This window comes from Arcicella sp. BE140 (assembly GCF_031456255.1).
Classification (GTDB): domain Bacteria; phylum Bacteroidota; class Bacteroidia; order Cytophagales; family Spirosomataceae; genus Arcicella; species Arcicella aquatica.
The window spans coordinates 1-171,396 of record NZ_JAVDUE010000013.1; the positions used below are offsets into that span (position 1 = coordinate 1).

Annotated in this window: 156 protein-coding genes and 1 tRNA gene; 62 read left to right on the forward strand and 95 right to left on the reverse strand. The window is 35.3% G+C overall.

The genetic code is table 11. The features are described from left to right. Positions 1 to 210: 210 nt before the first annotated feature. Positions 211 to 2,634, reverse strand: coding sequence for an LruC domain-containing protein (locus J2Y60_RS17200; RefSeq protein WP_309921574.1), 2,424 nt, complete (start codon positions 2,632 to 2,634; stop codon positions 211 to 213). Positions 2,635 to 3,095: 461 nt separating this feature from the next. Between J2Y60_RS17200 and J2Y60_RS17205 the strand changes: the two genes are divergently transcribed. Continuing rightward, positions 3,096 to 3,497: an Imm44 family immunity protein gene (locus J2Y60_RS17205; RefSeq protein ID WP_309921571.1), complete on the forward strand. Its 402-nt coding sequence runs from the start codon at positions 3,096 to 3,098 to the stop codon at positions 3,495 to 3,497. A 431-nt stretch (positions 3,498 to 3,928) separates the two neighbouring features. Next, entirely contained in the window at positions 3,929 to 4,405 is a 477-nt protein-coding gene (locus J2Y60_RS17210; RefSeq protein WP_309921568.1) for a hypothetical protein, read from the forward strand. A 447-nt stretch (positions 4,406 to 4,852) separates the two neighbouring features. Here the strand turns inward: J2Y60_RS17210 and J2Y60_RS17215 are convergent, their stop codons facing one another. Together J2Y60_RS17215 and J2Y60_RS17220 are read right to left on the reverse strand one after the other, a co-directional pair. Then, the gene (locus tag J2Y60_RS17215) at positions 4,853 to 5,893 is read right to left on the reverse strand and encodes a UDP-glucose--hexose-1-phosphate uridylyltransferase (protein WP_309921565.1); all 1,041 of its coding nucleotides are present in this window, start codon (positions 5,891 to 5,893) and stop codon (positions 4,853 to 4,855) included. A 158-nt stretch (positions 5,894 to 6,051) separates the two neighbouring features. After that, a complete protein-coding gene (locus tag J2Y60_RS17220; RefSeq protein WP_309921562.1) occupies positions 6,052 to 7,203 on the reverse strand; it encodes a galactokinase in 1,152 nt (383 codons plus the stop codon). 199 nt (positions 7,204 to 7,402) lie between these two features. Here J2Y60_RS17220 and J2Y60_RS17225 point away from each other — a divergent pair, with 199 nt between their 5' ends. After that, the gene (locus J2Y60_RS17225; protein WP_309921559.1) at positions 7,403 to 8,413 is read left to right on the forward strand and encodes a LacI family DNA-binding transcriptional regulator; all 1,011 of its coding nucleotides are present in this window, start codon (positions 7,403 to 7,405) and stop codon (positions 8,411 to 8,413) included. A 202-nt stretch (positions 8,414 to 8,615) separates the two neighbouring features. Here the strand turns inward: J2Y60_RS17225 and J2Y60_RS17230 are convergent, their stop codons facing one another. The 3 genes from J2Y60_RS17230 to J2Y60_RS17240 all read right to left on the reverse strand — a co-directional run bounded on the left by J2Y60_RS17230 (position 8,616) and on the right by J2Y60_RS17240 (position 11,546). Beyond that, a complete protein-coding gene (locus J2Y60_RS17230; protein WP_309921556.1) occupies positions 8,616 to 9,392 on the reverse strand; it encodes a hypothetical protein in 777 nt (258 codons plus the stop codon). A gap of 2 nt (positions 9,393 to 9,394) precedes the next feature. Then, entirely contained in the window at positions 9,395 to 10,426 is a 1,032-nt protein-coding gene (locus J2Y60_RS17235; RefSeq protein WP_309921552.1) for a DGQHR domain-containing protein, read from the reverse strand. A 481-nt stretch (positions 10,427 to 10,907) separates the two neighbouring features. Further along, positions 10,908 to 11,546, reverse strand: a complete 639-nt coding sequence (locus tag J2Y60_RS17240; RefSeq protein ID WP_309921549.1) for an ATP-binding protein — start codon at positions 11,544 to 11,546, stop codon at positions 10,908 to 10,910. A gap of 74 nt (positions 11,547 to 11,620) precedes the next feature. On the opposite strand from J2Y60_RS17240, the gene J2Y60_RS17245 reads away from it, so the two are divergent. After that, the gene (locus J2Y60_RS17245; RefSeq protein WP_309921544.1) at positions 11,621 to 12,490 is read left to right on the forward strand and encodes a DMT family transporter; all 870 of its coding nucleotides are present in this window, start codon (positions 11,621 to 11,623) and stop codon (positions 12,488 to 12,490) included. Here J2Y60_RS17245 and J2Y60_RS17250 read toward each other — a convergent pair. The 4 genes from J2Y60_RS17250 to J2Y60_RS17265 all read right to left on the reverse strand — a co-directional run bounded on the left by J2Y60_RS17250 (position 12,466) and on the right by J2Y60_RS17265 (position 15,770). Continuing rightward, positions 12,466 to 12,852 carry a glyoxalase gene (locus J2Y60_RS17250; protein ID WP_309921542.1) on the reverse strand — a complete coding sequence of 129 codons (387 nt, stop codon included), beginning with the start codon at positions 12,850 to 12,852 and terminating at the stop codon, positions 12,466 to 12,468. The two genes, J2Y60_RS17245 and J2Y60_RS17250, sit on opposite strands and share 25 nt — an antisense overlap. A gap of 380 nt (positions 12,853 to 13,232) precedes the next feature. Next, positions 13,233 to 13,616, reverse strand: coding sequence for a hypothetical protein (locus J2Y60_RS17255; protein ID WP_309921539.1), 384 nt, complete (start codon positions 13,614 to 13,616; stop codon positions 13,233 to 13,235). A gap of 229 nt (positions 13,617 to 13,845) precedes the next feature. Next, entirely contained in the window at positions 13,846 to 14,802 is a 957-nt protein-coding gene (locus J2Y60_RS17260; RefSeq protein ID WP_309921536.1) for an aldo/keto reductase, read from the reverse strand. 65 nt (positions 14,803 to 14,867) lie between these two features. Next, positions 14,868 to 15,770 (reverse strand): NAD(P)-dependent oxidoreductase, encoded by a 903-nt coding sequence (locus tag J2Y60_RS17265; protein WP_309921532.1) that lies wholly within the window; start codon positions 15,768 to 15,770, stop codon positions 14,868 to 14,870. A 435-nt stretch (positions 15,771 to 16,205) separates the two neighbouring features. Between J2Y60_RS17265 and J2Y60_RS17270 the strand changes: the two genes are divergently transcribed. Beyond that, the gene (locus J2Y60_RS17270; RefSeq protein WP_309921528.1) at positions 16,206 to 17,462 is read left to right on the forward strand and encodes a hypothetical protein; all 1,257 of its coding nucleotides are present in this window, start codon (positions 16,206 to 16,208) and stop codon (positions 17,460 to 17,462) included. A gap of 495 nt (positions 17,463 to 17,957) precedes the next feature. On the opposite strand, the gene J2Y60_RS17275 is transcribed toward J2Y60_RS17270, so the two are convergent. After that, complete coding sequence (locus tag J2Y60_RS17275; RefSeq protein ID WP_309921527.1) at positions 17,958 to 19,859, reverse strand: WD40 repeat domain-containing protein; 1,902 nt, start codon at positions 19,857 to 19,859, stop codon at positions 17,958 to 17,960. 1,128 nt (positions 19,860 to 20,987) lie between these two features. Further along, the gene (locus J2Y60_RS17280; RefSeq protein ID WP_309921524.1) at positions 20,988 to 21,287 is read right to left on the reverse strand and encodes a winged helix-turn-helix transcriptional regulator; all 300 of its coding nucleotides are present in this window, start codon (positions 21,285 to 21,287) and stop codon (positions 20,988 to 20,990) included. Between the two features lie 143 nt (positions 21,288 to 21,430). Here J2Y60_RS17280 and J2Y60_RS17285 point away from each other — a divergent pair, with 143 nt between their 5' ends. Beyond that, entirely contained in the window at positions 21,431 to 22,030 is a 600-nt protein-coding gene (locus J2Y60_RS17285) for a nitroreductase family protein (RefSeq protein ID WP_309921521.1), read from the forward strand. 198 nt (positions 22,031 to 22,228) lie between these two features. Here the strand turns inward: J2Y60_RS17285 and pstB are convergent, their stop codons facing one another. From pstB to J2Y60_RS17320, 7 genes are all read right to left on the reverse strand, one after another. Beyond that, positions 22,229 to 22,975: a phosphate ABC transporter ATP-binding protein PstB gene (gene pstB / locus J2Y60_RS17290; protein WP_309921577.1), complete on the reverse strand. Its 747-nt coding sequence runs from the start codon at positions 22,973 to 22,975 to the stop codon at positions 22,229 to 22,231. A 10-nt stretch (positions 22,976 to 22,985) separates the two neighbouring features. Then, positions 22,986 to 23,831 (reverse strand): phosphate ABC transporter permease PstA, encoded by an 846-nt coding sequence (gene pstA, locus J2Y60_RS17295; RefSeq protein ID WP_309921518.1) that lies wholly within the window; start codon positions 23,829 to 23,831, stop codon positions 22,986 to 22,988. Next, entirely contained in the window at positions 23,828 to 24,715 is an 888-nt protein-coding gene (gene pstC / locus J2Y60_RS17300) for a phosphate ABC transporter permease subunit PstC (protein ID WP_309921515.1), read from the reverse strand. The genes pstA and pstC overlap by 4 nt, the downstream gene beginning before the upstream one ends. Further along, positions 24,712 to 25,545: a PstS family phosphate ABC transporter substrate-binding protein gene (locus J2Y60_RS17305; protein ID WP_309921512.1), complete on the reverse strand. Its 834-nt coding sequence runs from the start codon at positions 25,543 to 25,545 to the stop codon at positions 24,712 to 24,714. Before J2Y60_RS17305 ends, pstC begins: the two co-directional genes overlap by 4 nt. A 405-nt stretch (positions 25,546 to 25,950) precedes the next feature. Further along, the gene (locus J2Y60_RS17310) at positions 25,951 to 26,640 is read right to left on the reverse strand and encodes a peptidoglycan-binding domain-containing protein (protein WP_309921509.1); all 690 of its coding nucleotides are present in this window, start codon (positions 26,638 to 26,640) and stop codon (positions 25,951 to 25,953) included. Positions 26,641 to 26,711: 71 nt separating this feature from the next. After that, on the reverse strand, positions 26,712 to 27,377 hold the full coding sequence (locus tag J2Y60_RS17315; RefSeq protein WP_309921507.1) for a hypothetical protein: 666 nt from the start codon (positions 27,375 to 27,377) through the stop codon (positions 26,712 to 26,714). A gap of 101 nt (positions 27,378 to 27,478) precedes the next feature. Continuing rightward, positions 27,479 to 27,637 carry a hypothetical protein gene (locus J2Y60_RS17320; RefSeq protein WP_309994700.1) on the reverse strand — a complete coding sequence of 53 codons (159 nt, stop codon included), beginning with the start codon at positions 27,635 to 27,637 and terminating at the stop codon, positions 27,479 to 27,481. Between the two features lie 716 nt (positions 27,638 to 28,353). Between J2Y60_RS17320 and J2Y60_RS17325 the strand changes: the two genes are divergently transcribed. Next, positions 28,354 to 28,842 (forward strand): hypothetical protein, encoded by a 489-nt coding sequence (locus J2Y60_RS17325; protein WP_309921504.1) that lies wholly within the window; start codon positions 28,354 to 28,356, stop codon positions 28,840 to 28,842. 4 nt (positions 28,843 to 28,846) lie between these two features. On the opposite strand, the gene J2Y60_RS17330 is transcribed toward J2Y60_RS17325, so the two are convergent. Continuing rightward, positions 28,847 to 28,990 (reverse strand): hypothetical protein, encoded by a 144-nt coding sequence (locus J2Y60_RS17330; protein WP_309921502.1) that lies wholly within the window; start codon positions 28,988 to 28,990, stop codon positions 28,847 to 28,849. Between the two features lie 71 nt (positions 28,991 to 29,061). Between J2Y60_RS17330 and J2Y60_RS17335 the strand changes: the two genes are divergently transcribed. Then, on the forward strand, positions 29,062 to 29,406 hold the full coding sequence (locus J2Y60_RS17335; protein WP_309921499.1) for a hypothetical protein: 345 nt from the start codon (positions 29,062 to 29,064) through the stop codon (positions 29,404 to 29,406). Between the two features lie 141 nt (positions 29,407 to 29,547). Here the strand turns inward: J2Y60_RS17335 and J2Y60_RS17340 are convergent, their stop codons facing one another. The 3 genes from J2Y60_RS17340 to J2Y60_RS17350 form a co-directional block, all read right to left on the reverse strand. Continuing rightward, on the reverse strand, positions 29,548 to 31,407 hold the full coding sequence (locus tag J2Y60_RS17340) for a TlpA disulfide reductase family protein (protein ID WP_309921496.1): 1,860 nt from the start codon (positions 31,405 to 31,407) through the stop codon (positions 29,548 to 29,550). A gap of 343 nt (positions 31,408 to 31,750) precedes the next feature. Next, on the reverse strand, positions 31,751 to 32,290 hold the full coding sequence (locus J2Y60_RS17345) for a hypothetical protein (RefSeq protein WP_309921495.1): 540 nt from the start codon (positions 32,288 to 32,290) through the stop codon (positions 31,751 to 31,753). A 186-nt stretch (positions 32,291 to 32,476) separates the two neighbouring features. Continuing rightward, the gene (locus tag J2Y60_RS17350; RefSeq protein WP_309921492.1) at positions 32,477 to 34,735 is read right to left on the reverse strand and encodes a DUF5916 domain-containing protein; all 2,259 of its coding nucleotides are present in this window, start codon (positions 34,733 to 34,735) and stop codon (positions 32,477 to 32,479) included. Between the two features lie 453 nt (positions 34,736 to 35,188). On the opposite strand from J2Y60_RS17350, the gene J2Y60_RS17355 reads away from it, so the two are divergent. From J2Y60_RS17355 to J2Y60_RS17370, 4 genes are all read left to right on the forward strand, one after another. Further along, complete coding sequence (locus tag J2Y60_RS17355; RefSeq protein WP_309921489.1) at positions 35,189 to 36,277, forward strand: histidine kinase; 1,089 nt, start codon at positions 35,189 to 35,191, stop codon at positions 36,275 to 36,277. Between the two features lie 95 nt (positions 36,278 to 36,372). Then, positions 36,373 to 37,113, forward strand: coding sequence for a LytTR family DNA-binding domain-containing protein (locus tag J2Y60_RS17360; protein ID WP_309921486.1), 741 nt, complete (start codon positions 36,373 to 36,375; stop codon positions 37,111 to 37,113). 202 nt (positions 37,114 to 37,315) lie between these two features. After that, entirely contained in the window at positions 37,316 to 37,528 is a 213-nt protein-coding gene (locus J2Y60_RS17365) for a hypothetical protein (RefSeq protein ID WP_309921482.1), read from the forward strand. Beyond that, complete coding sequence (locus J2Y60_RS17370; RefSeq protein WP_309921479.1) at positions 37,525 to 37,902, forward strand: type II toxin-antitoxin system VapC family toxin; 378 nt, start codon at positions 37,525 to 37,527, stop codon at positions 37,900 to 37,902. The genes J2Y60_RS17365 and J2Y60_RS17370 overlap by 4 nt, the downstream gene beginning before the upstream one ends. A gap of 164 nt (positions 37,903 to 38,066) precedes the next feature. On the opposite strand, the gene J2Y60_RS17375 is transcribed toward J2Y60_RS17370, so the two are convergent. From J2Y60_RS17375 to J2Y60_RS17390, 4 genes are all read right to left on the reverse strand, one after another. Further along, complete coding sequence (locus J2Y60_RS17375) at positions 38,067 to 39,662, reverse strand: Na+/H+ antiporter (RefSeq protein ID WP_309921475.1); 1,596 nt, start codon at positions 39,660 to 39,662, stop codon at positions 38,067 to 38,069. Between the two features lie 217 nt (positions 39,663 to 39,879). Then, on the reverse strand, positions 39,880 to 41,148 hold the full coding sequence (locus tag J2Y60_RS17380) for a DUF4105 domain-containing protein (RefSeq protein ID WP_309921472.1): 1,269 nt from the start codon (positions 41,146 to 41,148) through the stop codon (positions 39,880 to 39,882). A gap of 49 nt (positions 41,149 to 41,197) precedes the next feature. Continuing rightward, positions 41,198 to 41,872 carry a 16S rRNA (cytidine(1402)-2'-O)-methyltransferase gene (gene rsmI / locus J2Y60_RS17385; RefSeq protein ID WP_309921470.1) on the reverse strand — a complete coding sequence of 225 codons (675 nt, stop codon included), beginning with the start codon at positions 41,870 to 41,872 and terminating at the stop codon, positions 41,198 to 41,200. 213 nt (positions 41,873 to 42,085) lie between these two features. Then, positions 42,086 to 42,316 (reverse strand): 4a-hydroxytetrahydrobiopterin dehydratase, encoded by a 231-nt coding sequence (locus tag J2Y60_RS17390; RefSeq protein WP_309921468.1) that lies wholly within the window; start codon positions 42,314 to 42,316, stop codon positions 42,086 to 42,088. A 377-nt stretch (positions 42,317 to 42,693) separates the two neighbouring features. Between J2Y60_RS17390 and J2Y60_RS17395 the strand changes: the two genes are divergently transcribed. After that, entirely contained in the window at positions 42,694 to 43,266 is a 573-nt protein-coding gene (locus tag J2Y60_RS17395; protein ID WP_309921466.1) for a hypothetical protein, read from the forward strand. Positions 43,267 to 43,354: 88 nt separating this feature from the next. On the opposite strand, the gene J2Y60_RS17400 is transcribed toward J2Y60_RS17395, so the two are convergent. From J2Y60_RS17400 to J2Y60_RS17415, 4 genes are all read right to left on the reverse strand, one after another. Further along, positions 43,355 to 44,239, reverse strand: coding sequence for an alpha/beta hydrolase family protein (locus J2Y60_RS17400; RefSeq protein ID WP_309921463.1), 885 nt, complete (start codon positions 44,237 to 44,239; stop codon positions 43,355 to 43,357). 28 nt (positions 44,240 to 44,267) lie between these two features. Beyond that, positions 44,268 to 44,942 carry a family 16 glycoside hydrolase gene (locus tag J2Y60_RS17405; protein ID WP_309921460.1) on the reverse strand — a complete coding sequence of 225 codons (675 nt, stop codon included), beginning with the start codon at positions 44,940 to 44,942 and terminating at the stop codon, positions 44,268 to 44,270. Between the two features lie 135 nt (positions 44,943 to 45,077). Continuing rightward, complete coding sequence (locus J2Y60_RS17410; protein ID WP_309921457.1) at positions 45,078 to 45,731, reverse strand: NAD(P)-binding domain-containing protein; 654 nt, start codon at positions 45,729 to 45,731, stop codon at positions 45,078 to 45,080. A 108-nt stretch (positions 45,732 to 45,839) separates the two neighbouring features. Further along, positions 45,840 to 46,421: a Crp/Fnr family transcriptional regulator gene (locus J2Y60_RS17415; protein ID WP_309921454.1), complete on the reverse strand. Its 582-nt coding sequence runs from the start codon at positions 46,419 to 46,421 to the stop codon at positions 45,840 to 45,842. 269 nt (positions 46,422 to 46,690) lie between these two features. On the opposite strand from J2Y60_RS17415, the gene J2Y60_RS17420 reads away from it, so the two are divergent. Both J2Y60_RS17420 and J2Y60_RS17425 read left to right on the forward strand, forming a co-directional pair. Continuing rightward, the gene (locus J2Y60_RS17420; RefSeq protein ID WP_309921451.1) at positions 46,691 to 47,137 is read left to right on the forward strand and encodes an N-acetyltransferase; all 447 of its coding nucleotides are present in this window, start codon (positions 46,691 to 46,693) and stop codon (positions 47,135 to 47,137) included. Then, positions 47,127 to 47,639 (forward strand): helix-turn-helix transcriptional regulator, encoded by a 513-nt coding sequence (locus tag J2Y60_RS17425; RefSeq protein ID WP_309921448.1) that lies wholly within the window; start codon positions 47,127 to 47,129, stop codon positions 47,637 to 47,639. Before J2Y60_RS17420 ends, J2Y60_RS17425 begins: the two co-directional genes overlap by 11 nt. A gap of 286 nt (positions 47,640 to 47,925) precedes the next feature. On the opposite strand, the gene J2Y60_RS17430 is transcribed toward J2Y60_RS17425, so the two are convergent. Then, a complete protein-coding gene (locus tag J2Y60_RS17430; RefSeq protein ID WP_309921445.1) occupies positions 47,926 to 48,276 on the reverse strand; it encodes a DoxX family protein in 351 nt (116 codons plus the stop codon). Positions 48,277 to 48,559: 283 nt separating this feature from the next. Here J2Y60_RS17430 and J2Y60_RS17435 point away from each other — a divergent pair, with 283 nt between their 5' ends. From J2Y60_RS17435 to J2Y60_RS17450, 4 genes are all read left to right on the forward strand, one after another. Continuing rightward, complete coding sequence (locus tag J2Y60_RS17435) at positions 48,560 to 49,792, forward strand: PQQ-dependent sugar dehydrogenase (protein WP_309921442.1); 1,233 nt, start codon at positions 48,560 to 48,562, stop codon at positions 49,790 to 49,792. 463 nt (positions 49,793 to 50,255) lie between these two features. Next, on the forward strand, positions 50,256 to 51,290 hold the full coding sequence (locus tag J2Y60_RS17440) for a histidine kinase (RefSeq protein ID WP_309921439.1): 1,035 nt from the start codon (positions 50,256 to 50,258) through the stop codon (positions 51,288 to 51,290). After that, positions 51,287 to 51,994, forward strand: a complete 708-nt coding sequence (locus J2Y60_RS17445) for a LytTR family DNA-binding domain-containing protein (protein ID WP_309921435.1) — start codon at positions 51,287 to 51,289, stop codon at positions 51,992 to 51,994. The genes J2Y60_RS17440 and J2Y60_RS17445 overlap by 4 nt, the downstream gene beginning before the upstream one ends. Before the next feature lie 208 nt (positions 51,995 to 52,202). Next, the gene (locus tag J2Y60_RS17450; protein ID WP_309921432.1) at positions 52,203 to 53,261 is read left to right on the forward strand and encodes an XdhC family protein; all 1,059 of its coding nucleotides are present in this window, start codon (positions 52,203 to 52,205) and stop codon (positions 53,259 to 53,261) included. Between the two features lie 185 nt (positions 53,262 to 53,446). On the opposite strand, the gene J2Y60_RS17455 is transcribed toward J2Y60_RS17450, so the two are convergent. From J2Y60_RS17455 to J2Y60_RS17470, 4 genes are all read right to left on the reverse strand, one after another. Next, the gene (locus J2Y60_RS17455) at positions 53,447 to 55,744 is read right to left on the reverse strand and encodes a glycoside hydrolase family 3 N-terminal domain-containing protein (RefSeq protein ID WP_309921430.1); all 2,298 of its coding nucleotides are present in this window, start codon (positions 55,742 to 55,744) and stop codon (positions 53,447 to 53,449) included. Positions 55,745 to 56,041: 297 nt separating this feature from the next. Beyond that, positions 56,042 to 56,632, reverse strand: a complete 591-nt coding sequence (locus J2Y60_RS17460; RefSeq protein ID WP_309921426.1) for a hypothetical protein — start codon at positions 56,630 to 56,632, stop codon at positions 56,042 to 56,044. Between the two features lie 346 nt (positions 56,633 to 56,978). After that, the gene (locus tag J2Y60_RS17465) at positions 56,979 to 59,225 is read right to left on the reverse strand and encodes a molybdopterin cofactor-binding domain-containing protein (RefSeq protein ID WP_309921423.1); all 2,247 of its coding nucleotides are present in this window, start codon (positions 59,223 to 59,225) and stop codon (positions 56,979 to 56,981) included. Between the two features lie 15 nt (positions 59,226 to 59,240). Continuing rightward, complete coding sequence (locus tag J2Y60_RS17470; protein ID WP_309921420.1) at positions 59,241 to 59,693, reverse strand: 2Fe-2S iron-sulfur cluster-binding protein; 453 nt, start codon at positions 59,691 to 59,693, stop codon at positions 59,241 to 59,243. 457 nt (positions 59,694 to 60,150) lie between these two features. On the opposite strand from J2Y60_RS17470, the gene J2Y60_RS17475 reads away from it, so the two are divergent. Both J2Y60_RS17475 and J2Y60_RS17480 read left to right on the forward strand, forming a co-directional pair. After that, the gene (locus tag J2Y60_RS17475) at positions 60,151 to 60,768 is read left to right on the forward strand and encodes a hypothetical protein (protein ID WP_309921417.1); all 618 of its coding nucleotides are present in this window, start codon (positions 60,151 to 60,153) and stop codon (positions 60,766 to 60,768) included. A 110-nt stretch (positions 60,769 to 60,878) separates the two neighbouring features. Next, on the forward strand, positions 60,879 to 61,388 hold the full coding sequence (locus tag J2Y60_RS17480; RefSeq protein WP_309921414.1) for a hypothetical protein: 510 nt from the start codon (positions 60,879 to 60,881) through the stop codon (positions 61,386 to 61,388). Between the two features lie 147 nt (positions 61,389 to 61,535). Here the strand turns inward: J2Y60_RS17480 and J2Y60_RS17485 are convergent, their stop codons facing one another. From J2Y60_RS17485 to J2Y60_RS17495, 3 genes are all read right to left on the reverse strand, one after another. After that, the gene (locus J2Y60_RS17485; protein WP_309921412.1) at positions 61,536 to 61,988 is read right to left on the reverse strand and encodes a hypothetical protein; all 453 of its coding nucleotides are present in this window, start codon (positions 61,986 to 61,988) and stop codon (positions 61,536 to 61,538) included. Between the two features lie 61 nt (positions 61,989 to 62,049). Continuing rightward, positions 62,050 to 62,319 carry a hypothetical protein gene (locus J2Y60_RS17490; RefSeq protein WP_309921409.1) on the reverse strand — a complete coding sequence of 90 codons (270 nt, stop codon included), beginning with the start codon at positions 62,317 to 62,319 and terminating at the stop codon, positions 62,050 to 62,052. Positions 62,320 to 62,407: 88 nt separating this feature from the next. After that, positions 62,408 to 62,492: transfer RNA gene (locus J2Y60_RS17495), tRNA-Ser, on the reverse strand. A 235-nt stretch (positions 62,493 to 62,727) separates the two neighbouring features. Between J2Y60_RS17495 and msrB the strand changes: the two genes are divergently transcribed. The 3 genes from msrB (at position 62,728) to hemF (ending at position 66,893) form a co-directional block, all read left to right on the forward strand. Further along, the gene (msrB, locus tag J2Y60_RS17500) at positions 62,728 to 63,201 is read left to right on the forward strand and encodes a peptide-methionine (R)-S-oxide reductase MsrB (RefSeq protein WP_309921406.1); all 474 of its coding nucleotides are present in this window, start codon (positions 62,728 to 62,730) and stop codon (positions 63,199 to 63,201) included. A gap of 152 nt (positions 63,202 to 63,353) precedes the next feature. Continuing rightward, the gene (locus J2Y60_RS17505) at positions 63,354 to 65,927 is read left to right on the forward strand and encodes a transglycosylase domain-containing protein (RefSeq protein WP_309921403.1); all 2,574 of its coding nucleotides are present in this window, start codon (positions 63,354 to 63,356) and stop codon (positions 65,925 to 65,927) included. A 72-nt stretch (positions 65,928 to 65,999) separates the two neighbouring features. Then, positions 66,000 to 66,893, forward strand: a complete 894-nt coding sequence (hemF, locus tag J2Y60_RS17510; RefSeq protein WP_309921400.1) for an oxygen-dependent coproporphyrinogen oxidase — start codon at positions 66,000 to 66,002, stop codon at positions 66,891 to 66,893. A 25-nt stretch (positions 66,894 to 66,918) separates the two neighbouring features. Here the strand turns inward: hemF and J2Y60_RS17515 are convergent, their stop codons facing one another. The 3 genes from J2Y60_RS17515 to J2Y60_RS17525 all read right to left on the reverse strand — a co-directional run bounded on the left by J2Y60_RS17515 (position 66,919) and on the right by J2Y60_RS17525 (position 69,253). Next, positions 66,919 to 67,371 carry a helix-turn-helix transcriptional regulator gene (locus J2Y60_RS17515; protein WP_309921397.1) on the reverse strand — a complete coding sequence of 151 codons (453 nt, stop codon included), beginning with the start codon at positions 67,369 to 67,371 and terminating at the stop codon, positions 66,919 to 66,921. 281 nt (positions 67,372 to 67,652) lie between these two features. Beyond that, positions 67,653 to 68,063: a hypothetical protein gene (locus tag J2Y60_RS17520; RefSeq protein WP_309921394.1), complete on the reverse strand. Its 411-nt coding sequence runs from the start codon at positions 68,061 to 68,063 to the stop codon at positions 67,653 to 67,655. 95 nt (positions 68,064 to 68,158) lie between these two features. Then, complete coding sequence (locus J2Y60_RS17525; protein WP_309921391.1) at positions 68,159 to 69,253, reverse strand: o-succinylbenzoate synthase; 1,095 nt, start codon at positions 69,251 to 69,253, stop codon at positions 68,159 to 68,161. Between the two features lie 403 nt (positions 69,254 to 69,656). On the opposite strand from J2Y60_RS17525, the gene lpxK reads away from it, so the two are divergent. From lpxK to J2Y60_RS17555, 6 genes are all read left to right on the forward strand, one after another. Continuing rightward, positions 69,657 to 70,685: a tetraacyldisaccharide 4'-kinase gene (lpxK, locus tag J2Y60_RS17530; RefSeq protein ID WP_309921388.1), complete on the forward strand. Its 1,029-nt coding sequence runs from the start codon at positions 69,657 to 69,659 to the stop codon at positions 70,683 to 70,685. A gap of 110 nt (positions 70,686 to 70,795) precedes the next feature. Next, complete coding sequence (locus J2Y60_RS17535) at positions 70,796 to 72,808, forward strand: putative porin (protein WP_309921386.1); 2,013 nt, start codon at positions 70,796 to 70,798, stop codon at positions 72,806 to 72,808. Positions 72,809 to 72,948: 140 nt separating this feature from the next. Continuing rightward, positions 72,949 to 73,566 (forward strand): tRNA-(ms[2]io[6]A)-hydroxylase, encoded by a 618-nt coding sequence (locus tag J2Y60_RS17540; RefSeq protein WP_309921382.1) that lies wholly within the window; start codon positions 72,949 to 72,951, stop codon positions 73,564 to 73,566. A gap of 310 nt (positions 73,567 to 73,876) precedes the next feature. Then, positions 73,877 to 76,855, forward strand: coding sequence for a PD-(D/E)XK nuclease family protein (locus J2Y60_RS17545; protein WP_309921380.1), 2,979 nt, complete (start codon positions 73,877 to 73,879; stop codon positions 76,853 to 76,855). A 196-nt stretch (positions 76,856 to 77,051) separates the two neighbouring features. Further along, on the forward strand, positions 77,052 to 77,543 hold the full coding sequence (locus tag J2Y60_RS17550; protein WP_309921377.1) for an RNA polymerase sigma factor: 492 nt from the start codon (positions 77,052 to 77,054) through the stop codon (positions 77,541 to 77,543). A gap of 2 nt (positions 77,544 to 77,545) precedes the next feature. After that, complete coding sequence (locus J2Y60_RS17555) at positions 77,546 to 78,133, forward strand: hypothetical protein (RefSeq protein ID WP_309921374.1); 588 nt, start codon at positions 77,546 to 77,548, stop codon at positions 78,131 to 78,133. A gap of 141 nt (positions 78,134 to 78,274) precedes the next feature. On the opposite strand, the gene J2Y60_RS17560 is transcribed toward J2Y60_RS17555, so the two are convergent. Both J2Y60_RS17560 and J2Y60_RS17565 read right to left on the reverse strand, forming a co-directional pair. Then, entirely contained in the window at positions 78,275 to 79,816 is a 1,542-nt protein-coding gene (locus tag J2Y60_RS17560; RefSeq protein WP_309921371.1) for a hypothetical protein, read from the reverse strand. A gap of 9 nt (positions 79,817 to 79,825) precedes the next feature. After that, positions 79,826 to 80,365 carry an RNA polymerase sigma factor gene (locus tag J2Y60_RS17565; protein WP_309921368.1) on the reverse strand — a complete coding sequence of 180 codons (540 nt, stop codon included), beginning with the start codon at positions 80,363 to 80,365 and terminating at the stop codon, positions 79,826 to 79,828. A 328-nt stretch (positions 80,366 to 80,693) separates the two neighbouring features. Here J2Y60_RS17565 and J2Y60_RS17570 point away from each other — a divergent pair, with 328 nt between their 5' ends. Then, entirely contained in the window at positions 80,694 to 81,674 is a 981-nt protein-coding gene (locus J2Y60_RS17570) for an oxygenase MpaB family protein (RefSeq protein WP_309921365.1), read from the forward strand. 52 nt (positions 81,675 to 81,726) lie between these two features. On the opposite strand, the gene J2Y60_RS17575 is transcribed toward J2Y60_RS17570, so the two are convergent. The 4 genes from J2Y60_RS17575 to J2Y60_RS17590 form a co-directional block, all read right to left on the reverse strand. Continuing rightward, positions 81,727 to 82,350: a hypothetical protein gene (locus tag J2Y60_RS17575; protein ID WP_309921362.1), complete on the reverse strand. Its 624-nt coding sequence runs from the start codon at positions 82,348 to 82,350 to the stop codon at positions 81,727 to 81,729. Between the two features lie 157 nt (positions 82,351 to 82,507). Beyond that, positions 82,508 to 82,966, reverse strand: a complete 459-nt coding sequence (locus J2Y60_RS17580) for a hypothetical protein (protein WP_309921359.1) — start codon at positions 82,964 to 82,966, stop codon at positions 82,508 to 82,510. 71 nt (positions 82,967 to 83,037) lie between these two features. Continuing rightward, positions 83,038 to 83,481, reverse strand: a complete 444-nt coding sequence (locus J2Y60_RS17585) for a hypothetical protein (RefSeq protein WP_309921358.1) — start codon at positions 83,479 to 83,481, stop codon at positions 83,038 to 83,040. 253 nt (positions 83,482 to 83,734) lie between these two features. Then, the gene (locus tag J2Y60_RS17590) at positions 83,735 to 84,145 is read right to left on the reverse strand and encodes an SRPBCC domain-containing protein (RefSeq protein ID WP_309921355.1); all 411 of its coding nucleotides are present in this window, start codon (positions 84,143 to 84,145) and stop codon (positions 83,735 to 83,737) included. Positions 84,146 to 84,612: 467 nt separating this feature from the next. Between J2Y60_RS17590 and J2Y60_RS17595 the strand changes: the two genes are divergently transcribed. Both J2Y60_RS17595 and J2Y60_RS17600 read left to right on the forward strand, forming a co-directional pair. Continuing rightward, positions 84,613 to 86,319, forward strand: a complete 1,707-nt coding sequence (locus J2Y60_RS17595; protein ID WP_309921352.1) for a GMC family oxidoreductase — start codon at positions 84,613 to 84,615, stop codon at positions 86,317 to 86,319. Between the two features lie 18 nt (positions 86,320 to 86,337). Beyond that, on the forward strand, positions 86,338 to 86,802 hold the full coding sequence (locus J2Y60_RS17600) for a VOC family protein (RefSeq protein ID WP_309921349.1): 465 nt from the start codon (positions 86,338 to 86,340) through the stop codon (positions 86,800 to 86,802). 134 nt (positions 86,803 to 86,936) lie between these two features. On the opposite strand, the gene J2Y60_RS17605 is transcribed toward J2Y60_RS17600, so the two are convergent. Together J2Y60_RS17605 and J2Y60_RS17610 are read right to left on the reverse strand one after the other, a co-directional pair. Then, positions 86,937 to 87,473 carry an REP-associated tyrosine transposase gene (locus J2Y60_RS17605; RefSeq protein ID WP_309921347.1) on the reverse strand — a complete coding sequence of 179 codons (537 nt, stop codon included), beginning with the start codon at positions 87,471 to 87,473 and terminating at the stop codon, positions 86,937 to 86,939. Between the two features lie 89 nt (positions 87,474 to 87,562). Further along, on the reverse strand, positions 87,563 to 88,294 hold the full coding sequence (locus J2Y60_RS17610; RefSeq protein WP_309921344.1) for a TIGR00730 family Rossman fold protein: 732 nt from the start codon (positions 88,292 to 88,294) through the stop codon (positions 87,563 to 87,565). A 110-nt stretch (positions 88,295 to 88,404) separates the two neighbouring features. Between J2Y60_RS17610 and rpiB the strand changes: the two genes are divergently transcribed. Then, positions 88,405 to 88,845, forward strand: a complete 441-nt coding sequence (gene rpiB, locus J2Y60_RS17615) for a ribose 5-phosphate isomerase B (protein WP_309921341.1) — start codon at positions 88,405 to 88,407, stop codon at positions 88,843 to 88,845. Positions 88,846 to 88,915: 70 nt separating this feature from the next. On the opposite strand, the gene J2Y60_RS17620 is transcribed toward rpiB, so the two are convergent. After that, positions 88,916 to 90,313 carry a hypothetical protein gene (locus J2Y60_RS17620; protein ID WP_309921336.1) on the reverse strand — a complete coding sequence of 466 codons (1,398 nt, stop codon included), beginning with the start codon at positions 90,311 to 90,313 and terminating at the stop codon, positions 88,916 to 88,918. Positions 90,314 to 90,460: 147 nt separating this feature from the next. On the opposite strand from J2Y60_RS17620, the gene rbfA reads away from it, so the two are divergent. Beyond that, entirely contained in the window at positions 90,461 to 90,841 is a 381-nt protein-coding gene (gene rbfA, locus J2Y60_RS17625; protein WP_309921334.1) for a 30S ribosome-binding factor RbfA, read from the forward strand. Positions 90,842 to 91,026: 185 nt separating this feature from the next. After that, complete coding sequence (locus J2Y60_RS17630) at positions 91,027 to 92,247, forward strand: ABC transporter permease (protein ID WP_309921332.1); 1,221 nt, start codon at positions 91,027 to 91,029, stop codon at positions 92,245 to 92,247. A 246-nt stretch (positions 92,248 to 92,493) separates the two neighbouring features. Here the strand turns inward: J2Y60_RS17630 and J2Y60_RS17635 are convergent, their stop codons facing one another. The 5 genes from J2Y60_RS17635 to J2Y60_RS17655 form a co-directional block, all read right to left on the reverse strand. After that, positions 92,494 to 93,726, reverse strand: a complete 1,233-nt coding sequence (locus J2Y60_RS17635; RefSeq protein WP_309921327.1) for a dicarboxylate/amino acid:cation symporter — start codon at positions 93,724 to 93,726, stop codon at positions 92,494 to 92,496. 123 nt (positions 93,727 to 93,849) lie between these two features. Then, complete coding sequence (locus J2Y60_RS17640) at positions 93,850 to 94,284, reverse strand: hypothetical protein (protein WP_309921324.1); 435 nt, start codon at positions 94,282 to 94,284, stop codon at positions 93,850 to 93,852. Between the two features lie 6 nt (positions 94,285 to 94,290). Further along, positions 94,291 to 94,764: a DNA starvation/stationary phase protection protein gene (locus J2Y60_RS17645; protein ID WP_309921321.1), complete on the reverse strand. Its 474-nt coding sequence runs from the start codon at positions 94,762 to 94,764 to the stop codon at positions 94,291 to 94,293. A 30-nt stretch (positions 94,765 to 94,794) separates the two neighbouring features. After that, positions 94,795 to 95,145, reverse strand: coding sequence for a hypothetical protein (locus tag J2Y60_RS17650; RefSeq protein WP_309921319.1), 351 nt, complete (start codon positions 95,143 to 95,145; stop codon positions 94,795 to 94,797). A 189-nt stretch (positions 95,146 to 95,334) separates the two neighbouring features. After that, the gene (locus tag J2Y60_RS17655; protein WP_309921316.1) at positions 95,335 to 95,682 is read right to left on the reverse strand and encodes a tRNA-binding protein; all 348 of its coding nucleotides are present in this window, start codon (positions 95,680 to 95,682) and stop codon (positions 95,335 to 95,337) included. 177 nt (positions 95,683 to 95,859) lie between these two features. On the opposite strand from J2Y60_RS17655, the gene J2Y60_RS17660 reads away from it, so the two are divergent. Continuing rightward, positions 95,860 to 96,090 (forward strand): hypothetical protein, encoded by a 231-nt coding sequence (locus tag J2Y60_RS17660; RefSeq protein WP_309959222.1) that lies wholly within the window; start codon positions 95,860 to 95,862, stop codon positions 96,088 to 96,090. A 127-nt stretch (positions 96,091 to 96,217) separates the two neighbouring features. On the opposite strand, the gene J2Y60_RS17665 is transcribed toward J2Y60_RS17660, so the two are convergent. From J2Y60_RS17665 to J2Y60_RS17675, 3 genes are all read right to left on the reverse strand, one after another. Next, positions 96,218 to 96,607: a VOC family protein gene (locus J2Y60_RS17665; RefSeq protein ID WP_309921312.1), complete on the reverse strand. Its 390-nt coding sequence runs from the start codon at positions 96,605 to 96,607 to the stop codon at positions 96,218 to 96,220. A 132-nt stretch (positions 96,608 to 96,739) separates the two neighbouring features. Then, positions 96,740 to 97,240 carry a DinB family protein gene (locus J2Y60_RS17670; RefSeq protein WP_309921310.1) on the reverse strand — a complete coding sequence of 167 codons (501 nt, stop codon included), beginning with the start codon at positions 97,238 to 97,240 and terminating at the stop codon, positions 96,740 to 96,742. 87 nt (positions 97,241 to 97,327) lie between these two features. After that, entirely contained in the window at positions 97,328 to 98,020 is a 693-nt protein-coding gene (locus tag J2Y60_RS17675; protein ID WP_309921307.1) for a YafY family protein, read from the reverse strand. A gap of 341 nt (positions 98,021 to 98,361) precedes the next feature. On the opposite strand from J2Y60_RS17675, the gene J2Y60_RS17680 reads away from it, so the two are divergent. From J2Y60_RS17680 to J2Y60_RS17695, 4 genes are all read left to right on the forward strand, one after another. Beyond that, positions 98,362 to 100,035: a helix-turn-helix domain-containing protein gene (locus J2Y60_RS17680; RefSeq protein ID WP_309921303.1), complete on the forward strand. Its 1,674-nt coding sequence runs from the start codon at positions 98,362 to 98,364 to the stop codon at positions 100,033 to 100,035. A 138-nt stretch (positions 100,036 to 100,173) separates the two neighbouring features. Next, positions 100,174 to 100,536, forward strand: coding sequence for a LytTR family transcriptional regulator DNA-binding domain-containing protein (locus J2Y60_RS17685; RefSeq protein ID WP_309921300.1), 363 nt, complete (start codon positions 100,174 to 100,176; stop codon positions 100,534 to 100,536). Positions 100,537 to 100,711: 175 nt separating this feature from the next. After that, a complete protein-coding gene (locus tag J2Y60_RS17690) occupies positions 100,712 to 101,335 on the forward strand; it encodes a hypothetical protein (protein WP_309921296.1) in 624 nt (207 codons plus the stop codon). Beyond that, positions 101,332 to 102,612 carry a hypothetical protein gene (locus tag J2Y60_RS17695; protein WP_309921293.1) on the forward strand — a complete coding sequence of 427 codons (1,281 nt, stop codon included), beginning with the start codon at positions 101,332 to 101,334 and terminating at the stop codon, positions 102,610 to 102,612. The genes J2Y60_RS17690 and J2Y60_RS17695 overlap by 4 nt, the downstream gene beginning before the upstream one ends. A gap of 390 nt (positions 102,613 to 103,002) precedes the next feature. Here J2Y60_RS17695 and J2Y60_RS17700 read toward each other — a convergent pair whose 3' ends face one another. From J2Y60_RS17700 to J2Y60_RS17720, 5 genes are all read right to left on the reverse strand, one after another. After that, the gene (locus tag J2Y60_RS17700; protein WP_309921290.1) at positions 103,003 to 103,689 is read right to left on the reverse strand and encodes a hypothetical protein; all 687 of its coding nucleotides are present in this window, start codon (positions 103,687 to 103,689) and stop codon (positions 103,003 to 103,005) included. A 78-nt stretch (positions 103,690 to 103,767) separates the two neighbouring features. Then, positions 103,768 to 105,453: a SusD/RagB family nutrient-binding outer membrane lipoprotein gene (locus J2Y60_RS17705; protein ID WP_309921288.1), complete on the reverse strand. Its 1,686-nt coding sequence runs from the start codon at positions 105,451 to 105,453 to the stop codon at positions 103,768 to 103,770. A gap of 62 nt (positions 105,454 to 105,515) precedes the next feature. Then, positions 105,516 to 108,797 carry a SusC/RagA family TonB-linked outer membrane protein gene (locus J2Y60_RS17710; RefSeq protein ID WP_309921285.1) on the reverse strand — a complete coding sequence of 1,094 codons (3,282 nt, stop codon included), beginning with the start codon at positions 108,795 to 108,797 and terminating at the stop codon, positions 105,516 to 105,518. A 540-nt stretch (positions 108,798 to 109,337) separates the two neighbouring features. Then, positions 109,338 to 110,729: a RagB/SusD family nutrient uptake outer membrane protein gene (locus J2Y60_RS17715; protein ID WP_309921281.1), complete on the reverse strand. Its 1,392-nt coding sequence runs from the start codon at positions 110,727 to 110,729 to the stop codon at positions 109,338 to 109,340. A 74-nt stretch (positions 110,730 to 110,803) separates the two neighbouring features. Then, a complete protein-coding gene (locus J2Y60_RS17720; protein WP_309921278.1) occupies positions 110,804 to 113,866 on the reverse strand; it encodes a TonB-dependent receptor in 3,063 nt (1,020 codons plus the stop codon). 134 nt (positions 113,867 to 114,000) lie between these two features. On the opposite strand from J2Y60_RS17720, the gene J2Y60_RS17725 reads away from it, so the two are divergent. Next, positions 114,001 to 114,162: a hypothetical protein gene (locus J2Y60_RS17725; protein WP_309994703.1), complete on the forward strand. Its 162-nt coding sequence runs from the start codon at positions 114,001 to 114,003 to the stop codon at positions 114,160 to 114,162. Positions 114,163 to 114,222: 60 nt separating this feature from the next. Here J2Y60_RS17725 and J2Y60_RS17730 read toward each other — a convergent pair whose 3' ends face one another. After that, on the reverse strand, positions 114,223 to 114,975 hold the full coding sequence (locus tag J2Y60_RS17730) for a patatin-like phospholipase family protein (RefSeq protein WP_309921276.1): 753 nt from the start codon (positions 114,973 to 114,975) through the stop codon (positions 114,223 to 114,225). A 116-nt stretch (positions 114,976 to 115,091) separates the two neighbouring features. On the opposite strand from J2Y60_RS17730, the gene J2Y60_RS17735 reads away from it, so the two are divergent. From J2Y60_RS17735 to J2Y60_RS17745, 3 genes are all read left to right on the forward strand, one after another. Further along, complete coding sequence (locus J2Y60_RS17735) at positions 115,092 to 115,937, forward strand: MBL fold metallo-hydrolase (RefSeq protein ID WP_309921273.1); 846 nt, start codon at positions 115,092 to 115,094, stop codon at positions 115,935 to 115,937. 179 nt (positions 115,938 to 116,116) lie between these two features. Continuing rightward, entirely contained in the window at positions 116,117 to 116,863 is a 747-nt protein-coding gene (locus J2Y60_RS17740) for an FKBP-type peptidyl-prolyl cis-trans isomerase (protein ID WP_309921270.1), read from the forward strand. Between the two features lie 16 nt (positions 116,864 to 116,879). Next, a complete protein-coding gene (locus J2Y60_RS17745) occupies positions 116,880 to 119,036 on the forward strand; it encodes a carboxy terminal-processing peptidase (protein WP_309959228.1) in 2,157 nt (718 codons plus the stop codon). Between the two features lie 229 nt (positions 119,037 to 119,265). On the opposite strand, the gene J2Y60_RS17750 is transcribed toward J2Y60_RS17745, so the two are convergent. Next, entirely contained in the window at positions 119,266 to 119,997 is a 732-nt protein-coding gene (locus J2Y60_RS17750) for a carboxypeptidase-like regulatory domain-containing protein (protein ID WP_309921264.1), read from the reverse strand. 396 nt (positions 119,998 to 120,393) lie between these two features. Here J2Y60_RS17750 and J2Y60_RS17755 point away from each other — a divergent pair, with 396 nt between their 5' ends. The 5 genes from J2Y60_RS17755 (at position 120,394) to J2Y60_RS17775 (ending at position 130,761) form a co-directional block, all read left to right on the forward strand. Continuing rightward, positions 120,394 to 122,229 (forward strand): PAS domain-containing sensor histidine kinase, encoded by a 1,836-nt coding sequence (locus tag J2Y60_RS17755; protein ID WP_309921261.1) that lies wholly within the window; start codon positions 120,394 to 120,396, stop codon positions 122,227 to 122,229. Between the two features lie 463 nt (positions 122,230 to 122,692). Continuing rightward, positions 122,693 to 123,328: a response regulator transcription factor gene (locus J2Y60_RS17760; protein ID WP_309994705.1), complete on the forward strand. Its 636-nt coding sequence runs from the start codon at positions 122,693 to 122,695 to the stop codon at positions 123,326 to 123,328. A 115-nt stretch (positions 123,329 to 123,443) separates the two neighbouring features. Further along, entirely contained in the window at positions 123,444 to 125,345 is a 1,902-nt protein-coding gene (locus tag J2Y60_RS17765; protein ID WP_309921254.1) for a PAS domain-containing sensor histidine kinase, read from the forward strand. Next, positions 125,338 to 126,432 carry a response regulator gene (locus tag J2Y60_RS17770; protein ID WP_309921251.1) on the forward strand — a complete coding sequence of 365 codons (1,095 nt, stop codon included), beginning with the start codon at positions 125,338 to 125,340 and terminating at the stop codon, positions 126,430 to 126,432. Before J2Y60_RS17765 ends, J2Y60_RS17770 begins: the two co-directional genes overlap by 8 nt. A 1,329-nt stretch (positions 126,433 to 127,761) precedes the next feature. Further along, positions 127,762 to 130,761 carry a T9SS type A sorting domain-containing protein gene (locus J2Y60_RS17775; RefSeq protein ID WP_309921248.1) on the forward strand — a complete coding sequence of 1,000 codons (3,000 nt, stop codon included), beginning with the start codon at positions 127,762 to 127,764 and terminating at the stop codon, positions 130,759 to 130,761. A 138-nt stretch (positions 130,762 to 130,899) separates the two neighbouring features. Here J2Y60_RS17775 and J2Y60_RS17780 read toward each other — a convergent pair whose 3' ends face one another. The 4 genes from J2Y60_RS17780 to J2Y60_RS17795 form a co-directional block, all read right to left on the reverse strand. After that, positions 130,900 to 131,433: a hypothetical protein gene (locus J2Y60_RS17780; protein WP_309921245.1), complete on the reverse strand. Its 534-nt coding sequence runs from the start codon at positions 131,431 to 131,433 to the stop codon at positions 130,900 to 130,902. A 231-nt stretch (positions 131,434 to 131,664) separates the two neighbouring features. After that, a complete protein-coding gene (locus tag J2Y60_RS17785; protein ID WP_309921242.1) occupies positions 131,665 to 131,835 on the reverse strand; it encodes a FeoB-associated Cys-rich membrane protein in 171 nt (56 codons plus the stop codon). Between the two features lie 18 nt (positions 131,836 to 131,853). Continuing rightward, positions 131,854 to 132,657 (reverse strand): inositol monophosphatase family protein, encoded by an 804-nt coding sequence (locus J2Y60_RS17790; protein ID WP_309921240.1) that lies wholly within the window; start codon positions 132,655 to 132,657, stop codon positions 131,854 to 131,856. Between the two features lie 160 nt (positions 132,658 to 132,817). Next, positions 132,818 to 135,262, reverse strand: coding sequence for a hypothetical protein (locus tag J2Y60_RS17795; protein WP_309921236.1), 2,445 nt, complete (start codon positions 135,260 to 135,262; stop codon positions 132,818 to 132,820). Between the two features lie 253 nt (positions 135,263 to 135,515). On the opposite strand from J2Y60_RS17795, the gene J2Y60_RS17800 reads away from it, so the two are divergent. Then, complete coding sequence (locus J2Y60_RS17800) at positions 135,516 to 136,151, forward strand: outer membrane lipoprotein carrier protein LolA (protein ID WP_309921233.1); 636 nt, start codon at positions 135,516 to 135,518, stop codon at positions 136,149 to 136,151. A 147-nt stretch (positions 136,152 to 136,298) separates the two neighbouring features. Here the strand turns inward: J2Y60_RS17800 and J2Y60_RS17805 are convergent, their stop codons facing one another. The 15 genes from J2Y60_RS17805 to asnS form a co-directional block, all read right to left on the reverse strand. Further along, entirely contained in the window at positions 136,299 to 137,093 is a 795-nt protein-coding gene (locus J2Y60_RS17805; protein WP_309921230.1) for a sterol desaturase family protein, read from the reverse strand. Positions 137,094 to 137,355: 262 nt separating this feature from the next. Beyond that, the gene (gene murA, locus J2Y60_RS17810; protein WP_309921225.1) at positions 137,356 to 138,663 is read right to left on the reverse strand and encodes a UDP-N-acetylglucosamine 1-carboxyvinyltransferase; all 1,308 of its coding nucleotides are present in this window, start codon (positions 138,661 to 138,663) and stop codon (positions 137,356 to 137,358) included. A gap of 78 nt (positions 138,664 to 138,741) precedes the next feature. Beyond that, positions 138,742 to 139,578 (reverse strand): DUF4290 domain-containing protein, encoded by an 837-nt coding sequence (locus tag J2Y60_RS17815; protein ID WP_309921222.1) that lies wholly within the window; start codon positions 139,576 to 139,578, stop codon positions 138,742 to 138,744. A 41-nt stretch (positions 139,579 to 139,619) separates the two neighbouring features. Beyond that, positions 139,620 to 139,949, reverse strand: coding sequence for a diacylglycerol kinase family protein (locus tag J2Y60_RS17820; RefSeq protein WP_309921220.1), 330 nt, complete (start codon positions 139,947 to 139,949; stop codon positions 139,620 to 139,622). Positions 139,950 to 139,999: 50 nt separating this feature from the next. Then, on the reverse strand, positions 140,000 to 140,665 hold the full coding sequence (locus J2Y60_RS17825; protein WP_309921218.1) for a DUF1361 domain-containing protein: 666 nt from the start codon (positions 140,663 to 140,665) through the stop codon (positions 140,000 to 140,002). 481 nt (positions 140,666 to 141,146) lie between these two features. After that, positions 141,147 to 141,560 (reverse strand): hypothetical protein, encoded by a 414-nt coding sequence (locus J2Y60_RS17830; RefSeq protein ID WP_309921216.1) that lies wholly within the window; start codon positions 141,558 to 141,560, stop codon positions 141,147 to 141,149. Then, entirely contained in the window at positions 141,557 to 143,047 is a 1,491-nt protein-coding gene (locus J2Y60_RS17835) for a DUF4173 domain-containing protein (RefSeq protein WP_309921213.1), read from the reverse strand. Before J2Y60_RS17835 ends, J2Y60_RS17830 begins: the two co-directional genes overlap by 4 nt. A gap of 79 nt (positions 143,048 to 143,126) precedes the next feature. Further along, a complete protein-coding gene (locus J2Y60_RS17840) occupies positions 143,127 to 143,426 on the reverse strand; it encodes a transcriptional regulator (RefSeq protein ID WP_309921210.1) in 300 nt (99 codons plus the stop codon). A gap of 183 nt (positions 143,427 to 143,609) precedes the next feature. Continuing rightward, on the reverse strand, positions 143,610 to 145,028 hold the full coding sequence (gene creD / locus J2Y60_RS17845; protein ID WP_309921208.1) for a cell envelope integrity protein CreD: 1,419 nt from the start codon (positions 145,026 to 145,028) through the stop codon (positions 143,610 to 143,612). Between the two features lie 95 nt (positions 145,029 to 145,123). Next, on the reverse strand, positions 145,124 to 145,423 hold the full coding sequence (locus tag J2Y60_RS17850; RefSeq protein WP_309921205.1) for a transcriptional regulator: 300 nt from the start codon (positions 145,421 to 145,423) through the stop codon (positions 145,124 to 145,126). Between the two features lie 48 nt (positions 145,424 to 145,471). Then, complete coding sequence (locus J2Y60_RS17855; protein ID WP_309921202.1) at positions 145,472 to 146,083, reverse strand: hypothetical protein; 612 nt, start codon at positions 146,081 to 146,083, stop codon at positions 145,472 to 145,474. A 78-nt stretch (positions 146,084 to 146,161) separates the two neighbouring features. Then, complete coding sequence (locus J2Y60_RS17860) at positions 146,162 to 146,815, reverse strand: hypothetical protein (RefSeq protein WP_309921199.1); 654 nt, start codon at positions 146,813 to 146,815, stop codon at positions 146,162 to 146,164. Beyond that, positions 146,802 to 148,190 (reverse strand): ATP-binding protein, encoded by a 1,389-nt coding sequence (locus J2Y60_RS17865; protein WP_309921195.1) that lies wholly within the window; start codon positions 148,188 to 148,190, stop codon positions 146,802 to 146,804. Before J2Y60_RS17865 ends, J2Y60_RS17860 begins: the two co-directional genes overlap by 14 nt. Before the next feature lie 83 nt (positions 148,191 to 148,273). Further along, positions 148,274 to 148,738, reverse strand: a complete 465-nt coding sequence (locus J2Y60_RS17870) for a nuclear transport factor 2 family protein (protein WP_309921192.1) — start codon at positions 148,736 to 148,738, stop codon at positions 148,274 to 148,276. A 93-nt stretch (positions 148,739 to 148,831) separates the two neighbouring features. Next, positions 148,832 to 150,262: an asparagine--tRNA ligase gene (asnS, locus tag J2Y60_RS17875; RefSeq protein ID WP_309921189.1), complete on the reverse strand. Its 1,431-nt coding sequence runs from the start codon at positions 150,260 to 150,262 to the stop codon at positions 148,832 to 148,834. Positions 150,263 to 150,694: 432 nt separating this feature from the next. Here asnS and rpoN point away from each other — a divergent pair, with 432 nt between their 5' ends. The 3 genes from rpoN (at position 150,695) to J2Y60_RS17890 (ending at position 153,800) form a co-directional block, all read left to right on the forward strand. After that, on the forward strand, positions 150,695 to 152,152 hold the full coding sequence (rpoN, locus tag J2Y60_RS17880; RefSeq protein ID WP_309921187.1) for an RNA polymerase factor sigma-54: 1,458 nt from the start codon (positions 150,695 to 150,697) through the stop codon (positions 152,150 to 152,152). Positions 152,153 to 152,302: 150 nt separating this feature from the next. Then, the gene (locus tag J2Y60_RS17885) at positions 152,303 to 152,953 is read left to right on the forward strand and encodes a hypothetical protein (protein WP_309921184.1); all 651 of its coding nucleotides are present in this window, start codon (positions 152,303 to 152,305) and stop codon (positions 152,951 to 152,953) included. Positions 152,954 to 153,020: 67 nt separating this feature from the next. Next, a complete protein-coding gene (locus J2Y60_RS17890; RefSeq protein WP_309921181.1) occupies positions 153,021 to 153,800 on the forward strand; it encodes an enoyl-CoA hydratase-related protein in 780 nt (259 codons plus the stop codon). Between the two features lie 541 nt (positions 153,801 to 154,341). Here J2Y60_RS17890 and J2Y60_RS17895 read toward each other — a convergent pair. Further along, a complete protein-coding gene (locus J2Y60_RS17895; RefSeq protein ID WP_309921178.1) occupies positions 154,342 to 155,721 on the reverse strand; it encodes a Gfo/Idh/MocA family oxidoreductase in 1,380 nt (459 codons plus the stop codon). A 163-nt stretch (positions 155,722 to 155,884) separates the two neighbouring features. On the opposite strand from J2Y60_RS17895, the gene J2Y60_RS17900 reads away from it, so the two are divergent. After that, positions 155,885 to 156,907 carry an SPASM domain-containing protein gene (locus J2Y60_RS17900; protein WP_309921175.1) on the forward strand — a complete coding sequence of 341 codons (1,023 nt, stop codon included), beginning with the start codon at positions 155,885 to 155,887 and terminating at the stop codon, positions 156,905 to 156,907. A 197-nt stretch (positions 156,908 to 157,104) separates the two neighbouring features. Here the strand turns inward: J2Y60_RS17900 and J2Y60_RS17905 are convergent, their stop codons facing one another. Then, positions 157,105 to 158,040, reverse strand: coding sequence for a carboxypeptidase-like regulatory domain-containing protein (locus tag J2Y60_RS17905; RefSeq protein WP_309994707.1), 936 nt, complete (start codon positions 158,038 to 158,040; stop codon positions 157,105 to 157,107). Between the two features lie 214 nt (positions 158,041 to 158,254). Between J2Y60_RS17905 and J2Y60_RS17910 the strand changes: the two genes are divergently transcribed. Next, a complete protein-coding gene (locus J2Y60_RS17910; protein WP_309921169.1) occupies positions 158,255 to 158,545 on the forward strand; it encodes a MafI family immunity protein in 291 nt (96 codons plus the stop codon). A gap of 384 nt (positions 158,546 to 158,929) precedes the next feature. Here J2Y60_RS17910 and J2Y60_RS17915 read toward each other — a convergent pair whose 3' ends face one another. After that, positions 158,930 to 159,682 carry a hypothetical protein gene (locus J2Y60_RS17915; protein WP_309921166.1) on the reverse strand — a complete coding sequence of 251 codons (753 nt, stop codon included), beginning with the start codon at positions 159,680 to 159,682 and terminating at the stop codon, positions 158,930 to 158,932. Positions 159,683 to 159,884: 202 nt separating this feature from the next. On the opposite strand from J2Y60_RS17915, the gene J2Y60_RS17920 reads away from it, so the two are divergent. The 3 genes from J2Y60_RS17920 to J2Y60_RS17930 all read left to right on the forward strand — a co-directional run bounded on the left by J2Y60_RS17920 (position 159,885) and on the right by J2Y60_RS17930 (position 162,924). Beyond that, entirely contained in the window at positions 159,885 to 160,898 is a 1,014-nt protein-coding gene (locus tag J2Y60_RS17920) for a histidine kinase (protein ID WP_309921163.1), read from the forward strand. Next, positions 160,895 to 161,614 (forward strand): LytTR family DNA-binding domain-containing protein, encoded by a 720-nt coding sequence (locus tag J2Y60_RS17925; protein ID WP_309921160.1) that lies wholly within the window; start codon positions 160,895 to 160,897, stop codon positions 161,612 to 161,614. The genes J2Y60_RS17920 and J2Y60_RS17925 overlap by 4 nt, the downstream gene beginning before the upstream one ends. Positions 161,615 to 161,997: 383 nt before the next feature. Then, entirely contained in the window at positions 161,998 to 162,924 is a 927-nt protein-coding gene (locus J2Y60_RS17930; RefSeq protein ID WP_309921158.1) for a S41 family peptidase, read from the forward strand. A 177-nt stretch (positions 162,925 to 163,101) separates the two neighbouring features. Here the strand turns inward: J2Y60_RS17930 and J2Y60_RS17935 are convergent, their stop codons facing one another. Then, a complete protein-coding gene (locus J2Y60_RS17935) occupies positions 163,102 to 163,668 on the reverse strand; it encodes a hypothetical protein (RefSeq protein ID WP_309921155.1) in 567 nt (188 codons plus the stop codon). Positions 163,669 to 164,030: 362 nt separating this feature from the next. Between J2Y60_RS17935 and J2Y60_RS17940 the strand changes: the two genes are divergently transcribed. Next, positions 164,031 to 164,426 carry a hypothetical protein gene (locus J2Y60_RS17940; RefSeq protein WP_309921152.1) on the forward strand — a complete coding sequence of 132 codons (396 nt, stop codon included), beginning with the start codon at positions 164,031 to 164,033 and terminating at the stop codon, positions 164,424 to 164,426. Positions 164,427 to 164,657: 231 nt separating this feature from the next. Continuing rightward, positions 164,658 to 165,272, forward strand: a complete 615-nt coding sequence (locus J2Y60_RS17945; RefSeq protein WP_309921149.1) for a hypothetical protein — start codon at positions 164,658 to 164,660, stop codon at positions 165,270 to 165,272. A gap of 319 nt (positions 165,273 to 165,591) precedes the next feature. On the opposite strand, the gene J2Y60_RS17950 is transcribed toward J2Y60_RS17945, so the two are convergent. The 6 genes from J2Y60_RS17950 to J2Y60_RS17975 all read right to left on the reverse strand — a co-directional run bounded on the left by J2Y60_RS17950 (position 165,592) and on the right by J2Y60_RS17975 (position 170,991). Then, positions 165,592 to 166,518 carry a 2-dehydropantoate 2-reductase gene (locus tag J2Y60_RS17950; protein ID WP_309921146.1) on the reverse strand — a complete coding sequence of 309 codons (927 nt, stop codon included), beginning with the start codon at positions 166,516 to 166,518 and terminating at the stop codon, positions 165,592 to 165,594. After that, positions 166,508 to 168,409 carry a CocE/NonD family hydrolase gene (locus J2Y60_RS17955; RefSeq protein WP_309921143.1) on the reverse strand — a complete coding sequence of 634 codons (1,902 nt, stop codon included), beginning with the start codon at positions 168,407 to 168,409 and terminating at the stop codon, positions 166,508 to 166,510. The genes J2Y60_RS17950 and J2Y60_RS17955 overlap by 11 nt, the downstream gene beginning before the upstream one ends. A 10-nt stretch (positions 168,410 to 168,419) precedes the next feature. Further along, positions 168,420 to 168,977, reverse strand: coding sequence for a DUF1572 domain-containing protein (locus J2Y60_RS17960; protein ID WP_309921141.1), 558 nt, complete (start codon positions 168,975 to 168,977; stop codon positions 168,420 to 168,422). Positions 168,978 to 168,990: 13 nt separating this feature from the next. After that, positions 168,991 to 169,272, reverse strand: coding sequence for a hypothetical protein (locus J2Y60_RS17965; protein WP_309921138.1), 282 nt, complete (start codon positions 169,270 to 169,272; stop codon positions 168,991 to 168,993). Between the two features lie 183 nt (positions 169,273 to 169,455). Further along, the gene (locus tag J2Y60_RS17970; RefSeq protein WP_309921135.1) at positions 169,456 to 170,292 is read right to left on the reverse strand and encodes an alpha/beta hydrolase; all 837 of its coding nucleotides are present in this window, start codon (positions 170,290 to 170,292) and stop codon (positions 169,456 to 169,458) included. Between the two features lie 102 nt (positions 170,293 to 170,394). Beyond that, a complete protein-coding gene (locus J2Y60_RS17975; RefSeq protein ID WP_309921132.1) occupies positions 170,395 to 170,991 on the reverse strand; it encodes a TetR/AcrR family transcriptional regulator in 597 nt (198 codons plus the stop codon). Positions 170,992 to 171,193: 202 nt separating this feature from the next. Between J2Y60_RS17975 and J2Y60_RS17980 the strand changes: the two genes are divergently transcribed. Further along, positions 171,194 to 171,396, forward strand: a 203-nt coding sequence (locus J2Y60_RS17980) for a hypothetical protein (RefSeq protein ID WP_309921129.1), incomplete at its 3' end; no start/stop codon positions are given.

The following is a 171,396-nucleotide window of genomic DNA, read 5'->3' on the forward strand; positions in this document are numbered from 1 at the left end:
GAAAAACCCCGAAAATTGCCAGTATTGACACTTTTTCGGGGTTGTTTTTTTGTAATATATTGATAATTAAATATTTACAACATTAAAGGAAAGCCCATTTATTTGTACAACGAAGGCAGAGACTTTGGGGAACGAGGATCAAACCAAAAGGCTGCCAAATACTATTTGGACAGCCTCTTTAAGTGTAAGGTCTCTAAAATAACTAGCTTATTAAGGAATAAACATATTCGGAATATATCTATATCCACCAGCTGTATTAGAATACCAATCTGTACTTGATGTGCCACCAGAAGAAGCCCAATCGGCAAATTTTAAGTAAGTATTAGTAATCTTTGCACCTTCTTTAGGGTATTTGAAATCAGGAGTTGATACTACAATACCCCAAGGTAACTTTTGGATAGTTGAATAATATGGGCCTTTCGTTGAAAAATCATCTTTGGTACCAAATATGTCATTTTTTGCCAATTTAGTCGGTTTTTTGCCAAATAAGTGCGTTTCGTAACCTCTACCTAATCCTGATGAATTATTATAAATAAATGGATTGTAAGCACCAAGACCAAATGTTTCAAGAGGAGGGCCATTTGTTAAGTCAAAACTGAAATGATATAATTTAGTATCTGCCAATGCTTGATTCTGAATAGTATTCCATGCAGATTGTTCGTTTCGGGCATTTGTAAATAAAACTACGACAACGCTATCCTGACCAGCTTCTAGACCAGCACCCACACCTAATTCACCGATGAAGTTTTTTGCATTTCCACTTGGAATATTAAACTGAATACCTGCTCCATTATTAAACGAACCACCAGAGGCTTTAAGGGTATAATCGGCACCTACTTGAACAACTTGATTAGCAGCATTTGTAACAACTTTGTAAGAAAAAGAAAGCACAACGTCATTTAAATCATAGTCACCTACAGACGGCCATTGGTCTTCAAAGGCTACTGTTGAAGGTACCGTATAGTTGTTGAATGCCTTGGAAGGGTCGTTCGGGTAATCCTCGGCAATATCAGGTACACCATCATTATCCGAATCTCCTTTCACTACTGGTGTACTACCATTTCCATCATTGCAAGATGTTTTAGGGATATAGATACCCTCGCCTGTTGTTTTACTAGCCCCCCAAGCCATTAAACTAGGGTCAAGCAAACCGCTTGGTTCAGAGAACTGAAGACCTTCAGAAATTTTATATGGTTTATATGAAGGTTTCGCATTGAGTATTGCTTCTGGAGTGGTAGTCTTTACTTTGAATAAACTTGGTCCTCCAACAATAGCACCGTAAAATTCAGTCAAAGCATTTGTTACAAATAGAGCACCACTACGCATATATATAGTCGCGCCAAAGTTAAGTGCGACAGACTTACCAACTGATATATAACTATCGTTAAATATGGTACCATCAAAAGTAAATGATTCATTGATAACTAAATGACATTTGTTGGTAAATGTATTAGTTGAATAATGCATATATATGCTATTAACAGTCATATAGTTGTTGTTAAAAAACTCTATTTTATGTCCTAAAAAGGAAAGTTGTTTCGAAACTGTTATAACTCCATTATTGTAGAATTGTACATCTCCAATGAAGTAATAATCTCCTAAAATGGTCATTGTACCATTATTAGTTATAGATATTTTCCGATAAGGAGATGTATCTACATTTCCTTTAATAGTAATGTCTCCATCATTTACAATCTTATCGCCACCTAAACTAGCTCTACCATTAATAGTTAGAGTTCCTTCATTTATAACGCTTGAATATGCCCCTGAATCATAATCAGATTCAAAACCCCAAGTATTTATCGTTCCATAATTCTTTAAATGCCCATCTACTGTAATCGAACCAGCGGTTAATGTTCCAAAGTTTTTTAACGTTTCAGTCCAATTCAAGTGAAGATTGTTTTCAAAAGTTACAGAACTACCCTTGGTAATTATTATAGTGTAATTTTGAGAATTATATAAGTTCAAATTCCTAATAGTAATACCAGTACCACAAATTCGTAATGTACCACCTTTTAGCTCATCATATTGTTCTGAATTAATAAAATTCAAAGTATAGTTACTCCCTGTTACACATATTGTTTTTGTCCCTGTTTCTTTATTAAGAACAAAAGGTGATTGAGGAGCGCTACTGATTGTAATATCACATCCAGAATTACAATCTGGACTTGTTTCAGCGGTTGTTGCGTATTGTTCTGATGGAGTACTAATTCTTTCGGATGAAGCCATCCCCAGCTTTACAGCCAAGCTAGTGCTAGTGGTTAAGGCTACTTTCTGAGTAAACTTGGTGCCATCTGGAGCAGTTTTAACAAAGTAAACCTCTTTAACACCTGCAGGGACTGCAATCTTAGTTTTAAAAGAAGCAGCCATCGACGCTGTTCCTTTTGAAAGTGCTACAACCCCTTTGGATGGGTCAGCTAAATAAACTGCCACAACATGAAGAGCATTGTTGAAACGATTGTCGGTAATTGACACTGAAAAGGTTATGTCCTTTGTGGTTGACCAGTTAAAACCAGTAGGAACTACTAAATTATTAATGTTTTTGCCTGCTTGATCGTCAATAACAATATCGGATATGCATGATGATGTAAGAACGCCTAGGCTGAGGACTAATGATAGGATATTTTTTTTCATGTTGTTTTTTACTTAATATCAGGATATTAAGTTTCTAGATGGGTTATTAATGTCTTAGAGAAATAAGCTACAATAACATTTTTATAAAAAAAAGAGTAAAATTTGTAAATAATTTTATGTTGTAATGTGTAGATATTCAGTAATTTACAAATTATACTACTGCTTTTTTTCGACAAATATTATGCCAATTTTTATCCCTTTGGTAGTTCAAGTATCAAGCAAAGTGTCACTTGGAGAAGGGTGATATTATTTTAGTTTTAAACTGAAATTAGAAAAAGTTACGGATAATAAGATGAAGAGCATCCTTTGTTACTAGGCTCTTACTTGATATTTTTTACAAATCTGAGTGTTTGCATACGTTTAAAACTGGCTTGGACAATCACAGATTGTCCTTTATCTTTATCACGAAGTCAGAGACTTCGTGGAGCGAGGGAATACATATTTTAGATAAATAAAATACTATGACTTTTTTTATTACAAGTGAATCTTCATATGAGATTACTGATATTAGAACAGTTGAATTTGAAGATGAATTGAATAGTTTTTTTTACGAGAAAAACTATGGTAATTCAATCAGGCATATTTCAACTATAATAATATGCGTTTCTGAAAAGTTTGATTCTTTTCATCCCATTCGTAAGCCAAGGGTAGTAAAAGAGAGAGCTAAACTTAGTTTTGAATATAAACTAGATTTCAATACTTATAAAACAATGGATAGAGAGCAGAGGATAAGATATATTGAAACTGAATATTTGAAAAATATCAAAGAAGTACTTGAAAATAAAAGACTTGAAGACTTTGACTATAAAACTTTTTTATATGATTTAGCATGTTGTTTAAAAATTGAAAAAAAAGATTTGTAATAGCCCCCTTAGCGTAGTGTTTTTCAAACGTCAGATTGATAAGTAATGTTATATGGCAAAATGTGAAGCATTTATCGTTTTTTAAACTTCCATTACTAGCTGATGCCTTCTAAGAAGGAAATACACACTGACGTAGTGAAAAACACTACGCCAAGCTAGGGTTTGAATGCTTTTAAACCTGGCTTGTACAATCAGAGATTGTCATTTATCTATCCCACGAAGTCGGTGACTTCGAGGAGCGAGTATATATTCAATCAGATAAGTGTTTTTTATTTAAAAACGAGAAAGTAATGATATTAAAGACTAAAGAGAATTTTCTTAAAGAAATAACAAATTATCCTTAAAAAGAAGAAGTAAAAATGCTATACTTGGCATTTTTAAACAAATGCTATTAATAAAAATATTTAGGGATACTAAAAACAATAAGACAGATGAATGATAATTTGTATGCAAGATTATACGAAATTAGATATGTAAGCGACGATGAAGTAGAAGAATATAAAGCACTGGTTGAAACGATGTACAACAATAGAGATTCAACAACCTTTAGGAAATTTTGTTCAGTTGTGCTTGATGAAAGCCCTTCTGGAAATACTTCAGATATTCATGCAATGTGGAGAGAATATGTCGAGAACTATTTTGATGTTAGAACCGATATAAGAACTTATATAAACGAATTGCTATCAAATGCTGATGCTTTTATGCCTCAGGCTGAATCCATATTGCAAGCGTCGATAATTAGAATATTGAACAAGAAAGAGAATATACCAATATTTTTAGAAGCTATACCAACAATTTATTCGGAGCATCGTTCAAATTATATCATTATAAAAAAACAAATTGAAAACATAAAAAGCGAAGATTGGAAACCTTTTTGGTTAGACACAATACTTGAAAGTATTCCATAATGTTTTTCACTACGCCAAGCGAGGGTGAATGTAAACTAATTATCTTCTAGCCAAAGGTTCGCCCAGAAGGATTCTGTGTTACTCGTTACTCGGCAAAGCCAAGCGACTGCGGATTAAAGACGAAAGACTTTATGAATGGAAGACACTAGACTTTGGACTAAAAGGACTCTAGATACAAGACAAAAGAATATAATCCCTACTCACATTATCAGACAATTTACTAACTCTATAACTGAAAAATTCACTCAATCACCAATCACTAACTCACTAAACAAAAAAAAAGACTCCACAAAGTGAAGCCTTTTTAAATACGAATCAAAAACCCGTTAGGGATAAAAATGTATTTGTGGTTAAGTAATTTTTTAAATCTAAATGTTAGGCAATGACAATTCATAACTCAAGACTCACAACTAAAAATTCAAGACTCACATGCTCATCGCTCACAACTCAAAGCTTATAATGTACTTCTGATAAAGCACGCAATACTGCCGCACTTTTTTCAGCGGTGATGTCTCTTTGTGGGTTCGCTAGCATTTCGTAACCTACCATGAATTTCTTCACAGTTGCCGAACGTAAAAGCGGAGGATAAAATACAAAATGCCAATGCCATTCGTCATGCGCTTCGCCATCGGTTGGGGCTTGGTGTACACCAGCCGAGTAGGGGAAGGAGGTCTCAAAAAGATTGTCGTAACGTACTGTCAACCTTTTGTAGGCATTTGCAAAAGCGTCTTTTTCCGCATCGGTCATGTCCGAGATTCTTGCCATTTTCCGCTTCGGTACAATCATGGTCTCAAACGGCCAAACTGCCCAATAAGGTACGAGGGCCACAAAATGCTCGTTTTCAAATAATACTCTTTCTTGTTTTACTAACTCTTTTTCTAGATAGTCTGCCAGCAAAGAGCGTTGATTTTTTTGCCAATACTTCAATTGGGCGATTTGCTTTTTCATGGGTTCATCTGGAATCGATGACGATGCCCAAATTTGTCCATGTGGGTGTGGATTTGAACAGCCCATTACAAAACCTTTGTTCTCGAAAATCTGAACGTAGTTAATAAAGTCTTTTCCGCCAAGGGTTAGGTATTCATCTACCCATGCATCCACTACTTTTCTGATGGCCGTTTCTTCCATTTCTGGAACGGTGAGGTCGTGGCGAGGGGAGAAGCAAATTACTCTGCCCAATCCTCTTTCGGTCTCTGCTCTGAACAATTCGTCTTCTTCAAAACTATGCTGAGGGGTGTCTTCTAACAAAGCCGCAAAGTCGTTATTGAAAATATAAACGTCTTGATAATCAGGGTTTACTTCGCCATTCATCCGAGTGTTTGTCGGACACAGATAACAGGTTTCGTCGTAAGCAGGACGGTCGTCGCCAGCTACTTTTTCTACCTGCCCTTGCCACGGACGCTTGGCACGATGTGGCGATACCAATACCCAACTGTCTGTCAGTGGGTTATATCTTCTATGTGGATGTTCTTCAAAAATTGAGTTCATATTTTTATTTTATTGAGTGATTGAGTTGTGAATGAGTGAGTTAGTGAATGTTTTTTATTGATAAACTTTATATCTTTAGTATAGCATCTAGTATCCAACATCTTCTAATCTAAAGGCTCATAATTACTCACTCAATCACTAATTCGCTCATTCACTAACTAAAGAGCCTCCGTTCCATTTGTCAAAGCCACCTCGTAAGTCACTAAATCTTTTTGGTATTTAGCTTGATACGCTCTTTTGATTCTTTGTAAAAATGCTGCTGCATTGCTTTTTTCAACGATGTTTACAGTGCAACCACCAAAACCTCCGCCCATCATTCTTGAGCCTACTACGGCACTATCCTCGCGAGTTTCGTCCACTAAAAAGTCTAGCTCCTCGCACGATACAGCATAATTATGTTGCAGACCGTCGTGTGTTTCGTACATTTTTTTGCCGAAAGTCGCCAAATCATTTTGTTCCAAGGCTTCGCACGCCACTACTACGCGGTCAATTTCGCCGACAACATATACACAACGTTTATACACATTTTCAGAAAGACTCGCTTTGGCATTTTCTACCATTGTAAGCGACAGGTCTCTAAAGCTTTTTACGGCTGGATAAATACCTCCTAAAATCCTCAGACCTTCTTCGCATTCCAATCTACGGGTATTATATTCAGAATCACCCAAAGAGTGTTTAACCCCAGAATTGCAAAGAATAATAGTATGGTTGGGTAACGACAACGGAAAATGTTGGTAGTCAAGACTTCTACAATCCAAACGAATTACCGCATCTTTTTTACCAAACATCGAAGCAAACTGGTCCATGATACCACAGTTTACGCCTACAAAATTATTTTCGGCAGCCTTCCCGATTTTTACCATTTGCATCGTTGCTAAACCTAAACCATAGATTTCGTTCAAGGCAAAAGCCAAGCCCGTTTCTACCGCAGCCGACGACGATACGCCAGCCCCCAAAGGAATATCTCCCCCAAAAACTAAATCAAAACCCTTGATAGTCTGTCCCGCTTTTTGGATTTCATCCACCACGCCAATCAAGTAATTCGCCCAACTGTTAGTAGATTTTTGAATGTCGCTAATACTGAAAGTATCGCTACTTTCTAAATCGTAGGCATATACATTACAGGTGTCATCCTGACGAGGGGCAATAGCAAAATAAATGGCTTTATCGATAGCCGCAGGCAACACAAAACCATCATTATAATCGGTATGTTCGCCGATAAGGTTGATGCGTCCTGGCGCACGAACCACTAGGGAAGCTTGTTTTGAAAATTGTTCTTGAAATTTGGCAATAATATTTTCTGGGTACATCTCTGAGCGTAAAATTAAATTTTAAATCAAAGGACGATATTTTTTAGAAATACTCATTGCCATCATCTACGCTAGGCAATGAAATTAATTGAAAAAGTACCATAAAACCTATTAGAAAGGCATTACAAACATTTGCGCAAATTTTGCACAAACTTCAAAAATCTCCCTAATTTTACAAATCCAATCTCAAAGATGTATCATGCAGAAAAGTCAGGTTACCATTAAACATATTGCTCAAGAATTAGGCATTGCTATTTCTACGGTGTCGAGGGCATTGCAGAATCATCCAAGGATTGGGCTTAAAACCAAAGAGCAGGTTTTTGAAGTAGCCAAACGGCTAAACTATGTGCCAAATCCTGCGGCAATATTATTGAGGAAAAACAAAACCTATACTGTCGGCGTAGTGTTTCCGCATTTGCAGGAGGAGTTTTTTTCGCAGGCCATTACGGGTATCGAAGATGTTATTAGTGAAAAAGGGTATAACGTAGTAATCAGCCAGTCGAGGGATAAATTAGCACGCGAAAACAGGGCGATAAAATCGTTTATCAGTAGTAGGGTAGATGGCGTAATAGCCTCTATTTCAGCCGAGACTACCCAGTATTATTCTTTCAAGGAACTAGAAAATTATGGTATTCCTCTAGTGTTTTTTGATAGAGTGCCCAAAGATGTGGCCGTTAATAAAGTAAGGGGCAACATCCTAGAAGCCGCTTTTGAAGCCACGTCTTTTCTAGCCAACAAAGGCATCACTAAAATTGCTATTCTGAATGGGCCATCAAATCTGGAGATTTCAAATGAACGCTTAGAGGGTTATTGGAAAGCTCTAAAATCTTTGCAATTGCCCATCGTTCAGCACTACATTAAATCTACAGATTTGAGCAAAGAAGATACTTTCAAAAAAATGGAAGAGTTGATGGCTTTACAAGAAAAGCCCGAGGCAGTTTTATGTTTCAACGACTACGTAGCCCTGTATGCCATGCAAAGCTGTCGGCAAAATGGTATTGTACCCAATAGCGATATTCATTTTGTAAGTTTTGCTAATTTGCCTATTACGGCATATTTAGATAACCCACCGTTGGCATCGGTAGAACAATTTGCCTACAAAATGGGCGAGCAAGCGGCGTTGTTGCTATTAAAGATAATAGATGCCAAACCAGCAGAAAAACTAATGCCTGAAGAGATTATTATTGATACGGAGTTGGTAGTGCATTAGGGGCTTTCTGCTGTCAGTTACGCATTTGCTTCGCGAAAGACAAGTGCTTAAGCAATTCTCTAAGAGTAAAAGGGATATTTAGTTAATGAGCCGAAAATTCTTAAAGAACAAAAAACAATTAGCTAAAATACATTTTTCAATGTAATGTAGCAACATACTGAGGAAGTAAAATATTACGCTAAGTAGTTTTTTTGAACAATTTCTATTTTTTTATTTGATTTAGACGATGAATTAATACTGATATAGGACCACTTTTATCAGTAAAATTGGTCTTTATATATTTGAAATTACATTCGTTTAAGTATAAATTTTTTCTATTAATATTTGAATATTCGGTGAATAGGTCTTCAATTATTTGAGTTGTAAATGCAAGATAAGCATGTTCATTATCAAATGTGTAAATATTTGTATTAGTATCTTGAATATAGTTTGAAATCCATACCCTCAAATTAGAAATAGGTTTAAGATAGAGAGATGATACTTGTGGGTCACTCATTGGATTGATACGATAATTGACATGTTCTCTATTTTCCTTAAACCATTCAAATGATTTTGAATTATCAATATCATTTATTACAAATTTATTTTGAGGGAATTTTGTTGAAAATAGTTTGAAAATAGCTTCATGAGAAGTTCCTTTCAATGGTTTAAACTGTTCCCCTACTTGGTTTAGACCTGAAAATAGCTTACCATTGTGATAAAAAATAATAAATCCATTTCTTGATAGTTCTGCTTTTAGAGAATAAAATAAAGTATAATATAACTTTATAGTAGCCCAAGAAAAACTTTTTTTCATTAGTCCATCTATTGCCGAACTATATGATAAAATTGCATTTAAAAAAAAACCATCCATATCAGATTTTAGACAATCACATAGATTGGTATAATCAACAGTATTTATTGTATAGCTATCTATATTAGAATTAGTTATACGATTATTAGATGTTAAATAGTTATAGGATTGGATAGTATTTGACATAGTTAGAACTTTATTTCGTTTTCATTTGTTTCTTCGAAATCAAAAGATATTAGAAGTTTATCCTTAATTACGTTTCTTTGTTTATCTCCAGACATACCTTTAATTATTTCTGTAGTAGGTAAACTATGTCTATCAAATTTGACAATTGATTTAAAGAAATCGACAGTAAACTCTTTTTTTGAGTATCCAATTGCTAGGATTCTATGTTGTAATACATCTAAAGCAGCTCCAAAACCAGATGCATATAAAAAAGGGTTTTTTAGACTATCCCAATTTCCATAAGCTTTCTCGATAGCTGTAAAATAGTTTAATAAAGTAACTGTTTGATTTTCTAAACTTGTTAAAGAATATTTTTTAAATTCACCTTCCTCTTTTACAAACACCTTAAGATTGCTAACAACAGTTGCTAACTGTATTCCTCCTTTAAATTTTTTGCTACTAGGAAATTTTATGTAACCATAATATGGCGATTTATTATCTTCATTTAATTTGATTGCTATATCATTGCTTCTGTCAATACTAAAATCTCTACTGGTAATATTGGTTAAACTATATAAGTCATAAATTAAACTTTTAGGAACTACTTTCTGCTCGGTGTTTATACTTAAAAAAATTTCTGCGCATTGAGCAGTAGATAAACCAATTCCAAAAATAACTGGGAATTCGACTTCACCAATCAATGGGTCGTTCTTAATAGCTTCCTTTATCCCTTCGATTCTATGTTGTCCGTCTATTATTTGAGCAATTCTTACATCATCAGATATGCTTACAGTGTCGTTGTCTTTCTCTACTGTCACATTACTAGCATTACCAAAGTTTAATATAACATTATTTGGGAAATATCCACCTGAAATAATAAAGTCTTTTATCGCAGATATTCTAGATTTATTCAATATTCTTTGAACAGCACCCTCTTCGTCATCTTCCCTTCTTCTTGCTACATATGTCATAGTTGCAAGTTTTGCTCCTGTTATTTTACAAAGATAATAAGTTATATTTTTGTGAGATAATGTTAAAACTTTAGTATTAAACATCTTGTTTTTTAATTTTAAATTCTATACGATTTTTAAAGAACAAGGTACTGATTTTTTTGATTGGTTATGGAATATAAATGAAATTTTGATTGTTTTTTATAAAATATAATCCATTGATAAACTTTATTCTTGTTTTTTACAAATAGAAGCTGTTTAAACTTTCCGTTTCTGAAGTGAAAGTATTGTATATTCTTGAATTGATTTTTTCAAAATTTAGGAAGCATAGCATCGCTACGTTGAGTAAATTTTGGATCAAGCTATTCTAAAAGACTTAGTTTAACCCGAAAAGGAAAGTTTAAACAGCTTCATATAGAAAGAAAATGAGTTTTATAAATACTATTATAAGAATTTTACTATGACTAATAGACTCTATGCTAACTATTAACAAGGGTAATAAATTATTTTGTTATTTAATTTTCATTCGCTTTATACAGTGTCACAAAATCAAGCGAGTAAAAACCTTAGCCAACAACCACAAACCCTACCATTTCCGAAGCACAAACTGCGTAGGCTTTTGTCTTGATAACATCAGCAGAATACTCTCGTACGTAAGAGCCTCTAACAATTTGGTAGCCCTATAGGCAGAAATATTCACCAGTTTAGCATATTCCTTAGCCGTAATTTTAGTATTCTTTTTCAAGTAAGTAATCAAATACTTTACGTTGGGTTGTTCCAATATTTGCTTGTTGATGTCCTTATCCGCCTTAATCATCACTTGTGTCATCTCCTTTGTTACGGGCGTAGTTTCATCATTTGCCCGAACATATACTGTACGATGCTCGTGTTCGTCTATTGATTCATGCGGTTTATTGACTGCCTCAGTAATATTCACAATCATAATATTGTGTTTGCCTTCCACCTTTACCGACGAATACACAATATCAATAGGAGGGACTACTAGCTCGCTGGTAGCATAGATTACCTTCGTCATTTCTTCTATCTCCGAACAGCCTTTTATCGACTTATCGTCATTTACACCAATAATCAACTGTCCGCCAGAAGTATTCGCAAAGGCTGCCAAGGTGCGTGCTATTTTATAAGGACTATCTATTCTACTTTTAAATTCTAATGTGGTAGATTCTTTTTGTTTAAGGATTTCAAATAATTGTTTTTCTGTCATTCGTTTCGCTTATGAGTAAATAATGAACAATTTCGGTAATTTTGGATTATACTTCATACGTTATTAACAATATTTTGAAAACACAAGATTCCGACATTCCTTTAAAGGCATATCTATACCTCCTTTTGGGCGTTTTTTGTATCGCTTGGTCTGCTATTTTTGTCAAAATGGCCGATGCCCCAGCCCTTACTTCTGGGTTTTATCGTTACTTTTTTTGCTTTATTGGTCTGGTGCCAATTTGGCTATACAAAGGCATCAAAATCCCTGATGCAAACACTGCCATTTTAATAACCATCGCAGGCTTGTTGTTCGTAGCCGACATGAGCCTCTGGAATCTCTCTATCCTCCGCACTTCTGCGTCGGTTTCTACTTTATTGGCTAACAATGCTTCGGTATTTGTTGGTTTAGGAACATTGCTTTTTTTTAAACAAAAACTGCCTAAAATATACTGGCTTGGGCTAGCTGTGGCTATGGTAGGGGTTTTTCTGGTAGCGGGCAAAGATATTTTGCAAAATCCTAGTGTGGGGTTGGGGCATTTTATGGCTATAGGTGCCGCTGTATTTTATGCAGGGTATATGCTCATTACCCAACGCATCAGAGGGAAGGTCGATACCGTTAATTTTATGGCATGGTCGTTAATAGCCTGTTTGATTTTCTCGTTTCTTACCTGTTGGCAACAGGATTTAGAAATGACGCATTTCAATCAAACTACATGGATAGCCTTTGTGGGTTCGGGTTTAATCTGCCATTTGGCGGGGTGGCTTTCTATAAACTATGCGTTGGGCTTTATCCCAGCCGCCATCGTGTCGCCCACCTTACTAATTCAGCCAGTACTTACGTCGATTATTTCTTTTTTCCTGTTGGGCGAAATCCTAAGAACCGAACAAATTATTGGTGGATTGATTGTATTATGTGGTATTTATTTGGTTAATAAAAAGAGCTGACTTTGTAGCCTTTGTATCAATAAATGAATCATCCTTTTGGTAAGTTCCTCTTCGTTTCCCAAGAAAAGCAGGTACTCATCCAAGGTAAAATGCCCTGCAATTACACCTTCCAGATAATGCTTGAACTTCATGTCTTTTCTGATTGTCTGGTCGATATATAGCAGCTTGTCTTTATCAGCTAATTTAAAGAATCCACCTTTGCGTTGATGACAATATTGTATGAAAATCTGAACCAATAAGTCGTTCTGTAATTTCAGGATAGGTCTTAATACCTCATTCTGAAATTTTTCTACTTCACCATTCGCCTCAACTTCAAATGTAATAATAGGTCTTAATTTTGGTAACTCTTGCTCTCTGTACATATAATAATCTTATTACTTAACCTCTTCAAAGGAGGAGAAGGTTTGTTTTCTATGGCTTTTTACTCGCGTAGGTATTGCCTATCAAGTACTTTTAAGTAAACAGTATTGATTTGAAAATGTTTTTAATCCCATCGCTTAGTATATTGCGTTGCACATCAAGAAGAGTAAAATAAGCTAAAGGAAGGTAAAATAGAAGAAATGATTTAATTTTAACAAAACAAAAAAAATCGCCTTTGTTGGAGATAATTAACGCCTTTGTTGGAGTTATCTCCAACAACTAGTGCGACAGCAGCACTAGAATAAAGATAAAACACAAATTATTAAGCTGGTGCATTGCTGTCGCCCACCTTGTTGTAGATAACTCCAACAAGGGCGGAAATTTACAAATGTTCAAAGAAATTCTTTATCAAAATAGAGAGAATCCCTACTTTCCAAAGATTTTTGTCTAGTTCAGATAACCAATAAGTCAAATAACTACCACTTTCTAAATCGTCAAAAGCAAAACTATCAGTATCGCTATATTTGTTGGAGAAAATAGTAATTAATCGAAAATTAAAAATTAAATAAAATAGAGTTGGTAAATTTGTGAAAAAAGGATATTCAGCAGAATTTTGTTCAAATTTTAACAAGAAGGTGAGCATTACCGACAGTAAAAAGGTTAATATTAAAGCTATTCGATAATCAAAACCAATAAACTTTTTAGCCTGCCTGAGCAAAGACCTGCATAAAAAATGTATTCCACAAAACACTACCAATATTTCCATGTTTTTAATTGCAATTATTGTTTCTTGTTGATAATTGTTCCACAATATATCTAAATCGTCCCCCTTTTTTACATCTGCGGCTGTTAAATTGTCTTGGACCTTTGTTTTAATTCAGTTTGAAACTTAATTAAATAAAGTTTAGCACAAGTGACGCTTTGCTTAACACTTGCGCTAGTTGGGGTTTATTCTCCCCCGCAGGCATATTGGTCTTTATTAATTCAGCCCTACTTCAAACTTCATCCCAAAGGTTTTCTAAGGTGTAGCCACTGCCCTCTAAGCACCAAAAATCACCCTTAATATATCGATAATGTTGATCTAATTTATTAATTTTCTCCATTTTTAAAGGTGTAAGTTCAATATCAGCGGCTTCAATATTTTCTTTTAACCTTTGTGGATTTACGGATTTTGGAATGACCGATGTGCCTCTATTGATTGCCCAAGCGAGCATAATTTGTGCGGGTGTATTTCCTTTCTCTTGGGCAATATCTATAATTGTTTTATTTTCAAACAACTTGGGTTCACCTGCTGTAATCCTATTGATGGGTCTATCTGACGAACCAAGAGGGCAAAAACCAGTGAGGATGATGTTGTTGGCATTGGCAAAATCTACAATTTTATTTTGTTGAAGAAATGGATGTAGTTCTAATTGTAGGGCTTCTGGACAAACACCAGTTTCATTGATTAATTCATTGATTTTTTTAATGCTAAAATTTGAAACACCGATATGCTTGGTCAAATTATTTTCTTTTAAAGCAATCATCCCCTGCCAAGTTTCCACCAAAGGAATGTGCTTCAAGTCAACCATTTCACTCCCATCTTTTGGATAATTTACGTTGTTTAAGAGTGCCACTGGCCAATGAATTAAGTATAAATCTAAATATTCGAGTTTCAAACTGTCCAATGTTATTTCAATAGTTGGTTGAATATCAACTTTTTTATGGCGATTATTCCATAGTTTTGAGGTAATCCAAAGCTCATTTCTGGTTACCTCTTTATTATTGATTGCATCTGAAATTGCCTGCCCTATTTCGTGTTCATTACCATAGATTAAGGCACAATCAAAATGGCGATAACCAATTTCGATGGCTTTTCTAACGGTTTGATAAATCTCACCTTTGGCTGATTTCCAAGTGCCTAAACCCAACATTGGGATGCTGTCATTATTACTAAATTGAAGATATTTCATGAATTTTTGTTATCAATTTGATTGTTTTGTATATACAGTTTTCAGTAGGCTTACCAAACTATAAATCACTCACCCTTTACGTATTTCCTCCAATTATGTTGTTCTTTGAATCCAAGCACTTCTCGGATTTTTCGATTAGAAAATAAGGCTTCGTGTTCGCCTAATTCACGAGTAACTGGTACGTTGGGGAAAAACTTTTCGACTAATTCTTTACTTGGAATAATGGCACCATTGTGGTCATTTCCAGCATTGAAAATCTGAAACCCAAGTCCGTCTTTCTGTAAACATAAATTTACGATTTGTCCTAAGTCACGGGCATCTATATAACAAAAAGCATTTCTGCGACGAACTTCAGGATTTTTAAAATAATGCGGGAATAGTTCAGCATATTCATGAGGTTCAATCACATTTCCAATTCGGAGTGCATAAATATCAAGGCCTGAACGACGCTGGAAACTCTGTGCCGTTTTTTCATTCACAACCTTTGATAATCCGTAACTATCCATAGGGTCCACATCATAATCCTCTTCAAGCGGTAATGATTTCGGGTCAGTTTGTCCATCTGAAAAACAGATTCCATAAGTGGTTTCCGAAGAAGCAATAATAATCTTTTTAATACCCAGTTTAACGGCTGCTTCAATCACATTATACGTCCCAATTGTGTTCACTCGAAAGGTTTCATTATCTGGTTTAATCAAAATTCTGGGAACTGCGGCAAAATGTACTACTGCATCAAATTTTGGTACACCATTGCCACCTTCCAATTCACCTAAGCCTATGTAAGAACTCATGGCATTAAACATTTGTCCAGCATCCGTAATGTCAGCTATCAGGTTTTCAACCCCTACAAGATTCAAAGTTGTTATATCCACGTTCAGTACCTTGTGTCCTTGTTCGAGCAGATACGCAATTACATGCTTTCCTGCTTTTCCCGAACCACCCGTAAAAAGAATTCTCATTTTAGTCATTTGTTTATTGAATTAATAAGGGTTTTTTCGCCTTTGTTGGAAATAACTCCAACAAGGGCGGAAAGTTTTGATGAACCTTCGTTTGGTGTAATATATTTTTCCTTTTTGCCATGTAACATTGCAGTACACACTGACGTAGTGAAAAACACTACGCCAAGCGAGGGACATAAAAGTAATAAGGAAAAAAGATTAACCCTAGCTTGGCATAGTGTTTTTCAAACGTCACGGTGTCAGGCGTTCTTAGAACGCAGCGGCTATTGGTAAACTGAGTACTCAACTTGAAATACACCTCTGCTGTTCTACCCGTCATACCTAGAACAGCAGATAACCCCTGAAGATAATATCTAATGTTTTCAGCATCTAATCAGTGAAAAACTCCATTTTATTGTTGTACTTTTGTGGCTAATTGTCATTTACAATAATAAACCTTCTATCATGTTCTCGAAACTACTAAACGCCTCAGTATTTATACTATCATTAATATGCCTTTCTTGCGATGAAAAAATCGATGACCCTACTCCAACTCCCCCTACTACTGTTAGCCCATCAATTGTAGGTACTTGGAAATTCCAGAGTGCTGTAGGTTCGGCAACCGTTGCCAGCAAAAAAGTAGATTTAGCTAGTGATTTAGAGCTAACCGATAAAGCTGGAACCACCCAAACCTTCAAAAAAACCGTAGCTTGGGTTTTTGATGAAAATGGTAAAGGTACACAAGACGGCGTAGCTTTTACTTATAAAATCCAAGACAAAACCATCACCATCGCCAAAGCTAACAAGACATTTACCTTAAATTTTTCAATCAGTAATAACCAGCTAGACATCACCGAAACTGAAACGGGTATAAAATCTATTCTGGATGATTACAATGCCCTTTTACCACCTACCAATGCCGTAACAACTTATAATAGAACACAAAGCTACAAATCGTTAAAGGATATTTTGGCTACAAATGGCACACCAGGCTGTCTGGTAAAAACGGTTACTACATTATCAGGAGATACAAAAGATGTACGTGAATATACTTATAATGACGAAAACAAAGTAATTGCTATAACGATAAAGTCAACTTATTTACCAACCAATAATGAGAGGATTATCTTGTACAGATATGAAGAGGAACGTTCGAACCTTGGTTCTGATACAAAACCTTACGCAAAAGAAATTTATAATAATTTTTCTAGCACAAAATTTTATTGTGATAAAAATGGCAGGGTAAATCGTTCAGAAAATTTCACCTTAACTACTGATAAATTCCCTTCAATGATTGCTTTATCAGAATATGGTACTAATACATGTAAGATCAATTCTTCATATTATAAGAGCGATACTGGTATAAGTATGAATCTATTTTACCAAAACGAATTTGAATATTTGAATGGAAATTTGTCAAAGTATTACACTTCTTATACTGATAGACCAAGGTATCTTTCAGAGGAAATAACCGCTTGGACACCCGAAGTAAGAAAAACAAAAATAATTTTTTTATACAATTACGGAACTCCTAGCTTTACAGATTTCCAAAAAAATTACCCTACTAAAAAAATAAACAATAATTTTTTTGGAAATAAAATATCTGAATACAACTATACCTATACTTTTGATAGTAAGGGTTACCTGCTTACCGAAAAAATTGTATCGTCTCTGAATCAAACTATCAGTACTAGTACTTACGAATATTTTGCGTGCAAATAAAACCCTAGCTTGGCGTAGTGTTTTTCGCTACGTCAGAGTGTACTGCAATGTTACATTGCAAAGCTATTGCTTGGCGTATTACTGTAATATAAATTTATACTAAAGAAAATCTCTGCTGAAAACATCCACCCAATCAATTACTTGAAAAGTTAGGAAGTAGAGACCCGATTGGTCATAGATTTGATAACCTTGTGGCATATACTCTTAAATGGTTTTGGTTAGACAAACTTATAAAATGCGTCGCATTTTTGCAATGTAACATTGCAGTACACCCTAACGTAGTGAAAAACACTACGCCAAGCGAGGCTAGTTGGGGTAGCCTCTCGCCTCATCTCTAACGAGGGAATTAATTCCCTCGTTAGGAATGAATGGTCTTAGGTTTTGGGCAAGCATAATTCATATTTAAAATACGACAAACCATTTAAGTATTTATATATGTCTCAGAACATAGTGTAAGGCTAAGCCAATTGAGGGCGATAATAATAGAAACTTGCACTATTTATCAGTAATATTCTTTTTAGAGATTGTATTAGCATCCGAAACAGGTAGGTCTATCCAATAGGCTTTGGTACCAACCCTAGCAAAACGGCCATCTGGAGAGAAGCAAACGAGTCGAATCTTCATATTTAATTGCCAACTTTTTAATTCCTTACCTGTTTGTGCATCCCAGAGTCTAAGGGCATTGTCATCACCCCCTGTTAGCAACTGCTTACCATCGGGGCTAAAACTCATGGAATATAGATGATAATTAGGCGTTCGGGAAGTCCATAGTTCTTTACCTGTTTGTACATCCCAGAGTTTATGAGATTCATCAATACTTCCACTCATTGCGTACTGCCCGTCAGGGCTAAAAGCAACCAAGATTACATCATTAGTATGCCCCCTGAAAGTTCTTAGCTCTTTACCTGTTTGTACATCCCAGAGTTTTAGGGTATTATCAATACTACCACTCAGTACCTGCTTGCCATCTGGGCTAAAGGCTAAAGAAATCACCTCTGAACTATGCCTACTGAAGGTTCTTATTACTATGCCTGTTTCTGCATCCAATAGTTTAAGGGCGGAATCTAAACTATTAGTCAGCACTTGCCTACCATCAGGACTAAAAGCAAAGCTAAAGTAATTATTACTATGTTCCATTTTGAATCTCCTTAGCTCTTTACCTGTTTGTACATCCCAGAATTTTAGGGTACGATTATAGTTAATCCCACTCAATATCTGCTTGCTATCTGGGCTAAAAATGAGGCAAACAGATAAATCACTATTTTCTGTTAGGGTACTTTGCTCTTTACCTGTTTGTACATCCCAAAGTTTAAGGCTATTATCTAAACTCCCACTTACCACATACTTACCATCAGGGCTAAAGTTTACAATGTTAATACGACTACTATGTCCCGTCGAAACCCTCGCCTCGCTACCTGTTTGTACATCCCACAGTTTAAGGGTACAATCCAAAGCTCCGCTCATCACACTATTACCATCAGGACTAAAAGCAACTGATAATACAGAATTAATATGTCCTCTGAAAGTTTTTAATTCCTCCCCTGTTTGTACATCCCAGAGTTTTAGTGTATAGTCATCACCCCCACTTAGTACCTGCTTACCATTAGGGCTAAAATCAACGGAGCACACACCATTAGTATGTCCACTGAAGGTTCTTAACTCCTTACCTGTTTGTATATCCCAAAGTTTAATGGTTTTATCATAACTTCCACTTAGTACCTGTTTACCATCAGGGCTAAAACTAACGGAGTTAACCAAATCCCTATGCCCCTTTAAGGTCCTTAACGCTGTACCTGTTTGCACATCCCATAGTTTTAGTGTATTATCTTCACCCCCACTTAGTACCTGCTTACCATTAGGGCTAAAACTAACGCATTTAACCACGTTACTATGACCCTTAAAGGTTCTTAATGCTCTACCTGTTTGTACATCCCAGATTTTAAGGGTTTTATCATAACTTCCACTCAGTATCTGCTTGCCATCAGGGCTAAAAGCAACAGAGGTCACATCATTAATATGCCCCCTGAAAGTTCTTAGCTCTTTACCTGTTTGTACATCCCAGAGTTTAAGGGTTCTATCAAAACTGCCACTCACTACCTGCTTGCCATCAGGACTAAAGGCAACTGAACTGACATGTGAACTATGCCCCCTGAAGAGCCTTAGCTCTGTGCCTGTTTGCACATCCCAGAGTTTAAGGGTTCTATCATAACTGCCACTTACTACCTGCTTGCCATCAGGACTAAAGGCAACTGAGATGACAGCATAATCATGTAACATTTGACTCGTAAATCTTTTTGCTCCTACAGGGTCTTGGGCATGGCTTACCGAATGACAATAGATGCAAAAGAATAGAATACATAAGTACCCAAACTTTTTGTTTAAAATAGATGAATTCATTTGATGATAATAAAGGGAATAATATGTTTGATTTGATAAAATTAAATTATTCGTTTAGGATACTGCATTATCAGCATTATTTTACCTTATAGAAGGTGTTTCATCTATGTTCTAGAGTTAATTAAAAACAAATTTATAATCAAACCCTGTTATTCACCCCCGCTGTTCCATGTCTTTAGACTTGAAACGATGAATAATGGGCTGGTTATAGGTTTTTGGCAAGCACAAAGTTTATGCCCCTGACTATGAGGTAGAACAGCCCCTAGTAGGGCGTCGCCTTCTAAGAATACCTGATACCCTTGCCTTGTCTACGACTACGTCAAGTAGGTAAATTTCCAGTCTAAAACTTCTTTTTATTACACCATAGAGCTGGAAACCACCTTAATCTCTAATGTTTACGCTCAACCCAGTCAAGTTGAGTTATTTCACCATTAATAAACACAAACTGATACTCAATGTAAGTGTTTTCTATTGTACTAGAAAAGATGTTATGTCCAATAAGGGCATCTAATCTAAGGAATTTACCATCAAACTTCACAAAACTTATCTTAATCCCATCTTTAAGTCTTTTTAGATTTCTCCATGAAAAATATTTACTTTCTTTTGGGTCGAATTTCCTTAATGGTTTTACTAGTCTATCATAATAATTTTTTAACCGTGATTCATTTTAAATTATGTCATTTAAAGTATCACATGCTATTTTACCTCTTAGGTATGAGAAAATATCTATATCTCCATCAGAAATATTGCTATCAATGATAATTTTATTATATTTTTTTTCTGTAAAACGAAAAGAATGTAAATTTTGGATAATTCTACATGCAACATCAAATTCTTTTTTTGCGAAAAAGATGTCATACTAACCATACTTAAAAAAATCATTAATAATATCTTCATTTTAATTCATCTTATTTAGTTTAGATTTAAAATCATTTTTTTGCCTTTGTTAGAGATAACTCCAACAAAGGCGGAAAGCCCCCCAGTTGAATACTTATAAAATATTTTTCCTTTTTGCAATGTAACATTGCAGTACACACTGACGTAGTGAAAAACACTACGCCAAGCGAGGGCTGATTTTTAGAAAAAATATTCGACAGACAAACATCTAACTTGACAATAATAGTTAGATTATTCCAAAACATTAATTCGTTTATTACTCTTAGCCGTTTCCATTCCCCAATCGGCTATGGCTTTTAGCACAGGAATAAGTGTCTTTCCAAAAGCAGTCAGTTCATATTCCACTTTCAAAGGCGGTTTGCTTGTGTAAACAGTTCGTTTAACTAAACCGTCTTCTTCCAATTCTTTCAGTTGCAGACTAATAGTCCGTTCCGTAACCATTGAAAGTTCCTTTCTCAATTCATTATAACGTTTTTTTTCGATTAAATGAATGAGAATTACTGCTTTCCATTTTCCGCCTATGTAATTCATTGTCAGGCTTGTGCTGCAAGGAAATTGTTTATCGTCTATACAATACATCAGATACTATCTATTTTGACCGTTATTGTAAAGATAGAATACTATACTTAGTTTTGCAACAATAAAAAGTATAGTATAATTAAAATTTTAGAAAAATGAGTTTTTTAGACCTTGCAAAAAGCAGATATACTACAAAAAGGTATAGTGCAAACGAAAAAATTGCTGATGAAAAAATTCAGCAATTAAAAGAAATTTTACGGTTAAGTCCGTCATCTATCAACAGCCAGCCTTGGAAATTTATTTTCGTATCGGATGAGATAGCGAAACAGGAATTGGCAAGCGTTTCTTTCTTCAACGAACAAAAAATCAATGAAGCAAGCCATTTGGTTGTATTTAGTGTTATTGAGAGCGTTGAAAATTTTGAAGAACAAATTCGTCAAAATTTACCAGAAGGGGCTGTAAATTATTATAATAATTTTCTAAAACCGTTGCCCGAAGCGGAAATTAAATCTTGGTTTGAACATCAGGTTTATCTATCACTTGGATTTTTTCTTTCAGCATGTGCAAGTTTGGAAATAGACAGTTCGCCAATGGAAGGAATTAAAAATGAAGAATACGATAAAATACTTCAACTAAGTGGCTACAAAACGTTGTTTGCTGTTGCTATTGGCTACAGAAATCCTGACGATAGCAATCAGCCGTCTCTTAAACCTAAATCTCGTTTGGCATCAGAAGCCATTATTCAATCAATATAGGAAATAGGAAAAAATACATCTTGATTTTTCGCCCTTCTACCCGCTATCGCTTGGCGTAGTGAAAAACACTACGTCTGAGCGAGGGTCTGTAACTGGTCAAACTATTGTATAAGTTCCTAATAGATTGCTTATCTATCCCTAACGAGGGACTCAAGTCCCTCGCTAGGGATAGTCTTGGACTACGCCAGTACAGCCCCATCACCCAAAATGCCCACCCACATAATTTTTAGTGAGTTCTTGTTGTGGATGTTTGAAGATGTTTTCGGCTGTATCGTATTCAATTAATTCACCTAAGTACATAAAAGCAACATAGTCGGATATACGTTGTGCTTGTTGCATATTGTGGGTAACGATTACAATGGTGTAGTTGTTCTTCAAAGTCATTATCAGCTCTTCTATTTTGTTGGTACTGATGGGGTCTAGGGCTGAACACGGTTCATCCATCAAAATAACCTCGGGTCTTAGCACCACTGTTCGGGCAATACATAACCTTTGCTGTTGTCCACCTGATAATTTTACGGCTGGTTTTTTAAATTCATCCTTAACTTCTTCCCATAAATAGCTTTCTTTAAGGGCTTTTTCAATCATACTGGGGATTTCGTCCTTCGGGAAATTATGAATATTCAATGCATACGCAAGGTTATCGTATATACTCTTGGGTAAGGGGTTGGCTTTCTGAAATACCATTCCTATCCGCTTACGGATTTCGGTCACAGAATTTTTGTTATCGTATATATTCAAATCGTCCAGCTTTACTACTCCCTCTATTCGTGCATCAGGCGATAAATCGTGCATGCGGTTGAAAGTACGTAACAAGGTGGATTTCCCACAACCAGAAGGACCGATTAAGGCAGTGACTTTATTTTTGGGAAAATCTATATTTACGTTTTTCAATACCTTCTTTTCACCAAAATATAGGTTTAAATGATGTGCCGATAGTTTTATGTCTTCCATGTTAGGCTTGTGATTTGTGTTTGAAACGGATATAAAAGGCTATAATATTCAGCATAAAAACCAGTAGAATCAGTACTGCCGCTGTGCCATAAGCCAATGGTCTGACAGATTCGATAGATTGATGCTGTGTTGATAACATATATAAATGATATGGCAGCGCCATAAATTCTTTGTTGACCGATGTAGTAATGCCATTGATATAAAATGCTACTCCCGTAAATAAAATAGGGGCGGTTTCACCTGCTGCCCTCGACATCGTCAGGATAACACCCGTAAGAATGCCCGGTAGTGCCTGTGGCAAAACTACATCTTTGATGGTTTCGAACTGGGTTACGCCCAATGCCAAGGTGGCTTCTCGCATACTGTTGGGTATTCGTTTGAGGGCTTCTTCGGTAGTAGTAATGATATAGGGCAACGAAAGCAAGCCCAACGTTAGTCCTGCCGATAACACCGAAGTTCCCAACCGTAGGGTCTGTACAAACAAAGCCAGACCAAACAACCCGTAAATAATAGAGGGAATACCTGCCAGATTTCTGATAGACGCCCTGATAATATTGGTAAGCATAGACGGCTGTGCGTATTCGTTGAGGTATAAAGCACAGGCTACCCCAAACGGCACCGAAAATAGCGTTGTAATAAAAGTAAGTAAAACAGTGCCAACAATGGCAGGCAGTATGCCCCCCTTTGTCATACCTTCGGTAGGTAATTGGCTGATAAATTGCCATGAGATTGATGAAAAACCCTTCGAGAAAATATCCCAAAGAATTATGCCCAGAATCAGGCAGACTACCAATGTACTGCCCAACAGTAGCAACCAGTTCAAAACGTTTTTTATGTTGTTAATCATGCGTCGAATTTTCTTAGTCTGTTAGCAAAATATTCTCCTATTAAATTGATGGTAAGGGTTATTAAAAACAATACTACTGCAATGGCAAACAGGGCGAAGTAATGCGTAGTTTGATAGGGAACTTCGCCCATTTCAATGGCTATGGTAGCTGTGATTGTTCTAACAGAATCCAAGAAACCTTTTGGCAAAACAGAGGCGTTGCCCGTAGCCATCAGTACGGTCATGGTTTCGCCTAGTGCCCTGCCCAAGCCCAACATCACGGCGGCTATTAACCCTGGTATGGCCGCAGGCAGGGTAACCTGAAATAGGGTTTCCCATTTGTTTGCACCCAATGCCAAAGAGGCCTCGCGGTGGCTTTTGGGTACGGCACTGATGGCGTCCTCGCTGATGGTGATGATGGTCGGCAAAGCCATTACCGATAATAATATTGACCCATTTAGGGCATTCAGCCCATTTTGGATACCAAATATTTTGGCAATGCTTGGCCCTATCAATACTATCCCCAGAAAACCAATAGCCACTGATGGAATAGCCGCCAACATTTCGATGATGGGTTTCAGCACTAATTTTAAGGTAGGGTGTGCCATTTCGGATAAAAAGGCGGCCGTAAATATGCCCAAGGGCACGGCTATTATCATCGACCCTAAGGCTACCAAACCAGTACTTACCAATAATGGAGCAATGCCATAGTGCCCATTGGTATTTTCGGGATTCCATTGCGAGCCTGTGAAAAAATCTAGGGGTTTTATTTCCAAGAAGAAGGCTATGCTATTATACACCAGCAACATAAAGATGCCCCCTAGCAAAGCAATCGTGATAAAACCTGTCGCTTTAAATAGCTGTCGGGCTAGGCTATCGATAAATTCTCTTTTTTGTAAGGTCATGGCTTTATGTTTACAGGATAGTATCCCGACGTTTGAATGATTTTTTTGCCAATCTTGCTTTTTTCAAAATCCAGAAAAGGCTTTATTTTAAGGTATGAATCTGATTTGTAATATTGGTACAATGGGCGTTGGAAGTAATACTTACCAGCCCTAATCATGGCGGCATCTAGTGGCGAGACCGCCTTTTGGTTTTCCTTGTCATAAATCGTTAGCACTTTTATGCCTTTGTTGCCGTGTATAACATAGCCAGCACCTACATAGCCAATACCCGAATGGTCTGCTTTGATGGCCTCCAGAATTTGGGCATTTCCGTTCATTTGTTTGGCGTACGGCGAAAACTCAATCTTTAATCTTTTCTTGACAAAATCGTGTGTGCCAGAGTTACTTTGTCGGCCATAGATATTAATGGGCAATCTTTTACCGATTATTGGCGACCAGTCTTTAAACTTACCCCCAAAAACGTTTGCAAGGTTTTGAGTATTGATGGAATCGATGGGGAAGTCGGATGCTACTACAAAAGCGATGGCATCTTGTGCAAAAATAAAGGAGTCGATAGGTATTCCCCTTTGTTTAAAAAGGTCAATTTCCACTTTGTTGATACTCCTAGACGAATTAGCAATATCTGCTGTATTGTTCAATAGCGAGGCAATCCCCAAACCAGAGCCACCCCCCGATATTGAAACAAAGACCTCTGAATTGGTTTGATGAAATGATTCAGCCAATTGCACAGCAAGGTTAACCTCAGTATCAGAACCTTTTATTTTAATGGTATCGTCGTTGTGGGAACAAGAAAATAGAAGAAATAGCAGGAGAAAAATGGAGTACCTCATACTTTTTAGCTTGGTTTGTACTAAAAAGAAGTAAGTAACAAAATTAAAACGTTGAATATAAATAAGTTATGATTATTATATTATTAAAAAATAGTAGGATGGGGGAGTAGGTTTTATAGTATCTCGCTTGGCGTTTGTTTCAAACATTAGCGTATGAAGGTATTTTTAGTAAGCGACGTCTTGTGGTAAACTGAGTACACAACTTGGAAAAATATACAATGCTTTGCACTTTTGTAAAGTAACATCGCGGTTCGTTCTGATGTAGTGAAAAACATTACGTCAAGCGAGGGAAATCCGTTTACTAACAAATACGAGCGTGACGTTCTTCTTAATTTTGGGTCGTAGGAAAGCCTACGACCAGAGGGAGTTTTAAACCATAATAAGAATTTTTCAAGATTGGTATTGTTATGCTTTTATCTTTAATGAAGATAGTGTTTCTTTTCCTAATATACCATCTACAACTAACCCTTTTATCTTTTGGTAGTTTGAGACTGCTTTTGCTATTTCTTCGTTATAAAATTCATCAATGTCTCCGTGATATAAATTAATTTTGGATAATTTCTCTTTAGTTTCTTGTACTATTTTGTGTTCCATTAAAGGTGACCGTACATGAAAATTTAACGGGGGAGTCTGATAATCAAGCTTCAATATGCTATTACGCTCATATTCAACAGCATTAATCAATATTCCAAACTCCCATTGCCGTCCATCTATTGTACTTTTACAAACACCATCTTTTGTGCTCTTTGCTTCTACGGTTCCACCATTTCCATCGCTAAATGCTATATGTCCGATTTTTATTCCTTTAAAACCTGGTGACCTAAAAACAATTGCACCGTAAGTTTGACCAGCTTCACTAATATTAATTTTTTTACATAGTTTAGGAACATCATCTGCCCAATACCCCGTGTAGGCTTCATTTCCTCTAACACCAATTTTTATTTGGGTTGATTGAAATACAATCCAACTCACAAACTCTGCACAATCCCAAGGACCTTTATAGTTGGAATTTTCAAATGGTACATGAGCACCAAAAACATATTTTTCCCCTACATGCTTTTGAGCTAATTCTAAGATTTTCTTTCCTGTTGACATAATGTTAACTTTAATTATTAAATAAGCTTCAATGTTTATGCTTTACTACATGAAGGAGGGGTTTACTTTTGCTATTTTACAAATCCATTTTTCAATTGGTCATCAGTTAATATGGTTTTTTTGACCTTGAAAAACCCTCCTCTAATTAATTTAGAAACTGGAATGCCGTATGCAAGTGTTACAAAGCCTCTTTTTTCATTTGTTCCAACTGTCCCGAACTCATAGCCATACCCTATTTGGAAGTTTAGTAAGCTTATTCCTATTGTCCAAGCAAAAATATTTGCATTATTGCCATTGCTTGAATTTGCTGCAAAGAGAAAACCTGTTTGTATTCCAAATGTATTGTCCATTTCGGTGCTGATAACTTTTGCATTTGCATCAGTTACTTCTGTTAATCTCCCCCAATAGTAACCAACTCCTGCACCAATAGAATTAAAGAAAGACACATTACCTTTTCTATCAGTGGGTGCTCCTGTTGACGCTTCATCTATAGGATTAAATCTTATTATTGGTATTGTAAAATTTGTACTTATAACTTGGGCATTATATTCCTTAATTTCATTAGTACCAACTACTGCTCTTAATGCTGGGACTGGGGCTCCAGTGACTATAGATGTAACGGCAGGTATAACTGTAGTAGTAATTAGACTTTGAAGAGTTGTATCATTTGTTTCTGTTTGGGCTATTAAGTCACAAATAAAAAATGTAAAGTATAATACAAAGAATAATTGTTTCATGATTTTTTTGGTGAAGAATGCTTAGATATTTCAAATGAATAGAATTTGTCATTTCCCCACGCTTTACCATCTAATTTATTAGACACACAGATATAATGTACCTATTTATACGTATTTGCTAAATCAGGATGCGTTGTTTCAACTGATAATATGCGTTGGTCTAAGGTCTTTGTAATCTTGGACGCTTCACAACAAAGATTTGGTTTGATAAGGTTTTGTCTGCCGATATTCTTTTGGGGTGTTTTAATTTTTAAATTCAATCGCTAAAGTGTTATGCGATAATCGCTAATGTGTCATACAAGTAGCAGATTATCAATAAGATATGTGATATTATAAATGTTTAATTAAACCTAACAAATCGCTCATTAAAAATCAATAAAAAGGCGTTAAAAAAACGTGAAAACTTATTATACGGTAGTACGCTTCGATTAATAATGTGTTTTGTGTATTCTAAGGACTAAAATTATGCAGAATCTACCACCATATTAAATACACAGCCCCGCCCAGATAAATGTGGGATAATCCATTTCTCTATTGTATTTTTACCCTTGCTTGGTGTAGTGTTTTTACCAAATTCAACACACAGTGTAATCATTTAATAATTCTCAATACTTATTATGGAAAATGACTTAAAACACCGTTACGATTTTTTTGTAATTCTTAATCAAACACATTACACAGGTTTTATCATTAGATTCGCCCTCTTGCTGTTTCTATCGTGGTTTTTATATTATCAGTACACCGCTCATGAAGATTCCGTATATGCACTGCTGCCCTTATCTAAAAAGACAGTAAACGATATCATCCTTTTTGTATGCTTATGTATTCCTTCTGTAGCATCAAAAAAAATCACTCTTTATTGGCTAGCACTAGTTTTGTTTGCGTCTATTATCTCATGGTAGAAGGAGGCCTCGGGTAACTTCAAATTTATTATCTATTCAATTCAATTATGGGTTTACACCAAACAAAAACAAACATGAAAACAACACATTTATATACTCAGAAAATTAGTTTATTCCCCATGCTGTTTCACGGCTTTAGACGCTACTTCTTTTTAGTAATATCTGTTTTTTTTTACAATTGCAGTAACCATACTTCAAAAAGCAATGAATGGGCAAAGAACAAACCGCCTCAATTTTTAGACAATAGTAAAACTTCAGACAGTTTGAAAGTAGCGTATAGTTGTGAAGGGATAGAATATGAAAATTGGGCAGAAGAAGATGCTAAGGACTCTTGTTTGACGGTCAGTTTAATAAATAGTAACAAAATACCATCGGGTAATATAGATACTATTGGCGAACAATTCCGAAGAATAGCTTTATCAATACAAAAATCACTAGTGAAACCCCAAGCCTATCGTTCTTATAATATCATTTTTGTCAAGAAAATCACCGAGCCAGACGGTTCAATAATCAAAGTCCATTCATCAGGTATGGAAATATCGAATAGAAATTTAAGTAAATGAACAGTTAAATATCATTCTTTTTCGTTTCTGCTAAGGGTTGTACTACTCCAAGTGTTTTCTCAGTGATTTTCAAATCTTTGAAATAGAAGTTGTTTAAACTTTCCGTTTCTGAGGTGAAAGTATTGTATTTTTGAATGGATTTTTTCAAAATTTACGAATAATAGCATCGCTAGGTTGAGTAAAGGAATAAAAACTAAATAAACTTAAAAGGCAATTAAAATGGAAAAAGAATTTTATTATATGGATGAATTCAATGTAAAGACTGTCTTCCACCATCAATTATATCTTGACTATTTATGTAAATGTGTAAAAGATATTTTAAAAAAAGATGTGGATACTAAGGTTTACGAGCATTGGGCGTCGTGGTTCAGCACATTGAAAGACTATGATGACGTTTACATCATAATGCACGAAGGATCTGAATATCTGGCAGTAATTCTATCTGGTGGTGGAGAGAGTGATGAATATGGTAAACTTACAAAAAAACAAAAGGAAGAATTCACCTCTTTAATGCGTAACTACTTGAAAGAAAAAGGTATTTCATCTTTTATTGAAAAAATTTGATAGTGTTTGGTGTAAACTATTCTCTCGCTTGGGGCAATGTGTTTTCTCTGACGTAGTGAAAAACACTACGCCAAGCGAGGGTTGTTGGTTGGATTATCTTACATGTAACGTAACATAGGCAACTTGAAAATGACGAAATGATTATTCACTAATTATTTCAACAACAGACTTTAATTCCTTAATTAATTTCTCCTCAGAACCGAACCCCTCACTTTTATATCGAATTTTCCCGTTAGTATCAATTACGAATTTCGCTGGAATACCTTGTACATGATAAGCCGTAGTTACTTTATAGTTTAAATCCTTCATTTCGTCTATCAGTACATGGAAATCCTCTACTTTTTTTGTACTAAGTATTCTATTTATTTTTTCATCCTTATTCTTTATATCTTCGTTCTCCATAGTATCTATAAAAAGAAACTTCACAGGCTTGTCTTTGAGTTCAATCATTGCTTTTTTCATAGCAGGGAATGACGCTATGCAAGGTGCACACCATGTAGCCCAAAAATCCAATACTATAATACTTCCTTTGAAATCAGATAATCTTACTAAGTTTCCATTCAAATCTCTAAGTTTAAAATCTGGTGCGTCAATATTTATCATTTTTTGTTTTAAAACCAGCATATTTGCATTCTCAGACTTTTCTTTTACACTAATATTTGCCTTTTCAAATCCAATTTCACTACCAGTTGAAGCTACGTATGCTACTTTGTAAAGAGAATCAATAATAGGGTTTGAAACATTATCTTTAATATATTCTTCGGAAAGGGTTCGTGCTTCTTGAAATTGACCATCTGCTATCAAATATTGAATTAGGCGTTTATTTAGGTCTGTGAAAATATAATTTTTGAGATATATGGCTTTTTTTTGATTTATAATAGCACTTTTCTTATCCCCTAATTTAAAAAGAATTTCAGCATACGTATTAAGTGCATCTCCATAAAAAGTGGATAATGTATCATAACTTTGATGTGATAAAATTGATTTCTCAATTATTATTTTTGCTTGTCTGAGGTCTTTGTTCTCTTCTGAAATTCCAGAAGCTACTTCATTCAATTTACTTCCAATCATAATGAAAACCTGTTCAGATTTATCTTTTTCTACCAACGAATTAAATGCTAAATCAAGGTTTTCAAAATCATATTTTTGGGCATAAGCTGCAAGTAGCTCCACTGTTAAACCTCTGTGCTGTACTTCGTTTAAATGTGGAAATTTCTTTAGGATATTCTCATACAAAGCAATGGCTGTATCAGGCTTTACTTGTGAATAATAACTTAATATTTCAAAATTCTTATGAATTGCAGTAAATCCATTTGGATATTTCTGAACGACTAATTTTTTTAATGAGTCGGCGACTTTATAATTTCCATTTGCAATGATATTTGCATAGCGATAAGAAAACTTTTCATTACTCCCTGTTTTCAATATTTCTTTAAAGTTTTCTTTTGCCAAACCTATTGCTTCCATTTTACGATTCGGTATTTTCGATAGATGTTCAATGTAATAAGGCAGCGTTGATTTCCTCATGTCAGGATGTAATGTGTATTCTTTTTCTATTAGCTCTAACGCTTTTTCAGGCTCAACATCACCTTTAAAAAAAAATTCATTCCAAGAATTTGAGTACCCTTGTTGGAAAAAGGTTCCTTTTTTAAGTTTATCTCCTTCATAAACATTAAAACCATAACCCTTTCCTTCATTATTATCTATTTCTTTTTTGTTTACAATCTTAATAGTAAAAAAAGAGACCGAATCTGGAAGGATAAAACTACCGGTTAATTCATTATTAATTAATTGAGTCTTGATTCCTTTCTGCGGCATTCTATTATCATCAAAACAAAAAATATGATACATTTTTGTACCTGCTTTTGCTAACTTTCCCGTGTAAGTAATTGTGATTTTTTGACCTGATTCAGGCTTTGAAGGATTCAAGGTGATGTGGCTTATTTGGGAATAAGCACTTAAAGTGATAACGTTGATTAACAATAACAAGGCATATTTCATAGACAAAAGTTTAAAAAATTTAGGCAAAGCAAGTTACACTTTTTAGATTAAAAATAAGAATAACACGCTCCTAAAATCTATATTAGATGCGTTTTAAGATTAAGGTGAAATTAAGTTTTAACCCTCGCTTGGCGTAGTGTTTTTCACTACGTCAGAGCATCAGGCCTTCTTAGAAGGCTACACCTAGGCTGCAACGGCTATTGGTAAACTGAGTACACAACTTGAAAAATCATAAATGCGTTGCATTTTTGCCATGTAACATTGCAGTACGCCCTTGCGTAGTGAAAAACACTATGCCAAGCGTGGGTGAACACTAATAATGGTGAAACGAATATAGGACAATCTAATAACTAGGTAATACTTGCTCCATATTTTTTAAGTTCTCCAACTCCTTTTTACCATAATGTGAAGTAAGTCGCGAATAATTTCCAAAATGTGCATATATCTGCCTTGGGGTTCCGTAGTAATACCAAAGCCAATGACCATCTTTTGATAGCACACCAAAAAACTCGTGTGGCGTATCATTATTATCAGCACCATACACCAAATATACAAAATCAGTTGAAGTATGCTTTATACATTTTATGCCAACAATGTTCGTGCTCAGTACTTTTACTGCCTTACTCCCCAAATTAACAATATGATGTTTTAACGGAGGGGGAGAAACATTAACTTTCTTTTCCCCAAACTTTACTACTATATCTTGACTTTTTAAAAAGAGTCTATCTCTACTCACACTATCTGGAACTTTGAAATACACTGATTTTATTTTCAATGAACTGGCTTCAGAACACCCGAATTCTTTTGTATAATTTAATAGAATTGTAGAAGAATCCTCTTGTGTGATATTTATTTGAACCTTGCATATATATATGCTGAGCATGTAAAAAGCAAGGTTAAAAACATACTTGTAATGTATCATAAATTATTTTTAGAAACATTATTTAATAGTAAAGTGCCATAACTGCTAACAACTCATGGCATGACTTTAATAGTATTATGATAATTCCCAATTAATTGGAAGTCATGCCATGAGTGAGATTATCATTTATTCCCTAACTACTTACCCTCAAAACTGCTTCAAATAAGAAAGCTTCGCTATCAAATGTAGCTCATGCTGACGTGCTAGTTCGTTTGTAGTGATTCTGGTTAGCCCATCGTTTGATAATTGGGTGCGGTAGTCGTTGAAACCACGTTGATTGAATACCAAGTATAGGAACGACAACGGTTGGTATTCCCATGAAAAACGGATATTCCATACATCAAAATTGTTGGTAGAATTATGCTGATAAAATCCAATTAATTGTACCCTCGGGTTTAAGGCAAAACGCCCCGAAAGAGTATATAATTGAGTATTGCCCGAAGCCTTTTCTACACCCAAATTACTATAACTATTGTTAGTAAAGCGTGCTTCCATAGAAATATGCGGAATTGGGGCAAATCTAAATGTTGAGGAAAAAGTAGTTAATGAGCCATCGTAATATTTACCAATTTCCACATTTCCCGATATTGATATTTTTTTAGACCCATCCGTTTCCCCAAATATCATGTAGCGATTGTACTTGAATTTACCGCTTGGAATAGCTACTTTAAAAAACGACAGGGTGTCGCTCCCGTCGCTATAGTCAATCAACTGAAAAAAGTGGTTCGTGAAAAGACCAAGCCCTCCGCCGTTTTGGAAGGTAAACCATACAGGGTTTGTACTCCATTGTTCTTCAACAAGCTTGCCAGTAGTAGCCGAATAATAATTCAGGTAATATCCGCCCGGTTCAAATGCCCTGATAAAACTAGGTAGCCATTTTCCCCGATTCAGCCAGTAAAAACCTGCCGAATTTTCAACTACATCAGGACGAGCCACAAAGCCCATCTCAGGGTTAAAGGCCTTGTTGTTGATATTTTGCGTAAGCCAGTAAATCCACGATATGCCCTTGTGTACCAATTGATAATGCCCTGCCAGACCCGTTTGACTTTCGTGACTAGATTTAGACAGCATCGCCATCGTATTTACGTTGGTACTTTCGTTGATACGGAAGAAACCATCGGCCGAAGCCGTGATATTGGCATGGTCGCTATCATTTTTCAAGGTAGCAATACCGCCAATTCTGTTTTGCTTGCCGATATTTTGCGAGTATCTCCCTACGACAAAATCCGTAGCAGAATATACATCATTTCCCTTCTGGCGAACATACATAAAACCCGTATTGCTTTTGGTAGAACGGTTTACCAGTCTAGCACCGACCTCAATCGGCACAGGATTTCCATCATTATCCAACCCTATTCTTCTACTGAAAAATGGCTGGATTCGTTGCTGACCGCCATAGAAGTCTTCAATAGGGCTAAGTCCCGCAGCAAAAAGAGAGGCATTTTCTAAGAAAAACTGTCGACGTTCTGGAAAGAAAACTGATAGTCGCGATAAATTATTTACCTGTCGGTCGGCGTCGGCTTGGGCAAAATCCGTATTATAGGTCAAATCCAGTACGGTGTTGGGTGTAATCGCCCACTTTATTTCACCACCCATTTTTACTTTAGAACCATTACTTTGGTCATAAAACTCCGAGCCGTTGTATCTATCTTCCGAAATCAATAAATAAGGTTGGAATCTGATATTAGGCTTAGGAGGTGGAGGCAATATTCCAGACAGTTTTCCTGCATACTGCATCCTAGCAGGCGAAAAAGCACGTGGCAGAGCCGACCAAATGGTTTGCTCGTTGCTCATACGGCGCATTCTGAAAAAGTTAATGCCCCATGTATTCGCTTCAGTGGTACGTTGATAACGTAGGGTTTGCCAAGGTATCGAAAACTCAGCAATCCATGCGGTGTCGTTTCTGGAAGTCCGCACACGCCAAAGCCCATCCCAGTCGTCATCAAACACTTGGTCGTCGAATGCCAGCAAGTCTTTTTGTGAACCATAGGGATTAGTCATAAAAATCATCGCATTGCGTTCGTCGTTAAACCCATCTATAGAAATACCGACTTGGTCACTTCGACCAAACGTAAAGTCACGCTGCAGGTTAGTCACACGTAATGCTTGTTTGCCCAGAGGTTCGTGCAAGATAGCCGCTACGTACAAATAATCGGCATTATACAAAAGCTTGAAAACAGACTTTTGCGAAGCGGGTTGTTTCTGAAAAGGTTCTACCTGAACAAAGTCTGTGATAGATTGAGCATTTTTCCAGACAGATTCGTCTAGTTTGCCATCAACTTTGATAGGGTAATTGATAAAGGTAGCCTGAGTTTGTTTTTTGATAGAATCAGGTAGGAAAATCTCTTGGGCTTGGAGGAAGCAACTACCACCTAAAAATAGTAATAAAGCGTAAAAATAGCGCATAAAAATGATTGAAAATAAAGAGGTTTGTAATTTTCTAGCAATGGTGTAAGGTACACAAAAATTAGGGACACGGCAAAGCCACGTCCCTATACCCCTTAACCAAATTAATTATTATCTTACTTATAAAAAGTATCTTTTTGAGAAGAATATTGCAATAAAACTCCGCAAGAAAAACGTTTTTATAGTGTTTCTATACGGAGTTTTTGAAACTTTTTTACTATTTATTAATGGGTTGATGAATTGTAATTCAAAAATTACATCCTGCAATTAAGTTAAAAATATGGTATAAATTTAGATAAATTAGCCAAAAAACACTAAATATTCGACCAATAACGTGAAAAAGGTAAGATTCAGCACAGCAATATTGTGATACAGTTTATCGAAAATAATATCTTTTTACTGATTTTTTATATAAATTTGATAAACCATCTTCTCAATCAATATCTAAAAACCGTGCAGACAACAGCTTCATTACCCCATAGAACCGCTTTTTTTACGGATCTTTCCGGAAAAGGAGTCCTTAGCCATCGTTGGGCTTATCATTCTCTTTTCTGGATAGTGCTGAGTTTATACAATATTTTGTATTTCGGCTTTTTGATGAACAACTATACTCAGGCTATTTTTGAGTATTCCATGAAATTCCCGTTTTATTTTATCTTGGTCTATGGTAATATTTATTATCTGATTCCCCGTTTTTTATTAACAGGAAAATACGTCCAATATTTTGTGTTTTTGGTGCTAGCAACCCTTGTCTCGGTGGCTATTATCCAGACGCTCATCAACCATTTGATACTGATTAATTACTGTCCAGTAGGCTATCGCCCCAACGCTTTATTCGACCCTAAGCCTACCGCCAAAAGAATGTTTGATACTTTTTCGGTCTTGGGCGTTACTAGCGGTATAAAACTGACAAAAGACTGGATTGATAATCAGGAAAAAATAAAAGAATTGGAAGGGCAAAGTGTAAAAAATGAATTAGAGTTTTTAAAGTCGCAGATTCAACCGCATTTCTTTTTTAATACCTTAAACAATTTGTATTCGCTTACGATTAAAAAATCGGATTTAGCCCCAGAGGTAGTAGTAAAGCTGTCGGGATTGATGAGCTATATGTTGTATGAGTCTGACAGCCACGAAACAACGCTAAAAAAGGAGATAGAGCATATTCAGAATTATCTTGATTTAGAAAGCCTACGCTTTGGCAAGCGCCTGAACCTTGAGTTTGAAATAGAGGGCAGTACCGAACAGCGAAAACTACCACCATTGTTGTTGCTACCGTTTATCGAGAATGCCTTTAAACACGGAACGTCACACGAAACTGGGATTTTAGATTTAAAAATAACGCTAAAAATCATCAACGGAAAATTGCTTTTTGTAGTAGTAAATCCGCGATTTGATAATAACACTAATCGAAAAAAACACAAAGGATTAGGACTCAAGAATGTTCAGCGACGATTGGCCCTGCTTTATGGGAATAATTATGAACTGAATATACAGCCTACTGAAAATCAATATGTTATTTCTTTGTTCATTCCTTTGAAATAAGACGTATCGGTATAGCTCAGTTCCATTCTTCTTTTATCTTTAGCGAGGGACTTAAGTCCCTCGCTAAAGATAAAAGAAGTTTTCATTCACAAAACATGAAACTAAAAACGCTAATAGTAGATGACGAGCCACTGGCTTTGGATGTCTTAGAAACATTTATCGAACGCATAGATAGCCTTGAATTAGTGGGGCGTTGTGAAAACGGTATTCAAGCTTTTAATTATCTCAAGAAAGGTGATATAGATTTACTTTTTCTGGATATTGAAATGCCTACTTTAGATGGAATGGAGCTATTAAAAAGCCTTCAGAATCCTCCTAAAGTAATTATCACTACGGCCTATCGTGACTATGCCGTTGAAAGTTTTGAACTTAGCGTGGTGGATTATTTACTAAAACCTATTCCTTTTCAGCGATTTGTAAAGGCTGTCAACAAAGTAGTTCCTCAGGAAAACGAAGGTAGTCAGCCAGTCACGACGGGTAATATTCAGACTAGTGTCAGCGAACGCCCTGAGGCTATGTTTATTAAGGTTGACAAACGAATTGTAAAGATTAATTTTGCCGATATTCTATTCATAGAGTCGCTGAAAGACTATATTAGGATTCATACATTGTCAGGAACATTTGTAACCTACCAAACCATGAATGGGATAGGGGATATTTTACCTGTCGAGCAATTTGCTCGCATCCATAAATCATTTATTGTGTCTATTTCAAAAGTAACATCTATTGAAGCAGGCGATTTAATCGTTTGTGGCAAAAGCCTACCTGTAGGCAGAAGCTTTAGAGATGGTATCTTAGAGAAAATTTATAAAACTGGGGTTTTGGCAGTGAAGTAGAAGGTTTTTGAGTTGTGAGTGATGAGTTTTGAGTTAAAAATGTGAAGCCCACATCTGGTCGTAGGCTCTCCTACGACCTCGAAGATAAAAGAGCATCACGCTCTAATACCTATAAATAAATGGTCATCGTAACGTCGTTTTAAAATGTACTAGTTACATTCGCAATAATAGTAATAAATTAAATTTTTAATTTAAAAAAATCATGCAACAACTCATTTTTAAAAAAGATATTGAGCAAAGTAAAATGGATGCTTTGCTTCAGTTCTTAAAATCATGGAATATTGAAGCAGAGCTAAAAACAAGCACTACTGTAGCAAAAAAGAAGGACGATTTTTCGCTTTCTGCTGGTATGTGGAAAGATTATAATGTAGATGCCAATGAACTTCGTAGACAAGCTTGGGATAGAAAGAAATGATACTCTGCGATACTAATATTTTTATAGAAATTTACAGAGATAATGTTGATATTATCCAAAATGTAAAAGCAATAGGACAGCATAATATAGCTGTTTCTGACGTTACTTGTGCCGAACTGCTTTATGGAGCAAGAAATAAAAAAGAATTACAAATCATTCGAAAGGATTTGAACAAACTAATTATTCTGCCTATTGACATTGATATTTCCGCGATGTCGGTGCAATTGATAGAAAAATATGCTTTGTCACACAAACTTTCTTTGCCCGATGCTTTGATTGCATCTACGGCTATCATTCATGATATTGAACTTTATACGCTCAATCTAAAAGATTTTAAGTTTCTAGATAAGGTGAAGTTGCTTGTTACAGAATAAAAAACGTCATTCAAAGTCTTTTAATTCTTCGAGATATCTCTAAGGGCATCTCGGAGACGCCAAGTCCAATATTAGTAATGGAATACAAGTAGTGGTAACCGCAAGGTATAACTACATTTACAGTCCTTTAGTCCTAGAGTCCAAACATCCTAAAATCCTCTCCACTACACCATTTTAGCCCTAACCTTAAATTCCTCTATATCAATTAAAGACTGGTACTTTCGGATTAATTCTTCGTCAAATTCATCTTTTAGATTTAAGGTATTTAGTAGTGTACGTTGGTCTTCGAGCATCTCAAGGTAAATCGTCTGACTATTTGTTCCCGCAAAAACTTCATCACTTTCGTTTCCTTCTATCCTCTGTGTCAAAAAGCTTAGTTCAATCTTGAATTTTTCATACAAATTATTCAAATGCACGTTTTGTAAACAGCCCTCACCATACTTTTCTTCTAAAAATAATAGAGAGTTTTTAGCAATTTTCTTTTGAATAATTACTTCTTGATCATCTTCATTGTTGTAGTGATCGCTGATATAAACTTTTTTTATTATCCACGGTAGGGTAAGTCCTTGAAATACCAAGGTTACTAAAATAACGATAAAGGTGATGAATAGAATTAAGTTACGGTGTGGAAAAGGTTGCTCTTCGTTAATCAGCAAAGGTATCGAAAGGGCAGAAGCCAATGATACTACGCCTCGCATACCAGCCCAACCAAAAATAAAGGGTAACCTCCATCCCGGATTCGAATCTGCTACGGTAATAAATCTGCTCATAAAACGAGTAGTTAGCGAAGCCCCCATTGTGCATAATAGTCGAGTAAGAATTATTACCACCGAGATAATTATACCGTAGCCAATCGCTTTCCCTAGACTTACTTCGCCAAGTTGGTTCACGACAGTAGGTAACTGAAGACCGATGAGTAAAAAAACAAAACAATTTAGTACAAATACCAAGTTTGTCCACACGTTCTCGCCCTGAATCCTACTCATGTAAGTAAGCGTTTTTTGGCGTTTGCTTGATAAGAAAAGTCCACCGCTTACAACTGCCAGCACCCCTGAATAATGAAAACTTTCGGCAAAGTAATACATACAATAGGGTGTAACGAAAGTCATTACTATTTCGATATTGGAGGTAGTGGGTAACCATTTATAGATACCATAAAAGATAAGCCCTATCAATACGCCAATTAATAAACCCATTACCACTACCATAAAAAAGCTTTGGGTAGCCTCTTTAATGTGAAATTGCCCTGTGATAATAGTGGCTAAAGCAAAACGAAATACAATCAACGACGAGGCATCATTCATCAAACTTTCGCCTTCGCAAATGCTTATTAGCATTTTAGGAGCCTTTACTTGCCTTAGAATGGTTGATGCTGAAATAGCATCTGGCGGAGAAATAATTCCCCCTAATAAGAAACCAAAGGCTAGGCTAAATTCAGGAATGATGGCATTTGATACAACAGCAATTACACAAGAGGTGATGATGACTATCGGAAAAGCAAAACTTGTGATAACCCGTCGCCATTTCCAAAACTCTTTCCATGATATTTGCCAAGCAGCATCATAGAGGAGGGGAGGCAAGAAGATAAAAAAGACGAGGTCGGGCTCAATCGTTACATTAGAAAATTCTGGAATAAAACTAAGTACCAATCCACCCAATACTAGCACGATGGGATAGGCCAAACGAAGTTTATTCGCAACCATCACCAATGCTAAAATTATCAAGATAAGATAAATATAATCAAAGAATAAATGTTGCATACCAATGTTGGGTGAAAGTGAATCTATCGTAAAATATTCCTAGCGAGGGACTTAAGTCCCTCGCTAGGAATAAAGGATTGAATTTAACAGCTTTGCTTTAGAGAAAAGATAACTTATGACCAAAATGTCATTAAATTCTAACCCTTTTTATTAACGTGTGACTTAAATCACACGCTAATAAAAAGGGTTATGAGGATTGGGTGGAAGAAGCAAGAGTTTACTCCAATGTATGCTCTTTATGAATCACTTCCAAACGGCGTCCTTTAATGATTTTACGGAATTTAGTTTGGGTCATTCTATGTTCTCTTTCAAAGCCTGCATGATAGAATGCTCTTATGATAAGGATTAATACGAGTAATGTAATATCCCACGAATATTGTACGGCAAAAAATAAGCCCATCGCTAATAGCAAGCCAATAAACATGTAATAATATCCATACCAGTAGCTACCGTTACGCTCGTGAGTAAGCAAAATAATAGGAATATGGAATGGAAAAGCCCACAAAAGGTTTTTGTTATAATTAGTTACGCCGTGGTCGGTACCAAACCACAAGAAAAGTAATAACCAGCCAATGAGTCCTGCTATCGAAAAAAGCACTTTATCGAAATTATAACCTTTTTGTCGGCGTTTCCAATGCTGATATGTTTTATAGCCTGTAAATATTAATACTAACAATAGCCAGAATCGAGGCGTTAGGATGAAAAGAGGCTCTTCGTTGATGGGCGTAGTGCTATACATGGGGTTCTCGGAACGAACCAAAAAACGCAAAACGTGGTGTGTCATTCTTTTGGCAGCACGCATACTTTTTTGCAAGTTTTCAGGCAAGTAGCAAGATTTAAACTGTAATATTCTTTCATCGGCAGGAGCCCCCAATGCAATGTTCATCCCTAAGGCAGACCAGTAATGATGCTTTCTGATTAAACATTTGTTCATCCATTGGCGATAGGTACTATCGTTCATTTCGGGGATATTTTGCAAATGTACACTATCAGTACAAGCCACCATCATGGCATCGCGCACGCGAGTAGCACAGTTATCATAAAAGAACTTGTACATATAAGTCCGTGTTGCAGGATTATTGTAGGTTGCTTCGAGATTATTATACACAATTTGCTTTTGTGCAAGCGACAAATCCAGTACCTGTTCCGTCATATTTCGGTGCTGTTCCAGATAATACTGTTGGTAGGCAGGCATTGGCGCATACGACATCTTGTAAGGGAGCTGTCCTTTTACAAATTTCCAGTAGAAGTTCTCCGTTTCAAAATCATATATGCCAAAATTATAAGCCTTATCGATTTGATTAACGGGGTCGTAAATCCACAAAAGCGTATGCCCAAAAGCATCATTTAGCTCATTTCCAGGCTCTACGGTAATCAAACTTACTTTACTATTTGCAGATAATGTTTGAGCTTTTACCAACACATTTGTAGAAATGAGCATGGCAAAAACAAGTATTAAATGTTTAAAATAAGAGAGGTATTTCATTGATTAGTTTGGATTTGGGATGAATTTTCCCCCTAAAATAGTAATTTTTTTATGCTTTACCAGCAACTACAATCACAATTTCACCTTTAATAGTATTTGGGTTGGTTTGATAATGCAACAAAATTTCAGCCAAAGTTCCCCTGATGTTTTCCTCAAACACCTTTGTCAACTCACGCGAAACACAAGCCTGACGCTCAGGAGTGAGGTATTCGGCTAATTGTTCAAGGGTTTTTAACAAACGGTGTGGCGACTCATAAAAGATGATTGTTCGTTCTTCTTCTGCCAAATTTTTAAGTCTTGTTTGTCTTCCTTTTTTATGGGGCAGAAACCCTTCAAACGTAAAACGGTCGGCAGGTAAGCCCGAATTTACCAAAGCAGGCACAAAAGCCGTAGCTCCCGGTAAACATTCAACTTCGATGCCTTGTTTTAGGCATTCTCTCACTAACAAAAAGCCAGGGTCAGAGATAGCAGGCGTTCCCGCATCTGATACCAAAGCCAGCACTTTGCCTTCCTTTAATAGTTTGATAATGCCATTGGTGCCATGATGCTCATTATGGGCATGGTGTGCATACAGTGGCTTTGAGATATTCAAATGCTTTAGCAATATGCCAGAATTTCGGGTGTCCTCAGCCAATATAGCATCAACAGATTGTAAAACTTTTACTGCTCTATAAGTAATATCATCCAGATTGCCAATGGGCGTTGGAACAAGGTACAATTTCATAATGTTTTTTTTTATTCAATCAGTCTTTAACATTTAAATTTCTAGCGAGGGACTTAAGTCCCTCGCTAGAAATTTAAATGTTATTTGTTTTTTATTTTGTTAACCATTCTCATCCGTTTTTTGTGTGCTACAGACCACGAGTGAAAAATCTTTTCTATTAGCAGGTGACTTAAGTCACCTGCTAATAGAAAAGATTAGGACTTAACTTTTATTTTAGACTAGCGAATCAATCGCTTTCGCTAACTTATAGTCTTTTTCAGTCACAACATCACCTTTATCGTGCGTATTCAATTCAATACTTACTTTATTATAAACATTCGTCCAAAAAGGGTGATGATTTTGTTTTTCAGCCAATAACGCCACCCTAGTCATAAAGGCAAAAGCTGCTGAAAAGTCATCGAAAAGAAAACTTCTTTTCAATTTATTATCTTCTTCTATCCACATAACAAAATTGTTTAAAAATGTGTGAAGCATTCAAAATACCTGAATACATTGTAAAAGTACAATAGTTTGGGCATTTTACCAGAATTGAGGAAGGATTAGGGAGATTTAGAGAGTAGGAGGGTATATTGTTTGTATGAAATTGCTTTTCGAAATGTTCTTAGAAACGTCTCGAAGAGCATGGGTAATAAATTAATGACCTACTCGCATTGTGCCTAAACTACAGCTTGTATATTGCAAAATTACGTTGTAAAAATACAAAGCATTTTATAAGTTTGTTTAACTAAGCATTTAGTTATTTGCGACATATCAGCAAGGGTATCACAGTAAAAGATTATTGTTTTAAATTTATCTGTTTATGCTAATAAATACTTTAGAGCATGAAAAAATATTGGATTATTTTCTTATTTTATCTTTTAAAGAATTGTTCATTTGGGCAAAAAAAAGATTCTTGTAATTATATTCCTTGGAAAGAAACAATTAAATTAAATTGGGGGAATTTTAAAGGAAAATACGATCATTCCTCTAATATTAATATTCCCACAGCTGCCATAACAAATTGTATTTTATCTATGACTAAAGACAAAAAGGTCTTAGTTTTATTTGATCAGTTAAAATCATCTTTTGATGATCAAAAATTCATTAATGATTCTTTACTTTTAAGTCATGAGCAATTACATTTTGATATATTGGAATATTTTGCACGAAAAATAAGAAAAGAACATGCAAAATATGATGATGCTGATGAGATTATTCCTGATGAAAAATATCACAATATTTTTCATCATTATTTCAATGAATCAGAACTCTTTCAGACTTTGTATGACAATGAGACTGAACATGGTAGTATTAAAGAGAAACAAGAAGAATGGATTTATAAGGTTAAAATATTACTAGATGAACTAAAAGATTATACGTTAAATGATATTTCTATAGAAGATTATTGCCCTTAATAATAAAGTTTAAATTCTTTAGCTTAGCGTCCCAGACTAGTTCATAAAGGCAAGTCTAGGACGTCCAGTTGATGTTTGATAAATATACTTACTCCACCATCACACCATTCTTTTTCAACACTTTTTGAAAGAAAAGTAGATGGTACGGCAAAGCATTTTGCCAATAATCCCATGTATGTCCGCCTGGTCTTTCTACATAATCATGTGGCATGCCATTATATACCAATCGGCGGTGTAATTCTCTGTTAGCTTCAATCAGGAAATCATCCACACCACAATCAATCAACACCGCTAAATTGTTCTTTTTGATGGCGTCAGTCATGTTGATGATAGAATTATTAACAAATACCTCACTCGTAGGGTCTGAGCTACCCAATAATTTTTGAAAACGGTCTTTGAGTGATTTTAAAAAATCATCGTTCACGCGGAATTTTGTGTAATTCATATCCATCGCACCGCTCATTGTACCTACTGCACAAAACATATCAGGGTGACGATTAGAAAGATACATCGCACCATGTCCGCCCATCGAAAGTCCTGTGATTACCCTGCCATTTTTACTTTGTACAGTACGGTAAGTATTATCAATTGTAGGGATAACCTCCTTGATAATATGCGTTTCAAACTTATTGGTTTGGTCATAAGGGCTATCCAAGTACCACCCAAAGGTTTCGCCTTCTGGCATTACGATAATAAGATTGTACTGGTCAGCTAAATTTTTTACTAGCATTTTGTCGGGAGTAGATGTTAGCCAATCTCTGAAATGTCCTGAGCCACCATGCAGTAAATATAATACAGGGTATTTAGTAGTTTTGTATTTGGTATACGAAGCGGGTAGTACTACAGCCGCTTTATATGTTTTATTCATCGCCGGACTCTGGATGTCGAGGGTATCAACAGTCGCTGCATTAGAATAACAAAATGATAGTGTTAGGATTGAAAAAATGAGAATGCTTAATTTGGATAATTTCATAGTTAAAAATATTTAAGTTTATGGATAATTACTGTTTAATAACTTTCAAATCAGTGAAATAACCTTCTGTGCCAACATCTACAAATAGACCTAAGGCACCACTGATATTTTCACCAAGTTTTAAGTCGTTTACTATCAACGAGGGTTGTTTGTTATCGTTTAAAAACAGCTTTGCTTGCTTGCCTTTCACTATAATCTTGAGCGTTATCCATTCATTCAAGCCCATATCTGCATAGGATTCATACATTTCGGGACTCTCTTTTCTCAGTCGTGAAAACTTAAAGTCGGGAAAGGAAAAGTATTGGATAGAGTGATTACGACGTACTTGGTCGTCAGTTCTTCCGTTGGTAGGACGTATATAGATACATTCAAATTTTGAGTTGTCTTCATTGGCTCTGAATGCTACGCCGATGAATCCACGAGCGGTAGGAGTAGCTTTCTTCTCTAATCGGCTCAATACCTTTACTTCAATGATGCCATCTTTAAAATCAACATCTTTGATTCGGACAAAAGTGGCTTCATCAGCTGCCATGATGGTGGAATCTTTGATAACCTTGACAACATCTTTACCCTGAAATTTTTCCAGAGACATGTATACTTTGTTGGCCAAAAGATTGTTTGGAGTTAGTTTAACTTTTTGTGCATAAAGTCCTTTTGGAAGAATAAAAATACTGATGAGTAAGAAAAATTGGAATATTTTCATTGGCTGAGATTCAGTTTATAAAAAACGATGAGATACCCAGTTTTTCTTGGTATCTCATCGTTTTCAATATCAAATATAACTTTATTTTGATTTTTTTTTGCTACTTATTGATAATTTTCAAGTGTTTGGAATACTTTATAATTTTTCAGTGGCTTCAGCCAAAGTAACAGGCTTGCCCAATGCACCAAATTCGTGTAAATCACCAAAAACTTCTATTCGGATAGACTGGTCTAAACCGCCCACACGCAAAGGCACAAAGCCATTATCAAGAATCAGTTGCTCAATCGTCGCATTGATACTGCTATCATCCGTAGCATAAAACAATACCGAAGCAGGTTGCTGATGGGCTGCATTGGATAGCGAAGCTGCACCTAATGTACCTAATGCTTTAGCCAAAATTGCTCCTTTGGGCAAAGCAGAGCCATTGATTTGTCCTGCCGATTCCTTTTGGCCAATGATTTTATCAAAGCCTCCTTTATCGTTGGGAGCAATTGGGTTAGATGGGTCAACGATGATTTTCCCTGCCAATATTGCTTCATGCTGACTGAACAATTCTTTGATGTTGCTAAACCAAACCGCCATAATAATGATGTCGGCCTCTTGAATAGCCTTATCAATTTCCATGGCTTGTGCTAAACTGCCTAATTGTTCTGCAAGGTTTTCAGCCTTCGTGATGTCTTTAGTGGCTAATATTACAGGGCGATTGCCCGCCACAAGGTTTTGGGCTACTACTTGGCCAATATTACCAAGTCCGATAATTGCTACTTTGGGTTTTGTTGTATTTTCCATTGCTCTAATTTGCTTTAGTTGAATAACAGTACAAAGTTGCAGGGAATGGGCTACGCCAGCCTATAAACTATCGTAAGAAATAGCCTTAAGATAGTTTAAGGGTAGGGGCTATTTTGTGGCTAAATCTTTACGGATTTTACTGAGGAATTCGGGTGTAATGCCCAGATAAGAAGCGATTTGCGTGTTCGGTAAACGTAAGGCTAGGGTAGGGTATTGCTCCAAAAAGGTTAAATAACGTTCCTGAGCGGTTGAACTAATATTTTGCAATACATGATTTTGTAATTCAACATACTTGTTTTCAATAATTACCTTAAAGATTCTGTCGAGCTTAGGAATAGAAAGGTATAAAAAGTATAAATCATTTTTCTCGATTTGTATAATTACCGAAGGCTCGATGGCTTCAAGAAATAACTTGCTTGGTTTGCTAGAATGAAAGCTACCAATGTCAGTAATCCAGTCGTTTTCAGCCGCAAATTGAATATTGTGTTCGGTGCCTTTGTTATCTATTCCATACATTTTGAAACAGCCTTTTATCACAAAGGTATAATGTTTGCAGACGAAGCCTTCTTGCAAAATCATCTGTCTACGCTTGATGTTACGTATGATAGTTTTTGATACTATTAGCTGTTGTTCTTCTTCATTAAAAGGAAGATAAGTTAAAAAATAGTCAATCAATAATTGTGTTTCCAAACTTTTAAACGATTAGTCCTAGATGTTACGAACTTACACATTTTACTTTGTTTTTTTACTGACGGTGAATTTATTTCATTAGGGATGGTATTTTCGGACGCTTCGGACGAATGCAATTCGTCCCTACTTGTGACAGGGATTGCTTTCTACTAACAGAACATTTTATGCTTAGATATTTGTTTACAAATTTTTAAATAATTTACTTTTTTTGTAAATTTATATAAAATAAAATATTGATGTATTTGCTTAATAGGAGGGTAGAACCACCAATGCCAGTTGAAGCCATTATTGAGCCTATATTAGCTGGTGATATAAAAAAGTTAACTAAAAAGGACTTTCTATTTAACTGGAAAGACTTTGCGGACACTGACCTTTGGAAATTACGAATAGTGGATAGTAAAGAAATATTAGGTGTAATGTCTCTAACGTATTATCCAATAGAATATCGCATAGAAATCAACTTAATTACTAGTCGAAGTGATAACGTTGGCTCTAACAAACAGTATGATCGGATTGCTGGTTGTTTAATTAGCTGGGCATGTAGACTAGCAGTAAAACAGTATGGTTATCTGGCTTGTATATCCTTAAAGCCAAAAACTAAATTAGTAAAATATTATCAAGATAAGTATGGTATGCTGAATGGAGGACAACAACTATATCTAGAAGGCAAATCTCTCTATACTCTCATACAAACATATATAGATTATGAACTTTGACACAATAGCTCCCGAAGAAATAGTAGATGGCTTTATGTTGCCAGCCCAAATGACTAATGAGCAGAAACTAAAAGCTAATAAACAATTAGCAATCATTCGTCAAGGAAGAATAGCAGGGTTATCTGAGAAAGAAAAACTATATGGACAACTACTTCAATTGAAAATCTCCATAGAAGATTATATTAAGCAAGATGTATTTGACCCTACAAAAAACTTTGCTTATTTCCTTAAATTATATATTGAAATTCAGCATAAAAAAAAGAATGAAGTAGCTTCTGAGCTTGATATTCATAAAACCAAACTTAGTCAATTACTTTCTGGCAATAGAGAGCCTTCAGAAGACCTTTTTATTCGATTAGAATTTCACTCAAATCAGTTTATCCCTGCTCGTGATTGGTTTCGTCTTTCTGTAAAACAACAGGAGTATTCTATAATGACGAATGTTTCATTAAGAAATAAAGAACAAAAGCATGTGACAGGTCACCTTCAATTAGAATTTTAAGCTTAATATTGGATATCTTCGCAATTGCCTGGGATAGAGAAAGTGTTTTCAATAGCCTTTAAACGAAGGCTCTATTATTTCATAGAATAATGTCTAATATGTTGTAGTAACACAGTATGGACGTATGGCATACGTCCTCATCGTCAAAATGACTCATAGTACCACTTATTAATTTTGTGCTAATGGCTAATTAATTGGAAGCCCTGCCGTGGGGACGAATGCAATTCGTCCCTGCCTGAAGTTATTTTTATTTCGAGGATACCCAATCTAACAATAAATGTAAAAGCTATCCTCTGCTCTCCATCACATTATCAACACTAAACGAATAAATATCACACTGACTTAATAACAAAATCGCTCCTGCCGACGTCCATACAAAATAATCTAAGGATGGTTTTATGCCAAAACTAATCCACATCATCAAGCCAAATGATACTAATAGCGTTACAGCAGCTAGTGACGCTAATTTGGTCGTGTATCCAATTAATAAAAAGATAGGAATAATAATTTCAAGGACAGTAGCTATTACTGCAAATATATTTCCTAACGGAGTAGCTACTAACGAATTAACGCTATTGGAATAATCGACGAAGTTTTGCCAGTTGCCCCAATTGGCATATAGCTCCCCACAAACCAAAACGGTAAGCTACAGCCGATAGAAATGAAAATGAAATGGGAATTCTTAGAAATAACTCTGAGTATAAAACCTTGTTAGATTGTATGGTATAATTTTTTAGTATAGAGTAATGTATAAAACTAAGAGACGTAAACTTTGACAAACTTAAGTAGGTTTAATGAAAACTATATCTAAGCAATGATTAATTATTTTTTAATCATCATAATGCTTAATTATCAATTACTTAGTGTATTTTATCATTTGTTACTCCACATACTAAAACTCTTCAAAAAATTTAAAAGACATGAAAAACTCCATCTTAACATTAATGATAGCGGCTGGTATTGCCTTTGGATCATGTAAGTGTGATTTAAATGCAAAGCAAGAGACAGGAATAAAAACGGATAGTTTACCCCCTGTAGAGACTAATGCTGCCAATTCAAATTATAAACCTGCTTTTGCAGGACAGACCAGAATAAAAGGAGTAAAGACAACTACGAGCTACGAAAGTAAGATACTAACCACATCACTCCAGAGTCCGTGGGGAATAACTAGCTTGCCCGACGGAAGATTATTAATAACAGAAAAGGCTGGCACTATGCGTATTGTTACTATAGATGGGCAAGTGAGCCAGCCTATCACAGGTATTCCGACGGTAAATGCCAGCGGACAGGGTGGTTTATTAGGCGTTCGTATTGACCCCAACTTTGCTACCAATAGAATGGTATATTGGGTATTTTCGCAACCCAATGCTGATGGCAACCTGACGGCAGTATGTAAAGGGAAATTGTCTGCCAATGAAAGAACCATAGAATCGCCAACAGTTATTTATCGGGCTACGCCTGCCTATAATGGCACATTGCATTATGGTGGCAGAATCGTTTTTGATCAAGCAGGTAATTTATTAGTTAGTACGGGCGAACGTTCGGATTTAGTAACTCGTCCACAAGCACAGGCCTTAAATTCAGGGCTGGGCAAGATTATCAGAATTACGAAAGATGGTACAGAGCCTTCAGGAAACCCCTTTGTAGGTCAAGTAGGTGCTAGAACTGAATTATATGCTTATGGTTTTCGTAATCCACAGGGTTTGGCTATTCATCCCGTTACGGGAGAGTTGTGGGAAAGTGAGCATGGGCCTCGAGGTGGCGACGAAATCAATCGAGTTCGGGCTGGTGCTAATTATGGTTGGCCAACTATCACTTATGGCATTGAATATAGCGGAGAAAAAGTAGGAAGTGGTATTCAACAACAATCAGGACTTGAACAACCCATTTATTATTGGGACCCTGTTGTTTCGCCTAGTGGTATTACTTTCTATAGTAGCGACCGCATTCCTGAATGGAAAAACAACCTTTTTGTAGGTGCATTAAGCGGAATGCACATCGTAAGGCTAGTGATTGAAAGCAATAAAGTAGTAGGCGAAGAGCGACTATTAGCCAGTGAATCACAACGTTTTAGAGATATAACACAGGGAACAGACGGAGCTTTATATGCCATTACCGACCAAGGAAGGCTATATCGTATTGATAAGAAATAATTGATTTACGATTGATATTAGTTTTTCAATGCTATCTTAAACGTATTTGTAGTCAATATCAAGTTGTCATAAAAAGTCGTTTGTCGTGTATAAAAGCTGTTGGTCTAAATTAAGTTTGTTTTTCTTCATTATGCTTTGGCATTCTCTACTTTTACGTAAAAGAATTGAATACTCCTTCTCTTTGAACCAAAGCAATTCGCATAGCAAAGATTAGGTTAATAGAAAAGATAAGAAAGGTATTAAAGCCTTCATCAATATAATCAATTGAAAACACATGTAAAATTGTGTTTTTGATTGAAAAGAAGAAAGGTTTGCTGTTATACGGCAAGCCTGTTCTATAAAGAAGGGTTTTGTTGATTTTGCCTGTCCTAAAGGCTTTCTAAACGCTACTATTATTAATGAATTATTTATCATTATTCTTATACTTTCTATACTTTTACATACCTATAATTGGTAATGATTGATGAACGAGCGATTTAATACAATCCGATTTAACCTTATTTTTTGGACACTCTATTTTTTATACGAGTGGCTGGGAATGGGTGCAGCCACTGACCAATATTATGTCTATTTTATCAAAGCTTGTACTTCCGTACCCATTGCCTTTGTGGTGTCCTGCTTATCTGTTCATTATCTGTTTAGTAACTTCTATTTATCGGATAAAAAAACAACTTTTTGGTTGGGGCAAATCGTAGTAGCCGTAGTGTTTGTGATGCTCAAAAGATACATCAATTATCATTATTTGTACCAGATGTATTATCCCCAAGGGACATTAAAGCCTTTGATTTTCTTTCCAAAAATAATCATAGAGTTTGTAAATCTTTACTTGATTGTTTTTTTGTATGGAACGTTCTTCTTTATACGTAGCTGGTACCATCAGCGACAAACCTTGATTGAACTTAAACAAGAAAAAACAGCTGCCGAACTAGAATTGCTGAAATCGCAAGTACAGCCACATTTTATCTTTAATATGCTGAATAATATCTATTCAGGGGCTTTTAAAAAGAGTCCCGAAACGGCTCAGCAAATATTGAAGTTATCAAATTTTATAGAATATAGCCTTTATGATTCTAAAAAAGAAAAGGTTACCCTGACAGAAGAACTAGAATATATTCAGAATTATATTGCATTACAAAAAATTAGGTTTGGTGATAAACTGGATGTTTCCTTCAATGTGTACAATGCCATCGAGGGCATACAAATTCCGCCTTTGTTGTTGTTGCCAATCATCGAAAATTGTTTTAAACATGGCGTGAATAAGTCTATCAATGCGTCGTGGATACGTGTAGATATTGAGAAAAAGGATAATGAACTTGTTGTTAAAGTAGAAAATAGTATTGAAGAGGAGATTGAAGAGATGGCGAGTCAGAATGGAGGATTAGGGCTGAACAATGTGAAAAGACGCTTGGAAATTTTGTACCCAACTGTGCATGAATTTAAAACGTATCGAGAAAAAAACAGCTTTTTAGTCGTATTAAAACTACAAATTAATAAATGAATCGTTGTTTAATTATTGATGATGAGCTTCCTGCACGCCAGCTAATTCAAACTTACCTTGAGGCATTGCCCGATTTTGAGGTAGTTAAAATGTTCGATAATGCGCTCGATGGTTTTGTTTATTTACAAAACAACACGGTTGATTTATTGTTTTTAGATATTCAAATGCCTAGAATGACTGGCTTGGAATTGCTGAAATCGTTGCAGAAACATCCTAAGGTAATCCTGACAACGGCTTTTAGAGAATATGCTGCCGAAGGGTTTGATTTGGATGTGTTTGATTATTTAGTAAAGCCCATCAGCCAAGAAAGGTTTTTGAAAGCCATTTCAAAATATTTATATTTCAGAGAGCTTACTCAACAAAATGTGCTAGAGGTTTCAACGTTTGAGGATGCTTATATTTTTTTGAAAGTAAATAAAGAACAAAAAAAAGTATATTTAAATGAAATACTTTATATCGAAGGGCTGAAAGATTATATCAAAGTTTTTACGACACAAGGTAAATTCGTTGTTTATGAACGCTTGCGATATATGGAAGCAAAATTGCCCGAATCAAAGTTTGTACGCTTGCATAAATCCTACATTGTGGCAATCGATAAGATAAGTGCTTTTTCAAGTGAATTAGTAAAAGTGCAAGAATATGAAATACCTGTTGGAAGAATTTACAAGCAATCGTTTTTGAACAAGATTTCAGCGGGAGGGTAGTTGTGAGTTAGTGAGTTAGTGAATTGTGAGTTAGTGATTGAGCGAATTAGTGATTGAGTGATTTTTTTTTAATTATGTATTAGTGACTATTGTTAAAAATCACTCAATCACCACTCACTCAATCGCTCAATTAATAACTCACAACCCACTAACTCGCTCAATCACTCACTAACGACCACTAACTCACAACTCATCCACTCACAACTATATGAGGTACGAATTAAGGAAAATAATAACAGCCTATCAACAAATTAATTTTGCTGAACGTCGACTAGCCCTAGCTACCGTTGTAAAACTACATGGGTCAGGGTATCGTCGTCCAGGAGCAAAAATGCTCATCGTAGACAATGGTACATGGTTTGGGGCAGTCAGCGGAGGATGTTTAGAAGGTGATGTATTACGCAAAGCCCGTCAGGTAATGCAAGATGGCATACCCAGAATAGTAGTTTATGATACCATGGACGACTCGCAAAATGCCTTTGGCATTGGGCTAGGATGCAACGGAATTATTGACATTTTGATAGAACCGCTCGTTCCTGAGGATTCATCAAACTTAATTGAGATTTTAGCCAACTATGTGCAGAACACCGAGACCATTCAATATGCCACAGTAATTGCAACGCAATCGCCCGAAACCATGCCTATTGGCAAACGTTTTGCCGTTAATAACCAGTTAGCAGCTTATTTCCCTATGATACCCTTTCAACTCTTAATAGAAGAAGGTCTCATAGAACATACAGACTGTACCCTGTTTTATGAAACAATTAAGCCCGATATACAATTGCTAGTAGTTGGTGCGGGCTACGATGCCGTTCCTTTGGTAAGTTTAGCCCAACAAGTAGGACTGACGATTACGGTAACAGACGATTGTATTGCACATATTACCCCAAAGCGTTTTCATGAAGCTAGCTGTTTGGTATATAGCAGAAGAACAGATTTTGTAGAAAAACTACCTGTCAATAAATACACGGCTGCGGTACTGCTTTCGCATAATTATGGCTATGATAAAGATGCCCTTACTTATTTAATCGGTACAGATGTGGCGTACATCGGTATATTAGGTCCTAAAAAAAGAGGACAGATGATGTTAGATGAATTAAATATTCAAGATGAAGATGTACTGAGTAAAATTCATTATCCCGTAGGCTTAGACATCGGAGCTGAAACGCCTGAGGAGGTAGCACTTTCAATTATCGCCGAAATTAAAGCATTTTTTGCCAAAAGAGAAGGTGGGAAGCTAATCCATCGTAAGCAGGGGATTCATTGATGAAAAGGCGTAGAGCTATCAGCTATCGGTAGTCGGATTTCGGCTTTCAGTTATTAATGCTCTTCGCCTTGGCATCCCAACTTGTTCTGAAAGATAAGCCATGAAGTTTATAGCTTTCTATTAGCTGGTGACTTAAGTCACCAGCTAATAGAAAGCTATGATTTAATTATCCTCTCGATAATAACCTACTTCTTATACTTCAACACTCTACCATCCTTAATAACCCCTTTCCAATTAAGTCCAAAACCAAAATTATAGGTATTTCCGTTAGTGTCTTTATAACAGGTTAAGTCATAAGGTACATCTTCGGCTTGTTTTTCTACTGTTTGCATATTGGCAGGCATTTGCATAGGCAATAACGCCGAGGGCTCAGATTTACCAACAATGGTTTCAATAATCGCTTGGTCTTGTACACCAAAACTCAATAAAATCGCCGATGCAGAAGCCTCTATTTCCGAGAATACCATTGGATTAGTAGTACTTACCGATACTATCACGGGCTTATCTTTCATTAATATTTTGGTATTGTTAACCAATGCAGCATCTGTAACGTTAGCAGTTTTGGCCATTTTACCTTTATAAGAACGGTTCGTGAAATTTTCCATCGGGTCGCCACCAGCTATACTCGTCTCACGTGCTTCTGTAGCGGTATAATCGAAGTATTGCAAACTAATCGGGATATAGCCGTTGCCACCGTTTTTCAAATCCTCTTTGTCATAGCCAATCGTAGCCTTTGGATTTTCGATGAAAACTAAGGCAAAATCTGCTTCTTTAGGATTGTCAGTTACATTAAAATGCTTTTTCACAATGTCCATATTGACTGGATAGTCTTCTGATGAAGGCGTTTCCATACCTAAGAAATTACGACTAGCAGGTACAAAGCGTTTAGGTACATATACCGTTTTTCTAGTAGTAATAGGCAGTGTTTTTGCAGTGTTTTTAAGCATCACGATAGATTTCAACTGTGCTTCATATCCAGCTTTCATATAAGCAGGCTTTCCCACAATCGCTTTAGTTTCTGCTGGGTTCAAGTACGGATTTTCAAATACGCCTACTCTGAAAATATTCTTCAAAAGTCTCACTGCTGATTGCTCCATACGGGCTCTCATTTTGGCCTCACCATGTTCTTTGATACCCATTTGGTATGCTTCTAACACGGGCTTCATGTCGTTGTTACCTCCAAATTGGTCTACACCCGCCATCAATACCTTATAGTGTCTTTCGGCTAGACTAAGACCTTCTACTCCCCACGACTTGCCATCAATAAATACGTCCATCGCCTTATGGTCGCCCGTCACAAGCCAGTCGGTACATACCACACCATCGTATCCGTATTTGGTTCTTAACAAATCAGAGATGATATATTTATTGTAATTGTTAGCTACATTCTCATGGTTTTTCTTGTCCTGATTCCATGAAATAGTATAGTATGGCATCACCGCCGAAGCCATCTTCGTTTGTCCTTTTAGCTTAAATGCTCCTTGGGTAAAAGGAATCAAGTGTTCTTCAAAATTATTACCGGGATACACCGCAAATTTACCATTAGCATAGTGTGCATCACGACCAGCCTCGCCAGCACCACCGCCAGGCCAGTGTTTTACCATCGCATTGACACTTTTCATGCCCCAAGCAGTTGACTGAAAGCCATCACAATAGGCTTGTCCCATTGCTGCGGAAAGCCAAGGACTTTCGCCAAAAGTACCATTAAAACGTGCCCAACGTGGCTCTGTAGCAATATCTACCTGTGGCGAAAGCGCCGTAGTAATGCCTAAAGCACGGTATTCGGCAGCGGCAATTTTCCCAAAAGTCTCAGTCAACGCAGGATTGAAAGTTGCAGCCATACCTAATGAACTTGGCCACATAGAAATCTCACCGCCAGATGCCGCATCATACTCTGCCTTTGCCTTAGTGCCATGTCTAGGGTCGGTACTATTATTAGCAGGAATCCCTAAACCAACACTTTCACAAAAAGCTTGCATTTTGTTGTTCCATTGAGCCGCAATCTCAGGTGATTTTACCGTCGTAATCAACACATGGCGAAGGTTATCTTCGGCTAAAAACTTCTTTTGTTGGTCAGTTAAGTCAGTAGGGTCAGTTTCACCCTCTTGATAAGCTTTACCATTATAAGTACCTGCAAAGTAACCACCAGCACGGGCAGGAATAGCTTGGTGTGAGGAATAAAGCATTAAGCCTGCAATCTGTTCGATACTTAATTTAGACGCCAAGTCTTTAGCACGAACATCGCTCGACAAACGCCAGTCTTCATACTTATCTAGCTTGCCATTTTTATTCAAATCCTTAAAGGCAAAGCCATCAATCGTTAATATTTTCGTACCCACCGATGGCGAATAGGCTATACTTTGTCCTCCTTGATTTTTAATGATATTAAAACCCGCCATTGGGCTTTCCGACCATTTTTTTTGTGCGGTTGCAGTTGAAATTAGCCCTAATACAAGCCCTCCTGCAAGTATTGTTTTTTTCATAGAATGTTTTGGAATAAATTGGTAAACATTATTTAATCATTTTGATACAATAATGCTTATTTTTTTCTTAACGTCCTATAAGAAATGCTTAAAATTTACTTTTTTATTGATTAAATATGAAAAATTTACTTTTTAGAAGGCTTTAATGATAAATTATAGCTGATTTAGCCCCACTAAGAACGTGATGCCGTTTGGACAAATTTAGTACAACAGTTTAAAAAGAAAGCATTGAATGAGTAAGCATACATAGTAGCGTTGGGGAGGTTTTAAACCTTGCGGAAGGTAGGTACTCCGACGTTAGTCGATGTTGTTTACTATTTTAAAATGATTTAGCCATTCCATTTTTTGGGGGAAATTCCCTGCTTTGTCTTTTTTAATAAATATTGCTTTTTGGCTTCTGTCTATTAATAGGGTGTCTGGAATGAAGTCGTTGTCGTAAGGTTTTTTCTCAAAAACAATTGTATCTCCATAAAATTTATATTTTCCGTGAAAAACTTCATGATAAAAAAACATTCCATTGATTTCATTTTCACAATTTCCATTTTCTCTGAATACTAAAGTATAGTGATAGAGGTCGTCTTTAAGGGTCGCTGTCAAAATCTTTTTTGATTTGAATAACTCCGATTGATATCCATTCAATAAAATAATCGAGAATATTATTAATCCGTGAGCGACCACTTTAATCTTGTTGGCGTTCATTCCTCGCCTGATGGTAGCAACAATTGTTTCAAAGAAGGAAAAAATATAAAGTATGATGATTGGAATAATGAGTAGTCCATACGATAGTAGATGAATAATCATACCTCCAAAGAATTCCGTTATCATCCAGCAGAAAATTCCTAAGGTAGATATTATTGCAATGGTATTAAAAACACTGTTTCGAGTCATGTGTAGACTAAGATTTTACGATACTGATAAAGCAGCTCATGAGGCAATAATGTTATCTTACTATTAGCTGATGACTTAAGTCCTATTGATTACCCACAAGTTGATAAACAATTGATAATCAATGTATAACAACCTCATCCCCCAACCCCTTCTCCTTCAGAGAAGGGGAGCAGACCTTGGTGCTTAAAGCTCCCATCTCTGAAGGAGAGGGGTCGGGGGTGAGGTTTCAAGGGCTATTTAAGCCCATTTTATCAATAATTACATCTTCATTTCAACTTTTTGAAAAGATGTGGGTAATCAATAGGACTTAAGTCGCTAGCTAATAGTAAGATAGAATGAGCTGGATTTATGACTTAGGTTGATCAGCCGTGAAAGGCTGATTATAATACCTTCTACCTGTTGTTTTATACAACGCATTAGCGACTGCTCCAAACACGGGAGGGAAGGGAGGCTCGCCAAGTCCAGTGGGGTCAAGGTCATTCTTAACAAAATGCACATCCACTTTTTTAGGCGCTTCGTTATGACGAATAATGCGGTAATTATTGAAATTGCTTTGTTCTGCTGCGCCGTCTTTATGGGTTAATGCTCCATAAAAAGCATTCCCGATACCATCGACTACAGCACCTTGTACCATATTACTTGCAGCGTCTGGGTTTACTACAATACCACAATCAATGGCACTCGTTACTTGCTCAACATAAGGTTCGCCATTTCGTTCTATCATATCCACCACGTGTGCGGCATACGAATTATGACAAAAATAAGCAGCGACGCCCCTCTTTTTGTTATTGTTTTCAGGGTTACCCCACTTAGATTTTTCTCTCACCAATTCCAAAACCCCTGCATATCTATCCGCATCATATTCATTATTTTTACCTACAGGATTTTCCTTAGCGCGTTTTAATAATTCAAGACGGAAAGCAATAGGATCTTTTCCCATAGCTTCTGCCACTTCATCTAAAAACGACTGTTCGGCTGCTGCATTAAAATTAGAACGAGGTGCACGGAATGCACCAATCGTAATATTAGAAGGAATCTCCCAACCTTCAGCTAAGTAATTATCCACTGCACCAGCAGGAAAACGATTCGCATGCACAGGGTGTTCAGGAATGCCTCCGCCTTTTACATGAAAACCAATCAGGTTTTTATTGGCATCTAAAGCCGCACGATAGGTAGCCGTGTACATCGGGCGATAGATTCCATAAGTCATATCATCCTCGCGGGTATAAATCAATTTGATAGGTGCTTTTATTTTCTGAGAAATGCGAGCGGCCTCATATACATATTGACCATACGCTCTCCGTCCAAAACCTCCACCCATGCGGGTCATTTGAATTTCAATCTTGTCAGCAGGGAGGTTTAAAATTTTTGAAAGCGTAGGCTCTACCCAACCCGGTGCTTGTAGTGGACCGGCTACTACGGCTTTATCTGCTGAAACATGTGCGAAGAAATTCATCGGTTCCATGCAGTTGTGTGCCAAAAATGGCGCATTATAAGTACGTTCGATAACCTGAGCGGCGTTTTTGAAAGCAGTTTCTGGGTCGCCATCTTTCCTTAATTGCTGAGCTGGTTTTTTAGCATATTCAGCCATTAATTCCATTTGACCACTTGTGGTTTCCAATCTGCCCGGAACTGTTACTTCTCTTTTTCCACCCCGCCCCATCATCGTATCTTTTACATCGCCAGTAGGCTCCCACTGTATTGTTAGTTTCTTGCGAGCATTCATTACTTCCCAAGTAGAATTGCCCACAACAACCAACAAATCGTTGAATGTACGGGTATCAAAACCACCCTGTTCGAAACCATCATCATATAATTTGAAGCTAAAAACATGTTTAATACCCGGCATTTTTAGGGCTTGAGTAGCATCAAAAGATTTTAATTTCATGCCAAAGGCAGGAGGGTGCTGAATCATGGCAATCAACATACCTTCCACACGATAATCCATTCCGAATAGGGGTTTACCTGTGACTACTTTTAAGCCTTCCGTATTTTTCTTTGAATTTCTTACAATCGAAAAATCTTTAGGGGCTTTCAACTTCACGTCTTTCGGTACAGGTATGGTAGCAGCTTTGTTGGCTATTTCACCATATTTTGCCGATTTTCCGCTTGAATGAGATAAAACGCCTGCTTTTGTCGTGATTTCTATAGCAGGAACGCCCCACGTTTGAGCCGCCGCTTCGATAAGCATTTGTCTGGCTGATGCCCCTGCATTTCTCAAGGGCTTCCAGTACATCCTCACTGAATTACTGCCCCCTGTAAATTGTGGACCTAGTTTCACGTTATCGTGTGGACCCATTTCTACTACTACATTCTTCCAATCTACGTCCAATTCCTCTGCCACCATCATGGGTAATGAAGTCATTACATTCTGACCGAATTCGGGATTCGGACACATGATTTTGACGATATTATCTGGCGTAATCTTGATATATCCATTGAGTTCACTCCATTGTTCGGGCAAATTCATTAAAGCTATTTTGTCTGCTGACTTAAAACTTGATAGCCAAGTAAAGCTCAGCATCAATCCACCGCCTGTAAGAGCGGAAGATTTTAAAAATGAACGACGGCTTTGTGTGTTATTATTTTCCATGTTGATATTTTCTTGCTATTGCTTTACAGATTTAATTGCTTCCTTAATACGTAAATAAGTTCCACAACGACAAATATTACCACTCATGGAAGCATCTATCTCTTCATCTGAAGGGTTAGGATTCTCTTTTAATAAAGCGGCCGCACTCATCATTTGTCCCGCCTGACAGTAGCCACATTGAGCCACATCGTGTTCGAGCCATGCTTTTTGTACAGGGTGAGTACCATTCGCAGACAAGCCTTCGATAGTAGTGATAGCTTGCTTGCCAACTGCTGATACGGGCATACTACAAGAACGAATAGCAGTTCCATTCAAATGAACTGTACAAGCCCCACACATGGCCATGCCACAACCAAATTTGGTACCGGGTAGATTAAGGTGGTCTCGTAAAACCCAAAGCATAGGAGTTGACGGGTCAACATCTACCTGTTGTATTTTCCCGTTTATTTTTAGTGAGTATTTTGCCATAGTCTTAAGTAGCTACTTTATTGAGAATTGAACGAAATTATATAAATAAAACAGTAATAAATAATGTTTTTCAAATAGAATCTTATGGATTTCAAACATAGCCTTGGTTAGCTACAAATTATGGGTAAAGGGCTGATTGTAAAAACGCTACCAATGCCAAAAGGCGGTTTACCTGTAATGATTTTAGGTAAATCAACAATGCGTTGACTTCTGTCGATCATCTTAAAGCCTTTGATGTTTCCATATTGATATATTAACTATACTTGAGTGTGGTAAAACTAATTACCATCAAAAATATCTTTTTGTTTGAACAAGTAGATGCATTAATGATAATTTTAGACCAACGTCTGTGTATTCCCACAAACTACAAGCAAGAAGGAAGTTGTTGAAAAATAATAAGGGTGTATTTTTGTGTTTAGTATAGTAGGACTATTTATAAATTTAAAGAATCAATAAAATGATAGATAATGTAGATTTAATTAAGCCTTTGTTACAATTTGAAGAAGAAGGTGATTTTATTACCGTATTAGTATTAAAAAGAAAGAAAGATTTTATTGAGGAATATGCTAAACACCAATCAGTTAGAACGATTAAGTCTTATACCTTTTATGCTGTAAAAGATTTGGAGGAAAGATATGAGGAGATAAAAATGTTGTGTGAAGTATTTAAAGCGAGGGGATATATTAACTTTAATACTCGAAATGATAAAAATGTAGCATTGAAAATGATTGCTAAATTAGTCAGCAATATAGAATCTGGAAATAATAGAAGTAAATATGTATATGATAGTGTTATTGGTGAAATGCCTTCTAAACAAAAGCGATGGGTTATCGATGTTGATAAAGAAGAATTACAACATATTGAATTTATTAGAAAGACCATTAATGATATAGAGCCCGAAGGAGACAAGATTATTACTGCTATTCCTACCTTAAATGGAGTACATTTAATAACCAAGCCTTTTAGATTAGATACTTTTAAGACGTTGTGTGGAAATAATAATTTTAATGTAGATGTTCAAAAGAATAATCCTACACTATTGTATATTCCAGATAGTTTAATAGAGGACAAATGATACAAGTAGAGTTTAACAAGAAGTATATAAATTATAGTTAGAGTAAATAGCATCACGCTAAATATCTACCTTTGTTTTAGTTTGATCAAGGACAAAAATAACAATTAATAATGAATAATAACGAATTTGTAAATCGAGTTGTAACCCTTAAAATGAGAAATGGGGTATATTTTAAAGGGATTTTATTGGGTTTAGGTTCGAAATGGGCATTACTAAAGTATATTCCTGTCGACTATGTTACGGATGGTTATGTGTTGATAAATACAAACTATATTTCAACATTTGATATATCAGAAAAAGATATTTTTACTGAAAAAATCATCAAACTAAAGCAAATTAACCTTGATTTAGGCTATGAATTTGACTTAGAAGTAACAAATAAAGTATTGGATATTTTGAAAGAAAATGCTGTTTTAATAGGAATTGAATTGAAAAATCATGAGAAAATGTATGTTGGTTTTATCAAAATAGTAAGAGAGAAATCAATGAAAGTACATTTAATCAGCAAAACTTGTGAATGGTTGAAGGAAGAAACATTTTTATACAATGAATTGAGGGCTATTTATTTTGAGAGTGATTACTTAAATTCCCTACATCTCTATATACATTCCTTAGGGTAAAATCATTGATAGTCAATGCCATAGTGAATCTTATACTTTTTGAAAAAATATTTTAGAAGCTCATATTTCCCTATACAAAAGTCGCCAGTTTTAACCTGTTTTGAGGTTTTTTTGTACCCATTACATTCAAAGCACAGCTCTATCCATTCAAAATGGTATTCCCTTCTTGTCATAAAAAACAATGGCATTTCTTGGATAATAACACATACTTTCTTCCTCATATTTTTTTGTTTTAAATCCATAGTTATACAGGATATAAGTTAATTCATTGAGCTGCTTTTGATTTAAAGTAAATGACTCAAAAATTTTTGGCTGATTTTGTAAATCAGCAAATATTGTAGGTTCAGTGACGCTATTTATTAAAGTATCTATATTGATATACTCTTTAAATGAGATTATTTTTACTAAAGAAGATTGGTTAAATGGATAGAACTGTTTTCGTTGAGTAGCAGCATATTTATTTAAAGGAACACATTTTAACCATTTTTCATTGGGGGATGGGGGAGGAGGAGGTAAAGGATTTCTCTTTAAATTTTGAGATACCCCATTCATCATTATTACTCCATTCAGTATAACTGTTATCAAAAGTAAACTTTTCATTTTTATTGGGTGTGAATATTATCGGTTCTGAACATGCTATTGCTTGGCGTAATGATTTTCCCTACGTCAGTGTGAAATCATCAATCTTTTTGGTATAATCAGGCAAAAAATCAATGCCAAATCTTTTGTATTTGATATATGAATCCAGTTCAATTTCCTCCCCCTCAATCTTGCTATAATATACTGAAGCCACCGAAGTATAAAAACTAAAAGTATCCGTAGACAGTTCAGCATCATGTAACTCATTAAAATCCTTTATTACATCGACAGGAAAGCCTAAACGATATTTTGCTAACAAATCAGTAGGAATAATTTTTAACGTATAGTCCATGTCAAGAAGCTTTCAGATGGTTTGGGAAAAGCTCATAAAACAAAAAAACAGAATTCTTTTGAAATTCTGTTTTAATTACTTTTCTGTGTAGAGAGTGAGGGATTCGAACCCCCGGACCTGTTACAGTCAACAGTTTTCAAGACTGCCGCAATCGACCACTCTGCCAACTCTCTTCGTTTTTGATGATGCAAAATTAGTACTTTCTTTCTTTTTGTGCAACTTTAAAGTAAAAAAAATATCAAAAAAAAATAACAAACAATTAACTAGTGCTGATTATCAGGGAGATAAAATAAAAAAAACTTTTATACTTTTTTTTTCGTATATGATAATATAGAGTAGCTGAGGGTCTCCTAGGCATGTTTTATTAAACCAAATCCCTTTTGGAGACAGGGGACATACAATCTTAATATGAAAAATCTACTATTATCACTATTTATTGCTGTTATTACAGCGGCCTGCAAAGGTTATACACAGGAGGAAATGCCTCAAAAGTTTGAAATTGAGAAATCGGATGAAGCATGGAAGAAAGCATTAACACCTGAGCAATTCCGGATTACTCGAAAGAAGGGAACCGAAAAAGCTTTTTCGGGCAAGTATGTATATAACCATCAGATAGGAACTTATCACTGTGTGTGTTGTAAGCAAGAGATTTTTACGTCAAATACTAAATTTGAAGCTGGCACAGGTTGGCCATCTTTCTGGAGTCCGATAAGTAATACTAATGTATTGGTGGTCTCGGATGATAGCGGAGGGTTGTCGCACGAAGAAGTAATCTGTAGCAAATGTGGGGCACACTTAGGGTATCTTTTTGACGATGGCCCTAAACCAACAGGAAAACGTTATAGTATTAATTCGCTATCGTTGGCATTTGAAAAAAAATAATCAAGAAAAATAATCAAGTTGATTCATACACTTATTAGTGTATGAATCAATTTTTTAACATTAAAGCTTTCATTTTCTATCTTAATTCACTCCCTAATCTAAAAGTTTTGTCGTAAATTGTCACCTATTTTAGTTTGATAAATAAGTGCGTGATGAACAAGATAAAACAAATCATTCAAAATCTTAGTGTTATTCTTCAAGCAACTCTATTGAATTCTCTGCATTGGCTTTGGCTTCAAACAGATAAATTGTTGGTAGGATTACTAGGTGAAGAAAAAGTACAATCATTTTACAAACGCCTTGATAGCATTAAGGCTTATTTTTCAGATTTTAAACATAGCTTCGATAAAGAATCTACCTATTATCGTCCGATAAAAACTCTCTGGAAATCTTTTGCATGGACGGTCTTCGCAGGTGCGTTTTACCTTTTTTGTATCCAAACAAACTTTTTGTGGCTAACGGGCGAGATGCCTTCGGTAGGTGAATTACAGAACCCTAAACTATCGCAGTCATCAGAGATTTACTCAGAAGATAATGTTTTGATGGGTAAGTTCTTTCAAGAAAACCGTACTCCTGTTAAAAACTATAGAGATCTTTCACCTTATTTAGTGAAAGCGTTGGTGGCTACTGAAGATGCCCGCTTTTACCAACATTCTGGAATTGACTTTAGGGCCGTATTTGGGGTAGCTGTAGGGATTGTTACAGGTGCTAGCGAACGTGGAGGGGGAAGTACTATCACGCAACAATTAGCTAAAAACCTTTTTAAAACCCGTAAAAAACAAGGTATTTCAAAGAAGGGCTTATTTGGATATGTCCCTGTGTTGGGCAAATTCGTCATAAAGACCAAAGAGTGGTTAACAGCTATTAAGCTTGAAAGATATTATACCAAAGAAGAAATCATTCTATGGTATCTGAATACGGTTGATTTTGGAAGTAATTCTTATGGGATAAAAGTAGCCGCCAAGACCTATTTCAATACGTCGCCAGATAGCTTAAATGTGCAAGAATCTGCGGTGTTAGTAGGAATGCAGAAGGCTACTAATACATATAATCCAAGAAGAAATTACGAAAAATCACTGAAAAGACGCAATACTGTATTGTCGCAAATGTTAAAGTATGGTTATTTAACCAAAGTGAACTACGACTCCCTGTCAAAATTGCCGATTACTTTAAAAATTAATGAGGAGTCGCCTTATGATGGTACTAGTAACTATTTCAAAACGGCAGTAGCCAAGGCTTTGAAAGAATGGGCTGATACTAGTGATGTAGATTTAGATTTGTATAGAGATGGTCTGAAAATTATTACTACTGTAGACTCAAGGATGCAAATCTATGCAGAATCGTCACTACAAGAAGGAATGAGGGTTTTGCAAAAAACCTTTGATAACCACTGGGCTGGTAAAAATCCTTGGTCTGACGAAAAAGGAAACGAGATTCCCGGTTTTATCGATACCGTAGCCAAGCGTACAAGCTATTATAAATCGTTGGCAGTAAAATACAAGAACAACCAAGATTCTATTTGGCATTACATGAAAAATGTAAAGCGTAAAATGTGGGTATATTCAAGAAATGGGTCGGGCGAAGAGCAAATGACGATGAGTGCCTACGATTCTATTGTGTACTATAAACGCTTTTTACAAGCTGGTATGATGAGTATGGACCCTTTTACTGGGCACATCAAAGCGTGGGTAGGTGGGCTAGACTTTCAATATTTCAAGTATGACCACGTCAATCAAGGACGCCGTCAGCCGGGTTCTACTTTCAAGCCCTTTGTATATACTACTGCCATTGATGGGCCTAAAGATATGTCCCCTTGCTCGCAGATTACGGATGAACCTTTTGAAATAGAAGTAGAAGAGAAAGGCGAGAAAAAAATATGGCGCCCACATAATGCAGATGGTAGGTTTACTTATCAGACGATGTCGTTGAGGCGAGCCATGGCACGTTCAATCAACTCGTGTGCGGCATGGCTTACCAACGAAGTTGGTCCCGATTCTGTCGTGTATTATGCCCATAAAATGGGTATCAAAAGTCCATTGGCGGCTGTGCCTTCTATTGGGCTTGGGTCAAATGATGTTACCCTCTTTGAAATGGTCGGTGCGTATGGTTGCTTTTTGAACGAAGGAATGTACACACAACCCATGCTAGTAGTTGAGATTCAAGATAGAAACGGGAATACGATTCATACTTTTGAGCCTGAACGTCATCAAGCTATTAGAAAAGAGTCTGCTCAGTTGATGAGATACATGCTAGAAGGTGGATTAGAAGAACAAGGGGGTACTTCGCAAAACCTTTGGTCGTTCAAAGATTTATTTGATGGTAAAGACCGCTATAAATCACGTTTTGCAGGTAAAACGGGTACTACCTCAAACCACTCTGATGGTTGGTATATGGGTTTAACCAGTAATTTGGTGACGGGTACATGGGTAGGAGGTGATGACCGCTCTATTCACTTTAGGAGTGGGGCGTATGGGGAAGGTTCCAAGACAGCACTGCCGTTGTTTGGGCGGTATATGTCTAAAGTAATCAAAGACCCAACCCTCGAGGCTTATCATCCCGTACCTTTTGAAAAACTGGATATTAAGCGTGTAGGCAAGACATTCAATTGTGTGACAAGATATGCAGCAGTAAATGATTCAACCAGTGCTGATAGTAATGGTGTACGGTCTGATTCACTGGCACCGATAAGACAAGGGGAGGCTAAGGTAGATAGTAGTAGGAATTAAGAAACCTCACTCTATTCTATCTCAGAAGCTGGTGTGGGATAGGGTAAGGTTTTTATTTTAAAAATTAAAACTATGACAAAAGAAAGCATCTCGGAATACTTTAAGGAATTACAAAATCAGATTTGTATTGCCTTGGAAAATGCCGATGGAAAAGCAACTTTTCATGAAGACAACTGGCAACGTGAAGGTGGCGGTGGCGGACGTAGCAGAGTAATTCAACAAGGAAATGTCATCGAAAAGGGTGGTGTAATGTTTTCGGCTGTTTGGGGAGACCTCCACGAGAAAATGTTGGCTTCGATGGGTTTAACGGAAAAAGTTGATTTTTTTGCGACAGGCGTATCGATTGTATTACATCCACATAGCCCTAAAGTACCGATTATACACATGAATGTGAGGTACTTTGAGATGTCTAACGGAACCTATTGGTTTGGCGGAGGCATAGACCTTACCCCACATTATGTAGTAGAAGAAGATGCTGTTTGGTTTCATCAATATTTAAAGAATGTTTGCGACCGCCATAACGAGGCTTACTATCCTAAATTCAAGACTTGGGCGGATGATTATTTCTTTAATACGCATAGAAATGAAACACGAGGTATTGGAGGAATATTTTTTGATTATCAGAAGCCTAACGAGAGCCGTAATAAAGAGCAATTGTTTGCTTTTGTAAAGGCAATTGGTGAATCTTTTGCACCGATTTATACCCATTTCATGCAAAAGAACAAAGATTTACCTTTTACTGAAGAAGAGAAGACTTTCCAGATGCTTCGTCGTGGACGTTACGTAGAATTTAATTTAGTGCATGACAGAGGAACCAAATTTGGACTAGAAACCAACGGAAGGACGGAATCAATCCTGATGTCGATGCCACCTATGGCACAATGGGTTTATGATTTTAAAGCCGAGGAAGGTTCAGAAGAAGAAAAAACATTGAACTGGTTAAAGAAAGGTGTGAATTGGGTTTAGAGGATTCTCTAAACCTTTTTTTTGCTTAACCCCTAATTTTTTCTTCAAGCAATTTAATCTGAATCTGTAAGGAAGTGATTACAGATGATTTACTATCGAGTAATTGTTTTAATAACTGCAACTGTACTTCTAAGCCTTCAATTTGCTGATGTAGTAATTTATTATGAAACTCTAGCTGTTTGTTACGGTCACTAAAATCACTAGGAGACTCTCTCTGAACACTGCTGGATTGGATAAGTAGGTTTTGTTGTAGCTCCTCCGCAGAAGTAACCGCAAAATCTAGTTTTTGTAAATTATCCAGGTTTATTCCAAAGTAGTTACAAATGGCATCACAAACATCTAATGAAGGGAAAGTATGTCCATTTTCATAGTCAGACAACGCACTTTTACTAACATCCAGTATCTTGCCCAATGCTTCTAATGTCAACTTATTTCTTTTTCTCAGGATTCTGAGATTGGCACTAAACTTACTTTCCATTTAATCTATTATTTGTTAACGCAATTTAACGATTTGTAGGATGTTCTGAAAATCAATAATTTGTTTAAATGGTACGTTGATTTTTCTAAATCAGAAAGGTCTCCGCAACACCTTTCGCAGAGACCTTTAGGTTCAATTATTCAACAAAGTTAACCTCATCTCCAACCCTTTCTTTGAAAGAGCTCCCTAAGCCCAAAAATTTTCTTCTCAGCACGAGAGGAAGTTGTACGGTCACCAACCGTTTTAAATGAGGTAAATGTTTGTAATAACTTTAGATACTCTTATTCAGCCTCTGCTGACCATACAATTTTTTTCTTTTTGCCTACTACCAATACAATTCTGGTAGGGCTTGGCAAAAGCATTAATCTTGCATTAGCAACTGGGTTTTCTTCTAGTTCAACTTCTACGCCAGCGTCAGCACCTACTTCAATGCCACCATCGCTAGTTTCTTTGAATGAACGAGCCAAATAAGCAGTTGGTAATAATACGTCTGAATCTGGGCAATATTCTTTATGAATTTCTTGAAGAATATTCTCTAAAAAATCACCGTATTTATCATTAAAATCATCTTCTAAATCGTGAAGGGCTTCTTCTACATCGTCGTAATCACGGTGATCATAACCCATTTGACTAAGAGCGATTCGTTTTTCAAACAAAGAAAGAAGTTCTTTATCAAGTTCCTGAATATTCATTGAATTAAATTTTGTAATTGATATATGCAATACAAAATTGCAAAGTACTTAGTTGAATCTCAAATTTATCGACAAAAATTTATCACAAAAAAATCCTAAACCAAAAAGCTAAGGGGGGCTAAATCCCAAGCCTGTTGAGGATTATACAGAATTTTACCATTACTAATTTCCAGTGGCGAAGCAATATTATTATGGTACAATTGCCCCGTACCAAGGCCTTGTGGCAAAGGATTGTTGAATTCGGCAGTAAATTGGCTGATGGCATTCAAGCCTACGTTCGATTCTAAAGCAGAGGTAAGCCACCACCCAATTTTTAATCGATTAGCATTTTCAATCCATTCTCGGCATTGTTGAAAACCGCCCACTAAGGTAGGTTTTAAGATAATGTATTGAGGCATTATTTTTTTGAGCAACTTATACTTTTCGGTGTATTCTCGTACACCGATTAGTTCTTCATCTAGGGCAATTGGAATAGGCGTCACTTGACAAAGTTCAGCCATTAAATCTTCGTTGCCATGACGAATGGGTTGCTCAATGGAATGTAGTTGATATTGAGCCAGACGCTGTAGCTTGGGCAGTACTTCGTCTATCGAAAAAGCCCCATTGGCATCTACCCTCAAGGTGATTTGTTCAGCTGTATAGCGTTTGCGGATGTATTCCAGCAGTTCACATTCTTTATCAAAATCAATAGCGCCTACTTTGATTTTGATGGTATGATAGCCAGCCGCTAGCTTTTGGTCTATTTGGCGAAGCATAAAATCCTTGCTTCCCATCCAAACCAATCCATTGATTTCTATTTGACGTTCGGCCTTTGCAAAGCCATTGTTGAAGGGTTTTTGTTTACCACCATTCATTAAATCGAGCATGGCAGTTTCAAAACCAAAAACAACCGAAGGAAATGATTTTTCGAGTACCTGTTCTAGGATGATATTCAAGTTCCAAGGGTACACCTCTAATTCAAGGGTATTGAAGTTTTCGCAGATACCGAGTAGTTGTAATTCAAAATCTGGGCGGTCGTCGATGCTGAGTCCTTTTAAAGGTGAACATTCGCCCAAACCAAAAACAGTAGGATTTTCGGAGTCAAAAATCTTAATGAAGTAGCTATCTTTGTGCGTTAGCACACCTCGAGACGTTCCTGCCTCGAAATTAAAATTCAGTGTATATTTTGCAAAGACAGCTTTAAGACTCATTTTCTGGTAAGCCCAATTGTTTTTAAAGAATTTAGCAATAAGAATTTTGCCGAAATAAATAAATTTCAGCAATTATTTTACAATTAATCGTCTGATTGTGTGTGTATTAATGGTTATGAATAGACCTTCCGAGAGATAAGTACTTCGTTAAAGTATCTTAAAAGGGATTTGAAATTAGTAAAAAGTCAGAACTCTTTATGAATTTTACGGTGTAAAATTTTTATTTTTTCTGAACAAGGCAAATTTTACGCCTTTTTTGAAGGTGATTTCAACTATAAAGGTAAATATATTGTAACATCATTTACTGCTCGACCCATCCCTAGCGAGGGACTTAAGTCCCTCGCTAGGGATGATGGTTTTAATATTCCTAGTCGCAGGAAGGGTGAGGTAAAACAAAAAATCTATGCGTTTTTTTCTTTTTCCTTTTACATGGTTGTATGGTTTCATTACCGATTGCCGTAATTTCTGTTACGACAATCATCTGTTTTTTAAAGTCAGCCAATTTGAAAAACCTGTTATCAATATTGGGAATTTAACAGTTGGAGGAACAGGTAAGACACCACATGTAGAATACCTGATTAAAGTGTTAAAACATCGTTTTGCAATAGTCATCCTTAGCCGAGGATATGGACGAAAAACCAAAGGGTTTATCGTAGCTGATGAGTTGGCAACGGCTGAGACCATTGGTGACGAGCCGATGCAGTTTTATCATAAATTTCATCAAGTACTAAAAGTTACTGTTGGAGAAAAGAGAGCAGAGGCATTGAAGAATATTTTTAGGATTTTCCCTAAAACAGACCTAGTAGTGCTAGACGATGCCTTTCAACATAGGGCTGTAAAACCATCATTAAATATATTATTGATGGATTATAACCGACCCATTTACGAAGACTATGTATTTCCCGTAGGACGGCTCAGAGAACGCCGTCATGGGGCTAATAGGGCAGACATTTTGATCGTCAGTAAATGTCCCGACGATTTGTCTGTTGTAGCACAACAAAAAATCAGTGAAAACATTTTGCCTTATTTATCACCACAAACCCCCATTTTCTTTACAGGAATACGTTATGGTACACCACAGGCAATCAATGAAAATATTCAAGGAGTTTGTCACAAAACAGTCTTATTGGTGTCGGGTATAGCACGCCATGAGCCTTTTGAGGCTTATTGTAGGCAAAATTTTAAGGTGGTAGAACATTTAATTTATAAAGACCATCATCATTTTAATGAGAAAGATTTTAGCTTAATCCTAGAAACGTTTCATAATATTCAAGACCCAGAAAAAAGTATTTTAATGACTGAAAAAGATATGGTGAAGTTTCAAGATTTCCTTGATAATAAGGCAATTTCGATGTTTTATTTACCAATTGAGATTTATTTCTTAAACAACAGCCATCATTTATTTGATGATTTAATCCTGAGAAGAATGTAGGGCAACAAAATAAAGTTTAAATTGCCTTATTCAAGCTTTTTAGCAATTTATGATGTTTAGTTGGTAGATGTGCTTGAACCTCTTTCGCCTTTTTTATTTAATTTTGTATTGTGAATTTTAAAAGATATATCCTGACTTTCTTAGGACTTCTGCTTTCGGAGGTCTTATTGGCTCAAATTCCTTCAACCTTTGGTACGGGAAATTCGTCAACAAATAATTTTCCGCAAGGAAAAACAACAGATAAGCCTAAAAGTCCTACTGGTAGGGCAGGCGTGGATGACTCTACAAAAGTTATTTATGGCCCTACTTCTACTAAATACTTTTTTGAGGAAGATGTTTTCAATAACCGTAAAAAGCTTATCCCAATAGATACCTCCCTTGGTGAAGGGCACAATTTTAATTTTGTTCAGCGTAATAGGAACCTGTACCAAGATTTAGGCAATATTGGTACAGCCATTCGTCCTATATTTTTTAAACAACCCGAACAGATAGGTACCATGCTGGGTTATGATGCTTATTCCCTTTATGCCTTTAAGCCCAATCAGGTAAGGTATTTCAATACACGCTCACCTTTTACCAACTTGGTCTATGTAACTGGCGGTAATGAACAAGATTTACTACAATTTGAATTTAGTAGAAACGTAGATTCATTATGGAATTTTAGTATCAACTTACAGCGAATAGTGACGAATAAGCAATTGGTGACGAGTTCTACTTCAACCAATAAAAATGCGATTGGTCACTGGGACTTTATGTTGCATACTAATTATCAAACCAAGAACAAAAAGTACCAATTACTCGCCTATGCCAATTTATCAGACCATAATTCTAATGACGAAGGTGGCGTGTTGCCCCAAGGCAGAAGCTATGATTTGATATTACAACAAGGTAATAATGCTGCTATTGTAAACAATGCCTCTACGCGAGATAAGTTTTATAACCTGCATTTATACCATGAATATGTAGGATACAAGGCTTTTCAGGTGTATCAAGTGGTAGATTATCAGACTAGAAAAGTACAATTCAGAGACCCCGACTATGTAGCCAACTGGACAAACGGATTTTACCCAATGGCTTATGATACGTTGGGGAAAGGCTATCGCTATACTACTGATACTAGTGTTACAAAAAAAATGAAACTGGATTCACTTTATAACGAAAGTCAGTACAGTATTTTTGAGCATAAATCGGGTATCAAAGGGTTTTATAAAGGGTTCAATTATCGTTTACATTTGCGTCAGCGATTCTTTAGTTTTAGCAACCCCTTGTATAATTATAGCATCAATAGGAATGAAAACTTTTTGGGAGTTTGGTTGAACCAATATTTCAAGGACAGTACCCGAGCTTTTGCAGAAGTAGAGTATTTACTGACAGGTAGTGATTTTAAATTGAATGTTGAGTTTCAGGGAAAATGGCTGACACTAGGAGGAAAAGCGATGTCTACATCGCCTACTTTGGTACAACAAATAACCTTTAATGATGGCTTTAGGTGGGACAAAAATACCAATGCCTTCGTGACCTACCGTGGTATTAGCAATAATATGCAAACCTACCACGCTTATGCTTCGGCAAGCCCTAAGTTTGGGAAACTGACGCTGAGACCAAGCGTTGATATTAATTTGGTTAACAGTTATATTTATTACGATACCTTAGCCTTCGTAAAACAAGCAACCTCTGATATTGCTATTTTTAAAGCGGGGCTTGGGTATGATTTTCACAAGGGAAGATTCTCGACAGTAGGGCAATTGTATTTAACAACGACAACTGGACCAGACTTAATCAGGATACCGAAAATTTTTGCGAATACTCGTTTAGCCTTTGATTTACTCTATAAAAAGAAACTTTTTATCCATACAGGTGTAGAGCTTCATTATAAGTCTAACTATTATGCCGATGCTTATATGCCTGCTATTCAGCAATTTCATTTGCAAGATAAACAAATGATAAATGGCTATGTGCAAGCAGATATATTTGCAGATATGCGGATTAACAGAGTACGTTTGTTTGTGAAATTTGCAAATGTCGCCCAAGGACTTTTAGGCAACGGCTATTATGCCGCCCCAGGTTTTTTAGGAATGGGAAGAACCTTTGGATTCGGGTTGCAATGGTTGTTGTTTGATTAAGAGGACGCTAGATATGTAGCACGAGTTTTCAACTCGTACATTATTTACTCACGAGTTGAAAACTCGTGCTACAGAATTGAAAAAAAACACTCAATAGACGATTCTGAAAGCCGATGACCGAAAGCTGAAACCTATAAATTATGACAAACGAACAAAAACAATATGCTACAAAAACAATGTTGGGCTTAAAACTTCCAACTGACCCACGTTGGGTAAATATTGCAGAGAAAAATATTGGAGAAATATTAATCGACCACGCCTATTGCGAGCAAAAGGCAGCCTCGTCATGTATTTCTTTAATCATTCAGTTTCCTGAAAAAGAAAAACTCAGAGAAGTATTGATGCCTGTGGTTTCGGAAGAATGGGCACATTTCAGAATGGTGATAAAAGAATTAGACAAACGTAGGTTATCGCTGGGCAATCCTCGCAAGGATTTATACGTTCATCAGTTATATGAAGGCATGAAACGGGGAGGTTCGAGGGAAGAACAACTAGGCGAACGCCTTTTTATGAATGCCTTGATTGAAGCCCGTAGTTGTGAACGTTTCAGGTTACTTTCTTTGGAAATTTCTGATGAAAGTCTCAGAGAGTTTTACCATGAATTAATGATTTCAGAGGCAGGACATTATGTTAATTTTATCGACCTTGCTAAGGAGTATTTATCCGAAAGTTACGTAAAGCAACGCTGGAATGAATGGCTTGAAATGGAAGCGGAAATCATGAAAAATCTGGAAATGAGAGGAGATAGGGTGCATTGATTTTTTTTGGATGGAAGACTTTAGGACTGGAGGACTTTAGGATTTTTAGATTTAAGACACTAGACGAAAGACACAAGAAGCAAGAGAAAAGGTTTTTGATTCTTGGGCTAAAAAAATCTCCAAAATCCGCGTATCAAATCAGCGTAAATCAGCGGGTAAAGATTTTTTGAAGATAGAAGATACAAGATTTTAGACTAATGCCCCAAGATGCTTAGTACACTTCTCTAGAAGAGAGTAAATTAGTGAGTTTTAAAAATAATCACTCAATCACTAACTCGCTCAATCACAATTTGCTATAAAAACAATTATAATGCAAACCTTTCTTGATCAAGCTGCTGAACATATTTATAAACAACATACGCTCAATCAGCTGAGTCGAGTTTGTATCGTTATCCCTTCACGCCGTGGGGTTTTGTACTTCAAAGAAGCCTTAGCCAGACTTTCCGATAAGCCCTTTTTAGCCCCTGATGTATTGGCAATTGATGATTTTGTAAATACGATGACGGGTGTGCGTCAGATAGATCAAGTAGCACTACTGTTTGAACTCTATGATGTTTTTAAAGAAATAGATACTAATGTAGTTTTTGAAAGATTCATGACTTGGGCAAGTACCTTGTTGAATGATTTTGACAAAATAGATCAATATCTGGTAGATGCCAAAGCTCTATTTTCATACATGACAGAAGCCAAAGCCTTAGAGCGTTGGCAGATGCAATTGGGAGAATCGCAAAGAGATAAAAACCTAAAAACCGACCGTACAGACCGTTATTTTAAGCTATTTGAGAACATTTATTCAGTTTACCTCAATTTACGTCAGCGTCTAAAAGATAAAGGATTGCACTATCGGGGAATGGCGTATCGAGAATTAGCAGAAAATGTTGATAAATATATTCTGGAAAAAGAGCGTCATACAAAGTATTATTTTGTGGGTTTTAATGCCCTGAGTGATGCCGAAGAGGCAATCATCAGGACGCTATTAAAAAAGAAAAACTTTGCCGAAACACTGTGGGATTCGGATACATATTATCTATACAACAAAGACCAAAGGGCAGGGAATTGGCTTCGTCAATATAAAAATGGCGATGAGAAAAACGGTAAGACTCCGCTATTTAATGAAGAATGGAAATGGCAGTCGGAAGAACTATTGAAGGGCACAAAGAACATTCAAATTATAGGCGTTTCTAATGCTAGCGTACAAGCCAAAGTGGCGGGGGATATTTATAAAAACTGGCAAAATGCAGCCAATACGGATGACAAATCGCAAACGGCCATTGTATTAGGTGACGAGAATCTGTTAGTACCCGTGATGAATTCTTTAGATGAATCCGTCAAAGATTTTAACATCACGATGGGGCTTTCTTTGCGGAATTCCATGCTTTTTACCTTGATAGATGCCCTTTTTGAGCTCCAAAGGAATTTAGTAGAATTTAAAACAGAAGATGACGAAACGGTAAAAATTCCTAAATTCTCGCATCGCCAAATTGTGAGAGTATTGAATCATCCTTTTTTGAGAAGGTATGAGTTAGTGAAGTTTGGGGTTCAACAAGGTGAGGTTCAAGAAAACCCCATCCGCAAAACCCTCCGTGAAATCACTGAAAGAAACCGTGTTTTTTTAAGCTCAAAAGAATTATTAGAAATTACAGAAAATGAACCGCTGTTCACTACAATCTTTAAACATTGGTACAATAAACCCAGAAATGCGGTTAAGTGTTTGTATGAATTAATCGATTTATTAAGGGACGTTTACAAGGATAATCAAGATGCTATTGAAACGGAATACCTCTATCAATTTTACTTGATTTTGCAAAGAATGGAGGTAATCTTGCAAGAACGAGGCGAAACCGTGAGTATTCGTAGTTTCAAAACATTTTTGTATGAACTGATTAAACAAACCAAAATTCCTTTTGAATCTGAAACAGACGAAAGTCTACAAATTATGGGGATGTTGGAAACACGTACCCTTGATTTTGAAAAGGTAATTATTTTGTCGGTTAATGAAAAAACATTGCCACAAGGTAAACGTCAAAATACCCTCATTCCCTTTGATGCCCTAAGCGACCCACAGTTCAATTTGCCAACACACAACCATGCTGATGCCGTAATGGCTTATCACTTTTTTAGACTATTGCAACGTGCCAAAGAAGTAGTATTGGTGCATGTGTTACCCTCAGATACCTATGGAGCTGGCGAAAAAAGCCGTTTTATTCTACAGATAGAACACGAATTAGCTAAATTGAATAAGAATTTAAATATTACTTATCCAACCGTAAAGTTTATAGGATTAGGAGAATCAGAGGAGGTAGAAGAAACTCCGTTGCTCATTCAAAAAACCGATGATATTCTGGCATTTATCGAAGAAGAAATTACTGATAAAGGGATTTACCCTTCACAGCTCAACCAGTTTCTAGATTGTTCCTTAAAATACTATTTTACACGCATTGCAGGTATCAAACAAGAGGAAGAAGTTGAGGAAAAAATAGGTGTTGATACGTTTGGGAACTGGGTGCATAAAAACTTTGAGAACATCGATAAGAACTTTGTAGAAAAAGGAAGTACTATTGAGAAAGAAGGTTTACAAATAGTACTGGATAATATTGATGACTATTTAAAACAAGCTTTTATAGAGACCAATCAGGGTTTGAAAGTAGATGAAGGGATGAACTTTATTTTATACCAAATTGGAGAAACCATTGTCAAGAAATTTATTAATTATCAATTAACCAACGAACTGTTCCCGATTGAACTATTAGACGTAGAAAAAACACTAAAAGTAAGTTTCAATGCCAATGTAAACGGCAAAGAATTAGCCGTAAAAATAGCAGGAAGAATAGACCGATTGGATAGGGTATCGGGTAATAAAATCAGGGTAATAGATTATAAAACGGGTAAAGTAGAAGCCAAAGATTTGCTAATGAAACCCGAGGATTTTGAAGAAAAGCTACTTGGAGATACTGATAAAGATAAATTTCGTCAGCTTTGGCTGTATAAATACATGGTATTGAAACAGATGCTTTCTGTAAAGGGATTAACCATCAGAGGTGTAAAACTACCTGAGGATGCCAACGAGGTAAGTGCTGGGATATATTCGTTCCGTAATATTGATGAAGGATTGTTGGAACAAAAAATCAATTTTACATTGGGTGAATCAGCCCAAGAGTTTGTCGTAGCATCGGAAAAATACCTCAATCGTTTTGTCAATGAGTTATTAGACCCCGCAAAACCATTTGAAAAAACCAAAGACCAAACCAAATGTGAATTCTGTGATTATAAAAGGATTTGCGGAAGGTAACAACATCAAAAAGGTAGGGTTGTATTGCATACGACCTTCATGCATGAACAAAAAATATTAAAATACTGACGAATGCAATTCGTCAGTACTAAAGTGTCCCTATCAAAATATTTCTCAATTATTTTCCCCTCCCTTGTGATTTTTTCACCATGTTGTACACTAATACAGTATCATTAATAAAAAGGATAACATCTTAGTGGACAAAAAGGAAACATTTATCAAAGCAATAAAAGAAAATGAAGGCTTTATCTTCAAAATTGCGTCTGTATATACCAATAATACAGACGATAAGCATGATTTAGTACAGGAAATCATTTACCAACTTTGGAAATCGTACGACTCTTTTAATCACCAAGCAAGTCTGAGTACTTGGATGTACAGGATTGCGTTGAATGTAGCAATTTATCAACTAAAAGTATCAAAAAGAAGGATTTTGACAGTCCCCATTGAGGGGCATTTTTGGGATAATCAAGAAAATGATGATAGTGATACAGAAGAACAATGGCGAATATTTAGACAACTAATTGATAGCCTGAACTTATTAGATAAAGGTATCATCATGCTCTATTTAGAGAATAAAAGCTATGAGGAAATGGCAGAAATTATTGGTATTTCAGTCAGCAATGTAGGAACGAAACTTTCAAGAATTAAAGAAAAACTAAAAGCACAAATTACTAAACAACGATAACAATGGAATTAGATGATTTAAAAAATACTTGGGAGAAGGCAAATACTCCATCAGAAAAACAACGTTTAACCCCTCAAATCATTGACCAGATGACACAGCAAAAATATGACTCGAAAATGAAGAAAATTGCTTACCCAGAAATAGTAGGAATCGCCATTTGTTTAATTGGCGGGGCTTTTATAGCCATCAACTTTTATAAATTAGATACTGCTTTTTTGCAAGGTGTTGGTGTTTTATCAATAATGCTATTACTAACGCTTTCTGGAATTAGTTTGTTAAGTCTAAGACAATTCGGTATATACGCAACTATTGATAAACCTTATGCAGAAACACTTAAAATGTTTGCCAGCCAGAAAATGCAATTCTTCAAGCTTCAAAAAATCAATGTTACATTGTGCTACTTACTCTTGGTTACAGTAATCATTTTATTGTCTAAACTTTTTAATGGTAAAGACCTCACAGACAGTAAATCTTTTTGGATATTCTCATTTACTATTGGCTACATCTTCTTATTGTTTTACTCGAAATGGGTAGCTAAATTTTATCAGAAAACATTGAGGGAGACAGAAGAATTGTTGGCAGAGCTATAACTCCCTTTTCGGCGTCGGGCTGTTAAATGACTTTCTTATTCTTAGCGAGCGACTTAAGTCGCTCGCTAAGAATAAGAATAGTAATAGCATTACTTTTTCAATAATGTAGTATACGATACGACCCATAATTAATTTCTCTCTCTACAAACTCAAATTAATACCAGCTTGTAAAGCATTACTTTTCATATATGTTTTTACTTCTTGGTTTTGTACCCACGAATTAAATGAATTTTGGGTTGAACCTTCTATATGCAAACCCAATCTTGGAGCAAACTGCCAGCGGATACCAAGTCCTGCACGAATACCAAATATAAAATCAGAAGCATTTTCAAGATGGCCAGTCGTGTAGCTAATTCTCGCTTTTTCATTTACTGCTAAAGACGAAGACACCATCATAAGAGCATCGTTAGCTATGTAAGTGTAAGATGTTTGTCTTTGAAAAACAAAATCAGCAATTGTATAAAGTTGAAAATTGATGTATTTTTTCTTTTTACTTTGTAAAGATATAAGGTCATTCTGAGTGGTTATTGCAAGACTATAAGTCTTTATTGTATGATTTTCATGCAAGAACACATCTCTTGTGCTATCTAAAGTATTAGGCACTTTTGTAATAAAACCATCTAATCTATTAACGGGAATGTTAACCGTACCTGTTGGGAAAACTGCACTATAGTATTGTGTATCATTTTTGGTAGTCAAATTTAATTTGGGCGACACCCATAAACTACTCCAAATAGGTAAATAAATATATGGAGCACCCACATCATACGTATTGTATGCCAAACTTATGCCCATTCTTGATTTTTTTGTGAGCTTCCATGCAACACCAGCCTTCAAATTATAGGCTGTTCCTTTGTCAGGATACATGATAGTCCCTATCATAGATTTATCAGATTTTAAAGTCCATTCATTCCAAAGTTTGCCATAATCAAATGAAAAGATAGGGTGTTTTAAACTGAATTTAGAGCCTGTATCTTCAGGTTTACTCTCATGTTTGTCTGCCTCTTCGGTATCAGTTAATAGTTGAATGGGACGAATTTTTCCAACAAGATTTTTATTATTTTTCGTTGATAAATCATTCAACTTTAGGTCTTTATGGCTGATTAGATTTAGAAAGTTATTTGCGACCTTGTTATCTACAGCAAGTATTGCCGTATTGTTATTGTCGATTTCTACAGATGTTGGGTGTGTGGGATTATTAGTTTTATCACCATCACCATTTATCGAATACAACTTTTTATGAGTTGTTGGCTTTCTATAAACCGTAGGTTTGACAGATTCTTTTTCTACATGATTGACAAAACTAACTAAATTGCTTGTTGAATTTCCAGTATCATTCTTTTCAGCTTTAACTTCATTTTCAACACTATTTATGACTGCTTTTTCATCTTTTGAGTTAGCTAATGTTTGTGTCGCATTTACCACTTTACCAAGTGAAGCAATCTCTTGACGATTCTCCTTCATGGCTTCATTGTCCGTTAAAAACCAGAAGGCAATACCAGCAATAATAATAAGCCCTAACGATAAGATAGTATATTTAAGCAAAGGTGTTATGCCTGCGGTTTCTTTACCAATGGTTTCAGTAGCGATACTACTCCAAAGGTTTTCGGGCGGAGGAAAAGCTTGATTTTCAAGAGACTTTTTGAAAAAGCTATCTAATTTATGTTCTTCGTTATTTTCCATTGTTAGTCTTTATTTCGTTACCCCCGATAATTTTTTCTGTAAAATTCTCCTAGCATCAGCCAAGTTAGATTTAGAAGTACCCTCGCCAATGCCCAATTGTTCAGCGATTTCTCGGTGTTTCAATCCTTCAAAAACATAAAGGTTAAACACTAATCTGTATGACGGTGGTAATTCTTGAATGAGTTGTAAAATTTCCTGACTTGATAAATAACCCAGAATGTCATCATCACTTTCTAGGTCAAAAGTCTCCTCGTGATTGTTTATTGTTACATGCTTCCATTTGGTCTTGCTTCGGTAATATTCCAAGGCAGTGTTTACCACTATTCGTTTTGCCCAGCCTTCAAAAGAACCTTCATGTCTGAATGTTTTAAGCTGATGGTAAATCTTGATAAAACTTTCTTGTAAAATATCCTTAGCTTCGTCTTTGTCAGCCGCATAACGCAAACACACGCCAAACATTTTTGGCGAAATAGCTTGGTAAATCTTCTCGAAAATAAGATGATTTCCCTCTTGAAATTGTTCTATGTATGATGAGAGTTTATCAGGCATAATTTTAAACGAATAGCTAAGAAATCGATTTCTAAAGATAAGATGGATTTTGTGTAGAAAAGGTGGGGTGGAGGAGAGAATTTTTTTGAGATAAAAGACTTTAGGCGAAAGACGCCTGACTAAAGAAAGCTTACATCTGAAAATTGAAAACAAAAATAAGAATAAAAGAAATCTCCAACATCTGCGTATTAAATCAGCGTAAATCAGCGGGTAAAGATTTTTTGAAAAAACTATTTTGTTGTGTCATGATTTTTTACCCGCAGATTTACAGAGATTTTAATCACAGATTTTACGCAGATTTTTTCTAACGTCCTAAAGTCCCCCAAAAATGCAACCAATTAAACCAACCCGCTACTATCCGAATGAATTAATGGACAAACTTCGCCAAACAGGTGATGAAGTAGCCGATGATATTGTATTACAAGTATTTCAGCAAACCGAGATGGCAGGGCTACGTCATTTTTTCCAATGGCTCAACACCAACGAAACAGAATATTCTTTAGCCATTGTCAATGAATTTGTAAATCAACAACCCATTTTACCAGACTTCGCCGATTGGAAAATTATGCAAAAAGGCATGAAATTTTTCCAAGAAAATCAAGAACGCATTAGTATTATGTTGGCTTGCTTGGCTTTACCTTATTGTTATGCAGGAGCAGACGGTGCAAGGGTTTTAGCAAAATCACAGCGAATACAAACAGATACCTTAAAGCGACTTGAAGAAACAGGCGACTTTATATTTACTGTTATGCAAGAAAAAAACTGGCAGAACGGTATGGCTTATCGTAAAATATTAAAGGTAAGGTTAATGCACGCCGCTATCCGTTTCTTTTCAGAATATCATGGAACATGGGATAATGCATGGGGGAAACCCGTTAACCAAGAAGACATGGCTGGAACCAATGGAGCTTTTTCATACATTGTTATCAGAGGATTAAGGAAGTCGGGCAAAGCACCCGAAAGTACAGAAGCCGAAGCCTATTTGCATGTATGGAATGTAATTAGCCATATTATGGGCGTAGAAAAAGTATTAATTCCTAATAACCTTAGAGAAGCCTTTACGCTAGATAAAGTAATTGCCAAGCGTCAGTTTCGGTCATCTGAAGAAGGTAAGTTACTTACCAAAGCACTCTTACAAACCTTGGAAAGCTTTGTGCCAAATACGCTGTTGAAATCATTTCCAGCAGCACAAATGCGTTTTTTGTTGGGAGATGAAGTAGCAGATTTACTAGGAATCCCAGCCGTACCCTTTGAAAGTAAATTGATATCTTTTATTCCTAGCAAGCTATTATTTAAGTCTTCTGAATAATATTAGCAAAAAGTTAAGACTACGCCAAGCGAGGGAATTAAAGAGTAAAATATTATTGCTCATATAGTTCAATAACGTTAAAATCAATAAGCTTATACACGTTTGTTGGGTTATCAATAGAAGGAATATGATATTCATTATCAATCAAAGATTGAATATCTTGAATAGTGCTATTATTTAAAACAAATATATTTCTTTGGTCAACTACATATCTCGTTCCATCATCTTTTATTGTTGATATGGCATTTCTATTACAATAAGCCGAAACTATTAGTAATTCAAAAATCTCATGAAAATCGCTTTTGTTTACTTTTAACAGATAATTAGCATCATTCCAAATTATAAATCTTCGTTGAGGTTCTGTTTCAAAATTCATTAAAAGGTCATATAATGCATCAAATCTCGCTGAAAGTTTATATCCTATAGGCATTGATAAATTAACTTGATAAATAAAACTTTCAAGATTGTTGATATTTTTACCAAATAGAGTCGTGACTTCATTATTTCCTTCGCGAATTAATGCTTGAGTATAATTTGTAATAAACCAGATTAAATTATCATCACTATTAGTTTTATTGATTATAATAAAATCACTAGCAGAAGCATTACTTTCTATTTCTTGCTTCCATGTATTAATAGGGGCATTTATATTTATTATAATGTTGTTTAATCTCATTCTAATGTTTTTTTATTAAGCGATTTTTAAAAGTCAATTTATAATCTCGTATTTTATATATTATTTCTTAATGTCCTTCAATCATAAAGTCTTGAATCTAAAGTCTAATGCCTTCTAGACCAAAGTCCTCCAGTCCTAAAGTCCCCCAATCAAAAAACTAAATTTTCTTTTTCCCAACCTTATCATGAAATTTTAGGTAGGTCGGCAATGCCGCTGAGCCATACCACGGATATATCTCGGCTTCTAATAGTTTTTCTTTAATAGCAGGGTCGGTTATTAGTAAATCGTTGGCTTCAGTCACGGTTTTTACATTTAAGATGAAAATTCCTCGGTACGATTTATCATTCTTTCCTAATGGCCCAGCTACTACTAATTTTCCTAATGATGCCAGTCGCCCGATATTGGCTAAATGTCCTCTAAATAGGCTATCCACAGTTGCTTTATTTTCAATTTTATTAGGGCCAGTTTTTAGCATGACCAGTATATAACTCTTCATACCGTAGTCATCAGCACCCAAAGAGTCAGCCAATTTCTTATCATAATCAGGATTATCAGCCTGACAAATGGCTGTAAAGCAAAAGCTACCAACCAGCATTATTGTAAATATGTATTTCATAATTAAGGTTATTTAATTGCTGTTAAGGGGTATTGTTTGAAAATATTGATGATAAAATTGTATGGAAAACCTTATTTTTTAAATCTCACTAACAAGTAAACAAATGATTTGTTAGGAGGCTTAATTGTTGTGGCGGGAGCTATTTTTACCTGACCAACATATTTTTTTAAATAATAATAGTACGCTTGTATTTGTGGAGGATAATTAGAAGAAGAATCAACATTAGAAAAACTTATATTCTTACCATTATTAAGCTGAATTTTCAACTTCTGAATATCTATCCTTAGTATTTTACCAATATTGTTTACGTGCAACTTAATAACACCCAGCCCTGTTCCCTTTAATTTATCAGGTAAATTAACATACACGCTTTTTCGTTTGATATTAAATGGGAAAACCTCAATAGGGTCAATGATTACTTCAGCAATAGAATCAGTTTTTGAAACTTGCCCGTAAATATTATTGACAAGGAGTAAATTAAAAGTTAATAATATAATTTTGAAACTGTTTTTCATAAGTGTACGGCGTTAGCAAATATTGACTATATTCCCCTAGCTTGGCGTTGTGTTCCTACACTACATCAGTGTGTTCTGCAATATTACATTGCAAAAATGCAATGCCTTTTATAATTATTTTCAAGTTGTGTACTCATACCACTAGCCTTTGTGGACTAAGCGTAGCCTTCTAAGAAGGCTTGACACACTGACGTAGTGAAAAACACTACGCCAAGCGAGGGTACTAAAGTCTAGCGTCTAATGTCTTCTAGTCCTAAAGTCCCTCCACATATTTTTTGAAATTATCAATTACAGCTTGTGTAAAAGCCTCTTGTTCAGGAATTGACGTTTCGGCTTCAGGGTCGAAGGTTTCGATTAAAATAGTTTCATCGCCATTAGCTTTGAATATATTTACAACTTTTCTACCATCAAATAAAGTAGATTCAATGTATTCGTTGATAATTACTTTGTCGTAGATACCCGTAAAATCGAAGGCTACGCTACCATCTTTGGCTTTCATTTTGTAGATAAACTTTCCATTATCCTTTAAATCTAACGTTACACTAGTAGTTTCCCAATCCTCCGAAGGGTTATTCCATTGAATAATATCCGCAGGCGTTGTCCAGTATTTCCAAACTTTTTCTATTGGAGCTTTAATGATTGTTTGTACAGAGAGTGCTTCCATCTTTTAATGATTAAGATTAATTTTTTTTGTCAACCAAAAAAAATTACATAAGTTTTACTTGTTAAATAGATACCAAATTTATCTCAACACTATTCAAATTAAGAAAATAAACACAAAAATGCTAACACGACAATCAGGTTTGACCAACGAACACACTCCAAGCTACTAAAGCTTGGAGTGTGAAGGATTAGAAATACTTATTTAATATAGTATTGGATGTGGCAAGCTAACATCCCTATCAAGGTGTGATATCCCTCTGTTGAAATTGTGGAGACTCGTTACCCAGAAAAAACAATGGGTTTTGTAGATAAATAATATCTTTTAGTATAAAAATCACAGAAAGTCCTTTCAAGTAAATGAAAGGACTTTCTGTTTTATTCTTTACCCAAACCCCACAGGCTTGCATTGGTTTACGTAGATATTTTTTACTTTTATCTTACAATACCAAGATACAATATTATTAAACGATGAACATCAATACAAACCAATTTGAACAGCATACTTATGATGCCATAGTAGTGGGCTCAGGAATTAGTGGAGGGTGGGCTGCTAAAGAACTTTCGGAAAAGGGATTAAAGGTTTTAGTACTAGAACGTGGGCGAAATATTGAGCACATCACAGGTTATAAAACTGCCCTAACTGACCCTTGGAATTTTGAGCATGGCGGGAAAGCCCCTTTAGATATTATTGCGAAACACCCTATTCAAAACCGCACAGGGTTTACCATCACAGAATCTACTCATGAACATTTTGTAAATGATTTAGAAAATCCATACATCGAAACCAAACGTTTTGATTGGATTCGTGGCTATCATGTAGGCGGTCGTTCATTAATGTGGGGACGTGTTTCGCTACGTTGGAGTGATATTGATTTTGAAGCAAATTTGAAAGAAGGAATAGGAGTAGACTGGCCAATTCGATATAAAGATATCGCTCCTTGGTACAGCTATGCCGAAAAGTTTGCAGGAATATGTGGTACACGAGATGGACTTCCACATTTACCCGATGGCGAATTTCAACCACCGATTGAATTTACCTGTGCCGAAGAACATTTTGCAAAAGAAGTGCACCAAAAATTCCCGAATCGTTACCTGATTCACGGTCGTGGAGCACACATTACTAAGCCTACAGCCGAACAAACGGCGTTAGGGCGTGCTTCGTGTCAATCACGTGATATGTGTATGCGTGGTTGTCCATTTGGTGCATATTTTAGCTCACAAGCTGCTACGTTGCCTGCGGCTAAAAAGACTGGAAATCTTACTGTTCGTCCGCATTCTATCGTCAATTCTATTATCTATGATGAACAAAAAAAGAAAGCAAAAGGCGTAAGAGTAATTGACGAACAAACAGGGGAATGGCATGAGTTTTTCGCCAAAATTGTGTTCCTAAATGCCTCCGCTTTGGGTTCAACTTTTATACTATTGAATTCTGTTTCTAATCGTTTCCCGAACGGGATGGATGATAGCGGGCAATTGGGGCATAATTTGATGGATCATCATTTCAGAATTGGGGCTTGGGGCGAGATAGATAAATTTAAAGATAAATATTACAAAGGCAGAAATCCAGTAGGAGGGTACGTACCTCGTTTCCGAAATATTGGCTCGGACAAACGTGATTATTTACGTGGCTTTGGCTATGAAGGCGGGGCAAGACGATACAGACAAGGGGGTGGAGAAAACGAATTTGGAGCGGATTTTAAACACAAGCAAACACAAATAGGCAATTGGAGCATGGATTTAGGAGGCTTTGGTGAGTGTTTGCCTTATTATGAAAATAAGGTCGAATTGTCTAAGCAAATTTCGGATAAATGGGGGCAACCTGTTTTAAAAATGGATGCTGAATTTAAAGAGAACGAAAAGAAAATGCGTGTGGATATGAAAAATGATGCTGCCGAAATGCTGGAAGCCGCAGGATTCAAAAATGTAAATAGTTATGACGATATTAGCTACCCCGGGTTAGGGATTCACGAAATGGGAACAGCCAGAATGGGACACGACCCTAAGACTTCTGTCCTCAACAAATGGAATCAGGTTTGGGCTTGTAAGAATGTATTTGTAACAGATGGAGCCTTCATGACTTCAGCATCTTGTGTGAATCCATCCCTAACTTATATGGCCATGACTGCCCGTGCGGCTGATTATGCGGTGAAAGAATTAAAAAAAGGAAATTTATAAACAATCTAAAATCAACCAATGAAAACAGTTCAATTGATTGCAGGCTTAATCGTTTGCCTAGTGTTCAGTAATACAACTTTCGCACAAGATGCTCCGAAAAAAGGAATAGAAATTCTTTCTTATAACCACGTGGGTTTGGCAGTAAAGGATTTGAAAGTAAGTGCAAAGTTCTATCGAGAGATTATCGGATTGTCCCCTGTAGATGTGCCAGATAACTTATTAGCGATCAGAAGGTGGTTTAAAATAGCACCGGGGCAAGAACTGCATTTATTACTGGGTAGAGAACAACCTGTAGCCAATAATGATAAAAACGGTGCGCATTTTTCATTATCAATTCCAACTAATTCTGCTGATGGTATTGAGGCTTTTTTGAAAGCAAATAATGTGGCTTATCATAGACAAATGCGTTTTGATGGAGCTTTTCAAATCTATGTTACTGACCCAGATGGCTATGTAATAGAACTGAATGAGCCTAAGAAGTAAACAATCGCAGTCGCTCGTCTCTGACGAGTGACGACTATTAAAAGGCTTCTAGCCGTCATTGTTTTTTCGGCTGGAAGCCTCATAATAATTGTCACTCGCTTGAAGCGAGCGACTGCACTGTGTTTACATTTGTATTACCTTTGACTAGTTTTTATGGGCGAAAGGGGGCAAGCACTGCTATATAAATAATAAGCTGGGTCGGTAACGATACCAGCTTTTACAGGATTGTTATGAATATAATCTACTTTTTGTTGGGTTACTTTCTGAGAATATAATTCAATGGGATAATTTGTTTTTTGCCAAAACATAAACTCAGCATTTTGTGCATAGCGATTAGCAAAAAACTTAAACATATACAACATCCATTCTTGCCTACTTTCTTCTGGATTCGCTTGAATCAGTTTTAGAATCTCTTTTGCTGAATAACTCTTAAAGTCTCGTAATAAATCGCCCAATCGTAATGCATTATTTCTCCTACAAATCAGATGGATATGACTTGGCATGATTACATATTCAAAGATTTCTAAATCTTTGTGTGCCTGACAATACTTTAAATTTTTAATGATTTCTTCAGTATAGATTTGTCGTGTGAAAACATCAATCCAACCTACTACGGAGAGCGTTATGAAATAAGTAGCATAAGGAACGTTGGCTTTTCTTAGTTCAGACATATTAGTGTTTTTTTTAGGGGTAGATTTAGGCTGGAAGCCTTTTAATAGTCGTCACTCGCCAGAGGCGAGCGACTGCTTATTTACTTTTATTAGAAGTTTGGTTTTAGCAAATACTTAGCATAAAAGTCATCAATTACTTTTACGGCATCTGTCGGATTATCCACTAATGAAATCAAGTTTAAATCATCTGGATTAATATTTCCTTCCGAAATCATCGTCTCCTTTACCCATTCCAATAATCCACTCCAATATTTTTTGCCTACCAATACTACTGGAAAACGTCCTATTTTTTGGGTTTGCATCAATGTAAGTGATTCAAACATTTCGTCTAAAGTACCAAATCCACCGGGCATGATAATAAACCCTTGAGAATATTTTACAAACATTACCTTACGAACAAAGAAGTATTCAAAATCAATACTCTTGTCGCGGTCGATGTAGTCATTTGGTTTTTGCTCAAAGGGCAATTCTATATTTAAGCCTACCGATTTTCCACCTTGTAATTTTGCACCTTTGTTAGCCGCCTCCATCAGGCCAGGCCCACCACCAGTAATTACGCCATAACCATGACGAACCAACTTTGAGGCAATTTCTTCAGCCATTAAATAATAAGGATTTTCGGGTTTTGTTCTTGCCGAGCCAAAAATAGAAACACATGGACCAATCTTTGCTAATTTGTCTACCCCCTCTACAAATTCAGCCATAATCTTGAAAGTTCTCCAAGATTCTTCAGAATGAATTTCTGCCCAAGTATGGTCAATAAACGCTTTTTTAATCTTATCATCGTGCGTCATTAGTTTCTCGCTCTCTCTGTCTGTCATAGCTTTTCTAATTTTAATCGTTAAAAAATATTGATACTTCCGTACCTTTGTTAATGAATAAGTTGAAGTAACGAAAAAAAACGTTAGATTTTACAAATACATACTTTTTTATGGAATTTATCAAGAAAATCGCCATCGGAGGTGACCATGCAGGGTTTGAATATAAAACCGAATTAATAAAATTTTTAACAGCCGAAGGCTACGAAGTAAATGATTTTGGGCCTTATAGTGATGCTTCTTGCGACTACGCAGACTTTGCTCACCCAGTAGCATCAGCCGTAGAAAACAAGGAATATACCTTTGGTATTTTGTTGTGCGGTAGTGCCAACGGAGTGGCTATTACTGCTAATAAACATCAGGGAATTCGTGCAGGATTGGCTTGGAATGTAGAGGTTGCATCATTGATACGTCAGCATAACGATGCCAACATCTTGTGTATTCCTGTTCGATTTATGAGTTTAGCAGATGCTATTGAAATTACAAAAGTGTTTTTCTCAACTGAATTCGAAGGGGGAAGACATAAAACTAGGATTGATAAGATACCTTGCTAATCCTATTATCACTAGCGAGGGGCTTAAGTACCTCGCTAGTGATAATATGTTGAAAATGATATGCTTAATATTAATTTAACTCATAAACGCCATTTCCAACTGCATGATATTTACGAGCTAATACGGGTATTCTTTTGAATAACTTTGGTGTTAGGTTTACCTTGTCAATAATTACTTCTGGATAATCCTTCTCGAAATTGCTCAAAATGTTAATCACATTATTATAATTATCCAAATTCTCCAGTTCGTATTTTGCTAAACTCCAATTGATATAAGGAGTAGCGGCAAAGTTATTTTTGTACTCTTCCATACCATCGCCAAAAACCAGTATTTTTTTATTGCTTAGTTTTATGTCAGGCTCTTCTTTTAGTTTCAAGTTTTTGAGTTGTACAAAAGTTTCTACCCCTTTGAAATATACTGCTTGGTAGTGAATCAATAAAACAGCCGAAAACAACGCTAAGCATGTTAGCTCAGCCAACCACGCTCTTTTGGTATTATTAAAAAAACTAACGGTGAAAAATGCGATTGCAGGCACAAAAATGATGAATTGCATGGGTGCCAAGAAAGGCATTAAACCGATAGACACAACCCCAGCGATGGCCCAAATCATCATTACTTGTTGACAACGAATCTGGTAATTATTGAATCCAACGGCATTTACCAATCTTAGAAAGCCTAATACTCCGAAAGTGAAAGGAAGAAGCAACGTAGCCAACAAACTTCGGAAGTCATTCAAATCATATTGACGAAGCTGTAATACGGAAGAAATAAAGTTTCTGGAGAAAGCGTCATACGTACCATTCAGATAGAAAAATAGTGCAGTAAGTAATAAAGGAAACAAGAACCCAAAAATTGATAAAGAGTGCTGACGCAACGTAGTACCACTAAAGAATAATAATGAGGAGGTAGCCCACAAAATAAATACCCCTGCTGGAGGATAAAATAAGGTAGCCAATCCTATAAAAAAGCCAATTTCAAATACTTCATCGGTTGCTTGTAAACGGTTCATTTGTTTAACCAAGGTACCCAACGACAGTAATACGAAGGTAGTAGCCATCAATACTGGTGACAGTGTACAGCAGTCGAACGATATGTTCATAAAAAGTAAATAGAACAAACCTGGCAAGTAATTCCTTTTTACGAAGAGGTCTCTGTTATTGACCATTACGTTGAAATAAACAGCTTGAAAGTAGGTAAGTAGCAAAGCCACAATTTGATAAACAGACTGTGAACGCCCAAAGAGTCCGTCGAGCCCAGCGTAAACTAATGTAGAAAGCGGAGCAGTATTATCCCAGATTTCAGAATACATTACAAAGCCTTTGTTGATTTGCTCGCCAACCAACATCCATTGCAATTCTGGAATCAGTTGTGGTAAACCTACCAAATACACGGGCATTCGGATAAGGATTAGTAAAATCAATAAACTAAAAATTTGATAGACAGCGTTTACTTTAAAGAAACTGAGCATATTTTGTTAAGGTATTCAAGTTTTTCACGAATTTACGGTGAATCCAATAATTATTCCGAAATTTGTGAGATTATTGAAGAAGAGCATAAGAAGTTTATGCAACGGCGCAAATAATGATTATTAGTATTTGCAGAAATTAACATTAAAATGGAATCGAAAAGACAACAACAATTCGCTAAATTAATTCAACAAGATTTGAGCGACATTTTTCAAAAAGATATGCGTACAACTTTCGGAAAGGCATTTGTAACGATAACAGACGTTAAAATGACTCCCGATTTAGCAATAGCAAGAGTATATCTAAGTTTTATGCTAGCTAACGATAAAGCAGGTTTATTACAAGACATTCGTGAAAAATCTAAGCATATTAGAGGGATTTTAGGCAATAGAATTCGTAATCAAGCGAGGATTATTCCAAACCTTGAATTTTTTATCGACGATACCGCTGAATACGCCGCCCAAATGGATGCCTTAATTTCTGGTCTAGACATTCCACCGTTGAAAGAAGGAGAGGAGATAGAGGAGTAGATAGAGAGTTGTGAGTTAGTGATTGAGTTAGTGATTTGTGATTGAGTGATTTTTTGAACACGTTCAACACTACTCATTATTTACAGAAAAGATATTTTAAGAAAAATCGTCAGCTCGAAACTCACTAACTCACCACTGCCTAATTCACTAACTCACTCAATCACAACTCACTCAATAAAATCATTATGAATTTCCCTTTCTTTATTGCAAAACGATACTTTTTTGCTAGAAAAAAAACATCTTTTATCTCTTTAATATCGATGATTTCGATGTTAGGAGTAGGTGTTGGAACGATGGCTTTGGTAGTTGTTTTGTCAGTATTTAATGGACTAGAAGATTTCCAAAGAGGCTTGTATAAAAGCTTTGATGCCGATTTGAAAGTTAGTGCTAAAAAAGGAAAATACTTTAGCTGTCCACCAGCACTCTTAAAAAAAATCAGCAAAGTTCACGGTATAGGAAGTATCACACAGGTAATTGAAGAAAACGTGTTACTACGTTACCGCAATGCCCAAATGGTCGTAAATTTAAAGGGTGTTGACGAAAGTTTTTTGAAACAAGAACGTTTGCAGAAAACCATGATTGATGGTCATGCCATCCTTCAAGATAGCGGCATTGCTTATTCCATTGTAGGGTCGGGTATTGCCGTGAAGTTAGGAATAGATATTGATGCTTTTTTTACGCCTTTAGAAGTATGGTATCCTAGAAATAAGCAAACAAAAACCTTGGACTTTTATGCTACCGATGCTTTTAATAAAATGAATCTGGTGCCAGCTGGTGTGTTTGCGATAGAACAACAATATGATGACAATTATATTTATGCACCCCTTTCGTTTGCCCAAAATTTATTTGAATTAGAAAATCAGCGAACGGCTTTAGAAATAAAAGTAGCTAATGAAGAGGAAGTGGCTACTATTCAAGATGCCCTAAAGGATGTATTAGGTAATGAGTTTGTCGTGCAAAACCAAGATGAACAACACGCTTCTTTATTAAGGGCTATCAAAATTGAAAAGTTGTTTGTATTCCTAACACTTACTTTTATTATAGGCATTGCTAGTTTTAATATATTTTTCTCGTTGTCGATGTTGGCTATTGAGAAAAAAGAAGATGTAAAAACCTTGTATGCCATGGGAGCAGATGCCAAAATCATACAAAAGATATTCTTATTAGAAGGCGCTATCGTCGCTTTTACAGGTGCTATCGTAGGGTTAATTTTAGGTTTCACCATTTGTTGGTTACAACTTACTTATGGCTTTATTTCAATGGGAATCGTCGGAGCTTTAATAGATGCTTATCCTATTAAAATGGAGTTCTCAGACTTCTTCTTTACGGCAGTAGTTGTAGTAATCATTACGTTATTAGCCTCTTATTTTCCAGCTAAAAGAGCCGCTAGTGTTGAGATTGTGTAGAAAAGTAAACATTATTTCGTAATCCTTTTATCTCATTTCTAGCGAGGCACTTAAGTACCTCGCTAGAAATGAGATAAAAGGATTATTAGTTTCTTGCTTTGTTTGACCTTATTTAAGGAAACATTTTGTAAAAACCGCTCTTTCGATAATATAAACCTCAAAGCCCTTTTCTATTAGCGGTTGACTTTAGTCAACCGCTAATAGAAAAGGGCTTTGTCGAAATAACCTATAATACAGCGTAAAGTATTAAGCTTCGCTCAGTTTCTCGCCTTCCCACTTACTCACAACTACTGTAGCTACAGCATTACCTACAACCGATGTTGCCGAACGACCCATATCCAAGAAAGGATCTACACCCAGTAGCAATACCAAACCCTCTTGTGGAAGTCCAAATAGCGTCATTGTACCCATAATTACTACTAAGCTTGCACGTGGTACACCTGCGATACCTTTACTGGCTAATAATAGCGTTAATAGCATCGTTACTTGTTGGTCTAAGTTCAATGGCATACCGTATGCTTGGGCAATAAAGCCAGTTGCAAAGGTCATATACATCATCGAACCATCAAGGTTGAAACTATAGCCTAATGGCAATACAAAACCGATGATTCTTTCGCTGATACCTAAGCCTTTCAATGATTCTATTTGCTTTGGCATGGAAGCCTCAGAACTTGCCGTACTAAACGAAAGTAAAATAGCATCTTTCATCGCTGCCATTAATCGCCAGTAAGGGATTTTTAATAGGTAGCAAATCAGCCAAAGTACTACAAAAATAAAGAAGAGCAATGCACTGAAAAAGCAAATAATCAAGTAGGCATAAGATACCAAAACCCCTAAACCGTTACGTGCAATCACGTTGGTCATCGACGCAAAAACTGCGAATGGCGCCAATAGCATAATGTAGCCTACTATTTTAAAGATAGCTTCACCAATCCAGTCTATTCCTTTTGATATTTTTTTGCCATGTTCGCCCATAGTAGCCAAAGCAATACCAAAAACGATTGAAATCATGATGATTCCTAAAGTTTTGTTTTCAGCAAATACTTGGAAAATATTGTCAGGGAAAATCTCAAAAAGGAAATCTTTGAAAGTCTTTAAAGGTTTGGCTGTTACTCCTGTTTCAATACCACTTTGAGGTAATTTCCAAGTACCAAATTCACCTGGGCGAGTAATATTTACGAAAACTAAACCTACCAATAATGATAAAATAGTAGCAAAATAAAAGTAAGCCAACGTTTTTAAGCCAATTCTACCTACCAAGCGGAAATCGCCCAATTTAGCCACGCCCACAGATAAAGTACAAAAAATAAGGGGGCCAACAATCAGGTGAATGCTTCTTAAAAAAATATCTCCTAATAATTTTATATTCTTGCTGGCTTCGTTGATTTGCTCTTCACTCAGCTGAGTGTGCATAATTTGCCCTACAATTATTCCGATGATAAACCCGATGATAATTTTAGTGGTAATGTTTAGCTTCATTTAATATTAAGTTTGTTTGTGTCGAAATGATTAGATTTTAGTCCTAAATTTCAATGAAATGTATTTTCTCAAAACGAATTAACACAAAAAATCCACCCTTTGCAAATTAGAGTGGATTTTGCTTTACTGAAAGTAACGTTTATAAATCGGTTTTCTATATAAAAATTGAAGGTATAACAATGGATATACCAAGTAATCAGTCAATAAATAAGGAGTATTAAAGTCGATATTATCCGTGATGACCGTACCAGTTTGCTGGCTTTCTAACCTATGTTCATGGTGCCAATATTTCAAGAAGAAAGGGAGTATAGTACCTTGGTCGATAAAATAAATGCTGTGTTCGCTATTCTTTTGTTCGATGATATTTGAAATCCAATCTTGTTTAAAGAAAATAAAGTTCAATACCAGATGCACAATATCTCCTTTCTGACAACCGTCAAATTGTTTAATAACGACAGGAGGAAAAGGAGGGGCGAGTGCTTTGAATAATTTTAAATCAAAACCTTCCCATACACTGAGAAGGTCTTGATTTACGGTTGTCTTAATCTGTATTTTCATGGAGGGTTAGCTTAAGTAAGCTCTGATTTTCCATGCTATTTTTTCGTGTTCAGCCATAAGCCCTGTCAAGAAATCACTGGTTGCTGCATCTCCCAACTCATCGGCAGTAGTTTTGATATCCTGTCTTAATACCCTAATAATCGTTTCGTGGTCACTCAGTAGTTCTTGTAACATTTCTAAGGCAGCACTTTGTTGATGTTTGGTTTCTAATAATCTAGTTACAGCCAGAAACTCGTGCAAAGAAGCTAACGGAAAATGTCCTAGTGTACGAATACGTTCAGCAATTGCATCAATTTGCTCGTCAACGAAATCATACAAATCCTCAAAAAAAGTATGATATTCAATAAAATTGGGGCCAGTTACATTCCAATGGTAATTTCTGGTTTTGGTATAGAGCACATATTCGTCAGCCAATAATGTATTCAGAAGTGTTGAGGTTTTCTGTAAACTCTCAATAGAAATGCCAATGTTTGGAGTCATAAATTTATTTTTTTATTGATAACTTTCTAATCAACTAATTGTATAAGACGCTTTTGAAGTAAATATATGGATGATAGCTGCTAAAATAGCTTTTCCTATATTGATAAAAGCACTTGTAATAAATTCAACCGTGGTTTTAACCCCATTTGCCAACCATTGAATCAATGATTTTGTAAAATGGTTATTATCATCAGTTTTTTCAGGCTCTTTCTTTAAAAGAGTGGCTGTTTGTATAACGTCAAATTGTTGATTATTGTTTCTAAGAGTATCTTGTCTAATACGGTGTTTGGTATGCATTACCGTAGAATATTCAATCAAACCAAAACCTGATGCTTTGGAAAAAACAAAGAAGGTAAGTATGAAGATGAATAGCGTTTTCATTTTTTCAGTTGAGGTCAAAATAACAATACAAATTAATATAAGCAATTAAAATTAGTATGTAAAATTAAGTATAAATATTGGAATAGTCTTCATTAATAAAACTATTTCAATATTAAACAATCTTTTTATAAACGATTGAAAACAAAGCTCATAGCGGTATATTAAATACGGTTAGGGCTTCAATGCTATTTATGCCAATCTCGTGCCATTCGGAACGATTCTTTCTACTGCTGCTAATACTACTTCGCCATCTGGCAAAATAAAGCCCGTTACCAATACTTCTGAGATAAAATTGGCTACTTGTCTAGGAGGGAAGTTTGTTACACAAATAACCTGTTTGCCGACTAATTCTTCTTTGGTATATAATTTAGTAAGTTGTGCTGACGATTTCTTGTGACCAACTTCTGACCCTAAATCTATAAGTAATTGGTAGGCAGGTTTTTTGGCTTTCGGAAAATCGTTGGCTTCTAAAATAGTGCCTACTTGAAGCTTTACTTTCTCAAAATCTTCCCATGAAATAGTATCAGTGTTTAACATAAGGTAATAATAATTAGTGAAATTATTTTTGTAAAACAGGTATTTTTACGCTAAAATCTTCTATAAAAACTCGCTTACTTTGTAACAGTAAATCGTACTTGAAATAAGGAAAAATTTACGATAGCCTAAGTATTTCAATATATTTCTTAAAAAAGAGTTTGACTAGCCATTTAATTTATGAGAGAGCATGCACCTTTTCAATTAACTAGTGAATCTGGTGAAGTATTTAATCCAAACGATGTTGCGTTTGTGATGTATTCTCAAGTGCTCAATTTGCTTTTTGTAAAACTAAATAGTAGTAATGCACGGGAATCTATACAAATTGGAGTGCCCAAAAGAAAGAAAAATCTTCTACAAAATTGGCTTGATTACCATAAAATATACTATCCGCCTGAGGATTTCCTATAAATAAAATTACAATACCTATTATATATTTAATAATCTAACCCGTGCAAATTTTAGTTCTTATACACAAAATTCCCTCTTAACCTTATCCTTGTGTGGTACTATGTTTCGTAAGAAATTGGTACCACTTTTATTTTTCATAGAATTCAATCGGTAAGCCATCTGGATCACTGATGAAAAAGAAACTCTTCCCTGTAAATTCATCCACCCTGATACTTTCACAATCTATCTTATATCCTGTTAGATAATCGTGAGTTACCTGAATATCATTTACCTCAAATGCTAAATGTCTTAATCCACAGGCCTCAGGGCGTGATGGGCGAGCTGGAGGGTTCGGAAATGAAAATAATTCTATTTGATAAACTCCATTTACTGATAAATCTAATTTAAAGGATTCTCTTTCAGCCCTAAATACTTCATTCTCAATATTAAACCCAAGTATTTCAGTATAAAATTTTTTAGAAGTAGGATAGTCCGAGCAAATAATAGCGATGTGATGAATTTTATTGATAGCTAGCATAATCTCCTTTTTTATTTTCACAAAGATATTGATTGCTACAACATTCTTCAACAATAAAAGGCTTATTATTGAATAGTAATTTGGATAATAGGAAAGCTTGTTTTAACAGCCTTCCTATTTCGCTCACTTTTACTAATACAAGCCCATTTCATCAGCACTTGGTCCATAACACCCCGGAATAGGGATATCTAGTAAACGCAAGAAAACACCCAACTGCGCTCTATGGTGTACAATTTGGCAATAAGCGTGGCGAATAGTTTCGCTTTTTGGCGTTGTGCTATAAATAGTATCGCCATTTCTTAATGTCCAGCTTTCTTCTAATTGGTCTTCCGTAGCTGCCAATAAATGAATTTTAGCATCTTCTAAATTTTTTTCAAGTAAATTTAATAGGTCGGCAGTCGTATTAATAGTAACAGGTTGATAATCGCCCACGCTAAAATCTAATTCACTGGTTGTTAATGCCAATCCCACCCACGATGGTAACTCTGCAATATGAGTTGCCAATCTAAGCACAGTCATACTTTTAGGATGAGGTTGCCAGTTAAATTTATTTGCTGGAACAATCGATAACATTTTTCGAGTACTAACCGCTTCTTGGTCCAACTCCTTTAAGAACATTGCAATCATCGTCATTTTGTTAGTTTTTTGGTTGATGATGCAAAAAAACAATCCCTCACTGACAACCCTATGTCACAACTTTTTGAAAAAGCATAAATAAAATCAATAATTTACAGGAAGCAGTTTCATGTAGTCTGATAGGGGGATATGATCATTTTTTTGAAAGGACATTTGGGTATCTTTTACAACAATAATTCGTGAAACTCTGAAATCTCGATAGTCGTTTCTTTTATGACACCAAGCAATCAAATGCCAGTTGAAAGCATAGAAAACTAATCCTATAGGTTCAGCCCTACGACTACTGATTTCATCACTGTTATTCTTGTAGTCAAAATCGATGATGGTTTTAGCAGAAATGGCTTGTTGTAATGTTGATAGGTATTCATAATTGTGCTGTTCTCTATTCGGTGGAACTTGGATTTTGATTGTATCTGAAAGTGAATCTATTTTATCTTTTTGAGCATTGGGCAACACAGCCTTTACTTTATTCAATGCATTGGTATAGTGTTTTTGTATTGATTTATCAGTAAAACGATATACGATAGATTCCATTATTAAAAGTGCATTGGCTTCATCACTCGTAAGAGAAATAGGAGGAAGGAAGAATCCCTGAACGATGAAATATCCTTTGGCTTGTTCAAAACCTAAAGGTATTCCTGATTCATTCAAAGCTTTTAAATCTCGATAAACCGTGCGAATACTGATGTTGAATTTTTCTGCAATTTTTTCGGCAGGAGTATATTTTTTGGATTGTAGCAAAGTAAATATGCCAAATAGTCTATCAATACGATTCATAAATATCGAGGTTAGATAAGAATAAAAAAATAGAAATGATTAACGAGAAATAACGCTAGAATAAATAAAAAAATAACAGTCATCAGCTATATGTTAAAAAAAATAATTCTTGATTAATCTTACATTTTTTTCGATTATACAATTGTTTAAGCGTTCGTGATTTTGTATCTTTGTTTTAAATAACACACTGAAATACATTTAATAATATTTTTGATTAATTAGCTTTAGCAAGCCTTGTTTATTAACATGTGATAATACTTGTAATTTTTTGAGGCTCATTAAATGAGTTAATTAATCATAATATTATTAAATAAATTTGCACTAAGTAAGTAGAACGATAAATGTTAATTTCTCGAATTTATACAGGAATGGTTTTCTGTTTAATATGTTTTGTTTTGTGCAAGCATAATGCCTTCGCAAATGAAACAATTAATTTGACAAACCTTTCTGCTCCTTATAATATATCTTCTTCCCTTGAATATTTCGAATCGAGTAATTCAAAACTTAGCTTTCGTGATATTCAAAGTAAACAATTTGCTCCTTATTTTAAAAAAAATATTCATGTTGGTTTTTCAGACGCTACTCAATGGTTTAAACTAAACTTGGTTTCAGCAAAAACATCTAATTGGGTATTTGAATGTAGTAATCCAGTGATTGAATACATTGATGTTTTTATCCCACAACAAAATAAGCAATATAAGGTATTCAAAGGAGGCTGTTTTGTAGCCAAAGATAAAAGAAGCTATACTTCATCTTACCCCATTATTCATTTTAATTTATTGGCTAATCAACCCCAAACAATATTTATTAAAACGAAAAGTCAAAGGGCCTTTTATGCAACTTTCCTGATAATGCCCGAAGCTGTTCACGAAATAAAAAGATATTCAGATGAACGTAAAGTATGGATTTTGGATGGCGTTCAACTATTAGGAAATTTCCTTATTTCTATCATAGCCTTCTTTTTATTGAAAACCAATACCTATAAGATTTTCGCTATTTATTCGCTTTGTATTTTATTTACGGTATCTGCCTATCATGAATCAATCGGAGATTACTTTACCAACAACCCAGTACAATCTACCCTTATCAATGCTTTGCCTTATCGCCTTTTAGCTATCTTCGAAATTGTATTAACAATTAGCTTTTTACCAATAACGACCTTATATCCCAAATGGGTAAAATGGTATTTGTATTTATCCATTGTTTCCACTTTAGTGTTGACCCTAGCCATATACTTTGATTATAACTGGAGGTGGATAAAAATGAATGTACTGAATACCCTGATTGCTGATTTCTCTATTATTCTACTTTTTGCTTACGCATATTACAAAAAGGTAAAATTAGAATGGTTGTTTGTGTTTTCATTTATCTTTAGTTTTACGGGCTTTATTTTTCTTCAACTCAGGCTTTTAAAAGTCATAGATTTTGCATTTATCGATAATCTTGTATTTTTCTCAGACCCTATCAAAATCACTTTTTTTGTTTTGCTAATCTGTAAAATCTACCTGAGGTCTCAGCAATCAGAAGTAGACCCAGCAATTATGTTAGAATATCAGCCAGAATATCATAACATACCGCTCAACAATAATGACCATCATCCTCCTTCACCGATTACCTCTTTCGCCGACCTAAATTTTGAAATAGAGAAATTCTCTGTACCCATACAACAAGAACAGCATATTAATCAACAAGACGAAGCTTTTCTGCAAAGAATAGAGCAAATTATTGAGGCTCATCTGTCAGATAGTGCTTTCAATATTACAGACTTAGCCGATGAACTTAATATAAGTACCGTACAATTAAGAAGAAAATTAAAAACTTTAACGAACCAAACCACCGTTGAATTTATCAGAAACTACCGCTTAAAAAAAGCTGCGGAGCTACTGAAAAATCGCAACGGTAATGTCTCCGACGTAGCATTTCAAGTAGGTTTTGAAAGTCTTTCATATTTTACAAAAGTATTCCAGGAATCTTTCGGGAAATCGCCATCCGAATGGTCTAAAAGTTTTAAATAGTACTTTTTAAAGTTTGTAAAGCCAGTAATATAGTACTTTTTTAGGTTTTTTGTCATAAATGAACAAATTTTTGTCGATTTCAAGTTAACATTTTCAATATCTAAATTGCAATTTTGTAGTAGTAATAATTCTATAATTATGAAAAAATTATACCTTACTAAAAGTAGTCAAGTTGCTCTGAAAGAAATTCTATATTTAAAGAGTGATGAAAATTATACCGCCATTTATACCACCAATCAAGAGCGTTTGATGGTAGCTCGCACACTAAGAGTAATGCAAGAAAGAATAGAAGATACTCAGTCTTTTATCAGAATCAACAACAATCATGTTGTTAACATTTCTTTCATGAATGGTTGGAGGAAAGACGATAAAAAGCTTGTTATCATTCTTGAAGATGGTCAAGAATTTGTAGTATCCAGAAGAAGAATCAGCGACTTTAGAGAGGCCATAAGAAAATCTCCTAAAGCTGTTTTATTGAAGAATAACAAAGTAAATTCCTAACAATTTTAAACCACCCTAGTACCTAGCACACCTTAATAAGAGCCATAGTTCATGGTTCAGGCCTGTCAATAAAGATTTTCTTTATTGGCAGGTTTTTTTGTTTTGAGGGTAGAAACTATCTACTCAGTTTTTACTATCTTTATGTAAGAGTATCTTTAAATTTCCAGAAAGATTAATGCTTAAATCAAACAAACTACAAGCCATATTCAGAAACTGCTTTACTTTTTTACTACTATGCTATGGGCATCAGTTGATGTTTGCCCAAAAAATAAGCATTCAGCCCAAAACTCAGTTTAGGGATATTCAAAACCATATCTATCAGCTTAATAGCCATTCCCTTAGTGTATTTGTTTTTCTGGATACCGAATGCCCAATAAGTCAGCAATATACCAGTAAATTAATGGCACTCAGCAAGGGCTTTGTACTGGCTAAAGATACATTGAAACATAGCAAACCAATTGATATTCAATTTTATACAGTATTCCCTACTAAGGGAATATCCAAACAAGAAATTGAGGAGTTTAACAAAAAATACAATTTTAACTTTCCTGCTATCATCGATAAACTACACTACCTTACCACCCTATTTGATATACATATTACTCCCGAAGTGATAGTACTTGATGCTAAGGGGAATGTTCATTATCAAGGGGCTATCGATAATTGGTTTTATGCATTGGGCAAACATCGTGATGATGCCACTGAATTATATTTAAAAAATGCCATATCCGCTTTGTTGACACACAACGTAATTAATCCACCCAAAACCGAAGCCATAGGTTGTTATATTGAAAGATGATGGTCTGTAATCAAAATCGTGTTTATCTCAGTAAGTTAGTAAACCTGTTCCTTATCTGTTTAGGGCTCTTGCTATTGGCTAATAGTAGTGGTTTTGCTCAGCAAATTACATTTTCAGAACATGTAGCCCCAATCATTCATCAAAATTGTACGCCATGTCATCGAAAAGGAGAGGCTGCCCCGTTTAGTTTAGTTACCTATCAAGATGTAGTAAAACGGGCTAAATTTATTCAAAAAGTAACGGAAACACGCTATATGCCACCTTGGAAGGCTGATCATGATTTTGGGGAATTTAAAAATGTCCGCAAGCTAACAGTTGGGCAAATTGCTACCATTAAAGTTTGGATTCAAACGGGTATGACTGAAGGCGATACTAAAAAGTTGATATTGCCTACTTTTCAAGAAGATACCCAATTGAACAAAAAACCAGATTTGGTATTGCATTGGAACAAGGCTTTTCGGATTCCTGCTAATAGTAAAGAAGAATATGTATTGTTTTCGTTACCAACTAATTTAGATACGAATGTATTTGTAAAGGCAATAGAGTTTAGACCCGGCAATAAAAAATTGGCTCATCATGCACGGATAGGAGTAGATACTACACAGATTATGCGAGTGACCGACGGGAAGTCTATCGATGATACATCCATTGCCCAATATGCAAAAATCAAAATGAAGGAGGAGTTTTGGATGGGCTGGATTCCTGGTAATAACCCTATTGAATACCCTAAAGGTACTGCCAAATATTTAAAAGCTGGTAGTGACCTCCTCCTGAATGTACATTACGCCCCAAATAATCTGGCGAATGAATATGATAGCTCAAGTGTGAATTTATATTTTGCCAAGGAACCCATTGAAAAAGAAGTACAAACTTTTATCCTTCATGAACAGGACATTACCAATCAACCTTTTGAATTAGCGGCCGATACCATCATTACTTTTTATGCCAAGTCTGCTGAAATTCCTTATCCAATTCATTTACTTTCGGTACAACCCCATACCCATTTATTGGGTAAATCGCTAAGGAGTTTTGCTATTACGCCTTCTGGAGAGATGATTCCCTTGATAAAAATTTCAGCATGGGATTTTAATTGGCAAATGACCTATGAATACAAAGAACCACTTCTGATTCCTATGGGTTCAGTAATTTACGCAGAAGCCACCTACGATAATACCTCCAAAAACCCCGAAAATAAATTCAATCCACCCAAAAAAATTACCTATGGCTGGAATTCAACTCAGGAAATGATGAATATTATTTTTCAGTATGTTAGATGAGTGGGAAGGTTTGAGTGAGCAGTTTTGAATTGTGAGTGATGTGTTATCCTTTGTCCTTGCCTAAAATAGGTTGACAAAAATGTAAAGATAGACATTTCAAAAAATCACAGATAACTATTCCTTTTCTCTTGTTTAAGTCATAGAAATCGGACTATTTACCAATCACACTTATGTACCAAACGGGTAAATAAAAAACCCTCTCTATAACAGAGAGGGTGCATTTGAAGTTTAAAGCAGGGGTTTTTGATAGTACTTTAATAGCCTATGGACAATTCTTATAAGAGGCCTTATTTTTTAGAGATGGGGATTTAAACTCCCATCTCTTCTAACTAACTTTTATAAAGAAGCTAAGATTACACATAAGTTTGTAATTTGCTTGTAATTAGTAAGCTACTGTACAGACCAATCTAACTGGCAGTTTGAATTTGCCTCTGAAACAGCCGTAACATCACCACACACAGAACTTTGGTTCCATGATTTGAATACTTTGCCATCAGTGGTGTAAAGTCTCCAGCTCAAGATAAAGTTATCAGTGTTGCCATCAAACCATTTGCCAGTAGTACGTGCGTGTGTTGGGTTAGCAAATACTTTTACAGCATTTACTTTATCATATTTCCAAGTAACATCCTTGTACAAATCATAGATTTGTTTAGGCGTAACGCTAAAAGAATTCCAAACACGGTTGCCTTGTACATTTGAAATAGTACTTAATAATTTTCCAACGCCAGCACCTAAGTCAGCAGTTTTAGGGTTTCCGTCTGGGTCGTCATAGTCTTCAGTAAAATTGATATACAATTCTATTTTATTTACTGTCAATTTATTATCCAACGAAACCCAACGTATTTTGAAATCTATCTTAGCATTGTCTTGTCCTGTTGCAGGAAAGTTCTTGGCATAATTAGTCTCATATTTTTGTGGTCTGCTGTTTACATTGCCATTAAAAGCTATGCCATCAAACACAGTAAAGCCATGAACAGCGTATTCCCATTGAGGAACTGGATTCAAACTTTCATCTCTACAAGCATAGATAATTGAAAGCAGTCCAATTAAGCATATATATGTTGCAATTCTTTTCATATCCTAAATTTTTTATAGTTGATAAAAGCGAGTAGGCAAATGTTGGATACTTAGCCTACTCTTATAATAATTTGTTAATTAAAAAGTCCACTTTAATTTTACCTTATCCCAGAAAATAGGGTCACGGTCAAAAATCACATTAACCACTTTATCTGTGGCATTAGGATTCAAGCTGCCTTCTTGTGATGGATACGGTTTACGCAAAGCAAACTGACGAATCGGTTTTAAAATTGGGTCTTGAATAGCAGTAGGATAGCCCAATCTTCTCAAACCATTCCATGTTTCTGTACCTTGTCCCCAACGGCAGAACCATGCTTGTTTCATTACAATATTTAATTTAGCCAAGTTTGTAGCCGCTGCATCGTATTGTGCTAACCACGAATTTACATAAGTAGTAATATCAGCCGCAGCAGGTGCTTTCGCATTGGCAGCATCTACAGCTAACCCTAAGTTTACTACTCTCGTGATGTGTTCACGGATAGCTGCTTCAAAAATAGCACGAGCATCACCTGTTAAGCCAGCATCAAGAATGGCTTCTATCTGATAAAACTTAATATCATTACTAGTAATAAGCGGTAAGATACCATTGCCACCTTTAGTGCCCCCTGTTAATGCTTTAGCAGGAATTTCTCTACCAGAATACAAACCACCAGCAGGGTAACAACCCGGAGCAGTACGTAAGGCACCATCTTGAGGAGCCCCCGTATTATCGCCACGGTCACGACCAAAGAAGCCCGCTATGTACGATAAGTCAGCACTTGTTAAACTTCCATACACTTTAGCGTAGTTATTCAAGAACGACTGTTTCAAGGCTAAATATGAACCACCGTAAGGAATAGTACCTCTATCAGTAGGGTTAGATGGGTCTAGGACTGTGCCAGTCTGACGATAGAAATAGAATGGTAAACGTGGGTCTTTGTTCAAAATCATTTCAGACATCAATTGATGCGAAATATAGCTGAAACCATTGTCACCCAAATAAGCATTCTGGAACCAAGGATGGCGACCATCGCTACCATCAGCATTCAACTGCGTACCATATTTAAAGGTAAAGTCATCAGCCGCACTAGTAATAAAGCCACCAGCAGCAAAAGCCGCTACTAAATCAGCATTACCAGTGGCACGCCCTTTACGAGAGTTTAATAATAATCTTAATTTAATAGACTTCGCTAACTTCACCCATTTTGAAATTGTACCACCATATACAATATCATTTTTTACCGATACAGGGCTTGTTTTAGCAAAGTTGGCAACGGCAGCATCGCAAAGTTTAATGATAGCCTCATACACGCTTGCGTCTGTATCAAACTTGGCAGTAAAGTTGGGTACATCGCCATTCCCTTGCCAAGCTTCAGTATAAGGAATATCACCAAAAGTATCCACAAAGTTACCTACTGCAAAAGCCTTTAACGTTTGGGCGATTCCTAAATAGTGAGGGCTATTTACATTCTGGGTAGCTCTGATGAGTCCCTCGATACTCTGGGTTGACTGATAGAAATAGTTCCAAGTTCCGTTATAAGAACTATTGTTCAAGTTAAAATCATCAGCACTGTTTATCTGCCCCGAAAAGCCTGCCGTATTATAAATATCAATGTTATTGATAGCCGCCAACTCAGCACTAGGTAATAGTAGGTCTGGAGTAGCCTGGATAGGGTTGTTTGGGTCTTTGTTGATATCCAACTCCGTAATGCTACAAGCACTTATTGAAGTTATTAATACCATTCCCCATACAAACCTTCTGAATGTTTTATATGTATATTTCATCTGAATGCTAATTTTAAATGAGAAAAACTGATACTTCGTGTTGTATAATGCCCAACATCGACTTAGAAGGTTGCCGAAAGGTTAACTCCAAAACGACGTGTTGATGGTGCTGCACCTAAGTCAAAACCTTGGATGTTTGAATCTGGAAAGTTTGATAATACCTCAGGGTCAAAATTCAAGCCTTTCAACATGTTAGGAGCATAAAACCAAAGGTTACGACCCGACAATGAGATTCTCAAAGAACCAATAAAGCCAACATTTTTCTTCAAAAAGGCTTTTGGGACAGAGTAACCAAGGGTTACCTCTCTAATACGAATAGTAGTAATGTCATACACGTTAGTTTCATCAGCACCATAAGCACCAAAGCCATCAGAGAAATGGTATTCAAAGGCTGTCATAGCAGTAGTGTTTCTAATCGTTTGTCCATCTGCACCCAAAATTGCTTGGTAAGTCTGTGGGTCGCCATAAACACCCGGAATAACACGTAAACCTTCGCGGTCTTCACTACCTTTCAATTGTCCTCTTAATAATAACGAGGCTGCCGTTACCGAGTACATTTTGCCACCTTTTCTATAATCTAATAAGGCCGATAAAGTAAAGTTTTTAAAAGTAAATGTGTTTGTCCAACCTAAAGTAAAGTCAGGAGCAGGGTTACCAATTAAAGTTGGCTGTGGCTGGTAGATTGGGTGTCCTGATGCCTCATTGATTAAATAGTTACCATTTGCATCACGAGCGTATTTACTACCATAAATCATACCGAATGGTTCACCATTTCTGTGGATAGTTCCTAAGTTAGAAGTGGCTCCACCCAAGAAAATTTCTCCTGCCGGACCAGCATCAACTACCAAAGAGCGTAGTCTAGTAAAGGCCGCAAACGATGTCCATGTAAATCCGCTTTTAGTTTTGATTGGTACCAATGTTAAGCCTAATTCAATACCATTGTTATTGATTTTTCCAGCATTGATGTTACGATAGGCAAAACCAGATGAAGATGGCACACGTGTTTGAACAATCAAATCAGTAGAGTTTCTATCAAAATAGGCCAAATCGATACCGATACGGTTATTGAAAAACTGTAGTTCAGTACCTACTTCTACTTCAGTAGTAAATTCAGGTTTCAAATCCACGTTGTTCAATGTACTTGAAATACCTGCAGTAGCAATTGGGTTATCTTGTATATAAGTAGTTCCTAAGTTATATACAGTATTTACTTGGTAAGGGCTAGCATCTTTACCCACTTTAGCATAGTTAGCCCTGATTTTACCGAAGCTCAATACAGTTTTTGGCAAATTGAAGGCGTCAGAAAATACAAACGAACCACTTACTGCTGGATACAAATAGCTACTGTTGGCTACTGGTAGGGTAGATGAGTGGTCGTTACGAACACTCGCCGTAAGGAAAGCATAGTTGTTGTATGATACAGTAGCTTCCCCAAATATACCATACAGACGACGCAACGAGTTGTACTGTGTACTCGACTGTTTTTTAGTACCGTTTAGTATCAATAAGTTAGGGTCAATAACATCCTGACCTGTTGTACTTACACGACTGAATTGTCTTTCATTGGCGTTTGCACCAAGCAATACTTTCACAGCTATTTTGTCACTAAAATCATGCGATACTGTCGCTAAAAAAGTATAATCTGTTTCAGTATTTACTAAGCTAGATTTAGAAACTGAGCCTAATGGTACGGCATTACCACCAGGGCGAATTACGTTAGTTCTAGTCTCTGAATAAGTATTGATACCTCCTTTTGCCAATAAGTTTAACCAAGGTGTGACGTCATAGCTTAATGCCATATTACCATACACACGGTTTACAGTACTATTGTACAAGTTGTATTTAACAATACGAAGAGGGTTATCTAAAGCACGATAAAATACGTTGGTACCATCAACTGGGTTTTCAAATGGGTAGCCATTTAAGTTATAGTTTCTTGGTAGGTAAAACAGACGGTCATAAATAGACCCAGTTGAACCACTACCATAGTCACTAAAGAAAGATGCACCCGACTGAGGGCTTTGCTGTGTGGTTAATACATAGTTTACATTACCACTTACTATTAAGCCATTGGTCAATGTAGCATTACCGCCAAAATTCAAACTAGTACGCGATGTATTAGAATTAGGAATGATACCATCATTTTGCATTCTAGAGATACCTGCATTCAAAGAGGTTTTGTCACCTGTTGAGGCAATGCTAATACCATTTTCAATTACTTTACCTTGGCGGAAAAATCCCCCTACAATATCATAAGGTTGAAGAGGCACGGCTATGGCATTGCCGTTGGCATCTAAAAACTGAGGAAATACAGATTTATATCTGGCAGCACCATAAGCTACCCCTACTAATGGATGTGGTACTGTACCTTCTGGATAGCCATCTACAATCGTTTTAGAATAACGAGCAAAACCTAGTTGTGCATTTACTCTATCTACTTGAGAAGGAAACACCGTACCCCAGTTACCAATGAACCCACCATTATAAATCTGGTTAGAACCTTGGGTATAGGTATCTTGATAGTCGGGTACAGTTGAAAGGTTTTCAATAGATGCCGACGAGTTTACCGTTACTTCCAATCCCTTTTTAACAGATTTACTACCTGATTTTGTAGTGATTACAATTACACCATTTGAAGCACGAGAACCATAGAGTGCCGCAGCAGCAGCGCCTTTTAACACCGTCATTGATTCTATGTTGTTAGGGTCAATATCGTAGGCTCTGTTAGAGGTCACCGTGTTGTTAGCATAACCATCTGTAGAATTTACAGAGTTATCAAAAGGGATACCATCTACTACAAACAAAGGTTGGTTGTTACCCGTAAACGAGTTGTTACCTCTGATAGTGATTTTAGTACCTTGGCCGGGTGCACCCCCACCACTAATAATGTTAACCCCTGGTACTTTACCATTCAACGAACGTAAAGCATCGGGCTCTGAGCGTTGAGCCAAAGCATCTCCTTTTACAGAAGATACTGCATAAGCAAGTGCTTTTTTGTCACGTTGAATACCAATGGCTGTTACTACAATTTCTGTTAACTGTTTGGTGTCTGCCCCGAGTTTTACATCAATCACTGATTTTGTACCAATTGATATTTCTTGGGGAGTCATACCAACAAAAGAATAGACAATTGTAGTCGCAGTAGAAGGTACTGCTAAAGAGTAGTTACCACTTGCATCGGTGGTTGTTCCTTTGGCGCTTCCTTTCAATTGAACTGATACACCTGGAAGTCCTGAGCCGTCCTCGGCCGAGGTCACTTTTCCTGACACTTTTCTGTCTTGTGCATAAATACTTACACAGCAAGCCACCCAAACGAGGAAAGTCGTTAGTAGTTTTTTGTTCATTTAATAATTTAGTTTTGGTTGAATTGGTTTATGTTATTGCTAACAGAATCAATTTAAAAAATTGTACTTTACAAACAAAACAATTATTAATTTTTTTTAATATAATATTTACATATGTGCTTATTTTTTAATATTAGACTATTTTGAATGATTAATTTATTGTGTTTGAACTAATTTTTTTCGACAAGAAGGTAAAATTGACTGATGTATGTTTTGTTTTTGTAGATGAACGGTAAGTGAAAATAATGTTAAACGTACTCAATATACGAAACCTAAAAATACTTAGGGCTTAAAATTTCATTGATAGAGAATACTTAATTTGTATTTTTCTTAGAATTTAAAAATGAGTGTTTTTTGTGGGGAGTATAAGTAAGAAGCTGATGAAACTATAAATTTGTAGTAGAAGAGACATGATTAAATACAAAAAAATATTGGAAAACGTATAATGCAAAAATAGACCGTCCCAATAAATTTTGAGACGGTCTATTTTGTATGAATCTAAGAATGCTTCATCAGTAAAAACATTCTTTGGTTTTTCAATTAATACCCTTCATTCTGAACCATATTAGAATTAGCATCAGTTTCTCTCATTGGAATAGGGAAAATCAATTTTGGAGAATTATAAGGATATGATTTTACCTCATTACCGAAATCTTTCGTAAATGTTTGTTTGTTACGTTTGATATCGTGAATCCAGTGTCCTTCAAAAGCTAACTCGAATCTTCTTTCTCTTAAAATTGTAGCAAGATTAACAGAAGCATAAGGGTTAGCATTAGCACGCGTCCTCAATATATTAATATCGTCTACCGGATTTGCTCCAAGAGGTGCACCACCTACACGAAAGTTACCTTCTGCACGTGTTAAATACATTTCAGCCAATCTAATTAAAGGGATATTTGCTATCTGAGCTGCCCATTTAGCAGTAAAGATATCACCAGCGACATAAAAGAAATCCCCTCTATCATCAGGAAGATCATAGCTGTTAAGATGTTGGTCATTGATAATAATATCACCACGGCCACCACCCCAGAAAACACCACTTTCTAATTTGAATTGTGTTGCTGAAGCCCAAAAGGTATTTAAAGCATTGTCGTTATCTTGGTCGGTTTGTTGAGCCGCAAAAATATCTTCAGTAGTATTATTTTTATTATTAAACTCTTGCCCAAAAGTGTTAGTTAATCTAAATACATTACTTGAAATAACACGATGCGCTGCTTGACGAGCACCTTCATAATTTCCTTGCATTAAATATACTCTTGATAGCAATGCAGCTGCTGTATATTTAGTAGCAAAAAAACTATTTGATGCGGGTAAGATTGATTCAGCAGATGTCAAATCTGAAATAATTACTTGATATACCTGATCAACAGTGTTTCTTTTTACATATAAGCTTTGTGAAACTTCTAATGTTGGAGATGTTATAATAGGAATACCTAAATTTACTTTAGGATCACCATCAAGATATGTTTTTGCATAAACTCTCACTAATTCAAAGTTCATCCAAGCTCTTATCAATTTTGCCTCACCTTCAATTTTTTGTTTTTTGGATGCATCTACAAGATTTAGATTCGCTAGTATTGTATTTGCTACATTTATTGTACGATACGCATCTAGCCATGTAGTGCTTGCTTGTCCATTGTCTTTGAATAAATTTTTACCAAAGATTTGTGCAGGAGCAACAAAAGTACCTTGCCATTGAATATCCCCATTATCAGCAATAAGTTCAGCGTCTCTTTGCATATTGCCTCCTAATACATCTGCGTCTGTCATTGAGTCATAAGCTCCAATCAATAGAGCCTCCACATCTGATGATTTTTGTAAAGCAGTTTTTGAGTCAATGTTATCAACTGGTTTTACATCCAGTTTGTTATCACAGCTCGTCAGTAAAATACCAAGAGCTAACGAATATATTATTTTATAATTTTTTTTCATGTTTATATCCTTTTTATGATTTGTGTTTTATGAGTTTGTAATAACAGACTCATAATTCTTTAAGAATGATATTCTTAAAAACCAATTGTTAAACCAGCTGTGATTGTTTTAGGCTGAGGAGCAGAATAAAAATCGTTACCAGCTGCCACACCACCTAAATAATCCGTATTAACTTCTGGATCCCAACCTGTGTATTTAGTAAAAGTTAATAAGTTGTTCGCCGTAGCGTAAACTCTTAATTTTGATAACTTTAACTTATTTACAATTTCTTTTGGAAAAGTGTAGCCTATTGTAACAGTTTTTAAACGAGTATAGCTAGCATCTTGTAAATAACGAGATGATTCGGCAGTACCATTGGCAACATCTGGTAAATAACGTGCTTGTGGTACATTTGTAATGTCACCTGGTTTTTTCCAACGATTCAATTGGTCAATAGTTTGGTTATCATAAAACTCACCATTGGCTGACATAAATTTACCAGCACCATTGTAAACATCGTTACCATATACACCTTGGAAAGTGAAACTAAAATCAACTCCTTTGTACGAGAATTCGTTAGTAATACCACCAATCCATTTCGGGTTTGGATTACCAATTACAGTATATTGAGCTTGGTTGACGTCATTTGTAGTACTTCTGTCTACACTACCGTCTGAATTTTTAGTGTTTTTATAATAAATAGCATCGCCATTAGCAGGGTCAACACCCGCATATTCTGGACCGAAGAAAACACCTAATGGTTGGCCTTCAACTGCACGGTTTAGGAAACCACCAGTAATAACTTGTCCTTCAAGATTCAAGATTTTGTTTTTGTTGGTGGCAGCATTTACTGATGCTTTCCATTTTAAATCGCCAAAGCTATTGTCTGTTCTTACTACAAATTCCCATCCTTTATTCTCTAAATCACCGATGTTTTTTAGTAAAGTAGAATAACCACTAGTACCCGGAACATTTACATTTAATAATAAATCAGAAGTATGTTTTGTATAATAATCAGCTTCAAAAGATAATCTGTTATTAAATAATCCTATTTCAAGACCTATATCTGTTTGTGCTGTTTTTTCCCATTTAAGATCAGGGTTTGGTAATTGTACTGCACGCTGACCAGGAGTACCTGCATAACCATACGCTGCCGAATACAATGCTAAACTAGGAAAATTTGCTATTTCAGCATTACCAGTAATACCGTAGCTTCCACGTACTTTCAATAAGCTAATTTGACGAATATCTTTTAGAAATTCCTCTTCAGATAATATCCAGCCTACAGATGCTGCTGGGAAGAACCCATAACGATTATTTGAACCAAAACGTGAAGATGCGTCAAGACGGCCGCTTAAACTCAATAAATATTTATTGTCGAACTTATAGTTAACTCTTGAAAAATATGAAAGAAATGTAAACATACGTTCAGCAGAGTTTGCATCTGCTTTAACAGCACCAGATGATATCATTTTGTATGAATCACTTGGGAAACTTCTAGCAGTAGCATCAATATAATTTCTTTTTGATTGTTGATAACTCATACCAACCAATGCTTGTAAATCATGTTTTTGGTTAAAAATTTGATTAAAAGACAAAAAGTTGTTGGTATTGTAGTTGAAAATATTGGTGTTAGATTTATAAGCCTCACCATAAGTAGCAGTTGGGTTGTTTCTAACCGTCTCTTTACCATAGTATTGATCCTCACTCTGAAATAACATATCATAACCGTACTCAGTGCGGAAAAAAAGCGTAGGTAATATATTCCATTGCCCATATATATTGCCTATACTACGATACACCTCCGTATTATTATCTGTATATTTAATACTTAATAAAGGGTTGTAGTATTGAGTAATTACTGCGTTATTATAGCTATCAGTATAGTCGCCTGTGCGTGGGTCAATTACTGGTGACATTGGTGCTAATGCAATAATTTGCATTGGCGTCGAGAAAGCATTATCGTTTGATAAACGCGTATTGAATGAACGAGCCAAACTTGCATTGATACCGATAGAGATTTTATCTGAAGCTTTATGGTCTAAGTTTAAACGAGTACTAAGACGCTCGAAGCTATTTTTTACAATGATACCTTCTTGTTTACTATATGACCCTGAAGCATAAAATTTAGTTTTGTCATTACCACCACTGATGTTAATATCAAATTGATTTACACTACCTTTTCTAAGTACTTGGTCTTCCCAGTTAGTGCTAGTGTACTTTGCAGAAGTTGGATCTGCCCATCTTTCTCTTTCGCCTAATGCATATCTCGTAAAACGAGTTTCACCACCCGAAACACTATAACCAGCATTTACACGAGCTTCAGTAAATAATTCTACATACTGAGCAGTGTTCAAAAACTCGCGGTGACCTGTAGCTTCGCTAATACCAGAAAAGTAATTGATATTGAAATTAGTTTTTCCAGCCTTACCTTTTTTAGTAGTTAAAATCACAACCCCGTTAGAACCCCTAGAACCATAGATGGCAGCGGCAGAGGCATCTTTCAAAATTTCGATAGATTCAACATCATTAAAGTTAATATCTGCAATAGGGTTGGTTGGGCCACCCGTGGTAGATTGGTCTGTTGAAGTAATAGGAATACCATCTACGATATACAATGGGTTATTACCCGCAGAAACAGAAGAAGAACCTCTGATTCTCATTTTGATACCTTGACCTACCTTACCATTTCCAGATTCTATAAAAACACCCGCTGCTCTACCTTGAATTGCTTGTTCAGCTGAGATAACTGGTAGGTTTTCGATAGATTTACCTGTGATAGAAGCAACGTTACCAGTTAAGTTGGTTTTTTTCTGTGTACCATAACCCACTACAACTACCTCTTCTAAAGATTTAGCATCTTCTACTAATTGTACGTCAATGATAGATTTGCTCCCAATTGTGATTTCCTGTGAAGTAAAACCAACAAAACTAAAAACTACAGTTTTCTGATTGTTTGAAACGCTCAAAGAGTAACTACCACTTGCATCTGTTTGCGTACCTTTAGAAACACCTTTTACTTGAACTGTTACACCAGGTAGAGCAGAACCATCGCTTGCTGCAGTTACCTTTCCTGTAATACGACGATCCTGAGCAATCATGCTCAAAGAACATCCCAAAAACAGAAGTAGATTGATAAATAATAAACGTTTGTTCATGAAATATTTGGGTTTAATTGATAAAAAAATAATGCTTTAAATTGTACTTTTTGGAGTATAAGATTATTGACTTTCTTTTCTTTTAAGAAATTACCATTTAGTTAGAGGGGTAGATTTTAGAAATAATCGAAAATATGGTTGAAATTTTTTCATTAAAACCAAAAAATCAATATAAAAATGAAAATTTAGGATACAAAAATGCCTACTTTTTTGGAAAAAGTGAAATCGTATCAATTTATGGTTTAAAATTACTGAGCAGCTTGGAGAGTTTTGCTAAGTTAAAAACACTTTCGTAAAATATCAATATAAAAGTTAATAAAAAAATAAAACTTGTACTTTTTTTATATTAATTTATCTTATAATATATTTTCTGGGAGTGATAGAGATTTTGCAAATTCATAACCGACTTTGAAGATATTGCTAGCTTTACGAATATCTTGTGGGTCAAAGTTTTTGAGAAGGGGAGGCTCTATTAGAAAATTACATAGCCCTAACCGACTTTTAGAGTTGTTGTTGATGGCTAAGAATAGTGATTTTTGAACCATTGACGCCATTGATTTTGGTATTTGGTTCATACCATAAGGATTGCAATGACTACCAATAATAAAGTCATATTTGCCGACCAATGGTTCTATGGGCATATTGTTTAAAATTCCACCATCTAGCAATGTTTGATTATTCATGAGGATGGGTTCGAAAAGCCCTGGAATACAGCACGAGGCCATGACGGGTTTTAGTAATTCGCCTGAAGAAAAATAAATAGTTTCGCCAGCATACAAATTAGTAGCATTGATGGTAAGCGGAATTTTGAGGTGTTCAAATGAATTATGGGGAATATATTTTAGATAAGCTTCTTCAGCACGTTTCATGTTTAACAAGCCTACTCGGCTCCAAGCAGGGCGTAATGCACGCAATGTATTGGTTGAAACTACTATTTCATAAATCTTATCAGGCGAATACCCCGCACAAAACATCGCCCCTGCAATAGCACCGGCACTACAGCCAGAGATGCCCGAAATTTCAATATTTTTTTCCTGTAGGGCTTTTAGTACGCCCAGATGAGCAATACCTCTGGCGCCACCACCCGAAAGGACTAGACCGATTTTCATAGTGTTAGATTGTTTTTTTCAGTAATACTGATTGTAATCCGTTCGTGTAAAATACTACTCAAAGTAAGCAACTTCTTATAAATTGCAAAGCTTATTGAAACAAAATCATATTAAGAATGAAATTACATACCATAGATGCAGGATTTTTTAAACTAGATGGCGGAGCAATGTTTGGTGTGGTGCCGAAATCGTTTTGGCACAAAACTAATCCTGCCGATGAAAATAATCTTTGTTCATGGGCAATGAGGTGTTTGTTGATAGAAGATGGCAAGAAGCTTATTTTGATTGATACGGGCATGGGTGAAAAGCAGGATGCCAAATGGCAAAGTTATTATTATCGTCATGGCGAGGGCGATTTGGTGAAGTCTATCAGGGCAAAAGGTTATACTGAAGATGATGTAACAGACGTCGTTCTAAGCCATCTGCATTTTGACCATTGCGGAGGGGCGGTAAAATGGAATACTGATAGGACTAATTTTGAGTTGACTTTCAAGAATGCTCGTTATTGGACACACTCGCAGCATTTTGAGGCGGCTATGGATCCTAATCCTAGAGAGAAAGCTACTTTTTTTAAAGAAAATATTTTGCCTATTCAGCAAGCTGAGCAACTGTTTTTTACAGATAAAGCCATAGAAAAACCTTTTAATAACATAGAAATTTTAACCGCCGACGGGCATACGGAGAAGATGTTGATGCCCTTGGTAACTTATCAGGATAAAAAGATACTATTTATAGCGGATACCATTCCCTCATCATCACATATACCAGTGCCTTATGTGATGGGTTATGACGTTAGACCTTTGCAAACAATGGAAGAAAAAAGTACTTTATTAAGTAAAGCGGTTGAAAATAATTGGATATTATTTTTTGATCATGACCCAATGTATGACTGTGCTAGCATAAAAATGACTGAAAAAGGCTTTAAACCAGCGCACATCGGCGGATTAGATGCTTTTATTTGAATTCTATTTAGCCATGTCGAAATAATTTTGTTGCATCAGTTTTCGTTATTAACTTTAAGAATTATAAAAATAAGTTTATTTATATTATTTCTCATTCAAACAAAATATCTCTTGAATCATGGGCGAATCGTTCAGGGGTATTTTATAATTTTAAGATTGATTCGTTCCTACAATAACAGATGAAATTAAAGAATATCTTACTTTGCTCAAGCGTAGTTTTGACTCCATTTTTTGTAAATGCACAAACTAAACCAGCTACTAAAAAAGTGGCTGTAAAACCTAAAACAACTTCAGTTATACCAGCTCACACCACGGCGCAATCAGTTCCTTTTGCTTCATTAAAAGACTCGGCTAGTTATGGACTAGGAATTTTGGTGGCACAAAATTTTAAGATGCAAAACATAGAAATTAATGCTGAGCTTTTACAAAAAGGCTTTAATGAAGTAATGAAAGGAGCGCCTACGCCAATTACGGATATGCAGGCGAATCAGTTGCTTCAAAAATATATGCAAAAAGAGCAGTCGAAACAATTTGAACCAAACAGACTGGCAGGTGAAAAGTTTTTGGCTGACAACAAAAAGAAAGAAGGAATTGTTACGTTAGCGAGTGGTTTACAGTATCAGATTTTGAAAAAAGGTGATGGCCCAATTCCAACAGCGAGTGATAAAGTAAAAACGCATTATCATGGAACATTGATTGATGGAACGGTGTTTGATAGTTCAGTAGACAGAGGTGAACCAATTTCGTTTCCAGTGACTGGCGTAATTCAAGGATGGGTAGAAGCCCTTCAATTAATGCCAGTGGGTTCTAAATGGAAATTGTTTGTACCTTATGAATTAGCGTATGGTACGCGTGGAAGTGGCCCAACAATTAAACCATATTCTGCTTTAGTTTTTGAAGTAGAATTGTTGGGTATTGAAAAATAGACTAATGAAAAATAAGATGATGAAATACTTTCTTGCTCTTGTACCAATTTCGCTGCTTGCGTTTTTTGGACTACAGTCCTTCTCGCACAATAATGGTAGCCTTTCGGGGGCTGATTATAAATTTGCGGCTGATGATTTACAACCGACTGCTACTCAAAAGAAAGTCGAAAACTTAGTGACTGAAATCCTAAGTAATTATCATTATCGTCGTGTGCCTTTGAATGACTCGCTTTCTTCTAAAATCTTTGATAATTATATCAAAGAGTTGGATTTCAATAAAATGAATTTCACGGCGAGTGATATTGATGGTTTTGAGAAATTCCGCTATCAGCTAGATGACCAATTGAAAAATGGTGAGTTGACGGCTGCTTATCAAATCTATAATGTGTTTAGAAACAGAGCAAAAGAACGTTTTTCGTTTGTGGCGTCTATGTTATCAAAACCTGTGGATTTTAAGACTGACGAAACTTACACTCCCGACCGTGAGAAAGCTACTTGGGCAAAGTCTAAAGAAGAATTAGATAATATCTGGAGAAAAGCTGTTAAGAGTACTTTGCTAGACTGGAAAATTAGCGGTAAGGCAGATACTTCGGCCATTAAAGATTTAAGAGAACGTTATAAGCGTACTGAGAAATACTTTGATAAGACGAAGAGTGAGGATGTATTTCAACAGTTTATGAATTCGTTTACAGAAAGTGTAGACCCACACACTACTTATTTTATTCCTAAAACGGCTTCTACTTTCAACCAAGAAATGGCTCAGTCGTTTGAAGGAATCGGAGCGACCCTTAGAAACGAAGGCGATTATGTAATGATTGTTGATTGTATCGTAGGTGGACCAGCTTTCAGAAGTAAACTGCTTAACCCGAAAGATAGAATAGTGGCAGTGGCTCAGGGAGATGATAAGCCTTATCAAGATATTGTAGGTTGGTTTACTGATGATGCCGTTAAGCTTATTAAAGGTCCTAAAAACACGGTAGTACGTTTAAAGATTTTACCAGGTGATGCTCCGATAGGTTCGGTACCTAAAGAAGTACGTTTGGTACGTGAGAAAATTAAATTGGAAGACGGTACTGCTAAGAAAGAAGTATTAAACTTCAATCGTGATGGCAGAGAGTTTAAATTAGGTTTAATTACTATTCCGCTTTTCTATCGTGATGCAGAAGGTGCTAGAAATGGTGAACAAGGTTATAAGAGCACTACAGCCGATGTAAAAAGATTCTTAAATGAACTCAAAGCTGATAAAGTTGATGGTGTGATTGTTGACCTTAGAAATAACGGTGGTGGTTTCTTGAACGAGGCTGTTAGCTTAACTGGTTTGTTTATTTCACAAGGGCCAGTGGTACAACGCCGTCAGTCAGATGGAGAAATCAATGTAGAAAACGACAGAGACCCATCTATAACTTATGATGGCCCATTGACAGTATTAGTTAACCGTTTCTCTGCTTCAGCTTCTGAAATCTTTGCAGGTGCTATTCAAGATTACAAACGTGGTTTGGTAATTGGCGAGCAAACTTATGGAAAAGGAACAGTACAGAGTTTAGTAGATTTAGACCGTTTCTTGAAAGGTGAGCCAGAAGGAGTAGGGCAGTTGAAAATAACGATGGAGAAGTTTTATCGTGTAACAGGGAGCAGTACTCAACACAAAGGAGTAACACCTGATATCGAGTTGCCTTCTTCTTTCAGTGCATCTGAATTTGGAGAGAGTTCTCAGCCAAGTGCTTTGCCTTGGGATATGATTGCTTCAACTAAATATTCGCCTACGACTGATATTACAGACCAAACTGTGGTGAAATTGAGAGCTTTATATCAAGATAGATTAAAAACAGATGCTGATTTGAAAAAATTAGTAGCTGATATTAATTATGTTAAAAAAGCGAAGGAAAAGAAAACTATCTCATTACAAGAAGACAAACGTCGTAAAGAAATAGATGAGCAAAAGAAGAAAAATTTAGCTGAATTAGGTGAAGAATTGACAGGGGCTACTGAAAAAGAACCTGAAAAAGCTCCGACTGATTCAACTAGTATTGCTCAAGCAAAATTGAAAATTCTGAAAGACAGAAGAAGTAAAGATACTTATCTGAAAGAAAGCGAAAGAATCATCACAGATTTAATTTTGGTGAATCCAACGTCGCCTCAGATAAAGCTTAGTAATGTAGAAAAGAAGAAATAGGTAATTAGCTGTAAGCATTAAGCCTTAGGCTGTGAGCCAAGTCAGTAAAAAAGTCTTTAGGAATTTTCCTAAAGACTTTTTTATTGAGGCTATGTAGCCACTCGGTTCTACCGAGTGACTACTATTATAAGTCCTCTGGACACAATGTTTATAAGTTTTCTTATTTTACTGTTTCGAATCTTTAAACTTGAAACGATAAATATTACATATGAATGATAGTCATTCATTTTTATTTTTTCCAGAATTGCCACCATTTTTTCTGCTTAGCAACAATACTACCGACAACAACTTCTCCCAAAAAGTCTGTTTCAATAGGAATTACTACAAGGTCTTGTGAGACGCTTAAATCCTTCATGTTAACTGTAGTTTCAGTTCCTTTATAACCAATAGCCATAGTAATTAATGTGATATTATCTGCTAATACAGCATCTGGTATAAGTAGTTTAAATTGTCCTTCTCCATCAGTATTTATACCCTTATTACTTCCTTTAATCCCAATGATAGCACCCGGAATTGGCATCTTTGTTTCCTTATCAAAAACCTTTCCTCGCACAATATTTTTCAAACTGTCGGTAGATAACCCAACTTTAGCCTTTTTTGAAATTAGCGCTAATGGATTATTTTCGATAATTTCTTTAGAGGGAGTATTGCTTTTATTAGCAAAAGAATTGCCTGTAGTACCCAACAAAATAAGGCCTGCTAGTATATTATAATATCTTGCAAAGTTTGTTTGCTGTTTATAGGCAATAGGTCTATTGAGTTGTTGTTTTGTCAAACGTCCACATACTTTACCTGAAGCTTGGTTCATTATTTCAAATATCTCTTTATCAGATAAAGCGGTAAAGTCAATGACTGTTTTTGAGCACTGTGAGCAATATTTCCCAATGTCATTTTGTGTCATTAAAGACCAATCTTGCTCACACGGGTTTTCGATGCTGAGTTGATAAGGTTGTTTTTTCATTGCTAAGTGATGATGAGGAACTTTAATTTGTCATATTTAAGCTTGAATTTAGCAAAAAAACACCATTGTTGACAGTTTTCATGATAATATGTAGGCTTAAATACTTTCTTAAAGAAAACCACCTCGTGTGTTCCATGTTTTTAAACTTGGAAGGATAAGAAACCGCAGTCTTTGACAACAGAAAACCTAGCAAGCATTTTAGATGCAGACTAACTGGCGAAGTTTGAATTGTAAACTTTAAACTTAATTTATTAAAAAGTTTGGCAAACTTTTTGTAAGCTTTATGATATAGAAACGACTATCATCACCCCTAAAACTAGTGATATTTAGGGGACTATTTTTTGATTAGACTTTTATTATACTAAATTTACAAACCACTTTAACGCAAGCATTTAAATGTCTTTTTTGAATAATAGTCCATTATTAAACCTTGATTATAGCATACTAGAATTTTTAGAGGATAGTGCTTTTGCGATGAATGCGAATTATCAGTTTCTTGCTTTCAATCAAGCATTTTCCAAACAATACAAATTATTCTTTGGTACTTACCCAAAATTAAACGAAAAAGGATTGGGGGTTACTCATGTTATTTTTGGCAAAAAAATTCAAAATACTTATGAGAGAGCATTCCAAGGAGAACATTTAGAAATAACGGAATTTGTATATAATCAATATTTAACCTTTAAAATTCAACCTGTTTTTGAAGAAAACAAAGTGAAATATATTATAGTATTGATTAAGGAATTAACTAAAACGGTGAAACTAGAAGAGATGGTTTCACAGTATCAATCCAAATATGAATACTTAATAGATAATATAAACGACGTAATTTTTCAAACCGACTCAGTTGGTAACTGGGTTTTTTTAAACAAATCATGGACTAATATTTTTCAATATACTATTGAAGAATCTATCAATAAACCATTTTATCAGTTTCTTCATCCTGAAGACGTTAAAAAAAATGAACTCCTCTTTGAACCCCTCATTAACCGTCAAAAAAGCTACTGTAAACACATCATCCGCTATTTAACTAAAGAAGGAAGTATAAGATGGATGGAAGTTTTTGCTACATTAATCATCAATGAGCAAGACCAAATACTGGGTACATCTGGTACTTTAAAGGATATTACTAACGAAAAAAGTAATGCTAATATTTATGAATTGCTTTCTAATAATATCAAAGACTTAGTGTGTATCCATCGCTTAGATGGTACATATCTTTATGTGTCGCCCTCCATCAAAGAGCTTGCAGGATATGAACCAACAGAATTAATTGGCAGAAGTCCTTACGATTTTTTTCATGCTGATGACCTCAATATTATTCAGCAAAATCATCAGAAATCCTTGGATGGCAATACCAATGAACTATATACTACCTACCGTTTCTTAAAAAAAAATGGTGAATATATTTGGCTAGAGACCAACACTAGGTTATTTTTTGATGAATACGATATTGCCGATAGAATGATAACATCATCAAGGGAAATACAAGAAAGAAAACGTGTTGAAGAAAGTATGGTCAAAGCCTTGCAGAAAGAGAAAGAGTTGAACGAAATAAAAACAAGGTTTCTTGCTATGGCATCGCACGAGTTCAAAACGCCCTTATCTGCTATTCGTTCTAGTGCCGATATTATAGAAGCATATACCTTACAAATTAATGATGAAAGAATCCGCTTGATTAACAATCAATTGGCAGCTATTCAATCAGAGGTTACACGTCTGACAGATTTAATCAATGAAACATTAGTACTGAGCAAATTTGAAACGGATAGATTGACTGTCCAAAAAGAAGAAGTTGATTTAGTAAAACTATTAAAGTTTGTAACTGATAGACAAAATCAACAGCAAAGTGATGGAAGGACAGTTGAACTAGCCATTTATGGTACCCCAAGGACTATTAATTTAGATGCTCAGCATTTTGTTCATATCATTGATAATTTAATTTCTAACGCTTTTAAATATTCACTAGAGTGTCCTAACCCCAAAGTGAGCTTAATATTTGAAGATAATGTATATAAAATAACTGTTCAAGACTTCGGTATTGGCATACCGGAAATAGAACAAAAAAAGGTATTCTCTTCTTTTTTCAGAGCCAACAATACACAAAACATTGTGGGTACTGGTTTAGGCTTATCAATAGTACAAAACATGGTAAAACTAAGTTTGGGAACTATTTCATTTGAAAGTATAGAAAATTGCGGTACTGTGTTTAATATTTCTTTCCCATATTGAACCAAAATGCTTGCTTATCTTGGAATAATAACAATACTTTATTTTTTATAGTAAAAACCCCTATTTTAAGGGATTGGAAAAGGTATTTTAAAAGTTTTACTTTGTAATGTCAAGTTTACTTATGAATACCTAATCACAAGTTTTTAAAGCTCTTCACCGTGAGCTTAAAAACAATTAAAACAAACTTGATGTTCATGAGTACAACTAAATTGATAGTAAGACTGGCGGATTTTACTGTTGGTTTAGTTGTATTCTAAAAGCATTTAGAGTGTATAAATTATAAATGTTATTAAGTAGTGATTGTTGAATTTTGTTTCAAAGTGTTAATTATCAATAATTTATGATAAGTGAAGACTTTGATAAAATTATATTGATTACTTAATAAAGCGTTAATGTATATAATGTTTTATTTTTTTTAAATCTTGCTAAAAAAATAAAACACTACCACTTATAAATGAAAACGATGGATTTATTGATAGGAATCATAGAAGATGACCATAATTTAAGAGATAACATAGAAAGGTTTTTCTCATTATACCCAGAGATTAAAATTATTTTTTCTGTGAATAGCATAGAAAAATTTTTACGTGAAAATAAATCAATAAGCCAAGAACCATCATTAATTTTTATTGATATAGGTCTTCCTGGAATTTCTGGTATTGAAGGTATCGGAATTATCCGTAAAAGTTATCCTAATTCGCATATTGTAATGATAAGCGGCACTTGTAATGAAGAGACCGTTTGGCAAGCTGTAAGTGCTGGGGCAAATGGGTATTTATTAAAACCGCTTTCGCTCAAAAAAATTATTGAACAGATTGATATTATAAAGAATAATGGAGCATTGATTTCGCCTGAGGTTGCATCTATGTTGTTTTCGAGAATTGCACAGAAAACTAAAGAAAAAGAAGCAATCATTGAAGGCGTACTGACCAAAAGAGAATTAGATGTTGTTGACTATTTACTAAAAGGACAAAGCTATAAAGAAATTGCAGACAAATTGTTTATTAGTTACTCAACGGTGAATGACCATATCAAGAAAATATATTCAAAACTAGAAATTAATTCTAAAGGAGAATTGCTGGCATTATTCATTAACTAAATAAACTTATTGTGGTATGCTTGTTTATTCTTTTGGTAAAAGATAGCCCTAATATATAAGCAAAAAGTAAAGCTTATTGTTGCGATAATAGTCGCTACAAGAAAATTTGATTTCAATGGTATTTATACAAAAAGACATAGTTTTAGGCCTTCGTTTTATCTTGAATGAAGTTCCCTATGCTGTTTTGCTAGAAGATAATCAAAGAAAGTTACAGTTTGTAAATCCTAGTTTTTGCAAACTATTTAGTATTCCTCTGCTACCAGAACAAATGGTTGGTTTTGATTGTGCAGTAGCCGCTGAATCATCCGCACAACTTTTTAAAGATTCTCAAGCCTTTTTAGAAAGAGTAACAGAAATTCTTGAAAAGAAAGAACCAGTAAGACAAGAGTTGTTAGAATTGGTAGATGGTAGGTTTTTTCTAAGAGACTATTTGCCAATTATCAATAATAACTTATTTGAAGGACAAGTTTGGATTTATTACGACTATACTGAAGCCTATAGTTCAGAAATAGGGAAAAATAAATTGAAGAAATTCTACGAGAATATCCTTCTGAATATCCCTGCCGATATAGTTGTTTTTGATAAAGAACATAGGTATTTGTTTGTTAATAAAAAAGCCATTCAAAATCAAGAAATCAGAGAATGGATTATAGGAAAAGATGATTTTGAGTATGTGAAGTACAGAGGGAAAGATATCAGTATTGCCCAAAAAAGAAGAGCGTTGTTCAATCATGTAATTAATAATAGAGCGTCCAGCGAAATAATAGAAGAAACCATAACGCCTTTAGGTACAACGCAGTATAATCTAAGAAGAATACACCCATTTTATACTGATGATAACGAATTAGACTTAATTGTAGGTTATGGTATAGATATTACTTCTATCAAAAATGCCGAGGAATTAATAAATCGTAGAGAGAAAAATTTAGCTCAAATCACTGAGATTTTAAATATTGCAGTTATTGTTATCGATAAAAGTTTTAATGTGACTTATGCCAACTCTTCATTTGATACAACATTTGGTTATATCGACGGAGAAATAATAGGTAAAAAGATTGATGAAATCAAGATAGCTAATTTTAGCTCAATTAGGGACGAAATACTGTTTTCACAAAAAAAAGATGATTATCAATTTAAAACAAAAGAGTTTCAATTTAAAGACAAATATGGCTCAAAAAAGTACCTAAGTGTTTATTGTATTCCTTCTTATACTATTGATACCAACGAAATATTTTATGCTATTTTTTTTAGTGATGTTACCGACCAACATTTGGCTTTCGATGAATTACAAAAGATTGTTGAAAAAGAGAAAAGACTGAATGAGCTTAAATCGGGGTTTGTAAATATTGTTTCGCATGAAATGCGCACACCGCTCTCTGTTATTCAATCTAGTGCACAAATTATTGAAATGTTGAGCGAAAATGATAACCTTGATAAAGAAGCTATTAATTTTCATACTACCAGAATTGTAAGTGAGGTAGTAGGTATGGAAACCCTAATGGACGAACTTCTTTTAATCAGTAAAATAGAAAGTGGTAAAGTAGATTTTAAACCTTTCCCGCAAGACTTAGAGAATTTTGTGAGGGTAGTTATTCATGAAAAGTATGCCCAATTAGCGGATGACAGACAAATAAAGGTTATCGTGAAAGGTGAAAAACAACAGGTAGCATTTGATAGAATGATGATGAATCATATTTTGAGTAATATTATCGGTAATGCTTTTAAATATTCAGAAGGGAAACAAGCCCCTATTATACAACTACATTATCGCAATAATGCTGTAAGCGTAATGGTAGTAGATAGCGGTATAGGAATACCTGAAAAAGACTTGCAAAATCTATTTAAAGCCTTTTCGAGGGCTTCAAATGTAGATGGAGTGAAAGGTACAGGTTTAGGCTTGCATGTAGTCAAATTTTTTGTTGATTTTCACAACGCAAAAATCTCCTGTAGGTCTCAAGTCAACAAAGGAACAAGTATTTTACTTGAATTTAATTACAAATCGTTTTCAAATGCCTAATAGAATAGTATTAATAGAGGACCAGTTGCAGTTGGCAGAGAATACCAAGACAATCCTAGAAATCAATGGTTTTAATTGCTATGTAGCAAATAGAGGACAAGAAGGATTAGACTTAATAGAACATATCAATCCGAGTTTGGTGGTTTGTGATATTAACTTGGATGAAATTGATGGATATGAAATTTTGAGACAGATAAGGTTAAATCCTCGGTTTGTTAGTTTACCCTTTATTTTTCTAACAGCCAGAGCTGATTTTGTGGATAAAAGAAGAGGCATGAATGCAGGGGCAGATGATTTTTTGACAAAACCTTTTAATGCCCGCGACTTGGTAGAAACTATTCGCGCGCGTTTGGAAATGAGTAGTCAGAAGAATGAATCAGTAGGCATTGAAATTAAAAAGAATGCCATTGATGTATTTTATAATGTTTCTAATCATGAATATCTTACTCCACTCAATGGTATCATTAATCTAAGTCAAATATCACTTGATATGGTTAGAGATAACCAATATAAAGATATAGAACCATTACTTGAAGGAATTTATGCTTCTGGGACTAGGATGTTGAGAACTACTAGAAAGCTATTGTGGTATAATCAATTATCCAACATGGTCAATCCATGGAAAAATACGTTGAAACCATTTAATAGCAAACTCAATGTCCCTGAATTGCTTAATGAAATTATCAGAGAAGTTACCAAAAACTCATTAAAGGTATTAGACTTCAATATTAAATCACACGTTTCAAGCTTATATGGTTATCAAGAGGATTTAATCAAGATAATGTTTACTGAGCTATTCCAAAACGTTGTGAATTTTGCAGACCCTAGTCGTAAAGTGTTTTCGGAAGATAGGTCGGAAAATCAGATGTTTGTGCTAATTATTCGCAATAACTATCTTGGAAAATATACGATTAAGACAGATGATATAAAACCATTTTATCAAGCACACAATCCTAAAGATATGAACGGAACTGGTTTGGGTTTGTACATAGTAAAAGAATGGGTAGAGTCAATCAATGGAGAATTTGAAGTAAATGGCGAGAGTCAATTATTCGATATAGTTATTAAAATTCCTTTAAATATTTAGTTAAATATTACTTAGGCGTATTATTTAAAGGCTTAAAGCTAATGCATTAAGCCTTTTTTTAAAATCATATTGTTGTATTACATAACCCAAGTTGTTTTAAATATTCATTACTTATATCTATACAAAGAATTAATACCCTTATAAACAATATAATTACTAACACACATACTATTCAACATGTTACAAGAATACATTTATCTATTATTGGTTTTACCAATACTTCAATTATCAATGCTTTTTTTTTACGCTTTTAGAAAATCTACAACAAATTGTTGCCCAAAATGTAAGCATGTCTTAAGCGGTGAACGAAAGAGCAGACCTTTTTTAGTAAAATTTTTTCTATCTCCATTTTTCAATTTTAAATACTATCAGTGTTTGAGTTGCTATGCAGGCTTTTTTATCCCAATGGCTGCTCTAGATAAAGCAAAAACTATCAAAATAGAAACTATATCGAGATAAATGCCCGACACTAAATTAAATTCAATCGTAATTCCTCTTACAATTATTTTGAGTAACTTAATCCTATTTTTTTGGATGTTTAATATCAAAAGAACAGCTCAAAATAAATGTCCTTATTGTGGATACAAATTTTGTAAAGTTATTCAGACCCCTAACTACTTAAAAGCATTTTTATGTTATTTGAATAGTTTTAAATATTATAAATGCGATAATTGTGGGAATAATTTTATACTAGTTGTAAAATTATGATTATAAATCATTCAATACAGAAGCCATCATTCTGATTAAACTCACTAACACACTTCATAACAAGATAGTTCTAAGCCTAAAAACTTAGGACTACTCATACAACTTTGTATGAAACTAATCCAACTGCTTAGCAATAAGGTTATGACTTCGAAACAAAGAAATTGAATACTCCATAAAAAATTATTTTAATTAACCCTGATGTACGAAATTAGATAGGTTTTAGCATAATGCTTCACTATTTGGAATATAATTCAGATGTAGGAGTGTAATAGTTCATCTCACCAATTCTTTATAAGGGTTGGTGATTTTTGTTGATATTACTAGGTTAGTTATCCCCGCTGTTCTATGTCTTTCAGACTTGGAACGATAAATAATTCGAGTCTCAGATTGCAACCGCACCCCAACTAATGGTTTGTAAAATCATGATTAGGGCACTTCAGCAAGTACCTTAGAACTGGACTAACGGGGTGTAATAAATCCTAAAAATACTAACATAATAAAAAGATTAAAGAGCATAGATAGCTTTTTTTTTCAAAAGGATATAACTTCGTGATAACTTATCCTAGAAGAAAAATTATTAATTTCCACCATATAAATTGCTCAACTCATAAAACTATTATTATGTATCTACTACTACCCAAACACTACATCCAAACCCTTTTGTTCGTTTGCTTAATTATCGCCCCCAAGCTATTATTCGGCCAGTACATTCTGGACAAACAAGTAAAGTTTGAAGAGAAAAAAGGAACAAAGCCCATCCTAAAACCGATAGAGGCCTTTTATGCAAAAGGAGATAAACTCTATTTTATGGCTGATAATAGTATTACTATTACCGATAATAATGGATTATTAGTGGACAAAATCCCTGCGGTAAAAGAATTGTCTTTAGGATATACTAACACTATTGGTAAAGTTGCAGTAGATACCGACAATAATTTTTATGTTCCTGAAAGCTTTGTACAAACTATTAGAAAATATTCTCAGAATAGGGCATTACTAAATACAATTGATGTATCTGCCTATGTTGATGCTTATGATTGGGTTACTACTATTGAAACGGATAATGATAATAATATATATTTTAGTAGTAGATTTAGTGATTTTGTAACGGTATTAAATAAAGATGGTATTTGGTTAAGACAAATTGGGAAGACGGGTGATAGAGACGGGGAGTTTGAAGACCAAATCAATGCAATTGTTGTTTCTAAGTCGGGGACTATCTATGTGAAATCTGGTTATTGTAACGCAAATGATAAAATACAGGTATTTAATAAAGAAGGGGTCTTCCTCCGAAAAATAATTACAAAACAAGCTATAGGTGAGTTTTGTGTTGATAATAACGACAATGTTTACATCTTAAAAAATAGTGATACCAATATTTATGCTTTTGATAATACGGGCAAAGCGTTAAATAACCTTGTAGTGAGTAGCAATAAAAAAATATACCCTGTATTCATAGCTAAGAAAAGTGATAACAAAATCATCACTTATTGCTATAATGCTGAAACTGCAGGTTACGAATTTTATGATGTAGAAACAAAAGCTAAGAGCGATATTCTAATAACAGCTAGTGATGCAGACTATCCCACTAGAGTTTTAGATGCCCAGATTAACCCTGTTACACAAAATATTACATTTTTAGATGAATACAAAGTGATAACATACGACAAAGATTTTAATGTAGTACAATCTGCAAAAAACTTTGATAAGGGTGTAGTCGCCAAAAAACGTCCAAGCTTATTTGCATTTGACAGCATGGGCAAATCTTATTTTTTGAAAGATTTAGGAACTGGGAAATTTGATTATGAGGTGTATTCTGAAAGTAATGCAGATGTTGCTTTATGCAAAATACAAGCAGATTTTTTTATCAAAAAAATAATGATTGAAAAAGACTCTTTGAACAATCCAGTAATCTTAGTAGTTACTGCAAATTCAATTAGCTCATTTTCTTTTACAGGTGTTTTAAAGAAAAAGCATATAGATCCAGCAAACGATATAAGTGCATTTAATAAAAATTCAGATGGAACATATAGTTTATTTAGTTCTTATTTACGTGTACTTGAAAAATATGATTCCAATTTTAAATTAATCTCAAGCCAATCTCACTCTGCCTTTATCTTAGATGATTTTGCTGAGACACCTGATGGGTATTTTCATACTATTGATGAGTCGTTTCATGTATTACTGATTAAGGCATTTGATAGTAAAGGTTCATATATTAACGAAACCAATTTTGATGTAAATTATTCGTCAGGTTCATTTATCAGAGTTTTTAATAATCAACTGATTATGGTAGGGAAATATATGGATTTCTTTTCGGTGGTTAATTTCAAGTATGATAAAACATTGCAGGCTAATTATATCAGTGGGGATGATAATATTATCCTAACAACCCTTGAGAAAACTTTAGATTTATCGACAACATATAGTTCGACTGCCAAAAATCTATCATATAAATTAGTCAGTGGAGGAAGTGTAAAAATAAGCAGTGCGGGTACTTTGGAAGTACTGAAAGGAGGGGAGTCGGTTATAGAAATAACATCGCCCGCCACCAATAAATATAATGCTACATGGAAAAAGGTTCTGGTAACTGTTAATAAAATCTCTCCAACTGTAACAGGCGTTGAAAATATTCAAAAAACCACCGCTGATTCAGATTTTGTATTGAATATCAAAAGCAATGCACCTGATAAACCTATTATACTATTAGAATCGGGAAGTTCTATCAGCTTTGACTCCAAAACGAATACGGTCAAAATTCTTCAAACGGGCTTGAGTAAACTAAAAGTTTTTGCTCCTGAAACAGACTTTTATAAGGCATATTCTTATACAATATCTGTTAATGTGATGCTGCCTCCAAAACTAGCCCCACAACTGACAACAACAACCAATATTGTCAAGAAAATTGATGCTGCCGACTTTAATTTGACTGTTAACACAAAATCTGATGGGAAAGTACTATTCTATTTGATGGAAGGAGATGCCGTTGCGGTATCTTTGGAAGGAAAGGTTAAAATTGTAAAGGCAGGAATTGCCTACGTGCATATTAACCAACTAGAAACTGATAAATATGAATATACCAATGTAATAGTAACCATTACTGTAGAAAAGTTAGAGCAAGCCATTGATGCTGGTACTGTTCCAACCTCTGTATATCTGAACAGTACAGGTTTTGATATAAATCCGACATCAAATTCGGGCTTGGGCGTTAGTACAAAAATAGTAAGTGGCCCGGCCAAACTAGAAGGAAAACGAGTAGTATTATTAGGCAATGCAGGAGTTATAGAAATGGAATTTAGCCAAGCAGGTGATGCCAAATACAAGGCTGCTACTACCCTGAAGAAATCTGTGGAGGTAAAATTGGTACTAGCGAATTTAGAAGAGCCATCAGATGCATCAGTAAAAGTATTTCCTAATCCCGTTACCACAACGTTACAACTTCGGTCAGACGGAAAACCATTTGGTTTACAAATTGTATCAATGTTGGGAACAGTAGTACTTGAAAAAGAGGTGACCAAAGAAGAAACTGAGATAGATTTAAACGGTATTAAACCCGGAAACTATGTATTGATTATTCAGAAAAACAACAAGCTTGAATATATTAAAATACAAAAACAGTGATTGTAACAATTTATATCTACACCATATTCTGTGTATCACAGAATATGGTGTAGATTAAGAAACTATATGTTGTTAGTAAAGACAATAATGTTAAAACTCGGTATTTTCACTACCTTTCCTGATATCCATTAACCGAATTTATTCAAAAATTCTTTCTATCCTCGAAATATCACTTCCCAAAAACTCTTGCTCTTCTATTGTCCATTTTTTTTGTAATTCGATAACTATATGTTGGTCATCATCTCCTTTACTAAAAATCGTTTCTGATATAACTCTTAGCAACCTATCTCTACTAGAAGAAAAATATGCATCTGTTAACTTTCTGAGAAATTCTACATCTATATTCATACCCCTCTTTAATCTAACAAAAGAAAGCGTCTCAAAGTATTCCCATGGAGTTAAAATATCCATATCTTGTATGTCCATTAAACCAACATATAAGACTGGTTTTCTATCATTGTAAAACACACTTACTTCATTCTGATTAATGAGTTCGAAAAATTTCTCTTCAATTAACTCAAACCTTTCTTTTTCAAGGAAAAAATCATTCTCCCTCCAACCAATAACCAATATAGTTGTGACATCTGAAAAAAAATAATGAAATAATTTATTAAATAATTTATTATCTTCCTCCAACCGATAATCTTCCAAATAAATATGATATTTATACATATGTTTTATTAATTATTTAATTGGTTTACCAAAGTTTAAAGGATATACTCATTCTTGGCGTTGTGTTATACACTACGTCAGTGCGTCAGGCATTCTTAGAATGCAATTTCGTTCGATTATAGACATTTAAGAATCTTCTATTATATTACAATAAAAAAGCGGTCAGAAAATAAATTTCCAACCGCTTTTTTATTGTAAATATTTAGGATAACGATATTAGATAGCACTCAATTACCTCTTCGCTTCCATTTCAGCCGAAATTTTATCAAAATCAATTGCACCGCATGAACCACAGCCTTTTGAACAACCTGCATTCTTTTTGATGCTGAAATTCTTAATAACTATATTGCCTAAGTATGCTACAGCAGCTAAAAATATGATAGCAATAATGACGTTTTCCATGATAGTCTTTATTTAATGTTAAGACTTTGTGATATTCCAATTGCGAACAATCACCTCCTCTAATTCAGAAAACATTCCACAGCCCGCAATTAGTTCACGTCCGAACACGAAATCGTCGCCACCTTTAAAATCTTTTACAAATCCACCTGCTTCTTGAACAATTAAAGAGCCAGCGGCTACATCCCAAGGCTTTAGATTGTATTCAAAAAAGCCCTCAAAGCGTCCGCAAGCAGTATAAGCTAAATCTACAGCGGCAGCTCCAAAACGACGAAGTCCATGTGATTTTTGCATCAATTCTTTCAAGATACCAATATAGTTTTCCATCAATTCAAAATCATAATATGGAAAACCTGTTGCTATTAAACTTTCGCCTAGCGTTTTGGCAGAAGACACTTTAATAGCCTTTTCATTCAAATAGGCACCTCCGCCAAGCCATGCACTAAAGCATTCGTCTCTATTAATTTCATAAACTACGCCCAATACAATCTTGCCTTCTTTGATTAAGGCAATTGAAATAGCAAAAACAGGCACGCCGTGGATATAATTAGTTGTGCCATCTACAGGGTCGATAATCCAAGCAAGCTCATGATTTTCGGCTTGTTCTGCTGTGCCTTCTTCTGCAATAAATCCCGCTTCAGGAACAATTTTAGAAAGACCAGCTACTAAAAGCTCTTCTGTTTGTTTGTCAACATAAGAAACTAAATCATTCAGCCCTTTGTATTCAATACTATCTTTACTAAATTCTGAGGCTGCTTTTCTAACAAATTCACCCGTCTGACGGGTTAAATTGCTTACTTCTGTTGTTAGTTGTTGTAAGTTCAATGAGTTATTTTGTTAACTTTATTTTCCTGCCCCTCGTTCTATATTATTAAATATGAAATCTGATTTTACCCGCTGATTTTCAGAGATTTTATACGCAGATTTACGGTGATTTTTAAAAATGAAATCCGATAACCGAAATCTGATACCCGATATCCTAAAACTATTTCTTTTTCACCTCAAAAAATATCGCTAAGCCTAAAACGCTTACCAATACAATTGACATAATAAGGTCTACAGTTCCACCTTTTTTAACTGATTCTGGTTCGAATTTAAACTCAATCGTGTGTTTTCCAGCAGGTACTACCATCGCTCTAAGGATATAATCTGCTCTTAGGTGTGGCTTGTATTGTCCGTCGATATAGGCTTTCCAGTCTATATTGCCACGATAGAATATTTCAGAGAAAACAGCCAATTGTTCTGTTTTAGCATCTGATTGATAAGTTAAAGCATTTGGCTTGTACGATGTCAACACAATTTTATTGGCAGAGCTGTCTGGCTGAATTTTCAAATTAGCCACTTGGTCAGCAAATCTTTTGTCGATGAAAGCAATGTCTTTAGGGTCAAACTTATCTAAAGCTTTCATTTCTTCATCGGCATTAGCTACAATTTTAAATGAATTAACAAACCAAGCATTACCACAAGCCTCTGGATTTTGCTGTGCCACTGGCTGACCTGTCTGTTGGTTTGGCATGATGAAATACTTCGTATTCAGCATATTCAATACCTGCATATTGTTTTTGGCAATCTGGTTTTCAATGATTTCTGAATAGCGACGTAATTTAGCCCCATGATACCCACCAATTGATTGGTGATAATACGACGCCTTAGCATCACTACTGAAACCACCAGCGGCTGCGGCATCAAATACTCTGTAGATACTTTTATCTTTCAATATTTGCTCGTCGGCAGCGGTTGGCGTAAATAGTTCTTCGTATTCTGAATTAGAAACGAAGTTGTCATTATTAAAATAGCGTTTATCTACTCCGAATAAATCTATTACGATTAATAAAATTAAAACAGGATAAAAAATACCTTCTTTGATTTTGCCTGAAACCCATGCCCAGATTAAACCAGCAGCCAATAGAATAAAGGCTAACGAACGGAAAGCATCTGAACGCATCAACGACTCACGGTCTAGCACAATGCCTCTCAGGATTTGAGCATCAACGCCCTTGTCACCTGTGATTTGCATTGCTTCGTCACTTAGAGATTTGAAACTAAAAAACAAACTTGGTACAAGCGCAAAAATTACGCATAATCCAGCGGTTAATGCCAAACCATAAATCAATGGTTTTTTAATAGTTTCAAACGTTGGTTTGTTATCACTAATCTGTTTTAAAGCAAGTACGCCCAATATTACCATCGCTAGTTGCGTAAGCGATAAAATCATGGTAATGGCTCTGAACTTGTTAAACATCGGAAAATAATCGAACATTGGGTAGTTTAATAAAGGGAAGTTTTTACCCCAAGCAAGCATCGTGAAAAATACAGCTGTGCCTACTAACCACCATTTTAATGAACCTCTCACTAAAAAAGCACCCAAAGCAAAAAGGAAACAAATGATTGCCCCAGCATATACAGGTCCACCCACATTAGGTTGGTCGCCCCAATAGGCTGGTCCTCTTTCAGTAAATGGCAAAGCGTTCTCTTCTGGAATACCCGCATTAACCATTGCTTTTAAGGTCTCTGATTTTTTACCGCCCAAGGTTCCGCCCATTGTTCCACCATAAAAATTAGGAATCAATAAAGTACCCGTTTCACCAATGCCGTAGCTATAACTAAAAGCATAATCGCGGTCTAAACCTCCCTTCGACTGTGTATTGCTCGTTAATTCAGATTTACCACGAATGGTTTCTTTAGAGTATTCATAGTTATTCCAAAGGCGCATCGTGTGGTTAGCTACCCCAACAAACGAACCTAAGCCCAATGCTAATAAAGCAAAGACGAGTGATTTTATTTTTCCTTGCTTTACATGGTTGATTATCTCAACAATAACGTATCCGAAAAGCAACAAAGCAAAGTAGTAGGTAATCTGTACGTGGTTGGCATAAATCTCCAAACTCATAAAGAGTGCCGTCAAGGCTCCTCCCAATAAATACTTTCCTCTAAAGCATAATACTGCCCCTGCTGCTACCATTGGTGCATAAGCCAAGGCAATGGCTTTTGAAGTATGTCCTGCGGGTAGAATAACCATATTAAGCGTACAGAAAGCATAACCAATGGCACCTATGATGGATTGCCAAGTATTTGCTCCCAACACGATTAATAGAATATATATGCCCAGCATCTCTAAGAAAATAACGTTGATAGGCGATGGTAAAAAGCCCATTACGTCCCCACCAATGGTTGAACCTATGCTATTTGGATAGGCACCGTGAATCATATAGGCAGGCATCCCACCAAACATCGAGTTTGTCCACCAAGGCACAATACCTGTTGCTTTGGTAAATTCAGTAGATTCGTGTGAAGAAGCCAATGACATGGTGATGTCGTGTTGCTTTAATTTTTTACCTTGTAAGGCCGGAGAGGCATAAATTCCTGCAAGCACAACAAAAGCAATGACTGCGTATAAATGTGGGAGGAATTTCTTGAATGAAAACTGCATATTTTTTGTAAGATTTGGACTTAAATTACCTTGTATGCAAAGATAAAGTTTCTAATTTGAAAATTTGCATGAAAGCTACTTACTCCGCTTTAAATTAGGGTTAATAAAAAATAAGGTTAGCAAATCGTTAAATCGAGGCAATGGTTTATTGAAATTTTGAACTTTTTAAGCACCTTTGTGTTTTTATTACGATTAATTAAACCAAACAATACTTGTTTTGTCCAAACGAAAGCAAATTAAAATATATTACAAAATGATGAACAAAAAGATTTTTTTACTTGCCATTTGCCTAATAATTACTGTAGTAGGGGTAAAAGCTCAAGATTCGAAGGCTGGAGTAATTATTGATGCCATGCAGAAAAAGTACAAATCAATGAAAGCATTTAGTGCTTCATTTACGTATGGTGCGGATGGTTCAAGTCAGGTTTTACAAGGAAATATTACGGTAAAAGGACAAAAGTATCGTTTAAAAACAGGCGGGCAAGAGATTTATAACAATGGCAAAGAGGTTTCTACGTATATCAAAGAAACGAATGAAGTGAATATTTCTGATTATGAACCGTCGGATAATGATTTAAACCCTTCAAGAATTTATTCATTTGATAAAAAGGGGTATCGTTATGTGTTTATTCAGGAAGTGAAAGAAGGAGCGGAGTCGTATGAAGTAATTGAGCTTTCGCCAGAAAAGAAAGGCACGCAGGTTTCGAAAGTGAAAATTAAATTGAATAAAAAAGATAAGTCTGTGAAAAGTTGGACTATTACCGATAAAAATGGTAAACGCCAGACATTCAAAGTAAACAATTTTGTTCCTAACATACCTGTAGATGATAAATACTTTGTATTCGACAAAAGTAAATTCCCAGGTGTTGAGGTGAATGATTTGAGATAGGTTTCTTTTGGACTTTAGGATTTAAGACTATAAGACTTTAGGAAATAGTTCAGTCTTCATTTTTATAAGATATAACACGAATGCCACTCACTAGCGAGGAACTTAAGTCCCTCGCTAGTGAGTGGCATTCGTGTTTAACAGCGCTTTCTACTGAATTTCCTTCCTCTCGTCAAACTCCTTTACAAAATTAGGGCTTTCTGTTTTGCCTATCTTGTCCCAAAAGGTGAAGTATAAGCCATAATTATAACGATAATATTTATGGTGATGACTGTGATGTGTAGCACCAATCATGTATTTGCCCAGTTGGTTGCCAACGATATTTTTAGGATAAATTTCAATGTCTAAATGGTTAATGGCCGCAGTGATGGTCATGATGGTTAAATGAATCAATATAGCATAAATATGCATGGGTAGCAAAATTACAATCAATGGCATAATCAGGGCTTCTAAAATACCTTCGATGGGATGGAACGAGAAGGCCGTCCAAGCTGATGTAATTTTACTTTCATGATGGACATGATGTACTATTTTGTAAACTTTGGGTTGGTGCATCCAACGATGAACCCAGTAATAGTACGTTTCATGAATAAACATTGATAGTAGAATACTGACAGGAAACCATAGGAGTGGGAAGGCATTAATATCCAAATAAATAGCCGTATGTCCTTGTTGCCAAAGCACGGCTGTAAAAGCTCCGATAACCGAAAAAATCAAGGCGGTGAGTAATGACCAAAATATTTCTTTGCGGAATTGTTCAGGCGGATATTGCTTTTTATTGAGCTTTCTAATTTCCCACGTTTTTGATTTCCAAATATAGAAATAAAGGTGAAAAATACCTGCCAACAAAAAGTAACGAAAAACCACTATGGCAAATATGACAATGCATAGCCACAAAAAAACAATCGGTTCAGCAAAGTTGATATTAAATACGTTTGGTATCATATTATTTCAACTTTATTGAACCGAAAAATGTTTTAAAAAGTTTTGAGCTATGAGCTATGAGCTATGAGCTATGAGCTATGAGCTATGAGCTATGAGCTATGAGCTATGAGCTATGAGCTATAGGCTGTCAGCCGTCGGTCTTCAGCTTTCGGACATTTATGGTTGGCTTTAGGCTGTCGGTCATCGGCTCTCGGTAGCTGTATGATAGATAGTACAAGTAATCACTAATTCACAACTCACTAAATCACTCACTGAAAAATGCTTAAAGTCTTACAATCTCAGCACCGATAGCATTCAAACGCGTATCAATGTTTTGATAACCTCTGTCTATTTGCTCGATGTTTTCAATGATAGAAGTACCTTTTGCCGACATTGCTGCAATCAAAAGAGATACCCCTGCACGAATATCAGGAGAAGTCATTCTGATGCCTCTTAACTGTTGCTGGCGATTTAATCCAACTACAGTAGCACGGTGTGGGTCGCAAAGGATAATCTGAGCACCCATTTCAATCAATTTATCCACGAAGAACAAACGGCTTTCAAACATTTTTTGGTGAATCAATACCGTTCCTTTTGCTTGAATAGCAGTTACTAATACGATACTTAGTAAATCGGGCGTGAAACCCGGCCAAGGATGGTCAGAAACGGTAAGCATAGAGCCATCAATGAATGTTTCTAATTCATAATGTTCTTGAGAAGGAACATAAATATCGTCACCTCTGATTTCTAGTTTAATACCCAATTTTTGGAAAACCAAAGGAATAATGCCTAAATCTGGAACAGAACAGTTTTTGATGGTGATTTCTGATTGCGTCATAGCAGCCATACCGATAAACGACCCAATTTCAATCATATCTGGCAACATGGTGTGTTCTGTACCTGTCAACGATTCAACACCTTCAATCGTTAATAAATTAGACCCTACGCCTGATATTTTGGCGCCCATTCTATTCAACATTTTACAAAGCTGTTGCAAATAAGGCTCGCAGGCAGCGTTGTAAATCGTAGTAGTACCTTCTGCTAATACTGCCGCCATTACGATATTGGCTGTGCCCGTCACAGAAGCTTCGTCTAACAACATATAAGCACCTTTTAGTTGCGAGGCATCTACTTCATAAATTCCACCTTCATCTTGGCTATAATTGAATTTTGCACCCAGTTTCATAAAACCATAAAAGTGGGTATCTAAACGACGACGACCAATTTTATCTCCCCCTGGTGAAGGAATTCTGCCTTTTTTGAAACGTGCCAATGTTGGTCCTAACAACATTACAGAACCACGGAGAGCAGCAGCTTTTCTTTTATAGGTTTCTGAATTTAGGTAATCAAGGTTTACTTCTGAGGCATCAAATTTTACCGAAGATTCTGCAATGCGCGTACAACGAACACCCATATCGCCTAGCAGGTCGATTAATTGATTCACATCTCTGATATTCGGTATGTTATGAATCGTTACAGGGTCTTTTGTCAATACTACTGCACACAAAATTTGTAATGCTTCGTTTTTTGCTCCTTGCGGAATAATTTCGCCTTTCATTTGGCGACTACCAGTTACTTTGAATGATGCCATGTTTAAACCTTGTATTGTCTATCTAAAAGTTGAGATAAGTATTTTGGAACGATAATATTGAAATACCTACATCACAAACTATCTTCTGTTTCTATTATTGCTGTTGTTATTATTATTGTTACGATTATCGTTTCTGCCGTTGTTATTATTACGATTATCGCTTCTACCACCGTTGTTGCGTGGGTCTCCGCTACGATTGCCATCGTTTCTTCCTCCAAAGTTTTGACGACCTCCGCTGTTATTATTACGACCATCATTTCTACCACCATTGTTACTACTAACGTGTGTATTTGGCGGAGTAGGGCGGTTGTTGGCATTACGAAGATTGCCCAACGACGAATGTCCTGAAATAGCATGGACGATAGGAGCAAGGGTATTGTTAGAAATCTCTAAGATATGCCCCCAGATTACCTCATCATCTACTACTTCACGATTCCAGTTTTGATAGAACGTTTTCATCAAACGCGCGATATGAGCAACCAAGATACGTTTTTCATTATCGTCTGTTTCTGCAATGGCTCTGGCAATCAACAATTCTACATTACGACCATAATAGCGATAACGCAATTGATGCGTATTGTAAGGCACTGTTTTAGGGAGTTTACCTACCGCATCAGGCGATGGTGGAGGGAAAGGACTATCAACATCCAACTTGAACTTAGACATGATGTATAAATCATCCCAAAGTTTGTTGGTATAATCTTGCGTATCGCGCATATTAGGGTGAACCTGACGCATCAATTCAACCAATAAATATGCATATTTGGTACGCTTCTCTCTATCTTGAACCGTTAGGATATGGTTCACTAATTTCTGGACGTTGGTTCCGTATTCTTTCATGATATAATAAGGACGATTTCGGTATTCGTCGTGAATGGCTCTTGCTAAAAGGCAAAAATAGGAATATTTATTCAATGAATTTCTGAAAGCCTTAAAACTTTCAGCAAGATGAATATTTATAACGAAAGTTTAGGGATAAATATGATAATTCCTACAATTATCGCAAAGATTGAACCAATCAGCACTGCACCAGCGGCAATATCTTTGGCTTTGCCCGCCAATGGGTTAAAATCAGGAGAGACTAAATCTACCAAGGTTTCGATAGCAGTATTAACGGCTTCCAGTATCCAGACTAAGGCAATAGCTAGTAAAATCCATAGCCATTCGTTTGAGGAAAGATGAAAATAGAAACCAGCTGATACTACTACGGTAGTAGCCAAAAGATGAATTCGGGCATTGTTTTCAGTAATAAACATTGAAACTATGCCTTGAATGGCAAAAGACATACTTCTTATAAATTTCCGAAAATCAATCATCTAATAATTCTTAGTTAAAGTTATTGGTCATTCAAATGAATCAAGCTATAAAGCATACAATATGCCAAGCCTATAAAAGTAGCAAATTCAAAAGTTATTAAAATAGCCGTTGGATTACTGAACGAATGTAAAACATATTTGGCTAAAGGCATAGGATGAATGAAAAAATCCCAAGAATTAAAGCGCTCAATCCTACCCAGAAATACTCCATAGCCCGATAAAGCAATCGAAGTAAAAGTAAATACCCTACTCAGGGCTTGCGAGAAACAGGCAGTCCATATTTTCTGAATCCAATACAAAGAAAGTAATCCGCAAATCAAACTTACAAAAGCAAAAGTATAAATCATTATCTGATGATGCCAATATGAACTGCCGTTATTGGTATAAGGATAAAGATGAACCAAATCAGTAATAATATAAGGGGCATTTGGAAAAAATAATAACCATACAATGCTATAACCCAATATTTTAATAGGCTGGTTCAAGTTGGACGAAACCAGCTTTTCCATGTAGAGTACAATAAAGACTGGTATCCAAGCAAGAAATAAATTCCAGTTGATACCTATTAAATAGATATTATGAAAAAAGAAAGCTTCAAAAAGAAACAAGGCAACGGCCATGCCCGACATCAAGCCGAGGCTAATGAACACTTGTTTTTTCCGAGTAGAAATACTATACGTCTTCATGATTATTTACTTGATGTTTAAAGTATAAATGATAGTAGCAAAATATATTACCAAGAGAATATGCAGCAAAAAATCCGAATGTTTCCATAATCCAATTTAAATCAGAGATGGATAATTGTCGACTTGGTCGTATGATACATAAAATTGTGAATGCCATACAATAGATAATCGCTAATCCTAAATATGTTTTTAAATTGACCTCTCTAAATGCTGAATATATATATAAAGAAGACTCAATTAATAAAATTTGTATAATAAGTGATATGAGATAAGCGTATGCATATATCTCAAATAAGTCTCTTAAAATTACTATGCATCCCACCATTGGTGAAATGAAAATCGCCAGAAACCTTCTCATTTGATTAAAAATTTGGTCATTAGAAATCATTGTCATATTGTCATTTTAGGTCTTGCAATCCTGCTTAAATTATTTTACTACTAGGTAGAAAAAATATTCTTTATGAAATAATTGGTGTAGATACTATACGTTTTCATGCTCATTTACTTCATGTTTAAAGTATAAGTGATAATAGCAAAATATATTGGCAATGGAATAGGCGACAAAGAAGGCGAAAACTCTTATCGTCTCAATTATTTTATCTAAATGAGATTTGTCTATAAAAATTTTTAATTCTACGAAAGTTGTCAATGCACAACAACAAAATAATGCAAAGTAGGAATAGGCCTTCATGTCGAGTTTAAAGTGACTTGAATATATAGCTAAACAAACTTCGATGAAAAATATTTGAATAGATATTGGCACTATACTAAAATAACCTAGCGTACTAAAAAACTCCAAATCAAAATAGAAAGAGCCTTCATCAATAAGCATAGTTGTAAAAGTCACAAAAGTCCCTGCCAACGGTGAAACAATAATCGCCAGTAACCTTCTCATTGGCTTATTTGTTTAAAGATTTGATTATCAGCATAATTCCAAGACTGCCATTGTTTTGTCTTGTAATTATCCTCAAATCGTTTTAATGTGAGTAGAATAAATGCTCTTTGTGAAATAATAGGTGTAGGACTAGTATGATTATCATTTTTTAAATGGGCGTAGTTGTATACGTTAGTATTAAGATTGACTTTGGAGTTACTTAGTAAAGACTTTATCGCTGGTAAGGTATTGTCGCTGAGATTTAATAAATAGGTTACATCCAATTGTTTGGCTGTATGAATATTGTATTGAGCAATGGCATTGTCCCAGTTGATAAAACTGCTGATAACCAATAGACTATACGCAAACCATGTATTCGTTCTTAATAAAAACCAAAGTGTTTTTCGATAGTGTACTTTCCAAAAGGTGCTGATGATACCAGCCATAGAAAGTATCAAGAAAACATATACACCAATACGTTTGTAAGTCAGCCCAAACTCAGTGATATACAATTGGTTTTTGAAAATGACACCTGTTAATAAAATAGTATTCTGCAAAAGCCATAGATAAGAAAGCCTTTGTAACCATTGATTGTTGGCATAGAAATTTTGGTTGGCTCTGAAATAATACAAAATAATGCAAATAGCTAGGAGGGAACTGAAAATGAGGGTGTTTACACCTTGGTGAACATATTCAGAATGATTTACGCCATCGGGTAATGCCTGAGATGAAAAAATGGTAGAAAAATCGACAATGTTGAAAAATAGGATAAGTAAATTCAACATCATAAGCGAAATAATACCTTTTGTATTTTCCATTTTCAGGATGGTCAATTGAAAATTTCTTTTTACTTTTCTCTTGACTCTGACTAAGACATTTGGTTGAGCAACATCCCATTCGGTGAGGCTTTCACTCAAAAATTGATAGTAAAAACCAAAGCTTAAGAAGATTCCTAATCCTAAGAAGAGGAGGTATTTACCCGAAATAAAGTCTAGTGAAAAGTGAAAATAGCTGTGGAAAATAGGATTAGCAGAGGCATATAACAAATAAAAAACAAACGTGATTAATAAAGGAAATACATAGAAAGTTGCGGATTTACTGATTGAAAAACTACTTTTCTGTTTTGAAGATTGATGAAAAATATATTTATCTAAGCCTGCAAATAATGCTTTAAAAAAGGACATCGCCAATGTGCTAATGCCCTTATACAAGCCTACATATACCGAACTTTGGCTATGATTGCTCAGACCAATCAGTAAAACCAAAGAAAAACCATTCGCAATGATAGCCAGCATAGAATGTTGCCAAATAATCATAAGCGCCGACAGAATACTTCCGCTGACAGCTATGAGCCAAGTCTTATTATTTAATAAAACAGGGCGAACGATGAGCATCGTGCTAATAACTACAAGTGTAAAAACTAAGAAATTAATGCCAGCCGTTTGTTCATAAAACATATAGCTGAATGTAAGGGAGGTGAGTGCCAGCGAGATTTTTTTAGTATTCATGATATCCTTAGTTGCAAATTACTTTAAGTTGAACGTAAAAAAGTTTTAAAAAACGAATGCAAATCATTCGTCTGTTTTTTTAAGCAGAGCCCTTGATTAATGTTTCTAAAGCATATAGGTGTTCTTGAAAAGCCTGCTTCCCTTCGTTAGTAGCCTGAAATGACGTATGGGGCTTTTTGCCAATAAAGGCTTTTCTGATTTTTATATATTTTTCTTTTTTTAATGCAGTAATATGAGAAGCCAAATTGCCATTGGTAACGTTGAGTACCTCTTTAAACTCATTAAAATCAACCCAATCGTTCACTATCAAGAGGGACATGATGCCTAGTCTTACACGGTTTTCAAATGATTTATTTATGTTATCAATAATAGTTTTCATAACGTTCAATCTGATAATTTTACAGCAACTCAATTATCAAACCTTTCAACCAAGATTCATATTTACGGTACATCATAACGCCGTAAATAATGGCTAAGACTAGATTGAAATTTTTCATGATGTTGTTTAGAAAAATGGACAGCTTGCCTAATTAAGCAGACAAGACTGTCCTGCATAGAACTATTATTCTTTATTATTGTAAGCACGATACCAGTCTATATTGCGTGTCAGGTACATCACAACCGTCAGAATGATTAATAATCCAATACTTCCTAATAGTAAAGAATAATCTTCCAACTGTAGTAATGAATAGAAAAAGCCATAGAGTAATGAAAGTATACCATTGAATATCAGGGTAATGCGTGAATTTTTGAAAATACTTTGCGTGTAAAACGTAATCAAAGTCAGTATCGTTATACATCCGATTAGGTAGGCAATATTGAAAGAAAGGTGTTCTGAAATTGCCAATAAAAGCACATAAAAAAGACAAATGGCAAAACCTACCAAAAGATATTGAATAGGGTGCAAGCGTTTTCGATTAAGAATTTCTACGAAGAAAAAGGCGATAAACGTGATGACAATAAACATCAAATTATACTTGGTCGAACGCATCGTTTTTTGATACTCATCCACTGGTAAAAGTAGTTTTACGCCAAATGAACTTTGTAATTCGCCTGTAACTTTTGTAGCTACACCGTCTGAATAATCAACGGTTGTGTGGTTATGAGGATTACTCTCTTGATAATTGGCGTCAAAGCCGATAAAATTTCCAACTCCTTGTTGAGGATAATTTCTGTTGAGATGCAATTCATTCCAAACCGCTTTAAAGCCTTTTTCAGTTATTTGGCGTTCGTCAGGTAAAGATTCCCCTACGAAACTTGGCGTTCCCCAAGATGATTCAATGGTGACCTTTGTTGTTTTCCCAAAGGGCAGAAAGTCAATCTCTTTACTGCCGTTTAGATTAATCTGAGCGTCAAAATTGATTGTTTCAGCCGCTAAGTTAATGGGGCAACTTGCCCCAGAAGCAAATAAATCTTTTGATTCAATGCCAGAATTCATTTCGGTATCTATGCCATTGATTTTTAGCTTAATTGCCTCTTTGATTCCTTTCATATCGGTTATTCCAAAAGAGATAAAAGCTTCAGAAAATAAAAATCTTTCTTTCGGAATTTTCAATAATTCTACATTAGGTTTTTTGAAAAAGCCTTGTAAATGGAGTTGAGCATTATAAAGCATCACTACATAAATCCCTCTGTATCTTTTTTCTGGAATCAGTTTCCCCGTAATGTTAAGATGTTCGGGCAAGAAATGAGCGTATGCTATTACCGTTGACTTTTTACCGTTATCATCTTCCTGAATGATGGTGTAGGGAATGGTAATAACTGCCCCACCAATTGTCTGATTACTTCCCCATTTAGATGTTATTTCTTCCTCAGCTATATCTCTGGTTATTTGTCTTTCATGAATCAAACTTTCCAGCATGGTAGAAGGAATCATCAATAACAGTATGAGGATGAAGATGGAAAAAAGTTTTAGCATGACTGAGCTTTTTACCCAATTATTAAAGCGTTCAAAAAGTGATAGTTTTTCTGGAGTTTCCATGATAGTATTGGAGTTAAGATAGTTTTTTGCAAATTACTTTGAATTTCAAAGTATAAAGTTTTTAAAAAACGAATGTATACCATTCGTCTAATTTTTTATAGAGAGCCTTTGATTAACGCTTCTAAAGCATTCAGGTGTTCTTGAAAAGCCTGTTTCCCTTCAACAGTTGCCTGAAATGATGTATTGGGTTTCTTGCCAATAAACGCTTTTCTGACATGTATATATTTTTCTTTTTCTAAGGCAGTAATATGCGAGGCCAAATTACCATCAGTAACGTTGAGCGTCTCTTTAAATTCATTAAAATCTACCCAATCGTTCACCATTAAGATAGACATCACACCTAACCTTACACGGTTTTCAAAAGATTTATTTATGTTAGAAATAATAGTTTGCATAATGTTCAATCTGATAATTTATAGGAATTCAATTATCAAATCTTCAAATCAAGATTCATATTTACGGTACATCACTATTCCATAAACAATGTGTAGTACGCCAAAACCAATCGCCCAGAATAGTAAGCCAAGCTTCCATTCGTCCAATACACCACAAATTAAGCCCAAAACGATTTCGATATAACCGAGGTATCGAATATCATCATAAGTATATTTAGAGGCGTTCACAAGGGCTAAGCCATAAAATACCAACGTGGCAGCATCTATCAAATGCGGTGCATGTTTTAGTAAAATCAAAGTAAACAAACCTCCCGCTACCAAAGGAATGGCCATGTTGGAAAAGAGCCTTTTAGAAGTACTACTCCAAATATTTAACCCTCTGCGTTTAGCACTCCTGATACTGAAATATAATGAAATGCTAAGCGAAAGTGTTAAAACACTGAGCCCGTCAATCACAATATATGTTAACAATGGGGTATTGTCTTGTAAATTCAAGTAGCTAGTGGGATACTCAGACAGGATTCTTTGATAGGCCAAATAAGCACCTATCAAGGCAAATGAGCCTGCAAATACGCCTGATAATCCACTAAAGGAAATAAATCGGCTGGAACGTTCCATCATTGAACGTATTTCAGAGATATCTTGTAAGTGTTGATTCATTTTCAAATTACTTTGTATTGCAAAGTACAATCTAAAAAAATAAAATTCCAAATGTTTTTTGATTTTATTTTTGAAATTTTATTGAAGATTAAGATTTCTAAGGGTCATTTCATAAGCGGTGTGGTATTGTTCAATTGGCTCACGGTCTCCACCCTTTTTAATTCTCTCGATTCTTTTATTTATATAACTTTTACGAAAACCACTCACTAAGTTTAATCCTAAAACATGAATCATGTCGTTAACTCTTTTTATTGTCTCATCGTCTAAGTTAGTATTTGCAAAAAAAATATGCAGATTAACATCATAATCCAATAATTCATCAGGAACATAATTCGGACTATCAGGTTTAAGAATATTATCAATTGATTTGGTACTCTTGCGACGATTTATTGTACAAGAAACCATAAAAAGATTATCCCATAACCATCCCTTAGTAGGTTTGAGGGTTGAATCGAAATGTTCTAATTCACCTTCATGGAATGGTTTAGGTTCGAGAAGTTGATACTTACCATCATCCCAATTTTCGATGTTAATTAATTCTAAATCTCCTATTAAATCCTTTTCAGTATAGGCACATAATCCATTTTGACAATGGTATAAACTCATAACTACGTCCCAATAATGCTCACCACTTGACTTGTATTTTTCATGGTTTTGTTCATTATTTTCAAATTCCTCTATCCAATCTCTGTAAGTAGTAGAATGAATTATAGTTTTATCAATTCTTTTCATTATTAAGAGAATCTAAATTCCAATAATCTAAAAGTTCAGAAAGTTTAATATATTCTTCTAATTTTTCTTTTTCTTGTTCAACACTGAGCTTTTTATTTTTTAATTGCCTTTCTAAAGTAGCTAAATCTATTAGTGCTCTGTCCCTTAAATCATTTCCTTCTTGGTCTAAGTCAAATACCTTTTGCAAAATGCCCATCCAAGTTAAGTATTGTGGATTGATTGTATAATTATCGACGTGTCTACCTTTTTCCTTGTTATAATACAGTTCTTGATAAACATTGCCTTCATTATTAAACTTTAGTTCTACAATTTCCCAAGGTTCAAAAGAAGAAGCTACCATAGGTGAATGGGTAGCAAAGAAAAACTGAGAATCTTTAGCCATACTCGTATAAAAATTAACAATTTCAGTTTGAATATCAGGATAAAGAGAACGTTCTGGTTCATCAAAAAGGATGATAGCTTTTTCAGGCTTTAAACCATAAAGTGGCAAGGCAGTCAGAATCACCTGTTTTGTACCAGTGCTTAGTCCTTCAAAAGGAATGTCTTTGCCTTGTACAGTTTGAATTTTGATGGTTTCAATATCCTCTGTTCTTTCAAAATCTAGTTCAGTTTTTACTTTTAGGTTAAAACGTCCAATGATTTTATCTAAAAATTTATCGGCTAAATCTATAATAGGATTAGGATTCTCCTGACGCCATTGTAAAAATTCATTTCTTGCGTTAATAATGTCTTCTTGAGAATATTTTGGATTTTGTAGTAACTTAGAAAGCTCTAGACTTTTTTTGATTTCTAATTCACGGTCTTTTATTATTGCTTCGTTGATAGTTGCCCAGCTACTTTGTAAATCATAGTTGCTGAAATCGTAAAAGTTTTCGAATGGAGAGCTTTGGGACTTTTCTTTTTGAGCCTTATTAGTTTTAGGTATATCAAGGTCACATGGATAGTAGAATAATTTGAAATCGTTGTTTAAATAATCAATGATGCTTTTGTCTAATCCACTAACTGAAGTAAGAAAAGACTCACCATTGGGCGAAAAATTATCTTTATCATTATATGTGTCATAAATTGCTTTGAGTTTATTATCAAAAGTAACATTTACACCATTTTTAGCAAAACCTAATCCTATTAATGGGTACATAGAAGGAATATGGACAGATTCATCAGATAAACGATTTATCAAGTTTGGTAAAGAAATGACAAAAAGCGTTTTCTTCAATATCTCAATCAAACTAGTCTTCCCCGTTCCACTTTGCCCAATAAAACATACTTTGTCTAAAGCTTGTCCAGCTTTTGGATGTCCTTCTGGATAGGTTAAATCCAAACGAAAATCTTTGAATTGATTGTATTCTTGTATATATAATTCTGTAACTTTCATGGAGTCTATTTCATATTTCTGATGCAAAATAATTAAAAAAGGTCAGCTTTATTGGCTGACCTTTAAAAATCTTATAATTCCTTCTATTCACATTTCCTACGCGTATCAGCCAAAGCGATAATTTTCCAACCATTTTCGGTTTTGTAGAACTGAAAGGCATCTACTCCGCAATGTTGACGTTTGCCATTTACATACAATTCGTAGGGTGTCCAAGCAGTTGCCATGTTTCCATCTACTCTGATTTCGTAGCTTAATACTCTTTCTTCTATTTGTATATTGGCTGGTAATGAACCAATGTGTTTAATAAAACCATCTGCGTTTTCTTCGGTGGTCAAATCCATCAGATTAGTTTTACGGTTTATGCCAATCGACTGCATTCTGATAGAAGGATGAAAGGTACCACGAATCATTGTAGAATCGTGTTTTTGCATTCCGTCAAAAAGTTGCACTACTACAGCCTTGACCGCTTTTTCTTCGGGATTTTGAGCAATAACAGCAAAGGAGGTACTTAAGAGAAAAAACAAAAAGTAAATAGTCTTTTTTAACATAGCAGTATTGTTTAGTGACAAAGTGAATGAATAATTTGAGGATTAATTTACTAAAAATAATCACTAAATCACTCATTCACTCACTCACAACTATTAAAACTCTGCTGATTTCGGTGTACGTGGGAAAGGAATTACGTCACGGATGTTGGTCATACCTGTTACAAACATTACCAAACGTTCGAACCCAATACCAAAACCAGAGTGTGGTGCTGTACCGAATTTACGTGTTTCTAAATACCACCAAATCGTATCTTCGTGGATGCCTACCTCTTTAGTACGTTGTAATAATTTTTCGTAATTATCTTCACGCTGAGAACCACCGATGATTTCGCCAATACCAGGATAAAGTACGTCCATTGCACGAACAGTCTTACCGTCCTCATCCAGCTTCATATAAAATGCCTTGATGTCTTTTGGATAGTTCGTTAAGATAACTGGTTTCTTGAAATGTTTCTCAACCAAGTAACGTTCGTGTTCAGACTGTAAGTCGATGCCCCATTCAACTGGATATTGGAACTTACCTTCTTTGTGACGTTTTGATGATAACAAAATCTGGATGGCTTCTGTATAAGTAAGTTTTACATATTCGTTATCAATCACAAAGCGAAGTTTTTCAATTAATGCTAATTCCGAACGCTCTTCTGCCTTTTTAGTTTTCTCTTCTTCTTTCAAACGGTTTTCAAGAAGCGCTAAATCGTCAGCACAGTTTTCCAAAGCATATTTAATAACATACTTTGTGAAATCTTCGGCTAAACGCATGTTATCTTCTAACTCATAGAAAGCAACTTCTGGCTCAATCATCCAGAATTCAGCTAAGTGACGAGCAGTATTAGAATTTTCAGCACGGAAAGTAGGGCCGAAAGTATAAATCTTCGATAAAGCCATGGCTCCTAATTCGCCTTCTAGCTGACCAGAAACGGTTAGGTTGGTTTCTTTACCAAAGAAATCTTCTTTATAATTTACAGTACCGTCTTCGTTCAATGGAGGATTCTTAGGGTCTAGGGTAGTGACATGAAACATTTCACCCGCACCTTCAGCATCCGACCCCGTAATGATAGGCGTATGCAAATAGAAGAAACCGTTATCGTTAAAATATTTATGAATAGCAAAAGCCAATGAATGACGAATACGGAGTATTGCAGAAAAAGTATTCGTACGTGGACGTAAGTGAGCGATTTCGCGCAAGAACTCTAAAGAGTGTTTTTTAGGTTGAAGCGGATATTTCTCTGGGTCGGCAGTACCATACACCACAGCAGTTTTTACTTGTAATTCTATTCTTTGTCCCGAACCTTTAGATTCTATTAATGTACCTGTTACGGCCACGCACGAACCCGTAGTAATTAATTTAAGCGTTTCTTCTTCAATAATACCCGGTTCAGCTACAGCCTGAATATTATGAATTACAGAGCCGTCGTTAATATTAATAAAAATTACGTTTGGTTGTACACGTTTGGTTCTTACCCAACCTTTTACGGTTATTTCTTGGCCAACTTGGGCTTCTGCTAAAATTTGCTTGATTTGCATTGGTATAATTTCGGATTTTTGATTTTTAGCTTGTTTATCAACAAACAAAAAACACTCGTACTATTGATTTACTAGAATTCAAAATTACTTACAATTACCGAATTAGATGGTATTTTTCATAGTTTATAATTTATCATACATTAAATTTTATCATTGAACGTTAAAATACTAAATCGTTACTTGATTGTCTGATTAGTTAAATTTCATGAAAAAGATACGTTTATTAACTTTAAGGAATAAATATAGAAGATGCTTAGTTTTTGATTATTAATATTTTACAAATTTTTACTGGAAATAAATTGAAAATAATAAACAAGGTGTAATTAAATTCAATAAATTTGGCAAGATAGTTGATAAGGCTGTCAATTCTAATTTTCATTAACCATTTTGCCTTGATCGTTTTACGGTTTCTAAATCGCATTTTAATACTTTATGCAAAAATTAAGTCTTAATCAAAGTCTCCAACAAAGGCTATCTCCACAACAAATCCAGTTTATCAAACTGTTGCAGATACCTACTTTTGAATTATCCGCTCGGATTGAGGAGGAGTTAGAAATTAACCCTGCTTTGGAAGAAGGTGCAGAAGTAGAAGTAAAAGAAGCCGATGAGTACGACGACGATTTTGACGATTATGCGGATGAAGAATTTAAAGAATATGATGATAGAGACATTGATGTAGAGTCGTATCTGAGTGATGATTATAATGGCTATAAGATGCAGGGAGATGGTAATTCGGATGATGATGATAAGGATTTGCCGATAGCCATGTTGTCCAACCTGAACGATCATTTACTTTCACAATTGGGCTATTTGAGGTTAGACGAACATCAAGAAATAATAGGGCGACAATTGATAGGCTCTATTGAATCAGACGGGTATATTCGTCGCCCACTACAGGCTATCGTTAACGATTTGGCTTTTACGCAAGGAGTTTATACGACCATTGAAGATATTGAAGTAGTATTAAAACAAATTCAAACCTTCGACCCCGCTGGTATTGGCGCACGAGATTTACAAGAATGTCTTTTATTACAGCTAGACCGAAAAGATATTCACGAACCTTTTGTGCAAGATGCCATCAGAATTATAGAGGATAGCTTTGACGAATTTTCAAAGAAGCACTATGACAAGATTCAGAAACGCTTAGATATCAGTGACGATGCGCTGAAACAAACCATCAAACTAATAACCAAGCTGAATCCCAAACCTGGGGCTGCAGAAGAAGATGGTGGTGTAATTCAATTCTTGCTTCCTGATTATATCCTGACGAATACCAATGGTAAGTTAGAATTGTATTTGAATTCTAAGAATGCCCCTGAGTTGAGGGTGAGCCACTCGTTCCATGAGATGTTGGATACTTATGAGAAAAGTGATAAAAATAACAGGGCCATCAAGGAAACAGTTACTTTTATCAAACAAAAACTAGATTCTGCCAAATGGTTTATTGATGCCATCAAACAACGACAAAATACGTTGTTGAGAACGATGAAGGCTATTTTGGATTATCAAAATGAGTTTTTTATGACGGGCGATGAGACAAAATTAAAACCCATGATTTTGAAAGACATTGCTACGCAGATTGACATGGATATTTCTACCGTTTCCAGAGTAGCAAGCAGTAAGTCTATTCAAACAGAGTTTGGATTATATCCTTTAAAATACTTTTTTTCAGAGGGTATTTCAACAGATTCTGGCGAAGATGTATCTAGTCGTGAAGTGAAAAATATCTTGAAGGAATTAATTGATAACGAATCTAAAAAGAACCCACTTTCAGATGATAAACTAGAGAAATTCTTGAATGAAAAAGGCTATAACATAGCCAGAAGAACCGTTGCCAAATACAGAGAACAATTAAATATACCTGTGGCTAGGCTTAGGAAGCAATTATAAAGTGATGAGCTGTGAGCAATAAGCATTGAGCTTAAGTAAAAGAAAAAATGCTCATAGCTCATAGCTCATAGCTCATAGCTCATAGCTCATAGCTCATAGCTCATAGCTCATAGCTCATAGCTCATAAAATCATAAATAAACAAAAACCACTTGAATACACGTTTTGCCCAAATATTATCAGCATTGTTGCATCCATTAGCTATGCCGACAATTATTTTTGCTGTTCTGTTTTATATTGCACCAGAATCAATTCATAATCTTGAATTATTTAATGGCACTTCAAGAGTAGGCATGATGAGTTTGAAATTGGGACTTTTGTTGCTCATATTTTTACAAACTTTTGTATTGCCGGTGTTTAGTATTTATGCACTATATCGGTTCAAAATCATCAGTGATTTAAAAATGGAAACCCTGTCGGATAGGCGAGTGCCTTATTTGGTTACGGTAGCTATTTATACGTTCGTAGCAGTGTTTTTTACCTTCAAATTGCATCAGTTTCCCGAAGTATCGCTTATTCTTACCAGTATCGCTTTTTCTATTTCAGCCGTAGCTTTTATTAGTCTTTACTGGAAAATATCAGCCCATGCAGTAGGCATCAGTGGCACCGTAGGAGCTTTGATGGGTATTGCCATTAAATTTGGTACGGTTGCATTATTCTATCCAGTGCTGATTGCCATTGTGGTAGCAGGTTTTCTAATGTCGGCTAGGTTATACCTGAATGCTCATACGCCCGCTCAGATTTTAGCAGGAACCATTTTGGGGATTACTGTTAGTTTATCGGTAGTCATCTTCTTTATTTGAAATGTTATGCTTGCATAATAAATAAAAAAGCTTCAAATTAGAGTTGGTAAATCAAAAAACAACTCTCATGTATCAGCATCTTATCTATCATATTCAGGATGGTGTTTGCACCATTACACTCAATCGACCAGCGGTTTATAACGCCCTTAATACAGCCCTCATTCAAGAAATTACTCAAGCCTTTGAAGCAGTGCATACTGACGAATCCGTACGCGTTGTGGTATTGACGGGTGCAGGTGAAAATGCTTTCTGTGCAGGTGCAGATTTGAAAAGTGGCATGAGTAATGCTACGAGCTTGGGAGATTCCCTTCGGAAAAACTATAATCCTATGATTTTAGCCATCCGCAATTTACCCAAACCCGTAATTTGTCGCCTAAATGGTACGGCAGTAGGAGCAGGCTGTTCGTTGGCGTTGGCTTGTGATATCATCATTGCGGCTGATAATGCCAAGATGTCTCAAATTTTTGTGAATATAGGGTTGATTATTGATGCAGGTTCGTCGTTCTTTTTACCAAAATTGGTTGGATCACAAAAAGCCTTTGAATTATGTTCGACAGGCAGGGTAGTGGAGGCACAAGAATGCTTTGAATTAGGATTGGTCAATTCAGTAGTACCGAAAGCTGACCTCGACTCGGCAGTACTTAAAATGGCAAAACAATATGCCAATTCAGCCACGAAGGCGATAGGTTTAATCAAAAAAGTATTGAATCAATCATCATTTTCTAGCTTAGAAGAAATGCTTGAATTAGAAGCTATCCATCAAGATTTGGCTGGACAAACAAAAGATTTTGAAGAGGGAGTGACTGCATTTTTACAAAAAAGAAAGCCAGTTTTTAAAGGTTTTTAAGAAAGAAAATGATAATAATAAAAAAAAGTCGTTAGCATGGCCAACGACTTTTTCAATAACCCTAACCCATAAAAAATCTGTAAAAAAACTATACTATACGTAATCAGCCAAATTAAAAATTCGCCCAAAATCTATCATTAGTTGACGAAGAAATTCGTCAATTTTTATTTATAATCAACTTAGATATTAAGCATGCAATTCAATGCCAATAGGCTAATACATTGATTTTGCCAAAAAGACAATAAATAATAAACCCTAAAGTTTATACCCTACTAAGAAGAAGTGTATTCCAGAGAATACGATTCGACGCTTATCAACAACCCATTTGATGAAATGTTTTGATGACATATTAATTCTAGTACAAGATGTGAAACATTTTCATTAAAAACAAGTTAAATGCAGATTTTTTTTGATTTAATGCGAAAATATACTTTAAGTATATTGAGAGTCTTTAAAGAATAATGTTGGTTAATTTACCCTTTATCCTTAGCGAGGAACTTAAGTCCCTCGCTAAGGATAAAGGAAATACTTCTCTTATATTTTAACCTAATTTCATCGTTTCAGGATTCCAGATTACAGGCTTACCTATCTCAGCACTTTTATTACAAGCCAAGGCAGGCGCAGCCGCTCTTAATCCAAAAGTAGCATCTTCCCAGACTGCTTTGCCTGTCCGAACAGATTCGAAGAAATTGATAAAATGATCAAGCCTTGAATCATAACCGTCTACCGCTTTAAATGTAATCTCTTTACCATATTGCCATTTAGTATCTTCATCAGTATATAGGGCTTTATAGGCTTTTTTAGATTCTTCTTGTTCTGCTTGCGAGAAAGTAAATAGCGAATCGTATCCACCAATTTCGGGTGCTTTGGGTCTTTTAAAGTTTTTCACTTTCATACCACTCCACGATAATTCAATAACCCCTTCCGTACCTATTAAACGCGTAGGAGAACCTCCACTACCACCATCAGCAAGGTTTACTCGGGTAAAAAACTGAAACGAAGGATTGGTACTCGTAGCAGGATAATTCATCAAAGCCGTTACAATATCATAGGCATCTCTACCGTCTTTCCAAAGGTTCAAGTCGCCCAAGGCAAATATTTTATTAGGTCCCGTAGAGCCCGTAATTGTATGCAAATTGGTTAACAAATGCACAAATAAGTCTCCAGCTACACCCGTTCCATAGTCTTTGTAGTTTCTCCAGCGGAAAAACCTTTTGGCATCAAAAGGCATTTTAGGAGCATCGCCCACATAAGTATCCCAATCAACTGTTTGGGTAGAAGCATCCGTTGGAATGGTATATTGCCAAGCACCATTGGCAGAAGTACGGTCATTTGTAGCCTCTACATACACCAATTCGCCAATAATGCCCGACTCATAAATTTTTTTAGCTTCCGCCGTAACAGTGCTACTTGCTACCTGTGAACCTACTTGAAAAACTTTCCCCGTTTTTTTCTGTGCCTCAATTACTGACTTCCCTTCTTCAATATGGTGTACCATTGGTTTTTCGCAGTAAACATGTTTGCCTGCATTCATCGCATCAATGGAGATTTTATCATGCCAATGGTCGGATGTACAAACTAGTACGGCATCTATGTCTTTTCTATTCAGGATTTCGCGGTAATCTTTGGTCGTAAAAATATCTTTTCCCCACTTTTCTTTGGCTCTTTCCAATCGTCCAGTGTACAAGTCACAAACAGCCACTAATTCTACGCCAGGCACTTTCAAGGCTGTATCAGTATCATAATGCCCAATAATACCAGAGCCAATCAATGCGATTCTGACGGTATCATTCGCACTGATTTTAGCATTTGATTCTAAGGTAAAGGTTTTGCCGTAAGCATCACCAAGGGCAGTACCGCCGATGAGCAGCACTGAGCTTCCACTGATTTTTCTAATAAAATCTCTTCTTGAATGTGACATATTAAATTGGATGTTTGATTGATAGTATATTTTTAAGCGGGGAATTTCGTTAAATAAATTACTACTTTATTTGGACAAACGTGTGTTACTTTGTCCTGATACCTTAATTTGGCATTTCAGCCATTTGGCGGTATCTTGCATAATACTTTGTACAACAGACAAGATGAACGGAAACCTTAAAGATGGACTAAACCTACTCTCGAAACTTACCCCAAAGCGCATTTGGAATGGGTTAAAAGTGGCTACTAGTTTTTATAATTCTAAACTTTTGGGAAGACCAACGCAATGGGGAATGCCCATTAGTATTTCTTTTGAACCTACTACTTCTTGCAACTTGCGTTGTCCCGAATGCCCAAGTGGACTGCGTTCTTTTACCAGACCCACAGGAATGCTAGAGGGCAATTTATTCAAAAGAACCCTTGACGAACTAGAAAGTACGTTACTTTATTTAATCTTTTATTTTCAAGGCGAACCATACCTACATCCACAATTTTTGGATTTGGTGGGTTACGCGGCTAAAAAAGGAGTTTATACAGCCACCTCGACCAATGCGCATTATTTAACAGATGCCAATGCTAAAAAAACGGTGGAATCGGGTTTGGATAGACTGATTATTTCGATTGATGGCACTAGTCAAGAAACTTATGAACAATACCGTGTAGGAGGGAAGTTATCGAAGGTAATAGAAGGAACTAAGCATATTGTTAAGTGGAAAAAGGAGCTAAAGTCTAGTACACCTCACATTGTTTTTCAGTTTTTGGTTGTACGGCCTAACGAACACCAAATTGATGAAGTAAAGCAATTGGCTAAAGAGTTAGGTGTGGATGAAGTAGGTTTAAAAACTGCCCAGATTTATGATTATGAAAATGGTTCTGACCTGATTCCGACAATCGACAAATATGCACGTTACAAAAAGCAAAGCGACGGAAGCTATAGTATTAAAAATGAATTGATTAATCATTGCTGGAAAATGTGGCATTCGTGCGTAATTACTTGGGACGGGTTAGTAGTACCTTGTTGCTTTGATAAAGATGCACACCACCGTTTAGGCGATATGAAAACCCAGACTTTTACTGAACTATGGCATGGGAAATCATATCAGCAGTTTAGACAAACGTTGATTCGCTCTCGTTCGGAAATAGAAATGTGTAAAAACTGTACGGAAGGTACGCAGGTTTGGGCGTAGGTAGTGGCTTTCGGTTATCAGCTTTCGGTCTTCGGCTTTTGGTTTTTATACAGTAGCACGAGTTTCCAACTCGTAAAGCAATCGTTAATTTACGAGTTGGAAACTCGTGCTACTGCAAAATGCTATCGCTTTTTGCAAGACACTCTGACGTAGTGAAAAACACTACACCAAGCGAGGCAACACGGGCAAATACTTCATTATTCAAAAACATTTAACTTTAACCCCATCATAAACGTACCAAAGGAATTATCAATTTTTTGCCAGTTTTTACTAACCTTAGAGAACTTCCAATTTTTTAGATTTTTGTATATATTGACAGAGTTACACAAGTGAGGGATTAAGTATCTTTTTTTAGTAATCCTCTTTTTTTCAACTACACTATACACAGATTCTAGATATGCTTTATAAGCATATTCATCTTCATCCAATATCTTCATACTTATGAAAATTCCATTTGGAGGATACGATATTTGATATTTAGAAATATCTATTTCAAACCACTTATTTGACTTTTCAGCTCTTATAAGAATATCTTCAGGTAATAATGAAATACATGGCATTCCGTTGTTCTCATTTACAGCATAAAGATTTAATTTAAAAGGTTCTTTATATCCATTCTTCTCGGTTGGGATTTTTCTAAAAAAGAATCTAACTTTAGTAATATAGGCTTCCTGTATGTTTAGTGAAGGTAATTGAAGTGCTAGCTCTTCTCCAAAATTCATAAACCCACTTCCTAAAGAGCTACTAGACTTTTTATCTATATTGCCTATATCGATAAAAAAATTATTTTTGGAACTTACTTTAACTTCGCTTAATATGGTATTAGATTCCTTTAATTTAATCATTGCATTTTTAGGCAAAGATTGTATAGAAAAAGAAGCCTGTTCAAATCCTACAGAACTAAACCGAATACTATCTGAATCAGTACATTTATTGCAGTCAAATTTGAAAAAACCATTTTCGTTTGTTATTGAATAATAGTTTTTCTTAACAACACTGATTGTAACGTTTGGAATACCCTTATCATTAGAGTTTGATTCTATAATTCTACCAGAGAAGCTTTGCTGACCAATACATGAGAAATCACAAAAAGTAATGACTGATAGAGTATAAAAAAATAGGAATCTGAACATTTTATATAGTTTTATTATTTTTAACATAGTTGAGGTTTTTCATGCCCTCGCCTAGTCGGGGTCGCCTAGACTTGCTATTTGTGCGAAAGCCAGTCTCAGGGAATACTCATCAAGTATCTGACGAAGCTAAAAAGACTTTAACCAGCATGGCGACAAGACTAAAGTAATTATTACTCCTACAAATATCATAATAGGTTTCCTAATAAATAATATCATGAAAAAATTAATAAACTCTTTATTAGGATTAATTGAGGTGTCAAGAGTTCTTGGATTAAATGAGAATAATTTAGAAAATGCCAAAGATTATTTAGTCCACAATGAGTATGAATTATGTTTTGATACGATAATAACACAAATGTATGAATACGATATTGAAATAAGTAATGAGGTTTATAACTCCATTTCTAGGATTGGGAAAACAATGAATTTACAACAAGATAGTTATTCATTTATGAAAGAATTGATAAGGAACGATGATGACATTTCTAATCTAGTAGAAGACTAGTTGATTATTTAAAACATTGCTAATTAAAATTGAGGTTATTTTTCCGTCTTTGTTGGTATTAGTTCACCAACAACATATCATTATAAATGAAAGTAAGTTTATAAACAGAAAGCAGTGAGTTTGTCCACTCTTAATCCCTAACGAGGGAATTATTAGCTTTCATAAAATAACCGTTCCTTTTGTATTTTGGTTAATGTTTTTACAGATTGTTCCAAGAAAGTCCTCTATGTTCAACAATCCTACGTCATCATGATTTTGATGTGTAGTCAACAAAGGCTAAAAGAACGATTATTTCATGAATCTTAATAATTCCCTCGTTAGGGATGAAGAGTGGAAGTTTATCAATTGCACATCGGCATACTAATGGAATATTCGGGAAATGTATCAATATAATTTAACTTTAAAACGATACATTCCTTGAAAGTATTCTTTCATTTTAATTACTTCACCACTTTTTTCGGAAAGATAAAAAAGGGCATAATAATTAGGATGAGTAGCATCTGTATGCTTTAATATCCAACAATTTGTCTTTGTATCAATATTGACAGCTATGGCTTCTTTCCCTATTACTTCATACAAGTGATAAGCTGGAATGGGACTGTTGGCATCCATGAACGAAATCAGAAATTGTTGCCCAATTTTTTTAATAGGAAGTAAAGGATAAGTCTCCAAATCTAGTTCCCAGTTTAAAATAGGGATATTTAGCGTGATTTTTGGGTTTTTAAGGACTTTATTATTTGCTACAGTGTCTGATGCTATCATCTCTTTTCCAACAAAATCATACGCTATGATACCTCTTTTTCCATAATTAGCTTTGTGAAAAATAGGCTTCATCGTTGCTTTTTCACAGATGTTAATCACATTAGCTATAACAGTATCTTTATTAATCCATTTCCAGCCAAATTCTACTACAGGTTTATTATTAAGGGTCGAAAAATGAGTGTTTCTTTCCCAAATGTCTCCAACTCCTTTTCGCACGAAATTACTGTCTGTGAAATAAACCAAGTAAGTAGCTTTACCTTCTTGTAATCGCTTGAGGTTGAGTTTACTGTTGGTGGCAGTAATAGTGTCAATTTGTCCCAAGCTTTTCATGTTGCTCAACAATAAGAACAAGAATAAAAATATGATATGTTTCATAATAATAAATAAAAATTAGAAATTGATTGTAATAACTTTACAAATCTGTTTAGGATAAGAAAAGACAACAAACTTATTCAACCGATTACGCTTTTATTTTAACCAATGCGATTTGCGTCTATTTGTAGTATTTGGTTGAATAAATGATGTCATTGGTTGAAAAAACCATCTTCTAAAGTAATATCTAGTTTATTTTTATACTATGTTGATAGGTATTAAACATTATAGCGATTGGGTATGGCACGTAATCGGTTGGTCGTTGGTTTTTATGCTTAGTCTTTTAGGTGCCCTATCCAGAGATGGCTTCACAGAATCACTGACTTTTACTTTACTAGCTTTATTTTTTTATATTTTAATTGTGTACTCTAATGTATATGTATTCATTCCGTGGCTATACTTCAAGCAAGGAATATTCATTTATACCTTTGCTTGTTTACTCTGGCTGGTATTGCTTACATTTTTGCGAGCACAAGTGTCTGGATGGGTTTATACCTATTTTTTTTCGGGAAAATCAGAACCCATTTTACTTAAACAATACAGTACTGTGTTGATTGGTAACTTGTTTATTTTCTTATTTAGCTTTGTGCTATTACTAATTTTGCGTTATCGTTTGGTTTCTCAAACAGCCACCATGCTTAAAATGGAAAACCAGAAAGCCGCATTAGATTTATTACAGTCGAGAGTACAACCTCATTTTTTGTTTAATACGCTGAATAATATTTACTTCGAGGCCGTCAAAGAATCGCCACTTACAGCACAACTAATCGAAAAGCTATCTGACATGATGCGGTATTTTACCGAAGAAAGTCACCAAGAAAAAGTATTACTGAATAAAGAATTACAGTTTATCGACCATTATATTGATTTGGAACTAATCAGGATGCGTTATCCTCCTTCGATACAATTTACTCGTTCAGTCTCAGAAAATACCATGATTCCCCCCATGCTGTTGATTACTTTTATTGAAAATATTTTCAAACACGGTATTGACAAAACTTCTCCCCAAAATGAAGTTATCATATCTTTGAAGCAAGAAGGGCAGCAATTGATTTTCATAACTCAAAATAGTTTACCAGCCATTTCTGTTACCCAAAAATCGGGTTCTGGTTTGTTCAATCTTGAACGTCGCTTAGCATTAATATACTCATCTAATTTTGAGCTATCTATCAAAAAGACAACAAGTAATTTTACAGCCACTTTAGTGATACCATTATGAAAAACATACGTTGCCTTATTGTGGATGATGAACCTGCTGCCATAGGTTTGATTGAAATGTATGTTCAACAAGCAACTAATTGGCAACTAGTAGGAAAATGTTATCATGCACTTGAAGTAATTTCATTGTTGAAACAACAAGAAGTAGATGTTATTTTTTTGGATATCAATATGCCAGGTTTAACAGGTATGGAATTAGCACAATTTTTGCCCAAAAATATAAAAATTGTGTTTGTAACTGCCTATGCAGAACATGCTATGGAGAGTTTTGAGTTTGCTACGATTGACTATATGTTGAAACCGCTAACCCTGCAAAGATTTTTAAAGTGTGCTGAAAAGATTAATAATGAATTTTTAAAAAATAATGATTTGTTGAAGAAACTGGGTGATGAAGAAATTCACCCAGAATACTTTTTTGTGAAATCTGGAAAGCTTATCGAGAAAATTGCCATTAACGATATTTTGTATTTCGAAGGAGAAAAAGAGTATGTAAAATTAGTGACACCCCATCGACCAGTCTTGTTATATCGTAGAATGAAAAGTTTAGAACAACAACTTCCCTCAAATTTTTTCAGGGTGCATCTTTCATTCATTATCAACATAAATCATATAAGTAAAATTGCGGATAATCATGTATATATCGGCAATCGAGTAATCGCTATCAGTAATACATATCGAGAGAGTTTTCTGGAACTAATTAAAAAAAGAAGTTTATAAGATTTCAGCCATCTAATTAACCTTACTTCCGTGGCTGGTCTCCCGACCAGACACATGTCCGAATAAAAAGTAGCGAGGCTTTTCCACTCTTCATCCCTAACGAGGGAATTAATTCCCTCGTTAGGGATGAAGAGTGGAACTTAACAGCCTAAAACCTGATGCAGTCAGAGACTGGCTATTATTTATCGTTCCAAGTCTGATGACATGGAACAGCACGGTGTTTCTTTTTTGCCATCTTAAAAATAGTTTGTAATTTTTGCAAAGATAGAACCTTGAGAAGTAAAAGCTAGACTAGCCGTCCGCCCAGGTTAAGTTCAATACCATCATTGGTGGCAATTTCGGACACTCCAAGAATTTAAAAACTTTTAAAAATAATGCATCGTATGAAATATCTATTGACAATATTTTTTGTAATTGTGTTTGCTCTTAATTCTTTTAGTCAAATTAAAGATAAAGAGGAATTAAAAAAAGTATCAAATGAGATACTGACATACATTAACAAATACTCAATAGTAACAGACTCCATAAATTGGAAAGAATTCAATGAGGACATTTCAACGAAAATTGCACAATTGAATGACGTAGATTCAAGTGGAATTATTTTTTCTTCAATTTTAAATAAGTTACGTCAGTATGGGGACTTTCATTCATTTTATTATGATAAGTCTAAATCAAAAAAATTGGTATCAAACGATACGACTTTAAAATACCCATGCTCAAAAATTATTGACAATTCAATTGGTTACCTTTTCTTACCTACACATCTATCAATGAATCAGAAAGAAAATTTTATTTATGCCGATACATTAAGAAAACAAATCGAATTATTAGATAAACAACATCTCATAAAAGGCTGGGTTGTAGATTTAAGAGAAAATAGAGGTGGAAATATGTGGCCAATGTTAGCAGGGCTAAACCCAATTATTGAAGATGGCACTGTTGGATATTTCGTGACTAAAGGCAAAGCAATAAAATGGAAAAGCAATTCTAAAAATACTTATAAATGCAAAAACTTAAATAATAAGATAGCAATATTAATTGATACATTAACTGCAAGTAGTGGCGAAATGACAGCAATATCATTATTAGGCAGAAAAAATTCAAAATCATTTGGTAAAAGAACAAGTGGTTATACTACAGCAAACCAAAATTATCAATTATCAAACGGAGCAATGCTTTTTTTAGCGACTGCCTATTGTGAAGATAGAACAAAGAAAAAATATATTGGAAAAATAACTCCTGATGTTGAAGTTTTAGATAATGCAGAAACCATAATTGAATATAAAAAGTGGTTACTTGAAAAAAAATAAACTGCCCTCGCTTGGCGTAGTGTATTTCTCTACGTCAACATGTCAGGCATTCTTAGAAGGCAACGGCTAGTATTATACAGATAACACAACTTGAAAAACATAAAAAGCTTTGCATTTTTGCCATGTAACATTGACGTAGTGAAAAACACTACGACAAGCGGGGGGTGGAAAATACCATTATTTCTCTGGTCGAGAAACAATATGTAAACCTATATATTCATCCTCACGGATTTTAAATTTATTGATAAAACAAAAGAATAAAAGAGTATATTTTTTTGTTCTATCGATATCTGATTTTTTTAAATAAAAATTTATACCCTCCATAGTAAAATATTTTTGTAGAATTCCATTTAGTCCTTTTTCTTTATACTCCTTTTCAAGGATACAATCTTTATTTATTATAAAACCTCCATTTTCTAAAATATTTTTTGAATCAAAAAGTATTTTTTGATTCAAGGCTTCAAAAAGAAAATTATAAGGATTATTATAAATTTTAGAATATTGAGAATCATTATATAATGTAATTAACCTACTTTTTTGTATCACTCCCAATTTCTTTAGACCAACATTAACGAATAAGATTAATCCTCCATCTGAAGGGGGGATTCCATCTTTTCTCACTGAAAAGTTTTTAATTTCTTCTATACTAAAAATATTTTTTTGACAATTGTCACAACCTAAGCAATATAGAATTAAGAAACTTATCATTATTATTTTTAAAATTAAATTAGCTTGAATCATCATAAATTGTTTGGAGGATTTTTTAGTGTTTTAGCATCCCCTCGCTTGGCGTAGTGTTTTACTACGTCAGCGTGTCAGGCATTCTTAGAAGGCGATACCTATTGTATGGATGCGACCAGTTTGATACCACAATATATTAGAATAATGCTTACAGAAAGAGATTTATTAGTAGATATAATACAGAATGCCCTCGCTTGGCGTAGAGTTTTACTACGTCAGCATCTCAGGCGTTATTAGAACGCAACGGCTAGTGTTACACAGATAACACAACTTGAAAAACATAAAAAGCTTTGCATTTTTGCCATGTAACATGGCAGTATGCACTGAGGTAGTGAAAAATACTACGGCAAGCGAGGGGAAATAGTATGAAAAAAATTCTTAAAAACATCTATTATACTTTTGAAGTAGGGAGTTATGGTCTTAAAATATTATTTGACCTTAATATTACATTATTACTCTTTGATTCAGTGAGTTTTGTATATATCAATAAAAACGAGTTTGATAAATTTAAAAATTGGAAAAGATTGGATTATGGTAAATTATTGAATGGTAATATTGATATCACAGAAATTAAAGAGGACGAGCTTACAAGTTATTTTGTTAAGTTTTCTAATGATGATATATTATACATATATCAAAGAATTGATGGGTTAGAAGAATTTAGTCAAGATTTTAAAATAATCTCAAAAAATATGACTGATTACAATGAAGTTTGTAAATATATGTCAGAAGATTGGGTTGAAAAAGTGCCTCTGACTTAGTTGCGTTCTAATTATCTATGAATAATAAACAAGACCATTTCCCCCCTCGCTTGGCGTAGTGTTTTTAACTACGTCAGTGTGCCATGCCTTCTTAGAAGGCAACGGCTAGTGGTACACAAAGTGAGAACTTGAAAAATTTTAAAATGCGTTTCATTTTTGCAATGTAACATTGCCTGACACATTGACGTAGTGAAAAACACTACGCCAAGCGAGGGACCAAAAAATAATGAAATGAGAAAAATCTTTATAGTTATCATACTGTGTACTATTTCATTGAAAACTTTGGGACAGTCCACTACCAATATAATTTCTATATTTAAAATGCAACTATTTTTAGATAAAACAGATAGTGTTTTTAGCGGAATGAATACAAGTATTCAGAAAAATGATTCATTATATAATGCCTTTAGTGAAGCTATTGATTTAAAAATAGATACTTTAAAAGTAGAGGGTAAATATGAATTAACACAATCTGTATTAGCTCCTAAGTTTAAATTTTATAAATTAAGCCAACGAGATTTTACTAGAAAACTCAACGATAATGAATTACAGCTTTTTTGGGTTTTTGGAGAAAAGTATATGGTAATGGCTATTAATCATTTAACAGGTAGCTCTTATAGAATTTTGGGTTTTAATGGAAATGATTTCCTTAATTTTTTATCAGACTATCTCGAAATATATAATTTCACAAATGAAAAGAAGTTGAATAGAAGGTCTTTTTTTAGGAGTTACCACCTAGAAGGTATTGATCTTAAATGTTTATATAAGGGTTTACAAGCAGATATTGTAGAGCGTAAGAAATATCCTTGCCTTAAAAGAGCGAGCGAATTAATAACAATTCATTAAACGGTGCGGTATCAACTCACTCTTGGTGTAGTCTTAGACTACGCGATAGTCTCCTTCGCTTGGCGTAGTGTTTTTCACTACGTCAGCGTGCCATGCCTTCTAGTGGTACACAAAGTGCGAACTTGAAAAATTTCAAAATGCGTTTCATTTCTGCAATGTAACATTGCCTGACACTCTGACGTAGTGAAAAACACTACGCCAAGCTAGTGTTTTTCTATAGTAGCACGAGTTTCCAACTCGTAAGGTAACGATTACTTTACGAGTTGGAAACTCGTGCTACTGAAAAATGCCCTTTCAAAAGACTCAGCTTCTAAAGGTTTTATTCGCGAAAATTCAGTTCAGCTTTTATTTTAGTAAGGTCGCCAAGTAGTTTTGTTTGTACTACATTATTCTCTTTGCCTAATTTCTGGGCAATAGCTACTATGGCAAGATTTAGTGTTTCAATCTCCGTTTTTCGTTTATTATGAATGTCTTGTAAGGTCGAGATAAGCTGGCCGTCGGACATCTTGCTAATCATTAATACACTTTCAATTACTTCTTGTTCAGTTATTTCAATGCCAGATAAATTGGCAATTTTAACACATTCGCTAATTACGTTTTCTGCTAAATCCATAACGCCTTTATCTCTTAAAAATATACCATTATCAGTATCTAAAAGTGGGCAAATGGAATTGAAAACACAGTTTACAATCGCTTTTTTCCAGATAGTATATTGAATGTTTTCTTCTGCTCTAAATTGAAACATTGGGTTGTCTAGCTGGTTTACAATATGGTGTAGGGTATCTTCTTTACCATTAATGATCCCAATTTGCGATACTGCTACGGGTTTGAACCTTACTAGGTTTTCTCCTACTACTTGGCAGGTCGTAAACAACACACATCGATGTATATCTGTGAACCCTTTTTCAAGAAACGGAGATTCTACGCCTAGTCCATTTTGTAGAAGGACTATCGGCGAGTATTTAGCACTTATCTTTAAAGTTTCGGCTAGCTTTTCATTTCCAAAAGATTTATTGGTGACGACCAATATTCCATCGAATGCTGAATGACTAGCAAGAGAACTCACTTCGATTTCGGCTTTCAAAATAGTTTGTTGGTCTATTTGAACAGCTATTGTTTCGTATTGTGTAGGGATATTGTCTACACTTCCCCTGATGATATATACGTCTTTGCCCTCTAATTTTAAAAAAACTGCTAATGCTTTACCTACAGCTCCTGCACCAATGATGTATATTTTATTTCCCATTTATAGTGTTTGATAAAATGTTCACGGATATTTTACTTTCGCTGAATATTTTTATGGTTGCTTTCTGAAAATCTCTTTCATTGGCTTTATAAATATTGTTTACGAATTTTTGAGGATTAACATCGAATAAAGGAAAGGCTGACGACTGTATCTGAATCATGATGCTATTCCCTTTTTTAAAAGTGTGGTAAACATCTTGAAGTCGAAAATCCACATTAGTTTTAAGGTTTGGAACAAGTGGTTCAGGACGGGCGAAGGAATTTCTGAATTTTGCTCTCATTATTTCACTACGAACCATCTGCTGGTAGCCAGCCAATTTGATACCTTCTGGCGTATAAGGACTATTGGGTTCATTCTGAGGGTAACCGTCAATAACTTTAACAAAAAAATCAGCGTCAGTTCCTGAGGTTGAAAATTTTAGTTTGACCTTTATCTCGCCAATAAAGGTGATATCCTCCTGTAATGCTTCGGTTTGAAAAGTTAGCACATCCTTTCTATGAGCAACAAATCGTTGGTCGTCACTCATGTAATTAGGTAAGAAATCAAGAGATTCAAATACTCCTTCCGCATAAGGAACTGGATGCTTAGGGTCGGATACATATTGCCGAAATCCATTTTTGGGATAAACTGCTGATAGTTTTTTATCTGCATGAAGGTATAAATCTAACCCTACAGCATCTTTAACTGGATATTCAGCAAAATTTGTCCATTCTTTTTTACCTGTATCAAAAAGGTATGCTTTGGGCAATTGGGTGCCTTTGTCGATTACGTTTTTTAAATGTTTTTTGTAAAATAGTAATTCGATGTTTTTCTGAAAAAATGTTGCTAAACTATCCCCAAAATAGATGTTTCCTTGCAAATGGTGTCCCTGTTCTCTTGACCAATCTCCATGACCAAAAGGCCCCATAATCAACGTGTTTGACACAGCAGCATTGTTTTTTTCTATCTGCTTATATATATTCAACACACCAACCATATCTTCGGCATCGAACCAACCGCCAACATTTAATATGGGAGGCATTTTTGTAGGTGGATTCAAATGGGGAATTATACTGCGTTTTTGCCAAAAATCATCATAGTTAGGATGCTCAATTATTTCATTCCAAAAGAAATTATTTGAATACAGTTTTCCAAAATTTTGTAGAGGGGTCATTGACTTATACCAATTGTAACCATTGTTGCTATTAATTTCAGGGAAATGTGCTAGAAACCAATGACTTTCGGTTGGTTTTTGGGTAGGAATACCAAAAACTGGCAGGGCATTGCCAACAGCCAAAACAAAAGCACCATTATGGTGGAAGTCTTCAATGAAAAAATCTGAAATGGGTGCTTGTGGAGAAACTGCTTTGATAGCAGGATGTCCGCTTAAAGCACCTGCAATGGCATAAAAGCCAGTATAGGAAATGCCATATAATCCTACATTGCCATTGTTGTTCGGAATGTTTTTCAATAGCCATTCTATGGTGTCGTATGCATCAGAAGATTCATCTACGTCTTTTAAATTTTTTTTCGACGGAATGTAAGGAGTCATATTTGTAAAAATACCCTCAGACATGTATCTTCCTCTCACGTCTTGCTTGACAAAAATAAATTTTTCTCGCATTACGTGGGTTGAATAATACAGGAGCTTTGGGTAATTGCTAGTCCCATAAGGTGAAGAACCAAAACATGTACGGTGGATTAAAAAAGGGTAGGGGTTTTCAATGGAAATATCTTTAGGAATATAAATAGAGGTGAATAATCTAATGCCATCTCGCATAGTGATATACACTTCTTGTTTAGAGAAATTTTCACGCACAAAAACTGAATCCTGTTGAGCCAATGTTAGCTTTTGCTCAGTTAACATAATGGGCAAAAGAACAAGAAAGAAGGCAGATAGAAAGGTTTTCATGGGTTGAATATTATTTTAGGTACTCATCTGTAAAATGAGTTTTCTGTTTTGGCTTAGAAAATTTGTTGCTATTGTAACTATCCGAATTACCTTTTGGTATAGATAGAGATTGCCAGTTATCAGTAGCCATTTTACCGATATAAACAATTTGCCCAACATGGTATGGATAATGAGCAAGCTGTCTGTTGATGGCTTCCTGCACGGTATGCCCTTGGTTTCGTATATATATAATAGTGTCTAAATCGGCATAGGTTAATGTGTTGAGTGTATTGAATAGACAATTCCACCCTTCATTCCACTTATTCATTAAATCATCTTTGGTGCGGATGATATTTTCAAATTCCGCATCCCTATTCCTCCATTCCTTTTCACCATCTGTTGTTAAGAAATCCGACCATCGTGAAAGCATATTTCCAGCAAGGTGGTTTACAATCATCGCAATACTATTACTTTCCTCGTTGTATTGCCAGAAAAGCATATCATCACTTACTTGGCTAAAGGTTTTTTCTGCAAGCATTTTGTAGTACTCAAATTGCTTAATGGCACTATCTAAATAATTGTTTTCCATCTTGATTGTATAGTTATAATATTCCTTCTTCTAGTTTTTCTAAGTAAATAAACGCTGGAGCTTTTACACCTGCTTTCATTCTAATGTCAATTAGCTCAGGCGACTCAAAGAATTTCTTTGCATTTTCAAGGGAAGTCCAAGCAGAAAAATGTACGATGTTGTTAGCATCCTGTTCGTATTTAAGTAATTGATAAGAAATTTCGCCTGCTAGTTTCCTAATGGTTGCGGCTTCGTCAAAGACTTTTTTCCACAATAGATAATCTTTTACTTCGTGTATGATTAAGACGTATTTCATTTTGAAAGACTGTTTTTAAAATTAAGATTCAATAAATTAAAACGGCTGTAAAACAAATTTTTAAGTAATCAATACAATTTAAGCAACGTTTTTGTTTGTCATAAGTAACTGAAAATAAATCATTTGAATGCTATCAAGACGGCAGAATGTTCACTAATTACTAATCAATATTTACTATGATGTTTATTGTATAAAACTGATAATCTCCTGTAGTAATTCTTCACTTTTCAATTCATGCCCAAGTCCCTTAGTAAGTTTCAGCGTTGAGCCTTTCCAAACTTGACTGAGGTTTTCTGAATCTAGATAATTGGTAGATTTATCTCCTCTATAATGAACAATGAGTGCCTTTGTTTTAATATGTTGGGCAAAATTGATTGCTGAGAAGTACGAAGGCTTTTGATGTAGTTCTTTTTCAAATTGCTCAGCAATTAACCTGATGGCTTTATTTGAAAGTCCCAAGAATTGAACATAAAACGCAAAAAACTCTTCTACTTTTCCTGGAGCAGCCAAAATAACCGCATTTTGAATGGTTGCTTCTGGATTTCTACTTAGATAATAAGTAGTAGCAAAGCCACCTATTGAATGCCCGATAATGGTATGTAAATCGGGGTGCTTTTCTAAGAATGCAGACAAAGTTCTTTCATAGATAACTAAATTCATGATTTTACCCGTAGAGTTACCATGTGCAGGAGCATCTAGTGCTAAAACTGTAAAGTCATGTTCGACCAAAGTCTTAATATATGATTTCCACCTGAAACTATGACTTGCCCAACCATGAACCAATAATACTTTTTTGGAACCAGTACCCCAACGGTAAGTTTGAATTTTGTTTCCGTCAACTTCAAGTATTTCACCAAAGGCAGGCATCAAAAATGCTTGATGGTGTGGCTTGAGCCCTTTTGAAAATGGCGTACAAAAAAGGTTAAAACCATCTTTTTTTAGCTTTTCAGGAAGCACAAAGGCTAACAGATTGAAATAAAGACCTGTAAAACGTGCTGATATTTTTTTTATGCTTGCCATGCTGATATTTTAAATGATGTTGCCCATAAGATAAAGCAGAAGTTTTACATAGTGTTGAATTAAGTTAAAATAAACCGTTCGGTTTATTTTTGAATAAAAAAATTAGCGTAAATATTGTGTATTAATGGTAGCTTTTAGGTTTTCTAACAAGCTATTTAATATTTTGGGATTATCCGCCAATTTACTCATCATCAGCCCACCTTGGATAACACTAAATATCAATGTAGCTTCCTTCTGAGCATCTAAGTCATCCCTAAATTCTTTTGACTCGATACCTTTGCGAATGATTAACGTTAAGCCTCCTAACAGTTCATCTAGTGCTTTTTGTGCCTTTACTTTGAGGAAGGGCAGATTGTCGTCAGATTCTATCGCAGTGTTGAGTAGAGGGCAACCACCTGCTGTTAAAGGACTTATACTATAGTTTTTATAGAAACTTAGAATAGCAAAGAGTTTGTCTTTGGCAGTATTTTCTTTTTTGATTTTAAAGCGTAAAGCTTCTAAAAGCTTACCTATAGAATGTTCAAATGCTTCAATAGCGATTTGGTCTTTACTTTCAAAATTTCCATATACACCACCCTTGGTTAATCCAGTGGCCAACAAAATATCACTCATAGTGGTAGCACTATAACCCTTAGTATTGAAAATAGGAGCTGATTTTTCAATAATAGCTTGTCTGGTAATATCTGATTTTGTAAACATAGAACAAATATAAACCAATCGGTTTGCAAAATGCAAATGTATTTTTTGTTTTTTATGAATGAAGGTAGGTCACTAAAAATTTTGTAGTTTTGCTCTGTCTAGTACAAGTATCAAGCAAAGCGTCCAAGACTCAGTCTTGAACGAGTAGGAGAATTTATTGCCTCGTTAGGGATGAAGAGGGAACCTAATAGCCTAAAACCTGATGCAGTCAGAGACTGCCTTATTATTTATCGGTCCAAGTATGAAGACATGGAACAGCACGGCACGGGTAAGTAGAGGTAATTTAGAAATTTTGAAGACTTTTAAACTCATTAAAATGACAGGAAATGCAACACTTTTTTCACGAAGTTTTAATGTGAAAAATTTTAAAGAGATTATTGAAAAAAATAAGGGATATTTCTTTGA

What these genes read in the sequence shown, in the direction of transcription:
- J2Y60_RS17200 (WP_309921574.1), bottom strand. Translation starts at nt 2,634, where the DNA reads ATGAAAAAAAATATCCTATCATTAGTCCTCAGCCTAGGCGTTCTTACA.
- J2Y60_RS17205 (WP_309921571.1), top strand. Translation starts at nt 3,096, where the DNA reads ATGACTTTTTTTATTACAAGTGAATCTTCATATGAGATTACTGATATT.
- J2Y60_RS17210 (WP_309921568.1), top strand. Translation starts at nt 3,929, where the DNA reads ATGAATGATAATTTGTATGCAAGATTATACGAAATTAGATATGTAAGC.
- J2Y60_RS17215 (WP_309921565.1), bottom strand. Translation starts at nt 5,893, where the DNA reads ATGAACTCAATTTTTGAAGAACATCCACATAGAAGATATAACCCACTG.
- J2Y60_RS17220 (WP_309921562.1), bottom strand. Translation starts at nt 7,203, where the DNA reads ATGTACCCAGAAAATATTATTGCCAAATTTCAAGAACAATTTTCAAAA.
- J2Y60_RS17225 (WP_309921559.1), top strand. Translation starts at nt 7,403, where the DNA reads ATGCAGAAAAGTCAGGTTACCATTAAACATATTGCTCAAGAATTAGGC.
- J2Y60_RS17230 (WP_309921556.1), bottom strand. Translation starts at nt 9,392, where the DNA reads ATGTCAAATACTATCCAATCCTATAACTATTTAACATCTAATAATCGT.
- J2Y60_RS17235 (WP_309921552.1), bottom strand. Translation starts at nt 10,426, where the DNA reads ATGTTTAATACTAAAGTTTTAACATTATCTCACAAAAATATAACTTAT.
- J2Y60_RS17240 (WP_309921549.1), bottom strand. Translation starts at nt 11,546, where the DNA reads ATGACAGAAAAACAATTATTTGAAATCCTTAAACAAAAAGAATCTACC.
- J2Y60_RS17250 (WP_309921542.1), bottom strand. Translation starts at nt 12,852, where the DNA reads ATGTACAGAGAGCAAGAGTTACCAAAATTAAGACCTATTATTACATTT.
- J2Y60_RS17255 (WP_309921539.1), bottom strand. Translation starts at nt 13,616, where the DNA reads ATGGAAATATTGGTAGTGTTTTGTGGAATACATTTTTTATGCAGGTCT.
- J2Y60_RS17260 (WP_309921536.1), bottom strand. Translation starts at nt 14,802, where the DNA reads ATGAAATATCTTCAATTTAGTAATAATGACAGCATCCCAATGTTGGGT.
- J2Y60_RS17265 (WP_309921532.1), bottom strand. Translation starts at nt 15,770, where the DNA reads ATGACTAAAATGAGAATTCTTTTTACGGGTGGTTCGGGAAAAGCAGGA.
- J2Y60_RS17270 (WP_309921528.1), top strand. Translation starts at nt 16,206, where the DNA reads ATGTTCTCGAAACTACTAAACGCCTCAGTATTTATACTATCATTAATA.
- J2Y60_RS17275 (WP_309921527.1), bottom strand. Translation starts at nt 19,859, where the DNA reads ATGAATTCATCTATTTTAAACAAAAAGTTTGGGTACTTATGTATTCTA.
- J2Y60_RS17280 (WP_309921524.1), bottom strand. Translation starts at nt 21,287, where the DNA reads ATGAATTACATAGGCGGAAAATGGAAAGCAGTAATTCTCATTCATTTA.
- J2Y60_RS17285 (WP_309921521.1), top strand. Translation starts at nt 21,431, where the DNA reads ATGAGTTTTTTAGACCTTGCAAAAAGCAGATATACTACAAAAAGGTAT.
- pstA (WP_309921518.1), bottom strand. Translation starts at nt 23,831, where the DNA reads ATGATTAACAACATAAAAAACGTTTTGAACTGGTTGCTACTGTTGGGC.
- pstC (WP_309921515.1), bottom strand. Translation starts at nt 24,715, where the DNA reads ATGACCTTACAAAAAAGAGAATTTATCGATAGCCTAGCCCGACAGCTA.
- J2Y60_RS17305 (WP_309921512.1), bottom strand. Translation starts at nt 25,545, where the DNA reads ATGAGGTACTCCATTTTTCTCCTGCTATTTCTTCTATTTTCTTGTTCC.
- J2Y60_RS17310 (WP_309921509.1), bottom strand. Translation starts at nt 26,640, where the DNA reads ATGTCAACAGGAAAGAAAATCTTAGAATTAGCTCAAAAGCATGTAGGG.
- J2Y60_RS17315 (WP_309921507.1), bottom strand. Translation starts at nt 27,377, where the DNA reads ATGAAACAATTATTCTTTGTATTATACTTTACATTTTTTATTTGTGAC.
- J2Y60_RS17325 (WP_309921504.1), top strand. Translation starts at nt 28,354, where the DNA reads ATGAAAACAACACATTTATATACTCAGAAAATTAGTTTATTCCCCATG.
- J2Y60_RS17335 (WP_309921499.1), top strand. Translation starts at nt 29,062, where the DNA reads ATGGAAAAAGAATTTTATTATATGGATGAATTCAATGTAAAGACTGTC.
- J2Y60_RS17340 (WP_309921496.1), bottom strand. Translation starts at nt 31,407, where the DNA reads ATGAAATATGCCTTGTTATTGTTAATCAACGTTATCACTTTAAGTGCT.
- J2Y60_RS17345 (WP_309921495.1), bottom strand. Translation starts at nt 32,290, where the DNA reads ATGCTCAGCATATATATATGCAAGGTTCAAATAAATATCACACAAGAG.
- J2Y60_RS17350 (WP_309921492.1), bottom strand. Translation starts at nt 34,735, where the DNA reads ATGCGCTATTTTTACGCTTTATTACTATTTTTAGGTGGTAGTTGCTTC.
- J2Y60_RS17360 (WP_309921486.1), top strand. Translation starts at nt 36,373, where the DNA reads ATGAAACTAAAAACGCTAATAGTAGATGACGAGCCACTGGCTTTGGAT.
- J2Y60_RS17365 (WP_309921482.1), top strand. Translation starts at nt 37,316, where the DNA reads ATGCAACAACTCATTTTTAAAAAAGATATTGAGCAAAGTAAAATGGAT.
- J2Y60_RS17370 (WP_309921479.1), top strand. Translation starts at nt 37,525, where the DNA reads ATGATACTCTGCGATACTAATATTTTTATAGAAATTTACAGAGATAAT.
- J2Y60_RS17375 (WP_309921475.1), bottom strand. Translation starts at nt 39,662, where the DNA reads ATGCAACATTTATTCTTTGATTATATTTATCTTATCTTGATAATTTTA.
- J2Y60_RS17380 (WP_309921472.1), bottom strand. Translation starts at nt 41,148, where the DNA reads ATGAAATACCTCTCTTATTTTAAACATTTAATACTTGTTTTTGCCATG.
- rsmI (WP_309921470.1), bottom strand. Translation starts at nt 41,872, where the DNA reads ATGAAATTGTACCTTGTTCCAACGCCCATTGGCAATCTGGATGATATT.
- J2Y60_RS17390 (WP_309921468.1), bottom strand. Translation starts at nt 42,316, where the DNA reads ATGTGGATAGAAGAAGATAATAAATTGAAAAGAAGTTTTCTTTTCGAT.
- J2Y60_RS17395 (WP_309921466.1), top strand. Translation starts at nt 42,694, where the DNA reads ATGAAAAAATATTGGATTATTTTCTTATTTTATCTTTTAAAGAATTGT.
- J2Y60_RS17400 (WP_309921463.1), bottom strand. Translation starts at nt 44,239, where the DNA reads ATGAAATTATCCAAATTAAGCATTCTCATTTTTTCAATCCTAACACTA.
- J2Y60_RS17405 (WP_309921460.1), bottom strand. Translation starts at nt 44,942, where the DNA reads ATGAAAATATTCCAATTTTTCTTACTCATCAGTATTTTTATTCTTCCA.
- J2Y60_RS17410 (WP_309921457.1), bottom strand. Translation starts at nt 45,731, where the DNA reads ATGGAAAATACAACAAAACCCAAAGTAGCAATTATCGGACTTGGTAAT.
- J2Y60_RS17420 (WP_309921451.1), top strand. Translation starts at nt 46,691, where the DNA reads ATGCCAGTTGAAGCCATTATTGAGCCTATATTAGCTGGTGATATAAAA.
- J2Y60_RS17425 (WP_309921448.1), top strand. Translation starts at nt 47,127, where the DNA reads ATGAACTTTGACACAATAGCTCCCGAAGAAATAGTAGATGGCTTTATG.
- J2Y60_RS17435 (WP_309921442.1), top strand. Translation starts at nt 48,560, where the DNA reads ATGAAAAACTCCATCTTAACATTAATGATAGCGGCTGGTATTGCCTTT.
- J2Y60_RS17440 (WP_309921439.1), top strand. Translation starts at nt 50,256, where the DNA reads ATGAACGAGCGATTTAATACAATCCGATTTAACCTTATTTTTTGGACA.
- J2Y60_RS17445 (WP_309921435.1), top strand. Translation starts at nt 51,287, where the DNA reads ATGAATCGTTGTTTAATTATTGATGATGAGCTTCCTGCACGCCAGCTA.
- J2Y60_RS17450 (WP_309921432.1), top strand. Translation starts at nt 52,203, where the DNA reads ATGAGGTACGAATTAAGGAAAATAATAACAGCCTATCAACAAATTAAT.
- J2Y60_RS17455 (WP_309921430.1), bottom strand. Translation starts at nt 55,744, where the DNA reads ATGAAAAAAACAATACTTGCAGGAGGGCTTGTATTAGGGCTAATTTCA.
- J2Y60_RS17460 (WP_309921426.1), bottom strand. Translation starts at nt 56,632, where the DNA reads ATGACTCGAAACAGTGTTTTTAATACCATTGCAATAATATCTACCTTA.
- J2Y60_RS17465 (WP_309921423.1), bottom strand. Translation starts at nt 59,225, where the DNA reads ATGGAAAATAATAACACACAAAGCCGTCGTTCATTTTTAAAATCTTCC.
- J2Y60_RS17470 (WP_309921420.1), bottom strand. Translation starts at nt 59,693, where the DNA reads ATGGCAAAATACTCACTAAAAATAAACGGGAAAATACAACAGGTAGAT.
- J2Y60_RS17475 (WP_309921417.1), top strand. Translation starts at nt 60,151, where the DNA reads ATGATAGATAATGTAGATTTAATTAAGCCTTTGTTACAATTTGAAGAA.
- J2Y60_RS17480 (WP_309921414.1), top strand. Translation starts at nt 60,879, where the DNA reads ATGAATAATAACGAATTTGTAAATCGAGTTGTAACCCTTAAAATGAGA.
- J2Y60_RS17485 (WP_309921412.1), bottom strand. Translation starts at nt 61,988, where the DNA reads ATGAAAAGTTTACTTTTGATAACAGTTATACTGAATGGAGTAATAATG.
- J2Y60_RS17490 (WP_309921409.1), bottom strand. Translation starts at nt 62,319, where the DNA reads ATGGACTATACGTTAAAAATTATTCCTACTGATTTGTTAGCAAAATAT.
- msrB (WP_309921406.1), top strand. Translation starts at nt 62,728, where the DNA reads ATGAAAAATCTACTATTATCACTATTTATTGCTGTTATTACAGCGGCC.
- J2Y60_RS17505 (WP_309921403.1), top strand. Translation starts at nt 63,354, where the DNA reads ATGAACAAGATAAAACAAATCATTCAAAATCTTAGTGTTATTCTTCAA.
- hemF (WP_309921400.1), top strand. Translation starts at nt 66,000, where the DNA reads ATGACAAAAGAAAGCATCTCGGAATACTTTAAGGAATTACAAAATCAG.
- J2Y60_RS17515 (WP_309921397.1), bottom strand. Translation starts at nt 67,371, where the DNA reads ATGGAAAGTAAGTTTAGTGCCAATCTCAGAATCCTGAGAAAAAGAAAT.
- J2Y60_RS17520 (WP_309921394.1), bottom strand. Translation starts at nt 68,063, where the DNA reads ATGAATATTCAGGAACTTGATAAAGAACTTCTTTCTTTGTTTGAAAAA.
- J2Y60_RS17525 (WP_309921391.1), bottom strand. Translation starts at nt 69,253, where the DNA reads ATGAGTCTTAAAGCTGTCTTTGCAAAATATACACTGAATTTTAATTTC.
- lpxK (WP_309921388.1), top strand. Translation starts at nt 69,657, where the DNA reads ATGCGTTTTTTTCTTTTTCCTTTTACATGGTTGTATGGTTTCATTACC.
- J2Y60_RS17540 (WP_309921382.1), top strand. Translation starts at nt 72,949, where the DNA reads ATGACAAACGAACAAAAACAATATGCTACAAAAACAATGTTGGGCTTA.
- J2Y60_RS17545 (WP_309921380.1), top strand. Translation starts at nt 73,877, where the DNA reads ATGCAAACCTTTCTTGATCAAGCTGCTGAACATATTTATAAACAACAT.
- J2Y60_RS17555 (WP_309921374.1), top strand. Translation starts at nt 77,546, where the DNA reads ATGGAATTAGATGATTTAAAAAATACTTGGGAGAAGGCAAATACTCCA.
- J2Y60_RS17560 (WP_309921371.1), bottom strand. Translation starts at nt 79,816, where the DNA reads ATGGAAAATAACGAAGAACATAAATTAGATAGCTTTTTCAAAAAGTCT.
- J2Y60_RS17565 (WP_309921368.1), bottom strand. Translation starts at nt 80,365, where the DNA reads ATGCCTGATAAACTCTCATCATACATAGAACAATTTCAAGAGGGAAAT.
- J2Y60_RS17570 (WP_309921365.1), top strand. Translation starts at nt 80,694, where the DNA reads ATGCAACCAATTAAACCAACCCGCTACTATCCGAATGAATTAATGGAC.
- J2Y60_RS17575 (WP_309921362.1), bottom strand. Translation starts at nt 82,350, where the DNA reads ATGAGATTAAACAACATTATAATAAATATAAATGCCCCTATTAATACA.
- J2Y60_RS17580 (WP_309921359.1), bottom strand. Translation starts at nt 82,966, where the DNA reads ATGAAATACATATTTACAATAATGCTGGTTGGTAGCTTTTGCTTTACA.
- J2Y60_RS17585 (WP_309921358.1), bottom strand. Translation starts at nt 83,481, where the DNA reads ATGAAAAACAGTTTCAAAATTATATTATTAACTTTTAATTTACTCCTT.
- J2Y60_RS17590 (WP_309921355.1), bottom strand. Translation starts at nt 84,145, where the DNA reads ATGGAAGCACTCTCTGTACAAACAATCATTAAAGCTCCAATAGAAAAA.
- J2Y60_RS17595 (WP_309921352.1), top strand. Translation starts at nt 84,613, where the DNA reads ATGAACATCAATACAAACCAATTTGAACAGCATACTTATGATGCCATA.
- J2Y60_RS17600 (WP_309921349.1), top strand. Translation starts at nt 86,338, where the DNA reads ATGAAAACAGTTCAATTGATTGCAGGCTTAATCGTTTGCCTAGTGTTC.
- J2Y60_RS17605 (WP_309921347.1), bottom strand. Translation starts at nt 87,473, where the DNA reads ATGTCTGAACTAAGAAAAGCCAACGTTCCTTATGCTACTTATTTCATA.
- J2Y60_RS17610 (WP_309921344.1), bottom strand. Translation starts at nt 88,294, where the DNA reads ATGACAGACAGAGAGAGCGAGAAACTAATGACGCACGATGATAAGATT.
- rpiB (WP_309921341.1), top strand. Translation starts at nt 88,405, where the DNA reads ATGGAATTTATCAAGAAAATCGCCATCGGAGGTGACCATGCAGGGTTT.
- J2Y60_RS17620 (WP_309921336.1), bottom strand. Translation starts at nt 90,313, where the DNA reads ATGCTCAGTTTCTTTAAAGTAAACGCTGTCTATCAAATTTTTAGTTTA.
- rbfA (WP_309921334.1), top strand. Translation starts at nt 90,461, where the DNA reads ATGGAATCGAAAAGACAACAACAATTCGCTAAATTAATTCAACAAGAT.
- J2Y60_RS17630 (WP_309921332.1), top strand. Translation starts at nt 91,027, where the DNA reads ATGAATTTCCCTTTCTTTATTGCAAAACGATACTTTTTTGCTAGAAAA.
- J2Y60_RS17635 (WP_309921327.1), bottom strand. Translation starts at nt 93,726, where the DNA reads ATGAAGCTAAACATTACCACTAAAATTATCATCGGGTTTATCATCGGA.
- J2Y60_RS17640 (WP_309921324.1), bottom strand. Translation starts at nt 94,284, where the DNA reads ATGAAAATACAGATTAAGACAACCGTAAATCAAGACCTTCTCAGTGTA.
- J2Y60_RS17645 (WP_309921321.1), bottom strand. Translation starts at nt 94,764, where the DNA reads ATGACTCCAAACATTGGCATTTCTATTGAGAGTTTACAGAAAACCTCA.
- J2Y60_RS17650 (WP_309921319.1), bottom strand. Translation starts at nt 95,145, where the DNA reads ATGAAAACGCTATTCATCTTCATACTTACCTTCTTTGTTTTTTCCAAA.
- J2Y60_RS17655 (WP_309921316.1), bottom strand. Translation starts at nt 95,682, where the DNA reads ATGTTAAACACTGATACTATTTCATGGGAAGATTTTGAGAAAGTAAAG.
- J2Y60_RS17660 (WP_309959222.1), top strand. Translation starts at nt 95,860, where the DNA reads ATGAGAGAGCATGCACCTTTTCAATTAACTAGTGAATCTGGTGAAGTA.
- J2Y60_RS17665 (WP_309921312.1), bottom strand. Translation starts at nt 96,607, where the DNA reads ATGCTAGCTATCAATAAAATTCATCACATCGCTATTATTTGCTCGGAC.
- J2Y60_RS17670 (WP_309921310.1), bottom strand. Translation starts at nt 97,240, where the DNA reads ATGACGATGATTGCAATGTTCTTAAAGGAGTTGGACCAAGAAGCGGTT.
- J2Y60_RS17675 (WP_309921307.1), bottom strand. Translation starts at nt 98,020, where the DNA reads ATGAATCGTATTGATAGACTATTTGGCATATTTACTTTGCTACAATCC.
- J2Y60_RS17680 (WP_309921303.1), top strand. Translation starts at nt 98,362, where the DNA reads ATGTTAATTTCTCGAATTTATACAGGAATGGTTTTCTGTTTAATATGT.
- J2Y60_RS17685 (WP_309921300.1), top strand. Translation starts at nt 100,174, where the DNA reads ATGAAAAAATTATACCTTACTAAAAGTAGTCAAGTTGCTCTGAAAGAA.
- J2Y60_RS17690 (WP_309921296.1), top strand. Translation starts at nt 100,712, where the DNA reads ATGCTTAAATCAAACAAACTACAAGCCATATTCAGAAACTGCTTTACT.
- J2Y60_RS17695 (WP_309921293.1), top strand. Translation starts at nt 101,332, where the DNA reads ATGATGGTCTGTAATCAAAATCGTGTTTATCTCAGTAAGTTAGTAAAC.
- J2Y60_RS17700 (WP_309921290.1), bottom strand. Translation starts at nt 103,689, where the DNA reads ATGAAAAGAATTGCAACATATATATGCTTAATTGGACTGCTTTCAATT.
- J2Y60_RS17705 (WP_309921288.1), bottom strand. Translation starts at nt 105,453, where the DNA reads ATGAAATATACATATAAAACATTCAGAAGGTTTGTATGGGGAATGGTA.
- J2Y60_RS17710 (WP_309921285.1), bottom strand. Translation starts at nt 108,797, where the DNA reads ATGAACAAAAAACTACTAACGACTTTCCTCGTTTGGGTGGCTTGCTGT.
- J2Y60_RS17715 (WP_309921281.1), bottom strand. Translation starts at nt 110,729, where the DNA reads ATGAAAAAAAATTATAAAATAATATATTCGTTAGCTCTTGGTATTTTA.
- J2Y60_RS17720 (WP_309921278.1), bottom strand. Translation starts at nt 113,866, where the DNA reads ATGAACAAACGTTTATTATTTATCAATCTACTTCTGTTTTTGGGATGT.
- J2Y60_RS17725 (WP_309994703.1), top strand. Translation starts at nt 114,001, where the DNA reads ATGGTTGAAATTTTTTCATTAAAACCAAAAAATCAATATAAAAATGAA.
- J2Y60_RS17730 (WP_309921276.1), bottom strand. Translation starts at nt 114,975, where the DNA reads ATGAAAATCGGTCTAGTCCTTTCGGGTGGTGGCGCCAGAGGTATTGCT.
- J2Y60_RS17735 (WP_309921273.1), top strand. Translation starts at nt 115,092, where the DNA reads ATGAAATTACATACCATAGATGCAGGATTTTTTAAACTAGATGGCGGA.
- J2Y60_RS17740 (WP_309921270.1), top strand. Translation starts at nt 116,117, where the DNA reads ATGAAATTAAAGAATATCTTACTTTGCTCAAGCGTAGTTTTGACTCCA.
- J2Y60_RS17745 (WP_309959228.1), top strand. Translation starts at nt 116,880, where the DNA reads ATGATGAAATACTTTCTTGCTCTTGTACCAATTTCGCTGCTTGCGTTT.
- J2Y60_RS17750 (WP_309921264.1), bottom strand. Translation starts at nt 119,997, where the DNA reads ATGAAAAAACAACCTTATCAACTCAGCATCGAAAACCCGTGTGAGCAA.
- J2Y60_RS17755 (WP_309921261.1), top strand. Translation starts at nt 120,394, where the DNA reads ATGTCTTTTTTGAATAATAGTCCATTATTAAACCTTGATTATAGCATA.
- J2Y60_RS17760 (WP_309994705.1), top strand. Translation starts at nt 122,693, where the DNA reads ATGGATTTATTGATAGGAATCATAGAAGATGACCATAATTTAAGAGAT.
- J2Y60_RS17765 (WP_309921254.1), top strand. Translation starts at nt 123,444, where the DNA reads ATGGTATTTATACAAAAAGACATAGTTTTAGGCCTTCGTTTTATCTTG.
- J2Y60_RS17770 (WP_309921251.1), top strand. Translation starts at nt 125,338, where the DNA reads ATGCCTAATAGAATAGTATTAATAGAGGACCAGTTGCAGTTGGCAGAG.
- J2Y60_RS17775 (WP_309921248.1), top strand. Translation starts at nt 127,762, where the DNA reads ATGTATCTACTACTACCCAAACACTACATCCAAACCCTTTTGTTCGTT.
- J2Y60_RS17780 (WP_309921245.1), bottom strand. Translation starts at nt 131,433, where the DNA reads ATGTATAAATATCATATTTATTTGGAAGATTATCGGTTGGAGGAAGAT.
- J2Y60_RS17785 (WP_309921242.1), bottom strand. Translation starts at nt 131,835, where the DNA reads ATGGAAAACGTCATTATTGCTATCATATTTTTAGCTGCTGTAGCATAC.
- J2Y60_RS17795 (WP_309921236.1), bottom strand. Translation starts at nt 135,262, where the DNA reads ATGCAGTTTTCATTCAAGAAATTCCTCCCACATTTATACGCAGTCATT.
- J2Y60_RS17800 (WP_309921233.1), top strand. Translation starts at nt 135,516, where the DNA reads ATGATGAACAAAAAGATTTTTTTACTTGCCATTTGCCTAATAATTACT.
- J2Y60_RS17805 (WP_309921230.1), bottom strand. Translation starts at nt 137,093, where the DNA reads ATGATACCAAACGTATTTAATATCAACTTTGCTGAACCGATTGTTTTT.
- murA (WP_309921225.1), bottom strand. Translation starts at nt 138,663, where the DNA reads ATGGCATCATTCAAAGTAACTGGTAGTCGCCAAATGAAAGGCGAAATT.
- J2Y60_RS17820 (WP_309921220.1), bottom strand. Translation starts at nt 139,949, where the DNA reads ATGTCTTTTGCCATTCAAGGCATAGTTTCAATGTTTATTACTGAAAAC.
- J2Y60_RS17825 (WP_309921218.1), bottom strand. Translation starts at nt 140,665, where the DNA reads ATGAAGACGTATAGTATTTCTACTCGGAAAAAACAAGTGTTCATTAGC.
- J2Y60_RS17830 (WP_309921216.1), bottom strand. Translation starts at nt 141,560, where the DNA reads ATGAGAAGGTTACTGGCGATTATTGTTTCACCGTTGGCAGGGACTTTT.
- J2Y60_RS17835 (WP_309921213.1), bottom strand. Translation starts at nt 143,047, where the DNA reads ATGAATACTAAAAAAATCTCGCTGGCACTCACCTCCCTTACATTCAGC.
- J2Y60_RS17840 (WP_309921210.1), bottom strand. Translation starts at nt 143,426, where the DNA reads ATGAAAACTATTATTGATAACATAAATAAATCATTTGAAAACCGTGTA.
- creD (WP_309921208.1), bottom strand. Translation starts at nt 145,028, where the DNA reads ATGGAAACTCCAGAAAAACTATCACTTTTTGAACGCTTTAATAATTGG.
- J2Y60_RS17850 (WP_309921205.1), bottom strand. Translation starts at nt 145,423, where the DNA reads ATGCAAACTATTATTTCTAACATAAATAAATCTTTTGAAAACCGTGTA.
- J2Y60_RS17855 (WP_309921202.1), bottom strand. Translation starts at nt 146,083, where the DNA reads ATGAATCAACACTTACAAGATATCTCTGAAATACGTTCAATGATGGAA.
- J2Y60_RS17860 (WP_309921199.1), bottom strand. Translation starts at nt 146,815, where the DNA reads ATGAAAAGAATTGATAAAACTATAATTCATTCTACTACTTACAGAGAT.
- J2Y60_RS17865 (WP_309921195.1), bottom strand. Translation starts at nt 148,190, where the DNA reads ATGAAAGTTACAGAATTATATATACAAGAATACAATCAATTCAAAGAT.
- J2Y60_RS17870 (WP_309921192.1), bottom strand. Translation starts at nt 148,738, where the DNA reads ATGTTAAAAAAGACTATTTACTTTTTGTTTTTTCTCTTAAGTACCTCC.
- asnS (WP_309921189.1), bottom strand. Translation starts at nt 150,262, where the DNA reads ATGCAAATCAAGCAAATTTTAGCAGAAGCCCAAGTTGGCCAAGAAATA.
- rpoN (WP_309921187.1), top strand. Translation starts at nt 150,695, where the DNA reads ATGCAAAAATTAAGTCTTAATCAAAGTCTCCAACAAAGGCTATCTCCA.
- J2Y60_RS17890 (WP_309921181.1), top strand. Translation starts at nt 153,021, where the DNA reads ATGTATCAGCATCTTATCTATCATATTCAGGATGGTGTTTGCACCATT.
- J2Y60_RS17895 (WP_309921178.1), bottom strand. Translation starts at nt 155,721, where the DNA reads ATGTCACATTCAAGAAGAGATTTTATTAGAAAAATCAGTGGAAGCTCA.
- J2Y60_RS17900 (WP_309921175.1), top strand. Translation starts at nt 155,885, where the DNA reads ATGAACGGAAACCTTAAAGATGGACTAAACCTACTCTCGAAACTTACC.
- J2Y60_RS17905 (WP_309994707.1), bottom strand. Translation starts at nt 158,040, where the DNA reads ATGTTCAGATTCCTATTTTTTTATACTCTATCAGTCATTACTTTTTGT.
- J2Y60_RS17910 (WP_309921169.1), top strand. Translation starts at nt 158,255, where the DNA reads ATGAAAAAATTAATAAACTCTTTATTAGGATTAATTGAGGTGTCAAGA.
- J2Y60_RS17915 (WP_309921166.1), bottom strand. Translation starts at nt 159,682, where the DNA reads ATGAAACATATCATATTTTTATTCTTGTTCTTATTGTTGAGCAACATG.
- J2Y60_RS17920 (WP_309921163.1), top strand. Translation starts at nt 159,885, where the DNA reads ATGTTGATAGGTATTAAACATTATAGCGATTGGGTATGGCACGTAATC.
- J2Y60_RS17925 (WP_309921160.1), top strand. Translation starts at nt 160,895, where the DNA reads ATGAAAAACATACGTTGCCTTATTGTGGATGATGAACCTGCTGCCATA.
- J2Y60_RS17930 (WP_309921158.1), top strand. Translation starts at nt 161,998, where the DNA reads ATGAAATATCTATTGACAATATTTTTTGTAATTGTGTTTGCTCTTAAT.
- J2Y60_RS17935 (WP_309921155.1), bottom strand. Translation starts at nt 163,668, where the DNA reads ATGATGATTCAAGCTAATTTAATTTTAAAAATAATAATGATAAGTTTC.
- J2Y60_RS17940 (WP_309921152.1), top strand. Translation starts at nt 164,031, where the DNA reads ATGAAAAAAATTCTTAAAAACATCTATTATACTTTTGAAGTAGGGAGT.
- J2Y60_RS17945 (WP_309921149.1), top strand. Translation starts at nt 164,658, where the DNA reads ATGAGAAAAATCTTTATAGTTATCATACTGTGTACTATTTCATTGAAA.
- J2Y60_RS17950 (WP_309921146.1), bottom strand. Translation starts at nt 166,518, where the DNA reads ATGGGAAATAAAATATACATCATTGGTGCAGGAGCTGTAGGTAAAGCA.
- J2Y60_RS17955 (WP_309921143.1), bottom strand. Translation starts at nt 168,409, where the DNA reads ATGAAAACCTTTCTATCTGCCTTCTTTCTTGTTCTTTTGCCCATTATG.
- J2Y60_RS17960 (WP_309921141.1), bottom strand. Translation starts at nt 168,977, where the DNA reads ATGGAAAACAATTATTTAGATAGTGCCATTAAGCAATTTGAGTACTAC.
- J2Y60_RS17965 (WP_309921138.1), bottom strand. Translation starts at nt 169,272, where the DNA reads ATGAAATACGTCTTAATCATACACGAAGTAAAAGATTATCTATTGTGG.
- J2Y60_RS17970 (WP_309921135.1), bottom strand. Translation starts at nt 170,292, where the DNA reads ATGGCAAGCATAAAAAAAATATCAGCACGTTTTACAGGTCTTTATTTC.
- J2Y60_RS17975 (WP_309921132.1), bottom strand. Translation starts at nt 170,991, where the DNA reads ATGTTTACAAAATCAGATATTACCAGACAAGCTATTATTGAAAAATCA.